Here is a 230,686-nt window from a genome sequence, read left to right on the forward strand (position 1 = left end):
TATTCAGTATGGGATCACCTTCTTCGCCGGTTTGGTCGCCGCCAGAATAACGTCGCCGGGCAATCTTGCGCTTGGCGGGACCATTGGGTGTCTGCTTATTCTGTTCTATTCCGCTGTGAACTGGGGATATTCCTACGACTATATTGATGGTGATTTTGCGTTTAACGGTGCGTTTTCCTCAAAGAACCAGCTTGGCTACTTTGCGACCCTTGCGATCATCTTCTCGATGTCGCTTATCGGGGTCTTCAGAACGCCGCGGGTGCTGTTGCCGATGATCGCGGTCACAGCAGTATCTGGATGCGGCATGCTTTGGATGTCGGATTCCGCGACTTCGCTGTTGTCGGCTCTGGTGGCATTTTCTGCCGTTTTCTTTGCCGGCCTCGTCATGCTTCTCGCCCCTTGGCTGCGACGGGCTACGGTTGTTTTGGCGCTGACCGGTATTGCAGCGATGGTATTGGCCTCGCAACATCTGGGTGCATTCGATGCACTTCTTGCGGCGTTCGGTAAGGACACGACCCTGACCGGCCGAACATACCTTTGGAACCAAGCGTTCGAAATCGGCGCGCGGCAACCAGTTCTGGGGCTCGGATACAACGCATTTTGGGTTCACGGGCGACCAGAGGCAGAAGCACTATGGGATACTTTTTACATAACTGCGCGCTCTGGCTTTCATTTCCACAACGCGCTGATTGAAACCTATGTAGGGACTGGATTGGTCGGACTTGGATTTGTGATCGCACTGTGCGTACTGTTGATCGTCATGCCGCTCAGCGCTGTATTCGGCCGGGGCAATGTCGGATCGTTGATGTTTTTCTCTGGCCTAGCCGCCTTGTTCCTGGTGCGCTCGGTCGCTGAGGTCGATTTCGTGACACCTCATACCGTCGGATCTTTTCTGGTCGCCTTCATTTTGTTGCGTTTGTTTGATCACAACCGAAACGTGCGGCACGCAGCATCCCTTTCCAGACCCACGCGGTCAACACGGCATCCATCCTTGAGCACTGCGACAGGGGTTTTCGAATGATGATCCGGTCGCGCGTCAATGTCCCATCAGCAGCCAGTTGCCTAACGCCATCGCGGAGTTCCGGATATGAATGAACCTGTGAAAGACCGGCGCATTACCTGGACCAAAGACAATGCGCATCTACTTGCCGGGTACCGGGACGAGCCGCGCGTCGATATGGGCGCCATGATGAGGGCCGTAAGGCGCCAAATTCCCTTGGCGTTGGCATGTGCGTTTGTCGGCATCACAATCGCTGTCCTAATGATCCTTGGATCTGTTCCGCGTTACACAGCCGTCGAAACTATTTTGCTGGATGAAGAGCGCGGCGAATTGCTCAACGAGGTTTCTCCGCTACCCAATGCCGTCCGTTCGGACACCGCTGTGCAGAGCGAAATCGAGATCATCAAATCCCGCGCGCTGGCCTATCAGGTTGTCGATCTGCTGAAACTTGATCAGGACGCCGATTTCCTATCTCCGCCTCTTGGGCTGAGCGAGAAAGTCAGCCGCGTAGTCTCGTCTGTGACGCGTCCGTTGGCGCGTTTGTTGACACCGCAACCTGCTGCAAAATCGGGGACCGAAGGGGCCAGCGAAGCGAACACCACCACCGACAATACCCTTGTTCCCGAATTTAACTTCGAGGCGACAGACCGCGACCGCGCCGTTCGGATATTGCGCGACCGGCTGTCTGTCTCACGGACCGGCCGGAGCCTTGTGATCGAAATTGGCTTCTCGGACTTTGATCCAGCCCGTGCGGCCTCGATTGCGCGTGGCTACGGCTTAGCCTACGAAGGCTTTCAGCTGGTGACGACAAACGAAGTTGCTGCCAAGGCCGAAGCCTGGCTGCGTGAACGCCTTGAGGTATTGGAACGGAAGGCCATTGATGCTGCCTCGGCCCTGCAAGCCTTCCGCACCGAAAACGATCTGGTGCAGGTGCGCGGTGATCTTCTGACGGAACAGCAACAATCGGAACTGGCCAGCGAACTTGTCAACGCATCTGCCGCCGCAGCCGAAGCGGAAGCATATCTGGAAAGCCTGATATCCTTGTCGGAACGCGCAACGGATGAGGCCGATTTCATCGCGGTTCCATTTGTCGAAGGCCTTGTTGACGGTGCAAGTGACACGGTGCGTCGGGATTTTCTGGATGCCAGCCAAAGCTATCGCCAAATCGTTGACCAATTCGGAGAAGACCACCCTCAAGCGCAGCAACTGAGCAACCGCATTCAAGTTCTCGCCGAAACCCTGAAGGTCGAGCTGGATCAAGCGACGCAAACTGCGCGCGTGGCGCACAATATGGCGTTGGGTCGCGAGCAGTCCCTGCGGTCGGATCTTGCTGCGTTGACGGGCACTTCCGATGTGAACGTGGCCCTTCGCGGCAGGTTGCAGCAACTAGAAGCTATCTCGGAAACCTATGCACAGGTCTATCGCGACTATCTGGCCCGGCTGGAAGTCACGATGCAGCAGCAGAATTTCCCAATTGCATCGATCAAGATCATCTCGCCTGCGGAATTGCCCAAAGATCCATCCAGCCCCCGGAAAAAGGCGATGTTGTTCACCGGCGCCTTGCTGGGCGGACTGTTGGGGGCATTGGCGGGCGCCGCCCGCGAGTTGGCTCCAAAACCGGCGCGTACCGTATCCGAACTGCGGCAAGGAGTTGGGGTGAATTGCGTTGGAATGCTGCCGGACCCCAACACGTTGGGAGACACGGCGGCAGCTAACGCACATGTCCGCACCGTTGAGAGGTTGGCGCAGGTTTGCGAGGCCCACAGCCAGTCCAACACGGGCTTGTTGATCGGAGTGGCTCCACTGACGTTTGGTCTGGAAAAACCACAGGACTTGCCGTTGGATCTGGCCAATCGACTGTCTCGTGAAGGCACCCGCAAAGTTTTGGTCGTTTACGAAGGCGTATCACAAGGCCTGTTGCCTGCGGTCACTCCAAATGGGGTGGAAACCGCCAGCATGCAAAGCGTCATGGACCATATGCGCGAACACGCGACGGGCGGTTCTGCTGACATCGCACAGGACATTCTGGCAAGTGATCTGCGCACGCGGTTCAACTATGTTTTGGTCGCGTTGAACCCGTTAAGCCATACAGAGCAATCTGATCCCCACGCCTGGGTCTATGACATGACCGTCCTGCGCATCCCATGGGGCAAAGTCCTGCCAAGCTTTGTCTCGGACGCGCTGCTTGATCATCCCAAATTCAGCGATGCTTTGGCGACAACGGTTTTAGAAGACGCTGACCTGTCAAAGGCACGGCGATATATGAGCCCCGGCAGTTATGAGGAGGTCAAAATCAATGCTTAAAGACATCCTATCTCAAGCCCTGTCTGGCATCAGACGCCGCGTTTCTGTTTCCCTCGCCGTTGTTGTCCTGTTGTCAGGCAACGCAGCCGCCCAATCATCTTCAGGTACCGGCGCGATAAGCGCTGAAACTCTTGGACCGCAACAAACGCTTGATATCCGTATCGGCAAGTGGGACCCGGTCGACGAAGTATTCTTGCCTTGGGACGCAGTGGCCGGAACCTACTTGATCAATGCATCAGGCGAGGTCGCGGTGCCACTTGTTGGCAGCGTGCAAGCCGCGGGGATGACACCTGATGAACTGGGCGCTGACCTGGCCGGGCGCATTCAGAACCGTATGGGGCTGCGCAGCGACTTACAGGTTATTGTAACAATTACCGAATATGCACCGATTTACATACTTGGCGACGTCAAATCCCCGGGCGCGTATTCGCATGTCCCGGGTATGTCGGTGCTTCAGGCTCTTAGCCTTTCGGGCGGTATAGACGATGCCTCGTCAGCATTGGTTCGGGGCGAGCGCAACGCGCTGAGCGCCCTTGGCAATTACCGGGTGATGGAGTTGGAACTTATGCGCCGCCTGGCGAGGCTCGCGCGATTGGAAGCCGAGGAAACCGGAGCCGAGTTTGTAGCGCCGCCTGAACTGGTGTCGTCCCCTTTGGGTACCGAACTGATCGAGCAAGAACGCAAGATTATGGCGTCCGAACAATCGGCCTTCGCATCCAATCTTGCGCAGATCGAAGAACTGGAAGCCTTGCTTCTGGAACGGATCGCACGGCTGCAACAACAGATTGAGGTGCGGCAAAGACAGTTGAATCTACTAAGTGAGGAACTTGAAAACGCCTCAAGCCTTGTGGAACGCGGTCTTTCTACGGTTACGCGGGAAAGCAATCTGCAGCGCGCAGTTACAGATCAGCAAGTGCGGTTGCTCGAAGTTGAAACAGCCCAGCTGAGTGCTGAGCAACGGCTCAGCGAAACGCACCGCGACCGGTTGGATATGACCAACCAGCGTGATCGTGAACGGGTTCAAGGTATTCAGGAGCAGCGCGCGGCCACCGCCGAACTGCGTGTAAAAATGGAAACCGAAGCCGCGCTTTTTGCCGAAGCCGAGCGTACAGGCAACGGTCTGGTCGAGCTTTCAATGCTGGCATCGTTGACGATGCAAGTTACCCGGAGCAAACCCGAAGGGCCCGTTACGTTTTTGGTCGAGCGCAACGATCAAGTTCAGGGCGGAGATGTTCTGGAGGTTATCCTCTCCTCTCCGACGGCCAATGATGCAATCCAGGTACGTCGCCTGACAACTGAAGGATCTGAGGATCCCCAATCGAACTAGCCCCCTGGGCCCAAATCAGTCGACCCAAAGTTTGGCCTGGCGCCGTCATAAGATGGCAGTCCTACGAAACGGGGCGGTCTAGTATCTCAACCAACCTGTCAATCTGGCGCTCGGAGTTCATTTCGGGGCGTCGGGAGTGTTCAAGGGCAAGTTTGGACAGTTTGGAATAGATCTGTTCGTCATGCCACAGGCTGCGCACTGCCGCTGCCCAATCTCCGACCGGTGCGTCCGGTTCCAACAAAATACCGCCGGGACCAACAGCTTCAGGCAACCCGCCAATTTTCGATGCCACAACCGGTATGCCACTGACCTGTGCTTCGGCCGCTATGCGACCAAACGCTTCTTCCCACTGACTGGGCGCAAGAACGATACGGGCTTTTTCATAAACAGCACGCATGTCATTGGTCGAAGGGAGCAATGTGACATTCGAAAGCCTCGACAGGTTGTCCTGAAGATCAGCCTCCTGCTCGGCGCTCAGGCCCCAACCACGGACAAAGACAAAGGGGATTTCAGGACAAGCCTCAGCCGCCTTCAAAGCGATATCGACACCTTTGTTCGGATGGGGGTTTATGAAGGTCACGTTCTCACCAGTTGAGCTGACGCGGTACTTCTCGGCTTCGATCATTGGATGGATGACATCGGCGGAAATACCTTGCGTCTCAGCAAAGCGCTCAGCCGTGAAATGTGAGTTCGCGATGAAGCCAGTGTTGGGCACTTGTGCCAGCGACCCTCCCAGATCTTCGGTTTCGACGTTGCGCAGATAGATAAACGTGCGCGTTGCATTTCGGTCAATTGACTGCGCAAGTGGCACCGGAAGTCGCGATTGGAAAATCGCAACATCAGCTTTGAAATCGGCCACAACACGGTGCGCCACATCCTGTGCGAACCACGCCCGAAACACAGGGTATCCAAGACTGTCATCGCTGACGTAACCGCGCCGCGCCAGTTTCAACAACAGTCTGCTGCGCAGACCTAACCACCCCTCTCCTGTCAGGCCACTCAATACGCCCACTGTGTGGCCACGCGCGCTTAGGCGCTGTACCAACTCATGCGTACTGGCCTGAGCGCCGCCATACATTTGCGGCAAGTAGGGATGAGCACTTCCAAACAGTATTCGCATGTTGAGATCACCTTAGATCCGAAAATTTGGTATACGACCCGGATGAGATTTGGTTTCGAAAAAGAGTGCTTTTCTGTACCAACCTCCCGGCAATCACCGTCCCGCGCACACTGAAACTAACGAGAGCCGTGCCTATGACTCTGCTCTCAAGTTCCAACGGGGGGAGTTGATCTCCGAGTGATCGTATCGCCATTGGCAGGCAGCACCGTTTCGTGTTTAGCGTGAATCTTGAGGACCGCGAGTCAGTCTTTGAATTGCGCAACCAAGATTGTTGGGAAGGTGTTCTTTTGCTGCCTTCGATTCGGGCATTTGTGACATCATTCGTCAAAAGTTAAGCGATGAACATGGTTGGTTGTGCGGAAAACCGGCGAAAGTCCAAGCAACCATAGGCGGTGCTTTGCTTGAATCGCTACCGGCGTTTGCAATCGCAGCATTTGTCATATCCATCTAATCCCAGTGTGTCAGAATACAGTAACGAGTGGCGTAAATTGTACACGGATCACTTTCGCCGACACCGGTTGGTGTTTCGCGGCGATCGTCTTTGCAACTTTAGGTGGCAGCGGTGCTGATACCCAGCGCCGGTTCCTAAGACATAGGGATGAAGTGGGATGAAACCGATCGAGACAGAAGTGGCGTCCGCCGAAGGCATTATGTCGCCCGTGTCGCGACCGCGTCATATCGTGTGGACTCATCATGCCCCACAGGAAGAACCCGCGGGCGGATGGACAAAAAGAACGCTCGACGTCGCAATCGCTGTAACCATGCTTGTGATGTTGTCACCGCTTATGGTCGGACTTGCGCTATTGGTTTGCATAACGTCCCCGGGACCGGTTTTGTATCGACACCGTCGCGTCGGGTATCGAAGCCAGCCCTTTTCCTGTCTCAAGTTCAGAACTATGGCTGTGGATGGTGATGACCTTCTTCAAAGGCACCTTCAACGCGATCCAATTGCTCGCTCTGAGTGGGACAAAAGCCAGAAGTTGCGCGATGACCCGCGCGTCACGCCAGTTGGGCACGTGCTGCGAAAACTTAGCCTTGATGAATTGCCACAGCTTTACAACGTTCTGCGTGGAGATATGAGCCTTGTCGGTCCCCGCCCAGTTTTAAGCGAAGAGCTGCGCCGCTATGGGCCGTCCCGTCGTTATTATCTGCGCGCACGCCCGGGCATTACTGGCCTGTGGCAGGTAAACGGCCGGAACACCACATCCTACAAGCGCAGGGTGGCTTATGATCGCGCCTATGTGGCCAAGGTCAGCACCGTTACTGACATCGCAATCCTCGCTCAGACTCTACCAGCCGCGATGCGTTCTGATGAGACATCGTAGCAGCAAACGAATGCCCTGCCCGGATCGGTGAATGTGCCCCTCTCAGTCACAGACGGGCTTTGTTGGTGAGCGATAGGAATTATGGCAAACATCGCAACGGCGGAACTGCAATCAGCGCGAACTGAAACCGGCTCTCTGGTGTCTGTCGTAATGTCAAATTTCAATGGGTCCGCCTATCTGGAAGCCGCGATAACATCGGTTCTGAACCAGTCTCATTCAGAGTTGGAATTGATTGTGGTTGATGACGCATCAGAAGACCGCAGCTTGGAGATCATTGAGGACATAGCCGCATCAGACACCAGGCTCAGGCCAATCGCCCTGGACACAAATCACGGCCCTGCCGGAGCCCGAAACGCCGGATTGGACGCCGCCCGCGGGCAATGGATCGCGATTGTCGACGCCGATGATCTGATCCACCCGCAGCGGATCGAGCGCATGCTGATTGCAGCCCAAAGTATGGGGGCGGATGCGGTAGCCGATGATTTGCTGTGCTTCGGGTCTGCACGTACGGCAGGCCAAACCTTGCTAGAGACCAGCCACATCGAACAGCCGCAACCGATTACGGCAACCGATCTTGTCTGCAGCGACTCGGCCATTGCTGGATTCACTTCATTTGGTTATCTGAAACCACTGATCCGTCGGGAAAAATTGCGTTCGCTTCGATATGACGAAGCTCTTCGTTTGGGCGAAGATTTTGATTTGTACTTCCGACTGTTGATCGCGGGTACAAATTTCGTCCTGCTTCCAGATCCGACGTATCTTTACCGTCGCCATTCGGGGTCCGTGTCCCATCGCCTATCTGTTTCTTCCTTGCAGCGTCTGCTGCGTGCTCACGCCAAAATCGCAAAATTGGCTGACACCATGTCACCTAAAGACGATGAGCTTGTTACCCTGCTCGACCAGCGTCGAGTGCGGCTGGAAAAAGCAATGACGTATCAAAGCCTTGTGAGCGATACCAAATCCGCGAAGGTGTGGGGCATTATGCGACGACTTGGGCGTCGCCCGGCACTGTTGCTTGATCTTGCAAACAGCCTTGTCGACCGTTGGCGCCTGTCAGGATTTATCGGCCACACGCAAACGACCGAAGGCCTCAAAACTATAGTGCTGGCCTCGCCAAATCGGATTGATCAGATCGACGCGCCTCCGGGCGCTATACGTGTCCCCGTCAATCCATCGGACTGGGTGTTACGCCGTACATTGGCCTGCGATCTCGCTAAACTGGCCAGTACCGGACCCGTCGATGTTATCGCAGACGGCCCAGCTGGACTGGATGGCCTAGGCTATCTGCCAAGCTGGCGCTCCACGCGGCTTGCGCTTAACAAAAAAGATGTCAGCACGGCCAAAGTCCCTCGCCATGTGGTTTTGGACGTTATTTAGACCGGCCCGCACATCGACTATTTGACAGACAGCAACAGTCTTGACCCGCTCTCAGGTGCGGCCTCCCCTGCCGTTTCGCTGAGCTTCAGTTTATCGCGCGCAATCTGCAGCGTCACCGGCCACCCGCGATCTCGCGCGCTGGTCAGATACCGTATAGCGGCCCATGTCCCGTGCTCACGTTTCAGATCAAGAAACACCCGGTGATCCCGCTTTCGCCGCACCTCTCGCAGATGCTGCTGCATGGCTTGCTTCAGACCTGAATTCTGCGGCCTGATGTCGAGATGCGATTGGAGCGCGGTATGCAGTTTCGCCAATTCAGTCGCACCGTGTCGTGCGCTGAGAGAATTGGAACGCACCACCGCCGCGTATCCTGGCCTACGTGTCAATTGCATCTGTGCCCCGGCCAGTAGCATCCGCACGTAAAGATCGTAGTCCTCGCCAAGACGCAAAGATGGGTCATACCGCAATTTGTTCTGTTTCAAAAAATCTAGGGACAGAACGGGTTTCAAAAAACCCAACTCACCGCGTGACATTCCGTGATTCCGAAGATTGCCCCGTACAAACTTTGCTGCGCCAAGCGGTGTGAATTCCGGGTCGATAACTGACCAATCCCGTCCTGCCGCCTCCGACAAGTTTTCGGGTGTCACAAATGCGATATTGTCCGCGACCATATCGCAGTTCTCGGCAGACAATAGGTGCGCAAGCCGCCGAGGCAGAAATACATCGTCAGAATCCAGCACTGCAACATAGTCTGATGTTGCAACATCCAAGGCTCGGTTGCGCGCTGCGGCGGGTCCGTGGTTGGCGCCTTGTCGGATCAAGTGAACGCGCGGGTCGTGTTTAGCTTCGTTCGTAACGACGTCGCATGTGGCGTCCCGAGACGCATCATCAACAACAATCACCTCAACCGTTTCCGGCTGGATCAAGGCCGAACGGATCGCACGGGGCACAGTATCCTGAGCATTAAATGCCGCTATGATGACGGTGACGCTTGCAGACATCAGACTTGGTTAAGCTTACGTGACTTGTATGGGCTATCCCCAAAAGGGGTAAAGCACACAGTGTCTTCGTCCAAGGGAAACCAGGCCAGTGATACTACGTCAGCGTGCAATCGCCTGCGATACTATGGGACTGATCCGTTTTACTTCGGGATTGCCATTGGAAACCGTAACCGGCTTTACGCATCCGACTTTGGTGATACCTGCGCGGACGGCACGGACGGTGCGCGATCATCCGCCTCTTGGGTTTTGCGCTTTCTGTCAGCTGCCAACAGCGCAACAACAAGGACATAGACCAGTTGCAGCAAAACCGTGACGGCGATCACAAACAGAACCAGTTGCGACGAGCTGAATCCAGCCACATAGCCAATCACTGCTGATACGACGACGGACAGAAAAAGTCCCGCAACAAAAATCGGTAACTGCATCGTTTCCCCTATTGGCGGAGGCTCAATTTAGCGCCCCGTTCCTCCACCATTTGATGCAGAGTACAGCAAAAACACTCCGGGCCACCACTCAATTCTAAGCCCAGTTGTTGCGAACTAATGAACAATATGACGTCATATGCGAAACAGTTGCGTCAAAAGCGCCCCAGTGAAGCTGCCTAAGCCTTTTCGCCAGTCTCGCCATAGACCGCGATGTCCTGGATCCCGATCAATGACGCGATTGTTCCGCAATGCAATGCACCACGCAATAGGCTTGCATTGCGCCGCGCGGCGATTGGCGCCGTGATCAGTGCAAAAAGAAAACAATATATCACTTTGGCAAACGCGAGCGGCAGGGTCCTGAGACGTACGCCTCCTCCACCATGTTGACGCAGCAGGCTTCCATGTGTTTGCCCCATGCGGAACCGCCGCCTTAACAACCATGACATGGTTGCGCGGGACGGCGTTACCGGCTCTTCAAGCTGAGCTTGCGGGGCAAACGCAATTCTGGCGCCATCCGCCACGGCATCTTTATAGAATGCCGTATCTTCGCCCCCAGACACGCCGCGATCCAAATCGAACCGCCGACCCGCCAGAGCGTCACTGCCAAGATCCATAATGACGTTGCAGCTGTGACCCGCAATCGGCCGGCCATCTGCCCCAAGCTCTGGCGTTGTGTCGTGAATGCGCAGCGCGCGCATCCATCGCGGCGCCTCTGGTCCGTACCCTGCGCGGACCGGCCCGACCACAACATCTGCGTCCGCGTCTGCGAGCCGCACAGCAAGGCCGCTGAGCCAGTTCGGTGGGGCCAACTCATCGTCATCTATGAAAGCAAAAGTACGCAGACCGCAGTGTTCCGCTTCTTCCAGAGCAGCATTGCGCGCAATCGCGATGTTTCCCGCAGGAGCAAATCGGTAGATCACATGGTGACGTGAAGCTGCAGCAAACTCATCGACGATGCTGCGCGCGCTGGGTGACGCATCATTGTCCACAACAATGATCGAAAGGCGCGTACCGTTTGGAAGGTTCTGATACTCCAGCGTTTGCAACGTATCCATAAGGCTGGTGCGCTGATACGTGCAAACGCCGACAGCTATATGATCCAAAGGGATCGCAGGTTTCTGAGTGTGGGATATTGGAACATCTCCGAATTGATCATCTGATGGGCGCAGCAACAGCTGCCTCCAGAAACCAACTGACCAACCCAAATGCATAACGATCGCAATCGGACCCGCACTCAGAACCGAAACCTGGCGCCTTTCAGCAGCAAGTGCCCCACCCGCGATCAAGCATGCAGAAATCCAGATCGCTGCAGGCAACGCAAATATAGGGGTGAGAGGGGCCAGAACAACCAACCCCAGCGCTGGCGTGATACCCATCATCGCAAGCTGCCGCAGTCGCGGCATCTGGCGGTGCTTTAGCATCGTCCGCGCCCTGCCCCCGCCAAAATTGAAGTATTGACGGAACACTGCGGCGATGGTGATGCGAGGAAAATACTCGAGCTGGGTGTGTGACGTCAGCCAAATCCGGTGTCCCGACTGCGTCAGGCGCATATCCAGCTCGGCATCTTCATTGTGCGAAAACCGCGGATCATACCCGCCGACCGACCTGAAAGCGTCAAGCCGCATCAGCGCGTGATGCCCATGATCGACGAACCGCCCGGATCCTCTGGTTCGATGCGCCGACCCTCCGTTTCCGAGGCGCGCGTTTTGCGTCACTGCGATGGCGCGCTGCATTCGGGTCGCGCCAATGGCGTGCATTGGCACGACAACGCTGGCTGCCTCGGTCCGGTGTGCCTCAGCCAACAACGTGTCAATATAGTCGACCGGGTAGTTGGAATGCGCGTCCAGACGCGCCAGCCAGTCCATACCTTCACCGTACCGGGCACAGGCAGCGTTCACTCCAGCACTCTGATATCGGGCGGGGTTGTTCAACAGCCGGATGTCGTAGTTCGGCAAGGCTGCGATTTTGTCCCTGACGATGTCTTGCGTTCCGTCCGTTGAACCGCCGTCGACGATGACCAGTCGCGCGCCCGCCACATGTTCGATTCTGCATTGAAGAAAGACAGTCAGCCCATCGACAACATCCGCGATGTGCTCAGCTTCGTTCAAAGTCGGAATGACAATCAGAACTGCATCTTGCGGTGTATCAATGGGGTCAGGCGCTTTGAATGGCTGCTTATCCGTGATTGCATCAACAAGATCGCGCGCATCCTGCAAGGTAGCCTGCCAAACGTCTGCCGGTACAGCGTGTTGCATCTGGCGCAAGTGGTCCATGATCTCGGGTGACACTTGCTCCATTGCCGAGATGACTGATGCGTCATCTGCCGTCTCCAGTATCAGCCCAATACCAAGTTCACCCATACGGTGCGCGGTTTCTGTTCCGGCGAGCGCGATGGGCGGCACTCGGTTTCGTCCGCTTTCATAAAGGCGGTTTGGTAACAGCCAATCCGAATTACCACCGGAATCGTAACGATCAATCAGCCACGCGAGATCCACATCCCGGTAAATAGCGGCAAGATCATCCGGGTAGGAATACGGACCTTCGAACATCAAATTCGGGTTGGCCTCGACGACTTCATGGAAATCTGGCAATTCATCAAGCGCCGGACGGCCACGCAACACAACCTGGTAGCGACCTGGATTGGCCCTTGTAAGGGCGTCCAGACATCGCAATGAAAAGCGGCACCTTAGAATTCCAAACCAGCCAATACGAAGCGCAACCTGAGCCGAATTCGCCGATCGACCCTCAGGTTCAGATGCGCCGTTGCTCTGCTCAACCACCTTGTTTTCCACCAAGAGAATCGATGCTGTGCTGTGCTGAATGGGAACGAAATACTCTCGCTGAAAGGCCGGAGAGGAGACGACAATGTGATCGACCTTTCGGCACAGTCGACGTTCAATCCAGCGCATTATCTGCGCCTTGAGTGACTGGCCGACCATCAGGTGATGAATATCGAGGACCTCGTAAACTAATGAAATCGGTCGATCTGACCGCAAAACCCGAAGCAACGGCACCGCAAGCGCCAGCATTTCAAGGTTTCTGCACAGGACTGCATCCACGGGCGGCACGTTTTTGACAATCGCGCGCAGCCGAAAGCGAAGTTTCAGAACCGAAAAGGCGCGTTGCAACATCTTGCCATTATGGGTCAGGCCCAACACCAAAGCCTCTTCGGGTAACAGGCCAGATCGACGCCGGAACCCTGCAACGGTGACGTCGACACCACCTGTTCTAAGCATATCGACCCGACGCCAGATGGCAGTATCATCCAGATCATGCGCCAGATACAAAACGTGCCTTTTTTTCCCAGAGCCGTTGCCTTGCTCTAAGGTTACTTCAGTTCCGCTTGCATTGTCCGTAGGCATCGATCGAACATCTCATCGCAAATACGCTTACGCTTTTGTGCCGCAGCCGGGTTGAGGTTGCGAGGCTTGTCAAAGACGCGATGCCGAACCGGCAAAACCGAGCCTGCCCGTGCATTGGAATGAGCGAAATTTCGTCCATAAGGTGATTCCGCCGGCACGCTACAAATCAAATACGTTTTAGTCCTATGTGCCTAATCGTTGGTTCAAGCCTGCTACCCATAGAATGTTTTCCGCCATCGTGGGCACCCGTTTGGCGGGAAGTTGCTGAAAAAGATGCTGCGCGTGCAAAGGGCGGGCACAGCCCCCCGCTCCATGCAATTCTTGCCAGGTCAAATTGGCAGAAAGTCCTAATGTATGGCCCAACGCGATCCTCATGAGGTGGTCGAAACCGTCGCCCATGACACCTACGGCGGAACCGTCGTTCGGGGTAGCGTCTATGCCGCGCTGAGTCAGTTGGTGATGGTCGGGTGCCAAATCGGGTCAGTTCTGATCCTGTCGCGATTACTCAGGCCCGCTGATTTCGGTCTGATCGCCATGATCGGGCCGGTCATCGCATTTCTGACCCTGTTCAAGGAAATGGGCCTGCTGCAGGCGGTCATCCAGAAACGGACACTGACCTATGGGCAACTCAACTCATTATTCTGGATCAATTTGGGCGTCAGTTTAACGCTTACGATCCTGCTGATCCTACTGGCGCCGCTAGTCGCTGATTTCTACAAAGAGCCCGAATTGACCTGGCTGATCAGGATCATGGCGCTGAATATGGTCGTTACAGCGCTTGGCGCACAGCATTTCGCCCTACTCAATCGCGGTATGGGCTTTGGTCGAATTGCGATAAACGCCAGCATTATCGCAGTGTTTTCTTTGGTCGTTTCGATCCTTTGGGCGCTGGTCTCGCCAACGCCTTGGGCGCTTGTTGCAGGCACGCTGTCTGGCGGTGTTCTTGGTGCCTTCTTGGTATGGGCTTGGGTCCCTTGGCACCCGTCGCGCCCCGCTATCGCCGCTGGAACGGCAGACCTGTTGGGATTTGGCGCGGGCGTGACAGGTTTCAAGCTGGCGAATTTTCTGTCTCGCAACCTCGACAGTATCTTGATTGGGCGCGTCTGGGGTGGTTCGGCGCTTGGGTTCTACGATCGGGCGTACAAACTGATCCTGTTTCCGTTGAACCGTGTGGCGCAGCCCTTGTCGCAGGTTATGGTACCGGTTCTATCCCGGATGCAGGACGAACCGCACCGCTACACCCACGCATTCTTTCGCGTCTTCGGGTTGATGCAGCTTGCTATCCTGCCCGGTGTCGCCGCGATGACCGGGATGGCAGACACAGCTGTTCCGTTCTTGCTCGGCGCACAATGGGCCGAGAGCGCCCCGATCTTCGCGGCTTTGGGCGTTGCCGCCTTGGCGCAACCGCTGGCAAATCCAACCGGGTGGCTGTTTGTCAGCCAGGGGCGCACAACCGAGATGGCATGGTGGGGCTTTGCGTCTGCCACCGTCACCTGTGCAGCGTTTGTTTGGGGGGTGCAGTTCGGCGTTCGTGAATTTGCGATGGCTTATGCCGCAGTCACGATGTTGAAACTGTTCCCCCTTTGGTTGCTTGTCACCCGTAAGGGCCCGGTTGGTCGGGATAGCATCCGGCGGCGAATTCTGCCTGTATTTTGCGCCGGTCTCGTCTGTTACGTGATCGTTTTGGCCATACAAGCATCATTGCCCGATCACGCGTTTGGAAAGCTACTTGCCGGAACTGCGCTGAGCTATGTGGTGTTTTCCGGCTTTCTGGCCTTCAGCCCCTATGGCCGCGAAATCCTGAGCGAAGTGAAAGGTTTGGCAGCCAAAGCCCTGCAGGAACTGAGAAAACGCAGAGACAAGAGGCCCGCATGACGTATTCTGTGACACCAATTGCACGACGCTTTTGTTCCGGTTGCGCAGCCCAGCCGCCGGAGGCTCTGCCATGCACACGTTGACACGGATCAGCACCAAGATCGGTTGGCGAATGATGCCAGACCGAATGATTGATCAATTGCAACCCAAACCCGACCCGCACCTGGAAGAAGTCTATTTGCAACGAGGGCTTATTCTCATTCACATTCCCAAGAATGCCGGTACATCTGTAGAAAACGCCCTGTTTGGATACCGCGTCCGGCACCGGACCTGGCACGAGGTGAAGTCCGAATGTCCAAGGGCATGGCGACAACTTCCCAAAATCGCGATCCTGCGCGACCCCGTGGACCGGTTTCTGTCTGCCTATGACTATCTGAAATCTGGCGGACGTAACGCGCAAGACCGACAGTTCGGATCCAGAATGATCGGGGCGAAACCGGTCGATGACTTCCTGAACCGGCTTTGGACACAAAAGGCATTCCGCAAAACGACCATGAGGTTTTTTCATTTTCGACCTCAGACGGATTACGTCTCTGACGGCGAAACCGTGATGGTCGATGCGTTGGTTCCATTTCACAAGATGGCCGAAGGGCTAACCAAGCTTGCTGGTGTGCCTGCGAGCCTGTTGTCGCATGCGAACAAGACCACTGGCTCACGAACGCAAAAATCCGATCTGTCGCAATCGAGTGTCGACAGGATCCGACATCTCTATGCCTCCGATGTCGAACTACACGCGGATGTTTGCAAGACATGGGACGCAACCTCGGCAATCAAGCCTCTCGTGACCCAGCCAGCGGACGGGGCAGATCAACGATGACCCAGCTTACCCGCCTCGCCCGCCACAACATTTCAACGCGCGCAGCGTGCCTGCGCCCATTTGCAGGGGTATGAAGATGCGAATTCTATTTGCAGGCGGAAATGGCTGGTTGCCCGAAGCCAGCGGCGGCACCCAAAATAGCACCGATCACTTAATCCGCGAGAGTATTGCCCAAGGGCATGAATGCGCCGTGTATTGCGGTTTTTCCGGCCGGGGGTTCTTTGGGTTTAGGATGCGGGCCCAGCGCAAGATCACCGGTCGCCCATTCAGCGTCGACCACAGTCAGGGCTACGAGGTCATGCGCACTTGGGAGCCTGTTGACCCGGCCCGAATTTCCGCAGCAGTTGAGCGTTTCCGCCCCGATGCCGTGGTCATCCAAACCCGACATTCCGCGCGTTTGGGCATGGAGTTTGCAAAGCTGGGCCTGCCCGTTGTCCTCTATCTGCGCAACGTCGAATTTGATGAAAACGAAGGGGATGTGAGTAAGATTCCCGGCGCAAGTTTCATCGCCAATTCCAACTTTACCGCCGGCGCCTATATCGATGCTTACGGCATTGATTGCGCGGTGATTACGCCAACCATCAACTTTGATGAGTACAGGTGCGATACCACTCGGGAATTCACGACGCTTATCAACATACACCCAAAAAAAGGATATGAAGTCGCGCGTGAGATGGCATGCACCTGCCCTGACATTCCTTTCCTGTTTGTCGAAGCCTGGACCCTTTGGGACGGTCTTTTCAAACAAATCATGGATGAAATTGCCGAGCTGCCGAATGTCACCTTCATGAGCCGAACGTCAGATATGTCGAAGGTCTACGGGCGCACGAAGGTCCTGCTGGCACCAAGTCAGTGGGAGGAAGCCTGGGGCCGTGTTGCATCCGAAGCCCATTGCAGCGGCATCCCCGTGATTGGTTCGAACCGAGGGGGTCTGAGCCAAGCAATTGGCCCCGGCGGCATAGTACTGCCCCACGATGCGCCAATCGAAGACTGGGTCGATGCGCTGCGCAAGCTGTGGTCTGACCAAGAGGTGTATGATGACCTGTCAAAAACAGCACTGGCTTATGCAAAACGTCCCGAACTCGATTTCAAACGCCAGCATGAGGCGTTCGTGTCGGTACTGAATAGGGCTGTTTCAAAACAGAATGTCCGCTGCTCAGCCTGAATTGGCAGATCAACCAAATCGGAGCCGACCCTTGAACATCTGCTTTTGCGTCTCAAGCTTTCCAACGGTGTCGCAAACGTTTGTCACCTCGCAGGTGCTATATGCCGTGCGGCAAGGGCACAAGGTGACAGTGGCCTGCAAAACTTTCGACGCCGAAGCACCACTTTCGGCCGAGGAAAAGGCGCTGCTGAACGATGTCCGCATTGTCGTCTGGCCACCTGCGAGACCAAACCTGTTGCAACTATTCCCAAGACACTTGGCTGACCGAATGGCTGCACGGCTGGATCGATCTGCTTGGCGACGGCAGATTGATACAGATGTTGTGATCGCGCATTTCGGGTATCGCGGTGCGGCGGTGGCGCGCGCGCAAAAGGGCTGGAAACATCGCCCACCTCTGGTGACGGTCTTTCACGGTCGGGATGTGAGCGTCGAGTATCAGCGCGATAGATTGGCCAGATATCGCGACCTCTTCTCGCAGGGCGACCTGCATGTCACGGTCAACGCCCAATTTGCAGAACGTCTCGTTGAGTGCGGCGCCCCCAAGGCTCGCGTCGAAACCCGACACCTTGGTATTCCCGTAACCCGTTACCCTTATTCTGCACCAAAATTCGACCCGCCGCTGCGCATATTCAGCCTGTGTCGGTTGGTGGAGAAAAAGGGATTGAAGACCGCGATCGAAGCGTTGGCATTGCTGCACCAACGGCACCCCCGGATCGACTGGCGTTACGACATTGGCGGAGACGGCCCGTTAGCATCGGAACTGCAGGGCCAGGTGGCGCGCACCGGATTGCAGGATCGCGTTTGTTTTCTCGGTGCCCTGCCCCACCCGGAAGCTCTGAAACGGATCACCGATGCGGATGTCATGCTCGCCCCAAGCTGCACGGCAAAAGATGGCGACCAGGAAGGCATACCCGTTACTTTGATGGAGGCAATGGCGCTTGGAACCCCGGTGTGTGCAACGCGCCATTCTGGCATACCGGAACTGGTCACCCATCATGAGACCGGGCTTCTGTCAGACGAACACAACGCAGAAGAGTTGTGTCAGAATATCCTGTTCCTTGCGCAAGACCCCGAAAACGCAACGGCATTGGCCTCAGCCGCCCGCAAGAAAGTCGAGCGCGACTACAATGAGGACCTACAAAATGCCGAGTTTCTGGAACGTTGTCGAACCCTGCCGTCAGCGACCCGAGCCGAGTTAGCAAGCCAGATGACTGCATCTTAGCTTTCAACCCTCTTCCACCAGATGATCGATTGGGAGGCACTGAATTGGCAATACCGGACTTCATCATAGGAGGAGCTCCGAAATGCGGCACAACCTCCCTGCATCAAGTGTTAGATCAGCATCCTGACGTCTGGATGGCAAAAAACGAGCTGTATTTCTTTGATGCCGATGATCCCATTGCACATGGCGACTTCTTGGGGATGGATGGCGATGGTCTGGTTTGGCGATCCCCGACGACCCCACCCTGAAAGATTGGTATCAAAACCGCTTTTCTGACGCCCCCGATGGATGCCTTACGGGCGAGGATTCAACAACTTACCTGATGTCCGATGTAGCAGCGTTTCGCATCAAATCCATGAATCCAAACGCTAAAGTCATTTTCATGCTGCGGGATCCAGTCCGGCGCGCTTTTTCGCAATACTGGCATCTTCTGCGCAGCGGACGTACCTGTGTGTCTTTTGAAAAGGCGCTCAGCAGCGAACCCTCAATCGTGTTGGGTTCAACCTATGCCCCGTCTTTACGGCAATTCCATGCAGCCCTTGGAAAGGACCGAGTGCATGTTGTCTTGTTCGAGGAGTTCGAGGCCGATCAACAAGCTGCAATCAACGAAGTTACCACATTTCTCGGCCTTTCGCCGATGCCAGTCGCAAAAGTTGAAACCTGGCACAATCGAACAAAATACCCCGCCCGAACGAAAACACTTCTTCGCGTGAATCGCGTGGGTCAGATTTTGGTACGCTACCGCTATGCCCGCCATTTCGACGGTTTCAGTGGTACCCTGTCCGCGATTGGCCACAAAGCATACCGCCGCTGGTATCACTTCATCGAAAAGCGGGTTCTGACGCAGGATCAACCGCCTTCTGACATGCGATCTAGAACGCGCGACTACTTGCGTCAGCACCTGTCGGATCGAAATGCAGGGCTTTCAGATCTTTTGGGGAAGACCCTGAGCGACTATTGGCCCGGCTTTACCCAGTAGCAAGTATCTTCCAAGACCTCAGTCAACGAAAATGGCGCTAAAACACTGGCTGCAATCTGCTCGCGCGGCAGCGGGTCAGCAACAATCGCAATGACAGGTCGAAATGTGGCTGTCGCACTGATTTGGCAGAACGGCGACTGCAACAAGAACCGGCCGGTTGATGCAGCCATCCGCGTTAATGCGCGCATAAGCAACTTCACAGCGGTCCACATCGTGACAACGTTGATCGTCCTTCTCTTCGCGACCTTTCGATGCTTTGCCTGTGCCCTGGTCGTTGTGGAAGACAGAACAATCGATATCAACGGCGAGCAACACAACTTTTTCCTCGCAAGGCCCCAATTGGAACTTGGTTTCAGACAACGAGGCATTCCATCCAAGATCACGCCCGCTTGCCGTAGTGAAACTGCTTAAAGAAAGTGTCACGTCACGGGTACGGCGACTGTCGTTGGAAAACGTGACCGAGATGACGCGTCGTTCAGAACACCGTGCCTCAATCAGCACGTCTCCGTCACAAATACAGCATTCGCAACAACTGTCGTAAGCACACCGGTTGTCACAGCAATCACACCCGTAATCGCATCCACATGGTTTGGGGGAATACGGCACAGCCGGCACCCCATAGAGCGCAGTCGAATAATAGGCCTGCAACTGTGTGTACCCTTCACGAAGACTGCAGAGATAGTCATCAATATCCATCATCCGCATGCTTTGCGTGCGATAGCAATACGCATAGAACACCTCGGGTTTTCGGGCATAGCTGCCGCCGGGGTGTGTCATCGTTTTTTGCATGTTCTTGCCTCCTAATCGCGGATAGCGGAACCTTCAGACAGCCAAAATACGTACCGTCACAGTTTCCGACAAAATCCGAATGAATGCAGTTGTCTCGACGCGAACGGGAATCTTGCTCGGGATCTGAAAGGTCCAGACCTGAGATGCGGCCTGGCCGGCTTTCAGCGTAATGGGATCGTTTGTGACCTTAAGCGGCGCGAAACTCGCAAGTTCGGCCTCATAGCTGATCGACACGGCCCGCATCACGTCGTCCAATGTACGGTTGCTATCTTCAAGGTTCTTAAGCGTTCCCCGTTGCGCCCGGCAATGTAGTTCATCGAGATCAAGTTGCACGGCGCCGATGGCGGGAATGGTGACAGGAACGTTGCCATGGTTTTGAAAGGCCATCAGCTTTTCGACCTTCGCGCCTTTCTTCCCCACCACAAACACTTCGGGCGGCGAAACCTCAAGATCGACAACCTCGGTTACGATGACCTGGGCCTGATGGTCCGCACCGTCCACGGGAAATGACATCGTGTATATGCCAGGCGGCGTCGACGGCTTCAGCGCAACCGTCAAAGGGATCGTTTTTCTGGCACCTGCCCGAATTTTGACGCGTGGCAAATCCACCGCCAATGCCGATTCAGATGCCGTGGCTTTCGCACCCCGTCCAGCCTTGGGCGCTACCTGCGTCAGTTTGAGATCGCGCAGCGCCTTTCTTTCAGCACCCGCATTCTCAAGGTTCAGGGTACCGCACAGCGCACCCGGCTCGCCAATCAAAACAAGCGGCTCAACAAGTTTGACGTCTGGGGTCGTTTTCTTTGATGCCGTTGCCATGTCGCGCCTACTTGATATGGATTTTCACACCGCCAGAACTTGGTTTTTTTGCGGCTGTAGATTGCCCCGAGGACGGGGCCGAACTTTGTGCCGGTAACTGGACCGAAGGACGGAAAGGCAACTCCTCGTAGATCTGCTTGCTTTCACCGCTATAGGTCACGCCATAATATTCGACACCCATATAGGTCACGCCGATGTGGTGGTGATAAGGTTGGCAGATAATACCGGTAGGCAGCTTGCCATAGTTAACCGTCGTGCAGAAATCGAATGCTACCGGTTTCACATCGATCGAAAGCGGCTTGATCTCGAGCGTCAGATCGCTTGAGCTTTCGGTGACTATGGGCTCGGAAATTTTGATGTCCTGAAGGCTTTCCGTTTTGATCGGATCCCCGCCCTCAAGCTTTGTTTCGGTCTTGATCGGGTTCGCACCGCCATTCAGCGTGACGCCGATATCGTCGAGACCGTTTACCGTGATATCCGCATCGGTATCGGAATCGATTGAAATGGGTCCGTTGTTGACGTTTACGGTGCTTCTGCCACCTCCGCCTTTACCGCCGCCTGGCATCGTCACCTCCGAATGATATCGGTGCAGTGCCTGTGACATGCACCTCAATATGAATAAGCGTTTGGCACGAAAAACGTGCAAATGGTGGCTTAAGGATAGCACATTTGGCGTCCCGGATCACGTTTGCTGATCAGCCGCACACGTGCTGCCGCGCCAAAGGTACCAATTTGTGTTATAGTACAGGCAGATCAGTGGTTGGGTGCGCGGCGCGTGCCGGTAATCATCACCAGGGGTGACAGACGCTGTGAGTGTTGAAATCGCATTGAGTCCACATGACGCTATCTGTGCAGGCCTGTCCGGTCGCCTGTTGTGTTTTACCCATGCAGGCGGTGCAGGAGAGCGCTTTCAAGATTGGATAAGCGGTTTTGCGCCGGTTTTGGATGTCAGATCCATAACATTGCCCGGTCGAGGGGCCCTATCGGACCACGCCCCTGTTGAATCGTGGCCGTCCCTCATCGCCGCCGTGGTTACAAGGGTGCTGCCGCTCACGGACAGGCCCTACGCCCTGTTTGGGCACAGTTTCGGGGCACTATTGGCCTATGAAACAGCCCGAGCCCTGGGGGCGAAAGGCCGCCCGCCCAACTTGCTCGTGGTCGCGGGACGTGCCCCGCAAGTGGCCGCCCAAGGCACCAAGATATCCGGCTTGCCGCGCGCTGCGTTCCTGAAAGAACTGGAAGCGATTGATGGCACGCCAGTGGAAGTTCTTTCCAACGCCAATTTGATGGACCGCGCGCTGCCTGCGTTGCGCGCCGATTTCACCTTGCTTGAACGGTATGACGCGGATGGCGCTGAAAACCATCGACCGCTTGATTGCCCGATCCTTGCCGTAGGTTCTGACAACGACCTGCAGGTTCCGTTTGGTTCCGTTCTCGGTTGGCGCCATAGGACCCGCCTTAGGTTCGAGTGTCGCCTTTTTACCGGCGATCACTTCTTTCCGTTTTCCAACCCGGATTTCGCCGACTCATTGTTTGACTATGTTGATGGCTCTCTGAATGAACACTCAAAGGACTTCCATCGCGCCGGATGAACACTCCATCGCGATCATCGGGATGCAGGGCCGCTTTCCCGGCGCTGCGACTGTCGACGAGCTGTGGAAAAATCTTATGGCTGGACGCGAAGCTGTTACAACCCTGACAGCCGAGCAGATGGAGGGCGCGAGTGTTCCCAAAGACATCCATGAACTGCCAAACTACGTCAACAAAGCAACCCTTCTGGAGGATGTCGACAAGTTCGATGCCGAATTCTTTGGGTTCAGCCCGCGTGACGCCGAACTGACCGATCCCCAACACCGTCTGTTTCTGGAATGCGCTTGGCACAGTCTGGAAGACGCTGGCTATGTGCCCAACCGCTACAAGGGCGACATCGGCGTGTTCGGCGGCTGCGAATTGTCGGGATACCTTTATCTGATCAATCGCAATCTTGATCGTCTGGGTTTTTTGGACGGCATGCAGCTGATGATCACAAATGATAAAGACTACATGGCCACTCAGGTGGCTTATAAACTCAACCTGACCGGTCCGGCTATTACCGTGCAGACCTCATGCTCGACATCGCTGGTCGCGACATGTCTGGCGTGCCAAAGCCTGCTGGAAGAAAGCTGCGATATTGCCCTGGCTGGCGGGGTAACGGTGAAAGTTCCGCAGCGACGCGGTTATCTGTTCGCGGCGGGTGGAATCTTGTCACCGGACGGGCAATGCCGCCCGTTTGATGCAGCTGCTCAGGGCACGATCGTCGGCAGTGGTGTCGGGCTTGTTGTCTTGAAACGCCTGGACAAGGCGATCCGCGACGGGGACCGCATTCGGGCCGTGATCCGAGGTTTCGGGCACAACAACGATGGGGCAAACAAAGTCAGCTATGCTGCGCCAAGTGCAGAAGGACAGGCGCGCGCTATCGAGACAGCTTTCGAGATGGCAGGCATTGCGCCGCGCTCGGTCGGATACATCGAGGCCCACGGAACTGCTACAATGCTTGGAGATCCCATCGAGGTTTCGGCCCTGTCGCGTGTTTTTCGCAAGTCGACGGATGATACGCAATTCTGCTCAATCGGTTCGGTCAAAGCCAATTTGGGCCATCTAAGTTGCGCCGCCGGGGTCACCGGTCTGATCAAGGCTGCACTGGTGACCGAGACTGGCGAAGTGCCCCCCAATCCCCATTTCAATGTTCCAGCCCCGGGGATCGATTTTCCGACAAGCCCATTCTTCGTAAATCGCGACGCGACCCAGATACAGGCAAACGATGGACCCCGGCGCGCGGGCGTCAGCTCGTTTGGGGTAGGCGGAACAAATGCACATGTCCTTCTGGAAGAACCACCAAAACAGGTTAACTCAGGACCGGGACGCAAGCGGCAATTATTGGTCATGTCGGCCCGAAGTGAGGCCGCGCTGAACCGAGTGGCTTTGGCACAAGCCCGCCAGATCATGACGGCAACTTCATCTGAACTCGCAGACATTGCCTACACCGCCAAAACCGGCCGCGCCCGCTTTTCGCATCGGCGTTATGTGCGTGTTGACGCTGACAATCCGGCCGGCAGCGCACTCGCGCTTCTGTCTTATAACGCCAAAAAGGTACGCACGTTTCAATCCAATGGTGAAGACCGACCTGTCGTCTTCATGTTTTCCGGCCAAGGGTCACAATATCCGGATATGGGCAGGGGTCTGTTCCAAGCTGAACCCGTTTTTCGCCGAGCTTTTGACCGGTGTTGCCGCGCATTTCGGGCAGAGACCGAACTAGACCTGAAGCCTATCGTGTTTCCAACGAAAAACGACCGAAAGTGCGCCGCTGACAAGTTGAAGCAGACCCAGTTCACACAACCCGCTTTGTTTGCCGTCGAATATGCGATGGCCCAGCTCTGGATGTCATGGGGCGTTCGCCCGCGCGCCATGATTGGTCACAGCATTGGTGAATACGTTGCGGCGACGCTGGCCGGTGTCATGACGCTGAAAGATGCGGTGAAACTTGTAGCGCGGCGTGGTGCTTTGATGGCGTCCTGCAAACCCGGAGCAATGCTGGCGATCCCAAAGGACGAAGGATCTGTGCGCCCTCTTTTACCGGATGATATTGCGGTGGCCGCAGTCAACGCGCCCGGCATGACGGTGGTGGCGGGTCCGACCCCTGCGATAAAGCGCTTGGCCAAACGGCTTGAAAACAAGAAGATCACAGCGACGTTGCTGCGCACGTCACATGCGTTCCATTCCGCCATGATGGATCCGATCCTTGATGCGTTCATTGATGTGTTCGAGGATGTGCGTTTGCGCGCCCCCACTATCGACATTTATTCGAACCTCACCGGCAGCGTGCTGACAGCAACAGCAGCAACCGACCCCGCCTATTGGGCGATGCATCTCAGAAGCACGGTTCGGTTTGCCGACTGCGTGCAATGTGGTCTGGAGTTGCAAGATGCGATCTTCCTGGAGGTCGGGCCGGGTCGCGCGCTGACCAATCTCGCTGGCCTGCAATTGGCGGGCAGCGACTCTGTGGCGCTGTCGGCCATGGACAGCAAAGCGGGACCTTCAGACGAGGCTGACCTTGCAACAGACGCACTGGGTCAATTGTGGGCGCAAGGCGCGGACATCGACTGGCATACTTATTACAGGGGCGAAACACGGCGAAAGGTGGCGCTGCCGTCCTACCCGTTCGAACGCGACAGTTACTGGGTCGGCGGCGGCGAGGACCCAAGCATGCAGGCGGCGGCCACACGCAAGTCTATGGTTGGGTGGGCTTATTTGCCTGACTGGGTCGAAGCGCCAACCACGGGCGCGCACCGCCTATCCAAGGACGCACGCATACTGATCTTCAGTGACAAAAGCAGTGCTGCGATCAGCTTACAAAACGCGCTGGCAGCGCAGGGCGTGACAGCCATCAAAGCCACGGCGGGAAAACGGTTCATGCAGCGCAAGGACGGGTCTTTCATAGTGGACCCCGATGAGCCGGAACATATGGCACGGCTGACCGAACGGCTTCGTGATGATACCAACCCGATCACCCATGTTGTTTTCTTCTGGCCACTCATGCTTGAGGATGCTGAAACCTGCGTCGGCACAATGCAAAACGCGGCCATCGAACTTGCCAAAACCAATGGGATGGCAAAGCTTCGGATGTTTTCGCTGACAGCTCAGGCACAATCAGCCCGATCAGATGGAACATGTTCTGTTGCAGCGTCAGCCACACTGGCCATGGCGAAGACCCTTGGCCAGGAAATTCCGTCACTTAGGGTCACGACTGTAGATGTCGCCAAAGACGATCAAACCGCGACCTCTGCGGACCGTCTTGCAGGCCGGTTGATGGACGAGCTACAGGCCTCTGAATTCTCACCCAGCGTTGCTTACATTGATGGCAAACGTCACAGACTGAGCTACACTGCAAAACCGTTGGAGCCCGTCGATCCTTCGCCGCTTTTCAAAACAAATGGCGTCTATGTGATTACTGGCGGTCTCGGCAATATCGGATTGACGATCGCACGGATGCTGGCCGAAAAATATCAGGCAAAGCTGGTTCTGATTTCTCGTAACGGAGCACTGCCAAAAGCCAATTGGAAGGAGATGGCCACTGGTCCGGACGAATTTGACAAGACTGCGATCCTTGCACGAAGGTTGCTGGAGTTGGATCGCAAGGGTCACGTAGAGGTGTTGAAGGCAGACACGACGGATCAACACTCACTCGACCAAGCCTTGTCCAAAACCAAGGAGATTTTTGGCGAAATCGACGGCGTTTTCCATATGGCGGGAAACGTGAAAGATGGGTTTGGAAAACTACAAGAGCTGACCCCTGCAGATCTGGCACGTCAACTTGATCCCAAGATCGGTGGCGCTCGGACTCTGGCCAAAGCCCTGCAGAGCCATGCGCCGGATTTCGTTATTCTCGGCTCGTCGCTTTCTTCGGTTCTTGGCGGATTAAATCTGGGGTATTACGCTGCCGCCAATCAAATGCTCGACAGCTTTGCCGCGTCCCGGCCCACGGACGCAAGGTGGATCTCGGTCAACTGGGATCAATGGGCGTTTGCGAATCAGGCTCATGGAGAAGATGCCATTTCACCCGAGGATGGGGCCGAGGCGCTTTTGCGGCTGGCAGCGATTGATGCCAACCAGATCGTTATCTCGACAAAGCCGCTAAAGGCGAGGCTCGCCGAGTGGGTCGAGTTCACCGCCGTGCCAGGCACGACAGAAGCTTCGGCAGGTGGCCACAACCGTCCGAACCTGACCAATCCCTTTGAGGCGCCAAAGACCGACATGGAAACCATCCTCGCCGGGATATGGGAAGACCTTCTTGGGCTAAGCCCAGTTGGTATCCATGATAAATTCTTTGAATTGGGCGGTCATTCCCTGCTTGCCATTGAGATGACGATGCGGATCGAAGAGCGGTTTGGCTACACGCCAGAGGTCGGTCAGATTTTTGATGCGCCAACGATTGCAGGGCTGGCGCCGCTGATCGAGAAAAACATAGGGAAAGAACAGGAAACGTCTGAACGGATCAAGGTCGACCCTATACCTGTGGCGCACGATCCGGACCTGAAACTGGAGGGCGCCAAGAAGAGCTTTCAGGACATGTATGATGGAGTAACCAAACAGCTTGATGGGTCCGCTTTCGGTGCCTTCGCGCATTTCCTGAATTACGGCTATGCGCCGAACGGCGCCCCCGTGGCGTCGAAAGCAGAGCTCAGCGACAAGATGATGAACCGGAACTCGGTCAAACTGGCGCTGGAAGTGATCGGAACTTACCCTGTTGATGGCAAAACCCTGTTGGACGTGGGGTGCGGACGGGGTGGAACAGCCAGAACCTTGGCAGAGTTCTTCGAACCCGCCGCAGTCACCGGCATGGACCTCTCGGGCGCGGCTGTCGAGTTTTGCCGAAAAACACACACAGACCCCCGGTTGACATTTCTTCAGGGCGACGCCGAGGACTTGCCGTTCAAGGATGCGCAGTTTGACGTTGTCACGAACATAGAAAGCTCTCACACCTATCCTGCGATCCAGCGCTTCTATGCATCGGTGATGCGGGTTCTGAAACCGGGCGGTGCGTTTCTGTACACCGACCTTTTGCCGATCGGTAAACTGCATCAGTGTCTCGAACTTCTAAAAGATCTGGGCTTTGTGATTGAAGATGAACGAGACATCACACCCAATGTGTTACTGTCATGCGACGAAATCGCTGCTGCGCGCCTGGGTGCTTTTGGTGGCGATCAGGATATGAGCAACTTTTTGGCCGCGCCAGGGTCAGCTGTCTATGAAACGATGAAATCGGGCGAATGGAGTTACCGTATCTGGCGGTTGATGCGGCCAATCAAATGACGTCTATTTGGCAAGAAATCAATTTGTTGCGCGCCTGCCCTAATCCAACAATCACAAGAGCCGTCGAATAGCACACCCCCTCACGGTAGAGGTCGGCATCAAGCGGTATCATCACCTTTACCGTTTGCTTTTGACCGGGCGCGAGATTGATAAGCTCTGGCACGACATCGATCATCGCGCCTTCTAGGGCCGTACCAGAGTCATCCAGAACCGGCGTGGTCGAGACGCGGGGGCTGACGCTGGTTGCCGTGCTGTTTTCGACATCAAAGCTCGCAGAAAGGGTCGTGCCCGCCGCACCAGACAGCGAAATTGATGCCGCCTGAGATTCAGGTGCCGGGTCGGCCAGATACCCGTTCATTCCGCGCGTATTCAGGAAGTGGAACAATTCATCAGTGTATCGCTTGGACAGAACCTGAGCCGATGCCGCATATCGAATGGCAAGCTGAAGTCCCTCTTGCGCAATCTCGGCCCCGCGTGTTTCGGTAAATTCTTTGTAAAGGTCTGCTAGTTCAGGCGCATACCCTTGTTCCGATAGCTTCTGATACTGTGTCCCTGCATCAGTGTATTGCTGCGTGAACGCCGCATAGATTGATTGCAGCTGACGGTAGCTTTCCTCCATGGCGGCCTGTAGGTCGACCTGCCCACCTGTTCCAGGGCCGACTGCCTCCGGGGCCGAATTGCCATTCCTAACTCCAGATGTTTGCTGAGGTGCCTCAGCCGGCGCAGGTTTAGGTTTAGGCGCGCTCCGCTTTGCCTTCCTCGTTGGTTTTTTTGCTGGTTGTTTCCTGGTGGTTTTGGCCATTTCAGCCCCTATCGTAGCCGTATTGACCCGCCCAACTTACACCAAAGCAGTAGTTTGCGCCAATTTGCCCTCGCTCTCGCGCTGAATTGCGGCCTGATACCATGTGCCCAAAAGCGCGACATAGCCCGCCAAATTGGTGGAGGTCAGCGTTGCCGCGGTACCCGTCGGACCGCCAAGCCCACGTGCAACTGCAAGCTTGCCATAAAGCTCAATCACCCTCTGGATCAATGTTGGCGCGGCATAGGCAAGCGACAGGTGCTCCGGCTCCCAGACCGTATTGAAATACAGGACCGCGCCAAGTTCATCGGCAAAATCCAAAAGATCGGTCAGCTCCTGCCAATTGACGGTCATGATGCAGGCCGATATCCCGATTGGCCGGTTGTTTTGATGCGAATAGTCGGCAAGCCAGCGCGCGTTCGCCATCACAGTGTCAAAGTCGGCATTGCGACGGATCGAGCAATAGGTGTCGCGTTGAACACTGTCGAGCGAGATGCCGATATGCACGTTGCCCCGCTTCAATACTGACAAGGCTTGATCTGGAAGGATCGAAGCATTGGTCTGGATCGTGATTTCGCAATCCGGATTCAGGGCGATGAGCCGTTCCCAGATCCGGTAGTACAGCCGCATGACGAAAGGTTCGCCGCCATAAAAAGTCGTGCCCTCAAGGTGGGGGATGAACTCTTCCAGTTCGTCGACAAAGGGCTGGCCATACGCCTGCGGCATTGCAGCGCGCCTTTCGCGAAACCGACGAATCCGCGAAGACAGCTCTCCGTTGCACATGATGCATTCCAGATTGCAGGCATTGTGCAACTCGAAAGACAGCGCTGTTGGATGATCCAGGTTAGGCGACCAACGGTCAAAATGTTGTGCGACGACGGCACCAAAATTTCCAGTTTCGATTTGCGACCCGCATCCGTTGCAAGCGCCGCCAAGATCGTCCGCTGCGATGCGTTTGCACAGGGCTTGACGCGCGCGTCCCTGCCAAATCTCACGAATTGATTTGTTAGGGTAGCGCCCTAAGGGTTCGCGGTTGTAACAGCAACTTGAAACATTGCCGTCAGTGCCGAAATAAAGGCTTGTTGACGGGCTGTAACACAGTAGCGGTCGAGGTCCCGAACGGCGCTGCTGGTTATAAAGATAGTTCTGGATCGGGTTCACAACGGTGCCCCTCAAAACTCTTTCTCAGTTTTACCTTATCACAACTCTTGGGTAGCGGGTTTGAAATCAGTGACTATCCTTGGCAACAACGTTTCTGCTTGGGCGTCATGCTCAACCGCCTATCGATAACCAGAGACAAAAAGGTCCAACTACCAGCTTGCTGAAATATACTGTGTTTCCATGAATTCCAGCATGCCTTCATGCCCGCCCTCACGGCCCAGGCCAGACTGTTTTGTGCCGCCGAAAGGTGCTGCCGGATCACTAACCAGCCCACGGTTCAGACCGACCATGCCATAGTCCAGACGCTCACAAACCTGCATTGCGCGTTTCATATCTGAACTGAACACATAGGCGACCAGACCGTATTCCGTATCATTTGCGCGGGCGATCACCTCGTCCTGATCACGAAAAACCTGAAGCGCGGCAACCGGGCCGAAGATTTCGTCCCTCACGCAATCTGCCGTGCCGGTCACGTTCGACAGAACGGTAGGCGGATAGAAGAAACCCTTGCCGCTGGGTGTTTCTCCTCCGCATTCGATCGTTGCTCCTTTGGCCACCGCATCCGCCACAAATGCCACTACCTTGTCGCGGGTGTCAGCGTTGACCAAAGGCCCCACGTCGACCGTGGGATCGGTGCCATCACCCAGCTTTAGCGCGGACATCTTCTCGGTTAATCGTCTGGTGAATTCCGCTGCTACGCTTTCGTGCACATAGATGCGGTTGGCGGCCGTGCAGGCTTCGCCAAGGTTTCGCATCTTGGCCAGCATTGTTCCTTCAATCGCTGTGTCCATGTCGGCATCCTCAAATATGATGCAGGGGGCATTACCGCCCAATTCCATTGCGGGCTTCAACACCTGATCAGCCGCAGTGTGCAACAGTTTACGCCCCACCGCCGTGGACCCCGTGAAACTGACAACGCGGACACGGGGGTCATGCAGCATGTGATCAACCAACGCGCCCGAGCGCTTGGACGGCAGAACGTTGACCAACCCTGGTGGTACCCCTGCCTCTTCCAGCAACGGCATCAGGGCGAGCATGGTCAGGGGCGTTTCAGAGGCGGGTTTGATGATGACACCGCAACCAGCTGCAAGCGCTGGCGCGATTTTGCGGGTACCCATGGCTGCCGGGTAGTTCCACGGAGTGACCAGCACGGCAAGACCAGCAGGCTTGTGCTGCACAATAATCCGGGCCCCGGACGCGGGTGCATGGGTAATCAACCCATCGGCGCGCACAGCTTCTTCGGCAAACCAGCGAAAAAATTCGGCGGCATAGCCAGCTTCGCCCATCGCGTCGGCGCGGGCTTTGCCGTTTTCAAGTGTGATCAGGTGGGCAAATTCTTCCAGCCGGGCTGTCATCAATTCCCAGGCGGTGCGCAAGATTTCCGAACGCGCGCGCGGCGTGCGTACAGCCCATTCCTTCATCGCACGCTCGGCTGCATCAAGCGCGGCGTCGGCATCGGCGATATCGGCAGAGGCGACCGAGGCCAACACCTGTTCATCAGCAGGATTGTATACGTCGAAGCGTTCGGCACCCGGGCGCCATTGGCCGTTAATGTAAAGATCAGTGTAGTCCATGCTGGGTCCTGTGGTCAGATCAGATGCGTCAATGGGTCTTCCAACCGCTCGGCAAATCCAGTCAGAAATGTAAGCGCGGCATCGCCGGTGATTTGCTGAGGCGTGAAATCAAGCCTAAGGGTCAGTTCTTCCCCCCTGCCCGCCACATTCAAAACCGCGCAATCCGATGGGCCGATGTTCAGGCTGGTGATCGGGCTGCCCGTCAGATCCTGCAGTCTTAGATCAGGCAAAACCCCGTCGGTTTCGGGCTGAACCGACAGGCGTGCGCGGTCGGGATTGGCAAACAGTTTGGAGGTCCCGCCAAGAGAGGTCAGTTCGACGATCACTTCGTCCCGACTATCGTGAGCCATGCGCCATGCAGCGGCTGCAAATGCGGCCCAGATGGCGCTGGCAGGGATGACGATGCCGCCATCTTCTTTCATCCAGCGCAGGAACTCATGTTGCGCAGCGGATGATATACAAGCGGCGATCTGGTGTTGTGCTTGACCGATCGGTCCCTCTTTGGCTGGCATCTGCGGTGCAAGGGACTTGAGCGCCTCCAGATCTTTCACATGAAAGGGCTGAGGATGACCTGCCTCAACCAACAGCGCCAGGTCCAGCCCCTGCTCAAGCGCCAATCGCCGTGCTTTGGGTGAGGCCAAGATACGCCCATCTGCGCTTGGCTGGGACAAAACAGGCCGTTGTACCAGATGTTCGGGCTGCTCTTCCTCAGATGTTGCTGCGACCTCAAACAGAACGGCAGCCTGCGCAACCGGATTATCAGGTTTCGAAGTTGAGATAATCGCGATGGTTTGGCCCACCGGAACGTCCTGTCCGGCCTCGGCGGTAACGCTGGCCAGAAAACCGGCTGCGGGTGCCTCGACTTCCATCGTGGACTTGTCCGTCTCCACTTCGAACAACACGTCCCCCTCGGCGACCGCCTCACCCGGCTGTTTAAGCCAGGCGACCAGACGTCCGGTATCCTGCGCCATGCCCAGCGCTGGCATGATCACCTCAAGCGGCATGAATCATCTCTCCTGCCACCAACAGGTGCGCGTTTCGGGCGACACCTTCCGGCGTGGGTACGGTCAGGTCCTCAAGCGCCGGGCTAAACGGTACGGGGACATCCATCGCCCCCATACGCAGCACAGGCGCATCAAGATGATAGAACGCTTTTTCGTTGATGCGGCTGGCGATTTCCCCTGTGATGCCATAGCTTTGATGCCCCTCATCCACGACAATCACACGGCTGGTTTTTCTCGCAGATGCCAGCAGCGTGTCTTCATCCAGCGGAACAATGGTGCGGGGATCAATCACCTCGGCCGATATGCCGTCCTGGGCCAAGATGTCAGCGGCCACCTCGCAGACCTGCACCATGGATGACGTCGCAATCAGCGTGATGTCCTGCCCCTCTCGCTTGATGTTGGCTTGCCCGAAGGGAATCAGAAATTCTTCCTCGGGCACCGGGGCTTTGTCGTTGTACATCAGCTTGTCTTCGATGATCACCACCGGGTTGTTGTCACGAACAGCTGTTTTCATCAGGCCCTTCGCCTCAAAGGCAGAGGATGGCAATGCAACTTTCAGCCCGGGGATATGGGCGACCAGCGCGTGCAGCGATTGCGAATGCTGCGCGGCAGATCGGCGGGTTGCACCCAGATTGGTGCGCAGGACCAGTGGCACGTTCAGCTTACCACCCGACATGTAATAAGCTTTGGCCGCCTGATTGCAGAGCTGATCCATGATCAGATACATGAAATCGCCGAACATCAGATCGACAACCGGCCGCGTTCCGGTCAGCGCAGCCCCGACTGCGACCCCCATGAATCCGGGCTCAGAAATTGGTGTATCCACCACACGGGATGTACCGAATTCTTCGACCAACCCGCTGAGCACTTTGAACGGCGTTCCAGCTTCTGCGACATCTTCACCAATAATGAATACCGTCTCGTCGCGACGCATTTCCTCAGCCAAAGCCTCATTCACGGCCTGAGAAAGGGTAATCTCTCGCATTGTAAGTCTCCTCAGGCCAGCGCGTGTTTGATGTCGGTGAATACATGCATATCCACCTCGGATCCGTCGGGGTAATCGGCCTTCAGCGCATATTCGACTGCATCGACGGCATCGGTCTTTATCTCTGCATTCATCGCCTCGATGTCTTGTTCGCTGGCGATGCCTTCGCCGATCAACCAGGTCCGAAAACGGATGATCGGGTCGCGGTTATCTTTCCAGTCCCGCTCTTCTTCTTTCGAGCGATAATACTCGCGATTAATGTCACCCACATGGTGACCGTGATAACGGTAGGTCATCAGTTCGATGAAGAACGGCCCCTCGCCCTTACGGCAGCGTTCAACAAGCTGTTGAGCAAGCTCATTGACTGCCAGCACATCCTGCCCATCGACCTGAAACGCTTCAATTCCAAACGCTTCGGCACGCGCCGTGATGGAACCTGCGGCGATCTCTTCGGTTTTTGTGTATTCCGAGTACCCGTTGTTTTCACAGGCATAAATGACCGGCAAGGACCACAACGCAGCCATATTCATGACCTCGTATAAAAGCCCCTGCGCCGTGGCGCCGTCCCCGAAGAAACAGACCGTGACGTCGTCAGAACCCAAAAATTTAGCCGAGAACGCGGCGCCCGTTGCGATCCCCATCGACCCGCCAACAATAGCATTCGCGCCAAGATTGCCGTTTGACTGATCAGCAATATGCATCGAGCCACCTTTGCCCCGGCAATACCCCTCTTCCTTTCCCAAAAGCTCGCAGAACATTTCCTTGAATTCCGCACCTTTGGCCACGCAATGGCCGTGCCCGCGATGGGTCGATGTGATTTTGTCGGTGATCTTCAGCGCCTCGCAAATCCCAACTGCAACCGCTTCTTCACCCGAATACATATGAGTCAGCCCTGGCATTTTGGCCGAAAGATACAGTTGGTTGGCATTGTCCTCGAAGGTGCGGATACGCACCATCTGACGGTACATACGCAGATAGTCTTCAGCATTTGTCTTGGTCATGATGGTCCTCGTAGGGTGGCGGGATTGTCCCGCCTCGCAGGGAGAGAAACTGCGAGACGGGTACCGAGCACCGCTCAGTATCGGTTTGCAATGGGAAGGTCCTGCGCCGGGAACAGGCTGATCACCTCGCAGCCGGTATCGGTGACAACGACCTCTTCTTCGATCCGGGCCGCTGAATAGCCATCGGTCGCAGGGCAATAGGTTTCCAACGCGAAGACCATTCCGGTTTTGATTTCCATCGGATTGTCGAGGCTGACCGAGCGCGACATGATAGGCCGTTCGTGCAAAGCCAACCCCAATCCGTGACCAAACTGCAGGCCAAATGCCGACAGCTCGTCCGGGAACCCAAATTCCTCGGCCGCAGGCCACAATTTGGCGACCTGATCAGTCGTCACACCGGGCTTGATCGCGGCGATTGACGCGTCAATCCACTCGCGCGCCTTCACATAGGCATCGTTTTGGGCAGGCGTCGCACCGCCGATATTGAACGTTCGGTAGTAGCAGGTGCGATACCCCTGATAAGATTGCAGAATGTCAAAGAATGCCTGATCACCCGGGCGGAACAAACGGTCCGTGAAATTATGCGGATGCGGATTGCAGCGCTCGCCCGAGATCGCGTTGATCGCTTCGACGTCATCACTGCCCATCTCGTAAAGAAGTTTATTGCTGAGCGCGACGATGTCATTCTCTCGCACACCAGGTTTCAGCTCTTCATAGATCATGTGGTAAACGCCATCGACCATGCTGGCCGCCTGCGTAAGAAGCTGGATTTCATCCCAGTTCTTGATCTCGCGGGCGCTGAGCATAATCTGCTGGCCATCCACAACGTTCAGCCCCGCTTCTTGCAAGGCGTGGAACATCGCGGTTTCCGCATAGTCAACGCCGACGGGCATGTCTTTCATTCCGGCGTCTTCGATCAGGCCGGCGATCTCTTCGGCATATTTCTTCATCAGACCAAAACTGGGAGGGATGGTGCCTCGCATGCCAACAACTCCCGCCCGGCAGTGGTCAGGGATCAGCCAGTCGGCATACTTCTTGTGATGTACAGCGGCTGATCCGAAATCCCACACATATGGCGCATCATCACCTGTCAGCAGGCAAAACCGGCACATCTTGTCCCGTTCCCACTCTCCGATTTTCGTCGCAGATACATACCGTATATTATTGACATCAAATAATAAAAGCGTGCCACAGTCGCTGGCCTTCAGCGCCTCGCGTGTCCGCGCCAAACGATAGCGGCGAAGCCGGTCGTGATCGACGCGGCGTTCGAAATCAACCGATGTGTGTCCCCAAGCGGGCAATCGGCCTTCCCACTTCCAATGGGGCTCCAGGTCCTGAGGCGTAAGGACGTTTGGGGTAAGCGCGAGGTTCATAGCGAGAATTCCTTGTTGCGGCGCGAAGTTCTGCGCCCCTGAGAGACGGTCAGCATCTGCTGATTATCGGGGTCACTGAATGCACCAGCCGCCGTCGATATGGATCATCTGACCGGTCATGTAGTCACTGTCGTCACTGGCCAGGAAAGACGCCGTTCCGGTGATGTCATCGGGGTAAGACACGCGCTTGATCTGCAGCGCATCGCGCACAATGTCTCCATAGGCTTGGCCTTCACGTTCCTTGAACCCGATATCGACCAGATCTTTGTCGAGCTGCTCCCAAAGTGGCGTGACCACAACTCCTGGCGCATAGCCGTTGACGGTGATGTTATGTTCAGAAAGCGCAACGGCGCCGCAATGGGTCAGGGCAAGGCAGCCATATTTTGACGTGCAATAGACAGTGACATCCACAAGCGGCTTGCGAGAGGCGATGGATCCCACGTTGATGATCTTGTAGGGGTGACCTTCCATCGGGCCTTGCTTGATCATCTGGCGTGCGGTCTCTTGCATGCCCAACCACATCGCCTTGGTGTTGACATTCATGATCATGTCCCAGTTGTCTTCATCGATATCCATGAAGAACCGAGGCTTGTTCAGACCCGCGTTGAAAAGACCCACATTGATGCTGCCAAAGGCCTCGACAGTGGCGGCAATGGCTGCTGCGTTGTCTTCGCGCTTGGTGACATCCATTTCCACCGCAATGGCGTTACCATTGCCAGAAGCATTGATCCCATCCGCAACCTTTTGAGCCTCCGCATGATCAAGATCCCCGATGCAGACATTAGCGCCCTGAACGGCAAAGCTCTCGGCATTGGCCTGCCCCATACCGCGGGCGGCCCCAGTTATCAGGATATTCTTACCTTTCAGGCGGTTGGGGTCCATGGGTCGATCCTCCTCAAGTCACGTTGATCAGGTTGAATTCATCAGCGCGTCGGCCCGCTTTTGAGCCGCCGCAAGGGCTTCGCGCGGGGTCACGATCCCGCGCAGCATGTCGTGGAATTCTTCACCGCAAATCTGAACTATGTTGCCGATTTCCGGCACAGGCGGGCGCGGCCAAAACTGCAACTCATCCCGCCAGGACATGGCATCGACAGCTTCGAAAATGGGCGAGACACGGCGCACTTCGGGGTCAGATCCGACGGAATAGCGCGGGTTGGTGCGGCTGCCGTTCTGGATGTATAGCTTCTGCGCCTGCGCACTTGTGAAAACAATCAGCGCTTCGACAGCAGCATCCAAACGTTCGGGCGGCAAATTGGCCGGAATGCCCATGACGTAGCCACCAACTGGTGCAACCGGCGATGCACCCGGGCCGACCGGATGCGGCAAGTACCCGGTCTGACCAGCAGCGGGCGAGCTGACGTCCAGTTCAAAATACGGAGCCAGAAGCGTGTAGCCATACGCCATGGCGATGCGCCCGGCCGCATAAGGGCGCACACGCTCGTACCACGACATCGACAAGATATCGGGTGGCGAGTATTGCAGCAGTTCCATCAGAAACTCCGCCGCACGCAAACCAGCTTCGGTGTTGATGGTGGGGCGGTAATCGCCCTGCGACAGACAGCCGGTATCAAAACCCCCAGCATTTTCAGGCAAGTTCAACACAGGTTGGCCGAAATCTGCCATTGTCATCAGGACCGTATGTCCAAGGGCCGTGCCGCGCGCGGCGTTCCAGGCAATACCATATTGGCCATGCTGCGGATCATGCAGTGTTCGGGCCGCAGAAAGCAGTTCATCGGTAGATGCCGGAGGCTCCAACCCGGCTTTCGCAAACAAATCCCGGCGATAAAACAGCAATTCAGGCGTTGTCTGAGCCGGTACACCGAAGGGTTGATCGCGCCAATGCGCGGCCTTCCAGCCTGCGGTATGAAAATCCGCCGGATCAAGACGCGCGACATCCATGGCCTCATCCAGGGGCATGAGAATACCGCGCTCAGCAAACTCGCCCACCCAGGGCAAATCGACCGCAATGATGTCATAGCGGCTGGCTTTGCGTTCGGCGTTGCGGATCGCTTCCTCTCGCAGACGATCAATCGAAAAGGCGCGTTGATGTATTTGCGTGCCGATCACCTGCTCGAACTGACGCTTGAGATTGTCCATGACCATGAAGGTCGGATCCCCATGCACAAGCACCCGAATTCCGCCCGAGGCCTTCAGTGGTTCCGCCAAAACCTGCATTGGGGGGATCGACTGCGCCGCCATGTAGGATCCGCCGAAGTAGTAGTCTTTGGCGTCCGGTGCACGCTCTCGACCGCCGAACTCGGCTTCGACCATGCGGCGAATTCGGCCCGAGAGTTGGGTCCACAACTCCAGCAACGATTCGCTGGGGTGCAGCGAAAAGCTTTTGCCTGTCTTTGTGCGCGGCCGTTGTTCGATCAGGCCGCTGTCGATCATCTCTTTCACCCTCCGGTTGGCCGTGGCGTAGGGCACGCGACTGACACTGATCAGGGATGTAGGCGTGACGATCTTGCCTTCGAGGTGACCGCGGACAAGGTGCAGCGCTATTCTAAAGTGCGGCCCCATCGCAAAAAGTTCGGTCGAGTCTTCCAACTCATCGCCGAAATCCTCAAGAAAGGATGCGATGCGCATCATCTGGTTTTTCACCTGAGGCGAAACCATCTGTGCGTCTTTATGTGCATCCATGACTGACATAAGTTGCGAATGTGCCGATCTTTGCTTGCCCGGGATGGGCGTGTTGAAATTATCCGTTTCGGACGAATCTGAACGGGCCATGGCGTCCTCCTGCGAAATTGTTCAAATTGTCCTTAGGATCGTATCGCAAAAACATCCAAATCGGATAAACTAATATCCATTTTGGATGTTTTCACGGAGTTTGGACGTGTGGAAATTCGGCATTGTTCTGCCAATCATCTGCCACACGCGATGATTCCCCGCCGTGAAAACCGCGGGAACACGGAGGTAACACGGAGTTTTCCGGGAGGAGACCAGAATGAAATTTCGCAATACGCTTGCTGCAACGACAGCGATCGCAATGCTCGCGCTGTCAGGCGCAGCGTCAGCCGAAACGATGAAAATCGGCATCACCCAAAACAACGTGGGTGTGGACAGCTATCAAACCACTTACGAAAAGGCGTTCATTGCCGAGGCGGACGCCAACGCAAATGTGGAAACCGTCGTCCTTGATGCAGGTGGCGACGTGGCGCGCCAGATTGCTCAGATGGAAGACCTTATTCAACAGGAAGTGGACGCCATCATTATCTGGCCAACAAACGGCGAAGCTGTGATCCCCGCCGTTCGAAAAGCCAACAAGGCAGGCATCCCTGTAATTGTCACCAATTCGAACATCGCCGAGGAAGGTTTCGAATTCGTGTCAAGCTTCTCGGGGCCCGACAACATCACGCAAGGATCCCGTTCAGCCGAGATCATGTGCGATAAGTTTACGGAAATGGGTATCGAGAACGAGGCGCAGATTGTTCAGATCCGCGGACAGCCCGGGTACACCACGGCCATCGAACGCGCCAAGGGTTTTGAGGATCGGCTGCCAGAGGTTTGCCCCAACGTGGCGTTGGTTGAAACGCAGCCAGGTGACTGGAACCGCGAGAAATCACAAAAGGTAATGGAAGCCTTCCTTGTCAAGTATGACGACATCGATGGTGTTTATTCCGGTGATGACAACATGGGTGTGGGCGCGTTGAACGCCGCCAATGCGGCTGGCCGCGAAGGTATCATTTTTGTTGGCGCGACGAATTTTGCCGTCGGGTACGAAGCGATGGAACGCGGCGAATACTGGGGGTCGATCTACCAATCACCGGTCGATGACGCCAAAGCCGCGCTTAAGACCGCCATCGACACATTGAATGGTGAGGACTTGCCCTTTCTGAATTACTTCGACACACCGAAGATCACTCAGGACAACATGGGCGACTTCACAAAGCCTGTCTTCTAAAGGCCCATGAAACAGGCGCGGTATTCACGCCGCGCCTGTTTAGTCTGCCATTTCATCATGATCGAGAGGTTGCCATGAGCCGGGTCGCGGGACGGTCCTGTATTGTGACGGGTGCGGCGCGCGGCATCGGGCGTGCCATTGGTGAGGCTCTGCTGAGCGAAGGCGCCGATGTGTGTTTCGCCGACGTGACAGGCGACAAGGTCGCTGAGGTCGCAGCCGAAAACCGGGATCGAGCCAAGGAAAACGGCGCCAAGGTGACTCATGTCGCCGTGGACGTAACGGATCGTGCGCAGGTACGCGCAATGATCGATCACACGGTAGATGTTTTTGGCAAGCTCGATGTGAAATTCAATAATGCAGGCGTCAACAAGCCAATGAACTTCATGGATGTCACCGAAGACAATTGGAACTTTATCATGGGAGTGAACGGGTTGGGCTGCATGATTGGCATGCAAGAGGCGGCCCGCCAGATGATCGCACAAGGATCAGGCGGCAAGATCATCAATACCGCCAGCATCGCCAGCCGGCAGGGCTTTGATAATGTGGCCCCCTACTGCGCCAGCAAATGGGCGGTCGTGTCCCTGACCCAATCAGGCGCACGCGATCTGGCAAAACATGGTATCACGGTCACCGGGTTCGCCCCCGGTGTGGTGGCTACGGAAATGTGGGAACAGGTCGATCAGGACCTGCTAGAGATCGGAGCCGCAGAACGACCCGGTCAGGCGATGGAAGAGTTTTCAGCCGAAATCCTGAAGGGGCGCGTTGCGACACCCGAGGATATCACTGGGACAACAACTTATCTGGCCTCACGCGATAGCGATTACATGACCGGGCAAATCGTGATGATCGATGGCGGCATGACATTGGTGTAAGCCTTGTCGGTGGCACAGGAAGGGGGAACGATGCAAATCGCTAAGAATGATATCGGGGACTTTCTTGCTCGGCAGGGCATTCTGGTCGCTTTCGTCGTGTTCATGATCGGGTTCTCTCTGGCAAATGCTCGGTTTCTGGATCCTGACAACATCATGGGGGTGGTTCGGTCATCCGCCATTCTGGGCGTCATGGCGCTTGGAGTGACCTTTGTTGTGATCAGCGGCAATCTGGATTTGTCGGTGGGATCAATGATGTCATTTTCCACCATTGTTGTGCTGGACCTGCACGACAAAATCGGCCCGACGATGACCATTCCAGCGATGTTTGCAATGACGCTGTGTCTTGGCGCTTTCATCGGGTTTCTGGTTGGGTATCTGAAGCTGAATTCCTTGATCGTGACACTGGGAATGTTGTCCGCCATTCACGGTCTGACGCTGACCTATTCCGGCGGCAAGAACATGGACATTGTCGACAAGGAAGGCACATGGTTCAGCGTGTTTGGCCAAGGTGATGCCCTTGGTATTCCGGTGCCAATCCTCATTTTCGCGCTGCTTGCTGCATTTTTGGGGATTGTTCTTGCCAAAACACCGTTCGGCCGGAAGGTTTATGCGGTAGGTGGCAACGGTACTGCGGCCACCTTTTCAGGCATCCGCAGGGCGCGTGTCGTCTTTACTTGTTATCTGATGTCGGCTTTCTGCGTCGCTACTGCTGGGCTTATTCAGGCCAGCCGCTCACTAGGGTCGCAAAACACCGTAGGCCAAGGGCTTGAATTGGAGGTGTTGGCCGCGGTCATTCTGGGCGGAGCGTCTTTGATGGGCGGCTCAGGCACGATCTTCAAAACCGTGATCGGAGTCCTCATCCTAGGCTTTATTCAAAACGGGCTTTTGCTGGTGGGTTTGCAATTCTACGCCCAGTACGTCGTGACGTGGGTCATAATCATTCTTGCAGTCTGGCTCGACATTGCAGCCAAGCGCGGCAAGCTCTGGTCACCGATAGCCTGAGGGAGAGCGAGACAATGCAAGCCGGAACCCTCGCTACATTCCTCAAACGCGGTGCGATCTGGGGTTTCATCGTGCTGGAGCTGATTTTCTTCTCGGTGGCAGGCGAATACATGTCACTGTCCGACAAGGCATTCATGGACGCGGGCAACATGCTGTTGCTGTTCAAACAAACAGCTCCGCTGGGCATCATTGCCATGGGCATGACCATCATCATGATCAATGGCAATATTGACCTGTCTGTCGGCGCCACTTTTGCCCTCAGCGCCGTGATCCTGTTGGACAGCATGAGCTGGCCCATGTTCGAAAGCCTTGGCGACGGCGTTATTTTTGTGGGCTGGGGTCTGGCGCTTCTGACCGGACTGGTTCTAGGCGCACTCAATGGGCTGATCGTGTGGAAGACAGGTGTCGACGCCTTCATTGTCACGCTCGGTTCGATGCTAGGCTATCGCGGCCTTGTCTTCATGTACAACGGCGAACAGCCGACCAGCCATCTGAACTGGACCCTGGTGGATTTTGCCGAAGCCCAGTTCCTTGGGCTGCACACGCCCACATGGTTTCTGTTGGTTGTAACTGCAGCAATCTGGTTCCTGATGAATCGCACCGTACACGGGCGCAACGCCTATGCAATCGGCGATAACCGCGAAGCTGCCGTCAATGCCGGGATCAGGGTTGGACCACATATGATGGTCAACTTCATGATCATTGGATTTCTCGCCTCTCTCTCTGCTGTGGTCTTCTACTCTGAAAGCGGGTCCGTCAATCCCAATGATGGAGAGCTGTACGAGCTGTGGATCATCACCGCAGTGGTGCTTGGCGGCACCAAACTGACCGGCGGTGCGGGCTCGATTGTTTCGACCTTCGGTGGCGTGCTTGCGATCCAGCTATTGCGCAAAGGGCTGGCGCATATTGGCGCTGACACATCGACGGTCAATCTGGTCATTGGGCTTATTCTTATCGCTGTGCTGTTCCTCGACAGGCAACTGAACGTCAAAGGCAGAGAGGAGTTGAAGACATGACCGATCATATCCCAGCTTTGCACTTGCAGGGCATCGTAAAGACGTTCCCCGGCGTACGGGCCCTGGACGACGTCAGTTTTGAGGTTATGCCCGGCGAAGTGCATGCCCTTATGGGCGAAAACGGTGCCGGAAAATCGACACTGATGAAAGTCCTGGGCGGGATTTATCAACCCGAAGAAGGGCAGATCATCGTGGGCGAAGAACCCGTCGTGATGACATCCCCACTGCATGCAAAATCCAAAGGCATCGTCTTCATTCATCAGGAACTAAGCCTTGCCGAAGAGCTTTCGGTGGCTGAAAACATCTATCTGGGTGAGCTGCCGCGCAAGTCCTTTGGCCGTGTGGATTGGGGCAAGCTTTTTGCGCAGACCAACGAAATCCTGGAAAAACTGAAGGTCAGTTTTGACGCCAAAACCATTGTTGGCGAGCTGTCGATTGCCAACCAGCAAATGGTCGAAATCGCGCGGGCGCTGACCGTCGACGCCAAGGCGGTGATTTTTGATGAACCAACGGCCTCGCTCACCGATGCCGAAAAGGTGGTGCTGTTCGATGTGATCAGGGATCTGAAGGATCAAGGTGTAGGTATCATCTACATCTCGCACCGAATGGAAGAGGTTTTCCGCATGACCGACCGGGTCAGTGTTCTGCGCGACGGAAGCTACAGAGGCACACTGGAAACAACCGAGACGAACGAGGACGAGATTACCCAATTGATGATCGGGCGCAGCCTTGATCTGTCACGCAACAAAACCCACGCCGAACTCGGCGAGGTTGCACTTGAGGTCCGCGGACTTTCCTGCGGGGATCTCTACAGTGAGGTCAGCTTTGATGTCCGTCGTGGCGAAGTCGTGGGTTTTTACGGTTTGGTTGGAGCCGGTCGAACAGAAATTGCCGAAACCTTGTTTGGCCTGCGTGACCCCTCAGCGGGACAAATTCTTTTGGATGGGCAAGAAGTGCGCATCCACTCTCCTGCTGATGCAATTGCGCGTGGCATCTCGCTTGTGCCCGAGGACCGCAAGGCGCAGGGGCTTGTCCTTGGTATGAACTGCCGGGACAACATGACATTGCCGCAAGTTGACGACCTCAAGGCTGGACCGTTCATGGCCGAGGGGGCCGAGGTTTCAATCTTTGACCAGTACCGTGACAAGCTCGACATTCGAACGCCGGGATGGAAGCAGCTTGTTGGCAACCTGTCGGGCGGCAATCAGCAGAAGATCGTGATTGGCAAATGGCTGAGCATGCATCCCAACGTGCTGATCGTGGACGAACCAACGCGGGGCATTGACGTCGGCAGCAAATCTGAAATCCACAACCTGATCCGCGATCTGGCGTCGCAGGGCTACGCGGTGATCGTGATTAGCTCGGAAATGCCCGAGGTTCTCCATGTGTCAGACAGGATCGTTGCGATGTTCCACGGGCGCATCATGCGCACCTTTACGTCCGAAGAGGTGACCGAGGACAACCTGATCCAGGCCATTTCAGGCATCGAAAGCACCGAGGCCGCGTGATGCGCATTGGATTTGCCGGGCTGGGCCGAATGGGGACGCACATGGCGCGTAATCTAAGCCGCGCAGGTCACGACATGACGGTTTGGAATCGCTCGCAAAGCAAAGCGCGGGAATTGGCCGAGGAAACCGGTTGCGCAGTTGCTGCGACACCCGCTGACCTGACGGCGGGCAGCAAAGTTGTGGTTACCATGCTGGCCGACGACACTGCGTCGGAACTGGTCCATCGGGGGCCGGATGGTCTGTTTGCCACCCAAGGCGCGCAAACGTACCTGGAAATGGGTACTATGAGCCCGGACCACATCACCCAACTGACCACCACCGCCCCTGAGGGTTCGATGGTCATAGATGCGCCCGTATCCGGCGCGACACAGGCCGCGAGTGACGCGCAACTGTTGATACTGGCGGGCTGCAGGGAAGAGGACGCGGCACACCTAAAGCCGATATTCGACGCAATGGGCAAACAGACCATCTGCCTTGGCCGAATCGGTGCCGGGGCGATTATGAAACTGGCGGTGAACTCCCTGATCCACGGCATCAACCAAACCCTCGCCGAAGCGATGACTCTGGCCGAAGCCGCAGGCATCGACACTGGAATTGCGTTTGACGTGATTGAGGCCTCTGCCGCCTGTGCGCCGATGCTCAGATACCGTCGCCCTCTGTATTTGGATGAGGCCGCGCATGACGTCACTTTCACCGTATCGCTGGCCCGTAAGGACATGGAGATCACCGCAGGTCTTGCGGAACAACTTGGTTCAGCCATGCCTCAGGGTCGCGTGACCCTTCAGCACCTAATCGATGCAGAAATGCAGGGTTTCGGCACACGCGACATGGCATCGATCCTGAACTACATGCGGAGCAAACTCTCATGAAAGCAGCACTATTTGTCGGCGGCTGGATCGGTCACGCGCCAACCGCATTCGCCGATTGGTACAAGGATCTGCTGGAGGAAAACGGATTCGCCGTCGACGTGTACGACACGCTGGAGCCTCTGGAAAAGCCCGAGAACCTGACGGATCTTGATCTGATCACACCGATTTGGTCGTCGGCGCGTTCAGGGCATCGCGAAGAGTTCGGCAACATGACCAAGCTGCAGGAAGACGGACTGTTGCAGCTGATCGCCAACGGCTGTGGGCTGGCGGGTTGGCACGGGCATATGGGCGACGCGTTTCGCGATCGGCCCACCTATCATTTCCTGATCGGAGGCCAGTTCGTCGCCCATCCGCCCGGCTGGCCTGACAATCTGCAACCGGCCGAGGATTACATCAACTACGATGTGACGATCTGCAAACCGGATGATCCAATCGTCAACGGGATCAAAAGCTTCAGGCTGACATCCGAGCAATATTATATGCTGGTCGACCCCTCGAACGAAGTCTTGGCCACGACAACCTTTTCCGGAGATCACTTGTGGTGGATTGAGGGCACGGTGATCCCTGTCGTCTGGAAACGTCGCTGGGATCAAGGCCGGGTATTTTATTGTTCGATTGGGCATGAGCTGGACGACCTGAAACAACCGCAAATCACGGAAATCATCCGGCGAGGCGCAATATGGGCCGCGAAGGGCCAATATTCAGGCGGTTCAGGCTGACCCGATTGTCACTCCGCCCCAGTTTCGCGCTTTAGTGAAGGTTGGTAAATCGGGAGTTTCGCACCTGCCGTGTGAGGGGTTTTGCTGCCGCGAAGCAGCTTCACGAAAGCCACAAGTATCGTGTGTTAGACAGTTCGCTGATGACAACGGCAGCGACAAAGACTTGTCGACACCGACCCAAATTGATTCCGGTCTGTTGGCAAAACGACGATCAACCCAGTCGCGCTAGCCTCCGGGCGCCTGGCGTAAGTTTTCAGGCAACCATGTCGCCAGTTCCGGGAACCAGATCAACACGAATACCATCAAAACCATGATCAGGAACATCGGGATCGCGGCACGCGCGATATAGCTCATTTCGTGGTTTGTCATGCCTTGCATCACGAACAGGTTGAACCCGATCGGTGGTGTGATTTGCGCCATCTCGACGACAACCACGATAAAGATGCCAAACCATATCAGGTCGATTCCGGCGTCACGGATCATCGGTTCGACAACTGCCATGGTCAAGACGACCGAGGATATTCCGTCAAGGAAACAGCCCAGAACGATGTAGAACACCAGAAGCACCATCAACAGTTCGAACCGGGTCAGGTCCCAACCGGCGATCAGATCCGCCAACCCACGTGGCAAGCCGGTAAATCCCATCGACAGCGACAAGAACGCCGCTCCGGCCAGGATCAACGCAATCATAGCACTGGTGCGTGTCGCCCCCATCAGGCTTTCGGTGAACGTTTTCCAGTTCAGCGACCCTTGACCCATCGCCAATAGCAACCCACCGATCACACCAAAAGCAGCCGCTTCGGTGGCGGTGGCATAGCCCAGATACATCGATCCGATCACCACTGTTATCAGCAAAATCACAGGCAACAGGAAACGGGAGTTTCTGACCTTCTCTGAAAAACTCAGCTTGCTTTCGTCGTTTGGGTTCCAATCTTTGCCCACTTTCGAATAGATCGCGACATAGCCCATGAACATCGTGGCCAGCACCAGCCCCGGCAAAATGCCCGCAAAGAAAAGTTTGGTGATCGATTCATTGATCGTCACGCCATAAACGATCAGCGTCAGCGAAGGCGGGATCATAAGCCCCAAAGTCGCCGCCCCAGTAAGCGTCCCGATGATCATCTTCTCGGGGTAGTTTCGCTTTCTCAGCTCTGGGATCGACATTTTTCCAACTGTGGTCAAAGTGGCCGCAGATGATCCCGAAACAGCGGCAAAGACCGTGCAACCCACGATATTGGTGTGCACCAACCCGCCTGGCATAGGGGCCATCCACGGGGACAGACCCTTGAACATGTCTTCGGATAGTCGCGTTCGATACAGGATCTCGCCCATCCAGATGAACATCGGCAGGGCTGTCAGCGTCCACGAGGACGAGGCGGACCAGATGGTAGTGATCATCACGTCACCGACCGGCCGGGTGGTAAACAGCTCCATTCCGACCCATGCGACACCCATCAGGGCAAGGCCAACCCACACGCCAGAGCCAAGCAGCGTGAAGAGGACAAAGAGAAACAGGATGATGACAGATACGTTTTCCATGCCCCTATTCTCCGTGGCTTTGATCGGCCAGATCACGGACGATGCGATGATCGCCCTTGAACAGCACATGGATCAGGTGATCTGTCAGCGCGATAGCAAGGATAATCGCCCCGATCAGCATGGTTGATTGCGGTATCCACAGCGCAGTCTTGTCCTGACCCTGGCTGATATCGTTGAACTTCCAGCTCCAATAAACAAATCGATAGGCGTACCAACAGAAGTACCACATCACGGCGGCGCCGATGGAAAAGCACCAGATTTCAAGGATGCGGCGTACCCGGTCCGGGACAGAGTTCAGCAGGATCGACACCCGGATATGGCTGCCGCGGTTCAACGCATTGGCAAAAGCAAGGAACGACGCCGCAGCCATCGCATATCCGGCATAGTCCGGGGCGCCTGGGAAGACTTCTCCGGTCCAGCGGGCCAGCATTTGAACGACGATAAGCAGAAGAATGGCGATCAGGCTAAGCGCTGCCAGCACACCCGCCGCCAGATAGGTGAAATCCAGTACCGACCGAAGCCCTCGCAATACCGCCATACCGTCCCCGCTGTGGTTTGTTTTGATTAACAGCGGGCAGAGGGTTGGCCCCCGCCCGCATTATGATGGTTACTGCGACGAATTGAACGCATCGACGATGGCTTTGCCCTCGTCCCCTGCTGCTTCCAGCCATTCATTGGTCATGGTCACGCCGATCTCTTTCAGCTCACCCACCATCTGGTCAGAGGCCGGACCAACGGTCATGCCGCCATCGCGCAAACCTTGCAGAGTAAACCCGGTGTATTCCTTGGCCCGCCAGTTACCGGCGTATTCAGCCAGCGAGGCGCAGGCCTGAATCACGTTCTTATTGGCGTCTGACACACCTGCCCAAACTTCCGAGTTGACCATGACGTAATTGCGCGGCAGCCACGCGTCTACTTCGTAGAAATAACTCAGGCTTTCCCAGACCTTACGGTCATACCCGGTAGACCCGGACGACACCATCGATTCAGCAACACCGGTCGCAAAAGCCTGACTGATTTCGGCGGCTTCGATGGTCACCGGTAGCATTCCTGTCAGCTCGGCCAGTCGGGACGTGGCGTTGTTATATGAGCGGAATTTGATGCCTGCCATATCTGCGACCGAGTTGACCTCGTTCTTGAAGTACAGCCCCTGCGGTGGCCATGGCACAGCATAAAGCAGGGTCAGATTCTGCTCGGCCAACAGCTTTTCGATCGACGGCTTGGCAGCATCCCAAAGTTTCGCGCTGTCGTCAAACGACGTCGCAAGGAACGGAATGGAATCAAATCCGAACAGCGCGTTTTCGTTTTGGTGGCCGGAAAGAAGACGTTCCCCAATCGGCGCCTGCCCGGTCTGGATTGCGCGCTTGATATCACCGCCTTTGAACAACGATCCCGATGGGTGCGTGACGATTTCGATCTCACCGCCTGTGCCGGTCGTGACGCATTTGGCAAATTCTGCACCCGTTGCCGAATGGAAGTTCGACGCCGAATAAGCCATCGGCATATCCCATTTTTCGGCCAGAGCCGGGGCCACGGTGGCAGCAGTCAAAGCAGTCGCTGCCAGCAGATTGGTTAGAGTTTTCATCATTTTCTCCCTATTGAATATTGAAGTGTCGGTGTTTTTCACCGGCCTGTCTTATGTAGTGAAACGTGAAGGCGCATAGACGCTCACATCCGTGTTCGGGGTTCTGCCTGCAATCATTTGCGCCAACAGGCGTCCTGTTTTCGGCCCACCCGTCAGGCCAATGTGATGGTGCCCAAAACCCATATAGGCCCCTGTGATACCCGGCACGTCGCCGATAATCGGGATCGAGTCAGCCGGAGCGGGTCTGTGCCCCATCCATTCCACTTCCTCCTTCCATGTCACGCCGGGAAAAGCGGCCCGGGCGTTCTTGCGCATCAGCTCAAACGGCGCGCGCGATGGAGCTGCATCCAGCCCGCCAAATTCAACAATTCCCGCCAACCGAATGCGTCCGTCCATTGGCGTCGCCACAAACTTGCCGGCGGCCACCATGACCGGACTACGCGGCATGGCAGAAGGCTCTACCAATTCAAGATGATAACCACGTTCGCTTTCCAGAGGAACAGAAACTCCTAATCGTTTGGCCAGAGGGCCCGACCAGACACCCGCCGTGACGACAGCCGTGTCGCACGCGATCGTTTCCCCACCGGCCCGTACCCCCGTGACTTGTCCGTTGTCACGAACCACGTCGTCGACTTTGGCCCGTATGATCTTGCCACCGTTTGCTTCCACATGCGCAGCCAGATCTTTTACGTAACGCCCCGGATCGGTGATGTGTCCGTGATCCGCCAGCTTTGCAGCGAAACCGATATCTTCGCTAAAGACCGGATCGTAGGCGCGGAAAGCCTTGCCCTCCAGCTCTTCCCAGCGGAAACCATGCTTGCGCCGGATGTCCCATCCAAAGGCATCGCCTTCGAAATGGGCCCGGTTTTCGTACAAAAACAGATAGTCCGACGGAACGATCCACTTTTCGGCAATCGTACCTTCGGCAAGCGCTTTGTGGTCGTTCAAGCTGTCCCCGATGATTGGCATCAATGCTCCCGCGATGCGGTCAACGTCTGAGGCGTTGGCATGGCTCAGGTAGCGCATTAACCATGGGACCAGCTTGGGCAAATACCCCCATTTCAGAAACAACGGCTGTGACGGGCTGAGCAACATTTTAGGGGCTTTCTTCAAAAGCCCCGGAACGGTCACTGGCACGATCGAACACGATGCCAAGACGCCGCCGTTGCCATGCGAGGTACCCTCGCCCGGGCCCGCCTTATCGATCAGGATTACATCATGGCCATCCCGCTGTAGCCAAACGGCTGCCGACACGCCGACAATTCCGGCACCAATGATAGCAATTGTCTTCACTTCATTCATGCCGCCACCGCCTTGGTCACGGCATAATGGTCAAGCTTGGTGGCATCTGGTTTGCCCCCCAGACCCGGCCCATCCGGGACCACAACTTGACCACTTCTTACGTTGAATGGTTCCTCTAGTATGTCCTCTTTCAGAAAGTAAGAGGCCTGATAGAATTCACAGCCCAGCGCAATTTCCGGTGTTGCGGCGATCATGTGAGTGCCTGCCAAATGCGCCAAGCCAGCCTCGAACATATCGCCACCATAAGCGCTGAGACCGTGCGCTGCGGCGATACGGGCAACTGTTTGGCCACGTGTCAGACCTCCGGATTTCATGATTTTCACTGAGACGCCGTCACAGATGCCGTCTCGGGCCGCGCGTTCCATGTCCTCTGGGCCAAAGACGCTTTCGTCGGCCAACAGTGGCACGTCGATCATCTGTCTTAGCTTTGCCATCATGCCATAGTGATGCGCCCGCACGGGCTGCTCGATGAAATCGGGGGTGAACTGCGCAACGTCCCTTACATTTGCCGGTGCCTCTTCAATGGCAAGCCCCTGATTGTAATCCACGCGGACAGAAAACTCGGGGAAGTTTTGCGCCAGACTTTCCAGACGCATGATGTCAAAGGCATGATCTTTGAAGCCGGTCTTTAGCTTGACGATCCGAACACCATCGTCCCGCAACCGTGCCATCAGCTCGATGTCCTGAGTAAAATCGGGATTGGCAATCGAACAGCTTAGCGGGATGGTGTCACGGAACTTGCCACCCAGAAGCGACCAGACCGGCACCGCGTTGATCCTGCCTGCAAGATCCAGCAAAGCCGTTTCCAATGCAGCTTTGGCTTCGGTGCAATGTGCAACCGCGTGGACGGCACGCGCCATGATCGCCGCCCAGTCCCCGACTTTCGCACCGAGCACAAGAGGCCGCAGATAGCGATTCAGCGCAGCGTAAGTGGCCTCGGGCGTGCCTGTGAACACCGACCAGGGCGAGGCCTCGCCAAAGCCTTCGCTGCCATCTTCGGACCTAAGCCGCAGGATCACGACTTCGCAAACGCCTTCGACGGACCCGATACCGTGATCTCGGCGGGACGTCACCGGCAATTCCAGATGCCACAGGTCGTATCCGATAATTGTTTGCGTCAGATCGCCCATTCTTCCTCCTAGCAGTGGAAAGAAGCCTGCCTTGACGCCCATATCATTTCAAATACTATATTGTTGATACTTCATCAGAAAAAATGATGGGATAAACAGTGTCTCTTCGGTTTCGACAGCTGCAGGCCTTTCACGCGATCATGGAGACCGGAACCGTGACCGGTGCGGCGTCGGTGCTGGGTATTTCGCAACCGGGTATCAGCAACCTGCTTGCGCAGCTGGAACGTGAAACCCGCCTACCACTGTTCGAGCGGAACAAGGGGCGTCTGTTGCCAACCCCCGAGGCTGAGTTGTTGTACCGGGAGGTGGATACGGTCGTTCGGGGCCTAGATCACGTGGCGCAGGCCGTGTCGGACTTGCAGAACAAACACCCCGGACAGTTGCAAGTTGCCTCGCCACATCTGCTGTCCTTCGGTTTCATGCCCCAAGAGATTGCCCGCTTTGCCAAGTCACGACCGAACCTGTCCGTCAGTTTCCAATCTCAATACTCCTCGAAAATTCAGGAATGGGTGACCTCTGGTCTGTTCGAGATCGGCATTATTGAAATGCCTGTTCTTCACGACACCCTGAACTATCAGGTTTTTCAATTCGAAACCCTTGCGACCTTTCCGGAAGACAGTCCCTTGGCCGCCTATGATATCCTTACCCCTGAAATACTCGAGGACGAGCCCTTTATCGTCATGGGTCCTGAACATCAGACCCACCTCAAAACACGCGATATCTTTACGACGGCAGGGCGCACGTGGCGGACACAGATACATACGCATCTCTCTGAAAACCTGCTGAGCTTCGTCAAGCAAGGCATGGGTGTCGCCATGATCGATCCCTTTACCGTCACCTTCGACGGTGAAAGCGGATATCAAACCCGACCGTTCCGACCTGCAGTGATGCTGGACCTGGCGATCATCACCGCCAAGGGACGCCCCTTGTCCGCCATCGCGCAGGAGTTTTTGGCCCAGTTGATCCCGTCAATCGAGTCTTACGCCACCCATTCCGAAACCGGCGCCGCCGCTTCGTGAAGCGGCTGAGAATGGATATCGACCAGTGTCGGCCCATCATGTTCCAGCGCCTGCTTCAGGACCTTGCGCAGGTCTTCGGGGTCTTTCACCGTCCAGGATTTGACACCAAAGGCCGAGGCAACCGCCGCATGATCGGTTCGATTGAAATCGACGTTGTAGTAGCGCTGACCAAACCCGGCATTCTGCCCAGCCTTGATCCAGCCAAACACCGAGTTTGAGAAGACGATCGAGGTGATTGGCATGTTGTGCCGCACCATCGTTTCAAACTCACCGCAGGCGAACCCAAAGGATCCATCGCCCATCACCGCCAACGTTTTGACCGAAGGCCGTCCGACATGCGCGCCCATCGCGGCCCCCAGCGAATAGCCCAAAGCGCCATGCGCGCGATTGGTGATGAAGTGCCTCCCCGGCTTCTGCCAGCGATAATGCGCGCTGAAATAGGGGCACGGAGTTCCCGGATCAGCGACAACAATCGCATCGTCATCCAGAACTTCCATCAAATCCGCCATCACACGTTCAGGCCGGATGGGTGTATCCCGACTTGCGGCGAGTGGGGCAAACGCCGCCATCTTGGCCTCCCACGCTGCAGTGGCTTTGGCTGCTCCGCCCAAACCGGGCAGATCCTTGCGGGCTTCCAAAGCGTGCGCGAAAGCTTCCATCGCCAGTCGCGCATCGGCGCAGATCGCCACCTCGGTCTGGTAATTCGCCCCGATCACCATCGGGTCGCTGTCGATGTGAATGATCGTGGCATTCCGACCCGGGCTTCTCCACCGCTCGGTGGTGACGGATCCGGCGCGACAGCCGATGAACAACACGACATCGGCCTGATCAACAACCGCGCGGGTTGCCGCTACTCCGCCGTTTGATCCAACAACACCCAAGGCCAGTGGATCGGTTTCGGCAATTGACCCCTGCCCCGACACTGTCGTGGCAACGGGCATGTCCAAGAGATGCGCAACGCGACGCAGCGCGTCTTCCGCACCGGACAGAACCGGACCGCCACCGCATACCACGACCGCAGACTTGGCCTGCGCCAGAATCTCGGCTGCTGCCTCAACAGCATCCGGATCAGGCCCCGCTCGTTCAGCCGGATAACTGCGATGGCGTGCATCCGCCCAGATTTCGGCCTCGTCCACCGGCGCTTTCTGTGTGTCAAACGGCAAAGCCAAATGTGTCGCGCCGGGTGTTCCGGTTGTCATCGCCCGGAATGCGGCGCGCACCATCGCAGGCAAACGCGCGGCATCGTCCAGGGACGTGTTCCACTTGGCCAGCGGCTTAAACAACGCGGTCTGGTCAAGTTCGGTCAAAGGGTATTTTCCGCGGCTGGTTGTTGCCACATCAGAGGTGATTGCCAGAATTGGCACCGAGCTTTCGTTCGCTTCAATAACCCCCGGAAGGATGTAAGTCGCCCCACCCCCTGACGGCCCTTCGCAAACGCCTGGTTTGCCGGTTACGCGGGCATATCCATCGGCCATATAGGCCGCATGACGTTCATCCCGGGTCAGAATGTGTTGAATTCCATGATCCATCTGCGCCAGCGCATCATAGAACGGCAATGTGGTATCGCCGCACAGACCAAACATATGCTTCACGCCGTGGGCTTCCAGCATGCGCACCAAAGCCTCAGCTCCCGTCAGATAATTGGTCCCCGTCATAGCCTGCGATTCCTTTTACAATAACTGCACACAATACTGTATACAGTTTTGTATATTGATTTCAAGATTGACCTGTGGCACCTGTAGCGCAACGGAAGCAGGCGGGTTTCATGGCAGGTCCACGGGTTGATGATATCTATGATCAGGTAAAGGCGATGGCTGTCTCATTTCGCCTGCGCCCGGGCGACCGCCTGAACGAAGTTGCGCTATCAAAAGAACTGGGCGTTAGCCGAACCCCCCTGCGCGAGGCGCTAAACCGATTGGTTGCCGAGCGACTGTTCGACTTTCGCCCCGGACAGGGCTTTTTCTGCCGTCCGCTGACTGCCCAAAGCGTTTTCGACTTATTCGAACTGCGCGAAATCATCGAAACGGCCGCCGTTCGTGCGGCCTGCGGGAAAGCTACGGATGATCAACTGGCGGACCTAAGAGCTGAGCTTTATGCGACCGGTATCGACATCACCGGTCTGACGGTTCAAGAGGCCGTTAGTCGGGACGAGGCATTTCACCTTCGGATCGCCCGTTTGTCCGGGAACGCCGAGCTATTGCAGACCCTGACACGGATCAACGAACGCATTCGCTATATGCGCTGGATCTCAATGAGCCTTGATAGGGTTCAACGCTCGAAGGACGAACATAAGCGCGTGATGCAGGCCCTCCTGAACCGCGATGCGGATGAGGCAGCGCGTGTCTTGGGCGCGCATATTACCAAGCGTATGGATCAGGTGCAGGAGGCCGTGCGTTACGGCATCTCCAGCATCTACATGGAAGGGTCCGACGATATCTCGGCCCGTATCATCGAGGAAGCGTAGGGTATGATCGCAAAAGGCGGCAAATCGATCTATGGCGCATCTGTTGGTATCCTTATGCTGGACGCCCAGTTTCCGCGCATTCCCGGCGACATGGGCAATGCGCTGACATGGCCGTTTCCGGTGCTCTATCATATCGTTCGGGATGCTTCACCCGATCTGGTGGTCCGTCACCGGGCCGAAGGCATGCTGGACGCTTTCATCGACGCGGCTCAGGATCTGGTCAAGGATGGGGTGGACGGGATTACCACCAATTGCGGCTTCCTGTCCCTGTTCCAGACCGAGCTGACCGAGGCTGTACCGGTGCCCGTTGCCACGTCCTCGCTTATGCAGGTTGAAATGGTAAACCGTGTCTTGCCCGCCGGACAACGTGCCGGAATTCTGACCATTTCAGCTCGTGCGTTGAGCAACGACCACCTGCAAAGCGCTCGGGTCCCCGAAGGCACGCCAATTGGCACCACCGAAGGTGGACAGGAATTCACCCGCGCCGTCCTAGGAAACGAAATGGTATTGGATGTGGACAAAGCACGCGCTGACAATGTCGAAGCTGCGCTTGCCCTGAAATCAGACAATCCTGACCTTGGGGCGATAGTTTTGGAATGCACAAATATGTGCCCCTACGCTGCGGACATTCAACACGCGACGGGGTTGCCAGTGTTTTCCATTGTGACATTTGTCAGCTGGTTTCAGGCCGGTCTTGTTCCGGCGAAGTACTGACGCTGCTCGCCATGGCTGACGCCACACACGCCTTTCAGGAAAGTGAATGAATTGAGGCCCAAACTACAATTTCGGGCTCGCTTCGAAGGGCAGCAGCCAACCGTCGGAAGCCCCCTGCTTTCCGACGAACATGCAGCCAGCCACCCAAAGCCAAGCTGAGTTCGACCTGCCCTGCAACTGTTTCGAGAAGCTATCCAGTTCAGATTTCTTACCGCAAAGAGGCGTATGACTTGATTCTGTCAATCAAGGCTGCTTTGGTACAGCCTTAATTTCATGATGTATTTATCAATTTCAGCACCACCTTGTTTTTCACGCCTCAGGCACAGGTAAAAATGCCAATGTGGTTGGGACTTTGTCACTATGCTAGTCTGACCACGCAATTATGGTAAACCAGAAGTCTCAAAAGGTTATTTTTTGAATGGTAGGGTCTAAAGACAACGAACTCACATTGCGTATTGCCGTTATTGCCTTTGCCGATGTAGCCAACTACTCGCGTCGCATTCGCGAAGATTTGGAAGGAACCGTGCAAGCGTGGACGACGCTTCGCCAGCAGATCATTTACCCTACGGTGGAAACTGCTTCCGGCCGTGTTATTAACGAAGCCGGTGACGCAGCTTTAATTGAATTCCCCAGTGTTCGCACCGCAATCAACTGGGCGCTTGATGTTCAACGCTCAATGCGGGGCAAACGCAAATCTCACGCTGGTATGCGATTGCGTATAAGCATCAATGTCGACGACGTATTGGATGATGGTGAAACGATCCAGTCAGACGGGGTCGTTGTCACGTCAAGGATTCACCAATTGGCGGCACCGGGTTCGGTTGTGGTTACACAATCGGTGCGCGACATTATCCGCACGCAACCCGGCCTGACTTTCCGTGGTCTCGGCGCACCTCAATTGAAGAACATCGACTTTCCTATTCGTGTCTACGCGGTGGAAGAACAAGCTGATGAACGCGGGCTGGTGCGTCCGCATGCGAATTGGTCAACACGTCCGACCCTGGCCGTTCTCCCGTTTGAAGTTTCTGGTGATGAAGACCAACGATATTTTGGGGAAGGGATTACCGAGGATATCATCACGGGTGTGTCACGTAGCCGAGCCATGTTTGTTGTCGCTCGCAATTCTACCCTGCAGTTTTCCGAAGGTGACAAAAACTCCAAAGAAATCGCATCGGCGCTTGGAGTGAAATATTTACTCAACGGCTCTATTCGCCGACAGGGTGCGGTATTGCGCATCAATACCGAACTGGTTGACGTTGATCGCGATCGCGCTATCTGGCGCGAACGATTTGACGGTGTTTCCGAGGATATTTTTTCGTTCCAGGATCAAATCGTATCCAGCATTGTTGCGACGCTGGAACCCAAGGTGCTCAACGCAGAAACGTCTAATCTGGGAACACGCGCTACAGAGAACCTCGATGCCTACGACTGCGTATTACGTGCATTGTCGGAGCTCTACCTGGCAAACGGCGAAAGCTACCTGCGGGCGCGAGACTATCTAACGAAAGCGGTACAGCTCGATCCCGGATATGCTCAGGCGCATGCTTACCTTGCCTGGTGCCTTAACTTTGTCATGGCAGAAGGCGCTTCCAAGAACATTGCCGACGACCGCAACCTTGCCATTCAATGCGCCCGCCAGGCGCTCAACCTTGATCCGGAGGATGCACTTAACCTCGCAGTTCGCGCGCACATACTTGGCCTCCATGAACAATCCCCAAAAGACGCGGTGGAATTGCTGGACGAAGCGTTGCAGTTGAACGAGAACCTTCCTGTGGCCTGGGGTCTCAGCGCTACAAATCTTGCGTATTTGGGTAGTTACGAAGAAGCGCGGGATCGTTTGTTGAACGTCTGGCGGCTGACACCTTATGATCCTTTGAACTTTTTCTATCAGACAGCCGCAGGGCTAATTGAGTTTGTTGCAGGAGACTACGAACAGGCAATTACGCAGCTAAAGCGGGCCAATAGAAGAAAACCAAATTTTGTGGCTGGATTGCGCCTGCTCGCCGCCTCGTTGGGAAATAACGGGAACCTGGTCGAAGCGCGAGAGGTCGCTCAGAAACTCATGGAGCAGGATCCTGGTTTCTCGGTTCGGGATTTTGTGGCATGGTATCCCATACAAGCACCGGCCGCATTGGAGCAATTGGAGCAAGGTTTGATAGCAGCCGGATTACCACCGGTCCATGTTCGAGAAGGCTGTTAATTGGTGCAGTTCAATACAAGCTATCATTTCTAAGAAGGGGTTTATTTAACAATTTACCGGCTGACATGCCGAAAAGTCGACAGAGGGGTTTATTGATTATGACATCTAGTGGTTCGCGTTCAGGTGCTGCAAACGGTCTTGGGGCCAGCCAAGGGCTGGGCCTGGGTCTGGGATTGGGCTCTTCTCAAGGACTGGGACTCGGGCTTGGCCTTGGGCTTGGTAACGGGCTTGGTCTTGGCAATAGTCTCGGGTTGGGCAATGGGCTTGGTCTCGGGTTGGGCAACGGGCTTGGTCTGGGCAACGGACTCGGGCTGGGCAATGGTCTTGGATTGGGCAATGGTCTTGGCTTGGGGCTGGGGAATGGCGAAGGCGCAATACCCGTCGGCGCGGATGGCGGCATAGGTTTTGTAAGAAGCTACTATGCGACGCCAATTGAGTTGGCATTGCTGCCCTGGTCGCTGAACTTCACACCGGATAACGCGGGCGTCCCGCCATTCCCGCTGGAGTTCATGATCAGCCCCTATCAGGACGAGGGAAAGGCACCAGTTCTGGCCTGGACCACCGAAGACTGGGATCCTGCGCTGCGGTTCTGGACACTACCCTTTGATGACCACCTGACGGAGTGGCTTCGCGCTGCGGATCGGTCCGAACCGGCCACACTCGCAGCCCTTGAGTTTGCCGGGCAATGGAAAAAATGGCATCCAGACTTCTTCAATGATCAGGCTGGCGGTGGACAAGGCCCTGGCACCGAGACATGGGTAACAGGCGCTGATCTGGCCTGGCGATATGTTCTGGATAACAGCAACACGGATGCGCAGAAGAAGGCCAAGTCCGAAGCTGCCTTCGCAACCATTCAAGTCGAACTCGAAACGCTTAAGTATTACATGGAGGATGATCGCGCGAGCTACCTCGTAGAATGCGATGTGCAGGCTGATGGTCTGCCTGCCTATCTGATACACTTCCTTGGCGCGAACTCTTTTGATCACCCCTATACGCTCAAACTGATTGACCTTGGATTGGCGGTCGGGAACGTCGCCTATATGTCCTACAAAGCACACTATGAGCGCGTGCGCCCGTCGATATTGATGCCGGGGCTGACAGTGCCGTTCGGGCCGCCAGCGCATCCGGCCTTCCCCAGCGGGCACTCCTTCCTGGCTTACTTCATCTCTCTGCTTTTGCTGGAGATCCCGGGAATCGCATTCCGCTACGGCGTGCAGGTTGGTCCCAATCCGGGCAACGGAGATCTGCTTGGTAAGCCCGACCTTAGCTATATGATGCAAGCGGTGAACGACATTCACTCTCCGCTGTTGCAAATTGCGAACAGAATTGCGGTCAACCGCGAACGCATAGGCGTGCATTACCCCAGCGACTCTTCCGCGTCGCGCCATCTTGCATCGAATATCTGGTCAGACATCATGGCGAACGACATCATCTGCCCGACGGTTCACACGATCCTATCGCACGCCAAAAGCGAGTGGCCAGCAGGTTGGGCCGATGTGGATGTTCAGGTCGTTCCAGCGCCCGGTCCCTAACCGCGCCACAGACCCAGATTGTTATCGGTGGCCACCAGATCGGTCAGCGCGCGGGGTGTAGCAGGCAAGTTAGGTGTGACGTTACCTGCCTCTACCTCAAGTGCGACCGGAAGCCCTTTCGCGGGGTCGGTATTGGCATGATCGTCTGCGCAACTAATTTCGAACAACAATACCGCGTTGCTTGTGGCCATCGCGTTCTGCACGTCTTGATCCAGGTCGCCAGTGTTCTTTGGGATTGATGCCCCCGGCGCAATATCTCCTAGCGGCAACGAAAAGACCTTGTTCTTCCAACTCAAATTGTTTGGGTTTTCGTCCCAGCCTGGCATTGACGGATCGCCGCTCAGTTCTCCGATCCATACCCTCAGCTCGACATTCTGTGCCTCCACACTGCCCCGATTTCCAACGATAAGAGTATCCACCATCAACCACAGTGGGTCCGCCCCCCAATCCAGCGAAACCGGACGATAACTGCCTGGCCCGTATTCAACCGGTCCAACAGAGGTGTCTTCCGTTTCCGGACGCTTGTCAGCGACATAGATGTCTACTTCTGGCGGCACACCTATGCCATTATGTGGTTTGGCTGGATCGGGCGGGAACATACCTTGTGCTTCAAAAGCCCAGCGAACCACTTTATTTGCCAACCCGCCGCGCCAATCCACCTGCTGAGCGCCGCCAAAGCGATAGTCGACGATTGGCAATGGGGACAACGTTCCGACATCAGCTTCCTGCATACCTGTTTGAAGAAATTCAGCCATCGAAGGTGATTGAGCAAATCCGTCAATCGCCCGAACCAGCAGATACAACGTCACGAACGAGGCGCGTTCACGCACCTTCTGGTCTGCCCCCTGCCCCGGGTTCCCCATTACGTCCGTGTCGCCGCCCAAGGCGCGATACAGGCGAAATAGCGTCGAAGATAAGATTTGCTCGGTCAAATATGATTTGAACCGAAATCCTACGGAAGGCTCTGTCTCAAGCACGGAACGATTTAAGGTTCCATACCAGGCCCACCCCAGCAGCGGTGTTCGATCGTGGCGACGTGTCGAGAACACAAAGGGGTAAGTCACGCCGCGAAACGAACTCGCCACGCCATCACGTGTGTCGGCGAGGCGTGAGATGGGATCAAAAGCGACCGCAGCCATGCCGTCGCCGGGACTGTGGCAAAAATCAAATTCCAGTTGCCCTATACGAGCGGCCAGCAGGTAATGCGAAAACTCGTGAAGCATCCAGCGTCCGCTTGATGCTATCCCAAGCGGTTCGGCCCATTTGCGACGACCATCAGGCTGTACCGGTCTGTCCCAGCGATTCAGGTTCGCCAACGCCAGGTTCATCTCGATTGTCGGTTTCTCCGCCCCGATTTCAGGTTGTTGTGGCGGATCATATTTGACTTGGGCGTTTATCGTACGGCCACCGCCGCCAGGCCCAGGCGTTATGCCTGCGCGATAAAAAATCCCGATATCTTTTTGTGCATGAATGACAAAACCATCCGGCGTAACTCCAAAGGCAGACAACATTTCGAAGAAATCAGCCGCGTTGCAATAAGCGTTGAGCGCGGCAAACTCGTTGCTGCGCGGGGGGATATCGCCCAATTCGGCAGGCGGAATTGTTTTTACTTTTTTACCGCTTGATGCCGCAGGCCTGTCTTCGGGAACTAGTTTCGGACACAGGCGAATTTCAAACCCATCACCCTCTAGTTTTTCGGGCACCGGACAATCTATCAAGTACTCTTCCAATGTCGTATCATCGCGCGGCGGACGTCTCAGTGTCCAATCGTACAGCGCTGGGGGATCACTTGCATCATGCCAACCCGACGGCGTTTGAACAAAAACACCGGCATTGTGCGCCGCATGCGTTACCAGCTCGTGTTTTGTCGTGCCGCTAATGATCAAATTGACACCGGGACCCGTCGTGTCCAAGCCAGAGACTTCCGATTGCACCAGAAAACCCAACGAAGTACCTGCGCGGGGCTTGCTTGCCCGGGCCTTTGACCGCAAGGAAAACAGAAAGTCTTGCCGGATCAAGGATTCCTCTGAAACGATGCGGGGCCAAATTTCTTCGACAACAACAGTCTCCTCACTTGTCCCCGACGAGGATGCAATTTCCGCATCGAACCGTCCCAGTTTTACGCTGCTGGTGAAACCATGGACTACGCTCGCATAAGTTTCGCGGTTGTCCTCTTTCAACGAAAAGAACTGTTCCGAAAAACTCGTGTATCCTGGCAATGGCAGCTCTGCTGTCAGAGTGCGTATCGTTACTTTCAAACCTTCATCGCACCACTCAACCACCATCGGCACACGAAGACCTACGCTGTAGGAAAAAACATCAAATTTGTTTTCTCTCTGCTCGCCCTCGGCGGCGGTTAGAATAATCGTGGCGGGGAGGTCGTGGGTTTTGGTGTCACGAGATAAGTTCCATGACCCAATGAACTCTGGCTTTTGCCCATAGTTTTTTCCAACTGCTGGCCAGACAGGTAGCCATTGAATGTAGTTTTCCAGAAATAACGAAGGGCGTGACGGGAACAGTGCGCGTTCCCACGACTCTGGCAGATCCAACCCCTTGTCGACGCCGTTGTATTCTTCCAAGAACTTTTGCAAATGGCGCAAATAGTTCGCAGCTACCTTCCCGAGCAGGTCCGCCGTAACCTCAACCACTCCTTCGATAACTGCTGAATATGGAACACCGATATGCGAAACACGTCGCGATGGGCGGCCCGTCTGCGGAAACTGTTTCTCGAACGTGAGCCAGCGTTTGTACTGACCTTTGGCGTATTCGTTATAGGGTGCGGATGGCCACTCGGGATTTTCGACAACAAGATTTTTTGACAATATGGTTCTCCAGAAAACTACAGGAAAAAAAACACATTGACTTCATTGTAGCTGAGTTTCCTCTCTCTCGATAGAAGGCGAAGCTCTCGTCAGTTTGTGACCAGCCACGAACATGACCGAATACCTCTCCATATGATCTCCCAACAGTGGGTTGGACCGGCATAATACGTTGGAACTGTTAAACGATTTTGGGTGCTCGCGCGCAGAACCACCGATATCTGAACGGCGTCTCGAACTATCCCTGTGGACTGCCAGCTATCAGCCTCCAAGAACGAACTCACCGTTGATATTTAGAAACGATCTTGGCTTCATTTGTGCAACTTGGTTGGCCTATGTTTCGCGATAGGCGCTCCAACCCACGGAAATTGCAACACAATTCCCAGTCAGACGACATAGCCGAAGTTATACAAATACGAGTGGCGGGGAGACAGGGATTCGAACCCTGGGAACGCTCTCACGTTCAACGGTTTTCAAGACCGCCGCATTCGACCACTCTGCCACCTCCCCGCGTGAGGCTGGGTCTAAGGCGAACTTAAATCAGAGGCAAGTCGAAATCGGGAAATCTTGCCGAAGCATGTGCAGCAGTCTTTCCATGACACATGACCCGCGTTATGATCTGTGCGAAAGACCGTAACAGGCTGGCGCGCAGAACCAGCCGACCGGCGGCGGGGCTCGGAAAACGAGGTCCCATCAGGCAAGGGATGAAAAGATGAAGCGAGCGACCAAGACACGCGCAGGGCCGAAACGGCTGGCGTATCTGGCTTTGACTTTTGCAGTGCTATCCGGGTGTGAAGAAACACTGGGATCAACTGAGAAACCCGAAGAAAGCGCCGGTAAGACCGAGCTGTTGCCGCAGGTAGCCAGCGGATCTAAGCGTGATGTCGAGGCCCCTGATGTTTTTGAGGTAACCGAAGCCGGACTGTGGGATGGTAGGCCGTCCCTGGGGGGAATCTGGGTTGCACATCCCGATGTCACCCAGCCCGAACGCGTCGTCATCAAGAACACGTCCAACAACAAGACTGTGACGGGCGCTTTGTTCCGGCGCGAGCGCGACTTGCCCGGTCCTGCACTGCAGGTCTCATCTGCGGCGGCTGCAAAACTGGGGATGCTGGCCGGTTCTCCGACCAAAGTGAATGTGGTGGCCTTACGCCGTGAGGTCGTCGAAGAAACACCACCCCCTGCGGAAAAAACGCCGGAAGCCGACGACACCGCCGAAGAAAAAGCTGCATCAACAGCAACCGCGTCAGTGGAGGACGCCGGTCAGGAAGCGACACCGGAAGAACCAGCCAAGCGGAAGTGGTGGCAAAAGAAAGAACCTGCGGCGGCAGCTACGGGTGCCGGTGCAGCGGTCGCGGCAACGGATGAGGCAGCCGAAGCGGCAACCGAAGCCGCCACATCGCCAGGGTTGTCGGATGCACCAGTCGCAGCGCCAACCGAAAAACCCGCCAAACGCAAGTGGTGGCAAAAGAAACAACCTAACGAAATCACTGAAACGCCCCTCGATCCGATCGAGGGTGCCGCGGCCGCGATTGATGCCGCTGACCCGACCCCGGCGGCAGCGACGGCCGCTGCTGCAACCACGTCACCATTGACAAAACCTTACGTGCAGATCGGCACTTTTGGCGTAGAGGCCAACGCAAACACCGCAGCTGATAAGGTCCGCAAAGGCGGTTTGTCTGCTGAGGTGCGCGAGCTTAAGACTGAAGACAAAACGGTCTGGCGGGTTCTGGTCGGACCTGCCGCCACCCGTACAGAGCGCAAAGCCATCCAGAGCAACGTTAAGTCTCTTGGCTTTAACGACGCGTTCACCGTGTCCAACTGAAATAGGAGGCTTAGCGTGCTATCCTCATTGCGAACATCCGTTTTGGCGCTTGGGCTGGCTATTTTGGCCCTGCCCGCCCATGCGTTCGACACCTCGGCCCGTGCGGCCTATGTGATTGACCAGACAACAGGCACGGTTCTGCTGTCGAAAGAGGCAGATCAACCGTTGCCACCTGCATCAATGTCCAAACTCATGACGCTCTACGTCGCATTCGAGGCGTTGCGGGATGGGCGTTTGACATTGAGCGAGACACTGCCGGTTTCTGAACACGCCATGAGCTATGGCGGCTCAACCATGTTTCTAAACACCCAGGATCGGGTCAGCGTCGAAGATCTGTTGCGCGGGATCATCGTCTTGTCGGGCAATGATGCCTGTGTCGTGATCGCAGAAGCGCTCAGCCCTGACGGGACCGAGGCTGGTTTTGCACGCTACATGACTCAGCGCGCCAAGCAAATGGGCATGAACAACTCGAATTTTGCCAATTCAAACGGCTGGCCCGCAGCGGGGCACATGATGTCCGTGCACGATCTTGCTGTCCTGGCCAATGCTCTGATCACCGATTTCCCGGAATACTACCCGTTATTTGCCGAAGAGGTTTTCGAGTTCGATGGTCGGGCACCATCCAACGCACGAAACCGCAACCCTTTGCTACGCCTCGATATTGGCGCGGACGGGCTTAAGACAGGGCACACGCAAGAGGCAGGCTATGGTCTCGTAGGCTCGGCCAAACAGGGCGACCGTCGCGTAATCTTTGTTCTGACCGGGCTCGACAGCACCGCCCAGCGCGCAGAGGAGGCTGAGGCCGTGGTTAACTGGTCGTTTCGAAATTTTGTCGAGAGGACAGTTGCCGACGCGGAAACGCCAATAGCAGAAGCCAAGCTGTGGATGGGCGAAAAGAAGACAGTGGGTTTGGTGCCTGAAGGCGACTTAGCGGTTCTGTTTCCTGTTCTGGGCACCCAGAACGTGCAGGCCGAAGTGGTCTATGAAGGTCCCATCAACGCCCCGGTCTTAAAAGGTCAGCAATTGGCCGAACTTGTGATCAAACCAGAAGATTTACCAGAGATTCGCCATCCTCTGGTTGCGGTCGAAGATGTGGCAATCGGTGGCTTCCTTGTGCGTATGCTGACCGTTGGGGGCATCGTTCTGAAGGACGTTATCAACAAACCGCTGGAGTCGATGTGACGCAGCGCGGGTTGTTTCTGACCTTTGAAGGCATTGATGGATCAGGCAAGTCGACACAGGCACGGATGCTTGCCGAGCATCTGCGCGAAATAGGTCGAGAGGTGGTTTTAACCCGCGAACCCGGCGGATCTGCCGGGGCCGAAGAAATTCGCAGCCTCGTGCTGGAGGGGGATCCTGACAGATGGTCAGCAGAAACAGAATTACTGCTGTTCACAGCTGCCCGCCGTGACCACCTTGAACGCACGATCGAGCCTGCTTTGGCTGCGGGCAAAGTTGTGATCTGTGACCGTTTCGCAGACAGCACTCGCATGTATCAGGGCCTGTCGCGCGGTGATCTGCGTGGGTTGGTGGATCAGCTGCACAACCTGATGATCAAGCGCGAGCCGGACATGACAGTTTTGATCGACATGGATCCTGAAACCGGCCTATCCCGCGCCAAGGGACGGCAAGGTACGGAAGAACGGTTCGAAGATTTTGGCCCCGCTTTGCAACGTAAGATGCGCGCTGGGTTTTTGGCGCTGGCAGACGAGTTTTCAGATCGGTTTCGCATCGTCAATGGGAATCGGGACATGGACAGCGTCGCCCGGGATGTGACAAAGATCGTCACAGCAGCCTTGCGATAAAAGATGAGCGACGACACCCCAACCTCAGATCAGGCGCCCGGCGCGCCACACCCGCGCGAAACACTCCGCATCTTCGGACAGGACGCGGCCGAGCAAGCCTTTTTGTCCGCCTACAACTCGGATCGGCTGCACCACGGTTGGCTACTGAGCGGTCCGCGCGGCGTGGGCAAGGCTACTCTGGCGTGGCGCATCGCGAGGTTTCTTCTCGCCACACCTCCGGCAGATGATGGCGGGTTGTTTGGCGCGCCACCACAGCCTGAAACGCTGGATATCGACCCCGATCATCCCGTTTGCCATCGTATACTGGCGGGTGCTGAACCCGGACTGGCGGCGATTACCCGGTCACTGAACGATCAGGGCCGCCTGAGGGGAGAAATCGTCGTCGATGACATCCGCAAACTCGGGCGGTTTTTTGGGTTGTCATCCGCCGATGGCGGGCGCCGGGTTGTGATCGTCGATGCGGCCGATGAACTGAACGTCAGTGCGGCCAACGCGCTTTTGAAGATGCTCGAGGAACCCCCAGCGCGTACGACGCTTTTGCTGGTATCACATCAGCCCTCGCGCTTGCTACCAACCATTCGGTCGCGATGCCGCACGCTGCGCCTGTCCCCGCTCGGGCCCGAAGACGTGCAAGCCGCCCTTGCGCAAACAGAAACAGAAATACCCGCACAACCGGATCATCTGGCGGCCTTGGCGGCGGGATCGGTAGGCGATGCGGTGCGCCTGATCAATCTTGGCGGACTCGAGATTTATGCCGAGTTGATCGCAATTCTGGGCACCTTGCCCCGCATGGACCGCCAGCGCGCGCTGGCGTTGGCCACGGCGGCAGCCCAGCGTGGGGCGGCAGAACGGTTTGAGCTTTTGTTGACGTTGATCGACGTCGCTTTGGCACGACTGGCTTTGACAGGGGCAACCGGCGCGGCGCCCTCACCCGAAGCTGCACCGAACGAGGCTGAAATTCTGACGCGCTTGTCCGCCTCACCTCATCAAGCACGCCGTTGGGCCGAGGTCGCCGCCGTTGTGACGGCGCGCGGTCGACACGGTCAGGCGGTGAACCTTGACCCTGCGGCTTTGGTCCTAGATACGGTGTTCAAGATACAGGAAGCCGCCGGTCAGAACAGATGAGCGATACCCCCCAGATTACGGACAGCCATTGCCATCTGGATTTCCCGGATTTCGACGGGCAACTGGATGAGATTGTCACCCGCGCCGCGCAGGCTGGCGTTACCCGTATGGTGACAATCTGCACGCGCCTTCGCAACGAACCAACCGTTCGTGCCATTGCAGAAGCCCACGCGCCGGTGTTTTACGCCGCTGGTACCCACCCGATGAGCACCGCTGAGGAACCACTGACAACCGTCGATGAGTTGGTCGCGCTGGCGCGGCATCCGAAGTTCGTCGGCATCGGAGAAAGCGGGTTGGACTATCACTACACCGCAGACAGCGCAGCGGTGCAAAAGCAATCATTGCGTGTTCACATCGAGGCGGCACAGCGCACGGGTCTGCCGCTGATTATCCACGCGCGCGCCGCTGATGACGACATGGCTCGCATCTTGTCTGACGAGTTCCGCAATGCCCCCTACAGCTGCGTCATGCATTGTTTTTCCTCTTCGGCAGGTTTGGCCAAGGCCGCTCTGGATTTGGGTTTTTACCTGTCCATGTCGGGCATCGCGGCTTTCCCCAAAAGCCAGGAATTGCGCGATATTTTTGCCAGCGCGCCGGTAGATCGCATTCTGGTCGAGACCGACGCGCCTTACCTGGCCCCGCCTCCCTTTCGCGGGAAGCGCAACGAACCGGCCTATACTGCGCATACGGCACAAAAAGGGGCAGAGGTTTTCGAAATGAATTACCCTGCCTTCGCGGCCCAGACACAGGCCAATTTTGATCGTCTTTTCACCAAGGTTGCTGCGTTCAAGGCGGCTGCATGACCAAGCTGCGGTGCACAATTTTGGGCTGCGGGTCATCTGGCGGCGTCCCCCGTTTGGGCGGCCATTGGGGTGCTTGTGATCCAGAAAACTCCAGGAATATCCGTCGGCGATGCTCGATGCTGGTTGAACGTGACGGACCAGAGGGGACAACCTCAGTCCTGATCGACACCACACCGGATATGCGCGGTCAGCTATTGGATTCGGGAACCGGTCGGTTGGATGGCGTTGTCTATACGCATTCGCATGCCGATCACGTCCATGGCATCGATGATTTGCGCATGATCGTGTTCAACATGAAGTCCCGTGTGCCTGTCTGGGCTGATGGAGATACGCAAAATGCGCTGTTGGGACGCTTTGGATACGCGTTTATTCAGCCCGAGGGCTCGCCGTACCCACCTATTCTGGACCTGAAAACCATTGATGGCCCGTTCGAAATTGATGGCCCCGGCGGGCCTATCCCGTTTCGCCCATTCAAAGTGAACCACGGTTCGATCGACTCGTTGGGATTTCGGATGGGGAAACTGGTGTATCTGCCAGATGTCGCTGACATCTATGACGAAGCATGGCCAGAGCTTGAGGGTTTGGACTGCCTTGTCATCGACGCGCTCCGCCGCTCACCACATCCAACCCATACGCATCTGGAAAAAACGCTTGGTTGGATTGCGCAGCTGCAACCCAAGCACGCTGTTCTGACGAATATGCATATCGATCTCGACTACGCGACGGTCGACGCGGAAACTCCCGATCACATCACCCCCGCCTATGACGGGATGGTGATCCATCAGGCGCTGTAAGGCCCTGCCCGGAACATCCCTGATATCACCGCCTGGGGCACTGCCAATGGGGGCGGAATGCTTCAGAGTCTGATCGACGTCATCCTGCCGGTGTTTTTGGTTATCGGTGCCGGCTACGCGGCAACCCGGTCAGGGTACTTCAACGAAGTTCACGTCGATGGGTTGATGAAGTTCACCCAAGGCTTCGCCATCCCGTGTCTGCTGTTTCTGGCGATTGCGCATCTCGACCTGAGTGCCAGCTTCGATCCAAGACTGCTGGTCAGTTTCTATTCGGCTGCCGCCTTATGTTTTGCGGTCGGCCTGTTCGGGGCACGCATCATCTTTGGACGAGACTGGGAAGATTGCGTGGCAATCGGGTTCTGCTGCCTGTTTTCAAACTCGGTCCTGCTGGGTTTGCCAATCACCGAACGCGCTTATGGCCCTGAGAACCCGACCGGCAACTACGCGATCATCGCGTTCCATTCCCCCTTTTGCTACGGCGTCGGGATCACCGTCATGGAAGTGGTACGGAACCGGGGACATGGCGGAATGCGTATGGCACGCTCCGTGTTGTCCGCGATGTTCAAAAACGCATTGATCCTAGGGATCGCATTGGGATTTCTGGTCAATCTGTCAGGCTTGGTCATTCCGGCTGTTATCGATGAAGCTCTTGGGTTGGTAACCCGCGCCGCCCTGCCCGGCGCATTGTTTGCGCTAGGGGGTGTACTGGTCAAATACAGACCCGAAGGTGACCTTCGCACCATTGCCTATGTCTGCGCTATCTCCTTGATGTTGCACCCAAGTCTGGTCTGGATGTTCGGAAAGACCACGGGTTTGCCGCAGGATCTGTTCAGATCAGGAGTTTTGAACGCAGCCATGGCACCGGGTTTCAATGCCTACATTTTTGCCAACATGTATGGTCGTACCAAACGTGTTGCGGCCTCGTCCGTGCTGATTGGAACGGCCGCGTCAATTCTAAGCGTCTGGCTTTGGTTGACCCTATTGGGCTAAGCCCCCTTGACGCATGGATTGACAATTTGTGGCAGAGTTACATCTATCGCACAATTAGACAGGAGCCTTCGCATGTTGCATGCCATCATCGTCGCCCATGGTCAGCCGTCGGACCCCGAGCCCGCCGAGGCAGCGCTTGCGGGATTTGCTTCCAAGGTTGACGCTTTGACAACAGATGTATCCGTTCATTCCGCTACTTTAGCTGCGCCAGGCATGTTTGAGTTACGGATGGACAGCCTGCCTGAAGATACTGTGATCTATCCGCTTTTCATGGCGAAAGGCTGGTTCGTAACCAGTGCTTTGCCGAAACGCGTCGGAGACCGCGATTTGCGCATTCTAGATCCGCTGGGCATTGATCCTGAATTACCCGAACTTGCCGCGCACGCATTGAAAACAGCGCTGTCTGACCGGAGATGGGAGGCCGCCTCAACCGACCTGGTCATAGCGGCACATGGCTCTGGCCGCAGCCGCAACCCCTCCGCTGTTGCAGCGGAGTTTGCGTCGAAACTAGGACAATCAGTTTCCTTCAACTCAATCCGGGTTGGGTTTGTTGAAGAAGCCCCATCCATTGCGACAGCCGCCACCGGATTTGGTGTGCAGGCCCTGTGTCTTCCGTTTTTTGCATGCACCGGCGGGCATGTTTTGGAGGATGTTCCGGAAGAGCTGGAACGGGCAGAGTTCAAGGGGATCGTTTTGCCAGTGGTGGGAGAGCTACCGCCAATCCAGCTCCAAATCGCCAAGAAACTAAGTCTTGCGCATCAATCAGCTTAGCCCTTGCGGCGCGAGCGCCCTTCTATCGGTGAAACGATCGCTGTTAAGGCTGAGCCTTTGACAGCCTAGAATAAAGACGATGGCAGGATCGTCCGTCTCGCTTTGCCTGGTAAAGGGCCAGATCGGCCGCATGGAGAAGTTCTTCCGCATTTGGCGCCCCGAACTGCGTCGATACAGCGGTCCCAATGCTCGCAGATACGTAGCAGGTCTGCTGCTGGAAAACCATCGGCTCATTCAACCTGAGGATAAGACGATCAGCAACCGACGTCAGTATTTCTTCACGTGTCAGGCCTTTGAAGATAATAACAAACTCATCCCCTCCGACCCTGGCCACAGTGTCATCGCCACGGGTTTCCTCAACCATGATACGCGCCGCTTGCTGCAAGACAAAATCACCTGCCGCATGGCCCAGCCTGTCATTCACGGATTTGAAGAAATCGAGATCCAAGTGCATCAGAGCAAAACTGGAGTTGGACGAAATCAGATGCCCCAGCATATGGTCCATAGCCCGTCTATTTTTCAGACCTGTCAACGTGTCGGTATAGGCCTGTTCCTCAGCGGCGAGCATGGCCCCCTGAAGCCTGAGATTCAGAGACCGTGACGCCTCCATCGCCGCAGATTTCGCCTCGACCAAGTACAGAAGTTCGATGGCCAGATCGGTGCCCGAGAAATCTGCGCTTGTCAGGGCATAGTCACGAACCGCGTCCAAGATCGATATGCCGAAAGACAGGTTGATGACTGCCCCTTCGCCCCCCGGTAACGGAGCGACCAATCCTTTCAGGGCGGTGCGCGGTTCATCATGGAACTTGAGGTGCAGCTTCGCACCAGCCATCGACATAAGCGCAGGAATCGTTGTGACCGTTCGGGGGCGGATCAACTCAAAGACATCCAGAAAGTCTGTGCCAACTAAGGGGACGTCGGGGCGCAGCTTTTGCAGGGTCGACCCTGCCTGTCGAATGTGCCCTTTCTCATCTACCAGAAGGAACATCGGGCAAAGAGTGTCCAGAAGGCCCCCCAAATCTTGGGTGTTCATCATTCTGCACGCGCCCCCAAATCAAAATGGCGCCCTTCGGCAAATGCGCTTTCCACCAGCGTTACCGAAATCATGTCGACGGTTTCGTCCTCCCCGTCATGCGACAGCATCACCAGCGCACCATAGTCGTCAGCCATTGCGCGCAGCACGCCCACCATGACGCTTGAGTAACCGAACAACCCCGGGTCGCAAAACAGTTGAAACTCTGTCGTGGACAGCTCTCGCAGTTCAAGTGCAGGCAGGGCGAGGTCGGAAACAGCCAATCTGACACGATCCGATAAGTCGTCGAGAGAATGCAGAAACTCCACATAGCTTCCACCGCCAAACCGCAGCAGACGGCGCAATCCTTCCATGTTTGGGTGAGACACAAGATAGGTTCCGACATCCTCCTGGATTTCCGCCTTCGGACGACCAAGTTCCGCGCTCAACATGTCCATGACACGAGTGGATACATCATCATCGTAGCCGAGCATCGCCTCGAATTCGACAAACCCCAGCTCTGCCGCCTCGGTAACGCGCAACCAGCAAGACTGCCCATAAGTTGCGCATACAAAAGACTGAATCGCCCGGTTGATCAGACCATGCATGAGATGCCTCAGATTAATTGCATCTCAATTTTGATCCGACAAACCTTAACAAACAGCCAAAATCGCCCCCAAGATACCGCGAATGCAACCGAGTATCAGAGCGACACCAATCCAGTGATCGCTAGAAATCCGTAGGCGCTCCCCCTTCGGCTTTTCGGCGTGCGACGAAATCGGCAAGCTCGTCTCGGATCCCATCATCAATAGCAGGCGGTTCAAAGCTCGAGATAATCTCTTTGAACATGTGGTGCGCCCGTTCCGCGGTCCAGATACCTCCCGCAACGTCCCATCCTTCGTAGTTTTTCCAATCGCTCAGGAAGGGTTGGTAAAAGGCTGAGGTGTAGCGGTCCTGCGTGTGCTGGATTCCAAAGAAATGGCCATCGTTTCCAACCGAACGAATGGCATCCAACGCAATTTCATCCGGCCCCGTTGCCGTCAGTGCGGGATCCATATAGCGCTGAATTTGCTGAAGGATTTCGCAATCCATGATAAACTTTTCGGGGCTTGCAATCAGCCCACCTTCAAGCCAACCCGCCGCGTGATAAACCATATTCGTACCTGATTGCACAGCCGCCCAAAGCGAATTCGAAGTTTCCCACACCGATTGCCCATCCGGCACATTCGCTGCACAGACACCAGAGGACCGCATTGGTAACCCATAATACCGCGCCATCTGCCCCGTCATCTGGGTCGAGCGCATGTATTCCGGTGTGCCAAAAGCAGGTGCGCCAGACTTCATGTCCACATTCGACGTGAACGTACCGATTACACAAGGTATGCCCGGGCGCACATATTGGAATAACGCAATGGCGCACAACGCTTCGGCCAAAGACTGAGCGACCGCACCGGCCATTGTGACCGGCGCCATGGCCCCGGCCAGCGTAAACGGGGTCACTACGATGGCCTGTCCACGGCGCGCCAGACGCAGGCAACCGTCGATCATTGGATGGTCATGTTTCAGTGGTGAGGTCGAATTGATGTTGGTGTACATCCGCGGCGCCGCCTCGAACTCCTCATGGCTGTGACCACCGGCAATGCGCACCATCTCTATGACATCTTCAACCCGTTCTTTCCCCAACGAGTAAGCGTGCATCGTTTTGTCCGTCAGCGTCAGCTTGTCATAGAGCACATCCAGATGGCGCACGCTTGCATGGATATCGACAGGTTCGACCGGGTAGCCGCCCGCGAAATGGATGCAGTTGAAGTACTGCGTCAGCTTCAAAAGGTTTCGACACATCTCACGATTGCCAGGGACTTTGGTTCCGATTTCCATGTCCCAGTAATTCGGCGGCGACGAAACATTTCCAAACAGTAGGTTCTTGCCACCAATTTCGATCTTTCGCGCAGGATTTCTGGGCGTAATCGAAAACTGGCTTGGCGCCTTCGCCACCATTTCCATCACGAAGTCACGCCCCATGCGGACGTTGTCGCCTTCTATCGTACAGCCCGCTTCTCGCAGGATACCGATGGCCTCTTCATTGTAGAACTCGATGCCGATTTCTTCGAGGATGCGCATCGCCCCGTCATGGATTGCCTCGACCCCGGCCTGATCCAAAGGCTCGGTGGGATCGTCGATGTTGATCGGTGGGTTCCAAGGCATTTGATCAATGGCCGCGGAGCCTCTGCGGGCGGCTGCCCCTGCACGTCCTCCGCCCCGACGTTTGCGTGTTTTGGTGTCGGCCATCGTCGCCTCCTGCGTTTGCTTTTGTCCAAGCAAGCCCCGAAGACGGGCATCAAGCCGCTCTGTCTGCGACAGAGTGTGTCGGTTTTTACGATCCGATTGCCGAATTCAAAGTTTGGCGTGTTGGTTTTCCACCAACCAATCAGGAATGTGCCCAATGTCCGGCAGCACCACATCCGCCATCGGCGCTAGCGCACCAGCCGGGGCCAGACCGGTCAAAACACCGATTGTGGTCATGCCTGCCGCACGCCCGGCTTGCAGATCGTGCAGGCTGTCGCCCACCATCGCGATACGCGCCGGGTCAACGCCGACATGGGTCGCAAAGGCCAGCAATTGGCCCGGACCAGGCTTGAATCCGTGACCACTGTCATAGCCAGCAACAAAGTCGAAATGCTGTCGAACCCCGGCGGATTCCAAATGCTGGAGCGCGGGGTGTTCACTGTCATTTGTCGCAATCCCCAGCTTGATCCCCGAGTTTTGCAGCCGCTCCAGCAACGGACCCAAAGGGGTGGCCGGCGCTTGTGGGATCGTCGCTGCTTCGGCGTTCATCAGCTCAATCAGTTCACCAAGTAACATGCCTTCGATATGCGGAACCAGAACTTCAGCGATTTCGTCCACGGTGGCGGCGATCACGATACTGTCTTCGGCATAACGCTGCTGCTGGAAATCGAAACCGATGACTTTGCCGAGTTCGGCCGCGCGTGTTTCATCTCGGTTGCTCAGGCGCAGCAGCATGGAGCGTCCAAACGCTCCCCATGTGTTCGCAAAATCGAACAAAGTACCGTCCTTGTCGAAGACGATGGCGTCAATTGGCATTGGGTGCTCCTGCAAAATCTATCGGTTCAGGTCCAGTGCGTGTCGGCACTGCCAGACAAAACCGCGCGCGCCTGAGCGGGCCTGTCGTAGGGGATCGAATTGGTGTCACAAAACGCCAAGATCCAGGAATCGTCAAGCATCAGAAAATCCAGAACAGACACCGCAAAATCCGGATCCCCGGCCCGTTCTCGCAGGTCTTCTGCTGCAGCACCTGTCGACCCCAGAAAGACAGGTAGCAATTCATCGTTACCGACAAGCCATGCAAGGGCTGTCAGCGCCAATGTTTCGGCGGAATCGGTGGAGATCGGCATAAACGAGCCTCAGGATCGGTTTTGGAAAGGGTTTATTAACCAGACTCATAAACACTTTGTTCACGCATGCAGTCAATGGTGAGCAACTATGTCCGTGCAGGGAACCATCCTTGTCCTTGATGGGGTATCGACCAACCGCATTATGCTGAAGGTTCAGCTGACTGCGGCATGGTATCACGTGGTTCAGGGTGAAAAGCTCAAGGGATTGACATCGCTGGTGCGGCGGACCCGGCCAGACTTGGTGCTGACAGCGCTGACATTGCCCGATGGCACTGCGGCAGACGTCAAGAAGCTGATCACAAAACAGCCAGACCTCGTCGACGTTCCCGTTGTCGCGATTGCACCCCAGAACGATAATGAGGCGCGTCTGCGTGCATTGGCGGATGGGCTGGATGATGTGCTGACGCATCCTTACAAAGATGCGCTGCTGTTGGCTCGTATCCGAAGCTTGCTGCGCGTGCAGGCAGACACGCAGGAATTGCAGGTCGACAACGGGGCCCAATCAATCGGATTTGCGGAACCCAACACCGCATTGATCACGCCTCCCCAAGTGGCCCGAGTAGACATTCTGGCACAGACCGCGCGAACGGGTGCAGCCTGGCAAAAGGCGTTATCCGATGAAAGCCGACATCAGATTTCCTGGCACACTCGGTCAAACTTCAACGGCGTGTTGTCTGGGTCAATTCCGGACGCAATAGTGGTCGAACTGGATGCAAGTCCCTACGGGCTGAACATCCTGACCGATCTCAGATCGCGCAGCGCAACGCGGCACACTGTTTTGATTGGTGTATTGAAGGATAACAACGCCTCCATGGCCTCCGAGGTACTGGACCGCGGCGCCGACGCCGTATGTTTGGGTGGGTTTTGTGCAGAAGAGATAGAGCTGCGGCTGGAAAACCAGATTGCCCGCAAATCCCGGATCGACCAGATGCGCGCGTCATTGCGTCAAGGTATTGCGGAATCCTGGATTGACCCACTGACCGGCCTGAACAATCGTCGCTACGCGATGCGCGCAATGGATCAGATTACGCGTGAATCCATGCACTCCGGACAAGGCTTCGCCGTCATGCTCGCGGATCTCGATCATTTCAAAACAATCAATGATCGCTTTGGGCACGCAAGCGGTGACTTTGTTCTGTCTCAGGCGGCTGAGCGTATGCAGAACGTCCTGGGATCAAACGGTTTCATCGCTCGGATTGGCGGAGAAGAGTTTATGATCGGTACGTCAGATTTGCCTCGAGATGCGGTATTGAAGCTTGCAGAGGCGATTTGCGACTGCATCTGCAATGAACCTTTTCATCTGCCCGATCAACAAGATCCGATCTCTGTCACGATCAGCGTGGGACTGAAACTGTCGAACCCAGCAGGGCCGACAGAAGATCCCCAACCTTTTGAAAAAATAATAAAATGCGCCGACAAAGCGCTGTATGCCGCAAAGCGCGCCGGACGCAATCAGGTATGGGTCAGGCAGAACGCGGCCTGACCCCATTAGTCCCTTTTCTTGCGCGAATGCGGACCCTTCTGGATCACCTCTTGCAGGCGGTCGGCATAATCCTGACGTTCGTCGTCGCTCATTGCAGTGATCCGGGTCAGCCACTGCGCCTGTAAAGCAGATTGCAGATCTGCTGTTGCCTGAGCCTGTTGCTGCAGCAGTGCTTCAACCGCATTGGGATCGAACGGTACAGCGCGCAATGCCCGGCTGATCGCTTCAAACCCCTGAGTTCGTGCCTTTGAACCTTCCCCGTGCAGACCGGACAATTCACCCCGCATTGCTTTGCGATGTTCTTTAGGAAACGCGCGGTAAAGTGCCGGTCCAAAGCCCGGCGGAACCTTGGCGTGATCACTGCCCTTCACACGCAGGACCGTTCCGACGGCAACACCAACTATCAACAGATTCAGGGCCAGCGACACGATCAGCAACCCTGACATCCATCGCCGTTTTGTTTTGGGTTCAGCGCTCATTCCGTATTCTCCAGAAAACTCGTATCAAATCCGAGGTCAGCCACCAGATAACTTGTATCCTGCGACGTCAGCAGATTGGCCGGATCGGGCAAGAATGTCGGGGCTGCAAAGCCGATCCAGACGCCAGCCGCGCTGGCCGCGACTAGACCGCCAAAGCCTTGCCACCCACCAATAGTCTCAAAAAACCGCGCCCAAACATTGCGCCTTGGGGGCGTCTTTGGATTCAAAGCTTCCAACCGAACCGCTTCGGCGTCGGTTTGGATACGCACAACCAAATCATTGGACAGCGTTGGGCGATCTCGCCTTGCGTCGGCAAACAGATGATCCAGTTTCAGGTCTTCATCAGCCATCGTCATACCCCAATTCATCTCGTCGATCGGCTAGTATCGCAGCCAAAGATCGTTTTCCACGTGCCGTCAGGCTTTCGACCGCTTCGACTGAAATACCCATGATCCCGGCGATCTCGGGGTTGGGCAATTCTTCGATATGGCGCAAGACCACCGCCTGTCGTTGCCGTTCCGGCAATTCCGCCAAAGCCAGCTGTAGTGCATCTTTGCGGGCCTCATCCTGCAATCGGTCAACCACGCTGGCCTTGCCGTCTTCGGGCTCGGGCACATCTGACAAGCTGTCAGGCTTTTTCTTGCGCCGGATATCGACACACAGATTCAAGGTCACGCGATACAGCCATGTTGACACTTTGGCGGTTCCCGGCACCCATTCCGGCGCCATCTGCCAAAGCCGCATCATCGCGTCCTGTGTTACATCTTCGGCCTCGGCACGGTTCCCTAGCATACGCAAAGCAACCGAAAAACTGCGTGGTCCCAGGCGATCTGTCAAAACGCGCGCCACCCCGGCATCACCATCGGCAAAGCGCCTCAGCAACATATCGTCGCTGAGGTCGTTCGCGGCGACATCAACGCCGCGAACATCTTGCGGGTGGGAGGTCAGATCCTCCATCCTGCATCAGTTATTGTCAGAATCCGCCGCATCATGTTTCTTTTTGTGACGGCCCATCTTGTCCTTTGCATCGGCAAATTCCTGTTCCGAGATCCCACCGCTGTTGTCCGCATCGATCCGGTCAAACATCTTGTCAGCCCGGCGCTGTTTCGGCAACTCGTCTTCGCTCAGATATCCATCGTTGTTGGCGTCGTGTTTTTCGAACATCTTCGCGACGCGGTCATTGGTGCGTTGCTGTCGGGCCGCCTGTACTTCTTCGACGCTTAACTGACCGTCCCCATCGGTGTCGGCATTGGCGAAACGCTGGCTGCGTTGGGCCTGCATCTCTTCCTGTGTCACTTGGCCATCACCATTGGCGTCAAGTTCCTCGAAAGACACTGGTTCGCGGTCTTTTGGACCTGCCGCCAAAACGGATGTGCCTGTGATTGCGACCGCCGAAAGAACTATGGCCGGAATGAACTTTGCGTTTTTCATATCGGTTTTCCCTTGCTGGCGCGACCTTATTGCCGCTGCTCATATCTATTCAAACGCGGCACCTGCGGGTTTCCGTCGCAAAAAAGAAAAATCTTTTCGGCTCGCCCGGCAATGCACCTTTATTGTTTTCGCTCAACCGGGCGGCGCAAAGCGACGCACCCCCCTTTATTATCCACCAAATCAGGCGCACTATCTGTCAAACATGAATGCGCGAGTTGTATTATGATGGATCAAACGATCGACACGACGACCGAAAATGAGCGTCCGACATGGCCTGCTCTGGTCAAAGGGTTTCGGTGCAAATGCCCAAGTTGTGGCGAGGGCAAGATTTTGCACAGCTACCTGAAAGTCAATGACACCTGCGCGAACTGTGGAGAAGAGTTGTTCCATCATCGCGCCGATGATGGACCTGCCTATTTGACGATCTTGCTGGTCGGGCATTTGTTGGCACCAGCCCTGCACGTGTCATATGTACATTGGCGCCCTGATCCATGGACAATGGCCATCAGCTTGTCGATCGCTTGCGTTGCACTGTCCCTCTTTCTTCTCCCGCGCCTAAAGGGGGCCGTTGTTGCTTATCAATGGGCGCGGCGAATGAACGGGTTTGAAAAATCCTCGTAACGTCGACGGGCAGATCAGGCAGGGCATGACCATAGACAAAACCGCAATCCGGAACGCAGCCACAGTCATTGTGCTGCGTGATCGCATGACTGACCCTTCGATCCTAATGGGTCAGCGTGGTGCAAAAGCGGCCTTCATGCCTAACAAGTTTGTCTTTCCGGGTGGCGCCGTTGATCCAGCTGATACTGACGTGCCATTGGCCACCCCGCTTCCTGATTTGTGTCATGAGCGTCTTTCTGAGAAATCCGAACACGGCATGCAGGGTGCATTGGCTGCCGCCGCTATTCGGGAGTTATGGGAAGAAACAGGCCTGATTCTGGGCCAGCCGGGATCATGGCCTCAGACTGCGCCGACCGACTGGCAAAGCTTTGCCCAAAAAGGGTTCCTGCCATCTGCGGCTGCATTGCAGTTTGTGTTTCGCGCTGTCACGCCACCGGGTCGTCCACGCCGGTTCGACGCCCGTTTCTTTCTGGTCGATGCAGGTGCGATACAAGGCGATCTGGACGATTTCAGCCACGCCTCGGACGAGCTTTCCCATTTGCAATGGGTTAAACTGGATAGAGCACGCGATCTGGACCTGCCGTTCATAACCGAGGTTGTTCTGGCCGAGATCGCGGATCGTATCTCGGACCCGGAACCACCCGAATCCGTCCCATTTTATCTAAACAAAGAAGAGCAGAGCCTGTTTCTACGGCTCAAAGGGTATCCCATGCCCGAGATTGACTGAGGTTGCCGGGGCTATTTCATCCGGCTCACAACCACAGTCACTTCGGGTTTTTTGCCAATTTCAGATTTTGCGGTTTGGCGCGCAATCCGGCGCATTTCTTCTTCCAACCTGTCATCATCGCGCAATGTCTTGGCTCCGGCGCGCATCAGAAACTGGTTGAGGTCTTCTTCCAGAACTTCGACCAGTGATGCACGCGATGTCCCAATCTCTGGCAGGCCCATCGTGTCGCACCATGGCTCACCCAGCGGCTCATCCTCTTCGTCCAGGATGACCGTGACAGTGATGTGCCCGTTCAGCGCCATGCGAATACGATCTCGCACAACACCGTCCAGCGCGCCAACCTTGACGGACCCATCCAGATAAGTTCGACCGGTCTCGACAAAATCCACGACCTTGGGCCCATTGCCAGTCAGGTCCAACATTGTTCCGTTCACCGCCAGCACTCCGGTCCGGCCGCCCGCTTCTGCCAGTTTGGCATGCTCGCGCAGATGTCGGTGTTCACCATGCATCGGGATGACCATCTGTGGGTCAACCAGACCATGAACCTGTTCCAGATCGGGGCGGTTGGCGTGGCCCGAGACGTGGTACAAACCCGCGCCGTCATCGACCACATCCACACCTTTTTCGCTAAGCTGGTTCATGATGAAAATCACACCACGCTCATTCCCGGGAATGGTTTTGGACGAGAACAAGAACAGGTCGCCCTCTTTCAACTCCAACCCACGGTACTTGCCCCGCGCCAGTTGCGCGCTGGCCGCGCGGCGTTCCCCCTGGCTGCCTGTGACGATCAGCATCAGGTTCTGGCGCGGCAGATCCAGGGCTTCTTCGGCGCTGATCACGCGTGGGAAATCGGACAAGATGCCGGTTTCGGTCGCAGCCTCGATCATTCGACGCATGGCGCGGCCCAACAGCACAACTGAGCGCCCGGCTCTTTCGCCTGCCTCGGCCAGTGTTTTGACCCGCGCGACGTTGGATGCAAACGTGGTCGCAACCACCATGCTTTCCGCGTTTTCGACCAGTTTGGTGATCTCGGGGCCCACTTCTGACTCAGAACGACCGGCATGGGTTGAAAACACGTTAGTACTGTCACATACCAGCGCCTTGACGCCGGGCTTGGCCACTTCGGCCCACAGTTTTTGGTCAAAGGGCTCGCCCACAACGGGGTTCGCATCCAGTTTGAAGTCACCGGTATGCACGGTCCGGCCCGCCGGCGTATCGATCACCAGCGCAGCGCTTTCCGGAATCGAGTGGGACACCGGCAAGAAGCCTACTTTGAAGGGACCAACCGAGATTTGTTCGGGCCAGGCCGAGGCGGTATGAACCGCGTCTTCCGGATGGCCATGTTCTTCCATCTTGCGACGCGCAATGTTGGCCGTAAACGCCCGCCCATAAACCGGGGCCTTCAATGCGTCATAGCAATGCGCAACAGCACCCACGTGGTCTTCATGCGCATGCGTGACAAAGACAGCTTCTAACTGGTCCGCACGTTCCCGCAGCCACGAAATATCGGCATGGATCAGATCCACGCCTGGCGTTGTGTCCATATCCGGGAATGTCACACCCAGATCCACAAGGATCAGACGCTCCTTCCCGGGTTCGCCATAACCATAAACGTAGGCGTTCATGCCAATTTCGCCTGCGCCGCCCAGCGGCAGGTAGATCAGTCTTTCGCTGCTCATGTCGACCCGTTTTCCTTGTTATAGCGATGGATCACGGTCAGGCCGTGCATCGTCAAATCGTCTTCGATTGCGTCGAACCCTACGTCGGCCTGATCGAACAGAGGTGCAAGACCCCCGGTTCCAACGACTTTCATCGGCATTCCGTATTCCGTCTTTATGCGGGCAATAAGCCCCTCGATCAGCCCGGAATAGCCCCAATACACGCCAGACTGGATGCAGCCAACCGTATTCGTGCCGATAATTTTATCCGGGCGGGTAATGTCGATATGCGGCAACGCTGCGGCCCCCTGGTGCAAGGCCTCAAGACTGAGGTTCACACCGGGTGCAATGATCCCCCCGACATATGCGCCATCCGCTGCCACCACATCAAAATTGGTCGCTGTGCCAAAATCCACGACGACGATGTTGCCACCGTGGCGGTCAAAAGCGGCGGCTGCATTGGCCAAGCGGTCCGGGCCCGGAACAGTCCCTTCGTCAATTCGAGGGTTCACCGGCAGCAGGCATTCAGGCTTACCGACCACCAAGGGGCGGCAGCCAAAAAAGCGATCCGCAAAAACACGTAGGTTGAACACAACACGCGGGACGGTTGATGCGATGATCACATCTGCGATGTCCGCCTCGATCCCGTAATGTTTCACCAGCGTCGAATACCACGTGAAATAGGCATCCGCCGTTCGTGCATGGTGGGTCGACGTACGCAAAGTGCGAAGGAACTTATCGCCATCCCAAATCGAGAAGACGGTATTGGTGTTGCCGCAATCAATGGCCAGAAGCATCTGAGCCCCTTTCAGAAAAACACATCCGCCGCCGGAATGCTGACACGGCCTTTTGCGGTGTTTAAGACAAGGTTGCCCCCCGCGTCCACTGTTTCAAAGGTTCCTACGGTCTCGGATGTTGCGGTACGTGCGGTGATGACTTCGCCCAACCGGGCAGCACGGGACAACCAGGCAACGCGGATCGGCTCGAACCCATAGGTGGTAAACTGGGTTTCGTTTCGCGCGTAAGCAACCGCCAGTTCTGTCAGGAAATCCTCGGGCGAGACAAGTGCTCCGGTTTCCGACAGCAGTGAGACAGGGCGCACAGCGCGGGGTTCTACCATTTCGACGCCGGGGGCCTCGGCCAGATTCACACCAATACCTACAGCAAGATGTGAAACGCCGCGCCCCTGCCCCATGCTTTCAAGCAAAATGCCCGCCAATTTGCCCCCGTTTAAGAGAACGTCATTTGGCCACTTCAAAGACAACCCAGTGGCGCGCCCCGTCACGGCGACACAGGCATCAAAAAGCGCCAAAGCCGCCACGAAACTGCGCAGCGCAATCTGGTCGGGCGTCCCTTGCGGGCGCATCAACAGCGTGGCAGCCAGGTTGCCTTTTGGGTTGGTCCAGGCGCGGCCGCGTCGACCGCGCGCGGCGGTTTGACGATGCGCCATGAGCCACACAGGTCCTTGAGCAGTTGGGGCGATACGCGCAGCCTCGTTCAACGTGCTGTCGACCTCGTGCAGCACATGCAGTCCATATCCCTGCGGCCAGTCGCTCATGTCAAAAAGGCCCGGTCTTCGGAACGAGCCCCTTGTGTCGGAAGAATGCGATGATCAGTTGACAAGCGTCGCTGCCGCTGCTGCCGCTGCGCCCTCGATGCCGAACTGGTAGAAGACACCGATCAGCATCAAAGCCGCCGATCCCATCAAGGCCACCCACAATACAGGCGTCGAACGTGTTTCGATCGGTTCTTCGTTTTCGTCCCCAAAATACATGTAGAACACGATCCGAAGATAATAAAACGCCCCGATCACCGAAGCAATCGCCGAAACGATGACCAACCCGGTCAGCCCTGCGTTGACACCGGCCTGCCAAACACCGAACTTGGCAAAAAAGCCCAGCATCGGCGGTACCCCCGCAAGGCTGAACATCAGGATCAGAACAGCCAGCGCCTTGCCCGGGTCGCGTTTCGAATACTGGCGCAGCGCGTCAATATCAGTGACGGGCTTGCCATCACGTTCCATCATCAGAATGAACGCGAACGTGCCGATATTCATCGTCACATAGATCGCCAGATACATCAGCATGGCCTTGATACCCAACTCGGTACCTGCAGCCAGGCCGATCAGGGCATAGCCCATATGAGCGATCGACGAAAACGCCATCAGGCGTTTGATGTTGCGTTGCCCGATTGCAGCCACAGCACCCAACAGCATCGACAAGACGGACAATAGGACGATGACCTGCTGCCAGTCTTTCACCACTCCGCCGAACGCATCGTGCAGCACCCGGGCAAACAGCGCCATCGCAGCCACTTTGGGTGCGGTTGCAAAGAAGGCCGTAATCGGCGTCGGAGAGCCCTCGTAAACATCAGGAGTCCACATATGGAACGGCACCGCCGAAACCTTGAAGGCCAGACCCGAAATCAGGAAGATAAGGCCAAACAGCAGGCCAACCGAAACGTCTTCGTGATGTACGGTCTGGATAACGCCCGAGAACAGTGTTGTTCCGGTGAAGCCATACACCAACGATGCACCGTATAGCAGCAGGCCCGAGCTGAGCGCGCCAAGAACGAAGTACTTCAGACCGGCTTCGGTCGATTTTGCACTGTCCCGGCGCAACGCGGCCACGACATAAAGCGCCAATGACTGCAGTTCCAAACCCATATAAAGCGACATCAGATCGCCAGCACTGACCATCATCATCATGCCAACGGCTGCCAGCGCCACCAGCAACGGGTATTCGAAGCGCAACAGATCCCGACGCGCCATGTAATCCTGGCTCATCACCAAAACAGAGGCTGCCGATAACAGGATCACAACCTTGGCAAAGCGGGAAAAGCCATCATCGATGAACATGCCGTTGAAAGCCACATTCGTGCCGTCTCCATTGGTGGCAATCCAGAACGCCAACAGTGCCATCAAACCTGCTGTCGTCCAGATCAACACCGGAGCAAGCGCATCCTTTGTGGTGTAGACAGCCCCAATCAGCGCCACCATCGCATAGATCGCCAGAATGACTTCCGGCAGGATAATTGTCAGATCAGCCTGGATCATGTTTCCAAAGCTCCCTTAATGCGATGCGGCCGTCTGGGTCACGGCCTCAGCCGCGGCCAGAGCCGTGTCATAGTTCGAAATCAGCGCGGCGGTCGAATTGCCGATCACATCGGTCACCAGCGACGGATAGACCCCCAGCAAGATCGTCATGATGATCAACGGCGCAAAGATCAGACGCTCGCGCGAGGTCATGTCTGTCATGGCCTTCAGGCTCTCCTTGATCAGATCGCCAAAGACCACCCGACGATACAGCCACAGCGCATATCCGGCCGAAAAGATCACCCCTGTTGCGGCGACGGCCGTCACCCAGGTGTTGACCTGGAAGGTGCCCATCAGCGTCAGGAATTCACCAATAAATCCACTGGTGCCCGGCAAGCCAACATTGGCCATCGTGAACAGCATGAAGACCAATGCATAAGCCGGCATGCGAATAACCAGACCGCCATAAGCTTCTATGTCGCGCGTGTGCATCCTGTCATAGATTACGCCAACACACAGGAACAACGCTGCCGAGATGAACCCGTGGCTGAGCATCTGGAAGATCGCACCGTCAATGCCCTGCTGGTTCGCCGCAAAAATCCCCATGGTCACAAAGCCCATATGCGCGACCGAGGAATAAGCGATCAGCTTTTTCATATCCTCCTGCACCAGCGCCACCAATGACGTATAAACAACCGCAATCGCAGACATCCAAAGCACCACATCTGTCATCACTGCCGAGCCCACTGGGAACATCGGCAAGCTGAACCGCAAGAAGCCGTATCCGCCCATCTTCAACAAGATCGCCGCCAGCACGACCGAGCCCGCCGTCGGGGCCTGAACGTGCGCATCCGGCAACCAGGTGTGTACCGGCCACATCGGCATCTTCACCGCGAATGAGGCAAAGAACGCCAGAAACATAAGCGTCTGCAATCCACCAACAACGTATATGCCCAGAACGCTGAACCCTTCGGATGAGAACTGATGGGTCATCAGCGCCTCGATATCCGTGGTTCCGGCATCGGCATACATTGTGACCATCGCCACCAGCATCAGAACCGAACCGAGGAACGTATAGAGGAAGAACTTGAAGCTGGCGTAGATCCGGTTCGCGCCGCCCCAAATACCGATAATCAGGAACATCGGAATCAGGCCTGCCTCGAAAAACAGGTAGAACAGCACCAGGTCCAGCGCCATGAAGACGCCCAGCATCAGGGTTTCAAGCAGCAGGAAGGCGACCATGTATTCTTTGACACGTGTCGTCACGTTCCAGCTGGCAAGAATGGTCAGGGGCATAATGAAGGTGGTCAGCAGTACAAACAGAACGCTGATGCCGTCAACGCCCATCTTGTACTTCAGGCCCATCAGCCACTGCCCTTCTTCCACCATCTGGAAGCCGGTGTTGGACGGATCAAAACCGGTGTAGATGCCAATCGACACAAGGAAGGTGACCGTGGTGGCCAGCAACGCGATCCACTTAGCATTGCGTTGTGCTGCCGCGTCGTCCCCGTGCAGGAATAATGCAAGAATGCCAGCTGCAATGGCCGGGATGAAGGTGACGATCGAGAGGATGTTGTCCATTAGTGCGCCCCTCCGCCGATCGACATCCAAGTAACCAGAGCGGCTATGCCCAGAACCATCCAAAACGCATAGGTAAAGATATACCCGGTCTGCGCTTTGCCCGCGAGGCGCGTGAAGAAGGGAACTACGCCCATTGCCACTCCGTTCAGGAAGCCGTCGATTGTATTGCCGTCCCCGCGCTTCCACAGGAACCGGCCAATTGCCAAGGTGGGTTTAACGAAGACCGCATCGTAGATTTCATCAAAGTACCACTTGTTCAGCAGGAACAGGTACAGCGGTCGCTGGTTCGCAGCCAAACGCGCGGGCAGCGAAGTGTTCACAATGTAGAACCAATAGGCCACGATGAAGCCCAGTGCCATTGCGACAAACGGTGAGACCTTGACCCAATTCGGAGCGGCATGCGCATCGTCCAGAACATGGTTGTCCGGCGCAATGTACAAGGCACCCTCGCCCGGCTCACCAGCGAAGACATAGTGGTGGTCACCACCATGGGCCGCTTTGTCACCCTGCGCAGCGTCATCGCCATGGCCGTCATCCGCGTGCGTTTCATCTGCATGCGCGTCTTCACCATCGGTCGTATCAGCAGGGCCGTGATCACCACCCTCGGCATGCTCGGATGCCTCAGCCACCGGAATGCCATAGAACTTGCCGACTTTATCCGTATGACCAAAGAAGTTGCCGTACCAAATCATCCCGGCAAAGACCGCGCCCAAAGACAGAACGCCCAGCGGTATCAGCATGGACATCGGGCTTTCATGCGCGTGCTCATGCGTATGCTTGTCGCCCCGCTCTTCGCCATAGAATGTCAAGAAGATCAGCCGCCAGCTGTAGAAAGAGGTAAATGCAGCGGCGATCACCAGCATCCAGAACGCGTATCCTGTGCCGCCCGCAAAGGCGCTTTCAATGATCGCGTCCTTGGACAGGAACCCAGCAAAGCCAATCTGCGTCAGCGGAATGCCCACACCTGTGATGGCCAGCGTTCCGATCATCATGGCAGCGAATGTATAGGGAATTTTCTTCCGCAAGCCGCCGTATTCCGTCATCTCCTGCTCGTGATGCATCGCGTTGATGACTGAGCCGGCCCCAAGGAACAATAGTGCCTTGAAGAAAGCGTGTGTCAGCAGGTGGAACATCGCCGCCGAATACATGCCTACGCCAGCCGCCACAAACATGTAGCCCAACTGAGAACAGGTCGAATACGCAATTACGCGCTTGATGTCAGTCTGAACCAAACCCACGGTCGCGGCAAAGAACGCTGTCGAAGCACCCAAGAAGGTGATGAACCCAGTCGCACCCGGTGCGAATTCCATCAGCGGTGACATGCGGCAGATCAAGAAGACGCCAGCGGTTACCATGGTCGCAGCATGAATCAGGGCCGATACCGGTGTCGGGCCTTCCATCGCGTCCGGCAACCATGTGTGCAGGATCAGCTGCGCCGATTTACCCATCGCGCCGATGAACAGCAGCACACAAATCACCTCGATGGCGCTCCATTCACCCCAAAGGAAATGCAATTGCGTTTCTGCCAGTTTCGGGGCCGAGGCAAAGATGTCCGAAAAGTTGATGCTGTCTGTCAGGAAGAACAGCGCAAAGATACCGAGCGCAAAACCAAAGTCCCCGACACGATTGACGATGAACGCCTTCATCGCTGCGGCATTGGCGGTCGGTTTGCGATAGTAGAAGCCAATCAACAAATAGGATGCGACACCCACGCCTTCCCAGCCAAAGAACATCTGCACCAGATTATCTGCCGTCACCAGCATCAGCATGGCGAAGGTGAAGAAAGACAGATAGGCGAAGAAGCGCGGCTTATAGCTCTCGCCTTCGCGCCATTGCGGATCATGAGCCATGTAGCCGAAGGAATAGAGGTGCACGAGCGCCGAGACGGTGGTCACCACGATCAGCATGATCGCTGTCAGTCGGTCCAGACGCACGGCCCAGCTTGTCGACAGCGAACCGCTCTCGATCCAGCGCATGATCTCGATCTGCTGGGTGACACCGTCGAAGGTTAGGAAAACGATCCAAGACAGCAGGCAGGCCAGAAACAGCAGACCCGTGGCGGTCCACATCGCGGCTTTTTCACCGATAAATCGCCAGCCAAAGCCGCAAAGCAACGCGCCCACCAGCGGGGCAAAGAGGATGGTGGTTTCCATATTCTCTTACCCCTTCATCATATTGACGTCTTCAACCGCGATGGTGCCACGGTTGCGGAAGAAGCAGACCAGAATGGCCAGACCAATCGCCGCCTCGGCCGCTGCCACGGTCAGAACAAACAGCGTAAACACCTGCCCGACCAGATCGCCGAGGAAGCTTGAGAACGCCACAAGGTTGATATTCACCGCCAGCAGCATCAATTCGATGCTCATCAGCAGGATGATGACGTTCTTGCGGTTCAGGAAGAGACCGAAGATGCCGATGACGAACAGCGTCGCCGCGACCGTAAGATAGTGTTCAAGTCCGATCATTAGCCAGTCTTCCTATCAATGAAATCCAAGATCGCGACGCCGTACACATCCTCTACTGCATCAATTGCCGCGTCGATTGCTTGAAAGCGATCCAGTGTTTTCCTGCCATCCAATTCGCTGGTGAATGCCGAAGCAGATGCAGCTTTGATCCCTTCATCCGAAAGGAAAACTCCGGCTTGCCTTGCTTCAACGATGAACCTTGCCAAGATCTGAGGCAGTACGCTGCCTTGCTCACCGGAGGCAACAGCATCCACATACTCCGCCCAGTACTTAGTACCAGCGAAGAAAGTGCCGTTGAACCCGTTGTCGACTATTTCACTCACAACCCCTGCCCCGGTTTCACGTCCTTCAGCTCCATCGCCTTGGCTGGGTCGCGCATCATCTGGCCGATGATGTCCTGCCGCTTGATGTCCTTGCGGTGGCGCAGGGTCAGAACAATGGCGCCGATCATGGCCACCAGCAGGATCAGGCCCGCCAGTTGGAACAGAAGGAAGTATTGATCGTACAGGATAACACCCAGTGCTTCGGTGTTGTGGCGGTCCACTGGCACCGGCTGTGCCAGATTGGTCGCTGCGCCCTGTGCGCTGTCCCATGCGCCGAAGGCCATGACAAACTGCATCAGGATGACCAGACCGATCAGCAAAGCCAACGGCATATAGCGCGCCATCTCGGCTTTCAACTCCGCAAAGTCCACATCCAGCATCATCACCACGAAGAGGAACAGAACCGCGACCGCGCCGACATAGACGATGATCAGCAGCATCGCCACAAATTCAGCCCCCAGCAGCACGAACAGCCCCGCTGCAGAAAGAAACGACAGGATAAGCCACAGAACAGAATGCACCGGCTGGCGGCTGATCACCGTGAACAGCCCGCCGGTGATGGCGCTGATGGCAAACAGGTAGAAGGCAAAGACGGTCATTGATCCTCATCCTCGTTATCGCCCATGACCTCTTGCGCCAGTTCCAGCGCGCGGCTCATGGCCGGGATGCCGGCAAAGACCGACATCTGACCGATCGTTTCCACGATCTCTTGTTTCTTGGCACCCGCCTCAAGCGCATGGCGCACAGTCTGACGCACCGCCGCATCCGCTTGCGCGCCCTGACAGGTCAGCCCGGCCAGCGTCAACAGCAGGCGAGTTTTGGCGTCCAGCCCGTCCTTGTTGACTGTGTTGCCGAACATCATCTCCATGACTTCTTTCGGCATGGTCGGCCACAGCGTCTCGAACCCTTTGGGCGAGAAGCTCTCAAGCCCCGGATTCATCGCCTTGGCCATGTCCTGCGCCTGTTTGAGCATCTGTTCAAATGGATTTGTCGGCGTGTCACTCATCTGTACGGCGCGTCCATTTCCAGATTGCGGGCGATCTCGGCTTCCCAACGTTCACCGTTGTCGAGCAGTTTTTCCTTGTCGTAGAATAGCTCTTCGCGGGTTTCGGTGGCGAACTCGAAGTTCGGACCTTCGACAATAGCATCTACCGGGCAGGCCTCTTGGCAGAAGCCGCAATAGATGCACTTGGTCATATCAATGTCGTACCGCGTGGTGCGGCGGCTGCCGTCTTCGCGTGGTTCAGCGTCGATGGTGATGGCCTGCGCCGGACAGATCGCCTCGCAGAGTTTGCAGGCGATGCAGCGTTCTTCACCGTTTGGATAGCGACGCAGGGCGTGCTCACCGCGGAAACGCGGCGACAAGGGGCCCTTTTCGTGTGGGTAGTTGATGGTGGCCTTGGGGGCGAAGAAGTACTTCAACCCCAGCTTCATGCCGACCCAAAAGTCCTGCAGCAAAAAGTACTTGGCGGCGCGGGTATAGTCGATTTGTGTCATATCAGCCTCCTACGCTCCAACGGGCATACGCGCCCCAGAACCAGTCGAATTTCGCTGCAAAGGCCACGAAGACCACCCAAGCCAAAGAGAACGGAAGGAAGACTTTCCAGCCCAGCCGCATCAGCTGGTCATAGCGGTAGCGCGGCGTGATCGCTTTGACCATCGCGAAGAGGAAGAAGAAGAACGCCATTTTGGCGACCATCCACAGGACCCCATCGGGCAGGCCCGGGATCGGCGACAGCCAGCCGCCGAAGAACAGCAATGTAGTCAGCGCGCACATCAGGAAGATGGCGATATATTCGCCCGCCATGAACAGCAGGAAGGGTGTGGCCGAGTATTCGACCTGATAACCTGCGACCAGTTCCGACTCCGCCTCGGGCAGATCAAACGGGGGGCGGTTGGTTTCAGCCAGCGCCGAGATGAAGAACAAGAAGACCATCGGGAAATGCGGCAGCCAGTACCAGTTGAACAGACCTAGATTGCCATCTTGTGCCTGCACAATCGCGCCGAAATTCATCGACCCGGTCGAGAGGATCACACCAATGATGATCAGACCGATAGAGACTTCGTAAGAAATCATCTGCGCGGCGGAGCGCAAGGAACCGAGGAAAGGATACTTTGAGTTCGACGCCCAACCGCCCATAATCACGCCATAAACCTCCAGCGAAGACACGGCGAAGACATACAGGATTGCGACGTTTATGTCGGACAGAACCCAGCCATCGTTGAACGGGATCACCGCCCAGGCGATCATCGCCAGAACAAAGGATGTCAGCGGTGCGAGGATAAAGACAGTGCGGTCGGCCCCGGCCGGGATAACCACCTCTTTCACCACATATTTCAGCGCATCCGCTACGGTTTGCAGCAGCCCGTACACGCCAACGACGTTGGGGCCCCGGCGCATCTGAACAGCCGCCCAGATCTTGCGGTCGCCATAAACAAGGAACAACAGAGAGATCATTACAAAGGCAACAACTGCAAGCACTTGCGCCAGAATGATGATGGCTATTCCGCCTGGGGTGGTAAAGAAATCAGCCATTGGTCCTCACACCGTGGGTATTCCGTTTTCCGCGTGCGATGCAAAGGCCATGTGCCTGCGCATATTGCGGCTGGGTCGGCGCGTTGGTGTAAACAGCATCTGCCGCTATTGTGCCACCCTTTTTGTTCAGCTTCATATGCAAATCACACACGTCCACCCGCCATCTGGTGTCACGCGTCAGCGCGTGTGAATGCGATATGACAACGGTCTGCATCATTCCGCAGCCATCTGTTCGGCTTTGCGCGCCTGTGCTTGCGCCGACAGTTCGGCCATCAATTCTGAGGCGCGCGCAATCGGATTGGTCAGATAGAAATCTTTGATCGCATTGCGGAAAGTCGCCTTGCCCAAAGGTGCCGCGTCCAGAGCCAGCACTTCATTCTCAATCACTTCGTCAAGTTGGGCCAGATGTGGCACGGCTTCGATCAACGCGGTGCGCAGTTGCGCCAATGAGTCGAAGGGTAACGTCGCATCCAGTTCTGCAGACAAAGCCCGCAGGATGGCCCAGTTTTCCTTGGCCTCGCCTGGTGCGAAACCGGCGCGCATCGCCAGTTGCGGGCGGCCTTCGGTGTTCACGAACAGCCCGTTTTCTTCGGTATAGGCAGCGCCCGGCAAGATCACGTCGGCGCGGTGCGCCCCGCGATCGCCATGGCTGCCCTGATAGATGACGAAGGCGCCATCGCCGATTTCGACCTCGTCCGCACCCAGGTTATAGATCACATCCGCAGCACTGACGGCGTCCATGCCGCTTTCGTTGGTGGCACCCACATCCATCGCACCAACGCGCGAGGCTGCGGTATGAAGGATCAGCAGACCGCTCTCGGTATTGATTGCAATGGACTGCGCGGCCGCCAGTACGGCAGCGCCATCCGCTTCTTGCAACGCCCCTTGTCCGACAATGACCAGAGAGCGTTTGCCCTTGATCTGGTCATCACCGCCCATGTCGACGGCCTTTTGTAGCGCAGCGCGGTCATCACCCATATGGTGGTAGCCGTAGGTCAGATCCGCTGCGTGCCCGACCAGCGCCACCTCGGCCCCATGTGCCCAAGCCTTGCGGATACGCGCGTTCAGAACCGGAGATTCATCACGCGGGTTTGTTCCGATCAGCAAAATACGCTCGGCCGTATCGATGTCTTCGATTGCGGCCGTCCCGGCATAGGCCCCACGGTTTCCCGCGGGCAACTTGGCCCCGTCAGTGCGGCATTCAACAACACCACCCTGCCCTTCAATCATCTGTTTCAGCGCAAAGATCGCCTCGACGGGCGCCAGATCACCTACAATCCCGGCTGGTTTTTGAGCTCCTTTGAACGCTTCGGCCGCTTTCGCCAGTGCCTCCGGCCATGTCGCGGCACGCAGTTTGCCGTTTTCGCGCACGTAAGGGCGGTCCAGCCTTTGGCGACGCAAACCGTCCCAGACAAAGCGGGTCTTGTCGCTGATCCATTCCTCGTTCACGCCGTCATGATTGCGCGGCAGGAATCGCATCACTTCGCGGCCTTTGGTGTCGACACGGATGTTGGAACCCAAAGCATCCATCACATCGACAGATTCCGTCTTGGTCAGCTCCCACGGCCGCGCTGTAAAGGCGTAAGGCTTGGACGTCAGCGCACCAACCGGGCAGAGGTCAATGATGTTGCCCTGCAGGTTGGAATCGAGCGTTTCGTTCAGATACGCAGTAATTTCGGCATCTTCTCCGCGCCCGGTTTGACCCATCTGGGTGATCCCGGCCACCTCGGTGGTGAATCGAACGCAGCGGGTGCAGCTTATGCAGCGGGTCATCGCGGTGCCGACAAGCGGTCCGAGGTTCAGATCGTCGACTGCACGTTTCGCCTCTTTGAAACGCGAACCTGCCATCCCGTAGGCCATCGCCTGATCCTGCAGGTCACACTCGCCGCCCTGATCGCAGATCGGGCAATCCAGTGGGTGATTGATCAGCAGAAACTCCATCACCCCTTCGCGGGCTTTTTTGACCATGGGCGAGTTCGTTTTGACCACCGGCGCCTGCCCTTCCGGCCCGGCGCGCAAATCCCGCACCTGCATCGCGCAGGAGGCCGCCGGTTTCGGCGGGCCGCCCACGACTTCGACCAGACACATCCGGCAGTTCCCGGCAATCGACAAGCGCTCGTGGTAACAAAAGCGCGGCACTTCGACCCCGGCCTGTTCGCAGGCCTGGATTAGGGTCATTGCACCATCGACTTCGATTTCCTGCCCGTCGATATTGACTTTGCGGAGGTCAGACATGATTTCGTTAGCCTTTCAGCAATGCACCGATCCTGGTGCTGTTGGCAATCTCGCGACGACCGGCTGCACAGAAAGTACTGGATTCACCAATAACAACTCCGCTTTTCTGGATGTACGCTATTAGGTCATCCTGCGCCCGCTTCCGTGGAATGTTCCTAGCCAGATAACGAAGATCACTCTCAAGATAGCCCTTGGTTTTCAGGTCTTCGTCTAGCACTTTCATCTGGCTTTCAGCAGCAGATCGGTTGAATTTGATTGAGGAACACTCGTCCGAGATTTGTTCCGCTACCGCCGCGGCAAAGGCAAAGTCATACACTTCCGGTGGAATCTCACTCCGGAACTCAGCCCGAGACGCCGCGGATTCGGTGCCATTAGTTGTCGTCGTTTCGCACGCAGAAAAAGCCATGAACAGGGCCAGACCAAACAAACCGTGCATTGGTATCTTTGTGATCATCCCTCAGTTCGCCCTCAAATAAACGCCGATGGCGCTGTTTCTTTCGATTTCCGTACGGCCCAGTGTGCAGAAGGAATTCGGATTGTCATAGGACACGCCGTGCTGCGACAGATAGGCCTCACCCTTGGATCGCATCCGGTTTTTTTCAGAATCAGAGTCCACGTAGGCGCGGATTTCCTTGTCCGAATATCCCAGTTTGTTCGCCTTGGACCGCAATCCCCACATCACCCCGATCGCCTTCATCCGGCGTCCGCTGATCGACGGGCAATAGTCCGAAATTTCGTTTGCAATGGCGATATAGTAGAGTTCGTTGTCGATCTCTTTGACATCTCTCAAGGGCGGTTTTGCTTCTGCCGCCGCCGGGATTGTCATGAGGGCCGCCAGAGCGATTGTTTTTACAAAAGACATGGTTTCTCCTTTCGTCTTGGGTTCCCCAAGACGACGTGCGACCGATTTGCTATGCAATAACAGCCCGAGGATCGTGTCATGATATGCAAAAACACGACTCATGGTCTTTGGCACGTCCCAGCAAATGTCAGCTTGTCATCACTTATCTGCAATTGCTGTGGCTCGGTATCCGGGCCAACTTTCCACTCGATCCGCGACGAGCCGAAATTTTCAATACAGAACTTTGTTCCCTCATAGCGCCCCGCCTCACGGGCGCCGTCCAGCGATGCGGACACACCGTTTATGACCACCGTAAAATTGGCCGGAGAGACTTTCTTGTCCACCACCTTTGCCTTGGCCCGAAAGGACTGACCATCAAACAGAATCCGATCATCGGACGGCCTGAACAATCCACAGGCCGACACCATAAGACACGCAGAAACAAGTGTTGCTCCCGTAAGGACGACTTTATTCAAGGTAACCACCCCCGTTTAGTGGCTGGCCTGAGCGGCTTGTCGAAGTCGACTGAGACTGTAAATCGTGTCTGCATCGTCTTCACTCCGCCGCAACCCGGGCGCACCGATTGTCGCGCCACTTGCTTGCCTGTTTCAATTCATCCCAGCCAAAGGCTTGGGCGTCGGGACCATTTGCCCGCAGCTGGACCAACCGCTCTAACGCTTCTTCGAGGGTCGGTTTATGCCCAGCGGGCACCCACCACATCACAAAATGCTGGTCACCCAGTACCTCGAACCAGTCGTGTCGGCGATCGTAGAACTGTTTATGGATTGTGCCCCAAACAAAGCGCTCAAGACTTTCGACGTTTTCCCAAACAGTCATATTGGCAACGAATTGCGGGTCGCCGTCGATGTTGTTTTCGGTATTGCCGGTTCCCGGCTCGCCCGATCCTTCCATCATCCAGACAAAGCCCGGCATGCGTTTCCCAAGCCCGTTGATACGGTCGAGGTTGTCCATGAATTCGGCCACACGCGGATCGTCGGTCGGCGCCAGTAAACGCCCGACGTTCAGTTCGGCAAGATGATATCCGTCAGGCTGAATCAAAACGCCGCCACCAGTGCCATGACGCCAAGAGCAATCATGCACACCCATCCGATCACGTAAAAAGTCGAGCGCAGCCCGCTGGTTGGCTTTCCTAGTCCTTGCAGGTGGACCACCAGCATGACAATCCGTGCAACCAACGCAACAGATGCCAACAGATTTACCCAGAAGGGGCTTGCCCCAAGCAAGATCGCAGCCAGCGTCACTGTCAGAAATGCAGGAAGCGTTTCCGTGCCGTTCAGATAGGCGCGGTTCATCCGATAGGCTTTGTCGGAGTAATCCTGCTCTGGCGTAGCCCCTGGCGCCAATCCCTTGCCAGCCTTGGCAAGCGCCGAGAACGGCGACATGAATAGAACGATCAGCGTGAAAATCACCAGTGAGGCGATCGCGTGGGAATACAATCCAAATACATCCATCAATCTTACTCCGCTGCCATCGCACCCATGCGACCCGATTTCTGGGCCTTGATGCGGTCTTCGATTTCTTCCCGGAAATTGCGGATAAGACCCTGGATTGGCCAGGCCGCTGCGTCCCCGAGTGCGCAAATCGTGTGGCCTTCGACCTGCTTGGTCACGTCGAATAGCATATCGATCTCTTCCAGTTCCGCTTCACCGCGCACCAGCCGATCCATGACCCGCATCATCCAGCCGGTGCCTTCCCGGCAGGGCGTGCACTGGCCGCAGCTTTCATGTTTGTAGAACTTGGACAGCCGCCAGATCGCCTTGATGATATCGGTGGATTTGTCCATCACAATTACCGCAGCCGTCCCGAGGCCCGAGCCCAGATCGTTGCGCAGGTGATCGAAATCCATGATCGCATCGCGCATATTTTCGCCTCGTACACATGGCACCGAGGATCCACCCGGTATCACCGCCAGCAGATTATCCCAACCACCGCGAATGCCGCCGCAATGGGTTTCGATCAGTTGTTCAAACGGGATCGACATCGCCTCTTCGACGACACAAGGATTGTTCACATGACCCGAAATGGCGAACAGCTTGGTGCCCGCGTTGTTCTGACGACCAAAGCCTGCAAACCAGTCAGCACCGCGCCGCAGAATGGTAGGGACAACGGCGATGGATTCTACGTTGTTCACCGTGGTCGGGCAGCCATAAAGACCCGCGCCCGCCGGGAATGGCGGCTTCATGCGCGGCATGCCCTTCTTGCCTTCAAGGCTTTCAATCAGCGCGGTCTCTTCGCCGCAGATGTAAGCACCCGCCCCATGATGCAGGAACAGATCGAAATCCCAGCCTGATCCGGCTGCGTTCTTGCCCAGCTGCCCTGCGTCGTAGGCTTCATCAATCGCGGCCTGAAGCGCCTCGCGTTCACGAATGTATTCGCCGCGCAGGTAGATATAACAAGTGTTTGCGTTCATCGCGAAAGACGCGATCAGGCAGCCTTCGATCAGCGTATGCGGATCATGGCGCATGATTTCGCGGTCTTTGCAGGTCCCGGGTTCGGATTCGTCGGCATTCACCACCAGATAAGCCGGGCGACCATCGCTTTCCTTGGGCATGAATGACCATTTCAATCCAGTTGGAAAGCCTGCGCCCCCACGACCCCGCAAGCCTGAATCCTTCATCGTTTGAATGATCCAGTCGCGCCCGTTGCCGATCAGGCCAGCAGTACCGTCCCAATGCCCCCGAGCGCGCGCGCCCTTCAGCGTCCGCTCGTGCATCCCGTAGATGTTGGTAAAGATCCGGTCCTGATCCTTCAGCATCGCTCGCTTACCTTTGGTTGTCCTGACGCATGCGCCAGAGTTGAAATATGTTGATCACCGCGTAGATGAATCCGCCCAATGCAGCGAAATCGAACAGCAGCGCATAGCGCCCGGGCAGTTTCAAAGCCGGGCCGATGAACAGCGACATAGCGAGCCACAACAGCATGGTCACAGCGATGACCACCCCGATATGTCGGCCCTTGCGGGCTATGGCCTGTTCCTTGTCGTCCATCTTATCCCGGCACCCAATTGGCACCACTCATCCCCGTATCAGTCTTCGTAAAGTCCGTCTTTTTTGGCCCGTTTGGCAAATTCTGTCACATCACCCGATGCCAGTTTTGACGCCTGTTCGATCCAACCATCGCGCTCGATCCGGCCCTTGAACTTCAATCGCGCATCAACCCACGCCACGTGCCCGTCTGTCCAGGCTGCGATCTGGTCAAAGTGGTAAAAGCCCAGTTCGTTCAACGTCTGCTCCAACTTCGGGCCGACGCCTTTCAACAGCTTCAGATCATCTGGCGCGCCACCCCGGGCACCAGTCAACGTCTCGGGCTGATCTTCCTTAACCTCGGCCGGTTTTGCTTCGGCTTTCTTGGTCTTGGCAGGTTTGGATTTAGCCTCGGCCGCCTGCTTTGCCGCAGATTTGCCAGTTGCAGGTGCCTTTGGTGGTTTCGGAGCCGACTTCGTCGCCGCGGCTTTGCCATCCTTGCCCAACCATGGCGTCAGGATCGGCACTTCGGTTCCGTCGATCCGTTTTACGGTGTCACCCAGATCAGTCGCCAAAGCGACACTGGCATTGTATTGCGGCTTGCCTGCGTCATGCTCGGTCAGACTGGACAGACCACTGAAAGGTTCTGCGGCATAGCGCCCGTTTTGCGGGCCCGGCAGCGGCACTTTGCCCGCTGCCAGATCGTCGATGATCTTACCAAAACTCTCGGCCGTCAGATCTTCGTAGTAATCCTTGCCGATCTGCGCCATCGGCGCGTTGGTGCAGGAGCCCAGACACTCGACCTCTTCCCAGCTCAGCTTGCCATCGGCGGACAAAGCATGCGGTTTCTCGGCGATCTTGACCTTGCAGACCGCGATCAGGTCTTCGGCCCCGCAGATCATGCAGGAGGTCGTGCCACACACTTGAATATGTGCAACCGACCCAACCGGTTGCAATTGGAACATGAAGTAGAAAGAGGCGACTTCAAGAACCCGGATATAGGCCATGCCCAGCATGTCAGCCACGGATTCAAGTGCAGGACGGCTCAGCCAGCCCTCCTGCTCCTGCGCGCGCCACAACAGAGGGATGACCGCACTGGCCTCACGACCCTCGGGGTACTTGGTGATCTGCGCTTCGGCCCATTGCTGGTTGGTAGCGGTGAAGGCAAAGCTTTCGGGTTGTTCGGGGTGAAGACGGCGAAGCATCCTTATTTCTCCAAAGCCCAAAGGCCGTACTTGTCGCCCGTCACAACGTTGAAATCGACCGAGCTCATATATTTTTGACTAGGATTACTTGCGTAACGTAACTTCACTTCGTCACCATATCTGATCAGGTTTTGCGGATCAGGAATGTTCGGGATATCTGCGATCCTAGCAAACTCTGAAAAGTCCGGCAGATCCATTCTTTCCATAATCGCGGTAATTTCGCTCTCGTGAAGATCAGCGTGATCTAACAATACAACGCCCGTCGTTTCTCTTGGAACCGTTTGGTGCACGGCCTTTAGTTCCTTCCAATCACGCCACTCGTCGTTTAGAAAGATTAGCGCGCCACCTGCTCCAACCAATAGACCGATGAGCATGCCGAGTGCAGACAAGATAACTTTACCCTGACCAGCTCTCTTGGCCACGCTCTCCGCAGCGTCTGTTTTTTCTTCTTGCTCGCCCAACTTCTTACTTATTGTGACCAGAAGCTCGGCAACTTCTTCTTTGTCCAACCTGCTAACTTGGGATATAGCTTCTCGCTCAGCATCTTCGGGCTTAGCGCTAGCCGCTCGAAGAGCTGTATTCAAAGATACGATGTTCACCGATCAATCTCCCCAAACACGACGTCCATCGTCCCAATGATCGCAGCGACGTCGGCCAATTGGTGGCCTCCGGCGATGTAGTCCATGGCTTGCAGGTGTAAGAACCCCGGCGCGCGCAGTTTGGCGCGGTATGGCTTGTTGGTGCCGTCAGCGACCAGATAGACGCCGAATTCGCCCTTGGGGGCCTCAACGGCGGCGTACACCTCGCCCGCAGGGACATGGAAGCCTTCGGTATAGAGCTTGAAGTGATGGATCAGGCTCTCCATCGAGGTCTTCATGTCCGACCGGCTTGGCGGCGTGATCTTACCGCGCGCCAGAATATCACCTGGGCACTCGCGGATTTTGGCGATGGCTTGACGGATGATCAGCAGCGACTGGCGCATCTCTTCCATACGCACCAGATAGCGGTCGTAGCAGTCGCCGTTCTTGCCCACAGGAATCTGGAACTCAAACTCGTCATAGCATTCATAGGGCTGTGCACGGCGCAGATCCCAGGCCAGGCCAGACCCGCGCACCATGACGCCCGAGAAGCCGTATTTCTGAATGTCATCTTCGGTCACGACGCCAATGTCAGCGTTGCGCTGTTTGAAGATGCGGTTTTCGGTCAGTAGCCCGTCGATGTCATCCATCACAGCAGGAAACTCGTGGCTCCACGCCTCGATATCGTCCAGCAATTCGGGCGGCAGGTCCTGATGCACACCGCCGGGGCGGAAATAGGCTGCGTGCAGACGCGCGCCACAGGCACGCTCATAAAACACCATCAGCTTTTCGCGTTCTTCAAAGCCCCAGAGCGGCGGGGTCAGCGCGCCGACGTCCATCGCTTGCGTGGTTACGTTCAGCAGATGGTTCAGGATGCGCCCAATCTCGGAATACAGCACCCGGATCAGCGAGGCGCGGCGGGGCACTTCAACGCCGGTCAGTTTTTCAATGGCCAGACACCAGGCGTGTTCCTGATTCATCGGCGCCACGTAATCGAGGCGGTCGAAATACGGCAGGTTTTGCAGATACGTCCGGCTTTCCATCAGCTTTTCAGTGCCGCGGTGCAGCAGGCCGATATGCGGATCGCAGCGTTCGACGATTTCGCCGTCCAACTCAAGCACCAAACGTAAAACGCCGTGCGCAGCAGGATGTTGCGGGCCGAAGTTAATGTTAAAGTTGCGGATCTTCTGCTCGCCGCTCAGCGCGTCCGAACTGCCGTCATCATATCTGGAGCCGTCCATCACCGCCGTCCCCTCTTGTTCTTCTTTGCCGCAGCTCGAACCCGAACCTTCTCGGCGTCAGCCGCCTTGGCTGCAGCACCCGCGAGCAGGACGCCCAGCGCACCTAAAGCAATCAGTTCCCCCAGCAGCATCAGCATCTCAGCGGCGCTCCAATTCCTGAAGTTTCAACCCGACCCACCACAGCAGCGCGATGGTGCCAAACGGGATCAGACACAGCAGACACCAGTATTTGTTGATTCCAAAAAACGGCAGAATTTTCACCATCGGGATGATGGTCAGTGCGGAAAGGATCAGCCACCAGATACCACTCATTATTCGGCCTCCTGCTTCTCATCGCCCGGCAGAATGTACTCTGCCCCCTCCCACGGGGACATGAAGTCAAACTGACGGTATTCCTGCACCAGCGAGACCGGCTCGTACACGACACGTTTTTGCGCCTCGTCATAGCGAACTTCGGTATAGCCTGTGGTCGGAAAGTCCTTGCGCAGCGGATGACCGCGGAATCCATAATCCGTCAGAATACGCCGCAGATCCGGGTGGCCCGAAAACAGGATACCGAACATGTCATACACCTCACGCTCGAACCAATTGGCCGAGGGATGCACGTCGACAATCGACGGAACCATGTCCTCTTCCCGGATCGAGACCCGCAGGCGGATGCGCTGGTTCTGGTACATGGACAGGAAGTGATAAACCACGTCGAACCGCTTGGCCCGCTCGGGGTAGTCGACGCCGGTGATATCGACCAAGGTCGAGAATTTGCAGCTTGGGTCAGTTTTCAGAAATTCGATGAATTCGACCAGGTTGGACGGGGCCACGCCAACGTTCAGCTCACCATGCGTGACGTCCCAGGACAAAACACAATCGGTCCGTTTCAACTCCAGCTGGGTCCCAAGTTCTTTGAGTACTTCGCTCACTGCTTCAACTCCTCAACAGAATTGGCGGAAAGTTCGGCGTTCGCCGGGTCTGGAAACTCCCAGAAACACTCACTCCCACCATGATCTGCTGCCAGATTTCCCAGTGTCTGTTCAATCATAGAAATCAAGCGCACCTCTGCCTTCGCAGCGACAGAATAAGTCACATCGACCAAGTCCTCATCCTCATCGCAAAACAAGGTGGCATCTGATTTTCCTAGCCCATGGTCAGCCTCAATCAACCGCATCAAAGCACGTGCTTGATCCATAAAGGCCTCAGCGTCTTGCTTGCTTGGGAATTCGATTGTGAACTCAAAAGATAGCTTTTGACGCAGATCAACACCGTTTTCTTCGAAGCGCTGAAAAATAATGGCATTCTCCGCAATCAGCGCCTCAGATGGTTCTGCGTACATCTCTGCTTTCATCGAACAATCGTCCCAGTGCGGCGGATTTTGCGTTGCAATTGCATCAGGCCGTATAGCAGCGCCTCGGCCGTTGGTGGGCAGCCGGGGACATAAATATCCACCGGAACGATACGATCACAACCACGTACAACCGAATAGGAATAATGATAATATCCACCGCCATTGGCACAGGATCCCATCGAGATCACATAGCGCGGCTCGGGCATCTGATCATAAACCTTGCGCAGTGCCGGGGCCATCTTGTTGGTCAGGGTACCTGCCACAATCATCACGTCAGACTGGCGTGGGGACGCGCGGGGCGCAATGCCAAACCGTTCCGCATCATAACGCGGCATCGAAGTATGCATCATCTCGACCGCACAACAGGCCAAACCGAAGGTCATCCAATGCAACGAGCCGGTGCGCGCCCAATTGATAATGTCCTCGGTCGAGGTCAGCAGGAACCCTTTGTCCTGCAGCTCGGCATTCAGGGTCTGAGTGGCGACTTCTTTGTCGACGCCAGCCGTGTTTGCGCCCGTCATCACTCCCATTCCAAGGCTCCCTTCTTCCACTCATAGGCAAAGCCGATGGTCAGAACGCCCAGGAACACCATCATCGACCAGAAACCCACATCGCTGATGTCTTTGAACCCAACGGCCCAAGGGAACAGGAACGCAATCTCCAGATCAAAGATGATGAAGAGAATCGCAACCAGATAGAACCGGACATCGAATTTCATGCGCGCATCATCGAAAGCGTTGAAACCGCATTCATAGGCGCTGACTTTTTCGGGGTCAGGATTGCGGACGGCCAGCACGACGGCGGCAAGAATCAAAACGATTCCAAGACCGACGGCCACGGCCAGAAACACCAGAATCGGGAGGTATTCCCGCAGCAGGTCTTCCACTAGTAGCTCCTTTCCTGTGCATCCTCTGTTGGAATGCACCGTCAATTGGCGTGTTGACTGGACATTCTCTATCTCTGCGGGGTCAGAGGGTCAACCGAACACAAGCGCACACCGCATCAATCCTGCGCTTGACAACGCCAGAGAGAATCGCGACCGGCGTGTCCCAAGTTGATTTATGCCGTATGCGTTAAACTTTGTTGTTCCACGCAGGGTTACGCTTTTCGAAAAACGCACCAATCCCCTCTTGGGCTTCCGATGTCTCCCATCGGGCGACCAGTTTTCGGATGGTGTGATCAATCACGCTGTCATCGATACGAGGACCCAGTTCCCGAACAAGTTCCTTCGCGGAGGCAACTGCACCGGGCGCACAGCTCAGGTAAGGTCGAACCTCTGCCTCGATCGCTGCGCTCAGTTCATCTGCGGGCACCGCCCTGGCCAACAACCCCAGATCCACCGCTTCGGCCGCATCGAACAGCCGCGCAGACATGAACACCCTCCGGGCCTTCGCCTCGCCCATCCGGGCAATCACATAAGGTCCGATAGTGGCCGGGATCAGCCCCAACCGGGTTTCGGTCAGCCCCATCTTCAGGCTGTCGATGCCAATGGCCACATCACAGACGGAGGCCAAACCAACGCCGCCGCCAAAGGCATTGCCCTGCAACGCACCTATCAACGGTTTGTTCAACACGTTCAAAGCCTGTAGCATTTCCGCAAGCTTGCGGGCCTCGACAAAGCGTGTCGCCGAATCTGCCGCCATCTGTTCCTTCATCCAGCCCAGATCGCCACCGGCGCAAAAGGTTTTACCTGCACCTGTCAAAACGACCACACGCACGTCTTGATTGTTCCCCAGATCTGTCGCTGCCTGCGTCAGTTCCGCGATCATCCTGGCCGACATTGCATTGTGCTTTTCGGCCCGGTTCAAGGTCAGCGTTGCAACGCCCCCTTCATCTGAGGTGAGTGTGATCGCTTCATACATGTCAGCCCCTCATCGCCCGAGCCATCTGAGCGGCCTCTTCCAGAACGGCGGCATCCAGACCGGTCTCATATCCAAGCCGTTCAAGATGTGCGGCAACGGCTTCGGTTGCCACGTTCCCGGCCGCCCCCGGTGCATAGGGGCATCCACCCAAACCACCAACCGCGGCATCGAAGACCCGAACCCCAAGGGCGATTGACGCATCAATATTGTCCATCGCACGACCGTTCGTGTCATGGAAATGCCCGGCCAATCGCGTGACCGGGACCCTCTCACGCACAGCCAACAGCATATGCGCAATCTTGTCTGGTGTGCCCTGCCCGATCGTATCGCCCAACGACACTTCATAGCAGCCGTGCGAGAACAGAAGATCGGCAACCTCCGCCACCTTTTCAGGCGGGGTCGGCCCGTCATAAGGGCAATCCGTCACGCAAGACAAGTAGCCCCTCACCGGTAAATCAATGTGACGGGCAGCGTCTAAAATCGGAACAAAACGTTCAATGGATTCGGCGATTGATGCGTTGATATTCGCCTTGGAAAATCCTTCGGATGCCGAGGCAAAGACGGCGATCTCATCCGCACCGGCGGCCATCGCATCTTCGTATCCACGCAAATTCGGCGTGAGCGCGGCGTATCGAACCCCTTTGGCCCGGGTGATACCGGCAAGAACATCGGCACTGCCTGCCATTTGCGGCACCCATTTCGGAGAGACAAAGCTTGCCATTTCAATCCGGCTGAACCCGGCGCGCGACAAGCAATCAACCAGCGCCACTTTCTCGGCCACCGGGATCTCGCGTTTCTCGTTCTGAAGCCCGTCCCGTGGACCTACCTCAAAGATTTCTACTCGCTCACCCATCCTAACCTCCATTAACTGCGCATCGTTTGCCGACGCGCCACTGTGTTCTCACGCCTCGGGTCTTAACCTGCAGAAGGTTTCGGCGATTTTGTCCCGATCATTCATCCGTATCCACCATGAGTTCAATGCGGGGTAATGAGCAAGCAATTCCGCAGCTGCCGGATATCGCCTGAACGCATCGATCATCGGAAACAGGATACAATCCTCGGGCTCACACCCGGAACCGAGCACGTGACCCTCAGTGGCTATGTCCTCAATTGCATTCAGAACAGAACCCGCTTGCTCAAGACCGTCCTGTATTTTTGACATATCGTATTCAAGGTCAAACGCTGGCCTGAAAACGCCATGGGAATAAACCTGCCGGACCAAAGGCCAATAGGCGTAAGAGGTCGCGATTCCGGCAATCTGCGCGGCGCGCGCTTCGACAAGCGGGGCGCGGGTGCGGTCGCTGATCCGATAGAGGTAACTAAGGATCGCCCAGCTTTCATACACACGTGTCCGACCATCGAACAAAACCGGCACCCGCCCGAAGGGATGATGATCGGACGCTTCACTGAATGGGTCGACCTCTTCCCAACTGTAAGGAAGCGACAATTCGACCAGCGCGATGCGAACTGATCGGGAATAGACGCTGTGGCGGTAACCTATGACTCGCAGCGCATTCAATCATTGACCTCCAGCCGCACCAAGGCGGCACCAGCCTCGACCTGCGCCCCGGGTTCGACAAGTACCTCGGCAACCACGCCATCGCGTGCGGCCAACAGAGAATGCTCCATCTTCATCGCCTCAAGAATGGCCAGTCGATCACCTTCCGAAACGACTTGGCCCGCAGTTGCGAACACAGCTTTGACCAACCCGGGCATCGGCGCCTCGATCACGTTGGTGTCACCTGCTGCACTGATATCCCGATCCAACGGATCAACACTCTCAAAGACCTGTCCATAGTCTTGGAAAACGGTGATCTCGGTTCCTGAGATTGCAACATTCGGCATTGGCCTTCCATCGACATGCCACCGGCCGTCACGACGTTGAGCAATCACCTGGACCTCACCAACGTGCCAGATTTGTCGGTTGGGGCCCTCGACCTGAACGTCCAAGTCCACAACTTCCCCGCCTTGCATCAACTGCGCGGCCCGATGCAACGGAGACCACAAGGTGAACCCGGTTTCATCATGGGATTCGACCAGATCAAGCGCGTGCATCGCTGCCGCAACAAAGGTTGCTGGAACGACCTGGGCCTGTCGAACCAATGCATCAATATCCCGGCCAATCAGCCCTGTGTCGACGTCACCCGACGCAAATCCCGCGTGCCGAGTCAAAGCACCCAAGAACGCAAGATTGGTGACAGTCCCGCCAACCTCGGTCCCGCGCAAGGCACGATGCAGCGTTTCAAGGGCAACAGCACGTGTTGGCCCATGGACTACGACTTTCGAAATCATCGGGTCATACCACGGGCTGATCGTATCGCCGGCGCGCACACCGCTGTCGGCGCGGCACCCGTCCGGGAACCGCAGATGCGTCAATAGCCCCGTGGCTGGCAAGAAGCCTTTTGGGACATCCTCGGCATAGAGCCGCGCTTCGAACGCATGTCCATTGATCGACAGATCCTCTTGCCGCATCGGCAAGCTCTCACCTGACGCAACCCGCAATTGCCATTCTACCAGATCAACACCTGTAATCGCTTCGGTCACGGGGTGTTCCACCTGCAGGCGCGTGTTCATCTCCATGAACCAGAACCGATCCGGACGCAGACCGTCCGAAGCATCGACGATGAACTCGACCGTTCCCGCGCCTTTGTAGCCAATGGCTTCGGCGGCACGCACACCCGCCTGCCCCATCGCCTTGCGCATCTCAGACGTCATGCCCGGCGCCGGAGCTTCTTCGATCACTTTCTGGTGGCGACGCTGCAGCGAGCAATCGCGTTCGAACAGATGCACCGCATGGGTACCGTCGCCAAAGACCTGCACTTCGATATGGCGTGGCTTGGTAACGAATTTCTCAACCAGCACTGCGTCATTGCCAAAGGCGGTTCGCGCCTCGCCCATGGCACTGTCGAGCGCCATTGCGAAATCTTCGGGCTTTTCGACCAGTCGCATGCCTTTGCCGCCACCGCCAGCAACGGCCTTGATCAGAACCGGATACCCAATTGTATCGGCAGATTCAGCCAGATGTTCCGGGTCCTGATTGTCGCCGTGATATCCAGGAACCACCGGTACACCCGCTTGTTCCATCAGAACCTTAGCCGCGTCCTTGAGGCCCATCTTGCGGATCGCATCCGCCGAAGGGCCAATAAACGTCAGCCCTGCAGCCTCAACCGCATCCACAAAATCGGGATTTTCGGACAGAAACCCGTAACCCGGATGGATCGCCTGCGCGTCTGTGTCCAAAGCCGCCTGAATGATCACATCGCCCTTGAGGTAGCTATCCGCCGGAGCTGAACCACCAATATGGATCGCCTCATCCGCCATCTGAACATGTTTGGCCGCTGCATCTGCATCCGAATATACGGCGACACAGAACACACCCAGTTTCTGTGCCGTCTCCATCACGCGGCAAGCAATCTCACCTCGGTTGGCAATCAGGATTTTGTTGAACATCGTAGTTACCCCTTACCTGCCAAATCTTCGATCATACGAAACCGCTCGCATACCAATTCCATTTCAGGATCGAAGCCGCCATTGCGCTCGAAATAGCGTCGGTGCCCGTCGCGCCACCCGTCCAAAGTCTTGTTCTCGCCCTCGGCCAAAGCGAACTCTTCGGTGACATCGCAATATCGCCGGATCGTGACTTCGAGCGTTTCGATCAACAAGGCTGGGCGGTCATCCCAGTCCAGCGCAATGTCGATGCGACCGGGGATCGGCATATCCGCGCTGCCTTCGGGATAATCCCGTTGCGCGCCGCAGGTGGCCGTTTTGACACCCGCACGTACCAATGCCAGCAGTTCGTCGCACAGGTCTCGGTTGTCCCCGAACTTGAACGTTTGTGCACTCGGGTACCGGGCTTTCACTTCTTCAAGTAAGCTACTCATCTCACATCCTGAACACGCCGAAACGTGTCTCCTCGATCGGGGCGTTCAGTGCTGCGTTCAGCGACAGAGACAATACATCCCGACTCTTGCGCGGGTCGATGATGCCGTCATCCCACAACCGGGCTGAGGCGTAGAGCGGGTGCGACTGTTCCTCGAACATATCCAAGGTCGGGCGTTTGAATTCGGCCTCTTCCTCGGCAGACCATGTGCCACCCTGTCGTTCAATCCCATCGCGTTTGACGGTAGCCAAAACACCCGCTGCCTGCTCGCCGCCCATGACCGAGATACGCGAGTTCGGCCAGCTCCAAAGGAAACGTGGCTGATAAGCGCGCCCGGCCATGCCGTAATTCCCTGCCCCGAACGAGCCACCGACCAGCATAGTGATCTTCGGCACCGAGGTTGTCGCCACTGCCGTCACCATCTTGGCCCCGTGCCGCGCGATGCCTTCGTTTTCATACCTGCGACCAACCATAAACCCCGTGATGTTCTGTAAGAACACAAGCGGGATTTTGCGCTGCGAGCACAGCTCGACAAAATGCGCACCCTTCTGGGCGGCTTCGGAAAACAGTACGCCATTGTTGGCTATGATCCCGACCGGGCATCCTTTGACATGGGCAAACCCGGTCACCAGTGTTTCACCAAAGCGTGGCTTGAATTCATCAAAGCGCGAGCCATCGACCAGCCGCGCGATCACCTCACGAATGTCGTAGGGCGTGCGCAGATCAGCAGGGACAACGCCCAGGATTTCGTCGGGATCATAGGCCGGGTCTTCGGGGCTGGCCCAGTCGACCGTCTGCACCTTACGCAGATTCAGTGACCCAACCGCGCGGCGCGCCAGAGCCAACGCGTGCGTATCATCTTCGGCCAGATAATCGGCCACGCCAGACAGGCGGGTATGAACGTCACCACCGCCCAGATCCTCGGCGCTGACAACCTCACCCGTTGCCGCCTTTACCAGAGGGGGGCCAGCCAGAAAGATCGTACCCTGATCCTTCACGATGATCGTGACATCCGACATCGCAGGCACATAGGCTCCGCCCGCCGTGCATGATCCCATAACGACAGCGATCTGAGGAATGCCCCTCGCGCTCATCCGAGCCTGATTGTAGAAGATGCGGCCAAAGTGGTCGCGGTCCGGGAAGACCTCATCCTGATTGGGCAGGTTCGCCCCTCCACTGTCGACCAGATAGATGCAGGGCAGTTGGTTTTCCTCGGCAATCTCCTGCGCCCGCAGGTGTTTCTTGACCGACATCGGGTAATAGGTACCGCCCTTCACTGTGGCATCGTTGCACACCACCATGACCTCACGCCCCTGCACCCGGCCAATGCCTGCGATGACCCCGGCACAGGGCGCGGCATCGCCATACATCCCATGCGCCGCCGTTGCGCCGATCTCAAGGAACGGAGACCCCGCATCCAACAGGTTCGCCACCCGGCGCCGAGGCAGCATCTTGCCCCGCGATTCATGCCGCGCGCGCGATTTTTCACCTCCGCCCATGCGGGCCGCTTCGGCGGCGGCAGAGATTTGCGCCAGCGCTTCGAGATGCGCCGCGCGGTTTGCTTTGAAACCCTCGGAGGCGGGCATGGCTTTGGATGTGAGTTTCATACTTTCACCCCTGAAAAATCGAAACCTGAATAGAAGAACCAACAACCAAGGAGAAAAACTGTGAAGCTAATCACGCCCAGTACGTGCGGGACGATCCAAGCCCACCACGCTTTCCGATTTTTCTTTTCTATCTCTGTCTGAAAATCTCGACTCTCATCAGCACCATCGTAGCGAGAAGGTAAATAGGCCTTGATAATCAAGTGCTGGTCACGTGAGCGTGCCAATTCTTGGCTTTCATAAAACAAAGTCCAGTTTAGGTGGATTATGTAAGTACAGGCTAGCGAAGCAAGGAGGCAGAAAGCAAAGCAGCTACCAGCTAACATCGCCATTTTTTCTTCGTAGTCAGGCGAAAGTTTAGCCAGAGCAGGCAAAGCAATTAATGCGCCTCCCGAAATCAGCATGAAGTTCTTTACCGCCAGAATCCCGTATTCGTAACCGCGCTCAGAATAAGATCGAAGGTACTCTCCGTGGAAATCGTTGTTTCGCTGTCGCGCGGCTTCATATCCCGGCCAGTCGTCAGTTGGTTTTTCGTTGTCTGCCATTACAATTCTCCCACCGCCCGCGCCTTCAATTCCTTGCGGATCACCTTCCCGGTCACCGTCATCGGCAATTCCTCCAGAAACGCCACCTCGCGCGGGTAGGAATACTGCGCCAGACGGTCCTTGACCCAGTCCTGCAACTCGGCGCCCGAGACCACGACCTCCGGTTTCAATACCACGTAAGCCTTCACAATCTCGGTCCGCAGCGGGTCGGGTTTGCCGACCACGCCCACCGTTGCAACCGCCGGGTGGGCCAGAAGGCAATCTTCGATTTCCGCCGGACCGATGCGATAGCCAGCGGATGTAATCACATCGTCATCGCGACCGACGAAGCGCAGATAATCCCCTTCCCACACGCCGCGATCACCGGTGATCATCCAGTCGCCCCGGTACTTTTCAGCCGTCGCCTCGGGCCGGTTCCAGTATTCCAACATCATCGAGGCCGTGCCGCGCCGGATGGCCACGTCCCCCTCTTCCTCGGTCGGATTGCCATCCTCGTCGACAACTGCCACCTCATGCGCCGGCACCGGCTTGCCGATGCAGCCGGGTTGAACAGGGAAATCCTCGGCGCAGGAGGATACGACCATATTGCATTCGGTCTGCCCGTAAAACTCGTTTATCTTCAGGCCAAACGCTTGCTGTCCCCATGCCAGCATTTCGGCGCCCAGCGGCTCGCCACCTGACGCGACCGAACGCAGGCCTGATATGCTTTGATCCGCTGCTTTGAGCATGCGCAAAGCGGTCGGCGGAAAAAACACATTGCGCACCCGGCCGCGTGCAATCACGTCGGCGCAAGCCTCGGGCGAGAACTTCTCTAGCCGCGCTGCGACAACCGGAATACCCAGCGCCAGCCCGGGCATCAGCACGTCGAACAACCCACCGATCCAGGCCCAGTCCGCTGGCGTCCACAGGCAATCTCCGCATTGCAGGTGGTTGTGGCTGATCGACACGCCCGGAAGGTGCCCGGTCAGCACCCGATGCCCATGGAGCGCGCCCTTTGGGCTGCCTGTTGTTCCAGATGTATAGATCAACACGGCAGGGTCATCGGGGCCGGTTGCAGCGAACGCAATGTCTGCGCCCGTCTCGGCAATCGTTGCCGCGATGAGGGGCTTGGCCAGATCGCCAATCAAATCTGCGCCCTGATCATCCGTCAGAACTATCTTTGCCCCTGCATCAGTAATACGCGTCCGCAGAGCGTCTTGTTTGAACAGTTTGAACAGCGGGACGGATATCGCGCCGATTTTCCAGATCGCCAAATGCGCGGCTGCGCACCACGGCGATTGACTGAGCAACACGCCAACTCGATCCCCGGGTCGCACTCTTGACAGTAACGCGCGGGCAATGCCGTCGGTCATCTGCGACAGCTGACCATAAGTGACATCGTGCCTGGAAGCCCCGGTCAAATCGATAAGCGCCACCTTGTCGGACGGATGGTTCAGGCACTGACGCGCCATGTTCAGCTGATCCGGGAGATCCCAGCCACCCTCAGGGCGCAAACCCGGTATGCGCCTAGTGTCTACCACGGCGAATTTCCTTTGTTTTTCCGAAAGTTCGCGACTCAGGCTCACCCAACAACTTCACACGGATTTGATACAGATCAGAGTTTGCAAAACGCTTTGCTGCGAAGCCAAGCGCATCAACACAACCAAAGGCAAGACAATGACAAAGAAACTCGCCGCTTTGACCCTGTCCACCGCGCTCGTGGCTTTGGCCGTTCCCGCATTTTCCCAATCGCAGGGTGACTGGACGCTTGGTATTGGTGTCGGCTATCTGGACCCGAAATCGGACAACAGAACCCTTGCGGGCCTGAACGCCGAGATCGATGCAGATACGCGCCCGATCTTCACTGCCGAATACTTCATCCGTGACAACCTGGGCATCGAGCTGCTGGCCGCCACCCCGTTCAGCCACGATATCACCCTTGGTGGAAGCACCGATGCAGGCAGCGTCAAGCACTTGCCGCCGACCTTGTCGCTGAACTATCACATCCCGACGAACACGGCCTGGAAGCCGTATGTTGGCGCGGGTCTGAACTATACCATATTCTTTGACGAGCAGTCCTCGCTGGGCAATCTGAAGGTGGACAACTCCTTCGGCGTCTCGTTGCAGGCCGGTCTGGACTACGCGATCACCGACAAGGGCGCTGTGCGTCTGAACGTGCGCTGGTTCGATATCGACTCCGATGTCACGCTGGACGGCGCCAATATTGGCACGGCAGAAATCGATCCCTGGCTGATCGGCCTGTCTTACGTTCATCGCTTCTGATCCTTTGATCGGATCGCCCCGCAGTGACCTCGTCTGTGGGGCGTTCACTTTGAGTGGTTTGTCAGTCCCAAATTCCTCAGATCCGAGATCCTCTCGGCCCGCAAGTTAATGCGGCAAGTGTACTGAGTCGTGCTGCCTGCAGTCCCTCCTATCCAATGCGCCATTTCCAAGTCACATCGGTCTTTGATTGTAGCAAGCCAACCAGCCTCCGTCCGAAGGAAAAGCTCCGTGTTTCCGGTGAATTCTCTATCCGTGTAGAAGGCATCCCGATCCAGATGAATCGCCCCGCGGAGCGTCAATTCAACAGTTTCTGAATACAGCAGATCCCAAAGTTTCAGCTCATTTTTCCAGCAGCTATCCTGTTCAACCCGCGAAACATTTGACTGATCGGAGACCAGCCTATCTTGGCATTCCCTCACCGTCATCTCAGCACAAGCAGTGCCCGTTACGCTAAACTCATCTGTTTCAATGCATGCTCGTAAAGCAACCAGATCTTCTGCTCTTTGCAATTCAAAACGGTTCCATTCTTCGCCTGCGTCTGAATATCCAGGCGGCGCGTGGACCAGCGAAACAACTACTGCGACGAGAACACTAAGAACGCGCATTATCTTAGCCTCCCATTGTCGTCATCAACTCGCGCCCGATCAGCATCCGGCGGATTTCGCTGGTTCCCGCCCCGATTTCCATCAGTTTGGCGTCCCGGAAAATTCGGCTGACTGCCGAGTCCGCAAGGAACCCGGCACCACCCATCGCCTGAACGGCCTGATGTGCCTGAACCATCGCCTGTTCCGAAGCGTAGAGGCAGCACGCTGCCGCGTCCTGACGGGTAACATCGCCCCGGTCACAGGCCTTGGCTACCTCATAGACGTAGGCGCGCGCTGAATTCATCGCAGTGTACATGTCTGCAATCTTGCCCTGCATCAGTTGGAAGCTGCCGATGGGTTTGCCAAACTGCTTGCGCTCGGCCAGATACGGCAGGATCTCATCCAGGCAGGCGGCCATGATCCCGGTGCCGATCCCGGCCAGAACTACGCGTTCATAGTCCAGCCCCGACATAAGAACGGCAACACCTTTACCCTCTTCGCCCAGAACATTCTCGAATGGGACTTCGACATCGTCAAAGATCAGCTCGGCCGTGTTTGATCCGCGCATGCCAAGCTTTTCAAAATGGGGAGAGGTGGAAAAGCCCGTCATCTCTTTCTCGATCAGGAAGGCGGTGATCCCCTTGGAGCCCGCATCTGGATCGGTCTTGGCATAGACGACCAACGTATCCGCATCCGGACCGTTGGTGATCCAGTATTTGTTCCCGTTCAGGCGATAGTGATCGTTGCGCTTTTCCGCGCGCAGCTTCATCGACACAACATCAGACCCGGCAGATGCTTCGGACATGGCCAACGCACCGACGTGATCGCCTGAGATCAGACGCGGCAGGTATTTCTGCTTTTGCTCTTCTGTTCCGTTCAGCTTGATCTGGTTCACACACAGGTTCGAATGCGCCCCGTAAGACAGTGACACCGAGGCCGACGCGCGCGCGACCTCTTCCACAGCAATCGTATGTGCAAGATAGGACATTCCCGCGCCGCCATATTCTTCGGACACGGTCACGCCCAACAGGCCAAGCTCTCCCATCTCTTTCCACAGTTCGTTGGGAAAGGCGTTAGAGGCATCAACTTCGGCCGCCATCGGCTTGACCCGTTCCTGCGCCCAGCGATGCACCATTTCGCGCAGCGCGTTAACATCTTCACCCAGATCAAATTGCATCGTTGCCTGGAACATATCGCTTTCCCGTACGTCGCCAAAAATAATTGAACACTCGTTCATTAATAGCGACGCAAGAGATTGCTGTCCAGTCAGAATACTGCCTTAGTGGTTGACGAACTCTCCCAGGCTGATCCTCCCGTCCCTATCCGTATCGAGTTGCTTTAGAATCTCGGGGGCCCGGGCGGCGCTATGCATGCCGATGGCGGCTCTGCATTCAGCGTTGACCTTTGCTTCGTCTTCTCGAAAACCGAATTCCAGCTCATACAAGCTTATGAACCCATCTTCGTTTTTGTCGGCAGATATGAAATCATCTGCCCGGTAGCGTTCGTTCGACGCAATCAGCTCTGACAACGTGATACGCCCGTCCTTGTCGGAATCGGAAAACGCAATCTGCCCGTCTGCCAACTCTTCAGGTGTCATTGACCATTTCTTGGCAAGTTCGGTTCCATCGCAATCGCTGGGCAAATCCACCGTGGCCGCCCGCCGCCTCATGACTTGCAGCATTTCGGCACGATCAACAAAACCGTCGCCATTTACATCTTTCTCATGAAACTGACCGGTAAAATCCGTTTTTGCCTGCGCACCCGATAGGGACGCGCCTGCAAGAATAGCGATTGTAAGGACCGCGGGGGATGCGGCAATTGTTATCTTTTTCAAGGTCGAGGCCTCCTTCGTTTTTGAATGAGGCACCCCATCTTCGGCAATCAATCGGCGCAGCGCAGCGCTCATGGTCTCACCCCGGGCCGTAACCCGCGACGCGAACGCATTCTTTTCAGACAGGCTGAGCCGGACTTCGAGGGATTCTGACTTCTTCTCTTTTCGCATGGTTCCGCATTGATTTTGATGGCGTGCCTGCTCAAAAACGCAAGGGTATCCCAAAAATGCTAGCAGGATAGCGTCCAGACGCGAGGGAATTCGTGTCCGGACAGGCCGATTGGTGAAAATCAGGATGTTGCTTGATTATGAATTCGCGTGACCTCGTCCCGGATGATTCGAGCAATCAAAGAACAATCATCCAGGGAAAACGTCAGCGGAACACGCATGTCCATAATGCCAGCCAACACCCGATCACTATCTGGCATTCGAGTGCTCTCGGCGTAGCGCCAGCTATCGTAACGCGATGTAAACCCGGTTGGTTCAGCGCCACCAAACCATTTCAGTTCAACCCCACGCGCAGCGCACCGGCCAATCACTTCTGCAATTCCTTCAGAGGACCAGTCCAGTAGAAGAAATTGAATGGATGATCCCACATAGGTTTCAGCATTGGGTCGTTCTACAATCGTCAGGCCGGGCGTATCACGAAGGCCCTTTTCGATCCGACCATATCTTTCGTTCCAACGTTCCACCTGTCGATTCAGATCGCGCAGTTGTGGGCGCAGGATCGCCGCGCGCAAATTGTCCATTCGCCCCGAGACATTAGGCGTGGTGTATTTGATCCGGTCAAATACCTCTGGGCCCGGCGCCGCCAAATGGCGTTCATACAACATGTAAGACCCAGACAGCATTGTTGCTTTGGCTGCCAGTTCCTCATCATCTGTGATCAGCAGACCACCTTCGCCCGAATTGACGTGTTTGTATGTCTGACAGGAATAGCAACCGATTGCGCCCTGACGCCCTGACAATTGCCCGCGCCATGCTGCCCCCATGGTATGCGCACAATCTTCGATCACCGTCACACCCACCGCGTCGCATAGCTCCATCAGCCGGTCCATGTCGCACAAATGTCCGCGCATATGGCTGAGCATCAGGACCCGTGCCTGTTCCAGCTTGCCTTCGAGATCATCCAGATCGATCGTCAGGTCTTCGGTTACGCCAACAAAAACCGGCTTGGCGCCAACCGACGCAATCGAACCCGGCACCGGCGCCAGCGTAAAGGCATTGGTCAAAACCGGATCTCCCGGTTGCACCCCAACCGCCCGCAGCGCGGTCGCCATCGCATAGCCACCGGACGACACCGCAAGGCAGTACTTTGCCCCCATCTGGGCCGCGAAATCCTGTTCCAGCAGGGCGGTCTCTCCCAGCTCGCCGGGCACAATGTTGTAGCGATGCAAACGCCCGTGACGCAGCACCGCCAATGCGGCCTCGATCGCATCGTCGGGGATGGGTTCCTGTTGGGTGAAACTGCCGGCAAATATCTCAGTCATGGCATTGTTGTGGGGCCGCACAGGTCCGGGGTCAAGGGATCAAGCAGCCGCACCGATCAATCCCGGAACCATTCCGGGCAAATCATCAAAATGATGCAGTAACGCCTCTGGCTCCAGAGCTGCCATATCATCACCAGACGGACCAAATGTGACCAGAACCGAGGGAACCCCTGCGGCCCGCGCAGTGTTTCGATCAGTATCCGAATCCCCGATCAGGACGCACAGGTCCGGATCTCCGCCCGCACGGCGGGCCGCTTCGCGCAACGGTTCGGGATCTGGCTTGCGCACGGTCAGCGTATCGGCCCCAACCAGCGATGCGAACCGGTCGCGAACCCCCATGCGGGTTAACAGCAGCTCGGCCAGAGCCTCGGGCTTGTTGGTACAGATGCCAACACCGTAACCAGCGCCTTTCAGCAGATCGACCGCCTGCAATGCACCGGGGTAGAAGGTTGTATGCGTGTCGATAGCTTCGGCATAAGCCTCAAGCAGCATCGGGTAATAGTCCAGAACAGTGCGTTCCTGAAAAGCCCCCACCCGTTTTAAGCCATGGGTCAACATCATCCGCCCACCGCGCAGCGCAACACCTGCATCCTGCCCGTTAACCAACACATCACCGTGTCCCATATGGCGAAAACAATGGTTCGCCGCAGCCAGTAAATCGCCTGACGTATCCGCCAGTGTGCCGTCCAGATCGAAGATGACCGTTCGCATATTATCTCCTGCCTCGGCGGGTTTTCGCCATGTCGTATTTCAAAACGGCAACCTTGTTTGATGGTCGAACCGCTTGCGCCTTTGCCCTCAGCGGATAAAACGGACTGCGACAAAACAAAAGAGAAATTGATTTCATGACCATTGCCCTTGTCATCCTTGCCGCCGGGAAAGGCACCAGGATGAATTCGGATGTTCCAAAAGTTCTGCATCCTATCGCCCAGGCCCCGATGCTGGTTCACGCGATGCGGGCGGGTGCCGTGCTGTCACCGGAACGCACCGTTATCGTCACGGGTCATGGATCGGAAGCTGTGGCCAAAGTCGCGCAGTCTGAGGATGAAACGGCACAGGTCGCCGTGCAGGAGGAACAGCTTGGCACCGCGCATGCGGTCGCTCAGGCCCGCGCGGCGCTGGATGGGTTCGAGGGTGACGTTGTTGTCCTTTATGGTGACACGCCGTTTTTGCAGCCCGACACGTTAGAGCGGATGATCGAAGCCCGGGCCAAGAATGATCTGGTCATACTCGGGTTCGAAGCCGCAGACCCGGCAAGGTACGGACGTCTAGTGATGCAGGGCCACACCCTAGAGCGCATCGTGGAATTTAAAGACGCCACAGAACAAGAACGGTCCATAACATTCTGCAATTCGGGCCTTTTGGCCTGCAGTGCACAGACATTGTTTGGCCTGATTGATGCTGTTGGAAACGACAATGCATCAGGTGAATACTACCTGACCGATGTGGTGGAAATCGCGCGGGGCAAGGGGTTGACCGTGACCGCAGTCGCTTGCGGTGAAGAACAAACATTGGGTGTCAATTCCCGCGCTGATCTGGCAGCAGCGGATGCCGTGTTTCAAGCGCGCGCGCGTGCCGAGCTGTTGGATCTGGGTGTGACATTGATGGCCCCCGAGACCGTTTATCTGGCGGCAGACACGGTTATCGGGCGCGATAGCGTGATTGAACCCAACGTGATCTTTGGCCCCGGTGTCACCGTCGAAAGCGGTGCGACCATTCGGGCATTCTCGCATCTCGAAGGCTGCCATGTCAGCCGGGGGGCTATCGTCGGACCCTATGCCCGACTGCGACCCGGTGCCGAACTCGCCGAAAACGCGCGGATCGGGAATTTTGTCGAAATCAAAAATGCCGAGATCGCCGAAGGGGCCAAGGTCAATCATCTGAGCTATATCGGTGATGCCACGGTTGGGGCCGCGACAAATATCGGCGCCGGCACCATCACCTGCAACTATGATGGCGTGATGAAGCACCAGACCACGATTGGTGAAAACGTCTTTATCGGCTCGAACACCATGCTGGTGGCCCCGGTGACCCTTGGCGATGGCGCGATGACCGCGACCGGAACCGTTGTGACCCGTGACGTTGAACCAGATGCCCTGGCCGTGGCCCGCGCCCGGCAGGACAACAAACTGGGGTATGCGCGTAAATTGTTTGACATGTTAAAGGCGAAGAAGGCTCGCCTAAGCAAAGGAGCCTGAGACATATGTGTGGCATTGTAGGCGTTCTGGGACAGCATGAAGCTGCCCCCATTCTGGTCGAGGCGCTCAAACGGCTCGAATATCGCGGCTATGACAGCGCCGGAATTGCGACCGTCAATGACGGCCTGTTAGGGCGCCGACGGGCGGTTGGCAAACTGGTCAACTTAAGCGATCTGTTGGTACATGATCCTCTGCCCGGAAAGTCCGGGATCGGTCATACCCGCTGGGCCACACATGGGGCACCTTCGGTCAACAATGCCCACCCTCATAAGGCTGGTCCGGTGGCAGTCGTACATAACGGAATCGTCGAGAATTACCGTGAACTGCGCGCAGAACTGGCGGAACATGGCATTGGCTTCGAAACCGAGACCGATACTGAAACCGTTGCCTTGATGGCAGAACATTTCCTGAAATCCGGGATGTCACCGGTTGAGGCTGCGTTCAAAACCATCGACCGGCTGCAGGGTGCTTTCGCACTGGCCTTTTTGTTCGACGGTCGGGGCGATCTGATTGTGGCCGCGCGCAAAGGCTCACCCTTGGCCATCGGTCACGGAGATGGCGAAATGTATGTGGGGTCCGATGCAATTGCGCTGGCCCCTTTGACAAACAAGATCACCTATCTGGAAGAAGGCGATCGCGCCGTACTGACCCGCACTTCGCTGGAAATCCGCAACGAAGAAGGCGAGCTGGCCAACCGCGAAATGCGCAAGATCAAACTGGATCACGCACGTGCCGACAAGGGCGAGCACAAGCATTTCATGGCCAAGGAAATCGCCGAGCAACCCGTTGTAGTGGCCGAAGCGATCCGATCCTATATGCCCACCGGCGGCGATCAGGTGGTTCTACCTGATGTCGATCTGGATTTTACTAAGCTGGACCGCCTGACAATGGTCGCCTGCGGCACGGCGTTCTATGCCTGCCTCACGGCAAAATACTGGTTCGAACAACTGGCCAAGATGCCCGTCGAAGTCGATATCGCCAGCGAGTTTCGGTATCGTGAACCTCCGATCACCGACCGTACTTTGGCCCTGTTCGTCAGCCAGTCGGGCGAGACTGCCGACACGTTGGCGGCCCTGCGCTACTGCGAAGGTAAAGCCGACAAGATCGTTTCCGTTGTGAACGTCCCCGAAAGCTCGATTGCGCGGGAAAGCGATGTGGCTTTGCCAATTCATGCGGGTGTCGAGATTGGCGTTGCCTCGACCAAGGCCTTCACGTGCCAGCTGAGCGTTCTGTTGATGCTGGCGCTTAAGGCTGCGGCGGACCGGGGTACCTTGACGGAAGAAGAGATCGCGGATCACGCGGCCGCCCTGCGCGGGTTGCCTTCGGTGCTCAATACGGCATTGGACCAGAATCGGGCCATCCGCAAATCCGCCCAGCGCCTGTCCGAGGCGCGCGACGTTCTGTTTTTGGGCCGTGGCCTGATGTACCCACTTGCGATGGAAGGTGCGCTGAAACTCAAGGAGATCAGCTATATCCACGCCGAAGGTTATGCGTCGGGTGAGTTGAAACACGGCCCAATCGCCCTGATCGACAAGCACATGCCTGTGGTTGTCATGGCTCCGCGCGACGCTGTTTTCGACAAGACCGTGTCCAACATGCAGGAAGTGATGGCGCGCAAAGGCAAAGTCATCCTTGTGTCTGATGATGATGGCATCGCCGAGGCCGAGGATGGCGTTTGGAGTACGATCCGCATGCCTCACATCCACCCCAACCTGGCGCCAATCCTGTATTCGGTTCCGGCACAGCTGCTGGCCTATCACACTGCCGTCGCCAAAGGCACAGATGTCGATCAACCCCGCAACCTGGCGAAGTCCGTCACTGTGGAATGATTAGGTGGGGACCAACAACTGGAACGACACTGACATCCAGACCCTTTTGCGCCTGATGCGCAGCTCGAAACAGGAATACGAGCAGTACCTAAGCAATGGGCGAGCGTTCCTTCATGCCAGAAAGCTTAGAGAAAACAATCAAGCCATCCTCGACTTGATCGCAGCGGAGGGTTTTGGATCAGACGACACATTGGCTGCGGGCCTTCAGGACTTGAAAGAACATTTGGAAGACTGGGCCAGATGCTGGGACCGCGAACAGACCACTCAGGCCCCAAAAGATGGTGATCCGTTTGTCTTTACTGGCTACAAGACGTATCCAAAGCATCTGGACACGCTTCTGACCCGGTACCAAGCGGACATGGGTCGCAAGATCTGAGGCGCAGCCGCTCCGAAGTTGACAGTCACGGTGGAGAGCCTAATGGCCAAGCAATTCCTGCAAATCGATGTCGCACACCAGAAGTTTATTGAAGACCAACACATGTTCTTTGTTGGCTCTGCCGGTACTGACGGACGTGTCAACATCTCACCCAAAGGTATGGATTCACTGCGGGTTCTGGGGCCGAACCGGATTATGTGGATGAACCTGACCGGCAGCGGCAATGAAACTGCCGGACATTTGCTGGACGTCAATCGCATGACGTTGATGTGGTGCTCGTTCACCACCCGCCCGCTGATCCTGCGCACCTATGGCACGGCCCGAATGATCCAGGCGGGGGATGAGGATTGGGCTGAATTTTCCCATCACTTCCCCAATCATCGTAGTGCGCGGCAGATTTACGACCTGAGCGTCGATCTGGTGCAGACCTCTTGCGGGTACGCGGTTCCGTTCATGGAGTACCAATCCGAGCGGGACACGATGCAAAAATGGGTGGATGGCAAATCGGATGACGATATTCGTGCCTATTGGGTTGAGAAAAACCAGCACACAATCGACGGCAAACCCACCGGCGTTTCGGTCTAGCGAACCATGATGGACCCGTATCTGAACCAGATCAAAGCCCATGCCGACCCTGAGCGTGCAGAACAGATGGCGGCGTACCACAAGGTGGATCGTCCCCATCTGGGCGTCGCAAACCCGGTTCTGAATGACTTAACCAAAGCGTGGCGGCAAGAGTTGGACGTGCCAGCGCGCGTGGAACTCGCGGATGCGCTTTGGAAAACCAACATCCACGAGGCGCGCCTCGCTGCAGCAAAACTGCTAACCCAAGCACGCATCCGCCCTGATGCAGAGGTGTGGGATCTGCTGCAAAGCTGGCTACCGGATTTCGACGCTTGGGCGGTCGCAGATCACGCCTGCATGGCCATGCAAAAACGACTGACCACCGACCCATCCCGCCTGGATCAGGTCGAGATTTGGACAACGTCAGATCATATGTGGACCCGCCGGGCGGCGCTGGTGGCCACCCTGCCCTGGACCAAACAAAATCATCCAAAACCTGATGAGTTACTGCATCGAGATCGGGTGCTCGGCTGGGCTGCGGGTTATGTGCAGGATCGTGATTGGTTCATTCAGAAAGCAATTGCCTGGTGGTTGCGCGAATTGTCCAAACACGACCCGGAGCGTGTGATCACATTTCTAAAAAACCAGGGTGACGCCATGAAGCCCTTTGCCCGCCGCGAAGCAGGCAAGTACCTGAAAGGTCAATCGACGTAGACCTGAACCTCGACCAACTCGTCAAATGGCACCAATAGCGCCCGCATCGCATCCACCGACAATCGGCTTCCGCCACCGTCCGGTCCCGGCGCGGGAACCAGAGTGATGTAAGCCTGCGCACCGGTTTTCGGAACAACGACCCGCGCAGTGACCTCGGCATCGACAAGCGGTGTCTGCATCCAGCGGCCAAGGGTGGTCGGATCGCCTAGACCAGCAATGGTTGTCTTGGCCCCGACCCAACCGGCAGACGCAGAAACGGGCGCGGCTTCAGGCACTTCTGATTCAGCCTCGACAACGGCGGGCGTAGCTTCGTCGGTTGCTTCGCTTTTGCCGAACACGCGGTCTGTAGTGGACCGAATTGCGTCACAGCCGCCAAGCAGAACACATGATATCAAAAGCACATATCTCATGTCTGAAACCTACAACCCTGTGCGCATCTGTACCAGCCCAAAGCGCAGTTCACTCTTGTCGCGGAAGGGTTCCAGCTTTACCTATGTCGAATGACAGCTCCGCTTATTGACCCGTTCGCACGCGCCATCACCTATCTCCGCGTTTCCGTCACGGACCGCTGCGACTTTCGCTGCGTCTATTGCATGTCCGAAAACATGACCTTTCTGCCGAAGAAAGACCTGCTGACGTTGGAAGAACTGGACCGCATGTGTTCAACCTTTGTCAAAATGGGCGTCGAGAAGCTGCGCATTACCGGTGGCGAGCCATTAGTGCGCCGCAATATCATGACGTTTTTCAATGCCATGACCCGCCATCTGGACAGCGGCGCATTGAAAGAACTAACGCTGACCACCAACGGGTCGCAATTGCATCGCTTTGCCGATGAGCTTTATGCAGCAGGCGTGCGACGGGTGAATGTCTCACTGGATACGCTTGATGACGACAAGTTTGGCCGCGTGACGCGCTGGGGTCGCCTGAAACAGGTCTTGAATGGCATCGACGCAGCGCAGAAAGCCGGATTGCGCGTCAAGATCAACGCTGTGGCGCTCAAAGGCTTCAACGAACCCGAGCTGCCAAAGATCACCGAATGGTGCGCCGAACGCGATATGGATCTGACCTGGATCGAGGTTATGCCCATGGGCGATATCGGCAACGAAGATCGTCTTGATCAGTACTGGTCCCTCAAAGACGTGCGGGCTGAGTACGAAAACCACTATACGGTCAGCGATCTGGCCGAACGCTCCGGTGGCCCTGCGCGGTATGTGCGCCTTGAAGTGACCGGTCAGAAAATCGGCTTTATCACTCCCCTGTCCCACAATTTCTGTGAAAGCTGCAACCGCGTGCGCCTGACCTGCACCGGTGAGCTTTACATGTGCCTGGGGCAGGAAGACATGGCTGACCTGCGTGCGCCATTGCGGGATCACCTCGATACGGAAGAACCGCTTGAAGACGCAATTCGCGCGGCAATCAACCTCAAGCCCAAGGGGCATGATTTCGACTATTCGCGTCAAACGATCGACGGTCAGATGAGCCGCCACATGAGCCATACAGGCGGCTGAGATGCCTGAACACCCGACGCTGCTGTATCGGCTGTACTGCGGCCTGACCTCGCTTGTTGCGCCACTTGCATGGCGCACCGTACAAAAGAAGCTCCAAACCGCAGAAGTGCCAATCAACCGTCAGCGCGAACGCTTGGGCCATGCGTCCCTTCCCCGCCCCGATGGTCACCTGATCTGGTTTCACGCCGCCAGTGTCGGCGAAAGCCTGTCGGTGCTGAGCCTGATCAAACATCTGGGGGACAGGCTGCCTGACACGCATTTCCTGATCACCTCGGGCACGCCGACGTCCGCAGCCTTGATCGAAAAGCGCCTGCCCCCACGTACGCGGCATCAATACCCACCGTTGGACACCGGCGGACCCGTGAAACGCTTTCTGGACCATTGGCGCCCAAACGCCGGTATCTTTGTTGAAAGCGAGATTTGGCCACGCCTGATCGTAGAAAGCGCCCGGCGTGGCGTGGCATTGGCATTGCTCAATGCGCGCCTGTCCGAAAAATCCGTGAAAGGCTGGGCGCAACGTCCTAAAACTGCGCGTTTCATTCTGGACAGCTTCCGCCTGTTTCTAACTCAGAACGACAAGACCGCCGGAAACCTGATCGGCTTGGGGGCGAACCCCGGGCACGTCCAACCCGGCACCAACCTCAAGGCCATGTCCGATCCTTTGCCTGTGGATCAGGACGTGGTCGACGGCATTCGCTCAGAAATCTCAGGACGGCCGCTTTGGATTGCCAGCTCTACCCATGATGGGGAAGAAGAAACGGTTCTGGCCGCGCACACGCGGCTTTTGGAACGCTGGCCTGATCTCCTGCTGTTGCTAATCCCACGTCATCCAGACCGCCGCGAAGATATCGCTGCAATTTTGAAACAGACCGGACTGACGGCGTCTTTCCGCACCGCCACAGACCCCATCACTGAAACGACCCAGGTCTATGTCGCCGACACGCTGGGCGAAACCGGCACCTGGTACGCACTTTGCCCAATTGTATTTCTCGGCGGATCACTGAAGGAAATCGGCGGCCACAATCCCTTTGAACCTGCGCAGGCCGGTGCGGCCGTCATCACCGGTCCAGGCTATTTCAACTTCGCGGAAACATTCGCGCCCTTGGTCAAAAGTGGCGGCGCAATCGAGGTTCATTCTGCCTTGGAACTCAGCTCGACTGTTGACGGCTGGCTGAGCGACGAAACAGCGCTCAGTAATGCTCAGTCAGCTGCGGGTGCCTGCGTTAAAGTACAAGAAAACGCCATGGATGTGGTCATTGATACGCTGTGCGAGCGTCTGGACCTCACCTGACGCAAACAAGCCCCACTTTATCTGGCTAAAAGTATCCGGACGAGCGCGAGGGGCTGGCCCGTCGCTTCCCTAAGCCGTCACTACGCCGCTGGCATCCGCTGTTCGACAATTTCTGCCCACCAGCTGCACCCAGCCGGAATGGCCTCGTCGTTAAAGTTATACTCAGGATGGTGCACCATCGCCGTCTCACCATTGCCAACCAGAATATAGGCGCCAGGGCGCTCTTCGAGCATGAAGGCAAAGTCCTCGCCACCCATCACCAACGGCGCCTCTTCGCAATTGCCCGAGATTGAACGCGCCACATCCGCGGCGAAATCGGTTTGTTCGTCGCTGTTCACCATGACCGGGTAGCCCCGGATATAAGTAACATCCGCAGTGCCGCCAAACGTGGCTGCGATGCCGTTACAGATCTCGTTGATGCGCTTTTCGGCCATGTCGCGCATGTCCTTGCTCATGGTACGCACGGTGCCTTTGATCTGCACGGTCTGCGGGATCACATTGAACGCTTTTGATGAGGTTTCGAACGACGTGACCGAGACCACAACCTGATCAATCGGATCAGCGTTGCGCGACGCAATCGTTTGCAGCGCCAGAACCGCTTTGGCCGCTATGATTGTGGTGTCCACGGTGTCGTGTGGCTTGGCTGCGTGGCCTCCACGCCCTTCGAACGTGATGTCGAACTGATCCGTCGCCGCAAAGAATGCGCCGGGGCGGATCGAGAAACTGCCGACCGGTTTGCCCGGCCAATTGTGCATTCCATAGACTTCCTGGATGTTCCAGCGGTTCATCATGCCGTCTTCGCACATCTCGCGACCACCGCCGCCGCCTTCTTCGGCGGGCTGGAAGATCACAACAACAGTACCATCGAAATTGCGGGTTTCGGACAGGTACTTCGCTGCCCCCAACAACATCGCGGTATGCCCGTCATGGCCACATGCGTGCATGGCACCGGGTGTTTTTGAGGCATAGTCCAGGCCCGTGGCCTCATGGATCGGCAGTGCATCCATGTCGGCGCGCAACCCGATGACTTTCCCAGCGGAATCAGCCTTGCCTTTGATCACACCTACCACACCGGTACGACCAATCCCTGTGACCACCTCATCACAGCCAAATTCCTTAAGTTTTTCGGCCACCAAAGCACTGGTGCGGTGAGTATCGAACAGGATCTCGGGGTTTTCGTGCATGTCACGTCGCCAAGTTGTGATTTCATCCTGCAACTCGGCAAAACGGTTTTTAACGGGCATGTCTTCTCTCTCCTAATTCACTTCAAGCTGCCGGCATCCGGCGCTCGACCATTTCGGCAAACCACGAGCATCCGATCGGGATGATCTCATCGTTGAAATTATATTCCGGGTGATGCAGCCCCGCACTGTCGCCGTTGCCCAAAATAATGAAAGCACCCGGGCGCTCTTCGAGCATGAAGGAAAAATCCTCGCCGCCCATCACCATCGGCGCTTCGTCGCAGCTACCGCCGACCGAGATCGCGACCTCTTCGGCATAACCCGTCTGTTCCTCGGCATTGATCGTCACTGGAACGCCTTGCTTATAGGTGACAGTTGCAGTCCCACCCATGGTTGCAGCAACACCATCTGAAATCTCTTGCAGGCGCTTTTCGATCAGGTCGCGCATCTCATTGGAGTGGGTTCGCACCGTTCCGTTCACGCTGGCCGATTGAGGGATCACGTTGAACGCTTTCGAGGATGTCTCGACAGATGTCACCGACAAAACGCCCTGCTGGATCGGGTCCGCATTGCGCGACACCACGGTTTGCAACGCAACAATCAACTGAGACAACATCACGGTTGTATCCACGGTGTCATGGGGTTTCGCCGCATGGCCGCCCCGCCCTTCCAGATGAATTTCAAACTCATCCGCCGCCGCCAGCAAGGGCCCCGAGCGGATGGCGAACTGACCCGTGGGAACACCCGGAACGTTGTGCATGGCATATACTTCCTGAATGCCGAAGCGATCCATCATGCCGTCCTTGCACATGGCCTCGGCCCCGTTCCCGCCTTCTTCGGCAGGTTGGAAGATCACCACTGCGGTTCCGTCGAAATTCCGAGTCTCGGCCAGATACTTGGCCGTCCCCAGAACCATCGCGGTATGGCCGTCATGGCCGCAAGCATGCATGGCGTTTGGAGTTTGCGAGGCGTAATCTAACCCGGTCTGTTCCTGCATCGGCAGCGCATCCATGTCGCCACGCAGACCGATTACACGGCCTTGCGTGTCCGCCTTGCCCCGGATCACACCGACCACACCGGTACGACCAATTCCGGTTACGACTTCATCACAGCCGAATTCTTTCAGCTTTTCGGCAACCAAAGCACTGGTGCGGTGCGTGTCGTAAAGGATCTCCGGATGCTGATGAATGTCACGCCGCCAGCCGGTGATTTCTTCGTGCATTTCTGCGAGGCGGTTCTTGATCGGCATGTCATTCTCCCTGTATTTTATGCGACGGGCAATCGTCGTTCCACAATCTCGGCATACCAACTGCAGCCGGCGGGAATCGCGTTGTCGTCAAAATTGTATCCCGGGTGGTGACACATGGCTGTGTCCCCATTGCCTACAAAGATGTAGGCTCCGGGCCGTTCTTCAAGCATGTAGGCAAAATCTTCGGACGGCATTATGGGATCAGTGTTATCGGTCACCTTGCCTGCTACTGCAGCGGCGGCCTCAGCCGCATACGCCGTTTCCGCCTCTGAATTCACTGTCACCGGGTAGCCGGGCGTCCACGTCATCGTTGCCGCAGCCCCAAAGGCCGAGGCCGTGTCTTCTGCGATCCTGCGCACCCTCTCCTCCGCGATGGTGCGGTATTCTGGATCAAGCGTTCTTACCGTACCCAAAAGGCGCACCGTATGCGCAATGACATTCGAGGCCGAGCTGTCGGTTTCAAACGTGCCCACCGTCAAGACAACGCGCTTAATCGGATCAACGGTGCGCGCCACAACGGATTGAAGAGCCACCACGATATGAGAAGCCACCAGTGTTGTATCGACCGCATCATGCGGCGCGGCAGCGTGCCCCCCCTTGCCGGTAACAACAATCTCAAACTCATCAGAAGAGGCCAACAGCGCCCCGGGTCGGATCGCAAATTCTCCGACCGGCATTCCCGGCATGTTGTGCATACCGTAGACTTCCTGAATGCCCCAGCGATCCATCATCCCGTCCTGGCACATGGCCAGACCGCCCGCACCGCCTTCTTCAGCGGGCTGAAAGATCAATACGGCTGCCCCATCGAAATTCCGGGTCTCAGCCAGATATTGCGCCGCGCCCAACAGCATGGATGTATGTCCATCGTGGCCGCAAGCATGCATCTTGCCCGATACAGTCGAGGCATAGTCCAATCCGGTCGCTTCTTCGATCGGCAGCGCATCCATGTCCGCACGCAAACCGATCACGCGGCCTTGCGTATCCTGACGCCCACGGATCACGGCCACGACACCGGTTTTTCCAATGCCCGGAGTGATCTCGTCGACGCCAAACTCTTTCAAGCGATCAACAACAAACGCGGCGGTTTCGTGGACGTCATACATCAGCTCAGGATGAGCATGCAGATGGCGACGCCACTTGGTGATCTCGTCATGCATTTCGGCAAGTCTGTTTTTGACCGGCAATTTAAGTTCCCCACGTAGCTATCTGATAAACATATGAAGCAGGCTATGCGGCCAACCTGGGCACAAGACGTTTCATGAAGGTCTGACCAGAGTCAAACTGAGCAATTGAAATGAACTCGTTCGGCTGATGCGCCTGCGCGATATCACCCGGTCCACAGATCACGGCGGAATACCCTGCCTCCTGAAACTGTCCGGCTTCCGTGCCATAGCTGACGACATGGCTGGCATTGTCGCCGGTCAGGGTGCGCACCAAAGCCTCGGCCTCACCTTCTTTTTCCGGCACCAAGGCAGGTACAGCAAAATTCTCGGAAACCTCGATGCGGGCTTCCGGATGGACCTTTTGCATCTGTGTCTCGGCCTTGCGGACCTGCCGCAGATAGGCATCTCGCCATGTGCTGGCTTCTTCACCCGGCACGACCCGGAAATCCATCATGAAACGGCAATCTTTGGCGGTGATATTATGGGCCGTTCCGCCCTGAATCGTCCCCACGTGGCAGGTGGTCCACGGCGGATCAAAGACCGCCGCAATATCACTTGGCCTAGCCACCCGGTTTTCGACGTTTCGCTTGTTGGCCCAGTCGATCAAAGGGGCAGCTTCCATAATGGCGTTGACGCCTGTGTGCATGATCGAGCTGTGAACTTCGAAGCCGACCATATGGGTGTCATAGCCAAAGCCACCCTTATGACCGGTCACCGCCTGCATCATCGACGGTTCCCCAACGATCACGGCAGACCCTTTCGGAAAGACGTCCTGCATCGCCTCGATCATGGGCGGCGCGCCGGTGCAGCCGACCTCTTCATCAAAGCTGAGCGCCAGTTGCAATGGGCGTTTGACATCCGCGTAGTGCGCCTCGACCAAGGCCCAAATGGCCAGGGCATCAAAACCTTTCATGTCACATGTGCCGCGCCCAAAATACTTGCCGTCCTTCTCTGTCACCAAAAACGGATCGGTATCCCATGGCTGCCCGTCCACCGGCACCACATCCGTGTGACCAGACAGAACAACTGCGCCCTCTTTCCAAGGTCCGACATGCGCATACAGCGCCGCCTTATGCGGTTGTTCCGGGTCCGGCCAGCGATGCGATGTGATCCCGTGGTCCCGCAAATACCCTTCAACCCAATCCACCAAAGGCAGGTTGCTGTCGCGGCTCACCGTCGGGAATGAGATCAGCTTGGTCATGATCTCAAGCGGCGTCAGACGCTGTGCCATCGGATCTAGTACCCGCTGTCAGTGGTGAGAATGAAGTGCCCCGGTTCAACCTCGCGGTATTCCGACGGCTCTGGCTCGTACCCGATCGGGTGGATCGGAGACGGGATTGGTTTGAAGTTCAGATCCTTCTCCGATTTCCGCTTATTCGGATCAGCGATCGGCACCGCTTTCATCAGCGCCTGAGTATAGGCGTGCTGCGGGTTCTCGAACACACGGGCACGCGGTCCCAGTTCTACGATGCGGCCCAGATACATGACACCGACATGATGGCTGACCCGTTCCACAACGGCCATATCGTGGCTGATGAACAGATAGGACAAGCCCAACTCGGATTGTAGCTCCATCATCAGGTTCAGAACCTGCGCCTGCACCGAGACGTCCAGAGCCGAAACAGCCTCATCCGCGATGATCAGTTTTGGGTTCAACGCCAAAGCGCGGGCAATCGCGATTCGCTGTCGCTGACCGCCTGACATTTCATGCGGGAAGCGGCGCATGAAACTGCGCGGCAGTTGCACTTTGTCAAACAATTGCGCCACGCGGTCCTGTAGCTCTGACCCCGAGGCCACGCCATAGTTGCGCATCGGTTCCGCCACCTGGTCCAGCAATTGCATCTGCGGGTTCAATGAGGCGAAGGGATCCTGAAAGATCATCTGCATGTCCAGCCGCGCCTTGCGCAGCCCGTTCTGATCCAGCTTAATGATGTCCAAGCCATCCAGATCGACTTCGCCAGACAAAGGTTCGACCAGACGCAGGATGGACCGGCCAGCCGTGGATTTGCCGCACCCGGATTCGCCCACAAGGCTTAGCGTCTGCCCTTTGTTCAGTTTGAACGACACATCCTCGACCGCATGAACATTCGAGATGGTCCGGCGCAGCAATCCACCTTTGACCGAAAAACGCGTCGTCAGGTTCTTGACCGTTAGCAGAACCTCTTCGGTGCCTGGGATCGGCGCGATGTTCTGCCCCTCCACGCCCAACAGCTTCATCGGCTCGGGTGCTGCTTTACCCTGCATCTCACCTAGCTTTGGCACGGCCGCCAGCAAGGCCTTGGTGTAATCGTGCTGTGGGCTCTCAAAAATCTCTTTGACGGAACCTTCTTCGACCTTGTTGCCGCGATACATAACCACGACTCGGTCGGCCATTTGCGCGACCACCGCCATGTCATGCGTGATGAACATAACGGCGGTGCCCGTTTCCCGCTTGAGCCTGTCCATCAGCGCCAAGATTTCTGCCTGAATGGTCACGTCCAGCGCTGTGGTCGGCTCATCCGCAATCAGCAGGCGCGGCTCGCACGCCATCGCCATTGCAATCACAACCCGCTGTCGCATCCCGCCGGACAGTTCATGTGGGTATTGCTTCATGCGTCGTTCCGGCTCGGGGATGCGCACCTGGCGCAAAAGCTCCAATGCGCGCGCTTCGGCCTCGGGCTTGGACATATCTTTGTGGATGCGCAGACCTTCGGTCAGCTGCCGACCTACTGTGAAAACCGGGTTCAGGGCTGTCATGGGCTCTTGAAAGATCATCCCAATCTCATTGCCGCGAATCTGTTTCATCAGATCCTGATCGGCCCTGGACAGGTCCATCTCTTCGCCATCGCGCCGGTCGAACATCAGTTCGCCGCCTGCGATTTCGCCGCCTCCAAACTCGACCAGCCGCATCAGAGACAGCGACGAGACCGATTTGCCCGACCCGGATTCACCAACAATACAAACGGTTTCGCCAGGATTTATCTCAAACGAGACATCCTCGACCCCAACCACCGGGCCATCCTTTGTCTGAAACTCGACACGAAGTTTTTTTATCTGTGCAATCGGTTGGTCCAGCACGCACATGCTCCCCTTGGCAGCTTTCTTTTCGAATGCCTGACGCTAAGGCGGCAATACCGGGAAAGTCAAATCGGTTGCACCTTTTCGCAACAGCAACTCTTGCAATTTTCCAAAGTTCTGTTTCGATACCAGGCGTAACCGTATTGGGGAGAATACGGCATCATCAGAATGCGGCCTGAATTTGCGATTCAAAATCAGGATCTTACTCCCCTTTCGGCAACGCCAAATCCGCAGGCATTGCGGAAGAAATCGAGACACGCAAGTGTCCAACATGGAGTGTATGATGAAAATCAAAGCCCTTTTGCTTGGTGCGATCGCCGGCACGGCTATGGCCCCAATGGCCTTTGCCGAGCGCGGATCGGACGGCAATGTCAGCATTATTTATTGGCAAGCCCCATCGATCCTGAACCCGTTTCTGTCGGGTGGCACCAAAGACGTGGAATCGGCTTCGCTGGTGATCGAGCCTCTGGCGCGTTACGACCAAGACGGCAACATGGTGCCCTTCCTTGCGTCCGAGATTCCGACCGTTGAGAACGGTGGTGTCAGCGAAGATCTGACTTCGATCACCTGGAAAATCGCGCCGGGAATCACTTGGTCGGACGGTACGCCGTTCACCTCGTCGGACGTGAAATTCACTGCTGACTACTGCATGCACCCCGAAGGCGGCTGTGCGCAGGTGACCAAGTTCGAAGGCGTAACTTCGGTTGAGGCAGTGGACGATCTGACCGTTAAGGTCACGTTCGACGCACCAACCCCGTTCCCATACGGACCCTTCGTTGGTGGTGAAAGCCCAATCATTCAGGCGGCACAATTCGCAAACTGCATGGGCGCGAAAGCCCCCGAGTGCACGACCGAAAACTTCAACCCGATCGGAACTGGCCCCTTTGTCGTCACCGAGTTCAAGCCGAACGACGTGATCACGATGAAGGCCAACGAGAACTACCGTGATCCGGCAAAACCGGCCTTCGCGACGCTGACTTTCAAAGGTGGCGGCGATGCAACCGCAGCTGGCCGCGCCGTTATGGAAACTGGCGAGTTCGACTATGCCTGGAACCTGCAGCTGGCACCTGAAGTGATCCAGCAGATGCAGGAAGGCGGCAAAGGTACTCCGGTCGCAGGCTTCGGCCCGCTGGTCGAGCGTATCATGATGAACCAGACCAACCCGTCGCCCGACCTGCCGGAAGGTGAGCGTTCGACGGCCAAGCACCCGCACCCGTTCCTGACGGACCCGGCTGTTTACAAAGCAATGTCGCTAGCGATCGACCGTCCGCTGCTGGTGGAAATCGGCTACGGTCAAGCGGGTCAGGTCACCTGTAACTGGGTTCCGGCACCGGCTGCGGTGAATTCGGACACATTCAGCTGTGACAAGCAAGACATCGAAGGCGCGAAGAAGCTGCTGGATGATGCTGGCATCGTCGATACCGACGGCGACGGCGTGCGTGAAAAAGATGGTGTTCCGCTGAAGATCGTCTACCAGACGTCGACTAACGCAGTCCGTCAGGACTTCCAGGCGTTGGTCAAGGAATGGTGGAGCCAGATCGGCATCGAGTCCGAACTGCGTAACCTCAACGCATCTGTCTTCTTCGGTGGTGATCCGGGCTCGCCCGACACGTTCCAGAAGTTCTATGCTGACGTTGAAATGTACGCCAACACCTTCAACGGCACCGACCCGCAATCCTATCTGGGTAACGGCCTGTGCGACAAAGCGCCAAAGCCGGAAAGCCAGTGGCAAGGTGAAAACATCAGCCGTTTCTGCAACGCAGATTACGATAAACTGCATGCCCAGTTGGCTGAAACTGCAGGTGCGGAAGAGCGTGCGAAAATCGCACGGCAGCTGAACGATATCATGGTCGAAAACGGTGGTATGATCCCGCTGGTACACCGTGGTCGTCTGTCAGCACACGCAAACACACTGGGTGGCGTGATCCTGAACGTTTGGGACAGCGAGCTGTGGAACGCAGCCGACTGGTACCGTAAGACCGGTTCCTAAACGCCAAGTTGCAATTCCGCGCCCCGATCGATTTCGGGGCGCGGTCCTTTGCACACCACTCCAACAAGAAGACGCATATAAAGGCGCCTCTTAATGCTCAATTTTACAATCAGACGACTGATACTGGCCGTTCCGACGCTTCTGTTCATCAGCCTCGTCATCTTCCTGCTCCTCGAACTCGCACCCGGCGATCCGATGGCGCAGGTTCCACTTACCGTTCCACCCGAAGTCAAAGAGAAGATGCGCGAGGCGCTTGGCCTCGGCCAGCCGATGCATATCCGGTTCTGGAAATGGATCGTGCAGTTCTTCTGGATTGAACCGCAAGTGTTGGTCGACGCTATGTTCGGTACAACCTTCTCCGAAGGTGACCTGCGTGTGATTTCGTGGCAGACCCGCTCACCCGTTATGGACATCGTGGTTCAGCGTATCCCACAGACATTGTGGGTTGTTGGCACGGCGTATGTGGTGGCCATCCTGATCGCCCTGCCCATCGGCATCTATTCCGCCTACCGCCAGTATTCCTGGTTCGACCAGATGGGGACATTTGTGTCGATGATTGGCTTCTCGGTCCCGCCGTTTTTTTCGGGGGTTTTGGTGATTGTGATCTTCTCGGTCCAACTGGGCTGGTTCCCGTCAATCTATGACACCACCCTTGTTGTGAACAGCTGGGACAGTTTTGTACTACAGCTGAAACAGATGATCATGCCGGTCATGGTCTTGGCGCTACAGATCACCGCGCAGCTCAGCCGGTTCATGCGCGCGTCGATGCTGGACAACCTCAATCAAGATTATGTTCGCACCGCCCGCGCCAAAGGTCTGAGCGAATACACCGTGGTCATGGTGCACGTCCTGCGCAACTCGATGATCCCTGTGGTCACCGTGATCGCGCTGGGAATTCCTGCCATCTTTGGCGGGGCCATCATCACCGAGCAGGTGTTCAAGGTGAACGGTATTGGCCAGTTGTTAATTGGTGCCATTCAGGCCAACGACCTGCCGATGGTTCAAACCCTGACCTTCATCTTTGCCGTGCTGATCGTGCTGTTCAACCTGATAGCCGACGTGCTCTACGGCATTCTGGACCCGAGGATTCGCTATGACTGATCACAATCATTCAGACACGCTGATCCCCGATGAAGGACTTGCCCCGGCATCAACGGCCCTGCCAACGGCCGACGTGCTAGAGGAACTGGCAACCCCACCCCGCAGCCAATGGCGCGATGTGTGGGATCAGTTCAAAACCCACAAGGGCGCGATGTTGGGGGCGGTTCTATTCATCTTCATCGTCGCTGCTGTCTACCTTGGACCATATCTCTGGACGATCGACCCGACACAGATCGACATCCGGTCTCGAAATCAAGGGCCTAGCTTTGCGCATCCCTTTGGCACCGATCAGTTGGGGCGCGATATCATGGCCCGCATGATGTCTGGTGGCCAAACATCGGTTTCCGTGGGCATCACCGCAATGCTACTGGCCCTGTTCCTGGGCTCCTTCATCGGCGTTGTCGCCGGGTTCTTCAGGCGGCTGGATGGTCCGCTGATGCGCCTTACGGATCTGTTCCTGGCTTTGCCCCTGCTGCCTTTGCTGCTGGTGATGATGCTGTTGTTCCGCGAGCCCTTGTCTGCTGCATTCGGGTTGGAGCGTGGGATATTCATCCTGATTGTCTGCGCCATCGGCATCACCTCATGGATGCCAACGGCGCGGATCGTGCGGGGTGATGTGCTGGCCATCAAGGAGCGAGAGTTCGTGTTGGCCGCTCGGTCCATCGGCACCAGCAACAGCCAGATCATTACGCGGCACATTCTGCCCAACGTGCTGTCGCCGATCATGGTATCGGCAACGCTGGGGATTGCCACGGCGATCATTACGGAAAGCGCCCTGTCTTTCCTTGGGCTAGGCTTCCCGCCTGATTTCCCGACCTGGGGACGGCTGCTGTTCGATGGTGTCGACTATCTGCAGCAATACCCGGAACGTGTATTCTGGCCCGGCCTCGCAATCTCGCTGACGGTGCTGAGCGTCAACTATCTGGGCGATGGCCTACGCGACGCGCTCGATCCGCGCATTCGCGGACGGTGAACTAAAACTCAGTCGGCGCGCCTTAGCGCGCCGGCGCACACTGTGATCAGAACGGCCAGCGGTAGCAGAACTGCAAAGGCCATCCGCAGCGTCAAAAGCTCGGCCAAAAATCCGATCAAGGGTGGCCCAATCAACAACCCGCCATATCCAAGTGTCGCGACACTGGCGATCGCCTGACCGGGCGGAACATTGGGGTCGTTTGCTGCCCGACTGAATGCCAATGGCATGATCACGGCATAACCAACACCCATCAGAGTAAATCCGACCAAAGCAAGAGACACACTGCCCGAAGAGACAACGAAGAACACACCCAAGGCCGAACAGAGACCACCAAAACGCGCCGACGCAACCGGTCCAAACCGCGCGATGGCCACGCCTGCGGCAAGCCTGCAAACCACCATCGCAACCGAGAACACCGCATAGCCCAAGGTCGCAACACTTTCAGCGGATCCTGTCACATCGCGCATGAATAAGGCGCTCCAATCTGCGACAGCGCCTTCACCCAGCGCGGCGCACAGCGCTGTGAACCCGACAAGGATCAACGCACCAGAGGGCAACGCAAAAACCGATCCTTGCGACAAGGTCGAGCGACGCGATGTCCAGCGCACCCGTGACATCGCCAAAGCCAGCATGACGACGACACAACCAGCCACCAGAAAGTGCTGAAATACCGTCAACTGCAACTGCACCGCAACAAACCCACTGACCGCGCCCAAGCCAGCGCCCAAGCTCCACATCGCATGGAAGGACGACATCAACGGCTTGTCATAGGTCTGCTCGACCTCTGCCCCCCAAGCGTTCATGGACACATCCATCGACCCGTGAAACGCTCCGAAAACGAACAGAAAAGCCGCTAGGGCTGCAAAGCTATCCGCTAGGGCCAACAAGACCAAAGACAACGTGTAAAGCACGGCAATGATCCGGGTGATGGCAACTGCACCAAACCGGTCAGTCAATCGCCCAGTCACCGGGAAAGAACAGACCGCCCCCGCCGCCATAAACAGCAGACCATAGCCGAGGTCTTCGTGACTCAATTGCAGGTGATCGCGAACGGCAGGAATACGAGACGCCCAAATACCGAACAGCGCACCGTTCAGAATGAACATGGCAGCCACCGCCCGCCATGCAGATGCAACACTGATCACAGGAAACCTCAGCTTTTTCACCGACAAGTCCGACCACTTCTACAAAGGTCGATGCCGGTGGCAAGACGGTCTTACTCCAAACGGCTGCGTATTTTGCGGATTGCGCCCCAAACCAACAACACCACCGGAAGTGTGACGGCCGCCGACAGCATACCTTTGCTGATCCCGACCGCCGTCAACGGATAGAGCAAATAGCTGGCCAGCGAGACCGCGTAGTAGCTGATTGCCACGACAGACAAGCCCTCGACTGTGTGCTGAAGACGCAGCGCCAGATCGGCCCTGCGATCCATGCTTTCCAACAACGCCTGGTTCTGGGCGCTACGCTCAACATCCACCCGCGTTCGCAGCAGATCACCTGCACGGATTGCCCTATCCGAGAGCGTCTGCAAGCGCCTTTCCGTGGACTTCACGGTACGAATGGCGGGGTCATACCGGCGCATCATGAAATCGGCAAAGCTCTGCCTGCCAAGAAAGCGCTCTTCTCGCAAAACCTCAATCCGTTGATTTACGATGGCCTCATATGCCCCGGTTGCGCCAAACCGAAATGCATTGCGGGCAGACAATGTCTCCAACTCGGTCGAAATTGCGAGCAGTTGCGGCAACTGATCATCGGGACGATTGGTGTCGTCGATCATTTCGATCATCAGCTCCGTCAGTTTTTGATCCAACTCGCTAATGCGTTCTGTCAGGCTTTTGACGCGCGCGAACCCGAGCATGGACATTGCCTTATAGGTCTCGACCTCACACAACCTCTGGATAATCCGACCAATCCGCCGTTCGCCGGTCCCTTCCGAGACGAACATTGCAAACCGCATGTGTCCGGCCGGATCGATGCGAAAATCGCTGGCGCAGGTGGCAGTGTCATCCAGCACCCGGGAGACTGCCAGGCTTTCCGGTTCAAACCAATCTGTCAGAGACGCGTTGATCTGATCGTCATCGGGACATGGCACAACACGCATCAAAACCGAAGTTACCCGTTGTCCAGGGCTGGAAATCAGCCAGTCTGGCGGAAAGACCTCGAAATCAGCGGGATTGAACGCACGCTCGCTGACGTTATTTGTGATCGCGGTGTACGTGACAAACTCGGTATGTTGTTCCCATTTGAGCCAGTGGCGCCCGATCTGTCCCGCGTAATGCGTCGCACCGGGTTGCGGATGGGGCGCACCGTGGCGGTCCAACAGGTCCGTCAGATGGGCGATATCGTCACTTCTGTCCCGACCTACCGCTTGCTCGGGCTTTTTGATTGCCAAAAACACGACCGTGCAGGGCATCTGCGCAACCGGAAAAGGGCGGGCATGCAATTCATTGGCCAGCGCATAGCGCAGCGGGTGGTCCTGGATCGGTGTCATTGGTCGCTCCGTTCAATTCCCCGGACTATACGGCATGCACGGCAGACATCAATTATCATTTTATTTCAGTGACTTACATGGATACAACGGTATACAAGGCACGCTATCTCATTGATTTGGCTGCCAGAGCTCGATCGGATTGCCCTCGGGATCATGGATGCGGGCGAATTTCCCGACTTCGCTGTCCCACTCGGGGTTGGTTTCTACGGTGATCCCGGCCGCTTGCAATTGTTTGGTCATGGCCTCCAGGTCATCAACACGAAAGTTGATCATCCATTGTTGTTCGTCTCGACCAAAATAGCCGGTGTCCTGCGCGAAGGGGGTAAACACTGTGTAGCCCTCGCGCTGTTTCCACGGAACCGGATCATAGTGATGGACGCCCAGATGCGTCTCGTACCATTGCGTCAACGCCTGCGGGTCGCGAGCGCGAAAGAAAACTCCGCCTATGCCATTTACTTTTTCCATCGGACACCTCCTGTGACCGCATGGTACCTCAGTGTTGGCAAAAACAGAAAAGGCGCCCGTTTGGGGCGCCTTTCCAAAGGGTATCAGGCCCAGATCAGTCGATCATCGGCAACAGTTTGTCCAGCGAGGCCTTGGCGTCGCCATAGAACATGCGGGTGTTTTCCTTGAAGAACAGGGGGTTTTCGATGCCGGAATATCCGGTGCCCTGACCGCGTTTAGACACAAAGACCTGCTTGGCCTTCCAGCATTCCAGAACCGGCATGCCGGCGATCGGGCTGTTGGGGTCTTCCTGTGCAGCAGGATTCACGATGTCGTTGGACCCGATGACAATGGCCACATCGGTATCCGGGAAGTCGTCGTTGATCTCGTCCATTTCCAGAACGATGTCATACGGCACCTTCGCTTCGGCCAACAAAACGTTCATGTGACCCGGCAAACGACCGGCAACCGGGTGGATCGCAAAGCGGACGTTCTTGCCTTGCGCCCGCAGCTTGCGCACCAGTTCGGACACCGACTGCTGCGCCTGCGCCACGGCCATGCCGTAACCGGGGATGATAACCACGCTGTCGGCATCGTTCAGGGCCGCAGCCACGCCGTCGGCTTCGATTGCGATCTGCTCGCCCTCGACAGCCATCTGCTCACCTTGCGGGCCACCAAAGCCGCCCAGGATCACACTGACAAAGTGGCGGTTCATCGCCTTACACATGATGTAGGACAGGATCGCACCTGAGGAACCAACCAGCGCACCGACCACAATCAGCAGGTCGTTGCCCAGCGAGAAACCAATCGCCGCCGCCGCCCAGCCGGAATAGCTGTTCAGCATCGACACAACCACCGGCATGTCGGCGCCGCCGATGCCCATGATCAGGTGATACCCGATAAACAACGCTGCCAGCGTCATCAGGAACAGCGGGAAGAACCCACCCGACGCGGTGTACCAGATCAGGCAAATCAGCGAGATGGTGGCCGCCGCTGCGTTCAGCGCATGGCCCCCGGGCAGCTTGGTCGCGACAGATGTCACCTTGCCTGCCAGCTTGCCATAGGCCACGACCGAACCGGTAAAGGTGATCGCGCCAATGAAGATACCCAGGAACAGTTCCACATGCAGGATGCCCAGCTCAGCCGGGGTTTTCTTGGCGATCAGCTTGGCAAAAGCCCCCAGATCAGACAGGTCCGCCTGATTGGCCGAATCCACTATGGCCATGACCTGAGCCACATTGCCAATCTCGAAATGCGCGTTGAAGCCCACAAAAACAGCCGCCAGACCCACCAGCGAATGCATAGCGGCCACAAGCTGAGGCATCTCGGTCATCTGTACGCGTTTCGCGACGTATTGGCCGATAAAGCCACCGCCCGCGATCAGCAGTAGTGACAGCAGCCACATGCCAGACCCGGGACCAACCAGCGTAGCAAAGACCGCAAGTCCCATACCAACGATGCCATACCACACCGCGCGCTTGGCGCTTTCCTGGTTCGACAGCCCGCCAAGGGACAGGATGAAAAGGACAGCCGCAACAACGTAGGCGGCGGTAGTGAAGCCATAATCCATGTGCCCGGCCTCCTTAAGATTTCTGGAACATGGCAAGCATGCGCCGGGTTACGAGGAAGCCGCCGAAGATGTTGATCCCGGCCATGAAGACGGACAGCGCCGCCAGCAGAATGACCAGGAACGATCCCGATCCGATCTGCATCAGCGCGCCAACGATAATAATCGACGAGATCGCGTTGGTGATCGCCATCAACGGGGTGTGCAAGCTGTGGCTGACGTTCCAGATCACCTGGAAGCCCACAAAGATGGCCAGCACAAAGACGATGAAGTGCTGCATAAAGCTGGCCGGAGCAATCAGCCCCACCAGCAGCATCAGCACGCCGCCGACCCCCAGCAGGGTAAACTGTTGTTTGGTTTGCGCCTTGAACGCCGCGACTTCCTGCGCCCGCTTTTCCTCAGGCGTCAGCTCTTTCACCTCGGCCTTTGGCTGTGCCGCGATTGCCTGCACCTTGGGCGGCGGTGGCGGGAAGGTGATCTCGCCTTGGTGTGTCACGGTCGAGCCGCGGATCACGTCATCTTCCATGTCATGATTGATCTGACCGTCCTTTTCAGGGGTCAGGTCCGTCATCATGTGGCGGATGTTGGTGGCGTAAAGCGACGAGGCCTGCGATGCCATCCGGCTGGGAAAGTCCGTATAGCCGATGATGGTCACGCCATTGTCGGTCACGATCTTCTCATCCGCAACGGTCAGCTTACAGTTGCCGCCCTTTTCAGCCGCAAGGTCAACAATGACCGAACCCGGCTTCATTGCCTCGACCATGTCTTTGGTCCACAGCTCGGGCGCTTCGCGATTGGGGATCAGTGCCGTGGTGATGACGATGTCCACTTCTGGTGCCAGTTCACGGAACTTGGCCAGTTGGGCTTCACGAAACTCATCGGACTGGACGGAAGCATAACCGCCGGTGGCCGCGCCGTCCTGCTGTTCTTCTTCGAAGTCAAGATAGACAAATTCTGCACCCATCGACTCGACCTGCTCGGCCACTTCGGGGCGCACGTCGAACGCATAGGTAATCGCACCCAGCGAGGTCGATGTCCCGATCGCTGCCAGACCAGCCACGCCAGCACCGACAATCAGCACCTTGGCAGGCGGCACTTTACCAGCCGCCGTCACCTGACCAGTAAAGAAGCGGCCAAAGTTGTTGCCCGCCTCGATCACCGCGCGGTAGCCCGCGATATTGGCCATTGAGGACAGCGCGTCCATCTTCTGTGCGCGGGATATACGCGGCACCATCTCCATGGCGATCACGTTGGCACCCTTGGACTTGGCCAGCTCCATCCCCTCTTCGTTCCCAGCCGGGTTGAAGAAGGAAATCAGTGTCTTGCCCTTGGTCAGCCGCTTCATCTCGGCCTCGGTCGGGATCCGAACCTTGGCTACAATGTCAGCCGATTTCCACAGCGAGGCTGCGGTCTTGACGATCTCGACGCCGACGGCCTCGTAAGTCGCGTCTGAAAAGCCCGCCGCTTGTCCGGCCCCCTTTTCAATGGCGCAATCATAGCCCAGTTTCTGCAGTTGCACGGCGGAGTCCGGGGTCATCGCGACCCTGTTTTCACCGTCCAATATTTCCTTTGGCGTGCCTATTTTCACTGGCAGTCCCCCTAATTATCACTCTGGCTGAGCGGGTGGTCGGTATTGTTTGTTAAGCAAAGATGTATCTTGCGCAACATTATTTCGCAAGCGCAGCAATCGTTACGTGATGTCACAGCATGAAACACCCTATATCCAACGGCGTGTTTTACGTTCGTATCGGGCGAAACCCACGCGAAATGTACGGCGCAGACGGTCTTCTTCTGGCAGTATAAAGCGGCGCTCGAGCAGCCAGACAAGGATCGGCACCAAAATCAATGACAGCACGGCGTCCAGCCGCAACACAAGCCCGGCCAGGATCAGGATATCGGCCAGATAAATCGGGTTGCGGCTGTATTTGTAGATGCCTGATTGCACCAGCGCCGTCGGCGTTTCATGCGGGATGACGGTGGTCTGGTGCCGACGAAACTCGACAACCGCCATGACCACGATCAAGATGCCGCCACCAATCAGAACGCCACTGAGAAGATCGGTCGCTCCGCCTTCCAGTGACAATCCAAAACTCAGAAAGCGGGCCTGTAGCCACGCCAGAAGAACAAACCCCAATAGCCAGACAGGCGGAATGTCGATCCGATGCATGCATCGTCCCCATGGATGGCGACACGCACCGGCACATGTCGCTTCTGCGCGATGTCCTATCGCTTTCAGAGCGGAATAGCAAAACCTCAGTATGTCGCATCAATGGACAGGCACAACAGGATCGGATAGGCCAAATGCACCCTTCGATCTGTAAGAAAGAATTGTGAGCCGCCATGACCGATTTTGCCGCAACCAAGGCTATGTTCCATTTGCCCGAAGGGGTATTGTATCTCGACGGTAACTCGCTGGGACCATTGCCAAAAGCGGCGGCGGGTGGGGTTCAGCGCATGTTGAGCGACGAATGGGGTCAGATGCTGATCACCGGCTGGAATAAAGCCGGTTGGATGGGGCTGCCCACTGGTCTTGGTGATCGTATTGGTCGGTTGATCGGAGCCGAGGCTGGAGCCGTTGTGGTCGGCGACACCTTGTCGATCAAGGTCTATCAGGCCGTCGCATCTGCACTGGAACATAATTCAAAGCGCAAGGTGGTTCTGTCCGACAATGGCAATTTCCCGTCGGACCTGTACATGGCGGATGGCCTGCTGCGGTCCCTTGGGGCTGAGTACGAACTGAGGGTTGTTGACCCGGAGAATGTCGCCGACGCACTGACAGAAGAAATTGCCGTCCTGATGCTGACCGAAGTCGACTATCGCACCGGTCGCAAACACGACATGAAAGCCCTGACCCAGATGGCCCATGCTAACGGTGTGGTCACGGTGTGGGATCTGGCGCACTCGGCCGGGGCGATCCCGGTTGATCTGGCCGGATGCAACGCCGATTTCGCAGTGGGTTGCACGTATAAATACCTAAACGGCGGACCGGGCGCGCCTGCCTTTGTCTACGTGGCACCCCGACTGGCACCAAACGTGCGCCCCGCTTTGTCAGGCTGGCTGGGGCACGAAGCCCCGTTCAACTTCGACTTGGATTACCGGCCCGGAGCAGGGATCGAGCGGATGCGCGTCGGCACACCTCCGGTCATCCAGATGACGGCTTTGTCCGCCGCGATGGATGTTTGGGACATGGCCGATATTGCAGAGGTCCGCGCCAAATCCATTGAATTGACCGAGATGTTCATAGACCAGGTCGAAACAAGTTGCCCCGATCTTGAACTGGCAAGCCCGCGCGATCCGGAACAACGTGGCAGTCAGATTTCCTTCCGGTTCCACGAAGGTTACGCCGCAATGCAGGCGCTGATCGCGCGTGGGGTGATCGGCGATTTCCGTGCGCCCAACATCATGCGGTTCGGCTTTACGCCGCTCTACATTGACGAGAACGATGTCATTCAGGCGGCAGACATCCTGGCCGATATCATGACCAACAAACTATGGGACACTCCTGAATATAAAACGCGTCAGCGCGTTACCTGACCTCAAGCCCGGCGCCGATCAGGGCGGCCAGTTGCACGGTCCGCCTTTCAAATTCTTCCGCGCCGGACGCCGTCATTTTGACCCCCTTGAGCGCGACTGTGATGGTCTTTGCAGTTTCATCAGGGGTTTCAAACAACCGGACCCGACCAGCGACGTCTTCGCGGGTCAGCCACGCCGCATAAAGATCCGTTAGCTCGGCCTCGCCTTCTTCGACGATATCGATGGACATCGATTTGGTCGTGTCCAACATCTCTATCCCATGCGGCGAAGCCAGAATGGCTGCCATCCCGTCTGCCTGCGCCAGGATTGCCCGCGTCGCGAGGTCAGAAACCGTTCCGGACCCACTTAGGGCCTCGGTCACGGCGGCGATCTTTTCGGCATAGTGCAATTGGGTCAGCTTCCGAACGATCGCTTCTTTGTTCTTATAGTGCAGATAAACCGCAGGACGGGACATCCCGGCCCCACGCGCTATGTCATCCATCGAGGTCTTGCGGAACCCATAGGTCGAAAACGCCTGAAACGCCGAGGCCAGGATCGCCTTTTGCCGAGTATCATCACCGGTCTCTTTCATACCTGCAGACCTGACAGTTTTTGTATATTTTGTCAATTGACACACTGACACTTTTCACCAATTATGTCATAAACCAGCCACAGCCAAGCGAGGTGAGCCATGGCGACCACCCTTAAGATCAACGGAACGTCTCATCAGGTGGACCTGCCGGATGATGTGCCCCTGTTGTGGGTCCTGCGGGATGAGGTCGGCCTGACCGGAACCAAGTTCGGCTGCGGTGTTGCCGCGTGTGGGGCGTGCACCGTCCATATCGATGGTGAAGCTGTGCGCTCATGCCAGGTCGCGCTGTCCGATGTCTGGGGCGATGTGACCACAATCGAAGGCGTAGGAACCCCGGATACGATGGCTACGATCCAACAAGCGTGGGTCGACCATCAGGTAGCACAATGCGGGTACTGCCAGTCAGGCCAAATCATGCAGGCCGCCACTTTGCTGGCTGAAAACCCGGCCCCCACCGACGCCGATATCGACGATGCCATGCAGGGCAACCTATGCCGCTGCGGCACCTATCCGCGCATTCGCGCTGCGATTCATGACGCAGCTGCCAAATTGAAGGAGGCATAAGCAATGGCTCGCATTGGAAAAATCCTCCGCCGTACTTTTCTGATTGGCTCTGCCGCGATTGTCGGCGGCGTGGCATTCGGCGCGTATTACGTCAGCCGTCCGGCGGCCAACCCGCTGAAACCGAAAGAAGGCGAAGCGGCGCTGAACCCCTTTATCCTGATCGACCAGTACGGTGTCACATTGTTCGCACCACGCGCCGAGATGGGACAGGGCGTCCAGACCACCTGGGCCGCGCTGATCGCAGAAGAACTGGACGTCGATCTGGATAAAATCACGGTGCTGCACGGCCCGGCGGCAGCGGCGTATTACAACTCGGCTCTGGTCGGTGAAGGCCTTCCCAACAAGGGCTATGACATCACGAATTTCCAACACAATCTAGGCGAGGCCCTGGGCGTGTTGGGCAAAGTGCTAAGCCTGCAAGTCACTGGCGGCTCGACCTCGATGAAGGACGGGTTTGAACGCATGCGTCAGGCCGGTGCCTCGGCCCGCGAGACGCTGAAGCGGGCCGCTGCGGACCAGCTCGGCGTTGACCCATCAGAGCTGCAGACAGCATCGGGTCATGTGATCGCGCCGAATGGTGACAAGATTGCTTATACAGAACTAGCCGTCGATGCGGCGGGTCTTGAACCGGTGGATGCGCCCCTGCGCGACCCATCTGAGTGGCGCTATCTGGGCCGGACCCAGCCGCGGCTGGATATGGTCGGAAAGGCCACCGGAACGGCCGAATTCGGTGTCGATGTGCGCCTGCCCGGCATGAAATTCGCCAGTGTTCGGATGAACCCCAAGCTGGGCGGGGTGATGAACGGCTATGACGACAGCGCCGCGACGTCACTGCCCGGCGTAGAAAAAGTCGTCGATCTGGGCACCGGCGTTGCGGTGATCGCCAACAATACCTGGTTGGCCATTCAGGCCGTTGAGGCCATCGATGTCGATTGGGGCGACGCCCCCTACCCGCCTGAAACAGACGGTGTCTTTGCCAAGATTGCCGAGGCATTTGACGACTCGCCAAACTCCACAATGCGCGACGATGGGGACGCCAGCACACTGCCCGAGGGCGCAACAGAGATCACGGCAGAGTATCAGGTGCCCTATCTGGCCCACGCCACGATGGAGCCGATGAATGCCACTGCGCTTTATACCGGGGATGCATTGGAGCTGTGGTGCGGCAACCAGGCCCCGACCCTGATCCAGTTCCGTGTCGCCAATACGGCCAATCTGGAAACCGAGGCGGTGCAGATCCACACCACCTATCTGGGCGGTGGCTTCGGTCGTCGGGGCGAATTGGATTTTGGTGAGATTGCCACCAAAGTCGCCATGGCCATGCCCGGCACCCCGGTTCAAACGACCTGGAGCCGCGAAGAGGATATGCGTCACGACTATTTCCGCCCGGGCGCAATTGCCCGGATGCGCGGCGCAGTTCAGGACGGCACAGCCGTTTTGATCGATGGCAAAGTCGCATCACAATCCTGTACGCAGCAGGCCGTCGAACGTTATACTGGCATGCCCGGCGCCGGCCCCGACAAGGTGCTGGTCGAGGGGTTCTTCAACCAACCCTACGCGGTGCCAAACTACCGCATGAGCGGCCATATCGCCGATTTGGCAATCCCCGTCGGCTTCTGGCGGTCTGTGGGCAACAGCCACAACGGTTTTTTCCATGAGACCTTCATGGATGAGATGGCACATGCCGCGGGTCGCGATCCGCTGGAATTTCGGCTGGAACTGATGAAGAACGAACACGCCCCGTCGGCTGGTTGCCTTGAGGCCGTGCGTGAGATGTCAGGCTGGACAGGTAAGACACCGGATGGTGTTGGTCGCGGCGTGGCGTTCACCTATAGCTTTGGCACCCCTGTCGCTCAGGTCATCGAAGTGGTGGACGAAGACGGCTCCATCCGCATCAACAAGGCCTGGATCGCGTGCGATATGGGTCTTGCGCTTGATCCCGAAAATGTCAAAGCGCAGATGTTCGGCGGCATGATGTATGGCCTGTCAGCTGCCTGCTACGGAGAGATCACCTTTTCCGAAGGCGAGGTCGAACAGTTCAACTTCCCGGACTATGACGCGATCCGCATGCACACCGCTCCGCAGGTCGAGGTGCGCGTGTTGGAAACCAACCGTCATATGGGCGGCGCGGGTGAACCCGGCACGCCGCCGTCAATGCCCGCGCTTGGAAATGCGTTGTTTGATCTGACAGGAAAACGGGCCCGGACCCTGCCGCTCAACACTCAGTTCGACTTACTGATCTGATCACAGCACATTGGTCCGGCAGCACAAATGCCGGGCCAGTTTCGTCTTAAGCGGACTGTTGGATCAATCGCGTGTCCGACCCCGTCGCCCATGCGCGCACGGCAGCTCCAAATGCCTCGAACAGAGGGCGGGATACTGGATCGTTGATCGCGTCCCATTCGGGATGCCATTGCACCGACAATGTGAAGCCGGGTGCATCTTTGATGTACATCGCTTCGGGTGTGCCATCCGGTGCATGGCCATCCACCAGGACACGTTGCCCGACCGTCTTGATCCCTTGCCCGTGCAAAGTGTTTGTCATCACTTCGGATGCACCGAACAGGTCATGGAACACACCATTTTCGCTGAGCTTTACAACATGGCGCAGTGCGAACTTTTCTTCCAGAGTACCATCCGGCGGCATGCGATGGTTCATGCGCCCCGGCAAATCTCGGATTTCCGGGTAAAGCGTGCCGCCCATCGCGACATTCACCTCCTGAAATCCACGGCAAATGCCAAGGAACGGTTGGCCGCGATCAACGCAGGCCCGCACCAAGGGCAAGGTAATCGCGTCGCGCGCCCGGTCGAAATCACCATGCGCGTTCGTTGCGGACTCACCATATTCCTCGGGATGCACGTTGGGGCGGCCGCCGGTCAGCAGGAACCCGTCACACACCTCCAGCAGCTCTTCTACTGAAACGTAACGCGGGTCGGCTGGGATAAGCAGCGGCAAACATTCCGAGACATTAGCCACAGCATCCGAATTCATCGTCCCACCGGCATGAGTCGGGTATTGATCGTTCATAAGATAAGAATTGCCGATAATACCAACGACGGGTCGAGACATTCCACATTCCTTGCTTGATCGTAGTTCACGGCAAGGCTATCTGCAGCGGGGTAAACGTGCAACAACACACGACCTGCATGACAGCGCAAGGCCGTGTTCAACGGTGCACATCTTATGCCTCATCGCTCAAAGCCTAAGAAACAGGCGCTTTGCAACACGTCGAAATGGTGTCAGACAGCGTGCCGTGGTCAAACTTCTCCTGTCAGACCAGAGGCTTCGATACCAGCCATGCCAGCCGCCGCATCGTTGTCTGACGTATCATCGGTGACACCCACAGCACCGATCACAGCCCCCTTGCGATCCCGCAGCAAAACTCCACCGGGAACAGGTACAACCTGCCCGCCATAGACGCCGTTCACTGCCGCCATGAAATAGGCCTGTGCCTCGGCCCGCTGCATCTGCGCGGTCCCCGCCATGCCCAGCATGACCGAGCCATAGGCTTTCCCGCGCGCAATGGCAAAGCGACCCGGGGCTGCGTCATCTTCACGCTCAAAGGCAATGACGTGCCCACCTGCATCCAGAACGATCACCGACAAAGGCTTCAGTTCCATCTCACGCCCTTTTTCCAGCGTTTTGCGGATAATCGTACGTGCTTTGCGCAGTGAAACCGACATATGTGCGTCCTCCGGTCAGATTGGGTATTGTTCAAGGCCAGAGAGCCATGCCCTAGCCTAACTCGCCGTTTATCCTTGGCTGGCTTTCAATTCCAGTCGCCGCGCATGCAGAACCGGCTCGGTATAACCCGAGGGCTGGACCCGCCCCTTGAACACCAGATCACAGGCGGCCTGGAAGGCGATGCCGTCAAACCCGGGTGCCATTGGCGTGTATTCCGGGTCCCCCTCATTCTGGCGATCGACCACGGCCGCCATTTTCTGCATCGCCGCCATCAGTTGCGCCTCATTCACCACGCCGTGATGCAACCAATTAGACAACGCCTGAGACGAAATTCGGCATGTCGCGCGATCCTCCATGAGACCGACATCGTTGATATCCGGTACCTTGGAACAGCCGACACCCTGATCAACCCAACGCACAACATAGCCCAGTATTCCTTGCGCATTGTTCTCGCTCTCGCGTGTGATCTCTTCATCACTCAGATTGCGACCGCCCAGCAGTGGAATGGTCAACAGATCGCCCAATGTACCGCGGGCTCCGCCAGCGGCTATCTCGTCTTGACGCGCTAGCACGTTGACTCTGTGATAATGCGTGGCGTGCAGGGTTGCCGCGGTTGGTGAGGGCACCCAGGCGCAGGTTGCGCCAGATTGCGGGTGCCCGATCTTGGCTTTAAGCATTTCGCCCATCCGATCGGGTACCGCCCACATGCCTTTACCTATCTGCGCTCTGCCCTTCAGACCGCAGGCCAAACCGATATCGACATTCCGGTCCTCATAGGATTCAATCCAGGGCGTGTTCTTGAGATCGCCCTTGGGCAACATCGGCCCGGCCTCCATCGAGGTGTGAATCTCATCACCGGTTCGGTCCAGAAAGCCCGTGTTGATAAAGGCCACGCGCGATTTCGCAGCGCGGATACACTCCTTAAGGTTCGCCGATGTCCGACGCTCCTCATCCATGATCCCAAGTTTCACGGTGTTGCGCGGCAGTCCCAGAATTTCTTCGACCATATCGAAGATTTCGACGGCAAACCCGACTTCATCCGGCCCGTGCATCTTGGGCTTTACAACATAGACCGACCCTTCGACCGAATTGCCGCCATCGCGCTGCAGGTCATGCATGGCGATCAGCGTGGTGCATAGTGCATCCATCAACCCTTCGCCAATCTCGCGGCCTTCGGCATCCAGAACGGCAGGATTGGTCATCAGGTGGCCGACATTGCGCACCAGCATCAGCGAGCGACCCTTGAGCGTGGCTTGTTCGCCGCTGGCAGTCGTGAATTCGACATCCCCTGACAGTTTGCGGGTAAAGGTTTTTCCGCCTTTGGTTACATCTTCGGACAAATCCCCTTTCATCAGGCCAAGCCAGTTGCTGTAGGCGCCAACCTTATCCTCGGCATCGACACACGCGACCGAGTCTTCGCAATCCATGATCGTCGACAAGGCGGATTCCAAACGCACATCAGAAATACCGGCGGGGTCAGATGCGCCGATGTCACTCGTCGGATCAATCGTGATCTGAATGTGCAGGCCGTTGTTCTTCAGCAAGACAAAATCGGGCTTCTCAGCGGCTCCGCCAAAGCCGACAAACGCGTCGGGATTGGCCAATGCCGGAACGAGGGCCCCACTTTCGACGCGAAGACCATCGACCGCAGCCCATGAGCCATCCGCCAACGCGACCGCCTCATCCAGAAACGACTTGGCCCAGGCGATCACCCGGTTTCCACGCGCTGCGTCATACCCTCTGCTGGCAGGTAATTCGCCCATCGCATCCGTGCCATAAAGCGCGTCGTACAGGCTGCCCCAGCGCGCATTGGCCGCATTCAGCGCAAAACGGGCATTGGTGATCGGCACAACCAGCTGAGGGCCCGGCGTCAGGGCAATTTCCGGATCGACATTGACCGTATCAATCTCAAAATCCGGCCCTTCTTCGACCAAGTACCCAGTCTCGCGCAGGAACGCTTCGTAGGCGTTGCCGTCATGGGGCTGGCCTTTGCGCGCGGTATGCCACCCATCGACGCGCCCTTGAATATCAGCGCGTTTGGCAATCAGTTCACGGTTTTTCGGGCCAAGCTCATCCACGATCCGGGCCAGACCCGTCCAGAATGTCTCGGGTGTAACACCCGTGCCGGGCAGTGCCTGATTATCGATGAAATCAACCAATTCATCCGCAATCTGCAATCCGTTTCGGTTTTGCCTGCCGCTCATATCCCGATTCTCCCGCTCTGGCTGCGATAGTGTTCTTCCCTCAATTAGGGGGAAAGTTTCCGATAGGCAACAACTCAAATATCACATTGGTCAAATAATTTTACCAAATTGAAGAATCGAAACCTCACGCCCCGGTCATTTGCTTGCAGCCTGCGATCGTTCCCCATAGTTTCGCGCCAAATTTGAACCGAAGCGAGGCCCTCGATGCGTGACGCCGCCCCCACCACAATCTACCTGAAAGACTACACCCCGTTCGGCTATCTGGTGGATAGTGTGCACCTGACCTTTGACCTTTCAGCGCATGGCACACGGGTCACATCACGCATCGCGTTCCGCCCCAATCCGGAAGCAACGGATAGAACTTTCTTCCTGCACGGAGAACAGCTTACGTTAATCCGCGCTGCCATTGATGGAACTGACATCTCCCCTGAAATCACGGACCAGGGTCTGACCGCAGATGTACCTGACGCCCCTTTTATCTGGGAGGCTGAGGTCGAGATCGATCCCGGCAACAACACCGCCCTCGAAGGGCTATACATGTCGAACGGCATGTACTGCACACAATGCGAGGCTGAAGGGTTCCGCAAGATCACCTATTATCCCGACCGCCCCGATGTGATGTCCACCTTCACCGTGCGCATCAATGGCGATTTGCCAGTGCTGCTGTCCAACGGAAACCCCTCGGGCAAAGGCAAGGGTTGGGCCGAATGGACCGACCCGTGGCCAAAACCAGCCTATCTGTTTGCGCTTGTCGCTGGCGATCTGATCACCCATCCTGGGCAATTCACCACCAAGTCGGGCCGCGATGTCGAACTGAACCTCTGGGTGCGCCCGGGCGACGAGGGTAAGTGCGCCTTTGGGATGGAAGCCCTGAAAAAGTCGATGAAATGGGATGAGGACGTCTACGGTCGCGAATACGATCTCGATGTCTTCAACATTGTCGCTGTGGACGATTTCAACATGGGCGCGATGGAGAACAAGGGGCTGAACATCTTCAACTCGTCAGCTGTTCTGGCCAGTCCCGAGACCTCAACCGATACCAATTTCGAACGGATCGAGGCGATTATCGCGCACGAATATTTCCACAATTGGACCGGCAACCGCATTACCTGCCGAGACTGGTTCCAACTGTGCCTCAAGGAAGGGTTGACCGTGTTCCGCGATGCGCAGTTCACCTCAGACATGCGCTCAGCCCCGGTGAAACGCATCCACGATGCGATTGACCTGCGTGCGCGGCAGTTCCCCGAGGATAACGGGCCATTGTCGCACCCAGTCCGACCTGAGAGCTTTCAGGAAATCAACAACTTCTACACATCGACCGTCTATGAGAAAGGCGCCGAGGTCATCGGGATGTTGAAGCGACTGGTCGGGGACGCGGCTTATTCCAAAGCGCTGGATCTCTATTTCGACCGCCATGACGGGCAGGCCTGTACCATCGAGGATTGGTTGAGGGTGTTCGAGGACACAACGGGCCGCGATCTGGGCCAGTTCAAACGCTGGTACAGCCAGTCCGGGACGCCGCGTGTCGCCGTATCAGACAATTGGGAGGACGGCACCTACACCCTGACCTTGAAACAAAACACCCAACCCACACCGGGTCAGGATGAAAAGCACCCGCAGGTGATCCCTGTTGCCGTCGGCCTGCTAGGGCCAAATGGGGATGAGGTTCGTGAGACCGAAGTGCTTGAACTGACCGAGGCTGAACAAAGCTTTGCGTTCACCGGGTTGGCCGCCAAACCGACACCCTCCATCCTACGGGATTTCTCGGCGCCAGTCATTCTGGAGCAAGAGCAATCCAACGCTGAACGCGCCTTTCTGCTGGCACATGACACCGACCCGTTCAACCGTTGGCAGGCTGGACGATCCTTGGCGCAAGATACACTGCTGCGCATGATCTCAGACGAAGCAACGCCTGATGCGGACTATCTGGACGGGCTATTGGCCGTATTGCGAGATGGCGACCTGGACCCGGCCTATCGCGCCCTGATGCTTGGTTTGCCGACACAGTCGGAACTGGCCGCTGCCCTGCACGAGCGCGGCGAAACGCCCGATCCGATGGCAATCTGGACAGCGGTGGAAACACTGCGGCAGGCCACCGCGCAGCACATGCAGGACCTGCTGCCACGTCTGCACAGTGACGCTTTGGTCGACGCGCCTTATTCCCCTGATGCCGAGCAATCCGGCAAACGTGCGCTGGGAAGCGCGGCGATGGCGCTGACCTCGCGACTGGATAGCGGGGCTGTGGCGGCTGAGGTATACGCCAAGGCGGATAACATGACCCTGCAGTTGACCGCCCTGTCCTGCCTCCTGCGCGCGCGAAAGGGCGAGGCCGAGCTGGTTGCTTTCTATGATCAATGGCAACACGACCGGCTGGTCATGGATAAATGGTTCGGTCTGCAGGTGGCGATGGCAGCCCCCGAGGCGACGCCCGAAACAACCCGCACATTGACCGAGCACCCGGATTTCAACTGGAAGAACCCCAATCGTTTCCGCGCCGTGATGGGGGCGTTGGCGATGAACCACGCCGGGTTCCACCAACCGGATGGGGCGGGATATCAACTGTTGGCCGGTTGGCTGATCCGTCTGGATCCGGTGAACCCGCAGACCACGGCCCGTATGTGTTCAGCCTTCCAGACCTGGAAACGCTATGATGCGGACCGTCAGGATCTGATGCACGCGCAACTCACTCGGATTTCCAAAACACCCAACCTATCGCGCGACACCACCGAGATGGTGTCCCGCATCCTCGGCGTATGACCCCGTACAGCTTCGCGCGTCGGAACCGGACCTCGCGAACTGTTGTCATTTTGATCGGCGTTTATGCCGTCTTGCTGGCCTTGGTGATCCTGTTCAACGCCGCCTGGTGGCTGATGGCCTTTTTTGCCCTGGCCACGCTGCCGGCAGTTTGGGATGTCTTTCACGACACCCAAGCCGGCCTGATCCTGGAGCCTGAGCAATTGCGCTGGTATTCAGGCCAACGCCAAGGCGAGATCGACCTGAGCGACGTCGATTACTTCCGGTTCGACACACGTTGGGACTTTTCTGTCCGGATCTCTCTGGTTCTGCATTCTGGTAAACGGATTCGCCTTCCAGATGAGTCTCTGCCGCCGCATCGAGAGTTCGAGGGCCTGCTAAGTCAGGAGGGATATCGCGTCGAGCGCCATCATTTTACTGTTTTTTGAAACGATCGTGACATCAGGGCACGATTGACCGGAAAAACACTAAAGTGACCAGCAATTAACTTGAACTGAGCGCCATTAACGCCCAGACTGATACCTCAGTTATGTGTTGTTAGTAGTTTCGAGTTTTATCATGTTTCGGTTATTCAGGGCGTTTTCGGCCCGATCAGAGAATTCCCCACCAAGTAACGCGCCCGATTTCTGCGCGACAAAATCCGCCTTGGCGGCGGCGCTTCCGGAGCAGGGGCAGCTTAACATTCCTCTCGCCCAGCTTGGTTCAGAAGATCTGATTGGCCGCGCAACTATCGAACATGGTCGGTTTCTTGCTCGACAGGATCGCTGGAGCGAATTGTCGGCAGAAATGCATGCCGCGGATGAAGCGCGCGAGACGGCCCCGGACGGGATGCCAACCGCAGACCTGCTGGCGTTTGGTGCGCGTTCTGACGTGGTTCTGGCCGTTGAACATGCTTTGTCTGATGGCAAAGCGATATCCGATTATGATCTGTTGACCGGAATCTCTGAACTTGAAGGAGAGATGCGCGACGCCCCCGATGACCCGATGATGGCCCTTGTTGTCGCATTGGCACATATCGACGTTGCCTGGGCCTGGCGGGGCACTGCCCTTGACGCCACTTTGCCCCCATTGCACCGGTCACGCTGCGCCGCGCATTTTGACAGGGCGGCGGCGATCCTGCCCATGTGTCACACGGCGGCACCGAACAGCCCGCTGATTGCCGCTGCGGGATGTGCCCTATTGGCTGGCCAACGCAAAACAACGGCACGTGTTGCTGACGAGTACGAGCGCCTGATCACATTGGACCCGCAAAACCAACGCCACATGCGCGCGATGGGTAGCCACCTGCTGCCGCGCTGGTTTGGCAGCTATGAAGAGCTTGAGGTTCAGGCCCTACGCAATGCCGCCCGGACGCAAGACATCTGGGGCGCAGGCGGCTACACTTGGGTGCAGTTTGACGCAATCGCCTTGGACGACGAGGCCTGCGCGCGGGTGGATCAAGAGTATTTCCTGGAAGGCCTGAGAGACATCGTGCGGCAACGTCCAGACCAGCAAATGATCAACATGTTATCGGCCTATTGCGCGATCACGCTTCAAAGCGGGCTGGGACTGAACGAAAAGGCCGATCTGGTTCGGACCCAGATGCGAGAAACCGCCAACTGGCTGATACGGGATCACCTGACCGAATTGCATCCGCTGATCTGGGCGCATGCTGCCAACGGATTCAACAACAGCGTTCGCATCAACTCGCCCGAGCGGTTCGCGGCACGCGGTCATCGGGATGCATTGCGAGCCATAGGTGATTTGTTCCGGGATGAGCTGGGCAGCGGGATGAACGTTACCTTTACACCGTCAGGTCTGCGCCTGTCAGAGAACTGATCCAAGCAGGATTCCCCCTTGCCCCTTGGGCGCGCCGGGCCTAATACGCAGGCTTAGACTTCTGCGGATATGAGGCGCGCCATGCTCGACCTGACATACGAATTGCCCAAACCCAAAACCATCTCCGGTGCCAAGCACGACTGGGAGCTGGTGATCGGGATGGAAGTGCATGCGCAGGTCTCATCTAACGCCAAATTGTTCTCGGGTGCGTCGACCCAATTCGGGGCCGAGCCAAACTCCAACGTGGCCTTTGTTGACGCGGCAATGCCGGGCATGTTGCCGGTGATCAATGAGTATTGTGTGGAACAGGCGGTGCGCACGGGGTTGGGCCTGAAGGCGGATATCAACCTGAAGTCAGCCTTTGACCGCAAGAACTATTTCTACCCGGACCTGCCGCAAGGGTACCAGATTTCCCAGCTTTATCAGCCCATTGTCGGCGAAGGTGAAGTGCTGGTTGAAGTGGGGGACGGCACTGCGCGCATGGTGCGGATCGAACGTATCCACATGGAGCAGGATGCCGGTAAGTCGATCCACGACATGGATCCGAACATGTCTTTCGTAGACCTGAACCGAACCGGCGTCTGCCTGATGGAGATCGTTTCTCGCCCCGACATTCGTGGGCCTGAAGAAGCCGCAGCCTATATCGCCAAGATGCGCCAGATCCTGAGGTACCTGGGCACGTGCGACGGCAACATGCAGAACGGCAACTTGCGGGCGGACGTTAACGTCTCGATCTGTTTGCCGGGTGCCTATGAGAAGTATCAGGAAACTCAGGACTTTTCGCATCTGGGTACGCGCTGCGAAATTAAGAACATGAACTCGATGCGCTTTATCCAGCAGGCCATCGAAGTTGAGGCACGTCGCCAGATCGCCATCGTCGAAGGTGGCGGAACCGTTGATCAGGAAACCCGCCTGTATGATCCGGACAAGGGCGAAACGCGGTCCATGCGGTCGAAGGAAGAAGCGCATGATTATCGCTATTTCCCCGATCCTGATCTGCTGCCTTTGGAGATCGAGCAAGCGTGGGTGGATGACATCGCCGCCAAACTGCCCGAGCTGCCCGATGACAAAAAAGCGCGCTTTATCACAGAGTTCAACCTGACAGACTATGACGCGTCGGTACTGACAGCCGAGGTGGAATCCGCCGGGTACTTCGAAGAGGTCGCCAGAGGCCGCAACGGCAAGCTGGCCGCAAACTGGGTCATCAACGAACTGTTTGGTCGCCTGAAGAAAGAAGACCATGACATCACCGACTCGCCGGTTTCACCAGCGCAGTTGGGTGGGATCATTGATCTGATTTCGTCTGACGCCATCTCGGGCAAGATCGCCAAGGACCTGTTTGAAATCGTCTATACCGAAGGTGGAGACCCAACCCAGATCGTCGAAGACCGCGGTATGAAACAGGTCACCGACACCGGTGCGATCGAGACCGCCCTGGACGAGATCATCGCCGCCAATCCGGCGCAGGTCGAAAAGGCCAAGGTGAACCCGAAATTGGCCGGTTGGTTCGTCGGTCAGGTGATGAAGGCGACCGGCGGCAAGGCAAATCCCAAAGCCGTTAACGAATTGGTCAGCAAGAAGCTGGGATCGTAAATCGTTCGCCTTGTGCATGTCTGGCAACATGGATTGTCCGACTTGTACAAAACAGAAATTCATCCTTCGTGAAGACTTTCGGGGGCAAACCGCCGGGTTGACTTCCCCCTGATAGCACCCTTTCTTCCGCGCAAGAGGAATGAGGTATCATGCAGAAACGATTTGATCAGGAACTGGAAGACCGGCTGGTCCGCTACGCAGCAATCGACAGTCAGAGCGACGAGATATCACCGTCGACCCCCAGCACGGATATCCAGTTCGACATGCTGAACCTGTTGCAGCAGGAATTGAGCGACATTGGCGCGCAGGATATTGAGCTGACGGCGGACAGCGTTGTGATAGCCACCATTCCGGGCACCGCACCGGGTCCAACCATAGGCTTTCTGGCTCATGTCGACACTGCGCCCCAATTCAATGCAACCGACGTCAAACCGCGCGTGATCAAAGGATACAATGGCGGTGAGATTACCTTTCCCGATGATCCGGATTTGGTTCTGTCGCCCGAAGACCATCCCTATCTGACGGAAAAAATCGGACATGATTTGATCACCGCCTCGGGCACGACCCTGTTGGGCGGTGATGACAAGGCTGGGGTGTCGATCCTGATGACCATGGTGCGGCATCTGCTGGAAAACACAGACATCCCGCATGGCCCCATCCGCATCGCCTTTACCCCAGACGAAGAGATCGGGCGCGGTGTCACAGAGAACCTGCCCAAGGATCTAAAAGCTGACTTTGCCTATACACTGGATGGTCAGGATGTCGGCAATATCGAGTATGAAAGCTTTTCAGCTGATCGGGCCATCATCAGAATCGAAGGCGTTTCGATCCATCCGGGACTGGCCAAGGGCAGGATGGTGAACGCTGCCAATCTGGCCGCCAAAATCGTGCAAACCCTGCCGCAGGCCACGATGACGCCCGAGGTTACGGATGGGCGCGAAGGGTTCATCCATGTCACTGACATGAATGGCGGGTCATCCGAAATGGAGATCAGGTTGATCCTGCGCGACTTCGAACTGGACGCGCTAGAGGCGCAAGGCGATCTGGTTCGGCAGGTCTGTGCCGCCGTACAGGCCACTGAACCGCGTGCCATGATCACCTGCGACATATCCCACCAGTACCGTAACATGCGCTATTGGCTGGAAAAGGACATGACGCCAGTGGAACTGGCCTTTGATGCCTGCCGCGAATTGGGGATCGAGCCTGACTCGGTCCCGATCCGGGGTGGCACGGACGGCTCGCGCCTGACCGAGTTCGGCACGCCCTGCCCCAACCTGTTCACCGGCATGCAATGTGTTCACGGCCCGCTGGAATGGATCTCAGTTCAGGATATGGCCGTGGCCACGGAACTGTGCCTGTCCGTTGTGCAAAAGGCAGCGCTGAATACGCGCAACAGTGCGGGCTGAAATCTGCCGGTTGGGCAACACCTCTTTCGTCCGGGGGTCAACGTGTTAAATTGGGCGCAACAGGCATTTAGGAACAGTTGATGCAGCGCTACGAATACAAGGTTGTCCCCGCCCCGCAAAAGGGCGCGAAAGCCAAAGGTGTCAAAACGGCGGAAGGACGATTTGCAGTCTCGGTCGAACAACTGTTGAACCAGATGGGGCAGGATGGCTGGGAATACCAGCGTGCCGAACTGTTGCCCAGCGAAGAGAGAACGGGCCTAACCGGATCAACCGTGAACTGGCGCAATGTTTTGGTGTTTCGGCGCGCGATTGAGGGTGATGTCGTCGTAATCCCTGCCCCCGGACCAACAGAAACGCCTGAAGGTGTTCCTCTGGCGCAACCAATATCGGGTCCTGAAACGGTGGCGGCACCTGCGCCCATTTCAGAGACCGCAAACGAGCCACCTTTGTCGCTGAAAGGCTCCGAAAATCCTAAGCCTGAAGAAACCGACCAGAAAACTTCATCAGAAGCTGTTGGCAAAGCCTGAACCGAGTAATTCCTACGGACATTGCCAACACTGCGTGCGGTCTCGGCCCGGCCAACGGATGTTTTTGTATCACGCCTCAAGATTTGTTTACGCAACGTAGGCGACTCATGAGTTTTAAGCGTTGTTTACTTGGCACTTTCGTCTATCAAGGCCGGTGACACCGATAAAAGCAGGCAAATGCAACACAATCCCGACTCCTTTCAAAAGGACACCGATCAGACGCATGCGCGGGATTGGGTAAAAGTTCTCTCATCTTATCGCGAACCCAGCGGATCCCGAAGTGCCTTCGAGCTTGCCGTTACGCTTGGCCCGTTCATCGCCTTGTGGGCTTTTGCCTGGTTTGCCTTGTCTTTCAGCGGCTGGTTGGCCTTCTTCGTTGCCCTGTGCAACGCCGGTTTCTTGCTGCGCCTGTTTGCCATCCAGCATGATTGCGGACACAGCGCCTTTTTCAGCAACCGCACGGCCAGCGACTGGCTGGGGCGCGTCATTGGCGTGCTGACCTTGACACCCTATGACGTGTGGCGCCGGTCACATGCGATGCATCACAGCTCTGCCGGCAATCTGGGGCGGCGGGGCATGGGTGACATTCACACGCTGACCGTAGCTGAATACAAAGAGTTGTCGCCGCTAGGGCGTTGGTCTTACAGGCTTTATCGCCATCCAATCGTGTTGTTCGGCCTTGGACCCGGCTATCTGTTCTTCTTTCAGAACAGGCTGCCTTTGGGGTTCACACACCAGGCACGGTACTGGGTCAGCGCTATGGGGACAAATGCAGGGATCCTGATAGCATTATCGCTGATCTACTACTTCGGTGGCCTGATGCCGATCCTTCTGATTTTTGTTCCAACGACCCTGCTGGCCGCAACCGCCGGGGTCTGGCTGTTTTATGTGCAACACCAGTTCGAAGACACCCATTGGGCCGAGGAAACGGATTGGGACCTGCACGATGCAGCCCTGCATGGCAGCTCGCACTATGTGTTGCCCAAAATGCTGCAATGGATGAGCGCGAATATCGGCATTCATCACGTGCATCACTTGTACTCTCGCATCCCGTTTTACCGGCTGCCTGAGGTCCTGCGCGATCACGCCGTTCTTGCGCAGAGCAACCGGATGACCATCCGTGAAAGCCTGTCCAACGCGCGCCTGCACCTATGGGATGAGCAAAGCAAAAAGCTGCTGTCCTTCGCGCAGGCCAGATTGCTGGGCTGAACCAGGCGAAAATTCAATCTCCGCACGTAATTGCGATTTGCCTGTGTTAGAAGACGAGGCTCAACGTTTTGGTTTCGGGGCAGACTCTGCGGGTTTAGCATACCACGGGCAATGGCCTGTCGCTGCGAGATACCGCAGCAAAAGCCAAGAAAGTAATTTTTTCAGACCGCTTTGAGACCCAAAAAGAGCCCAATGACCTAGTCATCTGAAACAACAAAGACCCTTAGACCGCGTAGCTTGAATTCCACAAAGTCTTTTTCATATTCCCCCGATAGGACAGAAAACGGATCATCTGAAACGCCGATCCCCAAAATTCCGAGTGTTTTTTCAACGGAAAGCTGAGCCGGAGGTTCGATAACGCTACTCCATCCTACCCTTCTTGGCCGCGGCGCTCCAGACAACTGCGCCGTATACCAAATTCCTGCGTTGTTTTCACCACCGGCCGCCTGAAAATGTAACCGGGTTGGTTTAATGTCACCCGTCCCGAACACACCGGACACATCTACGTGGCCACTTTGCGGTAAGAAGTGTTTCGAATAGGCGCAACCTGTCAGGTCAACGTCAAGTATCAGGTTTAGGTTATTGCGAACGCGTGCCGTGTCAATCTTCGTGGACTTGTAGTGCTCGGGGGACGACGTATTGACGGTCAGTTCCCCAGTGTCACGCAAATCGATTTGAGTCGACAGACGCATGGGTCGAAATCCAACGGGGCAAGAGGCGCGCGCCACACCCGGCTCCAGGTCTCTCAACTTGGCTATTGTGAATTCACTGGGCCAGAATTCAATTTCCCATGTGCGGGCAGCAACCGGAGTGTTCAAAATCGCGAAGGCCAAAGACGCTAGAAATACAAGCCGTACAGCTTTACCGAATAACACGTGGTTCATTTTTGACGATCCTCGGGCATGGGGAACTCTATGGAACCGCGAAGTCTCAAATCCACCAGCATCTCGCCGTCACCTTCTTTTGTCTGAAAAGGAATGTCTCCTAATTTCAACAAAAAGTTCAGACTACCTAAGACATCAGGTGCTTCAACCTCACCCTTGTCGTAATTCCATCTCCGGCGCAATGTTCGCTGATATGTTAGCGAAAAGCTCTCGCTCTGATCCGGCGTTACAGCATCTCTTTTGTGAACCGTGAAATTCCCAACTTCGCCCGAAACCGTGTAAACAAGGCCCACAAACTCAGGAAAACCAAGGTATTCGCAAAAGTAGAGCACTGTGCGAAACTCCACATCTACAGCATCTGCAGCCTGCTCCCTTGAATAGAACTTCGTTGCAAACCGAGCCTGGCTTTCTGGCCCCTTGGCATCGGTTTGGCCACCTCGCCGCACCACGACCGGCTTTGTGCGTCGCGCTGTTCGGACAAAGGATGACAGGTCATGCGTCTGTGGAACCAAAGCCACGACAGAATCGACTTTTGAGGGGCGCGCCGGAGCGTTGCACGCAAAACTGGACTCGGGTGTGAGTATTTTCAGTTCCTCAGAAACACGACCACTATTCAGGTGGAGGTGCACATTTTGTGTCTGCGCTTGAACGCCCGACCAGGCTGAGAGCAGCACAACGATTAAGAGAGGTTTGAATACTTGGATCATTTCAACGTTCGAATAGATACAATCTAAGGCAGAACAAAGGCAGGTTTCTTGGTTAAACCCCAATGTCCAACGCCAGCGCATGGATGCGCGGCACTATGTCGCCCAGTGCCTTGTGAACCGCGCGATGCCGGGCGACGCGGGATTGGCCTTCGAACGCAGACGCGCGGATTCGGACGTTGAAATGGCTTTCGCCGCCCTCTTGAAAACCTGCATGGCCGCGGTGGCTTTCGCTATCGTCCACGACGTCAAGCTCATGCGGGTCAAATGCGGTCTGCAGACGGTTTTGGATCTCTTCGGTGATGCTCATTTTTTGCTCAACGGCAAATTAATTGCCGTCCCCCTCTTCTACTTTCGGCTGCTTAGACTAAACTGCTGCCTCCGAGTCGAAAAGATACGTTCGTGAGGATCAGAGCATGGCAAAGTCAGACCCCTTCGGATTCGATATGTCCGTTTCCACGTCCAAGAAAAAGAACCCGCGCGGGCGTCGCGGCATGTCGGGTGCGTCAGAAACCTCGGTTCGGGTCTGCGACCATGAAGGCTGTGAAGAGGCGGGCAAGTTTCGCGCGCCCAAAGCTCCGGACGTGTTGGATGATTTCTTCTGGTTTTGTCAGCAGCATGTGCGCGAATATAACCAGAAATGGAACTTCTTCGACGGCACCACCGAGGCCGAGCTGAACGCGCAACGGTCCAAGGACAAAGTGTGGGAGCGCGAGACCAAACCGATGGGCGACCCCGAAGCCCGCGCCTGGGCGCGGCTGGGCATTGAAGACCCGCATCAGGTCCTGGGCGAAAACGCGACCAAAAACCCGGGCCGCGCAAACACCGGCGGCCGTCGCTTGCCCCCTACCGAGCGTCGCGCTGTTGAGATCCTCGAGGCGCAGGACAGCTGGTCCAAGGCCGAGATACGCAAGGCCTATAAGAAGCTGATCAAAGTACTGCACCCGGACATGAACGGCGGCGACCGCTCGCAGGAAGAACAGCTACAAGAGGTCGTATGGGCCTGGGATCAGATCAAGGACAGCCGGAGCTTTAAATAGGTTTGGCTGTTCGTCGGATGGGCATGCTGGAACTGCGCTTGGTAGTTGGGTGAGTCCTCAACAGAACCGATGGTGACCATTGGTGGCACTGGGGCACCACGTCGAAATCAGCGGATACCCGACATTTGGTGTATTAATTGGAAGGGTCAGGGTGCGGGACGCATCCGACTTTTGCTAGTGCGGCTATTGCTGACGCGGAAAACCCTCGCATCTGCCGCAAGAGTGGTTTGGCGGCGTAGCAAGTTCCCGTTTGCGGTCATTCAAACGCATCGAACTCAACGAGTTTCAATCCGCCTGCCCACTGCGAACTTTGGCGGTGGCGAGAGGCTCGGCGACCGTTTCTAGATTCTTATTCGCTAAGATACGCCGAATCCTCGGTCGGCCCACAAAGGATCATCCAGATGACCAGTCCTCAGTGAGATTTGTAAAACGATGCGTTTGATGAGCGGGCACAAAGATTATGTCGCCTCTTCCGCTGATTACAACATAAAACTCATCTCGATCATGCGGTTCCTGCAAATCCAAATCTCCTGGTGCATAGAAGGGCCGGTTCAAAGGGGAAGGTTTATTTTTATGCCCAACTCCAGCAGCAGGAATGCAGAATTCCTACATCACAATGCGCCTTAAGGGACAAATTTGTTGCTTTGTGGGATAAATTGCTGAATAATTTTCCTTAAATGAGAAACGTGTTTCAGGAGAAGATAATGAAGGCGGGCAGTCCAAAAGATTCAATGCACATATATGTTTCCAGACACCAGTGTATGGAACGTAGCTTTTTTGGTGGCGCAAGGTCGCAAGACTTTTCTGTCGCTGGAGTGGCGCATCCGTTCGTCTTGCTGAAAAGCCAGCTAACCAATTGAGACTGCTAGGAGAGAGCATTCATGGCTATTAAACCACCACTAACAAACCTACCCATAGAAACCGCTGAGAACGGTTTTTATTCGGGTTTCAACCAAATTGTGACCGTAGGATCAAAGATCCTGATCGGCCTTTTGATTCTCTGGGCCGCGGTATGGTCAGAGCAGGCAGGCAATGTATTGAAAGGCATTCGCGCTGCCGTCGATGCCAACACTGGCGCTTGGTATATGTATGTCATGGCATTTTACATGGCTGTGTGCATTGTCTTGGCTATTTGGCCGGCAACCGGAAGGCTTAAGCTGGGTAAGGCCGAGGACGAGCCTGAATTCTCTCGATTCTCTTGGTTTTCGATGATGTTTGGTGCCGGTATTGGTATCGGCATGCTGACCTATGCGACCGGTGAACCAATATATCACTTCGGTACAAATCCAGACGTCATACAAGGGCTCTCTGAAGGCTCTACCGCCAACAACGTGCGCGCGGCCTATAAATGGTCATTCCTGCACTGGGGTTTCAACGCCTGGGGATGTTATGCAGTCATTGGCCTTTCGCTGGCCTTCTTCGCATATTCTCGTGGATTGCCTCTGACCATCCGTTCCGGTCTTGTGCCATTGTTTGGGAAGTCACTTTCTGGCCCGTTGGAGCACATCATTGATATTGTTTCAGTTGTAGCCACAATTCTAGGTGTGTCTGTAACGATTGGATACGGTGTTTCGCAGTTTTCTTCGGGAATGTTCAACATTACCGGGGCAGACTGGATGATGAATGCAGAAGGAAGCCCAACTATCATCGCGATGTTGGTGTCCCTGATAGTTGTTATGTTCGCTTCCACTCTTTCAGCCCTTTCAGGTGTTGGTAAGGGCATCAAGTGGCTGTCCAACCTCAACATGGGATTGTCGTTCTTCATTCTGGCGTTTTTCCTGATATTCGGATCAACCCTTTTTGCTCTGGAAGCATTGTTTGTAGGCATATGGGATTACATTTTGGCACTGCCCTCCATGGTCGTAACCGTGTGGACTGCTGATGGTGATCCGGAAAGTGTCGCAAGCAAGCTTGCCGGATGGCAGGCAGGCTGGACCGTCTTCTATTGGGCTTGGTGGATAGCCTTCGCGCCGTTCGTTGGTCTTTTTCTTGCGCGTATTTCCAAGGGCCGTACAGTTCGCGAATATGTACTGGGCGCAATGATCGTACCATCGGTCATGTGCTTTGTCTGGTTTACCGTTGTTGGTGGAACGGCAATTGACCTGACGCTTAACGGTGGTGCGGGTGATGCGATAACCGGTGCGGGGCTTTCCTCGCAGCTGTTTGCGATGATCAACTTCATGTTGTCGCCAGCACTTGCAACCGCAATGTCTGTCATCATCGTGGTCTTGTTGCTGACTTACCTGGTCACCTCAGCAGACTCGGCGGTATTGATTATCAACACAATCGCCGCAGCGGGTGATGCGCGCCAGAAGCCAAAGATACACATCATCGTTTGGGGCGTCGCCCTGACCTTGGTGATTGGTGTGCTTTTGGTTGCTGGCGGTCTGAGCGCGATCAATACGGCGATGATCATTGCGGCTTTGCCGTTCTCAGCGGTGATGGCACTGATGGGTCTTGCCCTCTTCAAAGCGCTTATCCGCGACGGTATGCGTGAAAAACAAGATGGTGCTTCTGGACAGGCTGCTGAATAAACACCTGATAATACAAATCTTAACCCCCCGGTGGCGTACATCGGGGGGTTTTTGTTTGTCTGGTCGCTGGTTCATTGTTCTGGGCGATGTCATCAAATGGCGAAATCATCAGGTGTTAGCTCAACAGCACGAGTCGACACCAGATGCGCCGCTAGGCCATTCGCGCCGATCGCGGGAACGCGCCGAGATGCTTTTCCCGACAAAGAACGCGACCGCGAGGTTGTCGAGGCGGGACCACATAGCCTAGAAGCTGCCACACGCTGCGCTCGCGCGCAGCATTGTCTCAACACTTGCGACGTGGGCTCAGAAGCGCCCGTTCTCCTCGACATACCAAACTCGTTGCCTATGTCGGAAAGCAGCCATTCTGGATAGCAGGCGGTGCAACGACTGAAAACGACGGCTCGTTGGTCGCTTCCGCCGATTTCGATATCGCGGATAAGGCCAGTTTCGATGAAACATCCTGACACCGGATTGATCTCGTCTCTTTCCCTTGCCCTTACCAGCAATATGTTGCACCACACACGGGTTCAAACCCGCCGGGCGGGCAAAGCATAAGGACAAGGCGCATGGCTGACGGATCGATCGATATCAACGCAAAACCGACCGAAGAGATCTCGGTCCGTGAGGTGTTCGGAGTTGACAGCGACATGGCGGTCAAAGGCTTTGCCGAACGCAGTGACCGCGTGCCGGCAATCGATCCGACCTACAAGTTCGACCCCGAGACGACGCTGGCGATTCTGGCGGGGTTCTCGCACAACCGCCGCGTCATGATCCAAGGCTATCACGGCACAGGCAAATCGACCCATATCGAACAGGTCGCCGCCCGCCTGAACTGGCCCGCCGTGCGTGTGAACCTCGACAGTCACATCAGCCGGATCGACCTGATCGGCAAGGACGCGATCAAGCTGCGCGACGGCAAGCAGGTCACCGAATTCCACGAAGGTATCCTTCCCTGGGCCCTGCGTAATCCCGTTGCCATCGTGTTCGACGAATATGATGCAGGCCGTGCAGACGTGATGTTCGTGATCCAGCGCGTGCTGGAACATGACGGCAAGCTGACCTTGCTGGACCAGAACGAGATCATCACGCCAAACCCGAACTTCCGCCTGTTTGCGACTGCGAACACCGTGGGTCTGGGTGACACCACGGGCCTTTATCACGGCACACAACAGATCAACCAGGCGCAGATGGACCGCTGGTCGCTGGTCTCAACGCTGAACTACCTCAGCCATGATGCCGAGACGATGATCGTTCTGTCCAAGGCACCGCTGTACAACACCGCCGAGGGTCGCAAGACCGTCAGCCAGATGGTCACCGTCGCCGACCTGACCCGGACCGCCTTCATGAATGGCGACCTGTCCACGGTGATGAGCCCGCGAACCGTGATCAACTGGGCCCAAAACGCCGATATCTTCCGCGATGTGGGCTATGCCTTCCGCCTGTCCTTCCTTAACAAATGTGATGAGCTGGAGCGCCAGACCGTGGCCGAATTCTATCAGCGTTGTTTTGACGAGGAACTGCCGGAAAGCGCGGCGAGCGTCAGTCTGGGGTGACAGGAGGTCCGCCATGCATATCGGATTGATTGGCGGGATTGGCGTTGCTGCAACGGTGGTGTATTATCAACGGCTGAGCGCAGCCATGGCTGCCCGTGGCAAGCCGCTTGAACTGACCATCGTGAATGCGGATGTTCAGAAGTTAATCCGTAACAATCTGGCCGACGAGCGGGACGCGCAGGCGCAGATCTATGCCGGTTTACTGGATCGGTTACAGGCGGCAGGTGCAGATTGTGCGGCGATTACCTCACTGGGTGGGCACTTCTGCTACGACGAAACAGTGCCGCTGTCCCCACTACCATTGGTTTCGGCCGTAAAGCCTTTGGACGCCTATTTCGCCTCTCGGGGGTTTGGGACCGTTGGGTTGCTGGGCACTCGGGTTGTGATGCAGACAAAACTTTATGGTCAGCTTGTCCAGACCCGGTCAGTCGCGCTGGAAGACGAGATCGAAACGCTGGGGCAGACCTATCAGGATATGGCAGTCGCCGGGATATGTTCCGATCGGGATCGCGCGCTGTTTCTGGACGCAGGCCGCCGTATGGTAGATGATTTGAACGCCGATGCCATCGTGTTGGCCGGTACCGATCTGAACCTTGCTTTTGACGGGCAGGATCCGGGCTATACTGTTGTAGATGCGCTGGATGTACATGTGGATGTGCTGGCACGTCTGGCAAGTGAAGAAATGATGCTTGAAGAAGCAGGGGCAGACTAATGAGCAAACCAAACGACAACCCTGCCGATCCGTTCAAAAAAGCGCTGGCCGAGGCGACCAAGGTCATGGCCGACGATCCCGAGCTGACAGTCAGCTATACAGTCGATCCGTCAGGGATGACGGGTGAGTCGATGCGCTTGCCGCAGGTCAGCCGCCGGATGACGCGCGAAGAGGTTTTACTGGCGCGGGGCACAGCGGATGCCTTGGCGTTGCAGCGCCGATATCATGACGATGCCACGCATAATCGCTATGCGCCTCCGGGTGATATGGCCCGGGATCTCTATGAGGCGATGGAGACAGCGCGTTGCGAGGCGATGGGCGCCCGGGATATGCCCGGCACCGCCAGCAATATCGACGTCAAGATCGGGCATGAGGCGATCCGGCGCGGGTATGATCAATGCAAGCAACCGGCAGAGGCACCTTTGTCCGTGGCGGCGGGTTATCTGATCCGGCATCTGGCGACCGGGCGCGATCTGCCGCCCGCGGCTGAGAACGTCATGAACCTATGGCGCGGGTTTATCGAAGAACAGGCCGGCGGTGTACTTGAGAACCTTGATGAGGTGCTCTCGGACCAGGCCGAATTCGCCAAGTTTGCCCGCCAAATGATCAAGGATCTGGGGTACGGTGACCAGCTGGGCGACGACCCGGATGAGCTGGACGACGAACAGGACGATCAGGCCGAGGACGACGCTGAAGAACAGCCCGATCCCGACAGCACCGGTCAGGATGATCAGGACGAACAGGACGCCGACGCGACGCCTGAGCAAACGCAGGAAGAGCAGCAGGATCAATCTCAGGCCCAGGTCTCGATGGACGAGATGGCCGAAGATGAGATGGGCGATGAAGCTGAGATGCCCGAGGGCGAGGCCCCGATGGAGCCACCTGCCCCGCCGCCCGCGTCCGAGGCCGATCCGGACTATAAGGTCTATCTGAACACACATGACGAAGAGATTTTGGCCGAGGATTTGGCGGAACCGGCCGAGTTGGAGCGTTTGCGCGCCTATCTCGATCAGCAACTGGAGCCTTTGAAAGGTGCTGTCAGCCGTCTGGCCAACAAGTTGCAGCGTCGCTTGCAGGCGCAGCAGAACCGGTCTTGGGAATTCGACCGCGAAGAAGGTATTCTTGACGCTGGCCGTCTGGCGCGTGTGGTTGCAAACCCAACCACACCGCTGAGCTTTAAGGTCGAAAAGGATACCGAGTTCAGAGATACCGTTGTGACGTTGTTGCTGGACAATTCAGGCTCGATGCGCGGACGTCCGATCTCGATTGCGGCGATCTGCGCCGATGTTCTGGCGCGGACGCTGGAACGCTGCAACGTGAAGGTCGAGATTCTGGGCTTTACCACCCGGGCGTGGAAAGGCGGTCAGGCGCGCGAGGCGTGGCTGAACGATGGCCGCCCACAGCAACCAGGGCGTCTGAACGATCTGCGTCACATCGTCTACAAAGGCGCGGATGCGCCGTGGCGGCGGGCACGGCCCAACCTGGGCCTGATGATGAAAGAAGGCCTGCTGAAGGAAAACATTGACGGTGAGGCGCTGGAATGGGCCCATCGCCGGATGCTGGCGCGGCGTGAACAACGCAAGATCCTGATGGTGATCTCGGATGGCGCTCCGGTCGATGATTCTACACTAAGCGTGAACCCCGCCAACTATCTGGAAAAACACCTGCGCGACGTGATCGCCATGGTAGAAAAGCGTAAGATAGTAGAACTGCTGGCCATCGGCATCGGCCATGACGTGACCCGGTATTATGATCGGGCGGTGACGATCACCGATGTCGAACAACTGGCCGGTGCGATGACCGAGCAGTTGGCGGCGCTGTTTGACAGCGACCCCCGTGCCCGGGCGCGGGTGATGGGGATGAAGCGGGCCAGTTAAACCTGCTGCGGTCGGTGAAGTAACAAGCCAGCCAACAGGTTAAGCAATGGTTTGGGGGCCGGTTTTTCAGGCAGGCTTGCGAGGTTTCGCGGATCTGGCAGTGTGTGACGCGCGGCCGGGTGTTGCAAAAGGGCAATGTCGAATGGGGGCATCATGGTGTGATCTCCTGTTTCAGATCTCATATTTGCCAACGAGTTAACGTGCCTGCTTGAAGATACTCTTGAGATTTCCCTAAGAAACCTTTGGGATTGCCGTTCAACCTTGTGAGGCCGGGTAAAACCGGGTGTATTCGCCCCATGCGATATGAGTTTGCAGATTGTGTTCTGGATGTGGATCGTCATGTGTTGTTGCGCAGTGGCGAAACCGTATCTGTCGAACCGCAAGTCTTTGATCTGTTGGAATTGCTGGCGGAAAGCCCCGGCAAGCTGGTTCCGCGTGAAGAGATTATCGAACGGGTCTGGAAGGGACGCTTCGTCTCGGATTCAACGATCAGCGCGCGCATCGCTGCGGCCCGGAAAGCCGTGGGGGACGATGGCAAGACGCAGCGGATCATAAAAACGATTGTGCGGCGTGGATTGCAATTGGCGACAGACGTGAACCGCGATGCTGCAAAGGCGCAAAAAAATGACCCGCAAACGCAGCAATTGCGATATGCCCAAAGTCGGACAGGACAGATCGTCCCGTATACTTTGGCAGGCGATGGGTTGCCGGTTCTTCGCATAGGGTCCGTTGTTCATGATCTGGAGGCCGAATGGCGCTTGCCGGGCGAGCGTACCCGGCTGACTGACATGACAAATCGGTTTCACTTGCTGCGTTACAACAAGGATCACCGCGCAATGTCGGATTCCACCCGGCAGGTTACTTACGACCGCAGGATTGATGAAATTCTGACCGTGACCAAGGCAGCAGGATTTGACCAGTTCTCCATTTTGGCAGAGTTCAGCGGAACCTTTCCCGCCCTCCATTTCGCCGCGCGATATCCGGATCGTGTGAAAAAACTGGTGCTTGCGGGCGGCTGGGCCGAAGGCCGCGACCACCGGGCGGGATCAGAACAACCGGATTCAATCCGGACGCTGATTGAAGAAGGTTGGCAAACGCCCGGAAGCGGATACGCAATGGGTTCCATGCTGAGCTATTTCCCGGATGGTCCGCTGGACAGCGTCCGGTTGATGGTTAACGAGATGCAGTCGCTTTATTCGCGCGAGCAAAAGCTTGAATATCGCGATACCGGCAACAGCGCGTCCGTCGTCCATCTGTTGCCGGATGTAAAATGCCCTACCTTGGTTCTGCACGGGCGGCATTCTGCAGTTCATCCGTTGCCAGAGGCGCGGAAACTGGCGGCAGGAATACCCAACGCCTCACTGGTGGTCCTGGAAACCGGCAATCAGATCCCCCTGCCCGGAAACGCCGCATATGACACTTACATGAAAAGCCTAACCGCGTTCCTTGAAGCCCCCGATTAAGGTCGGATCGGGCGCTGGACATTTCTCGGCACAGCGCTCAGGTTTCACCGCGATCAGTCAAGAATGAGGCCCCCATGTTCCAGTCTTTCAAAGTCACCGCGCGCCCGGAACAAGGCCCTCCTCGGCTGGCGGCCTTGCGAGGCGAGATGGCGAGCGAAGGGTTGGACGGATTTCTCGTCCCTCGGGCGGATGCCCATCAGGGTGAGTATGTGGCACCCCGGGATGAGAGGCTGGTGTGGTTGACCGGTTTCACCGGATCGGCCGGGTTTTGCGCGGCACTTGCAGATGTGGCCGGGGTGTTTGTCGACGGGCGCTATCGGACGCAGGTCAAGGCTCAGGTGGCGCAGGATTACACGCCGGTTCCTTGGCCTGAAGTTGGCTTAAGCGCCTGGTTGAAGGAACAGTTGCCAAACGGCGGTAACGTCGGGTTTGACCCATGGTTGCACACAACGGGGCAGATCGCGAAGGCACGGGTTGATCTGGACGGCTGTGGCATCACGCTGGTGCAATGCGACAATCTGGTGGACCGCGTTTGGAGCGATCAACCCACGCCACCGATGAACCCGGTCAAGGCACATCCGATTGAATTTGCTGGTGAAACCGCGGACAGCAAGATCGGTCGATTGGCGGATGGTTTAAAACAGGACGGATGCACGGCGGCGGTGATCACCCTGCCGGATTCCATCATGTGGTTGTTGAACATCCGGGGATCGGACATCCCCTATAATCCAGTGGCCCACGGGTTTGCCATTCTGCACGCCGACGCCCGAGTGGTTCTGTTCATGGCCGCCGAAAAGCTGGTCGGCGTGGAAGGTCATTTAAGCCCGCATGTCCTGGTGCACGATCCGTCCGAATTTCTGGACTCGGTGGGCAAGTTGGAAGGGCGCATTCAGGTTGATCCCGGCACCCTGCCCAAGATTGTGGCGGATGCGCTGGGTGAGAGCATGGCCGAAGGTGGCGATCCCTGCGCCCTGCCCAAAGCCTGCAAAAACCCCTCTGAAATCGCGGGCAGCGCCGAAGCGCATCTGCGCGATGCGGTCGCTGTCACGGAAACGTTGTGCTGGTTGGATGCACAAGCCCCCAGCAGTCTGACGGAATCTCAGGTTGTGACGCGGCTTGAAGAAAATCGTCGCAAGGACAATGCGCTGCAGGACATCTCGTTCGATACGATCGCGGGGACCGGGCCGAACGGGGCCATCATGCATTACCGTGTGACCGACGAGACGGACAGCAAGCTGGAGAACGGTCAACTGCTGGTGCTGGACAGCGGCGGTCAGTATCTGGATGGCACAACGGACATCACGAGAACCATTGCAATTGGCGCGGTCGGCGACGAGGAGAAGGCCTGTTTCACCCGCGTGCTGAAGGGCATGATCAACCTGTCGATGCTGCGCTGGCCGGTGGGGTTAGCAGGGCGCGATATCGAATGCGTGGCGCGCACGCCGCTGTGGCTGGCGGGGCAGGATTTCAACCACGGGGTCGGGCACGGCGTCGGCGCTTATCTGAGCGTGCACGAAGGTCCGCAACGTTTGTCCAAACTCAGCCACGTACCGCTTGAGCCCGGCATGATCCTGTCGAATGAACCGGGATATTACCGCGAAGGCGCATTTGGCATCCGGATCGAGAACTTGGTGGTGGTGGAAGACGCCAACACTCTGCCCGGTGGTGATGCGGAACGAGCCATGCTGCGTTGGCGTACACTGACTTACGTCCCCATCGACCGCCGCTTGATTGTGATCGACATGCTGACGGCGGATGAACGCGCTTGGCTGAATGCCTATCACCGCGATGTTGTAGAAAAGATCCGGCCAAGGCTGGGCGCGGACGCGCAACTGTGGTTGGATGCCGCAACCGCGCCGATCTGATACCGGACTGTTACACAGACCGGGCTGAGGAGAGGCCCTGACACGACGAGAGTAGGAGTAGAAATGACTGAGATCACGATCCAAAAAGCGCCCGGCAAATGGAGCGTCCGCTCGGGCGGGGCGATTCTGGGCGAAACAAACAACGCGCTGGAATTGCACGAAGGCGATCTGGATCCTGTGATCTATTTTCCACGCTCGGACATCGCGATGGCGTTTCTGGATCAGACCGACAAGGTAACCCATTGCCCGCACAAGGGCGACGCAACACATTTTTCCATCGTCAACAAATCTTCGGTGACGGAAAACGCGGCGTGGAGTTATGAAAATCCGATCCCGGCCGTGGCCCAGATCAAAGGGTATCTGGCATTTTATGCACTGGAATCGGTGAACGTCGAACAGATCTAATCTGTGAAAGGTCCGAGTAGCCAACGCAGTCGGACCTGCCGCTATTTCTTAGTCAGGCTCGAAACTCAGGATATCGCCTGGCTGACACTCAAGATACTTGCAGATCGCGTCCAGTGTCGAAAACCGGACGCCTTTTATTTTGCCTGATTTGATCAGCGAAAGGTTCGTCTCGGACAACCCGATTGCGGCCGCCAATTCCCGCGAGGAGACTTTGCGCTTTACTAGCATCAGGTCGAGATTCACCTGAATGGTCATGCAGTCCCCCTTAGAGAAAATGTTTGTTTTCATCTTCGGCCTGCCAGGCACGCCCAAGCGTTTGCGAGATCGCCAGCAACACAACACCGGTTATGGCAAAGATAATATCCAGATCCAGCGGGTCCCAGCCAAACTCGAATCCTTCGGTCGACTCCAAACCGATCACGATCAGGTACGGTATCACGGCTGAAATGACGTTGTACCCAATCCAGAACCCGATCAGCCCCCAGGCCATGCGACGCAGATTGCGCGCCAGATCGCGAAAATCCTGATCCTGCCCGCCGTTCAGAATTGACCAGGCGCCACGAAACGCTCCTGCCAGTGACAGTAGCGCAAGAAGGGTCAGTACCAGTCCGATAATCAACGTCCAAACTGGCGGGGACGAAGGTTGCGTCGGAAAATCGAACATTTCCCATATCTCGTTGTGAAGGCCCAATATTTGGCCAAGCCAGAGGAAGCCAAAAATAAAGAAATAGTAGGTCGTGCTTACCGCCATCGCCGCTTTTGCAAGAAACGTCATCGAACCTCCTGTGTTGCCGAGCGTACTTATCGCAACTCGTCAAGTATGCAAACCCTTACTTCGTATTATTTAAATAAAACATAAAAAACTCATTGAAAAGCATTGATGCGTTCACTAGATCCATTGCCGAATACTTCGATCACTCTAAGAAAAGGACAAAATGATGAAACTCACCAATTCTTGCAGCCTGTTGATGATTGGGCTGACAGTCGCGGCCTGTTCGGAAAATGCGGACACATTGATCGTGGATGGCCAGAAAAAAGCGAATTTCCAATCTGATCTGACGGCCTGCCAGCAGGTGTCGCTACAGCGTGAAAAATCCAATAGCGGTGCTATCACAGGCGCAGTGGTTGGAGGACTGATCGGCGCAGCTGAGGCAGGTAGTGGTGACGCACTTGCAGGGCTTGGCGTTGGTGCAGCGGTTGGCGGTCTCGTGGGAACAGTAGAGGACTCGGCCGACACTGAAGAAGCCCGAGGCGGTATTGTATTTAACTGTATGCGCGGTCGAGGCCACAATGTTGTTGGCTAGAAAAGGTCTTTCGCTGCGTGGCCGACGCCTGAGTCGCTATGCTGCCGCAATGGCGGCAATGGCGGCGATATTGATGGCGGGGTGCACGCAGATGTCCGTCCTGGCGTGGAATCAGGTCCCAATGACTGAATTCCACGTCGACGGCACGCGGTTGTATATGCAGGGGGCTATCAACTCGAAGACGCTGAAACAGTTTGAAGACGTTTATGCCAAGCATCCCAACATCAAGACGTTGGTCGAACTGGATGTTCCTGGATCGCTTGATGATGACACCATGATTGCGCTGGCCTACCGAGTACGAGAGCTGGGTCTGAACACCCATCTTGAAGCTTCCAGCCTGATCCAGTCAGGCGGGGTGGATCTGTTTCTGGCGGGTGTCCGTCGCACCATGGCGCCCGGCGCGCAGATTGGCGTGCATTCTTGGTCAGACGGATCGCGCGACGCGAAAGACTATCCCCGCGATGCCCCCGAACACGAACAGAACCGGTTGTACATCGAGCGCATGCTGGGCGATGATTCATTCTATTGGTTCACAATCTATGCCGCGCCCGCCGATGACATACACTTCATGTCGAGTACCGAGATCAAGAAATACGGGTTGTTGTCGAGATAGCCACCCGAATGGCCCTAATCGATTTGACCGCAGGCACGTAGATTTCAACTCGCGTGCCTGCTGCTTTTTAATCGGCACATATCCTCTCCGTTTCGCGAACGTCTAAAAGTGGTGAGATCCGATCACATGCTGCTCACGCGGCTGTGGCATGCATGTGAGCGTCCCTGCGTGCATATTGGACCTGAACAGAAAGGGAGCGGGCCATGTCGATTTCTCGTCGCAGCTTTGTTGGATTGGCCGGGGCTGGCGCATTAGCTCCGGCTGCGCTTTGGGCCCAACAGGACCCGGTGCTTGAGGCGGTTCGCAGCACGCTTTATGGCGCCCGGACCGAGTTTGAGGCGCACATGGCGTTTCTAAAGGATCGCGGCAACCCTGACGTTGTCCCGGCCCTGCTAACGGGCATGCGGTTTTCTGACAGGCGAAGAGGCAACATCGTCGAAGTGATGGAGGCTCTGACAGGTCAGCAACTGGGTACCGACTGGTTCGAATGGATGTTGTGGCAGGAACGCAACCCGCAGGTGGTACCCCACCCATCCCTGATCCCGTTCAAACGCGAAGTTCTACTGGGTGTCGATTCCAATTTCGATGTGTTCCTGCGACCAGAATATCTGCAACACAACAAGATGAAGATCAGGCTGGGAGAGATCGCCTGGGGTGGGGTGCGCAAGGATGGCATCCCGTCTCTGGACAACCCAACACTGATTTCCGCCGCACGCGCCAGCTATATGAAGGGTGACGATCTGGTGTTTGGCGTGGCGATCAACGGGGATGAACGGGCTTACCCCCTGCGGATCATGGGTTGGCACGAGATGTTCAATGATGTGATCGGCGGCGTGCCGGTTGCCTTGGCTTACTGTACCCTATGCGGTTCGGGCATCCTGTTTGAAACGCAGGTTCAGGGACGGAAGAAACCGCTGGTGTTTGGCTCATCCGGGTTCCTGTATCGATCCAACAAGCTGATGTTCGATCGCGCGACACATTCGCTGTGGAACCAATATACCGGAAAACCGGTGGTGGGGCCGCTTGTGGATAGCGGGATAGCCCTAAAGCAGCGCCCTGTTGTTATCACGACCTGGGACAGCTGGACGTCCTCGCATCCGCGCACGCGGGTTTTGTCGTTGAAGACAGGACATCGCCGCAACTATGGGTCGGGTGTTGTTTACCGGGACTATTTTGCGTCAAGCGAGTTGATGTTTCCAGCGCTGGTAGATCAGTCCAGGCATCAGCAGAAGGATTACGTGTTTGCGGTGCGCCAATTTGGGGCGGCGCGGGCATGGCCGTTGGATGCGTTCAAGCGAACCCCGGTGATCAATGACGCCATCGCCGGCCGTCCGTTGGTTTTGATCGGTGATCCGGCCGAGCGCAGTGTCCGGGCCTATGAACGCAAATCCCACAAATTCAGCGCGTCAGGGCGCGGGTTGCGGGATGCCACTGGGTCTGACTGGACCGTCACGGAAGAGGCGATTGTAAGTGTGGATGGCACACGGTTGCCGCGGGTGGCTGGTCATATCTCGTACTGGTTCGCGTGGGACAACTATCTGGGCGACGCCGCAAGCGTGTATGACGGCTGAGGGTCAGGAATGTTCCTCGGCCGCTGTTGCTGCCAACGCCCGGTTATAAGCCTTGAGCGCATCCACGTGATAAAGCGCGCCAACGGGTGTTTCATGGCCATCATCATCGACAATAACCACGGGAATACACGGGATGTCGTCGCGGTCGAAATAGGGCATCGCGGCTTCGAGGGTGGCGCTGGCTTTGACGCAAAACCCCTGATCGATCAGGAGCTGCGCCTCATCCTTTGAAATTGAACGAGGATCGCCCATCGGGCGCATCACGGCCCCTGCCCTGAGCATGGCCAACAAATAGGCTTGCGGCCCAGCGGCCAAGTGCACGTTGCGACGTTCCAGCTGGGTCAGGAAGAACGAACGGTCGACCAGGCGAGATGCCAGCGCGGTGGACATCGAAACTGACACCATCACGGCCAGACCGATCTGCCAATCTCCGGTCAGTTCGAACACGATGAGCGTGGTCGATATTGGTGCGCCCAGAACGGCGGCAGCCACAGCACCCATGCCAGCAAAAGCATAGAGCGTATGGGTGCCCGACACCTCCGGCAGCAATCCGGTAGCAATCAGACCAAAAGCCAACCCGGTCAGCGCGCCAATCATCAATGATGGGGAAAACACGCCGCCGCCCATGCGCCCACCCATGGTGATCGCCACCGCCACAGTCTTGAGCACGGCAAACAGGATTGCCGTTGTCAGCACCAGATCGCCGGTCAGGGCACGGATCGTGGTTTCGTACCCAACACCGATGATATGAGGAAACCAGATCGCCAAAAGGCCCAGCATCGCGCCGGACACCCCCGGCCGCAGCCACCGCGGCAGGGACAGGCGATTCTGGACATGGTTTCCCATATCCTCGGCAAAGAAGATCGAGCGCATCAGCAGTACTGCCACAAAACCGCAGATCAGACCGAGGATCAGAAAGGCCGGTAGCTCGACGTAGAATTGCAGCGACCCGGGCGTTTCCAGCGCAAACTCTGTTACGTCGCCATATTCAAGTCGGTTAATCACCGTCCCCGCGACCGAGGCAATGACGATTGGCGCAAACGCATGCACGGCGAAGTGGCGCAGCACAACCTCGAGCGCGAACAGGGCCCCGGCGATGGGCGCGTTAAAGCTGGCGGAAACAGCGGCGGCAACAGCGCAGCCCAGCAGGTCGCGTCCGGTGATGCCATCAGCGTGAATGCGGTTGCTGACCCAGGTCGAGATGACACCCGCCATATGGACCACCGGCCCCTCTCTCCCGGTGGAACCGCCCGTGCTGAGCGTGATCAACGAGGCAAAGAAGGACGCGATACCAGCTTTGGTTTCGACCCGCCCATCGGTCACAGCAGAGCCTTCCATCACATCTGCCACTGATCGAACGCGCGCGTCATCGGTGAACTTATGCAGGATGACCCCGACGATTAAACCGCCGAAAATGGGGGTGATCAGGATCAGAAACCACGGTAGTTTTTCGACGTGGCTGTGCAGCAGCAGAATGTCTTCGGTTTCGTAAACATAGGCCTGCAATGCCTGGATCGCCTTACGAAATCCAAGCGCCATGAAGCCCGCGGCAATTCCGATGATCAGTGCGATGAACCAGAACTGAATCTGACTGGGCCCCCGGCGCAGCATCACCCGCCAAGCATCCTTGATCGCGGCCAAAGCCTGACTAAGCTGGTTGCGCAGAACGGTGCGGGTAGATTGGGTCATTGGCCCTCGGGGATCATGTCGTATCCCTTAGTAAGCCACGGAGCGTTCATATAAAAGTGCGATAGCGGCCGCGCGTGGTAGCGAGTTGTTTCAGGCTTGCAGCAAAGCGCGGGCTGCGGCGCGGGCCTCGTCCGTTATTGTGTCACCTGCAACCATGCGCGCGATCTCGTCCACCCGGTCGGGATCCGCCAGAGGGGTGACGGTAGACAGGGTCTGCCCGCCGGTGACATGCTTCTGAACACGCCAGTGATGCGCGGCCCGGGCGGCAACCTGCGGCGAGTGGGTGACAACCAGCACCTGCCCGCCTTGTGCCAGTGACGCCAGACGTCGCCCTACTGCGTCAGCGGTGGCGCCCCCGACGCCGCGATCAATCTCATCAAAGATCATTGTGCGGGCACTGTCATCACCGGACAGACACACCTTAAGCGCCAGCAGAAAGCGGCTCAGTTCCCCGCCCGAGGCGATCTTGTTCAGCGGTCCCGACGGTGCACCCGGGTTGGTGGCGACTGTGAATGCAACCGCATCAGTTCCTTCAGGGCCGGGATCGGTGGTGGTGATTTCGGTCTGAAACACCGCGCGTTCCATTTTCAGCGGTGCCAATTCTTCCATGACGGCGGCATCCAGCTGCCCAGCCGCCGATTTTCGCGCAGCACTCAGCGCATTGGCTGCATCATCATATTCAGTTTGCGCCGCGCCCATAGCAGCGCGTTTGTCAGCAAGATCCGCATCACCTGCATCCAGCCGGTTGAGCCGGTTCCTCAGCGTTTCGGCGAAGCCACCCAGTTCATCCGGCACAACATCGTGCTTGCGGGCCAATGCGCGGATCGCGAACAGTCGTTCTTCGGCGGCTTCAAGTTCAGCCGGGTTGAAATCCAGGGCCTGAAGGCAGGCGCTGACACCATCCTGCGCCTCGCCCAATTCGATCATGGCCCGCCCCAGCGCAGCAACGGGGCCTTCCAGTTGCCCGCCTGCATGGTCGGATACACCTTCGAGCCAGCGCACCGCGTCGACCATGGCGCCCTCGGCCCCGTCCCCACCCAACAAATCAAAGGCGCGGGCGACATCGTCACGGATGCGTTCTGCCCCTTGCATCATTCGGCGGCGCGCGTCGAGATCGGCATCCTCGCCCGGCTGGGGATCAAGTTGATCCAGTTCCGCCACAGCGTGGCGCAGAAATTCTTCTTCGGCGCGCATACTCGCCAATGCCGCTTCGGTCTCGGCCAGCGCTTTGCGTGTGCGGGACAGGTCAACCCATGCGGTGCGCACGGCATGTAGGTGACTCGAAAGCTGGGCATAGGTGTCCAACATCACCCGGTGGCCGCGCGGGTTCAGCAGGCCACGATCATCATGCTGGCCATGCAATTCGATTAGGGTTTCAGACAGGGCCCGCAACACCTCGCCAGAACAGCGACGGTCATTGACCCAGGCCGTCTTGCGCCCTTCGGCGGTGTTGACACGACGTAGGATCAGCTCTTCCCCGCCGGGCAGACCGGCCTCAGCAAGGATTTCGTGGGCAGGATGATCCGCGGGCAGTTCGAATTCTGCCACGACCTCGCCCTGCGCGGCCCCCTGACGGACCAGTTCAGCCCGTCCACGCCAACCAAGCACAAAGCCCAGCGAATCCAGCAGGATCGATTTTCCCGCCCCGGTTTCGCCGGTCAATGCGTTCAAACCCGGTTGGAACGTTAGCTCCAACCGATCAATGATCAGCATGTCGCGGATATCGAGGGCGCGCAGCATCGGGTCTTTACCGTCCCAAGCCAAAAGCCATGACGATTACAACCACTCACCCTTGACCGTTTGACGATAGATCGTGCTGAGCCAGTTGTTGCCACGGCTCTTGAGATCCAGCCCACGCGAGGTCAGCAGCTTGTAGGCGTCATCATACCATTCCGAAGACTGGTAGTTGTAGCCAAGGATCGCACCGGCTGTTTGGGCCTCATCCACCAGACCAAGCGACAAATACGCCTCGACCAGACGATACAGCGCTTCGGCGGTATGCGATGTGGTCTGGAAATCCTCGACCACGACGCGGAACCGGTTGATCGCCGCGATATAGTGATCCTGGCGCAGGTAATAACGCCCGATCTCCATTTCCTTGCCCGCCAGATGGTCAAATGCCAAGTCAAATTTCAGCACGGCCGAGGTGGCATATTCGCTGTCTGGATAGACCTCGATCACGGTGCGCAGGGATTGTAGTGCCTGGAAGGTCAAGCCCTGATCACGACCGACCTCGTCAATCTGGTCGTAGTAGCTAAGCGCCAGAAGATATTGCGCATAGGCCGCGTCTTCATCCGTTGGATAGAAATCAATGTAACGCTGCGCAGCAGCGCGGCTTTCCTCGTAGTTCTGGTCTGAGTGAAACGAGAACGCCTGCATGATCAGCGCGCGTTTGGCCCAATCAGAATAGGGATACAGACGCTCGACTTCCGAGAAATACCAAGCCGCGTCGTCCGAACGGTCTTGCGACAGCTCGTATTCGCCACGGGTGTAAATCTGTTCCGGCGTATAGCCTTCCAGGTTTTGACTGCGATCCGCGCCTTTGTTGCCGAACAGGCCCCCCGCGTTGCCACATGCCGTCAAAGTTGCTGCCAGAAGAATCGCGCCTGCGAATCTGACTGCCGCTTTGCTGCCAACCATACCGCCCATCCTTGTCGTCTTAACTTAACGGGGTTCGCCCCGGATTGAGCCATGGTCTAGCACAGAAAATTCCGGTGCAAAACGCCTTATCCACGCTCTGGCATAATTGTCGTCAGAGTTGATCGGATCAGGCGACTTCGGGGATTTCGTTCAGAACAAGGCCCTGCCCCGGCAAGCGCGCAGCTTGTTCAGGGGTGCAAAGGACGGGACGCACTGCGCCGGGCGTTTCGAACAGTTTGCGCAGCAAGGTATTGGTCATTGAATGCCCAGACTTGTCGCCGGTGAAGTGGCCCAGAATCGGCCCGCCTGCCAGATAGAGATCGCCCAGAGCGTCCAGCATCTTGTGGCGCACCGCCTCATCCGCGCGGCGGAAGCCGCCCGGGGTCAGAACTTCGTCGCCCTGTACAACGACCGCATTCTCCAACGTGCCGCCAAGTGCAAGACCGTTTTCACGCATGGCTTCGACATCGGTACGACGGCAGAAAGTTCGGCAATCGCTGAGTTCACGCGCAAACGATCCGTTGCGCATGTCCAGTGTTTTGGTCTGGCTGCCAATGGCGTCGTCTTCGAATTCAATATGGAAGTCGATGATCAGCCCATCAGCAGGCACGATCATCGCGCAGGCACCTTCACGCGAAGCAGTCACCTGCTTTAGGACCTCGTAAGCCAAAACCGGGCTGGCCTGACGGCGTACGCCCTTGGCCATGATGCCGCGCACGAAATCGATGGATGACCCGTCCATGATCGGAACCTCGGGGCCATCAATCTCGATCAGTGCATTGTGCACGCCGCATCCGGCCAGAGCCGCCATGATATGTTCAACAGTAGACACCGACACACCAGCGTCATTCACCAGACGGGTGCACAGCGGCGTCCGCTCGACCACGTCATAGATCGCAGGGATGAGGGCATTGCCCAACTCAATATCCGTCCGTTTGAACCAGATGCCGTGACCGGCGGCTGCCGGTTTCAGGACCATGTTGGCGGGTTGACCGCCATGCAGTCCGACGCCTTTGAACGTGATCGGAGATTTGAGCGTATGTTGCAAATGATGCCTCAGAGAGTGATGTCCAGCCTGCGAGGGCTGTGTTGCACCCTCAGTTAAGGAAGCAATCGATAAGGCTCAACTCACTCTTTGTAACCGAATGAAACATGTATGTAACAGATCGGCAAAACCCTGCTTATCCACCTATAATACTTTGGTAATAAAGTAAAAAGGGCCGCCGGAAGGCGACCCTTTGCAATCAATTTGTTACCGCCATCAGTTGGCTTGGCGGCGCAGGAAGGCCGGAATTTCGATCCGTTCCTGATCGGGGTCAGCCTCATCATGGATAGGTGCCGTAGCGTCAGTCTGGCGCATTGCGGGCTGTTGACGCACCGGTTGCGGGGTCTGTGCCGGTGTATCCGCCGCGTGGCCCGTCATCCGGTCAATCAACCGATTGAAGCCAAAGCGGGGGCGTTCCTCGGTCTCGGGATGCGGTTGCTGTACAGCCTCAGGAGGGCGAGAAGCGGACAGGCGCTGCTTGGCTGACGGCACGTTCTGAACGGCCGCCTGCAGACGCTGCAGTGCTTCGGGTGAAGGGGTGCCTGCAGCTTGTCCACGCGGAGCAACAAAGGTTTCCGGCGCTTGTTCGACAGGATCAGGCTGCGGTTCAAACTCGGCCACGCGCGGCTGGTAGGCGGGGGGCGGCAGGCCGTCATCATCCCGTTCTTCCCGCGCATGAAACTGCGCCGGGGCAGGCTCTTCGGCCGCTTCGAACAAAGAAGGCTCGCGGATTTCTTCCGGCTGCGGAGCAGGCTCGGCCATTTCAGCCGCAACAGGCGTTTCCTCGGGCATGTGGTCTTCCGCTGATACAGTGCGAGTCAGCGGCGCTGACATCGAACGGCGGGCGACCGGAATATCTTCCTGCTTTTCGGTGGCGTCGATGCCAGTGGCAACAACCGATACGCGCATGCCACCTTCCATCACGGTGTCCAGCGTCGAACCGACGATGATATTGGCCTCTGGGTCCACTTCTTCGCGGATGCGGTTGGCGGCTTCGTCCAGTTCGAACAAGGTCAGGTCGTGCGAGCCGGTGATGTTGATCAGCACGCCCTTGGCGCCTTTGAGGCTGATTTCGTCCAGCAGCGGGTTGGCAATGGCCTTCTCGGCCGCCTGAACCGCACGATCTTCGCCAGTCGCCTCACCGGTGCCCATCATGGCTTTGCCCATCTCGTCCATGACCGCGCGGACGTCGGCAAAGTCGAGGTTGATCAGGCCCGGACGCACCATCAGATCGGTGACGCCTTTGACACCCTGATACAAGACGTCGTCGGCCATCGAGAACGCCTCGGTGAACGTGGTCTTTTCATTGGCCAGACGGAACAGGTTCTGGTTTGGAATGATGATCAGCGTGTCGACGACCCGTTGCAGCGATTCAACGCCGTCCTCGGCCTGACGCATCCGCTTTGCACCTTCGAACTGGAAGGGCTTGGTCACGACACCAACGGTCAGCACGCCGAGTTCGCGTGCGGCCTGCGCAATAATCGGGGCCGCCCCTGTACCGGTGCCACCGCCCATGCCAGCGGTGATAAAGCACATATGTGCGCCCGCCAGGTGATCGACAATCTGTTCGATGCTTTCTTCGGCGGCAGCGGCCCCTACAGTCGGTCGCGCCCCTGCACCCAGACCTTCGGTGACCTTGACGCCCAGCTGTACACGCGCCGATGATTGGCTTTGCTGCAGCGCCTGCGCATCTGTGTTCGCGACAACAAAGTCGACGCCATCCAGTTGCTTTTCAATCATGTTGTTAACGGCATTGCCGCCGGCGCCGCCAACGCCAAATACTGTGATCCGAGGCTTCAGTTCATCGTGCCCGGGCATCGAAAGATTCAATGTCATGCTCTGTCCGCCTGTTTTTATGTTCCGCCAAAGCGGTGTTTTTCTTGCCTATCCGCCTATGATTCTATCGCTCCAATACGAAAAGGTCACGTCAAAAATTGCGTGATTCCACAAAATATGGAGGAAATAAGGCGCTAAACGGCGGTATTTCGCACCGAACGCCAGATATTGGGGAACACAGGCAAATCACAACAAGACAAGCGTCATCCGCGCCGCATTTTGGATGCGTCACGGGTGATTGGATCGTATCGGTACATGCGGAAAACTGCTCAGGGTCCTGCCGCGGGGCCTCTTGCGGGCCCTGTGGATATCTTTAGGGATAAATCCAGCCACTGCAACCCGTTTCTTTAGCTGATCGGGGCACTTGGGCAGTTCAGACTATTCGTGGTTATGCTGCGCACTTCCTGAATTTCGCCGTCCGAGAGTGAGGCAAGCCGCACCAATAGGCGGTCTTTATACATAAAAGGCCACCAGCACACTGGAAAGCCATCCGGGTCATTGTCGTACAGAAAGCAGATCTGACCGTTGGGCGTGGTGATTTGGCCGTAAACGCAGCCCTCGCCTTCTTGCCGCCAGACCGACGTCGTGCGATTCAGAAACTGCTCGGTTCCCACCAGATCGCCGCTGCGGATTTCATAGAACTTCAGCGTTTTTCCAACTGCGGTATCCAGAAAGGCGTCAGGCGTGATGACAGTCTGCGCCGCGGCCCAGCCGGGCAACAACATTGCCCCAAGGACGGCGCAGCGCAGTGTGTTACCAATTGTCACGGAACCACCGGACGGCCCGTTTGAAAGGACGCGCCGCGTCCGTGTCGACCGGGATTTCGAAATCCCACCATTCGTCCTGCGGATGCGCGGCAAACAGGCTAAGCCCCACAGCAGACGAAAAGCCTGGCCCAGTTGCCGATTGCGGCAGCCCGTGGACGCGCAGCGGGCGACCCAGGCGCACGCGCTGGCCCAAAATCCGCGTCGCGAGGCCATCCAGTCCCATGATCTGACTGCCACCGCCGGTCAGCACAATCTGCTGGCTTGGCATATGCTCAAACCCGGCCGCGTCCAGACGCACGCGGACCTCCTCAAGGATTTCCTCGACCCGGGGGCGCATGATTCCGATAAGTTCAGCACGGCTGACAGTACGGCGGTCATGCTCCCAGTCTCCGGTATCACCACCGATATCGAGCATATCACGATCATCGGCTCCGGTGGCATGGACACCGCCGTTAAAGGTCTTGATCCGTTCGGCCACAGACGCGGGCACGCCAAGCCCCTTGGAAATGTCCGATGTCACATGATCCCCGCCTATGCGCACGCAATCGGCATAGATCATGTGCTTTTTCATGAAGATCGACACGCTGGTCGTGCCGCCGCCCATATCAATACAGGCCGCGCCCAGTTCCTGCTCATCTTCAACAAGGGATGAGATGCCTGACACATAAGCCGAATTTGCAATACCGGCGAGTTCCAGATCGCAGCGCTTGATACAGCGCACGATGTTTTGAATCGCCACGGCATCAACAGTCAACATGTGCATATCAACGGCCAGCGACTGCCCCAGTTGACCACGCGGATCAATCAGACCCGAGCGGTTGTCGAGCGCAAAGTTCACCGGCTGAGCATGCAGCACCTCGCGCCCTGCCCCATAATCGGGCACGTCGCAGGCGTTCAAAACGCGGCCCACTTCGGCCTCGGTCACAAGCTGGCCTTCCAGATCAACCTGCGCATCCAGCCCATAGGACCTTGGGTTGGCGCCCGAGAAACAGGCGATCACATGATCAACGCGGATGTCAGCCATTTTTTGCGCTGCCTGTAACGCCGTGCGGATGGCACGCTCGGTTTCCTGCATGGCGGTGACTTCGCCAAATTGCACGCCGCGTGAGCGTGTTGTGGCGGCTCCGACAACACGGAACCCGGTCTGGCCCGCCATGGACCCGATGGTGTTATCCTCGCTGAGCCGCCCAGATCCGTCGAACCGCAGCACAAGGCAGCTGATCTTGGAACTTCCTACATCCAGAATGGCGACGACGCCCCTTTGCATGGCTTGTCTACGCATTTGCCGCATGGCGCGTTGAGACTGATATAGATCGGTCATCATGGTCGTTACTGCCCGTTACCCACTGTCACTTTTGTATTCCACCAGTCTTCGCTGGCAGCTTTGGTCATTCTGATTGTCGGACGCTGGCCAAGGCGCATATCCACCGCTGCCACATCGCGTTCCAGAAGATCCTGCACCTCGTTCACCGCCAACACGCGTTCCAACGCGCGCACCGGGCGTTCGACGGGCAGCATGATGCGCTGGCCACGGTCCAGCACCAGATCCCAGCGCCTCTCACCGACGCGGACCAACCCGCGAACCCGACTGCCGAGGCTGCGGGCGGTGTTGAAAATCTGCAGCGCTTCGGTCACGTATCCGTCAGCGCCGGTACCAGCGACCAAAGGCAGGTCTGCGTGATCTTTCCGCGACACAGCCTGATCCACATGCACACCGGTTTCATCCAACAACTCGATCCCATCGCGGGTACGCCAGACAATGACGGGCTGCCTCTCGATGACATCGACCTGCAATATGCCACCCGCACGGATGCGCACTGTCGCGGATTTTACCGGGTCCAGACCTGTTATGGTGTCGCGCATCTGCTCGACATCCAGGTCCCAGGAGCTGATCGGGAAATCCAACGGAACGGTCTCACGAATATCGTCGGCCAATCCGGTTCCAGCGCCATCAATCGCCATCAGATTGACCATGAATTCCGGCCGTTCCTGAATCGAGGTGCGAATGTCCGCGAAATAGGCGCTGACAGCTTCGCGCCGATCCTCAGAGGCAAAATACAGACCAGCCGCTGCGGCAATGGCACAAATCGGGACGCCCAGCTTGACGCCAAGGCGAATGCCCGGTGTCAGCATCCAGCGCTGGAACCGGTAACTGAGCCGCGACGGCGCCGGGTCGCTGCGACGCGCGGTTCGCGCAAAGACCTTGGCCCCGCGCAGACGTAGAACCGGTTGGATATCGCTATCCTCTGATCCAGCGGATTCGAAATCTGCATCCGGCCCAGCCAACGGCTTGGCGCGGTGGATCACGGGCGCGCGGGTGGCGATCAGCGGTCGCATGAGGCGTCCTCCACCATCCAGGCGCAGAGCTGGCTGAACGTTAGGCCACAATGCGCGCCCTGCTCCGGCACCAGCGAGGTTGGTGTCATCCCGGGCTGGGTGTTGGTTTCTAACAGGAACAACCCATCCGCGCCCTGACTGTCATCCCAACGAAAATCGGTACGGCTGACGCCCCTGCACCCCAACAGATTGTGGGCACGCAAAGCGTAATCCATGCACATGTCAAAAATCTCGGATGGAACTTCGGCGGGCAGGACATGCCACGACCCGCCCGGCTTGTACTTGGCGTCGTAATCGTACCAGCCGTCGGTCATGATCTCGGTCACGGTCAGGGCGCGGTCGCTCATCACTGAAACGGTCAGTTCACGGCCCGCGATATATTGCTCGACCATCACCTGTTCCGGCATGTCGTCCGCCAGCTTCGGTGGGCCATTGGCGCCTTCGTGCACCAGATAGATACCAACACTGGAGCCTTCATTGTTGGGCTTGACCACATAAGGCGCTGCCATCACATGGTCGGCCATCACGTCTGCCTTGGGCACGATCACACTGTCGGCAATGGGCAGTCCCGCGATGCGAAACGCCTCTTTGCTGCGCTGCTTGTCCATGGCGAGGGCTGAGGCCAATACGCCGGAATGCGTATACGGGATGCGCAACCATTCCAGCAGGCCCTGCACGCAGCCATCTTCGCCCCAGCGGCCATGCAGGGCGTTGAAAACCACATCAGGTTTAATATCCAAAAGGCGCGCGCAAAGGTCGGGACCAGCGTCCAGCTCGACCACTTCAATGCCTTCTCCCCTGAGGGCGGTTGCGCATTCGCGCCCGCTGCTGAGAGACACCTCGCGTTCAGCCGAGGGGCCGCCCATCAATACCGCCACTTTGGGGTTTGTCCTGCTCGACATACCCACGTTCGTGCGCCTCAATGTCCCTGGACCTTATGTAGTGGTCCATACTGCGTTTTATGCCTTTGATCCGTCGCCTTAATTTGCCTGTTTTGGTCTGACGGTCGGGGCTTTATTCTGTCAGCGGATCACCGACCCGCATGATTTCCCACTCTAGCGTGATACCGCTTGTTTCGTAAACCTTTTTTCGCACCTCTTCGCCCAGCCCTTCGAGGTCTGCGGCGGTGGCACCTCCGGTGTTGATCAGGAAATTCGAGTGCTTCTCGCTCATCTGTGCGCCGCCTCTCGTGGCGCCGCGCATGCCTGCGTCATCGATCACCTTCCACGCCTTAAGGTCATGCACATCATCAGCGCGGCCAGTCGATGAGAAACCGGCAGGATTGCGGAAGGTCGATCCGGCGCTGCGGTTCTTGGTGGGTTGCGTCTCGTCACGCTTCGTCAGTTGGGCGTCCATGCGCGCATGCAGGTCAGCGGGAGTGCCTGTAGGCCCCTCGAATTGGGCCGAAACCAACACAGCACCGTCCGGCACATCGGACTCGCGATATCGAAAATTTAGCTCTTCAGGCGTAAGGTCCAAAACCTCGCCCTGTCGGGTCACGATCGTCGCCTTGCGCAGCACATCCGCCGTATAGCTGCCATAGCACCCCGCGTTCATCCGTACCGCGCCGCCGATTGAACCGGGGATGGTGCGCAGGAAGGTCAGATCAACGCCCGCATCCGCCGCCTTGCGCGCCACATGCGCATCCAACGCCGCCGCGCCTGCGGTAACGATGCTGCCTTCTACCGAAATCCCGTTGAAGCCCCGCCCGAGGCGGATCACCACAGCACGCAACCCACCGTCGCGAACGATGAGATTTGATCCAACACCCATCGGGAACACAGAGACTCCCGCTGGCAAGTCCCGAAGAAAGGTTTGCAGGTCTTCGATGTCGGCTGGCTGGAACAGATAATCCGCCGGACCGCCAACGCGGAGCCATGTGAGGTCGGACAACAGACGACCATTTGCGAGTTTGCCACGTAGGCTCTTAAGGTTCAGCTCCGTGAGCGTTTCCGCCACCATGCCCCGATACTCCATCCTATTATCGCGACCACTCCGTACCACAAATGTATCCAGATAATGTACGCTATCGCCGCACGGGTAATGTCGTAGGTCTCAATCGAGCGCCAATACAGCGCCAAACCCAAAAGAACAAACCACAAGATGGAAGCGGCATATGCCAGTCGAAGCTTTCTGTGCAGAGCCGCGTAGGCAAAGGTCAAAAACCAGCCAATAAAGCCAACGAAAATTGGGGCCATGATTACGAAGATCGGATCAAACAAAGCGGAACGCCCTTACATCAGACCGCGCAACCATCGACCCAGATAAATCACAGGCCAGCGCAACACCGACATGCCTGCCGCAAGGACCAGCAATCCAATCCATGGGCCGTTCTCGTAAGTCACGTAACCTACGATCGGAATGCCCACCGCAATCAGGAAATAGGCACGGGCCCAGTGGTTGTCTTTGCTGGGAAGCATTGCCAGCACATTTGCCGCGAGGCCCCAGAGAGCGGCAAGAGCGAGCGACCATATCATTCCGTCACCTCTCGGCCTGTCCATTTACGCCAGTAAAACCGTATGGGGTTGCGAAACATCGAGATAAATCCACCGAAGGCGAGAGCAGACCAGAACCAGCCGTGATCAAAGCCCAGCCAGATGATAAGCACCGGCGCGCAGATCAGCAGGATGATGCCCGGAGGGAACTGCAGCCGCATCGGCAACAACGCCACGATTGTGGCGCAGATCACCCAGAGGGCGGCAAAGATCATCGAATAGTCCATTCGTCCCTCCAAGGACGCGCGGTATCAGCGAGCATCATATCACACTTCCAGGTTGTGCGCCAAATCAACATGGACGTCAAACAGCTTGTTTTCTTTGTAATCTCTCGGGCAACCCGTTGGCCCAGGCACTGATCGTGCCTGCGCCCAGGCACACAACCATATCGCCGGGACGGGTTTGTTCGCGCACGAGACGCTCAAGGTCTTCTTCATTCAGGATCGCACTTGCATGACGGTGACCATGGCGGATCAACCCTTCGACCAGATCGTCGCGGCTGGCCCCTTCGATCGGATCCTCTCCGGCGGCGAAAACCTCGGCAATGGCGACGACGTCGGCGTCATTGAAACAGGTGCAGAAATCGTCGAACAGGTTGGACAGGCGCGAATAGCGGTGCGGCTGGTGCACAGCAATGACGCGGCCATCGGTCGCCTGTCGGGCGGCTTTCAACACGGCGGCGATTTCAACCGGGTGGTGGCCGTAATCGTCGATGATGGTCACACCTTCGACCTCACCCACCTTGGTGAAGCGGCGATTGACGCCGCCGAAATTGGCCAGCGCCTTGCGGATTTCAACTGCTTTCATGCCCAGATGGCGGGCGACAGCCACGGCTGACAATGCGTTCGAGACGTTGTGGTCGCCGGGCATCGGCAAGGTGCAGCCTTCGATCACCTTGTCTTCGTATTGCAGGTGGATGTCGAAATGCGCGACACCGCCCTTGTAGGTCAGGTTCTCGGCCCGCACATCAGCCTGCGCGTTGAAACCATAGGTACGCACGCGCCGATCGGTGATGCGGCCGACCAGCGCCTGAACTTCGGTGTGATCGGTGCAGCAAACGGCAAGGCCATAGAAGGGCAGGTTTGAGACGAACTCGTAAAACCCATCGCGCAGCTGATCGAAATCGCCCCAATGTTCCATATGCTCGGGGTCGATATTGGTGACGATGGCGATGGTTGCCGGAAGACGATTGAATGAACCGTCGGACTCGTCCGCCTCGACCACCATCCATTCGCCCTGACCCATGCGGGCGTTCGAACCATAGGCGTGGATGATGCCGCCGTTGATCACGGTTGGGTCGAAGTCACCCGCGACCATCAGCTCGGCCATCATGGTGGTCGTGGTCGTCTTGCCGTGGGTTCCGGCAATGGCGATATTCGAGCGCAGGCGCATCAACTCGGCCAGCATGTCGGCGCGACGCACAACGGGCAATCCCTGTGCGCGTGCTTCGTCCAATTCCGGGTTGCCCGGTTTGATCGCGGTTGAGGTGACGATGACCGCAGCGCCTTCGAGGTTTTCGGCCTTCTGCCCGACAAAGATCTCAGCACCCAAACTGGCCAAACGGTCGGTGATTTTAGAAGCCTTTAGATCAGACCCCTGCACCCGGTACCCCAGGTTCAAAAGCACCTCGGCAATACCCGACATCCCGATCCCGCCGATCCCGACAAAATGGATTGGTCCGACATCCTGCGGCAGTTTGGTTGCTGGATTCATGTGGTCTCCTTCTGCGCCAATTGTTCGACGAGGGCTGTCAGACGCTCGGTTGCGTCCGGTGCCCCGACCGACAAGGCGGCATGGGCCATTTTCTGTGCGGCTGCGGGATTGGTTAAAACCGTGGTCATTTGTTGGGTCAGCGAAGAAACGTCAAGCATGTTCTCGGGGATCATGATCGCCCCGCCCGCCTGAACCAGTCCGCGCGCATTGGCGGTTTGGTGGTCGGCTGCCGCCGCGGCAAAGGGGATCAGGATTGAGGGGCGTCCGATGACCGAGATATCAGCGACGCTGGACGCGCCCGAGCGGGAAATGACCAACTGCGCCTCGGACATCCGGCGGGGGACATCCTGAAAGAACGGTTGCACATCGGCCAAGATGCCGTGATCCGCGTAGAATGCGGTGACACGCTCTCCATCCTCGTCGCGGGCCTGATGGGCAACGCGGACATAGCGTCGCAGATCCTCGGGCAAAGCCGCAATCGCACCCGGCACAACATCACTGAGGATACGAGCACCCTGCGAGCCGCCCATCACCAGGACCGACATCGGGTAGTCGCCGGGTGGAATGTAGGGCGCAGCTGCACGGTCCAGCACTGCAGCGCGCACCGGATTGCCGGTATGAGTACCGTTCGCGTCTTCGGGCAGATCAGTGGGCCAGACGCCACAGGCCACATGCGCAACTCGGGTGGCGAACAACTGGTTTACACGGCCCAGAACACCGTTCTGTTCGTGGATCATGCGGGGAATTTTCAGCAGGGTTGCGGCGCTGAGCGCCGGTATCGACGGGTATCCGCCAAACCCCACGACCACATCCGGTTTATCGCGCATCATGCCAAGGGCCATGCGGGTGACACCACCTGCAATCTTGGGTCCAGCCAGCGCCTTGGCGGCCAACCCGCCGCGCGCGAAAGTGGCCGAGGAGGCCTCGACGATTTCGGTCGTGTGGGGAAAACCACTGGTATAGCGCGCTCCGCGGGCGTCGGTGGACAAGCGCACGCGCCAGCCTTTGCGCAGCATCGCCTCGGCCAGCGCCTGTGCTGGGAACATGTGGCCCCCGGTGCCGCCAGCCGCAATCAATAGGTAGGGTTTGCCCATCAGCCTCGTCCGCGCAGAAGATCACCAAGTTCGCCCTGTGGGCGGGTGCGGGTGAAGGCTAGCAACATGCCAACGGCAATACCGCCCGCGATCAGGGACGAACCGCCATAGCTGACAAACGGCAAGGTCATGCCCTTAGCGGGCAACAGGCGAACGGCCACGCCCATATTGATCATCGCCTGAACGCCGAACATGCAAGCCAGACCAGTGCCTGCCAGACGGATGAACATATCACGCTCGCGCATCAGCCGCAAAAGCGAACGCACCACGATGATCGAATACAGGGCGATGATGATCAGCACCAGGATCAACCCGTATTCCTCGGCCGCGACAGCAATGATGAAATCCGTATGGGCGTCAGGCAGCGACCACTTCACCTGTCCTTCGCCCACGCCAACGCCAAACAGCCCGCCTTCGCGGATCGCGTTGGTCGCATAGCCAAGCTGGGTGGTCGGATCGACCTCTTGGTTCAGAAAGCCATCGATGCGGCGGGCGAAGTGGTCGGAATTGGAATAGGCAAACATGCCCCCCAAAACAACAATTCCAGCCATACCAACCAGCAGCAGCATCGGCGCACCGGCGACAAAATACATCACACCCCAGCCGAACAGGATTAGACAGGCCTGACCGAAATCAGGCTGCATCACCAGCATGCCAACGATGGCCATGCACAAAGCAAACGACCAGATCCGTCCTGGTGGGCCATTGATTTGCTGCGACGCCGCCAGCAACCATGCGGCCACCACGACAAAACCGGGTTTCAGGAATTCCGAAGGTTGCAGCGAGGCAAAGCCCAGCGAATACCAGCGCACGGCGCCTTTGCCGAAATCGGTACCAAAAACCGGTAGAAAGGCCAGTGCCACAAAGGACGCCAGAAATCCCAACACCGCCAGACGTCGTACAAGCGTCGGCGACATCATCGAGGTCAGCAACATCGCAACCAAGGCCAATCCGCCAAACAGAGCCTGTCGTTCGACATAATGGAATGGATCAAACCCATTGCGACCTGCCAAAGGCGGTGATGAGGCCAACCCCAGCAAAAGCCCGATGACAAACAGGATCAGAACGCAGGACATCGTCCAGCGATCAATTGTCCGCCACCACTTTGGTAGAATCGGTTCACCGCGCTGGTCCTGGACCGCGCCATACACCATCTCAGTCATGAGATACCGCCACTTACTGCCTCGTCAACGCCCCGTTTTCGGGATCTGATTGAGAGTCTACAGGGAAATTCGCGTTTGGGCCAGTGGAATGACGGGGCGGTGACGGAAAACAATTGGTGGCGTGCGGAACCTTGCCGGGGCGGGTTTTGTGCAGCCAAACGCTTTGCCGGATTGAGCTACTCGACCTCCTCAACCGGTCCATCCGCCTTAACCCAGGCGCTGAACCCACCTTCGATATGTGCAACCGGGGCCAGACCCATTTCCATAGCTGTCTTGGCGCTAAGCGCGGATCGCCATGCACTGGCGCAATAGAAGACATATGTTTTGTCCTGATCGAAGACGTCCTTGTGATACGGGCTTTCCGGGTCAATCCAGAATTCCAGCATGCCACGCGGGCATGAAAACGCACCGGGTATTTTGCCCGCGCGTTTCAGCTCGCGAATGTCGCGTAAGTCGATCAGAACATGGTCGTCGCTGTCGATCAAACCCTTGGCTTGCTCGATCGATATTGTCGTAACGAGGGCATTTGCCTCGGCAAGCAGCGTTTTGATCCCTTTGGTGATGGTCTGTGACATGGGCGTTGTTCCTGTGTTTCGAAGTCCGCATCAGAGCTTGAACAATTTATTTGGTTCTACCTGAGGGCATGCAGTCCGGCAAACGCAATCCCGACCGGCGGGCTCTTGCCTTCCCCCACAATCCACGCCATGCGCTGAATATGACCTATGACACGATCATCCTTGGCGCCGGAGCTGCCGGTTTGATGTGCGCGGCCCATTGTGGCGGGCGCGTTCTGGTGGTCGATCACGCCAAAGCTCCGGGCGAGAAGATCCGCATTTCGGGTGGTGGACGCTGCAACTTTACCAACATGTATGCAGGGCCCGAGAACTTTCTGTCGCAGAACCCGCATTTCTGCAAATCCGCGCTGGCGCGGTATACGCAGTGGGATTTCATCGATCTGGTGAATCGGCACGGTATTGCATGGCACGAAAAGACGTTGGGCCAGCTGTTCTGCGACGGCTCTTCCAAGCAGATCATCGCGATGCTGCTGGCCGAGATCGAGCGCGCCGGGGCCGAGTTGTGGGTGCAGACATCCCTGCGCTCCCTCAGCAAATCCGACGCCGGGTTTGCCTTGGAGGTCGAGCGCGACGGGCGGCGGCATCGTCTGACGTGCGCCAATCTGGTGCTGGCGACCGGCGGCAAGTCGATCCCCAAGATGGGCGCGACGGGACTGGCCTATGACATTGCACAACAGTTTGGTTTGCGCCTGACCGACACACGCGCGGGTCTGGTGCCGTTCACATTTTCGGACGATAAATTCAAGGAGTTGTCGGGGGTGTCCCTGCCCGCGCGACTATCCAACGACCGGACGAGCTTTGACGAAGCTCTGTTGTTCACCCATCGCGGGCTGAGCGGGCCGTCGGTATTGCAACTGTCCTCATATTGGCGCGAGGGCGAGGCGATCCGGGTCAACCTGATCCCCAATCTGCCACTTTACGACCTGCTGCGCGATCAGCGGCAGGCGTCCGGGCGCAAAGATCTGAGCACCGAGTTGGCGCGGCATCTGCCCGGGCGGCTTGTGGACTATCTTGGCCAACAGCTTCCGATGTCCGGTAGGCTGGCAGATCAATCAGACGCCAGGCTGGCTGAACTGGTGGCTGCCCTGTCTGACTGGCACCTCATGCCCTCGGGCACCGAAGGGTATCGCACCGCCGAAGTGACTTTGGGCGGGATCGATACAGATGATCTGTCGTCAAAAACGATGGAGGCCAAGGAAATCCCTGGCCTCTATGCAATTGGTGAAGCGGTGGATGTCACCGGCTGGTTGGGCGGCTACAATTTCCAGTGGGCGTGGTCTTCGGGCCACGCCGCCGGAAGCGCAATTGCTGGTGATTAACCGACTACGTTGTAGCCGCGGCCACGCATGCAATTCCGCACAATGACTTCCTTGTTCTGGTTCTTGCCGATGGCATCCGCACTTGCCCCTAACAGAGCACCTGCAACAGCAGCACGACCCAGATTGTCGCTGCTGTCCTGAACGATCCCGGTGACTGCAGCCGCACCTGCCGCGCCGATAGCCGCGTTCCCGGCGGTGCTGCCGTCAATGGTGGCCTGTGACGCCGCCAATTGCTGGCATTGCGCCAGATCGTTGCTGTAATTCGGCCCAATCGGTCCATCGATAACCGGTTGATAACTCGCCCCTGTATTTGTGCAGGCACCAGCCAGCAACAAAGCGGGAATGATCAGAAGAGATTTACGGTTTGGCATATTCATGACCTCGCGTTGAATTATCGAGAAACAAAACAATTTCTTATTTGGCGTCAAGCCGATCACCTAGGACTCTGTCCGAAACGGCGGTCAATTGCAAATGAGCTAGCCTTCAAGTTGGCTTTTGACCTGTTCCGCGAAGTCATCTCCACGCTGTTCGAAATTGTCATATTGATCGAAACTTGCGGCGGCTGGGGCCAGCAAAACCGTCTCCCCCGGCTGGCTGTCCGCCACGGCTTGCGCAACGGCGGCTTCCATGGTTGTGCAGACCAGCGCGTCAATGTCCAACTGCATGGCAAAATTTGCCGCCTCACGCCCGATGACATAGGCCCTGAGGACGTCTTTTGTGGCCCCGTTCAAGGCAGCGATACCGCCCTCTTTCTCTAACCCGCCGCAGATCCAGCGGACTTTTTTGAACGCGCTCAAAGCTTTGACGGCGCTGTCCACGTTGGTCGCCTTAGAGTCGTTGACATAGGTCACACCATCCGCTTCGGCGATGATCTGGCTGCGGTGCGGCAAGCCCGGATAGCTGTGCAGCGCGTCCTCGATCACTCGGGGCGCAAGACCAAGCGACCGACAGGCAGCGTAGGCTGCGCAGGCGTTCTGGTGGTTATGCGCACCGGGCAGGCCCTTGATAGCGCGCAGGTCGATCGAACCGGCCTGACGCCCCTTACGGTATTCCGACAGGAACCCTTTGCGGGCAAAAACCTGCCATCCCGTTCCCGTCAACTTGCGCGCAACCGAAACGCGGATCACCCGGTCGTCGCTTGGGCCTTCGGCCAGTTGGCCCGCCAGAAACGCGCCTTCGGCCTCATCCACACCGATAACGGCCCGATCCGGTCCACCTTCTGCAAACAATCGCCGCTTGGCTGCAAAATACCCGCCCATGCCTCCATGCCTGTCCAGATGATCCGGTGAAAGGTTGGTAAACACCGCCACATCCGGCGTCAGCGCGCGCGCCAACTCGGTCTGATAGCTGCTGAGTTCCAGCACAACAACTGAACCATCACCGCCCGGTGTGATATCAAGCACCCCGCGCCCGATGTTACCGGCCAATTGCGCATCCCGCCCGACCTCGGTCAGGATATGGTGGATCAATGCCGCCGTTGTGGATTTGCCGTTTGAGCCTGTGACCGCGATCACGCGCGGCGGGGTTTCAAACCTGCCCCAATCCTGATCCGCAAACGACCGGAAGAACATGCCAATATCGTTGTCCACCGGAACACCAGCTTCAAGCGCCGCGGCTACCACCGGATTTGGCTGCGGATAAAGATGCGGAATACCGGGCGATACCAACAGCGTCGCAACATCGTCAAAGGCGCCCTGCCGCAACAAGTCGGCGCAGACAAAGCCTTCGTCTGAGGCCGTGTCACGTGTGGCCGGATTGTCGTCCCAGCAGATGGGAGTAGCTCCACCCGCACGAAGGGCGCGTGCGGCCGCCAGACCAGACCGGCCCAACCCCAGAACCGCTACTTTTTGTCCTGAAAATCCTTTGACCGGGATCATGCTGCCGTACCTTCATTTCATCTTGAATTGGCCGCCACACTGCACCGAAGAAATTGTCATTGGCAAGGGCGGTATCAGGCTCGCGCGGCAGCGCGAGCCGGGCCCAACAGGTGCAAGGCGGGCCGCAGGCCCGTCGAACCTGGCGGGAGCATTACCTGACTTTGAGGGTCGCCAGACCAATCATCGCCAGGATCAGTGAGATGATCCAGAAACGGATGACGATCGTAGGCTCTGCCCAGCCCTTTTTCTCATAGTGATGGTGGATCGGCGCCATCAAAAAAACCCGTTTTCCTGTGCGCTTGAAGTAAAGCACCTGAATGATCACGCTCAGCGCCTCGACCACAAACAAGCCGCCAACAATCGCAAGCACCAGCTCGTGTTTGGTGGCCACGGCAATGGCACCCAGCGCGCCACCCAACGCCAAAGACCCGGTGTCGCCCATGAAAACAGCAGCCGGCGGTGCATTATACCAAAGGAAGCCAAGACCGGCGCCAAACAGCGCCGAGGTAAAGATAAAGATCTCGCCGGTGCCTGGCACATAGTGCACATCCAGGTATTCAGTGAAGTCCACTCGTCCGACCGCATAGGCAATGATTCCAAGGGTCGATGCCGCGATCATCACCGGCATGATGGCGAGCCCGTCCAGACCGTCTGTCAGGTTCACGGCATTGGCCGCACCGACGATAACGATGATGGCGAACGGAATGTAAAGGATACCCAGGTTGATCAGCGTGTCTTTGAACACCGGCAGCGCCAGCTGGTTCTGCAGCGCTTCGGGGTGGTTCAGGGATGCCCACCCTGCGGCCAGCACAGCGATGATGACCCCCAAGGCAAGCCGCATTTTGCCAGAAACACCCTTTGAATTCTGTTTCGACACTTTTGCATAGTCATCAGCAAAGCCAATAGCTGCATAAGCCAATGTCACGAACAGCACCATCCAGACATAGGGGTTGTCCCATCGGGCCCAGATCAGGGTGGAAGTCAAAAGCGCGCCGACGATCAGCAAGCCGCCCATGGTCGGCGTTCCTGCCTTGGACAAATGGCCCTCAGGCCCGTCATCACGGATCGGCTGACCTTTGCCCTGCTTCTTGCGCAGCACGTTAATCAGTGGTTTGCCAAACAGAAACCCGAATATCAGTGCGGTCAGAAAGGCGCCGCCTGCGCGGAATGTGATGTAACGGAAGAGGTTGAAAAAATCCCCTCCGTCCGACAGGGCGGTCAGCCAATAGAGCATTACAAGACCTTTCTCAAACGCGTGTCACGGGTGGGTTACACATCAGGCGCGCCCCCTTGCCCCATTTTCCGCAAACCGTCAACAATCCGTGCCAGCGCCATACTAAGCGATCCCTTAGCCAGAACCGCATCGCCCGGCCGGATCAGTTCGGGCAGATACGTCGCCATCTCATCACTGGTTTCAAACCACAACCCACGCCGACTTTCCGGCAGGGCCTGATGCAAGGCCTGCATCAACGAGCCGATGCAATGTACCTGATCAATATGCGCCATGGCGTTCACACTGGCCATGTCGGCATGCATGGCCTGTTCTTCAGGGCCCAACTCTTTCATATCGCCCAGAAAAGCGATCCGTCGGGTGCCCTGAACCGCAGCAAGAACATCAAGGGCTGCAGCCATCGATGTGGGGTTGGCATTATAGCTGTCATCCAGCACTTCGATTCGCCCACCTTTAGGCAGTGCAATGATCTCACGCACCCCACGACCCTGAACCGGAGACCAGCGTTTCAGACCGGCAACTGCCTGATCCAGATCGACACCCAGTTCACTGCAAGCCGCCAATGCACCCAGCGCGTTCATCGCAAAATGCGTGCCCGCCGACGCGACGTCATAGGCAAAGGTTTTACCGCCTATTGTCGCCAAAGCGTGAACCGAGTCGGATGACTGTTCGACATCCGTCAAAACAAAATCGCAGGCTGCGCGGCCGAAATCGATTGTTTTCGCACCCAGCACCTGCGCGTGTTGGCGCAGAATATCGACATGTTCGATATCGGCATTGACGACAGCTGTCCCGCCTTCGGTCAACCCGTCGAAAATCGCAGCTTTTTCCTGCGCAATGCCCGCAACCGAGTCAAAAGCCTCCAGATGTACGGCGGCAACCGTCGTGACCAGTGCGACTTGTGGGCAGGCCTGCCGCGCCAGAGGGGAAATCTCACCGGGATGGTTCATGCCGATTTCGATCACGGCATACTCGGTTTGTCGGGGCATCCGGGCCAGTGTCAGCGGCACGCCCCAGTGGTTGTTGTAACTGGCAACGCTGGCATGGGTGCGACCTTGTGTCGACAAGATCGCAGCCAGCATTTCCTTGGTCGAGGTTTTGCCGACACTGCCGGTTACCCCGATGACCTGTGCGGCGGTTCTGGCCCGGGCGGCCTGCCCCAATGCCTCTAACCCGGCCTGCACATCTTCCACGATCAACAGGGGCGCATCTTCAGAGACACCTTCTGGAATACGTGAAACCAGCGCTGCGCCCGCGCCGTTTTCAAGCGCCTGTGCAACGAACTCATGACCGTCGCGGGCCGCCGTGAGGGCGACGAACAGATCACCCGGCTGAAGCGTGCGTGTATCGATGGACACGCCGTTTGCCACCCAATCGGTGGTGGCGCGCCCTGCGGTGGCGGTGGCGGCCTCGGCGGCAGTCCAAAGGGTCATGCGACCCTCCCGTCCAATGCCGCCACCGAGATGCTGGCCTGTTCGACATCATCGAATGGCAGAACCTGATCGCCGACAATCTGGCCCGTTTCGTGCCCCTTGCCCGCAATCAACAACGCGTCGCCCGGTTGCAGGGCATCAATGCCGCGCAGGATGGCCTCGGCCCGATCACCGACTTCGGTGGCACCCGGAGCACCGTCCATCACCGCAGCACGGATTGTGGCCGGATCTTCGCTGCGCGGGTTGTCATCGGTGACAAAGACGATGTCGGCGTGATTTGTCGCGGCGCTGCCCATCAAGGGGCGCTTGCTTGCGTCACGATCCCCGCCCGCGCCGACAATGGCGATCAGGCGACCCATCACATGCGGACGCAAGGCCTTTAACGCAGTCGCTACCGCGTCCGGCGTATGCGCATAATCAACAAAGACCGCTGCTCCATTCTCGCGAGTTGCGGCCAGCTGCATGCGGCCCCGCACGGTCGTCAGATGCGGCAAGGTTTCGAACACGCGCTCCGGGTCATCCCCGGCGGCAATCACCAATCCGCAAGCGAGCAGTATGTTTTCGGCCTGAAATCCACCGATCAGGTTCAGGCGGGTCAGGAAGGTTTTGCCTTGCCAGGAGAACCGTAGATCCTGACCTGTTGCGTCAAAGCGCTGGTTCATCAGGCACAGGTCAGCCTGTCCCAACCCAACCGACAGCACCGATTGCCCTCGCGCTTCGGCGATCCGCCGCACCTGCCCGCCTTTGGGGTCACTCAGATTTATGACTGCGGTACCGTCCTGTGGCAGAACCCGATCAAACAGGCCTGCCTTGGCGTCGAAATACGCCTCGAACGTTTCGTGGTAGTCCAAATGGTCCTGCGTGAAGTTCGAAAACCCGGCAGCGGTCAGCTGCACGCCGTCAAGGCGGCGTTGTTCAAGACCGTGGGAGGAGGCCTCCATCGCGGCGTGGGTCACACCATTGTGGGTCGCTTCGGCCAAACACCGATGCAGAGTGATCGGTTCGGGCGTGGTGTGGGCAAGCGGTGCCGTACATGCCCCTTCCACCCCGGTGGTGCCAAGATTAACCGCGGCATGGCCCAGCTCGGTCCAAATCTGGCGCACAAATGTTGCAACGGATGTTTTACCATTGGTGCCGGTGACCGCCACGATGGTCTGCGGTTGCGCCCCAAACCACAGCGCGGCACATCCGGCCAACGCCTGTCGTGGGTCTTCGGTCACGATCAGGGCTGCGTCCGAGGCCGACAGCTCAGCGGCAGCGATTTTGGCGCCCTCGGCATCGGTCAGGATCGCAGCGGCGCCCATACGCAGGGCAAATTGAATAAACTCTCCGCCATGAACCCGCGTGCCCGGAAGGGCCGCGAACAGGTAGCCGTCTTCGACTTCGCGGCTATCGACGGCCAGCCCGGTGATCGCCGGGTTTGCACCGCCCCGCGCAGTCAGGGCCAGTTGGCTAAGTTTCTTTGACTGATCGCCCATGACCCACCTTCTGTCCAACAGCCTAATTCGACGTCAGGGTTATAGCAGCGCCGGCCTCAGGCTCAAGCCGGGGTCGCAAACCCAAAAGGGGCGCGATCCGACCGATCAATTCGGCAGCGACCGGAACAGCGGTCCAGCCCGCCGTGCGACGCTTTTCGCCATAGGCCAAGATTGACGGCTCATCCAGAGTGACGATCAGAACGTATTTCGGATCATAAGACGGGAACATCGTGGCAAAGGTGGCAATGACCTTGTCATCATAGTAGCCGCCGCGCGGTTTCGGCTTGTCGGCTGTGCCGGTTTTTCCGGCGACATAGTATCCTGCCACATCACCAAAACTGGCGGTCCCGTCGGTGACGACCCTGCGCAGCATCTTTTGCGCCTGACTTGCCGTGCCCTGCGACATCACACGTGGCCCATATTGCGGCCCGTTTTTGCGCAGAATGGTCGGGCTGACATAGTGACCGCCGTTGGCAATGGCGGCATACCCTGCCGCCAGATGCATCGGGCTGGTCGACAAACCGTGACCGTATGAGATGGTCACAGTGCTCAACTCGCCCCACTTCTTGGGCTTCAGGGGCTCGCCGCCTGCGGCTTCGACAATTTCGAAGGGCGTAGGTTCGAACATACCAAGCGTTTCCAGGAAGGCCTGCTGCCGCTGCGCGCCGATCTGCAAGGCCAGGCGACCAGTACCACGGTTTGAACTGTGAACGATCACATCAGATACACTGATCTTGCCGTAGTTCTTGCCGTTGAATTCACCAATCGGAAACCGGCCGATTTTCATCGGGCCCGAGGTATCGATGATCGTGTTCGAATTCACTAACCCCAGTTGCACCGCCTGCGCTGCTGTGAAGATTTTGAAGACCGACCCAAGCTCATAGACACCCTGCACGTAACGGTTGAACAAGGGGCTGTCGGAGGGATCAAAACCCGACGTCGGAGGGCGCGGACGATCGTTGGGATCAAAAGATGGCAAAGACGCGGCCGAAACGACCTCGCCTGTATGCGCATTCATCAAAACAGCCGAGGCCCCTTTGGCGTTCATGATCTTCATGCCGCCGTACAGCACTTGTTCGACCGCCGCCTGAATGGTCAGGTCTAGTGACAGTTGCAGGGGTTTGTTGCCGTTGGCCGGGTTGCGCAAATAGTCGTCAAACTTTTTCTCGACCCCGGCGACGCCGATGACTTCGGCCGCGCTGACGCCTTCGCGTCCGAACCCTGAACCACCCAGAATATGTGCCGCAAGACGGCCATTGGGATACAGGCGCATCTCACGCGGGCCGAACAAGATGCCCGGATCGCCGATGTCATGCACAGCCTGTTTCTGTTCGGGCGAGATCCGTTTCTTAATCCAGATGAACTTGCGGTTGCCGGTGAAATCCTTGATCAGGCGCTCTTTTTCCAAATCAGGGAAGATCGCCACAAGCTGGTCGGCGGCCGCGTTCGGATCGATCATCAAAGGCGGTTGAGCATAAACCGAGTAGGTGTCGAGATTGGTCGCCAGTATGCGCCCTTCGCGGTCGACGATATTGGCCCGTTGCATGGCAATTGCCGCGCCGGGCGCACTGGCCAGCGGTTCCTGGGCCTCGGACGTGGCAAGCATGCCCATGCGAACGCCCACAATAGAAAAGGCGCAGAAAAAGAACAGCCCAAGCACAAGCAGGCGCCCTTCGGCTCGGGCGCGCGCGCGGTCTTTCATATCTTCGTGGCGCTGGCGGATGTTTTCCCGTTCAATCACCTTGGGGTTTTCACCACGGGCGCGCGCATCCAGAACGCGGGCCAAAGGGCGGAGTGGCGTGCGGATCATGGAAACTGCACCTCGCCCAGAGCTTGAATATCGGTGATGGCCTGCAGCTCAATCGGGTCGACAATCGGCAGATCCGGGTCTTCGGCATAGGTGATCTGATCAGCCCGCCCAAACTGTTCTGAACGCAGCGGCAGAAGGCCAAGGCGTTCGAAATTCAGATCCGCCAGCTCTCGCAGACGGTCAGGACGGTTCAGATACGCCCATTCTGCATTCAGCACGGCCAACCGTACCTGCGCGGTGCCGATTTGTCGCTGCAACCCTTGGGTTTCTTTCAACACCTGCTGGGTACGGTAGTTTTCCTGATAGGCCCATAATGCCAACCCGAACACCGCCAGGGCAGTCAACACATACAAAAAACCCTTCATCTTGCCCTTCCCCCAAGTTGCGGCATGCCAATTGCGCGGGCATCTATTTCCCCGGCCGGGGCATCCGTACGCACAGCAACACGCAGCTTGGCCGAGCGCGCGCGTGGATTGTCCTGCAATTCCTGATCGTCAGGACCAACGGCCTTACGGGTTTTCAGGGTAAATTGCGGCTGCTCTTCTTTCATTTCTGGCGCATAACGATTGGCCCGACCGGTTTTCCCTGCGCGCGACTGAAAAAACCGCTTCACCATCCGATCCTCGATGGAATGGAAGGTGACAACGGCCAGTTGACCACCGGGTTTCAGCGCCCGCTCTGCCGCCATGAGGCCCTGGAACAGCTCTTCATATTCTGCGTTTACGGCGATGCGCAGGCCTTGGAAGCTGCGCGTCGCGGGGTGTGATTGCCCGGGTTTTGGGCGCGGCAGGCAGGACTCGATTATCCCGACCAATCGCAAGGTCGTCGTGATCGGCTCCTCAGCGCGCGCCTTTAAGATGGCTTTGGCAATGCGACGGCTGGCGCGTTCTTCACCATAGTGAAACAGAATGTCGGCCAGCTGCGCCTCGGTCGCAGTGTTGACCAGATCGGCAGCGCTGTCGCCATCCTGGCTCATGCGCATATCCAGCGGACCGTCTTTCATGAAGGAAAACCCGCGCTCGGCCTGATCAAGCTGCATGGAAGAGACCCCAAGATCCAGAACGATGCCGTCCAGATCATGGGCATATTCATCCATGCGCGAAAACACGCCCTGCTGCATCACCAGACGGTCGCCATATTCCCCGGCCCAGTCAGCGACCAATTCAAAAGCCAGCGGATCGCGGTCCACACCGATGACTTTATCCGCGCCAGCCTCAAGCAAACCGCGGGTGTAACCACCAGCGCCAAAGGTGCCATCCAACCAGATCCCTGACACGGGGGCCACCGCAGCCAGCAAGGGGCGCAGCAAAACAGGGATATGTGGTTTATCCGAGGAGGGGGTCGCGCCGGCCATGCCGCTACGCATCCCCGGTGCCATCTAGGAACTGAAGCGGATCAAAATCGTCGGGCAGATCGTCAAGCCATTCTTCGGCTGCGGCCAGTTCCTCGGCCTCGTAGGTCTTGGGCTTCCAGATCTGGAACGTATCGCCGGCAGCTATGAAGAACGCCTCATTCTCAAGATCGATCTTGCTGCGCAGCTTGGCAGGTAAGACCAAGCGCCCGGTCTCATCCACATTGGTCGGGAAGGACTGACCGTGGAACATACGCTGCAGCATCTTGCGCTGCATCGAGCCACGCGGCAGGGCATCGATCTTGGCGTCGACCTCGTCGATCGCCTGCATCGTATAACATTCAAGGTATTTGCGGCGGTGGTCACCGTAGACAATCACCAGTTCAGGGCTGTCTCCGGGTTGCCAATTGGGATCGGACGCTTCAAGCACACGGCGAAACGAGGCCGGGATCGAGACCCTGCCCTTCGTATCCACCTTATGGTGGCTTTCACCTCTAAACCTGCGCGCCAAGACGACTGTCCCTTTCGCTTGCGCCCCACCAGAAAACTACGTTTCCCCCGGAAGTAAAAACGGCGGGTTGATCTGCTGCCACTGATCAACCCGCCGCATTGACCCGCTATGCGGGATGTCCAGCTGCACGCGCCACCTGGGGGGATGTCTGCTCGCCCGCGCGCCGGATCTCTTGATTGATGAAAAGCGAGATGCCTGTATGAAACCTGATTATTTATGGTTCGGGGTCGTTTGGTGCCCCTGCTGCCTCGTCCTCATCGGATGAACAAGGGATGCCATGGGAATTCATGGAAATCAACTAATATTTTCAGACCAAAGACAATTGAAACAGAGGTAAATTGAAGAAGCTACTGTAGTAATCAGGCAAAATACACACTATCTCGACAATTGCCTCACCCAGTACACAATATATGCTCCTTTTGGGCGTTAGCTAAAATTTCCCATGATTTCCCATTATCCACAGAATTGGTTGCAAAAACCTTCCAAAACCGAGGTGGTTTTCAACAATACAACACGAATCACACACGGATACGGGAAAGTGCCATGTGTTTCCTGACGCCCAGATCCCCCTCCCATGGTTTCCCATGTTGCTGCCACAGGCATCCAACTTCCGCACAGCGCACAAACAAGAAACACCCACTTACGCTAAGGTTTTTTGCAAATTTCTTGGGCGAACGAGACGCGCCAAACCTATTTTTCAAGGCAAATTTCCACACCAGACCCAACGAATTGATATCCATGCGTTTGCTGCATAGCAGCATTGACGCCGTCAGCTATTGTGCAATTGCAGCATTCACCTATTTTCAGTCTCAAGCAAACGCTGGAATACACCGGCAACAACATGAGACATCGGGTTACGCACATGACAGTGGCAACCAATACTTCCGCGCTGAAAAGCGCATCCGCAGGCGGGTTGAGCGCTCTGATCGAAGCAGCAAAAACACGCTTTGATCGCTATCGCATGTACCGCCAAACAGTTAACGAACTGGCGTCCCTGTCGGATCGCGAGCTGGCCGATCTGGGCCTGCACCGTTCAATGATCCGTCGCATCGCAACGCAGGCGACCGAAGAAAACGCAGTGCGCTAAGCACCAAAGGAACAACCGAGATCAGGCCCTTCTCCTCCCTTAGGGTCTGTAATCAGCGGCAGCATCTCTCCTCCTCCCTGATGCTGCCGCACCTTATACCGGCCCTGACCGCCGGACCTTGATACATCGGGGCTCTTCTCCTCCCTGCCCTGATGTTGAAAGCGCGCGGTGACGTCTCCTCCTCCCTGACGTCGCCGCGCCTTCCCATACCGGGATCAAACCCGGGTTCGAATACATCGGGGCCCTCCTCCCTGCTTCGATGTTGATAAAAACGGCGGTTTCCTCTCCTCCTCCCTGGAAACCGCCGTTTTGATTTTTCCGACATGAAAAAAAACGCCACAGCCAGAGCTGGGCGCCTTTTGCAAAAAATTGAGCATGTGCCGTCAGGCACATTCCTTTTGATTAAAACGGAACATCGTCCTTGGCGGACAAGAACCGAGAGACAACTTTCTTGGTGCCTGCCTTGTCGAAATCCACTTCGACCTTGTCGCCTTCAATCCCGACCACGCCGCCATAGCCGAACTTTTGGTGAAACACCCGCTCGCCCAGTGTGAAACTGGCCAAGGCGGTCGCATCAATCACCGTATTGCGGCTCTCTTTTGGTTGCGACATACCATATTGCCCCTGCCGCGCTTGCAGACGTTTCCAACCCGGCGAGTTGTAGACATTCGCCTCGACCGCGCGGGATTCGATCCCGGCTGTCGTCTGACCGCCGCCATAAAGGCCCGGAGGCGTCAGAACTTCTACATGGTCCTCAGGCAGCTCATCAATGAACCGCGACGGCATCGAATTCTGCCATTGCCCGAAAACGCGTCGGTTGGCGGCGAAGGAAATGGTACAGACCTCTTCAGCGCGGGTGATGCCGACATAGGCCAGCCGCCGCTCTTCCTCGAGACCCTTGACACCCGATTCATCCATCGAGCGTTGGGACGGGAACAACCCATCCTCCCACCCTGGTAAAAACACGGCAGGAAATTCCAGCCCCTTGGCCGCGTGCAGGGTCATGATCGACACTTTCGCGCCATCCGAGTCCTGCTCGTTGTCCATCACCAGGCTGACATGTTCGAGGAACCCTTGCAGGTTCTCGAAATTATCCAGCTGGTTGACCAATTCCTTGAGGTTTTCCAGCCGCCCCGGTGCCTCGGGCGTTTTGTCGTTTTGCCAGTGGCCGGTATAGCCGGATTCGTCCAATACGATTTGGGCAAGTTCGATATGCGTATGTTCCGGCGCGCCAAACCGCATCGGTGCGGTGCCGTCGTCGATCACCGACTCATCGTCAACTTCGATCCGGGGCCCCCGAGTCATCGCGTTCCAACGGGCCAGCCCCTCGATCAACTCGCTTAGCGCCTTACCGCCTTTGCCCTTGATCAACCCGTTGTCGACTGCAATCCGCGCACCGTCGACCAGGGAAACTCCGTTTTCCCGTGCAGTGCGTTGGATCGTCTGTTGCGCCTTGTCGCCCAGACCGCGCTTGGGCGTGTTCACGATCCGCTCGAACGCCAGATCATCCTCGGGGCTGACAACCAGTCGGAAATAGGCCATGGCATCGCGGATCTCCATCCGCTCATAGAAGCGTGGCCCGCCGATCACCTTGTACGGTAGACCGATAGTCAAAAAGCGATCCTCGAACGCGCGCATCTGGTGGCTGGCCCGCACAAGAATGGCCATCTCGTCAAGGTTCATCGGCCGCACGCCTCGGGTGCCACCCTGCATCGCGTCGATCTCTTCACCGATCCAGCGCGCCTCTTCCTCGCCATCCCAATGACCGATCAGGCGGACTTTCTCGCCATCCTCCGCGTCGGTCCAAAGCTCTTTGCCCAGACGGTTTTCATTGCCCCGGATGACATTCGAAGCAGCCGCCAGAATATGTGGGGTTGAGCGGTAGTTTTGTTCCAACCGCACCACAAAAGCGCCGGGAAAATCCTTTTCAAACCGCAGGATGTTGCCCACCTCGGCCCCGCGCCAGCCGTAGATCGACTGGTCGTCATCGCCCACGCAGCAGATATTCTTGTGCGCCCCGGCCAGCAGACGCAGCCAGAGGTATTGGGCGACGTTGGTGTCTTGGTATTCGTCCACAAGGATATAGCGGAACCAACGCTGGTATTGCTCCAGCACATCCCCATGCGTCCGAAAGATCGTCACCATATGCAGCAGCAGGTCGCCGAAATCGACGGCATTCAGCTCTCGCAGGCGGGTCTGGTATTGGGCGTAGAGTTCAATACCTTTGTTGTTATAGGCCCCCGCGTCCGCAGCGGGCACTTTGTCGGGTGTCAGCGCCCGGTTTTTCCAGTCATCGATGATTCCGGCCAACATCCGCGCCGGCCAGCGTTTGTCGTCGATATTGGCCGCCTGCACCAATTGTTTGAGCAACCGCAGCTGGTCGTCGCTGTCCAGAATGGTGAAGTTAGACTTCAGATCCACCAGTTCCGCATGGCGGCGCAAAAGCTTGACGCAGATTGCGTGGAACGTGCCCAGCCAAGGCATTCCTTCGGCCGGTTGACCCAACAGGCGCCCAACGCGCAGCTTCATCTCGCGCGCGGCTTTGTTGGTAAATGTCACCGACAGGATCTCGTTCGGACGGGCGCACCCGGTGGTCAAAAGATGCGCAATACGCGTCGTCAGCGCTTTGGTCTTTCCGGTCCCTGCCCCGGCCAACATCAGCACAGGCCCGTCCAGCCGCTCGACCGCGTTGCGCTGCGCCGGGTTCAGATCATCCAGATACGGCGTTGATGGCCGCGCCATAGCTCTCTGGGACAGCGATGCGCCTTCAAAGGCGTCCATTTCGTCAAAACTGCTCATAGGTCCAAACTACGCCGGATGCGCGCCGAGGGAAAGAGTTTGTTCACGGCTTGTTCACAAGGGTTTTGCAAGCGATTTCGGGTCAATCTTAATCAAGTCGCCGCGTTGCCTGCAGCTGTCATTAACTCTCTGTCAAACATTGCGCCGGATGCTTGGCCCAAAGCTGTGGGAGCGTGCGGTTATGAAACAAGTTGATTCGGTGGGCCGCGGCTCACGACTGAAGATGGCGGGCATAGCTGGTGCGTTGATCGCGCTCACAGCATTGGCGGGCTGGGGCAATTATGCAATCCCTGCCCCCGTCGTGGACCGAATGCTGGAAGCTGATCTGCGTCACCGCGCGACGCAGTTGAATCGCCAGGTCGAAGGGCATCTGCATGACCTCGAAGAAACGTTTTCAATCGGGTACATGGATGATCATGATCAGGAGTTTCTTGAACTGCTGCCAGCAACCACGGACATCTACCGGTTCAAGTTGTTTGATGCAAAAGGCCGGGTCTTTTGGTCAACGCGTGCCTCTGATGTCGGCGCGGTAACAACGAATGCCTATTTCACCGAAATCGTCGGCATGGGCAACATTTTCTACAAACACGAAGAAAAGCCCATCACCGAGGTGGATTCATTTGACGCCGATCTGCTGGACGGACCAACCTCGTCCACCCGCCACGTGGCTGAAATTTATACTCCGATCATCAAGGATGGTCAGTTTCTGGGCGCGATCGAGTTTTATACGGACATTACGCAGGTCAGATCCCTGTTTATCAACCGTGTCAGGCTGTCCCTGATCATACTCAGCGGCATCGCCCTGACGGCATTGGCGGCAGTAATCTTGGTAATCCATCGCGCGAACCGCAATCAGCTGCGCCTTTTAAAGGTCCACGCGACGAAAGAGCGTGATTTGATGGATGAGCAGCTGCGTCTGGCGCGCGAAGTACGACTGTTGGGTGAATTGAACGAATGGCTGCAATCCAGCCGATCACTTGACGAGCTTTTTGACATGGTGTCACGCTTCATGACCCACATCCTGCCGAAGGCCGAGGGCAGCGTGTATGTCTATTCGAATTCGCGGGATGTGCTTGACGGTTGTGCCAGTTGGAACGGCGGCTCGCACAGGGCCCATATCCATCCCGAAGGATGTTGGGGATTGCGGCGGGGCCGGACCTACGAGTTCGGTGCCTCAGAGATCGATTTCGTTTGCGAACATGCCGAGCCACATGATGGGCGCCCGTATTTCTGTTTTCCCATCCTGGCACATGGTGAAACGGTTGGGTTGATGCATCTGCGCGCGCATGAGGGCTGTAGCGATGCGTTTCATGCCAGCAAGAAACTGGCGCAGCTGTGCGCTGAACAAATCAGCATGGCGATTGCCAATGTTCGGATGCGGGATCAGTTGCATGACCAATCGGTGCGCGACCCCCTGACCGGCTTGTTCAACCGTCGTCATATGACCGAGTCGCTGCGCAAAGGAATAAGCCGCAGCCAACAAACCGGCGCACCACTGAGCCTGATTGCCGTGGACGTGGATCATTTCAAAAAGTTCAACGACACCCATGGCCATGATGCCGGTGATATGGTCTTGCGGGCGGTTGGTGCTGCTCTGGAACAGGGCTGTGACCGAGATGAAGTGGCCTGCCGTATCGGCGGCGAAGAATTCATGCTGATCCTGCCGGATAACACCCCCGAAGACGCCATGACGCGGGCGGAAAAACTGCGACAGGCGGTCGAGGCGGTCTCGGTCCGGTATGGCGAAAAATCCCTGCCGCGCATTACGATATCGGTTGGGGTGGCGCATTATCCAACCCATGGGCACATGCCGCAGGACCTGATGCGTTCGGCGGATGACGCGCTGTACGCTGCCAAGGACAAAGGGCGCAATCAGGTGCAGGTGGCGCGCGGGAATGCTCATCACGAAAATGCTGATCAGTCGACACGTAGGGAGCTTGGAACACCGACCCCTCCTGCAAACGCCGCCTGACATCCTTGCCGAATCGCGCCGCAAGCCCGATCAATCCGCATGGACTTACACAGAACCTATCCCGGCATATCGGATCTGAAACGGCGCGCCAAACGACGACTGCCACATTTCGTCTGGGAGTACATCGACAGCGGGACCGGCGCAGAAACGACTGTGCAGCGGAACCGAGACGCGCTGGATCAACTCCGTTTACCTCCCTCGATCCTGCATGGCGCGCTGGAGTTTGACACCAGTGTTCGGGTCTTGGGTCACGACTATCCATTGCCCTTTGGTGTTTCGCCCATCGGGATGTCCGGGCTGATCTGGCCGGATGCAGAAGGCATATTGGCGCGCGCCGCTGCCGACGCTGGTATCCCATACACATTGTCAACGGTTGCCAGCCAGTGCCCCGAGGATCTGGCCCCCCACCTTGCGGACAACGCCTGGTTTCAACTTTACCCGCCGAAAGACCCGGAAATTCGATCCGATCTTTTGAATCGGGCGCGGCAATCGGGTTTCCGAACCCTGGTTTTGACCGCGGATGTACCGGTCGCATCCCGACGGGAACGGCAGACACGCTCCGGGCTGACTCACCCGCCGCAACTGACACCACGATTGATAGCGCAAATCGCGCTGAAACCCCAATGGGCTATGGGTATGTTGCGCCACGGGGTTCCGCATATGCGTACGCTCGATAAATACATCGATGACAGCCAGAACCTGCCACCGACGGCGCATATCGGATATCTGCTGCGCACCTCTCCGGACATGGATTACGTGAAATGGCTGCGCGATCATTGGGATGGGCCATTTGTTGTCAAAGGCATTCTGCGTCCTGAGGATGCGGCCCGTTTGGAACAGGCTGGCATTGATGCGCTGTGGGTTTCGAATCACGGCGGCCGTCAGTTCGATGCAGCACCCGCCAGCATCGAAGCGCTGCCTGCCATCCGCACCGCCACCAGTCTGCCGCTGATCTTCGACAGCGGGGTTGCAAGCGGGTTGGATATTCTGCGCGCGATAAGCAAAGGCGCCGATTTTGTCATGCTGGGCCGGGCTTTTCTCTTTGGACTTGCGGCGCTTGGCGCACGCGGCCCTGCGCATGTCATTGACATACTCAGACAGGACATGCTGGCCAATATGGGGCAAATGGGGATCGCAACACTTGCTCAATTTCCCCTGGGTCAATCAAACAATTGATGCTGCAGCGCGGCGTATGTAAAAGGAAAGCGCCTTAGGGCGGCGTTTGCGAGCGATAACATGCCGGTTCTACCCAGAACTACAGATGTACGTGGCCGTAATGTCCGCCTATTAACACGGCCATACAAAAAAGACCGGGACCTAAAATGACAGACTTCAACAAGATCCTGATCGCCAATCGCGGCGAGATTGCCATTCGCGTTTTACGCGCAGCCAACGAGATGGGCAAACGCACCGTTGCCGTCTTTGCCGAAGAAGACAAGCTGGGCCTGCATCGTTTCAAAGCGGATGAAGCATATCGCATTGGCGAAGGGATGGGGCCGGTCGCGGCATATCTCTCGATCGATGAAATCATCCGGGTTGCCAAGGAATGCGGCGCGGACGCGATCCACCCGGGCTACGGTCTGTTGTCGGAAAACCCGGATTTCGTGGATGCCTGTGTGCAGAACGGCATCACCTTTATTGGCCCCAAGGCCGAAACCATGCGCGCCTTGGGCGACAAGGCCAGCGCACGGCGGGTTGCAGTCAAAGCTGGCGTGCCGGTGATCCCGGCGACCGAAGTGCTGGGCGATGACATGGATGCGATCCGCGCCGAGGCGGCAGAAGTCGGTTACCCGCTGATGCTCAAGGCGTCCTGGGGCGGTGGCGGACGTGGTATGCGCCCGATCGCATCCGAGGATGAACTGGAAGAAAAGGTATTGGAAGGCCGTCGCGAAGCCGAAGCCGCATTTGGCAATGGCGAAGGATATCTGGAAAAGATGATCACCCGCGCCCGCCATGTCGAAGTGCAAATCCTGGGCGACAAGCATGGTGAGATTTACCACCTTTACGAACGGGATTGCTCGGTCCAGCGCCGGAACCAAAAAGTCGTCGAACGCGCGCCCGCCCCGTATCTGAGCGACGAACAACGTACTGAGATCTGCGAACTCGGCCGCAAAATCTGCGCACATGTAAATTATGAATGCGCAGGCACCGTTGAGTTTCTGATGGATATGGAAACCGGCAAGTTCTACTTCATCGAGGTGAACCCCCGCGTGCAGGTCGAACATACTGTGACCGAAGAAGTCACCGGTATCGATATCGTGCAGGCGCAGATCCTGATCGCCGAGGGCAAGTCGCTGGCCGAAGCGACCGGCGCTGCAAGCCAGTCCGAGGTAAAGTTGAACGGTCATGCGCTGCAGACCCGGATCACCACCGAGGACCCGCAAAACAACTTTATCCCCGACTATGGCCGCATCACAGCCTACCGCTCGGCAACTGGGATGGGCATCCGACTGGACGGCGGCACGGCATATGCCGGCGGGGTGATCACGCGGTACTATGACTCGCTATTGACCAAAGTCACCGCTAAGGCGCCAACACCGCAGGCTGCAATCAGCCGGATGGACCGGGCGCTGCGGGAGTTCCGTATCCGCGGCGTTAGCACAAATATCGACTTTGTCATCAACCTGCTGAAGCATCCGACCTTTTTGTCGAATGAATACACCACCAAATTCATCGACACGACACCGGATCTGTTCAACTTCAAGCGGCGACGCGACCGGGGCACCAAGGTTCTGACCTATATCGCGGACATCACCGTGAACGGACATCCTGAAACCAAGGATCGCCCCGAACCTCGCGCCGATTTGAAAGAGGCCAAGCCCCCCGCGCTCAAGGCCGAGCCGCAGATGGGTGCCCGCAACCTGCTAGAGCAAAAGGGACCGCATGCGGTTGCCGACTGGATGAAGGCGCAGCGCCAACTGTTGATCACCGACACTACCATGCGCGACGGGCATCAGTCGCTGCTGGCGACGCGAATGCGGTCGATCGACATGATCAAGGTGGCGCCCACCTATGCGGCCAACCTGCCGCAGCTATTCAGTGTTGAATGCTGGGGCGGCGCAACTTTTGATGTGGCCTATCGGTTCTTGCAGGAATGCCCGTGGCAGCGCCTGCGCGATCTGCGCGAAGTGATGCCGAACCTGATGACCCAGATGCTGCTGCGCGGTGCGAACGGGGTTGGATATACCAACTATCCCGACAATGTAGTGCAGGAGTTCGTGCGTCAGGCCTCGATGGGTATTGATGTGTTCCGGGTGTTCGACTCGTTGAACTGGGTTGAAAACATGCGTGTCGCCATGGATGCGGTGATTGACAACGGCAAGATTTGTGAAGGCACCGTTTGTTACACGGGTGACATCCTTGACCCGGATCGCGCCAAGTATGACCTGAAATACTATGTCGGCATGGCGAAAGAGTTGCGCGATGCAGGGGCGCATATTCTGGGCCTGAAAGACATGGCGGGCCTGCTGAAACCAGCCTCGGCGCGCATTCTGATCCGCGCTTTGAAAGAAGAAGTTGGGCTGCCGATCCACTTCCATACGCATGACACCGCCGGCATTGCCAGCGCGACCATCCTGGCGGCCTCTGACGCAGGTGTGGACGCGGTTGATTGCGCGATGGACAGCTTCTCGGGCAACACAAGCCAAGCGACTCTGGGCACCGTGGTTGAGGCGCTGCGCCATACCGAGCGGGACACCGGGCTGGACATCAAAGCCATCCGCGAGATCAGCGACTATTTCGAGGCGGTGCGCGGCCAATACGCAGCGTTCGAATCCAGCCTGCAAGCCCCCGCATCCGAAGTTTATCTGCACGAAATGCCCGGCGGCCAATTCACCAACCTCAAGGCGCAGGCGCGCAGCCTGGGATTGGAAGAGCGCTGGCACGAAGTGGCGCAGATGTATGCCGATGTGAACCAGATGTTCGGCGATATCGTCAAGGTAACGCCGTCGTCCAAGGTTGTTGGTGACATGGCGCTGATGATGGTCAGCCAGGGCTTGACCCGTGCCGAGGTGGAAAGCCCGGATACGGATGTGGCCTTCCCGGATTCGGTTGCGGACATGATGCGCGGCAATCTGGGCCAACCTCCGGGCGGGTTCCCGGATGTCATCATTCAAAAAGTTCTGAAAGATGAAGCGCCGAATACCGAACGCCCCGGCAAAGGTGTCGACCCTGTCGATCTGGAGGCCACGCGGGCCGACCTGTCCCAACAACTGGATGGGAAGCAGGTCGATGACGAGGACCTGAACGGCTATCTGATGTATCCCAAGGTGTTTCTGGATTACATGGGTCGCCATCGGATTTACGGCCCGGTCCGTACTCTGCCCACGCGTACTTTCTTTTACGGCATGGAGCCGGGTGAAGAGATCACAGCCGAAATCGACCCGGGCAAAACGCTGGAAATCCGTTGTCAGGCCATTGGTGAGACCGATGAAAAGGGCGAGGTTAAAGTGTTCTTTGAGCTCAACGGCCAACCTCGGGTAATCCGGGTGCCGAACCGGTTGGTGACCTCGACCACGCAAGCGCGACCAAAGGCTGAGGTTGGCAACCCCAACCACGTCGGCGCGCCGATGCCAGGCGTGGTGGCCACCGTTACGGTCGCCGCCGGGCAGGAGGTCAAGGAAGGCGACATGCTGTTGACCATCGAAGCGATGAAGATGGAAACCGGCATCCACGCCGAGCGTGATGCGACGGTCAAGGCTGTCCATGTCCAGCCGGGCGGCCAGATTGACGCCAAGGATCTGCTGATCGAACTGGAATAAAAGCAAAATCGCTTTAGTCTAGGAAAGGCCGCGCAAGATACTGCGCGGCCTTTTTCAATGTTCTAACGGAGGCCCGCCCCCATGCTTGCCATCACTCCGATCTACGCAGCACTGATTGCGCTTTTGTTCGTCGCGCTCAGCGCCAATGTCATCTCGCAACGTCGGAGCGGCCGGATTTCGGTCGGTGACGGAGGCAGCAAGGACATGATCAAGGCGATGCGGACGCATTCAAACTGTGCCGAATACGCTCCGTTTGCGCTGCTGCTGATTGCTATGGTCGAGCTACAAGGCGCGGGTGCGCTTTTGGTAAACCTGCTGGGGCTGTCACTGTTGGCTGGACGGGTTTTGCATGCCTACGGGTTCGGACGCACACCTCAGATCGTCATTCTGCGTCAGATTGGCATGCTGCTGACCTTTGCCGCCATATTGGTTGCAGCTCTGGCAAACCTTGTGTTGGCCCTCTGACAATGAAACCCTTGTCAGCTACGCAAACAAGGTAAGGGCGTCAGGGCTGCAACTGGTTGGTGTCGCAAAATTCCGACGCTTGGACAGGTTCACCGGCTTGGGCACCAGACCTGTTTGTTTGCGCAAATGTGCCAATGACAATCAACGCCGCCAGAAGCGCCATTTTAAAAGTATCTACCTGCTTCATCCGTCACCTCTGCTACGCGCTTGTTTTTGTGTTCTAACCTTTGAACGGATCAGCACATGAATTCCGTCGCGCGAAAGATTTTTTGCCGGTGACGCGTTTTTCCTCTTGCAGCTTTGCGCCAGAATTAATACTTCACGCCTCACTCAACGGCGCGGGCGTAGCTCAGGGGTAGAGCATAACCTTGCCAAGGTTAGGGTCGGGCGTTCGAATCGCCTCGCCCGCTCCATTGAGAGACCGAAAGGTCGCCATAAGTATCTGATGCGGGCGTAGCTCAGGGGTAGAGCATAACCTTGCCAAGGTTAGGGTCGGGCGTTCGAATCGCCTCGCCCGCTCCAGATACAAGCCTCTCCGAACATGCTGGTTCTTTGGTGGGCGTTGCGCCATTCTGCGCGCAAATTCCATCAAGACGAGGCCACGCCCATGCCGGACTATACCATTCGCCCCCTCACCGCCGCCGAAGTTCAATATGCCGTGGACTGGGCGGGCCGTGAAGGGTGGAATCCGGGCGCGCATGACGCCGAGTGTTTTCGCACAACTGACCCTGGCGGATTTCTGGGTGGATTTCTGGATGGTGAGATGATCGCATCCGTTTCGGCCGTCAATTATGACGATACCTTTGCGTTTCTGGGCTTTTACATCGTTCGACCAGAATTCCGGGGCTCGGGGCATGGGTTGGAAATAGCGCAACACGCACTGGCCCATTGCAAAGGGCGCAACATGGGGCTGGACGGGGTGGTCGAGCAGCAGGACAACTATCGCAAATCGGGCTTCACCTTTGCGTATAACAACTACCGCTTTGCTGGAACGAAAAATGGTATGCTGAACAGGTTGCGAAACCGTCCGATGGATCAAATCACCCCACTGATCAGCCTGTCTGACACGTTGAAAGCCTATGACCGCAAACTGTTCCCAGCCCCGCGTGATCAGTTCCTGCAAGGCTGGCTTAGCGCGGGCAGCCACGTGTCGAATACTTATACCGAGAATGGTCAGATCAAAGGCTATGCCACCCTGCGCCTGTGTCAGGCAGGCTACAAAATCGGGCCGCTGTTTGCAGATTCAACTGACATCGCGCGGGATTTGCTGGCTTCGATTTTGACCACCATTCCAGAGAGTCACAGGGAACACGACGTGTTCGTGGACATGCCCCAACCCAATTCAGCGGCCTTTGCACTGGCGGATGAGCTGGGATTGGAAAAGGTATTTGAGACGGCGCGGATGTACTCGGACCACGCGCCTGACATTGATCTGAGCCGCATCTACGGCGTAACCACGTTTGAACTGGGTTAGAACGCCTTGAACGTCATCGTGGTCAGCGATCGCTCAATGCCCGGAATCACCAGAAGGTGTTCGTTAATGAAATGGCCCACATCCTCGGATTCGGGGATGTAGAGTTTCAACAGCAGGTCATACTCGCCACTGGTCGAATAAAGCTCTGAGTGGATTTCGCGCAGCGCGATCTCTTCGGCGACCTTGTAGGTGGTGCCGGGTTTGCAGCGGATCTGGATGAAAACGCAGGTGGACATGGTTTGGCCCTGTTGGTTGAGTTGCGGGCAGGCTGGCATGCCGGGCCTGCGGGCGCAATCCCCTGCAACAGTTTGCAGCGATTGCCACGCTTGGTCTGGATCAATCCACCCTGCCCCGTCTATAAGCGCGCCTGTAGCAAAAGGAATTCGCCCATGCGCACCGCTTTGATCAGCCGCAAAACCGCCGAGACGGACATCTCGGTCGAGATCAATCTCGACGGCACAGGCCAGTATGACAATCAGACCGGCGTCGGGTTCTTTGATCACATGCTGGACCAACTGGCGCGCCATTCGCTGGTCGACATGACGATCCGGGCAACGGGTGACTATCACATCGACGATCACCACACAGTCGAAGATACCGGTATCGCACTGGGTCAGGCCCTGACACAGGCATTGGGCGACAAGAAGGGCATCCGTCGCTATGGCGAGTGTCACTTGCCGATGGATGATGCACAGGTGCGCTGCGCACTGGATTTGTCGGGTCGGCCGTTTCTGATCTGGAACGTGGACCTACCGACACCAAAGATCGGTACATTTGATACCGAACTGGTGCGTGAGTTTTTTCAGGCGCTCAGCACCCATGGCGGCATTACGCTGCATATCGACCAGTTGCACGGGTTCAACAGTCACCACATTGCCGAGGCGGCGTTCAAGTCGGTCGCCCGCGCATTGCGTCTGGCGGTTGAGACCGATCCGCGCAAGGCGGATGCGATTCCGTCGACCAAAGGCGCGCTGTAAGCGCAACCCGAAATGTGGGCACCGGTTTTCAGACAAGTTGCGCGCAGAAAGGACTCAGATGCTCACTGCCATTATCGACTATGAAAGCGGCAACCTGCATTCCGCCGAAAAGGCGTTTCAACGTATGGCGCGCGAGATGGACGCGGGCGAGGTTGTCGTGACTTCGGATGCAGATGTTGTCGCGCGTGCGGATCGGCTGGTTTTGCCCGGCGATGGCGCCTTTCCGGCCTGCGCAGCCGAGCTGCGTGGGCACAAAGGCATCTACGACGCGATGGTCGAGGCGGTCGAACAGAAAGCCCGTCCGTTTCTGGGCATCTGTGTTGGGATGCAGCTGATGGCCTCAAAAGGTCTGGAATACACCGAAACCGATGGATTGGATTGGGTTGCGGGCGATGTGGTTCGGATTGAACCCTCAGACCGCGCGCTGAAAGTCCCGCATATGGGCTGGAATGATCTGGCTCTGGACAGCGATCATCCGGTGTTTGCCGGGGTAAAATCAGGTGATCACGCCTATTTCGTACACTCCTACCACTTTCGGGTCATAGACCCTGCGCAGCGTCTGGCCTATGTGGAGTATGGCCAGGAGGTCACGGCCGTGATTGGCCGTGACACAATGATCGGGATGCAGTTCCACCCTGAAAAAAGTCAGGATGTGGGGCTACGTATGATCGGGAACTTCCTGACCTGGACCCCATGAGGCGTTACTGAACCCGTGTCCATGTCTGTCCACGACAGACCAGACCACCCGCGACACAACCTTTGACGGTCAGTTTGTTCTGGCTGTCCAAAGACATCTTTGAGCTGTAGGTCTTGTTCCGATCTGGCGCCCAGATCTTACCATCATCATACTTGCCGCCACCTTCGGGAATCATATCCCAGATGATCTGTTTGCCGAGGTTTTCGTATTCCAGCTGCTCATTGCCATCTTTGTCAAACGCGGTGTCAATCGTACCGCAGACGGCGCTGCCGCAGGATCCGATGGTCACGTGAAGATAGCCACCCGTGTCGCCTGGCTGTGTTTTCCATAGGCCGTTGACCGGATCAGCGGCAAAGGCGCTGGTTGCCATGGCGGCAAAGGCCGCTGCGAGTGTCAGTTTTTTCATAATACTCTCCCTATTTTGCAAACAGTCTGACCCGGTCGTGGATTTCGGGCAAGATTGACTTTGCGTCGCGTTGCATCCCCTGCCCCGCTTGTGCGATATCCCGCCCGAATAACTATGACATAGGGCCGCCCGACATGATCCTCTACCCCGCCATCGACCTCAAAGACGGCCACGCCGTACGCCTGCTGCGCGGTGAAATGGAAAAGGCCACCGTGTTCAACGAAGATCCGACTGCTCAGGCCCGTGCCTTTGTCGAGGCCGGATGTGACTGGTTGCACCTCGTCGATCTGAACGGCGCCTTTGCGGGCGAGCCGGTCAATGCAGCCCCGGTCGAAGCAATCCTGAAAGACTGTGACGTTCCCGCCCAGCTTGGGGGTGGCATCCGTGACATGGCCACAATCGAGACCTGGTTGGACAAGGGCCTGGCCCGCGTCATTCTGGGCACGGTTGCGGTCGAGAACCCAGAACTGGTTCGCGACGCAGCGCGCGTTTTCCCGGGTCAGGTCGCTGTGGGGATTGATGCGCGCAACGGGCTGGTGGCAACCAAAGGCTGGGCCGAAGAAACCAATGTGCAGGTCACCGATCTGGCGCGCAGCTTTGAGGACGCAGGCGTCGCTGCGATCATCTATACGGACATCAATCGCGACGGCGCGATGCAAGGTCCGAACATCGAAGCCACGGCCGCATTGGCGCAGGCGGTTTCGATCCCCGTCATTGCATCGGGTGGGGTCTCTTCGATCACTGACCTGATCGCCCTGCGCGATTGTGGCGCAGATTTGAACGGTGCGATTTCGGGCCGCGCGCTGTATGATGGGGCGATTGACCTGAAAGAGGCTCTGACAGCGCTCAGAGAATAGTCTGATGTTCGAAACGCGTGTCAAACGGACTGATTTACCCGCCAATAGCTTGTTGCACAAACGACTGCAGAGCGGTGATTTTCTGGACTGTTTCAGCGTCGCCTCGGACCTGCCGCCGCGCCGGGCCGCAGAAATCATCACCGCTTTTCCGACATGGGCAACGGCACTGGTCCGCCTGCGTGGCCAGTTGGTGGCCCCATTTGGGATCAGTAAGACCGGACCCGATGCCAGCGACAATTTGGGGATTTTTCCGGTGGAACATGATGATGAAACCGAGGTGATCGCAGGTTTTAACGATCGTCATCTTGATTTCAGGGTTTGCGTACACTCGGAAAACGGTCGTGTTTCATTGGCCACTTGGGTCCATCGGCACAATCTGGGCGGGCGTCTGTATCTGGCTTTGATCCTTCCGTTTCACATCCTGATCGCCCGGAATGCGCTTGCGCGGGTTCGCCACGCAAGCACCTGATCTGATCGCGCCTAACCGGCTGCCGCTGCCGTCAGTTTTTTCAACGCACCGCGCATCTTTTCGATGACAGGGGATTTTTCGACCTCGTCGAATTCGTCCATTGTTTCTTTGGGGTCCTCGTAGGCCAACCAAACCTGACCATCCGCATCCTCATAAGCCTGCACCTTCAGCGGCAGAAAAAGGCCCGCACCGGGATTGATCATCATGGCCGGTGTCCCCAGCTTTGGGTTGCCGAAAATCAGCACTTGGTTGGCCGGGATGGGCGTTCCCACCTTTTCGGCCCCTGCCGCGTGATCGACGCGGGCAAAGACAGTTGCGCCAGCGTTGCCCACTGCGGCTTCAAGCGCGTCCAGCGCCTCTGCCACGGACTTGTCTGTGGGAACTTTAATTATGTCGTCAGCCATTGCGGACAGCGCCCCTCCGAAGGTGAAAATAGTTGCCAGTATCAGTTTGCGCATATTGGACTTCCTTCTGTGAATTTCACCCTAGTTTTCACAGCTTTGCGTGTTCGGGCAATCACAAGTCTGGCATCGGCGGGCCTTTGCCGGTAGAGGTGCGGCAACAAAGGATGTTCCATGCTGAAAACCCGCATCATTCCCTGTCTGGATGTCGCCGATGGCCGCGTGGTCAAGGGCGTCAACTTTGTTGGTTTGCGCGATGCGGGTGACCCGGTGGAATCGGCCAAGGCCTATGATGCGGCTGGCGCGGACGAAATCTGCTTTCTCGACATCCACGCCACCCATGAAAATCGCGGCACCATGTTCGAAGTCGTGCAGCGCACAGCCGAGCAGTGCTTTGTACCCCTGACCGTTGGCGGCGGTGTGCGCACCAAGGATGATGTGCGGGCCCTGCTGTTGGCCGGGGCCGACAAGGTCAGCTTCAATTCCGCCGCGGTTGCAAATCCGGATGTGGTCGCCGAGGCGGCGGACCAGTTCGGCAGCCAGTGTATCGTGGTTGCCATAGATGCGAAAACCGTCAGCCCCGGCAAATGGGAGATTTTCACCCATGGCGGCCGCAAACCAACCGGCATCGATGCGGTTGAGTTCGCCAAAACGGTTGTTGCCAAGGGCGCTGGCGAAATTCTACTGACCTCGATGGATCGGGATGGCACCAAATCCGGGTTCAACCTGCCCCTGACTCGGGCGATTTCCGACGCGGTTGACGTGCCCGTCATTGCCTCGGGCGGTGTTGGTACGCTAGACCATCTGATCGAAGGTGTGACCGAGGGCGGGGCAAGCGCGGTATTGGCAGCCTCGATCTTTCACTTCGGTGAATATACGATCCGCGAGGCCAAGGAACACATGGCCGCTGCTGGCATACCAATGAGGATGGCATGAGCATTCTAAACGACCTAGCAGCAACGATTGAAGCCCGTAAAGACGCCGGCCCCGACTCCAGCTGGACGGCTAAACTGCTGGCGAAGGGGCCTGAGAAATGCGCCGAGAAATTCGGCGAAGAGGCCATCGAGGCCATTATCGAAGCTATCAAGGGCGACCAAGAGAAGCTGATCGCAGAGGCGGCGGATGTGCTGTATCATCTGCTGGTCATGCTGGCCGCACGCGATGTTGCACTGGACGACGTGTTGTCCGAACTAGCCAGGCGTCAGGGGACAAGTGGCGTTGCGGAAAAGGCGTCTCGGCCCCGTAGTTGATCCTGCGGGTTCCGCCACCCTGACTTCCCCTTTATAGTGACCGTTCGACGCGCACCCGCGCAGGACAGATCAAAGGACGCAGGAATGATCAGACCCATGGCCTATGTTTTGGCCCTGCTCGCGCTGCTGACGCTGACCGCATGTTCTGCGCGCGCCCCGTCCAGCAGTGACGATGTTCAGCGACTGGCAACCGAAATCCAAAGCCTCGGGCCGGATGTTGACCCGCAAGAGGCGCAGCGTGCTGCCAGCATCGCCTATGCCTACACCGCGCAGTTGGCGCAGGACTACCAAATCACGGACCCGCCGCTGATCCACAACGCCAAGGTGAACCGAGGAACGCGCCCGCGCGGGCTTTGTTGGCATTGGGCCGAGGACATCGAACGGCGTTTGAAACAGGAAAACTTCCGCACACTTACCCTGCACCGTGCCATTGCCAATGCCGACAACCCGTTCCGAATCGATCACAGCACGGCCATCATCAGTCGAAGTGGTGAAACCATGTATGAAGGTCTGGTATTGGATCCGTGGCGCTATGGCGGCGTGCTATTCTGGTCGCCGCTGATCGAAGATACCCGATACGAATGGGTTCCGCGCGAGGCGGTTCTGGAAAAACGCCGTCAGGAGCAGGTGGCGCGGTTAAAACCCTATGCCGGTGGCTAAACTTATAGTTTCGAGGATATGATCCCGGTGCTGAACCCGCCCATGCGCAGTTCGCCAAACAGGCGCTGATACTCAATCTTTGGGCACCGGTTCATTATCACATCGACGCTCCGGGCCTGCGCCTTGGCTGCAGCCTCGGCATGTTCAATGCCTATCTGCATCCAAATCGTCTGCAGGTTTGGAAATGCCTCCAGCGCTTCGTCGACAATTGGTGGTACGGCTTCGGATCGGCGGAATATGTCCACCATATCAACCGGCTCTGTTATCTCCGAAAGGTTGCCCCGCACGGTTTGACCGAACAAGTCCTTCCCAGCATGGCCCGGATTGACCGGAATGACCTGGTATCCTTTTAGCGAAAGATACCGCGCCACATAGTAGCTGGGGCGGACAGGGCTTATCGAAACCCCGACAACAGCCACCGTCTTGGTCCGTTGCAAAATCGATTTCAGATGTTCGTCGGAGTAGTCGGTCATCGCCCTATCCTTAGCAGGGTCCAGAAAAGAAAAAAGCGCCCAAGAAACCTTGGGCGCAAGTTTTGGAACGAGGGACAGTGAAATGACCCGCGGCAGTTCCGTTCCGCGGTCACTGTGACATTTAGGCATGATCTGGCTATAAAAAAGAGGTCGCGCTCATTTTTGTGATGACTTTTCACAAATGTCGCAATTGCCCCTATTCCTGATACAGGATGGCAGGCCAGTGTTCATCAGCCATTTGAATGTAATCACCGCGGTCCTGATCCCAGATCTGTTCAACCTGAGGCGAATGCGTCAGGTACAATCTGCCATCAACAACCTGCCAGGCTTGCGGGTCGGTACTTTTGAGGACGCCATATGCTACGGCGTAGGAGCAATACCCACCGAACTGAGGCGCAAATGCGCGCGGGTTGCTTTCAAACATTTCCCGGTGTTTCGGAGACGCAAAATGCCATTCCGCGCCTTTCCACGTCACAGCAATCTCTGGCTGACCAAGGACGGGCACGTCGCTTTCAAAATAAGACACAGGGTCATAACCCGCCATAGCGGCCCCGTCGATCTCGAAGTAGACCGGCATATCTTGTGCCTGCACAGCAGGAGCAAAAACGGTGGCGGTCAGCGCGCCAAGAAGGAAACGTCGGGTCAGCATCACGATTTCAGAATCAGGAACAGAGGGTGGTAAATTGCAACTTTTAGCGCCCGTTGAAACCCCTGTTGACGCGGTTGTGAACGTCTGTACGGCAGTCAGGGCGGGTCAGTCGAAGATATCTTCGATCACATCCCAAGCCTCATCCACAACGCGCGAAAACATCGTTTTCTTCTTTTTCTTGCGTTTGGGCTTGCGAGAGGGTGGGTAAGCTGCAGCTTCACGCGCCGGCCGGGACTCTGACGTCTTTCGCTTGGGCAACATCTTCAGGTTATGCAGTGGGGCACCACAGCTCGAGCAGCTAAGCTCGTGCCGGTCGTTCCCCTTGAGCACCAGCGCGGCGCGTGTACCGCAATAACAGCAGGTCGCAATTTTGGACGGACCGGGAATGGCTCTCTCCTAACTTCAGTGCTGCGATGCATATAGGGCGATTGCCGCTGCATTTGATACGTTCAGTGAGCCGAACCCGCCGGCTGCGTCAATTTTCACCAGTTGATCCACGGTTTCTTTGGTCTTTTGCCGCAAACCGGGCCCCTCTGCCCCCAAAACCAGTGCCACTGGACGATCCTGTCCGCCACTTAGCGCGCCTTCGATCGTATGTTCGGCCTCACCATCCAGCCCAAGCACCAGAAATCCCATATTCTGAAGTTCGACAATCGCATCAGCCAGATTTCGCACCCGCAGATAGGGCTGACGTTCCAGCGCCCCGCTGGCTGTTTTGGCCAGCGCCCCGGTTTCTGGAGCAGAGTGGTGGCGCGTACCGATCACCGCGCTGGCCCCCAGCACCTCGGCCGAGCGAAGAATTGCACCCACGTTGTGTGGATCGGTCACCCGATCCAGCAATATGACCCTCGGGTTCTCGCGACCGATGCAGTTTTCGGCCAGACCACCCCAATCCAATGGCTTCACCTCAAGCGCGGCGCCTTGATGGACAGATCCTGGATCAATTGGAGCGCTGAATTTACGAGGATCAACCATCTCAGCCTCAACGCCTGCAAACTCAATGGCTTCGGCCAGCTTGTCGCGCGCATTCCGGGTCACAACAAGGTGCAGTTTCTGGCGTTCCGGGTTCATCAAGGCATCGCGTACCGCGTGCAAACCAAACAGCCAGACGGTCTCGGATGCAGCCGCTTTCCGGGCCTGCTCCTTTTCAACGACCCACTTGGGTTTTTTCATTTCTTGGGCCTCCAAGCCGGGCGATAGGTTTCCTGCGTCAAAGCATAATTTTCCTGTTGACGCTTCTTTAGCGCGCTAGTAATCACGCCTCCACGTCAGGTGCAACGCCTGACAGTGGGCGACAGGCCGCAAGGTGTGGCAGGGGACTGTAACTCCCTCGCGGAGACGCACGCCTGGTTCGATTCCAGGGTCGCCCACCATCACCCTAAGTATCTGATGCAAAGCGATAATTCCACTAGGAAATCTCTTGTTTCTTCAAGCTCGTGGCAACCCCTGGTACTCATGTGGTACTCACGTTGGTACTCATCACGAATAACCAGTTCATGACCCGTTCCAAAACCGCTAGCATAATCTGGCTAGGAAACAGTTGAGTGAGTGCTATGTGCGGACGTTTTGCAGCCGGTGATATGACCCAGGCACAAATGCTGGAGATCATGCGCGGGTTCCTCGATGCGCCATTTCTCGCAGATGACGCAGCCCCGCACGTGACGGGCTATAACGTCAAGCCGACTAATCAAATCCAGATGGCAGCAATGATCCATGATGAACCGGTGCTGACAACGGCGCGATGGTGGTTCGTCCCTCACTGGCACAAGAAGCCGGTTCCAGAGTGGAAGGCGACAACCTTCAACGCGAAAATCGAGACCGCACCGGAAAAGCCAACCTTTCGAACAGCATGGAAGTCCGGGCGCTGTGCTATTCCTGCCCTCGGCTATTACGAATGGACGGGAACCAAGGGGAACAAGCAACCGTGGTACATTACGGTGAAAACCAATCAGCCCTGTTTCTTCTTTGCCGGTCTTCATTCCTACATGGGTGACGGTCTGCGCACCTGCACCATCCTGACCAGAGACGCCCTGCCTCAAATCAAAGACCTCCACGCACGAACCCCCGTGATCCTAACAAGTGATCAGGTCGAACCGTGGATAAAAGGAGAGATCGGTACAACCGAAGCCCAGAATGCCCTTGGTGCTGGCTGGGATGGTCAGTTTAAGTTTCACCCCGTCCGAAAGTTCGGGATGAAAGATAACGGCCCGGAGATGATAGAGGAATTTCACGAGTAATGACGACACGCAGCAGATCACGAAAGAAGACGGCCGACGAAAACTATTTCCCCATTCGGATAAGGGTAAGGGTACCAGAGGAAGGTTTGGGGCGTCGGTTAGACGAGATGACCTTGTGGCTTGATGAGAACGCAGGCCGAGGTCGCTGGGGTTGGAACGCTGACTGTGTGCTATCTACCAAGTCGCGTGACGCCGCTTCGATCTATTTGATGGACCCGGGTTTGGTTGCCCCAATGATCCGGGCATTCGATCTTGAACTGGCTGTGGCTGATGCGGATCTATGCGGCCGGGGATCGTTCTACAATTTCCGCCCGGTCGAACACATCACGCCAGCTTAGCGAATCTCTCGGCCTGACAAGCTTTCTACTTTGTCGCCGCAGTCCAGAAGCTCGCGACGATCTTGCCTCCAAAGCCGCTCGATTTGCCGGTCGTTCAGCCACCCCCCAGGAATAAGTACCGGATCCGCGCATGGGTTGGTCTGCTTAACGAAGGGCGTTGAGCCGCCGCACCCGGTCAGGGCTAAGACACTGCTCAACAATAACAGGGTCCGCATTTTCTTCTTCCTCCAACATTCGGGCGAGATCATCGCGTTCGTTGGCTACTCTGATCCTTGCCGCCTCCGACCTTTGCCCGGCCTCGATCTGTTCCAGCAGTTCCGCTTTGTGGTCATCCTCGGCCGCGCTGTACCCCATGCGATAGCCGAGCCCACCTGACCCAACGACAAGGGCCAGAACGCCAAGGATCACCCAAGGGTTCAAGCCGCCCATGGCATTTCCATCTTCTCCTTCACCATCTCGCGGATGCGATCACCGACAACAATCGGATCGCCGGGTTTCTCCATGTCTGGCAGCCAGCAGATATCCCACTTAAAGCGCTGCCTGATTCCAAGCGTCGGCTGGATCTCGGCGTGGGTGAGAACGGAATAGCGACTAACCGGGATATCAAAGGCGCCGCAGTAGTACGCCATCCGTTCCGCCAAGGCTTCGACCTGCGCCCAAGTCATCGGGGCTGAACCCTTATTAAACGGCCGCTCTACCGCACCTGCCATACAGTCCACCGAAATCCCGATGGCTCCGGTGTTGGCGTTCAAGGTGTGTGAGGCCGCATGACCAACCCGATAGGTTGCCTGGGCTGTTGCGGGAAACTTGCCGCTGTGTACCCGGCCGTCGTGATCGATCACTTCGTTGTAATGACGCAACTCCAAATCGATGATGCCTTTAGCGCCAGCAGTCCAATGACCATGAATACGATGCAGCCCCGAGGGGTGGAACAGATCCGGCAGGCGTCGGCCGTCCCGGTCCTTGAGCGCGTCGTTGATGGCGCTGCGCGTCTGCGGCCCCATCATCCCATCAATTGGCCCCGGCATATGGCCCAGAGCGGCACATCTCGCTTGGATATCACGAATAGAAAACGTCATTTCTTTTCATCCTCCTGTGGAACACGGGCCGCTGCCCGAACGATCTGGATCAATAGCCTGCCAACTGCGGGCCCTTCGATACCCAGAGCCAAAAGGCCGGGTAGCGCATAGGCCCACCAGGGCGGCGCTTTTGCCATTAGGTTGAACACGTAGTCAGCGACGAACAGGGCGATGACGGAGGCAACGGCTATTACACGAAGCCATGAAACGTTCCGTTCATCAGCCATATCCGAATGTCCTGATCAGGCCCCAGACCACCAGGAACAGTAGAGCTCCTGCAAAACTTGTCGGAGACATCGACAGAACCATCACAAGGGGAACGGTGACATGGAACAGGTCGAGCCGATTGCGCCGACTGCCTAAAAACCCCTTCATTGCTTGCATCAAGGCCAACGCTTATCCTCCTGAAAATCCGTTGGGATTGGGCTCATTCGCTTGATCTTGTCGGAGGCTTCACGGATTGCGGTCACCGTAGACCAGATAACTTCACCAGCCTCCCAAGCTGCGAGTTCATCTTCGGTCCAATTCGAACGACCTTTGGCTGTGAGTTTGACCGCCTGAGCGAGTAGGTTTCGCTGCTTCCATTCGGGTGCGATTTCGAGGATGCGCCGCGCTGCTTCACGCTTAACATCAGACTCAACCGGTAGCGGTTGGTTGGCCCAGCCTTTTTCGACGTCTTCCTGCTGCTTTTTGTTGAGAGTGACTTGGATACCGTTGATCAGGGCTTTCATATCAAATCTCCCAATCGATGCGCATGTGAAGCTGGCTGATGTTGCCAGCGTTCGCCTTTATCCGGATCGCGTTGCATCCCAAAATGCTGGTATCTGTCAGCCTCCCGGCACCAAACAATGAATGGTTCTCCGTACCAGGTGGTGGAACCCCAGCCCGATGACCCTTAAAAGTTGGGCTGCCATTCAAAACGCGGAGACCCTGCACCAGTCCATCGCCAGACCCTCGGAATTCATGGTTACCACTGTTCAACTGACTGGTGGTTAGGGAAAAGCCATTGATGTTCACCCCAGCTGCAGCCGCCCCAGGGGCCGCTCCAAAATCATTTACGAAGTAACCCTGTACGGCTTCAAAAAAGGCACCCGATGCCCCCTCTGTACCAACCTGCAAAAGTAGGTAGGCACCATCGATTTCAGGCTTGTAGCCATGGAAATTGTAACGGAAACCTCGGTTGCTAATGGGTACATCAAGGGCAAAAAACGCAGTGTTGCTGGTGATGTTGATTTCTTCCGAAGATCCCTTGCTCAAGACGAACGCGGTGAAGCGAACGCCGTCACAGAAGACACGCACCAGCTGACCCGGGAGCGTCTTAAACGTGGACTTGAAATTGATCTGTTCTGGGCCTGTGGTCGCGATTGTCGTGACGCCGAGGCTATCCGTAACATCAAACCAGAACCCGTTCCCCAGTGTCGCGGCCAGAGGGAGTGTCAGGGTCGGGATGTTTGAGCAATTCAAAAGTGCCTTTCGATCCTCAACCACTATCGCCCGAGAGATACTAACACTCTTAACCTGCGTGACCTGGACGGCCGCAGCGCTGGCGGCTGCTGCGGCCGCTGCTGCTGTGGCATCTGCGGCATTGCCTTCTGCCGCCAATATGTCCGCCACGGTTGGCCCGGCGATAAACCCTAACCCATCATTTGAGAAACTAAGCGCACGACCTGCACGATTGGCCGCATCGACTTCAAGCGGGCTTATTGCAGCGACGTTGGGAGAAACCCGCATCATTCCGGCTGCATCCCGCGCCTGCTCCTGCTGTACGGCAGTCAGAGCGTCAGCATCGTTTTGGAGGTTTTCAGAGAGCTTTGGCGAATTCCCTAAGTACTGATTTTCCCGCCTGGGTGAGCGAGTGCCGTAGATCTCGACATCGACGTCGGTTACCGCACTGTTCAAAACAACCTTGGCGTCGGTTGATCGTCCATTTGCGAAGGTTGCGGTGATCGATAAGAGAACGGTTTTGACACCATCGATAAAAACAGAGACGTCACCTGTAGAAAATATTGGGAACGTGACATCGAACTCAGTGGTCAATACGACCGGCTGATAAAGTTTGTATCTGTTCGACTGTGGAAGCGTCATATGGGATCACCGCTGTTTTGCGATAAAATCCCCTTTCACTGCGGCTTCTCGCAATGCACAGCCCTTACTGACGCGGCTTCGCCCCTGTCGCCGACACCGCCGCATCCTCGACTTTTCGAAACATAGGTAGCAACCACCAGATGTTGTTGCCAGGAATCGGCCGCATCAGTTTCCGCACATCCCGGTAGCTGGCTTTCCCCGATGAATATGCGTTGACGGCCTCGGCTGCACTAGCAACCATATCGACACTTGGCCCTGCAAGACCTTGAACCGCCGATCTCGCCTGGAACCGCGACACAGGTTCGCCAGTGATCGATAACCGCCCACCAGATAGAGCTGATGCCGCGTTATAGGGTTCCATCAACCACCCCGCCAGACCAGACCGATCGAGGGCGTCTTCCCAGAACGCGTCACCTTCCTTGGGCTCGTAACCTCCAAGGTTGGCTTTGATGTTTGAGGCAAGGCCCGCCAAGAGGATTGCGCTGGTTACTTGGGCCAACACATCCGCATCCGCTCTTTGGATACCGGACAGCAAGATCCGGTGGTGCGCTGACATCGCAAAGCTTTTGAATTGCAGGAAGAACTTCCCGAGTTCCGTCGAGAACGCCAGTGGTTTATCCTGACCGGGTGTGATCACCATCAGATCAAACTCACGGTTCATTGCACTGCGAAACGCACCAAACGCTTCGGCATCCGTCCAATCCTGACCACGTGGCAACCACATGGTCCCGCCCTTGTCGCCGAATTCGTCGATCTGTTTGGCGATACGTTCAGCCATGTGCGGCTCGATTCCGTTTTCGGCCAGCGTCCGAAGCTGCTTCTTGGTGGCTTTGCCCGCGCGAACAGCATCAGCCGCCTTGGACATCTTGGACGCCACTGCCGCACCACCTACAGTTTTCCATCCGACATTCCACGGGATCATGCCAGTCGCTATGGAGAACTGACGCGCCCCCTGCCCCAGAACCCGCTCCATTTTGGTTCCCGCACCATAGGGGTCAAACATCTCTGCCATCGACATAGCGCGGGAATTCAACCACCACTCAGCGGCTGCACCGATCTCGGCCATATCCTTCGCGGCAAGGCCAAGTTTCTTTGGGTTGGTCAACGCCGTTGCTGCGGTTCCAAATGCCCCTTCAATACCGCCGCGCCCGATGACGCCAGCTACATCAGGGATCGCCGACAACATCATGCCGCCCAGATAGCCCATGTACGAGACTGTCCGAAGCGCACGGTTCGCCTGTATCCACCCACTGCGCGGGTTATCAGGAACACCGTATCTGTTACGCAAGCGGTCCCGCATCCCTTCGAGATCACGCAGGCGTTCGGCGCCTTCTTCCTGGACCTTAAGTTTCTGCTTCGCGGACTTCGCCGATTTCATCTGCTTGGCGATTTCTTCGGTGATCTTCGTCCTCGCCTCGGTCATCTCCGCATCACCAAACCGACGGGTGATTTCGATATCCGGAACCATCTGGCGGAAGTATTGCGACATGATCGCTTCCGCGTTCGATTCCAGCCACGGCTCAAGGATCAGATCGTCAACATCCAGAACACGGGCACTTGTCGGTGACGACAGTGTTGCCTCGTAGCTGTGTTGTCCTGGCTTAAGACCCAGCAATGAACGGACGGTGTCATTAACGGATTGTTCAATCTCTGCATCCGTGGCGTTCGCATAGAATTCGTCCGCTGATTTCTGTTTATCCAAAGCGCGTTGCGTTGCTTTCGCGATATCTTTGGTTTCGGCGGATTGATCATCCAGTCTGGTTTGCAGCGCCTTCTCGGCTTCCGCTCGTTTCCTCTGGAACTCGGATCGAAGAACCACAGCGATATCATCGCCTGTTCCATCACCGAAGTGCCGGCGGATCCGTTCGGTATTGTAGACCCGTGAGAAATAGGAATC

The 230,686-nt window shown here is 56.9% G+C and carries 220 protein-coding genes, 4 tRNA genes and 1 pseudogene (2 of these 225 cut by a window edge); 87 read left to right on the top strand and 138 right to left on the bottom strand.

What is annotated here, in order from left to right; all coding sequences use genetic code 11:
* The 3 genes from D9K61_RS24455 to D9K61_RS24465 form a co-directional block, all read left to right on the top strand.
* A protein-coding gene (locus tag D9K61_RS24455; protein ID WP_120635826.1) for an O-antigen ligase crosses the window boundary here: on the top strand, positions 1-1,021 show its 3' portion. 275 nt of this gene lie to the left of the window's left edge; 1,021 of the gene's 1,296 nt are visible here — the last part of the coding sequence; its start codon lies beyond the left edge, outside the window; its stop codon occupies positions 1,019-1,021.
* 66 nt (positions 1,022-1,087) lie between these two features.
* A complete protein-coding gene (locus tag D9K61_RS24460) occupies positions 1,088-3,304 on the top strand; it encodes a GumC family protein (protein WP_120635827.1) in 2,217 nt (738 codons plus the stop codon).
* The gene (locus D9K61_RS24465) at positions 3,297-4,631 is read left to right on the top strand and encodes a polysaccharide biosynthesis/export family protein (protein ID WP_162947014.1); all 1,335 of its coding nucleotides are present in this window, start codon (positions 3,297-3,299) and stop codon (positions 4,629-4,631) included. The genes D9K61_RS24460 and D9K61_RS24465 overlap by 8 nt, the downstream gene beginning before the upstream one ends.
* Positions 4,632-4,692: 61 nt before the next feature.
* On the opposite strand, the gene D9K61_RS24470 is transcribed toward D9K61_RS24465, so the two are convergent.
* On the bottom strand, positions 4,693-5,751 hold the full coding sequence (locus D9K61_RS24470) for a glycosyltransferase (RefSeq protein WP_120635829.1): 1,059 nt from the start codon (positions 5,749-5,751) through the stop codon (positions 4,693-4,695).
* A 608-nt stretch (positions 5,752-6,359) separates the two neighbouring features.
* Between D9K61_RS24470 and D9K61_RS24475 the strand changes: the two genes are divergently transcribed.
* Together D9K61_RS24475 and D9K61_RS24480 are read left to right on the top strand one after the other, a co-directional pair.
* Positions 6,360-7,076, top strand: a complete 717-nt coding sequence (locus D9K61_RS24475; protein WP_254055865.1) for a sugar transferase — start codon at positions 6,360-6,362, stop codon at positions 7,074-7,076.
* An 81-nt stretch (positions 7,077-7,157) separates the two neighbouring features.
* Entirely contained in the window at positions 7,158-8,453 is a 1,296-nt protein-coding gene (locus tag D9K61_RS24480) for a glycosyltransferase (protein ID WP_120635830.1), read from the top strand.
* Between the two features lie 17 nt (positions 8,454-8,470).
* Here the strand turns inward: D9K61_RS24480 and D9K61_RS24485 are convergent, their stop codons facing one another.
* The 3 genes from D9K61_RS24485 to D9K61_RS24495 form a co-directional block, all read right to left on the bottom strand.
* Positions 8,471-9,454: a glycosyltransferase family 2 protein gene (locus D9K61_RS24485; protein WP_120635831.1), complete on the bottom strand. Its 984-nt coding sequence runs from the start codon at positions 9,452-9,454 to the stop codon at positions 8,471-8,473.
* Positions 9,455-9,630: 176 nt separating this feature from the next.
* Complete coding sequence (locus D9K61_RS24490) at positions 9,631-9,879, bottom strand: hypothetical protein (protein WP_120635832.1); 249 nt, start codon at positions 9,877-9,879, stop codon at positions 9,631-9,633.
* A 176-nt stretch (positions 9,880-10,055) separates the two neighbouring features.
* Complete coding sequence (locus tag D9K61_RS24495; protein WP_120635833.1) at positions 10,056-13,241, bottom strand: glycosyltransferase; 3,186 nt, start codon at positions 13,239-13,241, stop codon at positions 10,056-10,058.
* A 354-nt stretch (positions 13,242-13,595) separates the two neighbouring features.
* Here D9K61_RS24495 and D9K61_RS24500 point away from each other — a divergent pair, with 354 nt between their 5' ends.
* The 6 genes from D9K61_RS24500 to D9K61_RS24525 all read left to right on the top strand — a co-directional run bounded on the left by D9K61_RS24500 (position 13,596) and on the right by D9K61_RS24525 (position 19,299).
* The gene (locus D9K61_RS24500) at positions 13,596-15,116 is read left to right on the top strand and encodes a lipopolysaccharide biosynthesis protein (protein WP_120635834.1); all 1,521 of its coding nucleotides are present in this window, start codon (positions 13,596-13,598) and stop codon (positions 15,114-15,116) included.
* A 70-nt stretch (positions 15,117-15,186) separates the two neighbouring features.
* Positions 15,187-15,933 (top strand): sulfotransferase family 2 domain-containing protein, encoded by a 747-nt coding sequence (locus D9K61_RS24505; protein WP_120635835.1) that lies wholly within the window; start codon positions 15,187-15,189, stop codon positions 15,931-15,933.
* A 76-nt stretch (positions 15,934-16,009) separates the two neighbouring features.
* Positions 16,010-17,098, top strand: coding sequence for a glycosyltransferase (locus D9K61_RS24510; protein WP_120636177.1), 1,089 nt, complete (start codon positions 16,010-16,012; stop codon positions 17,096-17,098).
* Positions 17,079-18,320: a glycosyltransferase gene (locus D9K61_RS24515; RefSeq protein ID WP_120635836.1), complete on the top strand. Its 1,242-nt coding sequence runs from the start codon at positions 17,079-17,081 to the stop codon at positions 18,318-18,320. Before D9K61_RS24510 ends, D9K61_RS24515 begins: the two co-directional genes overlap by 20 nt.
* Positions 18,321-18,364: 44 nt before the next feature.
* Positions 18,365-18,568: a sulfotransferase gene (locus tag D9K61_RS27730; RefSeq protein ID WP_216825847.1), complete on the top strand. Its 204-nt coding sequence runs from the start codon at positions 18,365-18,367 to the stop codon at positions 18,566-18,568.
* Positions 18,569-18,642: 74 nt separating this feature from the next.
* Positions 18,643-19,299 (top strand): sulfotransferase, encoded by a 657-nt coding sequence (locus D9K61_RS24525; protein WP_162947015.1) that lies wholly within the window; start codon positions 18,643-18,645, stop codon positions 19,297-19,299.
* 75 nt (positions 19,300-19,374) lie between these two features.
* Here D9K61_RS24525 and D9K61_RS24530 read toward each other — a convergent pair whose 3' ends face one another.
* From D9K61_RS24530 to D9K61_RS24540, 3 genes are read right to left on the bottom strand one after another with little or no spacing between them, the layout of a single operon-like run.
* Positions 19,375-20,088 carry a hypothetical protein gene (locus D9K61_RS24530; RefSeq protein ID WP_120635838.1) on the bottom strand — a complete coding sequence of 238 codons (714 nt, stop codon included), beginning with the start codon at positions 20,086-20,088 and terminating at the stop codon, positions 19,375-19,377.
* Between the two features lie 33 nt (positions 20,089-20,121).
* Entirely contained in the window at positions 20,122-20,904 is a 783-nt protein-coding gene (locus tag D9K61_RS24535) for a hypothetical protein (protein ID WP_120635839.1), read from the bottom strand.
* A 7-nt stretch (positions 20,905-20,911) separates the two neighbouring features.
* Complete coding sequence (locus D9K61_RS24540; protein WP_120635840.1) at positions 20,912-21,508, bottom strand: hypothetical protein; 597 nt, start codon at positions 21,506-21,508, stop codon at positions 20,912-20,914.
* A 223-nt stretch (positions 21,509-21,731) separates the two neighbouring features.
* Between D9K61_RS24540 and D9K61_RS24545 the strand changes: the two genes are divergently transcribed.
* Entirely contained in the window at positions 21,732-22,496 is a 765-nt protein-coding gene (locus tag D9K61_RS24545) for a thioesterase II family protein (protein WP_162947017.1), read from the top strand.
* Entirely contained in the window at positions 22,462-27,753 is a 5,292-nt protein-coding gene (locus D9K61_RS24550) for a type I polyketide synthase (RefSeq protein ID WP_120635842.1), read from the top strand. The genes D9K61_RS24545 and D9K61_RS24550 overlap by 35 nt, the downstream gene beginning before the upstream one ends.
* Here D9K61_RS24550 and D9K61_RS24555 read toward each other — a convergent pair.
* The 9 genes from D9K61_RS24555 to D9K61_RS24595 form a co-directional block, all read right to left on the bottom strand.
* Positions 27,746-28,372, bottom strand: a complete 627-nt coding sequence (locus D9K61_RS24555) for a hypothetical protein (protein ID WP_120635843.1) — start codon at positions 28,370-28,372, stop codon at positions 27,746-27,748. The two genes, D9K61_RS24550 and D9K61_RS24555, sit on opposite strands and share 8 nt — an antisense overlap.
* A 219-nt stretch (positions 28,373-28,591) precedes the next feature.
* Positions 28,592-29,713: a radical SAM protein gene (locus D9K61_RS24560; protein WP_162947018.1), complete on the bottom strand. Its 1,122-nt coding sequence runs from the start codon at positions 29,711-29,713 to the stop codon at positions 28,592-28,594.
* A gap of 149 nt (positions 29,714-29,862) precedes the next feature.
* On the bottom strand, positions 29,863-31,287 hold the full coding sequence (locus tag D9K61_RS24565; RefSeq protein ID WP_120635845.1) for an NAD-dependent succinate-semialdehyde dehydrogenase: 1,425 nt from the start codon (positions 31,285-31,287) through the stop codon (positions 29,863-29,865).
* 14 nt (positions 31,288-31,301) lie between these two features.
* Complete coding sequence (locus D9K61_RS24570) at positions 31,302-32,291, bottom strand: biotin/lipoyl-containing protein (RefSeq protein WP_120635846.1); 990 nt, start codon at positions 32,289-32,291, stop codon at positions 31,302-31,304.
* Entirely contained in the window at positions 32,281-33,276 is a 996-nt protein-coding gene (locus D9K61_RS24575; protein ID WP_120635847.1) for an alpha-ketoacid dehydrogenase subunit beta, read from the bottom strand. Before D9K61_RS24575 ends, D9K61_RS24570 begins: the two co-directional genes overlap by 11 nt.
* 11 nt (positions 33,277-33,287) lie before the next feature.
* Positions 33,288-34,277, bottom strand: coding sequence for a thiamine pyrophosphate-dependent dehydrogenase E1 component subunit alpha (locus tag D9K61_RS24580; protein WP_120635848.1), 990 nt, complete (start codon positions 34,275-34,277; stop codon positions 33,288-33,290).
* Between the two features lie 74 nt (positions 34,278-34,351).
* A complete protein-coding gene (locus D9K61_RS24585) occupies positions 34,352-35,650 on the bottom strand; it encodes a Xaa-Pro peptidase family protein (protein ID WP_120635849.1) in 1,299 nt (432 codons plus the stop codon).
* A 72-nt stretch (positions 35,651-35,722) separates the two neighbouring features.
* Positions 35,723-36,532: an SDR family NAD(P)-dependent oxidoreductase gene (locus tag D9K61_RS24590; RefSeq protein ID WP_120635850.1), complete on the bottom strand. Its 810-nt coding sequence runs from the start codon at positions 36,530-36,532 to the stop codon at positions 35,723-35,725.
* A 27-nt stretch (positions 36,533-36,559) separates the two neighbouring features.
* The gene (locus D9K61_RS24595; protein ID WP_254055880.1) at positions 36,560-38,290 is read right to left on the bottom strand and encodes an ABC transporter substrate-binding protein; all 1,731 of its coding nucleotides are present in this window, start codon (positions 38,288-38,290) and stop codon (positions 36,560-36,562) included.
* A 307-nt stretch (positions 38,291-38,597) separates the two neighbouring features.
* Here D9K61_RS24595 and D9K61_RS24600 point away from each other — a divergent pair, with 307 nt between their 5' ends.
* From D9K61_RS24600 to D9K61_RS24630, 7 genes and pseudogenes are all read left to right on the top strand, one after another.
* Complete coding sequence (locus tag D9K61_RS24600) at positions 38,598-39,554, top strand: sugar ABC transporter substrate-binding protein (protein ID WP_120635852.1); 957 nt, start codon at positions 38,598-38,600, stop codon at positions 39,552-39,554.
* A gap of 74 nt (positions 39,555-39,628) precedes the next feature.
* Positions 39,629-40,426, top strand: a complete 798-nt coding sequence (locus D9K61_RS24605) for an SDR family NAD(P)-dependent oxidoreductase (RefSeq protein ID WP_120635853.1) — start codon at positions 39,629-39,631, stop codon at positions 40,424-40,426.
* 30 nt (positions 40,427-40,456) lie between these two features.
* Positions 40,457-41,428: an ABC transporter permease gene (locus D9K61_RS24610; RefSeq protein WP_120635854.1), complete on the top strand. Its 972-nt coding sequence runs from the start codon at positions 40,457-40,459 to the stop codon at positions 41,426-41,428.
* Between the two features lie 14 nt (positions 41,429-41,442).
* The gene (locus D9K61_RS24615) at positions 41,443-42,444 is read left to right on the top strand and encodes an ABC transporter permease (protein WP_120635855.1); all 1,002 of its coding nucleotides are present in this window, start codon (positions 41,443-41,445) and stop codon (positions 42,442-42,444) included.
* Positions 42,441-43,952 (top strand): sugar ABC transporter ATP-binding protein, encoded by a 1,512-nt coding sequence (locus tag D9K61_RS24620; RefSeq protein ID WP_120635856.1) that lies wholly within the window; start codon positions 42,441-42,443, stop codon positions 43,950-43,952. The genes D9K61_RS24615 and D9K61_RS24620 overlap by 4 nt, the downstream gene beginning before the upstream one ends.
* Positions 43,928-44,821 (top strand): annotated as a pseudogene (locus D9K61_RS27935) (NAD(P)-dependent oxidoreductase); the annotation flags it as partial. The gene D9K61_RS24620 and the pseudogene D9K61_RS27935, both read left to right, overlap by 25 nt.
* A complete protein-coding gene (locus D9K61_RS24630; protein ID WP_120635858.1) occupies positions 44,818-45,540 on the top strand; it encodes a ThuA domain-containing protein in 723 nt (240 codons plus the stop codon). The pseudogene D9K61_RS27935 and the gene D9K61_RS24630, both read left to right, overlap by 4 nt.
* Before the next feature lie 225 nt (positions 45,541-45,765).
* On the opposite strand, the gene D9K61_RS24635 is transcribed toward D9K61_RS24630, so the two are convergent.
* From D9K61_RS24635 to D9K61_RS24655, 5 genes are all read right to left on the bottom strand, one after another.
* Positions 45,766-47,079 carry a TRAP transporter large permease gene (locus D9K61_RS24635; RefSeq protein ID WP_120635859.1) on the bottom strand — a complete coding sequence of 438 codons (1,314 nt, stop codon included), beginning with the start codon at positions 47,077-47,079 and terminating at the stop codon, positions 45,766-45,768.
* A 4-nt stretch (positions 47,080-47,083) separates the two neighbouring features.
* A complete protein-coding gene (locus D9K61_RS24640; protein WP_120635860.1) occupies positions 47,084-47,617 on the bottom strand; it encodes a TRAP transporter small permease in 534 nt (177 codons plus the stop codon).
* 69 nt (positions 47,618-47,686) lie between these two features.
* Positions 47,687-48,664, bottom strand: coding sequence for a TRAP transporter substrate-binding protein (locus D9K61_RS24645; protein WP_120636179.1), 978 nt, complete (start codon positions 48,662-48,664; stop codon positions 47,687-47,689).
* Between the two features lie 51 nt (positions 48,665-48,715).
* Positions 48,716-49,966: an FAD-binding oxidoreductase gene (locus D9K61_RS24650; protein WP_120635861.1), complete on the bottom strand. Its 1,251-nt coding sequence runs from the start codon at positions 49,964-49,966 to the stop codon at positions 48,716-48,718.
* Positions 49,963-51,096 (bottom strand): enolase C-terminal domain-like protein, encoded by a 1,134-nt coding sequence (locus tag D9K61_RS24655; protein ID WP_120635862.1) that lies wholly within the window; start codon positions 51,094-51,096, stop codon positions 49,963-49,965. Before D9K61_RS24655 ends, D9K61_RS24650 begins: the two co-directional genes overlap by 4 nt.
* 98 nt (positions 51,097-51,194) lie before the next feature.
* Here D9K61_RS24655 and D9K61_RS24660 point away from each other — a divergent pair, with 98 nt between their 5' ends.
* On the top strand, positions 51,195-52,115 hold the full coding sequence (locus D9K61_RS24660; RefSeq protein WP_120635863.1) for a LysR family transcriptional regulator: 921 nt from the start codon (positions 51,195-51,197) through the stop codon (positions 52,113-52,115).
* Here D9K61_RS24660 and D9K61_RS24665 read toward each other — a convergent pair.
* Positions 52,076-53,770 carry a thiamine pyrophosphate-binding protein gene (locus D9K61_RS24665; protein ID WP_120635864.1) on the bottom strand — a complete coding sequence of 565 codons (1,695 nt, stop codon included), beginning with the start codon at positions 53,768-53,770 and terminating at the stop codon, positions 52,076-52,078. The two genes, D9K61_RS24660 and D9K61_RS24665, sit on opposite strands and share 40 nt — an antisense overlap.
* Before the next feature lie 110 nt (positions 53,771-53,880).
* On the opposite strand from D9K61_RS24665, the gene D9K61_RS24670 reads away from it, so the two are divergent.
* The 4 genes from D9K61_RS24670 (at position 53,881) to D9K61_RS24685 (ending at position 59,025) form a co-directional block, all read left to right on the top strand.
* Complete coding sequence (locus D9K61_RS24670; RefSeq protein WP_120636180.1) at positions 53,881-54,579, top strand: GntR family transcriptional regulator; 699 nt, start codon at positions 53,881-53,883, stop codon at positions 54,577-54,579.
* A 3-nt stretch (positions 54,580-54,582) separates the two neighbouring features.
* Positions 54,583-55,293 (top strand): aspartate/glutamate racemase family protein, encoded by a 711-nt coding sequence (locus D9K61_RS24675; RefSeq protein WP_120635865.1) that lies wholly within the window; start codon positions 54,583-54,585, stop codon positions 55,291-55,293.
* A gap of 418 nt (positions 55,294-55,711) precedes the next feature.
* Positions 55,712-57,493, top strand: a complete 1,782-nt coding sequence (locus D9K61_RS24680; RefSeq protein WP_120635866.1) for a tetratricopeptide repeat protein — start codon at positions 55,712-55,714, stop codon at positions 57,491-57,493.
* 98 nt (positions 57,494-57,591) lie between these two features.
* Entirely contained in the window at positions 57,592-59,025 is a 1,434-nt protein-coding gene (locus tag D9K61_RS24685; RefSeq protein ID WP_174235124.1) for a phosphatidic acid phosphatase, read from the top strand.
* Here D9K61_RS24685 and D9K61_RS24690 read toward each other — a convergent pair.
* Both D9K61_RS24690 and D9K61_RS24695 read right to left on the bottom strand, forming a co-directional pair.
* Entirely contained in the window at positions 59,022-61,847 is a 2,826-nt protein-coding gene (locus D9K61_RS24690) for a hypothetical protein (protein WP_120635867.1), read from the bottom strand. The genes D9K61_RS24685 and D9K61_RS24690 overlap by 4 nt on opposite strands.
* A gap of 417 nt (positions 61,848-62,264) precedes the next feature.
* Positions 62,265-62,354 (bottom strand) — tRNA-Ser (locus tag D9K61_RS24695).
* A 202-nt stretch (positions 62,355-62,556) separates the two neighbouring features.
* Between D9K61_RS24695 and D9K61_RS24700 the strand changes: the two genes are divergently transcribed.
* From D9K61_RS24700 to D9K61_RS24735, 8 genes are all read left to right on the top strand, one after another.
* Positions 62,557-63,669 carry an SPOR domain-containing protein gene (locus D9K61_RS24700; protein ID WP_120635868.1) on the top strand — a complete coding sequence of 371 codons (1,113 nt, stop codon included), beginning with the start codon at positions 62,557-62,559 and terminating at the stop codon, positions 63,667-63,669.
* A gap of 15 nt (positions 63,670-63,684) precedes the next feature.
* A complete protein-coding gene (locus D9K61_RS24705) occupies positions 63,685-64,851 on the top strand; it encodes a D-alanyl-D-alanine carboxypeptidase family protein (RefSeq protein WP_120635869.1) in 1,167 nt (388 codons plus the stop codon).
* Positions 64,848-65,474: a dTMP kinase gene (gene tmk / locus D9K61_RS24710; RefSeq protein WP_120635870.1), complete on the top strand. Its 627-nt coding sequence runs from the start codon at positions 64,848-64,850 to the stop codon at positions 65,472-65,474. Before D9K61_RS24705 ends, tmk begins: the two co-directional genes overlap by 4 nt.
* Positions 65,475-65,477: 3 nt before the next feature.
* Positions 65,478-66,599, top strand: a complete 1,122-nt coding sequence (locus D9K61_RS24715) for a DNA polymerase III subunit delta' (protein WP_120635871.1) — start codon at positions 65,478-65,480, stop codon at positions 66,597-66,599.
* On the top strand, positions 66,596-67,402 hold the full coding sequence (locus tag D9K61_RS24720; protein ID WP_120635872.1) for a TatD family hydrolase: 807 nt from the start codon (positions 66,596-66,598) through the stop codon (positions 67,400-67,402). The genes D9K61_RS24715 and D9K61_RS24720 overlap by 4 nt, the downstream gene beginning before the upstream one ends.
* A complete protein-coding gene (locus D9K61_RS24725; protein WP_120635873.1) occupies positions 67,399-68,196 on the top strand; it encodes an MBL fold metallo-hydrolase in 798 nt (265 codons plus the stop codon). Before D9K61_RS24720 ends, D9K61_RS24725 begins: the two co-directional genes overlap by 4 nt.
* A gap of 57 nt (positions 68,197-68,253) precedes the next feature.
* The gene (locus tag D9K61_RS24730; protein WP_120635874.1) at positions 68,254-69,186 is read left to right on the top strand and encodes an AEC family transporter; all 933 of its coding nucleotides are present in this window, start codon (positions 68,254-68,256) and stop codon (positions 69,184-69,186) included.
* A 72-nt stretch (positions 69,187-69,258) separates the two neighbouring features.
* The gene (locus tag D9K61_RS24735; protein ID WP_120635875.1) at positions 69,259-69,957 is read left to right on the top strand and encodes a CbiX/SirB N-terminal domain-containing protein; all 699 of its coding nucleotides are present in this window, start codon (positions 69,259-69,261) and stop codon (positions 69,955-69,957) included.
* 43 nt (positions 69,958-70,000) lie between these two features.
* Here the strand turns inward: D9K61_RS24735 and D9K61_RS24740 are convergent, their stop codons facing one another.
* The 5 genes from D9K61_RS24740 to D9K61_RS24760 all read right to left on the bottom strand — a co-directional run bounded on the left by D9K61_RS24740 (position 70,001) and on the right by D9K61_RS24760 (position 74,382).
* A complete protein-coding gene (locus D9K61_RS24740) occupies positions 70,001-70,993 on the bottom strand; it encodes a GGDEF domain-containing protein (protein ID WP_120635876.1) in 993 nt (330 codons plus the stop codon).
* Positions 70,990-71,577: a heme NO-binding domain-containing protein gene (locus D9K61_RS24745; RefSeq protein ID WP_120635877.1), complete on the bottom strand. Its 588-nt coding sequence runs from the start codon at positions 71,575-71,577 to the stop codon at positions 70,990-70,992. Before D9K61_RS24745 ends, D9K61_RS24740 begins: the two co-directional genes overlap by 4 nt.
* A 121-nt stretch (positions 71,578-71,698) precedes the next feature.
* On the bottom strand, positions 71,699-73,258 hold the full coding sequence (locus D9K61_RS24750; protein ID WP_120635878.1) for a trimethylamine methyltransferase family protein: 1,560 nt from the start codon (positions 73,256-73,258) through the stop codon (positions 71,699-71,701).
* Between the two features lie 105 nt (positions 73,259-73,363).
* Positions 73,364-74,071, bottom strand: a complete 708-nt coding sequence (locus tag D9K61_RS24755) for an HAD family hydrolase (RefSeq protein WP_120635879.1) — start codon at positions 74,069-74,071, stop codon at positions 73,364-73,366.
* Between the two features lie 26 nt (positions 74,072-74,097).
* Positions 74,098-74,382 (bottom strand): DUF3572 domain-containing protein, encoded by a 285-nt coding sequence (locus tag D9K61_RS24760; RefSeq protein ID WP_120635880.1) that lies wholly within the window; start codon positions 74,380-74,382, stop codon positions 74,098-74,100.
* An 88-nt stretch (positions 74,383-74,470) separates the two neighbouring features.
* Between D9K61_RS24760 and D9K61_RS24765 the strand changes: the two genes are divergently transcribed.
* Entirely contained in the window at positions 74,471-75,865 is a 1,395-nt protein-coding gene (locus D9K61_RS24765) for a diguanylate cyclase (protein ID WP_120635881.1), read from the top strand.
* 5 nt (positions 75,866-75,870) lie between these two features.
* On the opposite strand, the gene D9K61_RS24770 is transcribed toward D9K61_RS24765, so the two are convergent.
* The 4 genes from D9K61_RS24770 to D9K61_RS24785 are packed head-to-tail and all read right to left on the bottom strand — an operon-like array spanning position 75,871 to position 77,775.
* Positions 75,871-76,344, bottom strand: coding sequence for a periplasmic heavy metal sensor (locus D9K61_RS24770; protein ID WP_120635882.1), 474 nt, complete (start codon positions 76,342-76,344; stop codon positions 75,871-75,873).
* A complete protein-coding gene (locus D9K61_RS24775; RefSeq protein ID WP_120636182.1) occupies positions 76,341-76,694 on the bottom strand; it encodes a hypothetical protein in 354 nt (117 codons plus the stop codon). The genes D9K61_RS24770 and D9K61_RS24775 overlap by 4 nt, the downstream gene beginning before the upstream one ends.
* Positions 76,687-77,301, bottom strand: a complete 615-nt coding sequence (locus D9K61_RS24780; RefSeq protein WP_120635883.1) for an RNA polymerase sigma factor — start codon at positions 77,299-77,301, stop codon at positions 76,687-76,689. The genes D9K61_RS24775 and D9K61_RS24780 overlap by 8 nt, the downstream gene beginning before the upstream one ends.
* A 6-nt stretch (positions 77,302-77,307) precedes the next feature.
* Entirely contained in the window at positions 77,308-77,775 is a 468-nt protein-coding gene (locus D9K61_RS24785; protein ID WP_120635884.1) for an EF-hand domain-containing protein, read from the bottom strand.
* A gap of 222 nt (positions 77,776-77,997) precedes the next feature.
* On the opposite strand from D9K61_RS24785, the gene D9K61_RS24795 reads away from it, so the two are divergent.
* Both D9K61_RS24795 and D9K61_RS24800 read left to right on the top strand, forming a co-directional pair.
* Positions 77,998-78,396, top strand: coding sequence for a DUF983 domain-containing protein (locus D9K61_RS24795; protein ID WP_120635886.1), 399 nt, complete (start codon positions 77,998-78,000; stop codon positions 78,394-78,396).
* 25 nt (positions 78,397-78,421) lie between these two features.
* Positions 78,422-79,123, top strand: coding sequence for an NUDIX hydrolase (locus D9K61_RS24800; protein WP_120635887.1), 702 nt, complete (start codon positions 78,422-78,424; stop codon positions 79,121-79,123).
* A gap of 11 nt (positions 79,124-79,134) precedes the next feature.
* Here D9K61_RS24800 and D9K61_RS24805 read toward each other — a convergent pair whose 3' ends face one another.
* The 38 genes from D9K61_RS24805 to D9K61_RS24980 all read right to left on the bottom strand — a co-directional run bounded on the left by D9K61_RS24805 (position 79,135) and on the right by D9K61_RS24980 (position 110,554).
* Positions 79,135-80,802 (bottom strand): ribonuclease J, encoded by a 1,668-nt coding sequence (locus D9K61_RS24805; RefSeq protein ID WP_120635888.1) that lies wholly within the window; start codon positions 80,800-80,802, stop codon positions 79,135-79,137.
* Positions 80,799-81,578, bottom strand: coding sequence for a type III pantothenate kinase (locus tag D9K61_RS24810; protein ID WP_120635889.1), 780 nt, complete (start codon positions 81,576-81,578; stop codon positions 80,799-80,801). The genes D9K61_RS24805 and D9K61_RS24810 overlap by 4 nt, the downstream gene beginning before the upstream one ends.
* Positions 81,579-81,589: 11 nt before the next feature.
* Complete coding sequence (locus tag D9K61_RS24815) at positions 81,590-82,339, bottom strand: biotin--[acetyl-CoA-carboxylase] ligase (RefSeq protein WP_120635890.1); 750 nt, start codon at positions 82,337-82,339, stop codon at positions 81,590-81,592.
* Positions 82,340-82,393: 54 nt separating this feature from the next.
* On the bottom strand, positions 82,394-83,836 hold the full coding sequence (gene nuoN / locus D9K61_RS24820) for an NADH-quinone oxidoreductase subunit NuoN (RefSeq protein WP_120635891.1): 1,443 nt from the start codon (positions 83,834-83,836) through the stop codon (positions 82,394-82,396).
* A gap of 15 nt (positions 83,837-83,851) precedes the next feature.
* Positions 83,852-85,396 (bottom strand): NADH-quinone oxidoreductase subunit M, encoded by a 1,545-nt coding sequence (locus D9K61_RS24825; protein ID WP_120635892.1) that lies wholly within the window; start codon positions 85,394-85,396, stop codon positions 83,852-83,854.
* Complete coding sequence (nuoL, locus tag D9K61_RS24830; RefSeq protein ID WP_120635893.1) at positions 85,396-87,549, bottom strand: NADH-quinone oxidoreductase subunit L; 2,154 nt, start codon at positions 87,547-87,549, stop codon at positions 85,396-85,398. Before nuoL ends, D9K61_RS24825 begins: the two co-directional genes overlap by 1 nt.
* Positions 87,550-87,555: 6 nt before the next feature.
* Positions 87,556-87,861: an NADH-quinone oxidoreductase subunit NuoK gene (gene nuoK / locus D9K61_RS24835; RefSeq protein ID WP_005984024.1), complete on the bottom strand. Its 306-nt coding sequence runs from the start codon at positions 87,859-87,861 to the stop codon at positions 87,556-87,558.
* Positions 87,861-88,184: a hypothetical protein gene (locus D9K61_RS24840; protein WP_120635894.1), complete on the bottom strand. Its 324-nt coding sequence runs from the start codon at positions 88,182-88,184 to the stop codon at positions 87,861-87,863. The genes nuoK and D9K61_RS24840 overlap by 1 nt, the downstream gene beginning before the upstream one ends.
* Complete coding sequence (locus tag D9K61_RS24845) at positions 88,181-88,783, bottom strand: NADH-quinone oxidoreductase subunit J (protein WP_120635895.1); 603 nt, start codon at positions 88,781-88,783, stop codon at positions 88,181-88,183. The genes D9K61_RS24840 and D9K61_RS24845 overlap by 4 nt, the downstream gene beginning before the upstream one ends.
* Positions 88,780-89,190 (bottom strand): carboxymuconolactone decarboxylase family protein, encoded by a 411-nt coding sequence (locus D9K61_RS24850; protein WP_120635896.1) that lies wholly within the window; start codon positions 89,188-89,190, stop codon positions 88,780-88,782. Before D9K61_RS24850 ends, D9K61_RS24845 begins: the two co-directional genes overlap by 4 nt.
* Complete coding sequence (gene nuoI / locus D9K61_RS24855; protein WP_050602762.1) at positions 89,187-89,681, bottom strand: NADH-quinone oxidoreductase subunit NuoI; 495 nt, start codon at positions 89,679-89,681, stop codon at positions 89,187-89,189. The genes D9K61_RS24850 and nuoI overlap by 4 nt, the downstream gene beginning before the upstream one ends.
* Before the next feature lies 1 nt (position 89,682).
* Entirely contained in the window at positions 89,683-90,720 is a 1,038-nt protein-coding gene (gene nuoH / locus D9K61_RS24860) for an NADH-quinone oxidoreductase subunit NuoH (protein ID WP_120635897.1), read from the bottom strand.
* Positions 90,713-90,937: a hypothetical protein gene (locus D9K61_RS24865; protein ID WP_120635898.1), complete on the bottom strand. Its 225-nt coding sequence runs from the start codon at positions 90,935-90,937 to the stop codon at positions 90,713-90,715. Before D9K61_RS24865 ends, nuoH begins: the two co-directional genes overlap by 8 nt.
* Positions 90,934-92,955, bottom strand: coding sequence for an NADH-quinone oxidoreductase subunit NuoG (nuoG, locus tag D9K61_RS24870; RefSeq protein WP_120635899.1), 2,022 nt, complete (start codon positions 92,953-92,955; stop codon positions 90,934-90,936). Before nuoG ends, D9K61_RS24865 begins: the two co-directional genes overlap by 4 nt.
* A 7-nt stretch (positions 92,956-92,962) precedes the next feature.
* A complete protein-coding gene (locus D9K61_RS24875; RefSeq protein ID WP_120635900.1) occupies positions 92,963-93,409 on the bottom strand; it encodes a DUF5333 family protein in 447 nt (148 codons plus the stop codon).
* A gap of 3 nt (positions 93,410-93,412) precedes the next feature.
* On the bottom strand, positions 93,413-93,817 hold the full coding sequence (locus D9K61_RS24880) for a DUF5333 domain-containing protein (protein ID WP_254055866.1): 405 nt from the start codon (positions 93,815-93,817) through the stop codon (positions 93,413-93,415).
* Positions 93,818-93,915: 98 nt separating this feature from the next.
* Positions 93,916-94,272 carry a hypothetical protein gene (locus D9K61_RS24885; RefSeq protein ID WP_371688496.1) on the bottom strand — a complete coding sequence of 119 codons (357 nt, stop codon included), beginning with the start codon at positions 94,270-94,272 and terminating at the stop codon, positions 93,916-93,918.
* 79 nt (positions 94,273-94,351) lie between these two features.
* Positions 94,352-94,855, bottom strand: coding sequence for a DUF3291 domain-containing protein (locus tag D9K61_RS24890; RefSeq protein WP_254055867.1), 504 nt, complete (start codon positions 94,853-94,855; stop codon positions 94,352-94,354).
* Positions 94,852-95,268, bottom strand: a complete 417-nt coding sequence (locus tag D9K61_RS24895) for an MAPEG family protein (protein WP_120635903.1) — start codon at positions 95,266-95,268, stop codon at positions 94,852-94,854. Before D9K61_RS24895 ends, D9K61_RS24890 begins: the two co-directional genes overlap by 4 nt.
* A gap of 5 nt (positions 95,269-95,273) precedes the next feature.
* Positions 95,274-96,572 (bottom strand): NADH-quinone oxidoreductase subunit NuoF, encoded by a 1,299-nt coding sequence (gene nuoF / locus D9K61_RS24900; protein WP_120635904.1) that lies wholly within the window; start codon positions 96,570-96,572, stop codon positions 95,274-95,276.
* 7 nt (positions 96,573-96,579) lie between these two features.
* Positions 96,580-96,804, bottom strand: coding sequence for a DUF5337 domain-containing protein (locus tag D9K61_RS24905; RefSeq protein WP_120635905.1), 225 nt, complete (start codon positions 96,802-96,804; stop codon positions 96,580-96,582).
* A 38-nt stretch (positions 96,805-96,842) separates the two neighbouring features.
* A complete protein-coding gene (locus D9K61_RS24910) occupies positions 96,843-97,985 on the bottom strand; it encodes an NADH-quinone oxidoreductase subunit E (protein ID WP_120635906.1) in 1,143 nt (380 codons plus the stop codon).
* 2 nt (positions 97,986-97,987) lie between these two features.
* Entirely contained in the window at positions 97,988-98,584 is a 597-nt protein-coding gene (locus tag D9K61_RS24915; RefSeq protein ID WP_120635907.1) for a hypothetical protein, read from the bottom strand.
* Positions 98,581-99,804 (bottom strand): NADH-quinone oxidoreductase subunit D, encoded by a 1,224-nt coding sequence (locus tag D9K61_RS24920; protein ID WP_174235126.1) that lies wholly within the window; start codon positions 99,802-99,804, stop codon positions 98,581-98,583. The genes D9K61_RS24915 and D9K61_RS24920 overlap by 4 nt, the downstream gene beginning before the upstream one ends.
* A complete protein-coding gene (locus D9K61_RS27095; protein ID WP_162947019.1) occupies positions 99,804-99,941 on the bottom strand; it encodes a hypothetical protein in 138 nt (45 codons plus the stop codon). The genes D9K61_RS24920 and D9K61_RS27095 overlap by 1 nt, the downstream gene beginning before the upstream one ends.
* A gap of 1 nt (position 99,942) precedes the next feature.
* Positions 99,943-100,116 (bottom strand): hypothetical protein, encoded by a 174-nt coding sequence (locus D9K61_RS27100; protein WP_162947020.1) that lies wholly within the window; start codon positions 100,114-100,116, stop codon positions 99,943-99,945.
* Positions 100,116-100,721: an NADH-quinone oxidoreductase subunit C gene (locus D9K61_RS24925; protein WP_120635909.1), complete on the bottom strand. Its 606-nt coding sequence runs from the start codon at positions 100,719-100,721 to the stop codon at positions 100,116-100,118. The genes D9K61_RS27100 and D9K61_RS24925 overlap by 1 nt, the downstream gene beginning before the upstream one ends.
* Positions 100,718-101,143, bottom strand: a complete 426-nt coding sequence (locus tag D9K61_RS24930; RefSeq protein ID WP_120635910.1) for a ribonuclease E inhibitor RraB — start codon at positions 101,141-101,143, stop codon at positions 100,718-100,720. The genes D9K61_RS24925 and D9K61_RS24930 overlap by 4 nt, the downstream gene beginning before the upstream one ends.
* Entirely contained in the window at positions 101,140-101,673 is a 534-nt protein-coding gene (locus tag D9K61_RS24935) for an NADH-quinone oxidoreductase subunit B family protein (RefSeq protein WP_120635911.1), read from the bottom strand. The genes D9K61_RS24930 and D9K61_RS24935 overlap by 4 nt, the downstream gene beginning before the upstream one ends.
* Positions 101,664-102,029 (bottom strand): NADH-quinone oxidoreductase subunit A, encoded by a 366-nt coding sequence (locus D9K61_RS24940; RefSeq protein WP_120635912.1) that lies wholly within the window; start codon positions 102,027-102,029, stop codon positions 101,664-101,666. Before D9K61_RS24940 ends, D9K61_RS24935 begins: the two co-directional genes overlap by 10 nt.
* 187 nt (positions 102,030-102,216) lie before the next feature.
* Positions 102,217-103,005: a crotonase/enoyl-CoA hydratase family protein gene (locus tag D9K61_RS24945; RefSeq protein WP_120635913.1), complete on the bottom strand. Its 789-nt coding sequence runs from the start codon at positions 103,003-103,005 to the stop codon at positions 102,217-102,219.
* A 1-nt stretch (position 103,006) separates the two neighbouring features.
* Positions 103,007-103,858 carry a hydroxymethylglutaryl-CoA lyase gene (locus D9K61_RS24950; RefSeq protein WP_120635914.1) on the bottom strand — a complete coding sequence of 284 codons (852 nt, stop codon included), beginning with the start codon at positions 103,856-103,858 and terminating at the stop codon, positions 103,007-103,009.
* A 48-nt stretch (positions 103,859-103,906) separates the two neighbouring features.
* A complete protein-coding gene (locus tag D9K61_RS24955; RefSeq protein ID WP_120635915.1) occupies positions 103,907-104,524 on the bottom strand; it encodes a glutathione S-transferase family protein in 618 nt (205 codons plus the stop codon).
* Entirely contained in the window at positions 104,521-106,455 is a 1,935-nt protein-coding gene (locus D9K61_RS24960; RefSeq protein WP_120635916.1) for an acetyl/propionyl/methylcrotonyl-CoA carboxylase subunit alpha, read from the bottom strand. Before D9K61_RS24960 ends, D9K61_RS24955 begins: the two co-directional genes overlap by 4 nt.
* 5 nt (positions 106,456-106,460) lie before the next feature.
* The gene (locus D9K61_RS24965; RefSeq protein ID WP_120635917.1) at positions 106,461-106,886 is read right to left on the bottom strand and encodes an ASCH domain-containing protein; all 426 of its coding nucleotides are present in this window, start codon (positions 106,884-106,886) and stop codon (positions 106,461-106,463) included.
* A gap of 1 nt (position 106,887) precedes the next feature.
* Positions 106,888-108,492: a carboxyl transferase domain-containing protein gene (locus D9K61_RS24970; protein WP_120635918.1), complete on the bottom strand. Its 1,605-nt coding sequence runs from the start codon at positions 108,490-108,492 to the stop codon at positions 106,888-106,890.
* Positions 108,489-109,034, bottom strand: coding sequence for a hypothetical protein (locus D9K61_RS24975; protein ID WP_120635919.1), 546 nt, complete (start codon positions 109,032-109,034; stop codon positions 108,489-108,491). Before D9K61_RS24975 ends, D9K61_RS24970 begins: the two co-directional genes overlap by 4 nt.
* Positions 109,034-110,554: an AMP-binding protein gene (locus tag D9K61_RS24980; protein ID WP_120636184.1), complete on the bottom strand. Its 1,521-nt coding sequence runs from the start codon at positions 110,552-110,554 to the stop codon at positions 109,034-109,036. Before D9K61_RS24980 ends, D9K61_RS24975 begins: the two co-directional genes overlap by 1 nt.
* A gap of 136 nt (positions 110,555-110,690) precedes the next feature.
* On the opposite strand from D9K61_RS24980, the gene D9K61_RS24985 reads away from it, so the two are divergent.
* Entirely contained in the window at positions 110,691-111,296 is a 606-nt protein-coding gene (locus D9K61_RS24985; RefSeq protein ID WP_120636185.1) for an OmpW family protein, read from the top strand.
* Between the two features lie 44 nt (positions 111,297-111,340).
* Here D9K61_RS24985 and D9K61_RS24990 read toward each other — a convergent pair whose 3' ends face one another.
* The 5 genes from D9K61_RS24990 to D9K61_RS25010 all read right to left on the bottom strand — a co-directional run bounded on the left by D9K61_RS24990 (position 111,341) and on the right by D9K61_RS25010 (position 115,912).
* Positions 111,341-111,901, bottom strand: a complete 561-nt coding sequence (locus tag D9K61_RS24990) for a hypothetical protein (RefSeq protein WP_120635920.1) — start codon at positions 111,899-111,901, stop codon at positions 111,341-111,343.
* Between the two features lie 4 nt (positions 111,902-111,905).
* Positions 111,906-113,072 carry an isovaleryl-CoA dehydrogenase gene (locus D9K61_RS24995; RefSeq protein WP_120636186.1) on the bottom strand — a complete coding sequence of 389 codons (1,167 nt, stop codon included), beginning with the start codon at positions 113,070-113,072 and terminating at the stop codon, positions 111,906-111,908.
* Positions 113,073-113,159: 87 nt separating this feature from the next.
* A complete protein-coding gene (locus D9K61_RS25000; RefSeq protein ID WP_120635921.1) occupies positions 113,160-113,882 on the bottom strand; it encodes an EF-hand domain-containing protein in 723 nt (240 codons plus the stop codon).
* A gap of 119 nt (positions 113,883-114,001) precedes the next feature.
* Positions 114,002-115,201 (bottom strand): DegT/DnrJ/EryC1/StrS aminotransferase family protein, encoded by a 1,200-nt coding sequence (locus tag D9K61_RS25005; protein ID WP_120635922.1) that lies wholly within the window; start codon positions 115,199-115,201, stop codon positions 114,002-114,004.
* A gap of 39 nt (positions 115,202-115,240) precedes the next feature.
* On the bottom strand, positions 115,241-115,912 hold the full coding sequence (locus D9K61_RS25010) for an HAD-IA family hydrolase (RefSeq protein WP_120635923.1): 672 nt from the start codon (positions 115,910-115,912) through the stop codon (positions 115,241-115,243).
* A 134-nt stretch (positions 115,913-116,046) separates the two neighbouring features.
* Here D9K61_RS25010 and glmU point away from each other — a divergent pair, with 134 nt between their 5' ends.
* From glmU to D9K61_RS25035, 5 genes are read left to right on the top strand one after another with little or no spacing between them, the layout of a single operon-like run.
* Positions 116,047-117,399, top strand: coding sequence for a bifunctional UDP-N-acetylglucosamine diphosphorylase/glucosamine-1-phosphate N-acetyltransferase GlmU (glmU, locus tag D9K61_RS25015; RefSeq protein WP_120635924.1), 1,353 nt, complete (start codon positions 116,047-116,049; stop codon positions 117,397-117,399).
* Positions 117,400-117,404: 5 nt separating this feature from the next.
* Complete coding sequence (gene glmS / locus D9K61_RS25020; protein WP_120635925.1) at positions 117,405-119,228, top strand: glutamine--fructose-6-phosphate transaminase (isomerizing); 1,824 nt, start codon at positions 117,405-117,407, stop codon at positions 119,226-119,228.
* Positions 119,229-119,232: 4 nt separating this feature from the next.
* Positions 119,233-119,604, top strand: coding sequence for a hypothetical protein (locus D9K61_RS25025; protein WP_120635926.1), 372 nt, complete (start codon positions 119,233-119,235; stop codon positions 119,602-119,604).
* A 42-nt stretch (positions 119,605-119,646) separates the two neighbouring features.
* Positions 119,647-120,189 (top strand): pyridoxamine 5'-phosphate oxidase family protein, encoded by a 543-nt coding sequence (locus D9K61_RS25030; protein WP_120635927.1) that lies wholly within the window; start codon positions 119,647-119,649, stop codon positions 120,187-120,189.
* A gap of 6 nt (positions 120,190-120,195) precedes the next feature.
* On the top strand, positions 120,196-120,882 hold the full coding sequence (locus D9K61_RS25035; protein WP_254055868.1) for a DNA alkylation repair protein: 687 nt from the start codon (positions 120,196-120,198) through the stop codon (positions 120,880-120,882).
* On the opposite strand, the gene D9K61_RS25040 is transcribed toward D9K61_RS25035, so the two are convergent.
* Positions 120,870-121,292 carry a hypothetical protein gene (locus D9K61_RS25040; protein WP_120635928.1) on the bottom strand — a complete coding sequence of 141 codons (423 nt, stop codon included), beginning with the start codon at positions 121,290-121,292 and terminating at the stop codon, positions 120,870-120,872. The two genes, D9K61_RS25035 and D9K61_RS25040, sit on opposite strands and share 13 nt — an antisense overlap.
* Positions 121,293-121,382: 90 nt before the next feature.
* Between D9K61_RS25040 and moaA the strand changes: the two genes are divergently transcribed.
* The gene (moaA, locus tag D9K61_RS25045; protein ID WP_120635929.1) at positions 121,383-122,390 is read left to right on the top strand and encodes a GTP 3',8-cyclase MoaA; all 1,008 of its coding nucleotides are present in this window, start codon (positions 121,383-121,385) and stop codon (positions 122,388-122,390) included.
* A gap of 1 nt (position 122,391) precedes the next feature.
* Entirely contained in the window at positions 122,392-123,681 is a 1,290-nt protein-coding gene (locus D9K61_RS25050) for a 3-deoxy-D-manno-octulosonic acid transferase (protein ID WP_120635930.1), read from the top strand.
* An 80-nt stretch (positions 123,682-123,761) separates the two neighbouring features.
* Here the strand turns inward: D9K61_RS25050 and D9K61_RS25055 are convergent, their stop codons facing one another.
* From D9K61_RS25055 to D9K61_RS25075, 5 genes are read right to left on the bottom strand one after another with little or no spacing between them, the layout of a single operon-like run.
* The gene (locus D9K61_RS25055; RefSeq protein ID WP_120635931.1) at positions 123,762-124,925 is read right to left on the bottom strand and encodes a M20 aminoacylase family protein; all 1,164 of its coding nucleotides are present in this window, start codon (positions 124,923-124,925) and stop codon (positions 123,762-123,764) included.
* Between the two features lie 22 nt (positions 124,926-124,947).
* Entirely contained in the window at positions 124,948-126,111 is a 1,164-nt protein-coding gene (locus D9K61_RS25060; RefSeq protein WP_120635932.1) for a M20 aminoacylase family protein, read from the bottom strand.
* A gap of 17 nt (positions 126,112-126,128) precedes the next feature.
* Positions 126,129-127,295 (bottom strand): M20 aminoacylase family protein, encoded by a 1,167-nt coding sequence (locus D9K61_RS25065; protein WP_120635933.1) that lies wholly within the window; start codon positions 127,293-127,295, stop codon positions 126,129-126,131.
* Between the two features lie 43 nt (positions 127,296-127,338).
* Positions 127,339-128,505, bottom strand: coding sequence for an acetylornithine deacetylase (argE, locus tag D9K61_RS25070; protein WP_120635934.1), 1,167 nt, complete (start codon positions 128,503-128,505; stop codon positions 127,339-127,341).
* A 5-nt stretch (positions 128,506-128,510) separates the two neighbouring features.
* Complete coding sequence (locus D9K61_RS25075; protein WP_120636188.1) at positions 128,511-130,331, bottom strand: ABC transporter ATP-binding protein; 1,821 nt, start codon at positions 130,329-130,331, stop codon at positions 128,511-128,513.
* Positions 130,332-130,614: 283 nt separating this feature from the next.
* Here D9K61_RS25075 and D9K61_RS25085 point away from each other — a divergent pair, with 283 nt between their 5' ends.
* The 3 genes from D9K61_RS25085 to D9K61_RS25095 all read left to right on the top strand — a co-directional run bounded on the left by D9K61_RS25085 (position 130,615) and on the right by D9K61_RS25095 (position 134,395).
* The gene (locus D9K61_RS25085) at positions 130,615-132,321 is read left to right on the top strand and encodes a peptide ABC transporter substrate-binding protein (RefSeq protein WP_120636189.1); all 1,707 of its coding nucleotides are present in this window, start codon (positions 130,615-130,617) and stop codon (positions 132,319-132,321) included.
* Positions 132,322-132,414: 93 nt separating this feature from the next.
* On the top strand, positions 132,415-133,422 hold the full coding sequence (locus D9K61_RS25090) for an ABC transporter permease (protein ID WP_120635936.1): 1,008 nt from the start codon (positions 132,415-132,417) through the stop codon (positions 133,420-133,422).
* Entirely contained in the window at positions 133,415-134,395 is a 981-nt protein-coding gene (locus D9K61_RS25095) for an ABC transporter permease (protein WP_120635937.1), read from the top strand. Before D9K61_RS25090 ends, D9K61_RS25095 begins: the two co-directional genes overlap by 8 nt.
* Positions 134,396-134,403: 8 nt before the next feature.
* Here D9K61_RS25095 and D9K61_RS25100 read toward each other — a convergent pair whose 3' ends face one another.
* From D9K61_RS25100 to D9K61_RS25125, 6 genes are all read right to left on the bottom strand, one after another.
* Positions 134,404-135,561, bottom strand: a complete 1,158-nt coding sequence (locus D9K61_RS25100) for an MFS transporter (RefSeq protein WP_254055869.1) — start codon at positions 135,559-135,561, stop codon at positions 134,404-134,406.
* A gap of 50 nt (positions 135,562-135,611) precedes the next feature.
* Positions 135,612-136,889 carry a DUF3422 family protein gene (locus D9K61_RS25105; protein WP_120635938.1) on the bottom strand — a complete coding sequence of 426 codons (1,278 nt, stop codon included), beginning with the start codon at positions 136,887-136,889 and terminating at the stop codon, positions 135,612-135,614.
* Positions 136,890-136,997: 108 nt separating this feature from the next.
* Complete coding sequence (locus D9K61_RS25110; RefSeq protein WP_120635939.1) at positions 136,998-137,354, bottom strand: VOC family protein; 357 nt, start codon at positions 137,352-137,354, stop codon at positions 136,998-137,000.
* Between the two features lie 94 nt (positions 137,355-137,448).
* Positions 137,449-138,903 (bottom strand): NAD(P)(+) transhydrogenase (Re/Si-specific) subunit beta, encoded by a 1,455-nt coding sequence (locus tag D9K61_RS25115; RefSeq protein WP_120635940.1) that lies wholly within the window; start codon positions 138,901-138,903, stop codon positions 137,449-137,451.
* 13 nt (positions 138,904-138,916) lie between these two features.
* Positions 138,917-140,488, bottom strand: a complete 1,572-nt coding sequence (locus D9K61_RS25120; protein ID WP_120635941.1) for a Re/Si-specific NAD(P)(+) transhydrogenase subunit alpha — start codon at positions 140,486-140,488, stop codon at positions 138,917-138,919.
* A 129-nt stretch (positions 140,489-140,617) separates the two neighbouring features.
* Positions 140,618-141,067, bottom strand: coding sequence for an isoprenylcysteine carboxylmethyltransferase family protein (locus tag D9K61_RS25125; protein WP_120635942.1), 450 nt, complete (start codon positions 141,065-141,067; stop codon positions 140,618-140,620).
* 173 nt (positions 141,068-141,240) lie between these two features.
* On the opposite strand from D9K61_RS25125, the gene kynU reads away from it, so the two are divergent.
* Positions 141,241-142,434 (top strand): kynureninase, encoded by a 1,194-nt coding sequence (gene kynU / locus D9K61_RS25130; protein ID WP_120635943.1) that lies wholly within the window; start codon positions 141,241-141,243, stop codon positions 142,432-142,434.
* On the opposite strand, the gene D9K61_RS25135 is transcribed toward kynU, so the two are convergent.
* Positions 142,427-143,005 carry a TetR/AcrR family transcriptional regulator gene (locus D9K61_RS25135; RefSeq protein ID WP_120635944.1) on the bottom strand — a complete coding sequence of 193 codons (579 nt, stop codon included), beginning with the start codon at positions 143,003-143,005 and terminating at the stop codon, positions 142,427-142,429. The two genes, kynU and D9K61_RS25135, sit on opposite strands and share 8 nt — an antisense overlap.
* A gap of 99 nt (positions 143,006-143,104) precedes the next feature.
* On the opposite strand from D9K61_RS25135, the gene D9K61_RS25140 reads away from it, so the two are divergent.
* Positions 143,105-143,569, top strand: a complete 465-nt coding sequence (locus D9K61_RS25140) for a (2Fe-2S)-binding protein (RefSeq protein ID WP_120635945.1) — start codon at positions 143,105-143,107, stop codon at positions 143,567-143,569.
* A 3-nt stretch (positions 143,570-143,572) separates the two neighbouring features.
* On the top strand, positions 143,573-145,813 hold the full coding sequence (locus tag D9K61_RS25145) for a xanthine dehydrogenase family protein molybdopterin-binding subunit (RefSeq protein WP_120635946.1): 2,241 nt from the start codon (positions 143,573-143,575) through the stop codon (positions 145,811-145,813).
* Positions 145,814-145,859: 46 nt separating this feature from the next.
* On the opposite strand, the gene D9K61_RS25150 is transcribed toward D9K61_RS25145, so the two are convergent.
* The 3 genes from D9K61_RS25150 to D9K61_RS25160 form a co-directional block, all read right to left on the bottom strand.
* A complete protein-coding gene (locus tag D9K61_RS25150; protein ID WP_120635947.1) occupies positions 145,860-146,639 on the bottom strand; it encodes a gamma-glutamyl-gamma-aminobutyrate hydrolase family protein in 780 nt (259 codons plus the stop codon).
* Positions 146,640-146,827: 188 nt separating this feature from the next.
* On the bottom strand, positions 146,828-147,253 hold the full coding sequence (locus tag D9K61_RS25155) for a heme-binding protein (RefSeq protein WP_120635948.1): 426 nt from the start codon (positions 147,251-147,253) through the stop codon (positions 146,828-146,830).
* A gap of 69 nt (positions 147,254-147,322) precedes the next feature.
* Complete coding sequence (locus D9K61_RS25160; RefSeq protein ID WP_120635949.1) at positions 147,323-149,458, bottom strand: malate synthase G; 2,136 nt, start codon at positions 149,456-149,458, stop codon at positions 147,323-147,325.
* Between the two features lie 204 nt (positions 149,459-149,662).
* On the opposite strand from D9K61_RS25160, the gene pepN reads away from it, so the two are divergent.
* The 7 genes from pepN to D9K61_RS25195 all read left to right on the top strand — a co-directional run bounded on the left by pepN (position 149,663) and on the right by D9K61_RS25195 (position 158,765).
* Positions 149,663-152,215: an aminopeptidase N gene (pepN, locus tag D9K61_RS25165; protein WP_120635950.1), complete on the top strand. Its 2,553-nt coding sequence runs from the start codon at positions 149,663-149,665 to the stop codon at positions 152,213-152,215.
* 71 nt (positions 152,216-152,286) lie between these two features.
* A complete protein-coding gene (locus D9K61_RS25170; protein ID WP_254055870.1) occupies positions 152,287-152,640 on the top strand; it encodes a hypothetical protein in 354 nt (117 codons plus the stop codon).
* A gap of 130 nt (positions 152,641-152,770) precedes the next feature.
* Positions 152,771-154,030, top strand: a complete 1,260-nt coding sequence (locus D9K61_RS25175) for a hypothetical protein (protein ID WP_120635952.1) — start codon at positions 152,771-152,773, stop codon at positions 154,028-154,030.
* A gap of 81 nt (positions 154,031-154,111) precedes the next feature.
* Entirely contained in the window at positions 154,112-155,623 is a 1,512-nt protein-coding gene (gene gatB / locus D9K61_RS25180) for an Asp-tRNA(Asn)/Glu-tRNA(Gln) amidotransferase subunit GatB (protein WP_120635953.1), read from the top strand.
* A 149-nt stretch (positions 155,624-155,772) separates the two neighbouring features.
* Entirely contained in the window at positions 155,773-157,029 is a 1,257-nt protein-coding gene (gene pepT / locus D9K61_RS25185; protein WP_120635954.1) for a peptidase T, read from the top strand.
* Positions 157,030-157,109: 80 nt separating this feature from the next.
* Positions 157,110-157,556: a DUF4177 domain-containing protein gene (locus tag D9K61_RS25190; protein ID WP_120635955.1), complete on the top strand. Its 447-nt coding sequence runs from the start codon at positions 157,110-157,112 to the stop codon at positions 157,554-157,556.
* A 177-nt stretch (positions 157,557-157,733) separates the two neighbouring features.
* Positions 157,734-158,765: a fatty acid desaturase gene (locus D9K61_RS25195; RefSeq protein ID WP_120635956.1), complete on the top strand. Its 1,032-nt coding sequence runs from the start codon at positions 157,734-157,736 to the stop codon at positions 158,763-158,765.
* Positions 158,766-158,962: 197 nt separating this feature from the next.
* Here the strand turns inward: D9K61_RS25195 and D9K61_RS25200 are convergent, their stop codons facing one another.
* The 3 genes from D9K61_RS25200 to D9K61_RS25210 are packed head-to-tail and all read right to left on the bottom strand — an operon-like array spanning position 158,963 to position 160,663.
* Positions 158,963-159,649 carry a hypothetical protein gene (locus tag D9K61_RS25200; RefSeq protein WP_120635957.1) on the bottom strand — a complete coding sequence of 229 codons (687 nt, stop codon included), beginning with the start codon at positions 159,647-159,649 and terminating at the stop codon, positions 158,963-158,965.
* Positions 159,646-160,356 (bottom strand): hypothetical protein, encoded by a 711-nt coding sequence (locus tag D9K61_RS25205; protein ID WP_120635958.1) that lies wholly within the window; start codon positions 160,354-160,356, stop codon positions 159,646-159,648. The genes D9K61_RS25200 and D9K61_RS25205 overlap by 4 nt, the downstream gene beginning before the upstream one ends.
* Positions 160,357-160,408: 52 nt before the next feature.
* The gene (locus D9K61_RS25210) at positions 160,409-160,663 is read right to left on the bottom strand and encodes a BolA family transcriptional regulator (RefSeq protein ID WP_120635959.1); all 255 of its coding nucleotides are present in this window, start codon (positions 160,661-160,663) and stop codon (positions 160,409-160,411) included.
* A 106-nt stretch (positions 160,664-160,769) separates the two neighbouring features.
* On the opposite strand from D9K61_RS25210, the gene D9K61_RS25215 reads away from it, so the two are divergent.
* From D9K61_RS25215 to D9K61_RS25265, 8 genes are all read left to right on the top strand, one after another.
* Positions 160,770-161,393 carry a DnaJ domain-containing protein gene (locus D9K61_RS25215; protein ID WP_120635960.1) on the top strand — a complete coding sequence of 208 codons (624 nt, stop codon included), beginning with the start codon at positions 160,770-160,772 and terminating at the stop codon, positions 161,391-161,393.
* A gap of 881 nt (positions 161,394-162,274) precedes the next feature.
* Entirely contained in the window at positions 162,275-163,927 is a 1,653-nt protein-coding gene (locus tag D9K61_RS25230) for a BCCT family transporter (protein WP_120635963.1), read from the top strand.
* A gap of 566 nt (positions 163,928-164,493) precedes the next feature.
* Entirely contained in the window at positions 164,494-165,480 is a 987-nt protein-coding gene (gene cobS / locus D9K61_RS25235) for a cobaltochelatase subunit CobS (RefSeq protein WP_120635964.1), read from the top strand.
* Positions 165,481-165,493: 13 nt separating this feature from the next.
* The gene (locus D9K61_RS25240; RefSeq protein ID WP_120635965.1) at positions 165,494-166,192 is read left to right on the top strand and encodes an aspartate/glutamate racemase family protein; all 699 of its coding nucleotides are present in this window, start codon (positions 165,494-165,496) and stop codon (positions 166,190-166,192) included.
* A complete protein-coding gene (gene cobT, locus D9K61_RS25245; RefSeq protein WP_120635966.1) occupies positions 166,192-168,069 on the top strand; it encodes a cobaltochelatase subunit CobT in 1,878 nt (625 codons plus the stop codon). The genes D9K61_RS25240 and cobT overlap by 1 nt, the downstream gene beginning before the upstream one ends.
* 296 nt (positions 168,070-168,365) lie before the next feature.
* Positions 168,366-169,532: a winged helix-turn-helix domain-containing protein gene (locus tag D9K61_RS25255; RefSeq protein ID WP_120635968.1), complete on the top strand. Its 1,167-nt coding sequence runs from the start codon at positions 168,366-168,368 to the stop codon at positions 169,530-169,532.
* A 74-nt stretch (positions 169,533-169,606) separates the two neighbouring features.
* Positions 169,607-171,397, top strand: a complete 1,791-nt coding sequence (locus tag D9K61_RS25260; RefSeq protein ID WP_120635969.1) for an aminopeptidase P family protein — start codon at positions 169,607-169,609, stop codon at positions 171,395-171,397.
* A 63-nt stretch (positions 171,398-171,460) separates the two neighbouring features.
* The gene (locus tag D9K61_RS25265) at positions 171,461-171,802 is read left to right on the top strand and encodes a DUF427 domain-containing protein (protein WP_120635970.1); all 342 of its coding nucleotides are present in this window, start codon (positions 171,461-171,463) and stop codon (positions 171,800-171,802) included.
* Positions 171,803-171,850: 48 nt separating this feature from the next.
* Here D9K61_RS25265 and D9K61_RS25270 read toward each other — a convergent pair whose 3' ends face one another.
* Positions 171,851-172,057 (bottom strand): helix-turn-helix transcriptional regulator, encoded by a 207-nt coding sequence (locus D9K61_RS25270; RefSeq protein ID WP_120635971.1) that lies wholly within the window; start codon positions 172,055-172,057, stop codon positions 171,851-171,853.
* A gap of 10 nt (positions 172,058-172,067) precedes the next feature.
* The gene (locus tag D9K61_RS25275; protein WP_120635972.1) at positions 172,068-172,577 is read right to left on the bottom strand and encodes a hypothetical protein; all 510 of its coding nucleotides are present in this window, start codon (positions 172,575-172,577) and stop codon (positions 172,068-172,070) included.
* 163 nt (positions 172,578-172,740) lie between these two features.
* Between D9K61_RS25275 and D9K61_RS25280 the strand changes: the two genes are divergently transcribed.
* The 3 genes from D9K61_RS25280 to D9K61_RS25290 all read left to right on the top strand — a co-directional run bounded on the left by D9K61_RS25280 (position 172,741) and on the right by D9K61_RS25290 (position 175,290).
* Positions 172,741-173,106 (top strand): glycine zipper family protein, encoded by a 366-nt coding sequence (locus D9K61_RS25280; RefSeq protein WP_162947022.1) that lies wholly within the window; start codon positions 172,741-172,743, stop codon positions 173,104-173,106.
* Entirely contained in the window at positions 173,093-173,719 is a 627-nt protein-coding gene (locus tag D9K61_RS25285) for an alpha/beta hydrolase (protein ID WP_120635974.1), read from the top strand. Before D9K61_RS25280 ends, D9K61_RS25285 begins: the two co-directional genes overlap by 14 nt.
* A gap of 203 nt (positions 173,720-173,922) precedes the next feature.
* On the top strand, positions 173,923-175,290 hold the full coding sequence (locus D9K61_RS25290; RefSeq protein WP_120635975.1) for a DUF3179 domain-containing protein: 1,368 nt from the start codon (positions 173,923-173,925) through the stop codon (positions 175,288-175,290).
* Between the two features lie 3 nt (positions 175,291-175,293).
* Here the strand turns inward: D9K61_RS25290 and D9K61_RS25295 are convergent, their stop codons facing one another.
* From D9K61_RS25295 to D9K61_RS25375, 17 genes are all read right to left on the bottom strand, one after another.
* Entirely contained in the window at positions 175,294-176,979 is a 1,686-nt protein-coding gene (locus D9K61_RS25295) for a chloride channel protein (RefSeq protein WP_120635976.1), read from the bottom strand.
* A gap of 90 nt (positions 176,980-177,069) precedes the next feature.
* Positions 177,070-178,719 (bottom strand): DNA repair protein RecN, encoded by a 1,650-nt coding sequence (recN, locus tag D9K61_RS25300; protein WP_120635977.1) that lies wholly within the window; start codon positions 178,717-178,719, stop codon positions 177,070-177,072.
* A 36-nt stretch (positions 178,720-178,755) separates the two neighbouring features.
* Entirely contained in the window at positions 178,756-179,619 is an 864-nt protein-coding gene (locus D9K61_RS25305) for an outer membrane protein assembly factor BamD (protein ID WP_120636191.1), read from the bottom strand.
* A 127-nt stretch (positions 179,620-179,746) separates the two neighbouring features.
* A complete protein-coding gene (gene lpxC / locus D9K61_RS25310; RefSeq protein WP_120635978.1) occupies positions 179,747-180,667 on the bottom strand; it encodes a UDP-3-O-acyl-N-acetylglucosamine deacetylase in 921 nt (306 codons plus the stop codon).
* 213 nt (positions 180,668-180,880) lie between these two features.
* Entirely contained in the window at positions 180,881-182,500 is a 1,620-nt protein-coding gene (gene ftsZ, locus D9K61_RS25315; protein ID WP_120635979.1) for a cell division protein FtsZ, read from the bottom strand.
* A gap of 347 nt (positions 182,501-182,847) precedes the next feature.
* Positions 182,848-183,267 carry a hypothetical protein gene (locus D9K61_RS25320; protein ID WP_254055871.1) on the bottom strand — a complete coding sequence of 140 codons (420 nt, stop codon included), beginning with the start codon at positions 183,265-183,267 and terminating at the stop codon, positions 182,848-182,850.
* On the bottom strand, positions 183,254-184,588 hold the full coding sequence (gene ftsA / locus D9K61_RS25325) for a cell division protein FtsA (RefSeq protein WP_120636192.1): 1,335 nt from the start codon (positions 184,586-184,588) through the stop codon (positions 183,254-183,256). Before ftsA ends, D9K61_RS25320 begins: the two co-directional genes overlap by 14 nt.
* An 8-nt stretch (positions 184,589-184,596) precedes the next feature.
* Positions 184,597-185,604 (bottom strand): cell division protein FtsQ/DivIB, encoded by a 1,008-nt coding sequence (locus D9K61_RS25330; protein ID WP_120635981.1) that lies wholly within the window; start codon positions 185,602-185,604, stop codon positions 184,597-184,599.
* Positions 185,592-186,506, bottom strand: coding sequence for a D-alanine--D-alanine ligase (locus tag D9K61_RS25335; RefSeq protein ID WP_174235127.1), 915 nt, complete (start codon positions 186,504-186,506; stop codon positions 185,592-185,594). The genes D9K61_RS25330 and D9K61_RS25335 overlap by 13 nt, the downstream gene beginning before the upstream one ends.
* Before the next feature lie 112 nt (positions 186,507-186,618).
* Complete coding sequence (gene murB, locus D9K61_RS25340; protein WP_120635983.1) at positions 186,619-187,566, bottom strand: UDP-N-acetylmuramate dehydrogenase; 948 nt, start codon at positions 187,564-187,566, stop codon at positions 186,619-186,621.
* Positions 187,539-187,802 carry a hypothetical protein gene (locus tag D9K61_RS25345; RefSeq protein ID WP_120635984.1) on the bottom strand — a complete coding sequence of 88 codons (264 nt, stop codon included), beginning with the start codon at positions 187,800-187,802 and terminating at the stop codon, positions 187,539-187,541. Before D9K61_RS25345 ends, murB begins: the two co-directional genes overlap by 28 nt.
* Positions 187,803-187,838: 36 nt before the next feature.
* Positions 187,839-188,081, bottom strand: coding sequence for a DUF2484 family protein (locus tag D9K61_RS25350; protein ID WP_120635985.1), 243 nt, complete (start codon positions 188,079-188,081; stop codon positions 187,839-187,841).
* A complete protein-coding gene (locus D9K61_RS25355; RefSeq protein WP_120635986.1) occupies positions 188,078-188,326 on the bottom strand; it encodes a DUF2484 family protein in 249 nt (82 codons plus the stop codon). Before D9K61_RS25355 ends, D9K61_RS25350 begins: the two co-directional genes overlap by 4 nt.
* A gap of 76 nt (positions 188,327-188,402) precedes the next feature.
* A complete protein-coding gene (murC, locus tag D9K61_RS25360) occupies positions 188,403-189,812 on the bottom strand; it encodes a UDP-N-acetylmuramate--L-alanine ligase (RefSeq protein WP_120635987.1) in 1,410 nt (469 codons plus the stop codon).
* A complete protein-coding gene (locus D9K61_RS25365) occupies positions 189,809-190,906 on the bottom strand; it encodes a UDP-N-acetylglucosamine--N-acetylmuramyl-(pentapeptide) pyrophosphoryl-undecaprenol N-acetylglucosamine transferase (protein ID WP_120635988.1) in 1,098 nt (365 codons plus the stop codon). The genes murC and D9K61_RS25365 overlap by 4 nt, the downstream gene beginning before the upstream one ends.
* A complete protein-coding gene (ftsW, locus tag D9K61_RS25370; RefSeq protein ID WP_120635989.1) occupies positions 190,906-192,069 on the bottom strand; it encodes a putative lipid II flippase FtsW in 1,164 nt (387 codons plus the stop codon). The genes D9K61_RS25365 and ftsW overlap by 1 nt, the downstream gene beginning before the upstream one ends.
* Positions 192,070-192,245: 176 nt before the next feature.
* Entirely contained in the window at positions 192,246-192,644 is a 399-nt protein-coding gene (locus D9K61_RS25375; protein ID WP_120635990.1) for a rhodanese-like domain-containing protein, read from the bottom strand.
* Between the two features lie 140 nt (positions 192,645-192,784).
* On the opposite strand from D9K61_RS25375, the gene D9K61_RS25380 reads away from it, so the two are divergent.
* Entirely contained in the window at positions 192,785-193,963 is a 1,179-nt protein-coding gene (locus D9K61_RS25380) for an NAD(P)/FAD-dependent oxidoreductase (RefSeq protein ID WP_120636193.1), read from the top strand.
* On the opposite strand, the gene D9K61_RS25385 is transcribed toward D9K61_RS25380, so the two are convergent.
* The 9 genes from D9K61_RS25385 to mraZ form a co-directional block, all read right to left on the bottom strand.
* Positions 193,960-194,334, bottom strand: coding sequence for a glycine zipper family protein (locus D9K61_RS25385; RefSeq protein ID WP_254055872.1), 375 nt, complete (start codon positions 194,332-194,334; stop codon positions 193,960-193,962). The genes D9K61_RS25380 and D9K61_RS25385 overlap by 4 nt on opposite strands.
* A 105-nt stretch (positions 194,335-194,439) precedes the next feature.
* Positions 194,440-195,840, bottom strand: a complete 1,401-nt coding sequence (murD, locus tag D9K61_RS25390; protein ID WP_120635991.1) for a UDP-N-acetylmuramoyl-L-alanine--D-glutamate ligase — start codon at positions 195,838-195,840, stop codon at positions 194,440-194,442.
* 151 nt (positions 195,841-195,991) lie between these two features.
* Complete coding sequence (gene mraY / locus D9K61_RS25395; protein ID WP_120635992.1) at positions 195,992-197,074, bottom strand: phospho-N-acetylmuramoyl-pentapeptide-transferase; 1,083 nt, start codon at positions 197,072-197,074, stop codon at positions 195,992-195,994.
* A gap of 35 nt (positions 197,075-197,109) precedes the next feature.
* The gene (murF, locus tag D9K61_RS25400) at positions 197,110-198,504 is read right to left on the bottom strand and encodes a UDP-N-acetylmuramoyl-tripeptide--D-alanyl-D-alanine ligase (protein WP_120635993.1); all 1,395 of its coding nucleotides are present in this window, start codon (positions 198,502-198,504) and stop codon (positions 197,110-197,112) included.
* Positions 198,501-199,982: a UDP-N-acetylmuramoyl-L-alanyl-D-glutamate--2,6-diaminopimelate ligase gene (locus tag D9K61_RS25405; RefSeq protein WP_120635994.1), complete on the bottom strand. Its 1,482-nt coding sequence runs from the start codon at positions 199,980-199,982 to the stop codon at positions 198,501-198,503. Before D9K61_RS25405 ends, murF begins: the two co-directional genes overlap by 4 nt.
* 22 nt (positions 199,983-200,004) lie before the next feature.
* Positions 200,005-201,792 carry a penicillin-binding protein 2 gene (locus tag D9K61_RS25410; RefSeq protein ID WP_120635995.1) on the bottom strand — a complete coding sequence of 596 codons (1,788 nt, stop codon included), beginning with the start codon at positions 201,790-201,792 and terminating at the stop codon, positions 200,005-200,007.
* Entirely contained in the window at positions 201,789-202,157 is a 369-nt protein-coding gene (locus tag D9K61_RS25415; RefSeq protein ID WP_120635996.1) for a cell division protein FtsL, read from the bottom strand. Before D9K61_RS25415 ends, D9K61_RS25410 begins: the two co-directional genes overlap by 4 nt.
* Positions 202,154-203,146 carry a 16S rRNA (cytosine(1402)-N(4))-methyltransferase RsmH gene (gene rsmH, locus D9K61_RS25420; protein WP_120636195.1) on the bottom strand — a complete coding sequence of 331 codons (993 nt, stop codon included), beginning with the start codon at positions 203,144-203,146 and terminating at the stop codon, positions 202,154-202,156. The genes D9K61_RS25415 and rsmH overlap by 4 nt, the downstream gene beginning before the upstream one ends.
* Positions 203,147-203,150: 4 nt before the next feature.
* Positions 203,151-203,654, bottom strand: coding sequence for a division/cell wall cluster transcriptional repressor MraZ (gene mraZ / locus D9K61_RS25425; protein ID WP_120635997.1), 504 nt, complete (start codon positions 203,652-203,654; stop codon positions 203,151-203,153).
* Between the two features lie 862 nt (positions 203,655-204,516).
* On the opposite strand from mraZ, the gene D9K61_RS25435 reads away from it, so the two are divergent.
* Positions 204,517-204,741: a DUF1127 domain-containing protein gene (locus D9K61_RS25435; RefSeq protein ID WP_120636196.1), complete on the top strand. Its 225-nt coding sequence runs from the start codon at positions 204,517-204,519 to the stop codon at positions 204,739-204,741.
* A gap of 402 nt (positions 204,742-205,143) precedes the next feature.
* Here D9K61_RS25435 and D9K61_RS25440 read toward each other — a convergent pair whose 3' ends face one another.
* Positions 205,144-207,540: an ATP-dependent helicase gene (locus D9K61_RS25440; RefSeq protein WP_120635999.1), complete on the bottom strand. Its 2,397-nt coding sequence runs from the start codon at positions 207,538-207,540 to the stop codon at positions 205,144-205,146.
* Positions 207,541-207,721: 181 nt separating this feature from the next.
* Between D9K61_RS25440 and D9K61_RS25445 the strand changes: the two genes are divergently transcribed.
* The 7 genes from D9K61_RS25445 to D9K61_RS25475 all read left to right on the top strand — a co-directional run bounded on the left by D9K61_RS25445 (position 207,722) and on the right by D9K61_RS25475 (position 216,211).
* The gene (locus tag D9K61_RS25445; protein ID WP_120636197.1) at positions 207,722-209,512 is read left to right on the top strand and encodes a diguanylate cyclase; all 1,791 of its coding nucleotides are present in this window, start codon (positions 207,722-207,724) and stop codon (positions 209,510-209,512) included.
* Positions 209,513-209,551: 39 nt separating this feature from the next.
* Positions 209,552-210,688 (top strand): alpha-hydroxy acid oxidase, encoded by a 1,137-nt coding sequence (locus tag D9K61_RS25450; protein ID WP_120636000.1) that lies wholly within the window; start codon positions 209,552-209,554, stop codon positions 210,686-210,688.
* A 146-nt stretch (positions 210,689-210,834) separates the two neighbouring features.
* Positions 210,835-214,272, top strand: a complete 3,438-nt coding sequence (locus D9K61_RS25455) for a pyruvate carboxylase (protein WP_120636001.1) — start codon at positions 210,835-210,837, stop codon at positions 214,270-214,272.
* Between the two features lie 81 nt (positions 214,273-214,353).
* Positions 214,354-214,737 carry an MAPEG family protein gene (locus tag D9K61_RS25460; protein WP_120636002.1) on the top strand — a complete coding sequence of 128 codons (384 nt, stop codon included), beginning with the start codon at positions 214,354-214,356 and terminating at the stop codon, positions 214,735-214,737.
* Positions 214,738-215,075: 338 nt separating this feature from the next.
* Positions 215,076-215,150 (top strand) — tRNA-Gly (locus D9K61_RS25465).
* Positions 215,151-215,184: 34 nt separating this feature from the next.
* Positions 215,185-215,259, top strand: a tRNA-Gly gene (locus D9K61_RS25470).
* Between the two features lie 19 nt (positions 215,260-215,278).
* Positions 215,279-216,211: a GNAT family N-acetyltransferase gene (locus tag D9K61_RS25475; protein ID WP_254055873.1), complete on the top strand. Its 933-nt coding sequence runs from the start codon at positions 215,279-215,281 to the stop codon at positions 216,209-216,211.
* Here D9K61_RS25475 and D9K61_RS25480 read toward each other — a convergent pair.
* Positions 216,208-216,447, bottom strand: a complete 240-nt coding sequence (locus D9K61_RS25480) for an Lrp/AsnC family transcriptional regulator (protein ID WP_120636199.1) — start codon at positions 216,445-216,447, stop codon at positions 216,208-216,210. The two genes, D9K61_RS25475 and D9K61_RS25480, sit on opposite strands and share 4 nt — an antisense overlap.
* 153 nt (positions 216,448-216,600) lie before the next feature.
* Between D9K61_RS25480 and hisB the strand changes: the two genes are divergently transcribed.
* Both hisB and hisH read left to right on the top strand, forming a co-directional pair.
* Positions 216,601-217,188, top strand: coding sequence for an imidazoleglycerol-phosphate dehydratase HisB (gene hisB, locus D9K61_RS25485; protein WP_120636003.1), 588 nt, complete (start codon positions 216,601-216,603; stop codon positions 217,186-217,188).
* A 58-nt stretch (positions 217,189-217,246) separates the two neighbouring features.
* Positions 217,247-217,885 carry an imidazole glycerol phosphate synthase subunit HisH gene (hisH, locus tag D9K61_RS25490; protein ID WP_120636004.1) on the top strand — a complete coding sequence of 213 codons (639 nt, stop codon included), beginning with the start codon at positions 217,247-217,249 and terminating at the stop codon, positions 217,883-217,885.
* 4 nt (positions 217,886-217,889) lie between these two features.
* Here the strand turns inward: hisH and D9K61_RS25495 are convergent, their stop codons facing one another.
* Positions 217,890-218,291 (bottom strand): DUF2147 domain-containing protein, encoded by a 402-nt coding sequence (locus D9K61_RS25495; protein WP_120636005.1) that lies wholly within the window; start codon positions 218,289-218,291, stop codon positions 217,890-217,892.
* A gap of 134 nt (positions 218,292-218,425) precedes the next feature.
* On the opposite strand from D9K61_RS25495, the gene hisA reads away from it, so the two are divergent.
* Both hisA and D9K61_RS25505 read left to right on the top strand, forming a co-directional pair.
* Positions 218,426-219,148: a 1-(5-phosphoribosyl)-5-[(5-phosphoribosylamino)methylideneamino]imidazole-4-carboxamide isomerase gene (hisA, locus tag D9K61_RS25500; RefSeq protein WP_120636006.1), complete on the top strand. Its 723-nt coding sequence runs from the start codon at positions 218,426-218,428 to the stop codon at positions 219,146-219,148.
* Positions 219,149-219,152: 4 nt separating this feature from the next.
* Positions 219,153-219,617, top strand: coding sequence for a DUF2867 domain-containing protein (locus D9K61_RS25505; protein ID WP_120636007.1), 465 nt, complete (start codon positions 219,153-219,155; stop codon positions 219,615-219,617).
* An 11-nt stretch (positions 219,618-219,628) separates the two neighbouring features.
* Here D9K61_RS25505 and D9K61_RS25510 read toward each other — a convergent pair whose 3' ends face one another.
* Positions 219,629-220,075 (bottom strand): DUF302 domain-containing protein, encoded by a 447-nt coding sequence (locus tag D9K61_RS25510; RefSeq protein WP_162947023.1) that lies wholly within the window; start codon positions 220,073-220,075, stop codon positions 219,629-219,631.
* A 117-nt stretch (positions 220,076-220,192) separates the two neighbouring features.
* On the opposite strand from D9K61_RS25510, the gene hisF reads away from it, so the two are divergent.
* The 3 genes from hisF (at position 220,193) to D9K61_RS25525 (ending at position 221,928) form a co-directional block, all read left to right on the top strand.
* Positions 220,193-220,954 (top strand): imidazole glycerol phosphate synthase subunit HisF, encoded by a 762-nt coding sequence (gene hisF, locus D9K61_RS25515; RefSeq protein ID WP_120636008.1) that lies wholly within the window; start codon positions 220,193-220,195, stop codon positions 220,952-220,954.
* The gene (locus D9K61_RS25520) at positions 220,951-221,268 is read left to right on the top strand and encodes a phosphoribosyl-ATP diphosphatase (RefSeq protein ID WP_120636009.1); all 318 of its coding nucleotides are present in this window, start codon (positions 220,951-220,953) and stop codon (positions 221,266-221,268) included. Before hisF ends, D9K61_RS25520 begins: the two co-directional genes overlap by 4 nt.
* 84 nt (positions 221,269-221,352) lie before the next feature.
* On the top strand, positions 221,353-221,928 hold the full coding sequence (locus tag D9K61_RS25525; RefSeq protein WP_120636010.1) for a hypothetical protein: 576 nt from the start codon (positions 221,353-221,355) through the stop codon (positions 221,926-221,928).
* A gap of 2 nt (positions 221,929-221,930) precedes the next feature.
* On the opposite strand, the gene D9K61_RS25530 is transcribed toward D9K61_RS25525, so the two are convergent.
* From D9K61_RS25530 to rlmB, 4 genes are all read right to left on the bottom strand, one after another.
* On the bottom strand, positions 221,931-222,401 hold the full coding sequence (locus tag D9K61_RS25530) for a CoA-binding protein (RefSeq protein ID WP_120636201.1): 471 nt from the start codon (positions 222,399-222,401) through the stop codon (positions 221,931-221,933).
* A 196-nt stretch (positions 222,402-222,597) separates the two neighbouring features.
* A complete protein-coding gene (locus tag D9K61_RS25535; protein ID WP_120636011.1) occupies positions 222,598-223,050 on the bottom strand; it encodes a YHS domain-containing (seleno)protein in 453 nt (150 codons plus the stop codon).
* Between the two features lie 105 nt (positions 223,051-223,155).
* Positions 223,156-223,437, bottom strand: coding sequence for a hypothetical protein (locus D9K61_RS27660; RefSeq protein WP_120636012.1), 282 nt, complete (start codon positions 223,435-223,437; stop codon positions 223,156-223,158).
* 15 nt (positions 223,438-223,452) lie between these two features.
* Positions 223,453-224,223: a 23S rRNA (guanosine(2251)-2'-O)-methyltransferase RlmB gene (gene rlmB, locus D9K61_RS25545; protein ID WP_120636013.1), complete on the bottom strand. Its 771-nt coding sequence runs from the start codon at positions 224,221-224,223 to the stop codon at positions 223,453-223,455.
* Between the two features lie 116 nt (positions 224,224-224,339).
* Between rlmB and D9K61_RS27105 the strand changes: the two genes are divergently transcribed.
* From D9K61_RS27105 to D9K61_RS25555, 3 genes are all read left to right on the top strand, one after another.
* Positions 224,340-224,423: transfer RNA gene (locus D9K61_RS27105), tRNA-Tyr, on the top strand.
* Between the two features lie 180 nt (positions 224,424-224,603).
* Positions 224,604-225,287: an SOS response-associated peptidase gene (locus D9K61_RS25550; RefSeq protein ID WP_120636014.1), complete on the top strand. Its 684-nt coding sequence runs from the start codon at positions 224,604-224,606 to the stop codon at positions 225,285-225,287.
* Positions 225,287-225,625 carry a hypothetical protein gene (locus tag D9K61_RS25555; RefSeq protein ID WP_162947024.1) on the top strand — a complete coding sequence of 113 codons (339 nt, stop codon included), beginning with the start codon at positions 225,287-225,289 and terminating at the stop codon, positions 225,623-225,625. Before D9K61_RS25550 ends, D9K61_RS25555 begins: the two co-directional genes overlap by 1 nt.
* Positions 225,626-225,769: 144 nt before the next feature.
* On the opposite strand, the gene D9K61_RS27110 is transcribed toward D9K61_RS25555, so the two are convergent.
* From D9K61_RS27110 to D9K61_RS25585, 7 genes are all read right to left on the bottom strand, one after another.
* Positions 225,770-226,054 carry a hypothetical protein gene (locus tag D9K61_RS27110; protein WP_162947025.1) on the bottom strand — a complete coding sequence of 95 codons (285 nt, stop codon included), beginning with the start codon at positions 226,052-226,054 and terminating at the stop codon, positions 225,770-225,772.
* Positions 226,042-226,704 carry an N-acetylmuramoyl-L-alanine amidase gene (locus tag D9K61_RS25565; RefSeq protein ID WP_120636017.1) on the bottom strand — a complete coding sequence of 221 codons (663 nt, stop codon included), beginning with the start codon at positions 226,702-226,704 and terminating at the stop codon, positions 226,042-226,044. The genes D9K61_RS27110 and D9K61_RS25565 overlap by 13 nt, the downstream gene beginning before the upstream one ends.
* Complete coding sequence (locus D9K61_RS25570) at positions 226,701-226,931, bottom strand: hypothetical protein (protein WP_120636018.1); 231 nt, start codon at positions 226,929-226,931, stop codon at positions 226,701-226,703. Before D9K61_RS25570 ends, D9K61_RS25565 begins: the two co-directional genes overlap by 4 nt.
* Positions 226,924-227,079: a hypothetical protein gene (locus D9K61_RS27115; RefSeq protein WP_162947026.1), complete on the bottom strand. Its 156-nt coding sequence runs from the start codon at positions 227,077-227,079 to the stop codon at positions 226,924-226,926. Before D9K61_RS27115 ends, D9K61_RS25570 begins: the two co-directional genes overlap by 8 nt.
* A gap of 8 nt (positions 227,080-227,087) precedes the next feature.
* Positions 227,088-227,435 (bottom strand): hypothetical protein, encoded by a 348-nt coding sequence (locus tag D9K61_RS25575; protein ID WP_120636019.1) that lies wholly within the window; start codon positions 227,433-227,435, stop codon positions 227,088-227,090.
* Position 227,436: 1 nt separating this feature from the next.
* On the bottom strand, positions 227,437-228,789 hold the full coding sequence (locus D9K61_RS25580; RefSeq protein ID WP_120636020.1) for a hypothetical protein: 1,353 nt from the start codon (positions 228,787-228,789) through the stop codon (positions 227,437-227,439).
* Positions 228,790-228,853: 64 nt separating this feature from the next.
* A protein-coding gene (locus D9K61_RS25585; RefSeq protein ID WP_120636021.1) for a hypothetical protein crosses the window boundary here: on the bottom strand, positions 228,854-230,686 show its 3' portion. 1,257 nt of this gene lie beyond the right edge of the window; 1,833 of the gene's 3,090 nt are visible here — the last part of the coding sequence; the start codon falls outside the window, past its right edge; its stop codon occupies positions 228,854-228,856.

Origin of the sequence: Ruegeria sp. EL01 (genome assembly GCF_900313035.1) — a bacterium.
Lineage (GTDB): Bacteria > Pseudomonadota > Alphaproteobacteria > Rhodobacterales > Rhodobacteraceae > Ruegeria.

Coding starts and splice junctions, on each gene's coding strand:
- D9K61_RS24460 (WP_120635827.1), top strand. CDS start 1,088: ATGAATGAACCTGTGAAAGACCGGCGCATTACCTGGACCAAAGACAAT.
- D9K61_RS24465 (WP_162947014.1), top strand. CDS start 3,297: ATGCTTAAAGACATCCTATCTCAAGCCCTGTCTGGCATCAGACGCCGC.
- D9K61_RS24470 (WP_120635829.1), bottom strand. CDS start 5,751: ATGCGAATACTGTTTGGAAGTGCTCATCCCTACTTGCCGCAAATGTAT.
- D9K61_RS24475 (WP_254055865.1), top strand. CDS start 6,360: ATGAAACCGATCGAGACAGAAGTGGCGTCCGCCGAAGGCATTATGTCG.
- D9K61_RS24480 (WP_120635830.1), top strand. CDS start 7,158: ATGGCAAACATCGCAACGGCGGAACTGCAATCAGCGCGAACTGAAACC.
- D9K61_RS24485 (WP_120635831.1), bottom strand. CDS start 9,454: ATGTCTGCAAGCGTCACCGTCATCATAGCGGCATTTAATGCTCAGGAT.
- D9K61_RS24490 (WP_120635832.1), bottom strand. CDS start 9,879: ATGCAGTTACCGATTTTTGTTGCGGGACTTTTTCTGTCCGTCGTCGTA.
- D9K61_RS24495 (WP_120635833.1), bottom strand. CDS start 13,241: ATGCCTACGGACAATGCAAGCGGAACTGAAGTAACCTTAGAGCAAGGC.
- D9K61_RS24500 (WP_120635834.1), top strand. CDS start 13,596: ATGGCCCAACGCGATCCTCATGAGGTGGTCGAAACCGTCGCCCATGAC.
- D9K61_RS24505 (WP_120635835.1), top strand. CDS start 15,187: ATGCACACGTTGACACGGATCAGCACCAAGATCGGTTGGCGAATGATG.
- D9K61_RS24510 (WP_120636177.1), top strand. CDS start 16,010: ATGCGAATTCTATTTGCAGGCGGAAATGGCTGGTTGCCCGAAGCCAGC.
- D9K61_RS24515 (WP_120635836.1), top strand. CDS start 17,079: ATGTCCGCTGCTCAGCCTGAATTGGCAGATCAACCAAATCGGAGCCGA.
- D9K61_RS24525 (WP_162947015.1), top strand. CDS start 18,643: ATGTCCGATGTAGCAGCGTTTCGCATCAAATCCATGAATCCAAACGCT.
- D9K61_RS24530 (WP_120635838.1), bottom strand. CDS start 20,088: ATGCAAAAAACGATGACACACCCCGGCGGCAGCTATGCCCGAAAACCC.
- D9K61_RS24535 (WP_120635839.1), bottom strand. CDS start 20,904: ATGGCAACGGCATCAAAGAAAACGACCCCAGACGTCAAACTTGTTGAG.
- D9K61_RS24540 (WP_120635840.1), bottom strand. CDS start 21,508: ATGTCACAGGCACTGCACCGATATCATTCGGAGGTGACGATGCCAGGC.
- D9K61_RS24550 (WP_120635842.1), top strand. CDS start 22,462: ATGAACACTCAAAGGACTTCCATCGCGCCGGATGAACACTCCATCGCG.
- D9K61_RS24555 (WP_120635843.1), bottom strand. CDS start 28,372: ATGGAGGAAAGCTACCGTCAGCTGCAATCAATCTATGCGGCGTTCACG.
- D9K61_RS24565 (WP_120635845.1), bottom strand. CDS start 31,287: ATGGACTACACTGATCTTTACATTAACGGCCAATGGCGCCCGGGTGCC.
- D9K61_RS24570 (WP_120635846.1), bottom strand. CDS start 32,291: ATGCCGCTTGAGGTGATCATGCCAGCGCTGGGCATGGCGCAGGATACC.
- D9K61_RS24575 (WP_120635847.1), bottom strand. CDS start 33,276: ATGCGAGAGATTACCCTTTCTCAGGCCGTGAATGAGGCTTTGGCTGAG.
- D9K61_RS24580 (WP_120635848.1), bottom strand. CDS start 34,277: ATGACCAAGACAAATGCTGAAGACTATCTGCGTATGTACCGTCAGATG.
- D9K61_RS24585 (WP_120635849.1), bottom strand. CDS start 35,650: ATGAACCTCGCGCTTACCCCAAACGTCCTTACGCCTCAGGACCTGGAG.
- D9K61_RS24590 (WP_120635850.1), bottom strand. CDS start 36,532: ATGGACCCCAACCGCCTGAAAGGTAAGAATATCCTGATAACTGGGGCC.
- D9K61_RS24595 (WP_254055880.1), bottom strand. CDS start 38,290: ATGGATGCACATAAAGACGCACAGATGGTTTCGCCTCAGGTGAAAAAC.
- D9K61_RS24600 (WP_120635852.1), top strand. CDS start 38,598: ATGAAATTTCGCAATACGCTTGCTGCAACGACAGCGATCGCAATGCTC.
- D9K61_RS24605 (WP_120635853.1), top strand. CDS start 39,629: ATGAGCCGGGTCGCGGGACGGTCCTGTATTGTGACGGGTGCGGCGCGC.
- D9K61_RS24610 (WP_120635854.1), top strand. CDS start 40,457: ATGCAAATCGCTAAGAATGATATCGGGGACTTTCTTGCTCGGCAGGGC.
- D9K61_RS24615 (WP_120635855.1), top strand. CDS start 41,443: ATGCAAGCCGGAACCCTCGCTACATTCCTCAAACGCGGTGCGATCTGG.
- D9K61_RS24620 (WP_120635856.1), top strand. CDS start 42,441: ATGACCGATCATATCCCAGCTTTGCACTTGCAGGGCATCGTAAAGACG.
- D9K61_RS24630 (WP_120635858.1), top strand. CDS start 44,818: ATGAAAGCAGCACTATTTGTCGGCGGCTGGATCGGTCACGCGCCAACC.
- D9K61_RS24635 (WP_120635859.1), bottom strand. CDS start 47,079: ATGGAAAACGTATCTGTCATCATCCTGTTTCTCTTTGTCCTCTTCACG.
- D9K61_RS24640 (WP_120635860.1), bottom strand. CDS start 47,617: ATGGCGGTATTGCGAGGGCTTCGGTCGGTACTGGATTTCACCTATCTG.
- D9K61_RS24645 (WP_120636179.1), bottom strand. CDS start 48,664: ATGAAAACTCTAACCAATCTGCTGGCAGCGACTGCTTTGACTGCTGCC.
- D9K61_RS24650 (WP_120635861.1), bottom strand. CDS start 49,966: ATGAATGAAGTGAAGACAATTGCTATCATTGGTGCCGGAATTGTCGGC.
- D9K61_RS24655 (WP_120635862.1), bottom strand. CDS start 51,096: ATGGGCGATCTGACGCAAACAATTATCGGATACGACCTGTGGCATCTG.
- D9K61_RS24665 (WP_120635864.1), bottom strand. CDS start 53,770: ATGACGGGGACCAATTATCTGACGGGAGCTGAGGCTTTGGTGCGCATG.
- D9K61_RS24670 (WP_120636180.1), top strand. CDS start 53,881: ATGGCAGGTCCACGGGTTGATGATATCTATGATCAGGTAAAGGCGATG.
- D9K61_RS24675 (WP_120635865.1), top strand. CDS start 54,583: ATGATCGCAAAAGGCGGCAAATCGATCTATGGCGCATCTGTTGGTATC.
- D9K61_RS24680 (WP_120635866.1), top strand. CDS start 55,712: ATGGTAGGGTCTAAAGACAACGAACTCACATTGCGTATTGCCGTTATT.
- D9K61_RS24685 (WP_174235124.1), top strand. CDS start 57,592: ATGACATCTAGTGGTTCGCGTTCAGGTGCTGCAAACGGTCTTGGGGCC.
- D9K61_RS24700 (WP_120635868.1), top strand. CDS start 62,557: ATGAAGCGAGCGACCAAGACACGCGCAGGGCCGAAACGGCTGGCGTAT.
- D9K61_RS24715 (WP_120635871.1), top strand. CDS start 65,478: ATGAGCGACGACACCCCAACCTCAGATCAGGCGCCCGGCGCGCCACAC.
- D9K61_RS24720 (WP_120635872.1), top strand. CDS start 66,596: ATGAGCGATACCCCCCAGATTACGGACAGCCATTGCCATCTGGATTTC.
- D9K61_RS24725 (WP_120635873.1), top strand. CDS start 67,399: ATGACCAAGCTGCGGTGCACAATTTTGGGCTGCGGGTCATCTGGCGGC.
- D9K61_RS24730 (WP_120635874.1), top strand. CDS start 68,254: ATGCTTCAGAGTCTGATCGACGTCATCCTGCCGGTGTTTTTGGTTATC.
- D9K61_RS24735 (WP_120635875.1), top strand. CDS start 69,259: ATGTTGCATGCCATCATCGTCGCCCATGGTCAGCCGTCGGACCCCGAG.
- D9K61_RS24740 (WP_120635876.1), bottom strand. CDS start 70,993: ATGATGAACACCCAAGATTTGGGGGGCCTTCTGGACACTCTTTGCCCG.
- D9K61_RS24745 (WP_120635877.1), bottom strand. CDS start 71,577: ATGCATGGTCTGATCAACCGGGCGATTCAGTCTTTTGTATGCGCAACT.
- D9K61_RS24750 (WP_120635878.1), bottom strand. CDS start 73,258: ATGGCCGACACCAAAACACGCAAACGTCGGGGCGGAGGACGTGCAGGG.
- D9K61_RS24755 (WP_120635879.1), bottom strand. CDS start 74,071: ATGCCAATTGACGCCATCGTCTTCGACAAGGACGGTACTTTGTTCGAT.
- D9K61_RS24760 (WP_120635880.1), bottom strand. CDS start 74,382: ATGCCGATCTCCACCGATTCCGCCGAAACATTGGCGCTGACAGCCCTT.
- D9K61_RS24765 (WP_120635881.1), top strand. CDS start 74,471: ATGTCCGTGCAGGGAACCATCCTTGTCCTTGATGGGGTATCGACCAAC.
- D9K61_RS24770 (WP_120635882.1), bottom strand. CDS start 76,344: ATGAGCGCTGAACCCAAAACAAAACGGCGATGGATGTCAGGGTTGCTG.
- D9K61_RS24775 (WP_120636182.1), bottom strand. CDS start 76,694: ATGGCTGATGAAGACCTGAAACTGGATCATCTGTTTGCCGACGCAAGG.
- D9K61_RS24780 (WP_120635883.1), bottom strand. CDS start 77,301: ATGGAGGATCTGACCTCCCACCCGCAAGATGTTCGCGGCGTTGATGTC.
- D9K61_RS24785 (WP_120635884.1), bottom strand. CDS start 77,775: ATGAAAAACGCAAAGTTCATTCCGGCCATAGTTCTTTCGGCGGTCGCA.
- D9K61_RS24795 (WP_120635886.1), top strand. CDS start 77,998: ATGATGGATCAAACGATCGACACGACGACCGAAAATGAGCGTCCGACA.
- D9K61_RS24800 (WP_120635887.1), top strand. CDS start 78,422: ATGACCATAGACAAAACCGCAATCCGGAACGCAGCCACAGTCATTGTG.
- D9K61_RS24805 (WP_120635888.1), bottom strand. CDS start 80,802: ATGAGCAGCGAAAGACTGATCTACCTGCCGCTGGGCGGCGCAGGCGAA.
- D9K61_RS24810 (WP_120635889.1), bottom strand. CDS start 81,578: ATGCTTCTGGCCATTGATTGCGGCAACACCAATACCGTCTTCTCGATT.
- D9K61_RS24815 (WP_120635890.1), bottom strand. CDS start 82,339: ATGAGCGACTGGCCGCAGGGATATGGACTGCATGTGCTGCACGAGGTC.
- nuoN (WP_120635891.1), bottom strand. CDS start 83,836: ATGATCCAGGCTGATCTGACAATTATCCTGCCGGAAGTCATTCTGGCG.
- D9K61_RS24825 (WP_120635892.1), bottom strand. CDS start 85,396: ATGGACAACATCCTCTCGATCGTCACCTTCATCCCGGCCATTGCAGCT.
- nuoL (WP_120635893.1), bottom strand. CDS start 87,549: ATGGAAACCACCATCCTCTTTGCCCCGCTGGTGGGCGCGTTGCTTTGC.
- nuoK (WP_005984024.1), bottom strand. CDS start 87,861: ATGATCGGACTTGAACACTATCTTACGGTCGCGGCGACGCTGTTCGTC.
- D9K61_RS24845 (WP_120635895.1), bottom strand. CDS start 88,783: ATGACCGTCTTTGCCTTCTACCTGTTTGCCATCAGCGCCATCACCGGC.
- D9K61_RS24850 (WP_120635896.1), bottom strand. CDS start 89,190: ATGAGTGACACGCCGACAAATCCATTTGAACAGATGCTCAAACAGGCG.
- nuoI (WP_050602762.1), bottom strand. CDS start 89,681: ATGACACAAATCGACTATACCCGCGCCGCCAAGTACTTTTTGCTGCAG.
- nuoH (WP_120635897.1), bottom strand. CDS start 90,720: ATGGCTGATTTCTTTACCACCCCAGGCGGAATAGCCATCATCATTCTG.
- D9K61_RS24865 (WP_120635898.1), bottom strand. CDS start 90,937: ATGATGCAGACCGTTGTCATATCGCATTCACACGCGCTGACGCGTGAC.
- nuoG (WP_120635899.1), bottom strand. CDS start 92,955: ATGTCTGACCTCCGCAAAGTCAATATCGACGGGCAGGAAATCGAAGTC.
- D9K61_RS24875 (WP_120635900.1), bottom strand. CDS start 93,409: ATGATCACAAAGATACCAATGCACGGTTTGTTTGGTCTGGCCCTGTTC.
- D9K61_RS24880 (WP_254055866.1), bottom strand. CDS start 93,817: ATGTCTTTTGTAAAAACAATCGCTCTGGCGGCCCTCATGACAATCCCG.
- D9K61_RS24895 (WP_120635903.1), bottom strand. CDS start 95,268: ATGGATGTATTTGGATTGTATTCCCACGCGATCGCCTCACTGGTGATT.
- nuoF (WP_120635904.1), bottom strand. CDS start 96,572: ATGCTGAAGGATCAGGACCGGATCTTTACCAACATCTACGGGATGCAC.
- D9K61_RS24905 (WP_120635905.1), bottom strand. CDS start 96,804: ATGGACGACAAGGAACAGGCCATAGCCCGCAAGGGCCGACATATCGGG.
- D9K61_RS24910 (WP_120635906.1), bottom strand. CDS start 97,985: ATGCTTCGCCGTCTTCACCCCGAACAACCCGAAAGCTTTGCCTTCACC.
- D9K61_RS24920 (WP_174235126.1), bottom strand. CDS start 99,804: ATGGACGGCTCCAGATATGATGACGGCAGTTCGGACGCGCTGAGCGGC.
- D9K61_RS27095 (WP_162947019.1), bottom strand. CDS start 99,941: ATGCTGATGCTGCTGGGGGAACTGATTGCTTTAGGTGCGCTGGGCGTC.
- D9K61_RS27100 (WP_162947020.1), bottom strand. CDS start 100,116: ATGAGTGGTATCTGGTGGCTGATCCTTTCCGCACTGACCATCATCCCG.
- D9K61_RS24930 (WP_120635910.1), bottom strand. CDS start 101,143: ATGAAAGCAGAGATGTACGCAGAACCATCTGAGGCGCTGATTGCGGAG.
- D9K61_RS24935 (WP_120635911.1), bottom strand. CDS start 101,673: ATGGGAGTGATGACGGGCGCAAACACGGCTGGCGTCGACAAAGAAGTC.
- D9K61_RS24945 (WP_120635913.1), bottom strand. CDS start 103,005: ATGTATGAAGCGATCACACTCACCTCAGATGAAGGGGGCGTTGCAACG.
- D9K61_RS24950 (WP_120635914.1), bottom strand. CDS start 103,858: ATGGGTGAGCGAGTAGAAATCTTTGAGGTAGGTCCACGGGACGGGCTT.
- D9K61_RS24960 (WP_120635916.1), bottom strand. CDS start 106,455: ATGTTCAACAAAATCCTGATTGCCAACCGAGGTGAGATTGCTTGCCGC.
- D9K61_RS24965 (WP_120635917.1), bottom strand. CDS start 106,886: ATGAGTAGCTTACTTGAAGAAGTGAAAGCCCGGTACCCGAGTGCACAA.
- D9K61_RS24970 (WP_120635918.1), bottom strand. CDS start 108,492: ATGAAACTCACATCCAAAGCCATGCCCGCCTCCGAGGGTTTCAAAGCA.
- D9K61_RS24975 (WP_120635919.1), bottom strand. CDS start 109,034: ATGGCAGACAACGAAAAACCAACTGACGACTGGCCGGGATATGAAGCC.
- D9K61_RS24985 (WP_120636185.1), top strand. CDS start 110,691: ATGACAAAGAAACTCGCCGCTTTGACCCTGTCCACCGCGCTCGTGGCT.
- D9K61_RS24990 (WP_120635920.1), bottom strand. CDS start 111,901: ATGCGCGTTCTTAGTGTTCTCGTCGCAGTAGTTGTTTCGCTGGTCCAC.
- D9K61_RS24995 (WP_120636186.1), bottom strand. CDS start 113,072: ATGTTCCAGGCAACGATGCAATTTGATCTGGGTGAAGATGTTAACGCG.
- D9K61_RS25000 (WP_120635921.1), bottom strand. CDS start 113,882: ATGCGAAAAGAGAAGAAGTCAGAATCCCTCGAAGTCCGGCTCAGCCTG.
- D9K61_RS25005 (WP_120635922.1), bottom strand. CDS start 115,201: ATGACTGAGATATTTGCCGGCAGTTTCACCCAACAGGAACCCATCCCC.
- D9K61_RS25010 (WP_120635923.1), bottom strand. CDS start 115,912: ATGCGAACGGTCATCTTCGATCTGGACGGCACACTGGCGGATACGTCA.
- glmU (WP_120635924.1), top strand. CDS start 116,047: ATGACCATTGCCCTTGTCATCCTTGCCGCCGGGAAAGGCACCAGGATG.
- glmS (WP_120635925.1), top strand. CDS start 117,405: ATGTGTGGCATTGTAGGCGTTCTGGGACAGCATGAAGCTGCCCCCATT.
- D9K61_RS25030 (WP_120635927.1), top strand. CDS start 119,647: ATGGCCAAGCAATTCCTGCAAATCGATGTCGCACACCAGAAGTTTATT.
- D9K61_RS25035 (WP_254055868.1), top strand. CDS start 120,196: ATGATGGACCCGTATCTGAACCAGATCAAAGCCCATGCCGACCCTGAG.
- D9K61_RS25040 (WP_120635928.1), bottom strand. CDS start 121,292: ATGAGATATGTGCTTTTGATATCATGTGTTCTGCTTGGCGGCTGTGAC.
- moaA (WP_120635929.1), top strand. CDS start 121,383: ATGACAGCTCCGCTTATTGACCCGTTCGCACGCGCCATCACCTATCTC.
- D9K61_RS25050 (WP_120635930.1), top strand. CDS start 122,392: ATGCCTGAACACCCGACGCTGCTGTATCGGCTGTACTGCGGCCTGACC.
- D9K61_RS25055 (WP_120635931.1), bottom strand. CDS start 124,925: ATGCCCGTTAAAAACCGTTTTGCCGAGTTGCAGGATGAAATCACAACT.
- D9K61_RS25060 (WP_120635932.1), bottom strand. CDS start 126,111: ATGCCGATCAAGAACCGCCTCGCAGAAATGCACGAAGAAATCACCGGC.
- argE (WP_120635934.1), bottom strand. CDS start 128,505: ATGGCACAGCGTCTGACGCCGCTTGAGATCATGACCAAGCTGATCTCA.
- D9K61_RS25085 (WP_120636189.1), top strand. CDS start 130,615: ATGAAAATCAAAGCCCTTTTGCTTGGTGCGATCGCCGGCACGGCTATG.
- D9K61_RS25090 (WP_120635936.1), top strand. CDS start 132,415: ATGCTCAATTTTACAATCAGACGACTGATACTGGCCGTTCCGACGCTT.
- D9K61_RS25095 (WP_120635937.1), top strand. CDS start 133,415: ATGACTGATCACAATCATTCAGACACGCTGATCCCCGATGAAGGACTT.
- D9K61_RS25105 (WP_120635938.1), bottom strand. CDS start 136,889: ATGACACCGATCCAGGACCACCCGCTGCGCTATGCGCTGGCCAATGAA.
- D9K61_RS25110 (WP_120635939.1), bottom strand. CDS start 137,354: ATGGAAAAAGTAAATGGCATAGGCGGAGTTTTCTTTCGCGCTCGCGAC.
- D9K61_RS25115 (WP_120635940.1), bottom strand. CDS start 138,903: ATGGATTATGGCTTCACTACCGCCGCCTACGTTGTTGCGGCTGTCCTT.
- D9K61_RS25125 (WP_120635942.1), bottom strand. CDS start 141,067: ATGCATCGGATCGACATTCCGCCTGTCTGGCTATTGGGGTTTGTTCTT.
- kynU (WP_120635943.1), top strand. CDS start 141,241: ATGACCGATTTTGCCGCAACCAAGGCTATGTTCCATTTGCCCGAAGGG.
- D9K61_RS25135 (WP_120635944.1), bottom strand. CDS start 143,005: ATGAAAGAGACCGGTGATGATACTCGGCAAAAGGCGATCCTGGCCTCG.
- D9K61_RS25140 (WP_120635945.1), top strand. CDS start 143,105: ATGGCGACCACCCTTAAGATCAACGGAACGTCTCATCAGGTGGACCTG.
- D9K61_RS25145 (WP_120635946.1), top strand. CDS start 143,573: ATGGCTCGCATTGGAAAAATCCTCCGCCGTACTTTTCTGATTGGCTCT.
- D9K61_RS25150 (WP_120635947.1), bottom strand. CDS start 146,639: ATGTCTCGACCCGTCGTTGGTATTATCGGCAATTCTTATCTTATGAAC.
- D9K61_RS25155 (WP_120635948.1), bottom strand. CDS start 147,253: ATGTCGGTTTCACTGCGCAAAGCACGTACGATTATCCGCAAAACGCTG.
- D9K61_RS25160 (WP_120635949.1), bottom strand. CDS start 149,458: ATGAGCGGCAGGCAAAACCGAAACGGATTGCAGATTGCGGATGAATTG.
- pepN (WP_120635950.1), top strand. CDS start 149,663: ATGCGTGACGCCGCCCCCACCACAATCTACCTGAAAGACTACACCCCG.
- D9K61_RS25175 (WP_120635952.1), top strand. CDS start 152,771: ATGTTTCGGTTATTCAGGGCGTTTTCGGCCCGATCAGAGAATTCCCCA.
- gatB (WP_120635953.1), top strand. CDS start 154,112: ATGCTCGACCTGACATACGAATTGCCCAAACCCAAAACCATCTCCGGT.
- pepT (WP_120635954.1), top strand. CDS start 155,773: ATGCAGAAACGATTTGATCAGGAACTGGAAGACCGGCTGGTCCGCTAC.
- D9K61_RS25190 (WP_120635955.1), top strand. CDS start 157,110: ATGCAGCGCTACGAATACAAGGTTGTCCCCGCCCCGCAAAAGGGCGCG.
- D9K61_RS25195 (WP_120635956.1), top strand. CDS start 157,734: ATGCAACACAATCCCGACTCCTTTCAAAAGGACACCGATCAGACGCAT.
- D9K61_RS25200 (WP_120635957.1), bottom strand. CDS start 159,649: ATGAACCACGTGTTATTCGGTAAAGCTGTACGGCTTGTATTTCTAGCG.
- D9K61_RS25205 (WP_120635958.1), bottom strand. CDS start 160,356: ATGATCCAAGTATTCAAACCTCTCTTAATCGTTGTGCTGCTCTCAGCC.
- D9K61_RS25210 (WP_120635959.1), bottom strand. CDS start 160,663: ATGAGCATCACCGAAGAGATCCAAAACCGTCTGCAGACCGCATTTGAC.
- D9K61_RS25215 (WP_120635960.1), top strand. CDS start 160,770: ATGGCAAAGTCAGACCCCTTCGGATTCGATATGTCCGTTTCCACGTCC.
- D9K61_RS25230 (WP_120635963.1), top strand. CDS start 162,275: ATGGCTATTAAACCACCACTAACAAACCTACCCATAGAAACCGCTGAG.
- cobS (WP_120635964.1), top strand. CDS start 164,494: ATGGCTGACGGATCGATCGATATCAACGCAAAACCGACCGAAGAGATC.
- D9K61_RS25240 (WP_120635965.1), top strand. CDS start 165,494: ATGCATATCGGATTGATTGGCGGGATTGGCGTTGCTGCAACGGTGGTG.
- cobT (WP_120635966.1), top strand. CDS start 166,192: ATGAGCAAACCAAACGACAACCCTGCCGATCCGTTCAAAAAAGCGCTG.
- D9K61_RS25255 (WP_120635968.1), top strand. CDS start 168,366: ATGCGATATGAGTTTGCAGATTGTGTTCTGGATGTGGATCGTCATGTG.
- D9K61_RS25260 (WP_120635969.1), top strand. CDS start 169,607: ATGTTCCAGTCTTTCAAAGTCACCGCGCGCCCGGAACAAGGCCCTCCT.
- D9K61_RS25265 (WP_120635970.1), top strand. CDS start 171,461: ATGACTGAGATCACGATCCAAAAAGCGCCCGGCAAATGGAGCGTCCGC.
- D9K61_RS25270 (WP_120635971.1), bottom strand. CDS start 172,057: ATGACCATTCAGGTGAATCTCGACCTGATGCTAGTAAAGCGCAAAGTC.
- D9K61_RS25275 (WP_120635972.1), bottom strand. CDS start 172,577: ATGACGTTTCTTGCAAAAGCGGCGATGGCGGTAAGCACGACCTACTAT.
- D9K61_RS25280 (WP_162947022.1), top strand. CDS start 172,741: ATGAAACTCACCAATTCTTGCAGCCTGTTGATGATTGGGCTGACAGTC.
- D9K61_RS25285 (WP_120635974.1), top strand. CDS start 173,093: ATGTTGTTGGCTAGAAAAGGTCTTTCGCTGCGTGGCCGACGCCTGAGT.
- D9K61_RS25290 (WP_120635975.1), top strand. CDS start 173,923: ATGTCGATTTCTCGTCGCAGCTTTGTTGGATTGGCCGGGGCTGGCGCA.
- D9K61_RS25295 (WP_120635976.1), bottom strand. CDS start 176,979: ATGACCCAATCTACCCGCACCGTTCTGCGCAACCAGCTTAGTCAGGCT.
- recN (WP_120635977.1), bottom strand. CDS start 178,719: ATGCTGCGCGCCCTCGATATCCGCGACATGCTGATCATTGATCGGTTG.
- D9K61_RS25305 (WP_120636191.1), bottom strand. CDS start 179,619: ATGGTTGGCAGCAAAGCGGCAGTCAGATTCGCAGGCGCGATTCTTCTG.
- ftsZ (WP_120635979.1), bottom strand. CDS start 182,500: ATGACATTGAATCTTTCGATGCCCGGGCACGATGAACTGAAGCCTCGG.
- ftsA (WP_120636192.1), bottom strand. CDS start 184,588: ATGACCGATCTATATCAGTCTCAACGCGCCATGCGGCAAATGCGTAGA.
- D9K61_RS25330 (WP_120635981.1), bottom strand. CDS start 185,604: ATGCGACCGCTGATCGCCACCCGCGCGCCCGTGATCCACCGCGCCAAG.
- D9K61_RS25335 (WP_174235127.1), bottom strand. CDS start 186,506: ATGTCGAGCAGGACAAACCCCAAAGTGGCGGTATTGATGGGCGGCCCC.
- murB (WP_120635983.1), bottom strand. CDS start 187,566: ATGGTGGCGGAAACGCTCACGGAGCTGAACCTTAAGAGCCTACGTGGC.
- D9K61_RS25345 (WP_120635984.1), bottom strand. CDS start 187,802: ATGGCCCCAATTTTCGTTGGCTTTATTGGCTGGTTTTTGACCTTTGCC.
- D9K61_RS25350 (WP_120635985.1), bottom strand. CDS start 188,081: ATGATATGGTCGCTCGCTCTTGCCGCTCTCTGGGGCCTCGCGGCAAAT.
- D9K61_RS25355 (WP_120635986.1), bottom strand. CDS start 188,326: ATGGACTATTCGATGATCTTTGCCGCCCTCTGGGTGATCTGCGCCACA.
- murC (WP_120635987.1), bottom strand. CDS start 189,812: ATGAATCCAGCAACCAAACTGCCGCAGGATGTCGGACCAATCCATTTT.
- D9K61_RS25365 (WP_120635988.1), bottom strand. CDS start 190,906: ATGGGCAAACCCTACCTATTGATTGCGGCTGGCGGCACCGGGGGCCAC.
- ftsW (WP_120635989.1), bottom strand. CDS start 192,069: ATGACTGAGATGGTGTATGGCGCGGTCCAGGACCAGCGCGGTGAACCG.
- D9K61_RS25375 (WP_120635990.1), bottom strand. CDS start 192,644: ATGTCACAGACCATCACCAAAGGGATCAAAACGCTGCTTGCCGAGGCA.
- D9K61_RS25380 (WP_120636193.1), top strand. CDS start 192,785: ATGACCTATGACACGATCATCCTTGGCGCCGGAGCTGCCGGTTTGATG.
- D9K61_RS25385 (WP_254055872.1), bottom strand. CDS start 194,334: ATGCCAAACCGTAAATCTCTTCTGATCATTCCCGCTTTGTTGCTGGCT.
- murD (WP_120635991.1), bottom strand. CDS start 195,840: ATGATCCCGGTCAAAGGATTTTCAGGACAAAAAGTAGCGGTTCTGGGG.
- mraY (WP_120635992.1), bottom strand. CDS start 197,074: ATGCTCTATTGGCTGACCGCCCTGTCGGACGGAGGGGATTTTTTCAAC.
- murF (WP_120635993.1), bottom strand. CDS start 198,504: ATGACCCTTTGGACTGCCGCCGAGGCCGCCACCGCCACCGCAGGGCGC.
- D9K61_RS25405 (WP_120635994.1), bottom strand. CDS start 199,982: ATGGGCGATCAGTCAAAGAAACTTAGCCAACTGGCCCTGACTGCGCGG.
- D9K61_RS25410 (WP_120635995.1), bottom strand. CDS start 201,792: ATGATCCGCACGCCACTCCGCCCTTTGGCCCGCGTTCTGGATGCGCGC.
- D9K61_RS25415 (WP_120635996.1), bottom strand. CDS start 202,157: ATGAAGGGTTTTTTGTATGTGTTGACTGCCCTGGCGGTGTTCGGGTTG.
- rsmH (WP_120636195.1), bottom strand. CDS start 203,146: ATGGCCGGCGCGACCCCCTCCTCGGATAAACCACATATCCCTGTTTTG.
- D9K61_RS25435 (WP_120636196.1), top strand. CDS start 204,517: ATGACAGTGGCAACCAATACTTCCGCGCTGAAAAGCGCATCCGCAGGC.
- D9K61_RS25440 (WP_120635999.1), bottom strand. CDS start 207,540: ATGAGCAGTTTTGACGAAATGGACGCCTTTGAAGGCGCATCGCTGTCC.
- D9K61_RS25445 (WP_120636197.1), top strand. CDS start 207,722: ATGAAACAAGTTGATTCGGTGGGCCGCGGCTCACGACTGAAGATGGCG.
- D9K61_RS25450 (WP_120636000.1), top strand. CDS start 209,552: ATGGACTTACACAGAACCTATCCCGGCATATCGGATCTGAAACGGCGC.
- D9K61_RS25455 (WP_120636001.1), top strand. CDS start 210,835: ATGACAGACTTCAACAAGATCCTGATCGCCAATCGCGGCGAGATTGCC.
- D9K61_RS25460 (WP_120636002.1), top strand. CDS start 214,354: ATGCTTGCCATCACTCCGATCTACGCAGCACTGATTGCGCTTTTGTTC.
- D9K61_RS25475 (WP_254055873.1), top strand. CDS start 215,279: ATGCTGGTTCTTTGGTGGGCGTTGCGCCATTCTGCGCGCAAATTCCAT.
- D9K61_RS25480 (WP_120636199.1), bottom strand. CDS start 216,447: ATGTCCACCTGCGTTTTCATCCAGATCCGCTGCAAACCCGGCACCACC.
- hisB (WP_120636003.1), top strand. CDS start 216,601: ATGCGCACCGCTTTGATCAGCCGCAAAACCGCCGAGACGGACATCTCG.
- hisH (WP_120636004.1), top strand. CDS start 217,247: ATGCTCACTGCCATTATCGACTATGAAAGCGGCAACCTGCATTCCGCC.
- D9K61_RS25495 (WP_120636005.1), bottom strand. CDS start 218,291: ATGAAAAAACTGACACTCGCAGCGGCCTTTGCCGCCATGGCAACCAGC.
- hisA (WP_120636006.1), top strand. CDS start 218,426: ATGATCCTCTACCCCGCCATCGACCTCAAAGACGGCCACGCCGTACGC.
- D9K61_RS25505 (WP_120636007.1), top strand. CDS start 219,153: ATGTTCGAAACGCGTGTCAAACGGACTGATTTACCCGCCAATAGCTTG.
- D9K61_RS25510 (WP_162947023.1), bottom strand. CDS start 220,075: ATGCGCAAACTGATACTGGCAACTATTTTCACCTTCGGAGGGGCGCTG.
- hisF (WP_120636008.1), top strand. CDS start 220,193: ATGCTGAAAACCCGCATCATTCCCTGTCTGGATGTCGCCGATGGCCGC.
- D9K61_RS25520 (WP_120636009.1), top strand. CDS start 220,951: ATGAGCATTCTAAACGACCTAGCAGCAACGATTGAAGCCCGTAAAGAC.
- D9K61_RS25525 (WP_120636010.1), top strand. CDS start 221,353: ATGATCAGACCCATGGCCTATGTTTTGGCCCTGCTCGCGCTGCTGACG.
- D9K61_RS25530 (WP_120636201.1), bottom strand. CDS start 222,401: ATGACCGACTACTCCGACGAACATCTGAAATCGATTTTGCAACGGACC.
- D9K61_RS25535 (WP_120636011.1), bottom strand. CDS start 223,050: ATGCTGACCCGACGTTTCCTTCTTGGCGCGCTGACCGCCACCGTTTTT.
- rlmB (WP_120636013.1), bottom strand. CDS start 224,223: ATGAAAAAACCCAAGTGGGTCGTTGAAAAGGAGCAGGCCCGGAAAGCG.
- D9K61_RS25550 (WP_120636014.1), top strand. CDS start 224,604: ATGTGCGGACGTTTTGCAGCCGGTGATATGACCCAGGCACAAATGCTG.
- D9K61_RS25555 (WP_162947024.1), top strand. CDS start 225,287: ATGACGACACGCAGCAGATCACGAAAGAAGACGGCCGACGAAAACTAT.
- D9K61_RS27110 (WP_162947025.1), bottom strand. CDS start 226,054: ATGGGCGGCTTGAACCCTTGGGTGATCCTTGGCGTTCTGGCCCTTGTC.
- D9K61_RS25565 (WP_120636017.1), bottom strand. CDS start 226,704: ATGACGTTTTCTATTCGTGATATCCAAGCGAGATGTGCCGCTCTGGGC.
- D9K61_RS25570 (WP_120636018.1), bottom strand. CDS start 226,931: ATGGCTGATGAACGGAACGTTTCATGGCTTCGTGTAATAGCCGTTGCC.
- D9K61_RS27115 (WP_162947026.1), bottom strand. CDS start 227,079: ATGAAGGGGTTTTTAGGCAGTCGGCGCAATCGGCTCGACCTGTTCCAT.
- D9K61_RS25575 (WP_120636019.1), bottom strand. CDS start 227,435: ATGAAAGCCCTGATCAACGGTATCCAAGTCACTCTCAACAAAAAGCAG.
- D9K61_RS25580 (WP_120636020.1), bottom strand. CDS start 228,789: ATGACGCTTCCACAGTCGAACAGATACAAACTTTATCAGCCGGTCGTA.